General features: G+C 60.6%; 186 protein-coding genes, 3 tRNA genes and 1 pseudogene (2 of these 190 running past the window's edge). 152 read left to right on the top strand and 38 right to left on the bottom strand.

Going from position 1 to position 230,686, the window contains the following annotated elements:
• From ACWHTU_RS14955 to ACWHTU_RS14900, 12 genes are all read left to right on the top strand, one after another.
• A protein-coding gene (locus tag ACWHTU_RS14955; RefSeq protein WP_447860184.1) for a YtxH domain-containing protein crosses the window boundary here: on the top strand, positions 1-92 show its 3' end. Its footprint begins 136 nt before the window's first position; the window shows 92 of its 228 coding nt (coding positions 137-228); its start codon lies off the left edge, out of view; it ends in the stop codon at positions 90-92.
• A gap of 337 nt (positions 93-429) precedes the next feature.
• Entirely contained in the window at positions 430-1,038 is a 609-nt protein-coding gene (locus ACWHTU_RS14950; protein ID WP_447860183.1) for a TetR/AcrR family transcriptional regulator, read from the top strand.
• 74 nt (positions 1,039-1,112) lie between these two features.
• The gene (locus tag ACWHTU_RS14945) at positions 1,113-1,358 is read left to right on the top strand and encodes a hypothetical protein (RefSeq protein WP_447860182.1); all 246 of its coding nucleotides are present in this window, start codon (positions 1,113-1,115) and stop codon (positions 1,356-1,358) included.
• Positions 1,359-2,184: 826 nt separating this feature from the next.
• Entirely contained in the window at positions 2,185-3,717 is a 1,533-nt protein-coding gene (locus ACWHTU_RS14940; RefSeq protein WP_447860181.1) for a sigma-54-dependent Fis family transcriptional regulator, read from the top strand.
• Positions 3,718-3,976: 259 nt separating this feature from the next.
• Positions 3,977-5,014 carry a multicopper oxidase domain-containing protein gene (locus tag ACWHTU_RS14935; RefSeq protein WP_447860180.1) on the top strand — a complete coding sequence of 346 codons (1,038 nt, stop codon included), beginning with the start codon at positions 3,977-3,979 and terminating at the stop codon, positions 5,012-5,014.
• Between the two features lie 177 nt (positions 5,015-5,191).
• Positions 5,192-7,219, top strand: coding sequence for a sensor histidine kinase (locus tag ACWHTU_RS14930; protein ID WP_447860179.1), 2,028 nt, complete (start codon positions 5,192-5,194; stop codon positions 7,217-7,219).
• Positions 7,195-8,616 (top strand): sigma-54-dependent transcriptional regulator, encoded by a 1,422-nt coding sequence (locus ACWHTU_RS14925; RefSeq protein WP_447860178.1) that lies wholly within the window; start codon positions 7,195-7,197, stop codon positions 8,614-8,616. The genes ACWHTU_RS14930 and ACWHTU_RS14925 overlap by 25 nt, the downstream gene beginning before the upstream one ends.
• A gap of 513 nt (positions 8,617-9,129) precedes the next feature.
• Positions 9,130-14,010 (top strand): multicopper oxidase domain-containing protein, encoded by a 4,881-nt coding sequence (locus ACWHTU_RS14920; protein WP_447860177.1) that lies wholly within the window; start codon positions 9,130-9,132, stop codon positions 14,008-14,010.
• Between the two features lie 283 nt (positions 14,011-14,293).
• Positions 14,294-14,452, top strand: a complete 159-nt coding sequence (locus ACWHTU_RS14915) for a hypothetical protein (RefSeq protein ID WP_447860176.1) — start codon at positions 14,294-14,296, stop codon at positions 14,450-14,452.
• The gene (locus ACWHTU_RS14910; RefSeq protein WP_447860175.1) at positions 14,437-16,380 is read left to right on the top strand and encodes a cytochrome ubiquinol oxidase subunit I; all 1,944 of its coding nucleotides are present in this window, start codon (positions 14,437-14,439) and stop codon (positions 16,378-16,380) included. The genes ACWHTU_RS14915 and ACWHTU_RS14910 overlap by 16 nt, the downstream gene beginning before the upstream one ends.
• Positions 16,381-16,803: 423 nt before the next feature.
• Complete coding sequence (locus ACWHTU_RS14905) at positions 16,804-20,241, top strand: molybdopterin-dependent oxidoreductase (protein WP_447860174.1); 3,438 nt, start codon at positions 16,804-16,806, stop codon at positions 20,239-20,241.
• 107 nt (positions 20,242-20,348) lie between these two features.
• Complete coding sequence (locus tag ACWHTU_RS14900) at positions 20,349-21,638, top strand: 4Fe-4S dicluster domain-containing protein (RefSeq protein WP_447860173.1); 1,290 nt, start codon at positions 20,349-20,351, stop codon at positions 21,636-21,638.
• Positions 21,639-22,265: 627 nt separating this feature from the next.
• Here the strand turns inward: ACWHTU_RS14900 and ACWHTU_RS14895 are convergent.
• Positions 22,266-22,745 (bottom strand): hypothetical protein, encoded by a 480-nt coding sequence (locus ACWHTU_RS14895; RefSeq protein WP_447860172.1) that lies wholly within the window; start codon positions 22,743-22,745, stop codon positions 22,266-22,268.
• Between the two features lie 185 nt (positions 22,746-22,930).
• On the opposite strand from ACWHTU_RS14895, the gene ACWHTU_RS14890 reads away from it, so the two are divergent.
• Entirely contained in the window at positions 22,931-23,353 is a 423-nt protein-coding gene (locus tag ACWHTU_RS14890; protein ID WP_447860171.1) for a hypothetical protein, read from the top strand.
• Between the two features lie 45 nt (positions 23,354-23,398).
• Here ACWHTU_RS14890 and ACWHTU_RS14885 read toward each other — a convergent pair whose 3' ends face one another.
• A complete protein-coding gene (locus ACWHTU_RS14885) occupies positions 23,399-23,986 on the bottom strand; it encodes a TonB C-terminal domain-containing protein (protein WP_447860170.1) in 588 nt (195 codons plus the stop codon).
• A 532-nt stretch (positions 23,987-24,518) separates the two neighbouring features.
• Here ACWHTU_RS14885 and ACWHTU_RS14880 point away from each other — a divergent pair.
• Positions 24,519-24,896 (top strand): hypothetical protein, encoded by a 378-nt coding sequence (locus ACWHTU_RS14880; RefSeq protein ID WP_447860169.1) that lies wholly within the window; start codon positions 24,519-24,521, stop codon positions 24,894-24,896.
• A gap of 54 nt (positions 24,897-24,950) precedes the next feature.
• Here ACWHTU_RS14880 and ACWHTU_RS14875 read toward each other — a convergent pair whose 3' ends face one another.
• The gene (locus ACWHTU_RS14875) at positions 24,951-26,195 is read right to left on the bottom strand and encodes a DEAD/DEAH box helicase (protein WP_447860168.1); all 1,245 of its coding nucleotides are present in this window, start codon (positions 26,193-26,195) and stop codon (positions 24,951-24,953) included.
• A gap of 410 nt (positions 26,196-26,605) precedes the next feature.
• On the opposite strand from ACWHTU_RS14875, the gene ACWHTU_RS14870 reads away from it, so the two are divergent.
• Positions 26,606-26,950, top strand: coding sequence for a PilZ domain-containing protein (locus ACWHTU_RS14870; protein WP_447860167.1), 345 nt, complete (start codon positions 26,606-26,608; stop codon positions 26,948-26,950).
• A 108-nt stretch (positions 26,951-27,058) separates the two neighbouring features.
• A complete protein-coding gene (gene msrA / locus ACWHTU_RS14865) occupies positions 27,059-27,616 on the top strand; it encodes a peptide-methionine (S)-S-oxide reductase MsrA (RefSeq protein WP_447860166.1) in 558 nt (185 codons plus the stop codon).
• 62 nt (positions 27,617-27,678) lie between these two features.
• Here the strand turns inward: msrA and ACWHTU_RS14860 are convergent, their stop codons facing one another.
• A complete protein-coding gene (locus ACWHTU_RS14860) occupies positions 27,679-28,056 on the bottom strand; it encodes a hypothetical protein (RefSeq protein ID WP_447860165.1) in 378 nt (125 codons plus the stop codon).
• Positions 28,057-28,296: 240 nt separating this feature from the next.
• Here ACWHTU_RS14860 and ACWHTU_RS14855 point away from each other — a divergent pair, with 240 nt between their 5' ends.
• Positions 28,297-28,656 (top strand): hypothetical protein, encoded by a 360-nt coding sequence (locus ACWHTU_RS14855; RefSeq protein WP_447860164.1) that lies wholly within the window; start codon positions 28,297-28,299, stop codon positions 28,654-28,656.
• A 215-nt stretch (positions 28,657-28,871) separates the two neighbouring features.
• Here the strand turns inward: ACWHTU_RS14855 and ttcA are convergent, their stop codons facing one another.
• A complete protein-coding gene (gene ttcA, locus ACWHTU_RS14850; RefSeq protein WP_447860163.1) occupies positions 28,872-29,735 on the bottom strand; it encodes a tRNA 2-thiocytidine(32) synthetase TtcA in 864 nt (287 codons plus the stop codon).
• Between the two features lie 53 nt (positions 29,736-29,788).
• Here ttcA and ACWHTU_RS14845 point away from each other — a divergent pair, with 53 nt between their 5' ends.
• Complete coding sequence (locus tag ACWHTU_RS14845; protein ID WP_447860162.1) at positions 29,789-30,256, top strand: arsenate-mycothiol transferase ArsC; 468 nt, start codon at positions 29,789-29,791, stop codon at positions 30,254-30,256.
• A 55-nt stretch (positions 30,257-30,311) separates the two neighbouring features.
• Here ACWHTU_RS14845 and glgB read toward each other — a convergent pair whose 3' ends face one another.
• Complete coding sequence (gene glgB, locus ACWHTU_RS14840) at positions 30,312-32,237, bottom strand: 1,4-alpha-glucan branching protein GlgB (RefSeq protein ID WP_447863376.1); 1,926 nt, start codon at positions 32,235-32,237, stop codon at positions 30,312-30,314.
• Between the two features lie 225 nt (positions 32,238-32,462).
• Here glgB and ACWHTU_RS14835 point away from each other — a divergent pair.
• The 3 genes from ACWHTU_RS14835 (at position 32,463) to ACWHTU_RS14825 (ending at position 34,309) form a co-directional block, all read left to right on the top strand.
• Positions 32,463-32,540 (top strand) — tRNA-Glu (locus ACWHTU_RS14835).
• A gap of 141 nt (positions 32,541-32,681) precedes the next feature.
• The gene (locus ACWHTU_RS14830; RefSeq protein ID WP_447860161.1) at positions 32,682-33,581 is read left to right on the top strand and encodes a formylglycine-generating enzyme family protein; all 900 of its coding nucleotides are present in this window, start codon (positions 32,682-32,684) and stop codon (positions 33,579-33,581) included.
• A gap of 149 nt (positions 33,582-33,730) precedes the next feature.
• The gene (locus ACWHTU_RS14825; protein ID WP_447860160.1) at positions 33,731-34,309 is read left to right on the top strand and encodes a hypothetical protein; all 579 of its coding nucleotides are present in this window, start codon (positions 33,731-33,733) and stop codon (positions 34,307-34,309) included.
• Positions 34,310-34,355: 46 nt separating this feature from the next.
• On the opposite strand, the gene ACWHTU_RS14820 is transcribed toward ACWHTU_RS14825, so the two are convergent.
• The 3 genes from ACWHTU_RS14820 to bioF all read right to left on the bottom strand — a co-directional run bounded on the left by ACWHTU_RS14820 (position 34,356) and on the right by bioF (position 38,141).
• Entirely contained in the window at positions 34,356-35,528 is a 1,173-nt protein-coding gene (locus ACWHTU_RS14820) for a PilT/PilU family type 4a pilus ATPase (protein WP_447860159.1), read from the bottom strand.
• 85 nt (positions 35,529-35,613) lie between these two features.
• Positions 35,614-36,669, bottom strand: coding sequence for a type IV pilus twitching motility protein PilT (locus ACWHTU_RS14815; protein ID WP_447860158.1), 1,056 nt, complete (start codon positions 36,667-36,669; stop codon positions 35,614-35,616).
• Positions 36,670-36,947: 278 nt separating this feature from the next.
• Positions 36,948-38,141, bottom strand: a complete 1,194-nt coding sequence (bioF, locus tag ACWHTU_RS14810; RefSeq protein WP_447860157.1) for an 8-amino-7-oxononanoate synthase — start codon at positions 38,139-38,141, stop codon at positions 36,948-36,950.
• Between the two features lie 214 nt (positions 38,142-38,355).
• Between bioF and ACWHTU_RS14805 the strand changes: the two genes are divergently transcribed.
• Positions 38,356-39,135, top strand: coding sequence for a tetratricopeptide repeat protein (locus ACWHTU_RS14805; protein ID WP_447860156.1), 780 nt, complete (start codon positions 38,356-38,358; stop codon positions 39,133-39,135).
• A 68-nt stretch (positions 39,136-39,203) separates the two neighbouring features.
• On the opposite strand, the gene ACWHTU_RS14800 is transcribed toward ACWHTU_RS14805, so the two are convergent.
• Positions 39,204-40,538: a transglycosylase SLT domain-containing protein gene (locus ACWHTU_RS14800; protein ID WP_447860155.1), complete on the bottom strand. Its 1,335-nt coding sequence runs from the start codon at positions 40,536-40,538 to the stop codon at positions 39,204-39,206.
• A 228-nt stretch (positions 40,539-40,766) separates the two neighbouring features.
• Here ACWHTU_RS14800 and ACWHTU_RS14795 point away from each other — a divergent pair, with 228 nt between their 5' ends.
• The 56 genes from ACWHTU_RS14795 to ACWHTU_RS14520 all read left to right on the top strand — a co-directional run bounded on the left by ACWHTU_RS14795 (position 40,767) and on the right by ACWHTU_RS14520 (position 112,227).
• On the top strand, positions 40,767-41,912 hold the full coding sequence (locus tag ACWHTU_RS14795) for a pyridoxal-phosphate-dependent aminotransferase family protein (protein ID WP_447860154.1): 1,146 nt from the start codon (positions 40,767-40,769) through the stop codon (positions 41,910-41,912).
• Between the two features lie 24 nt (positions 41,913-41,936).
• Positions 41,937-43,529: a phosphoglycerate dehydrogenase gene (serA, locus tag ACWHTU_RS14790; protein WP_447860153.1), complete on the top strand. Its 1,593-nt coding sequence runs from the start codon at positions 41,937-41,939 to the stop codon at positions 43,527-43,529.
• Between the two features lie 87 nt (positions 43,530-43,616).
• The gene (gene hisZ / locus ACWHTU_RS14785) at positions 43,617-44,954 is read left to right on the top strand and encodes an ATP phosphoribosyltransferase regulatory subunit (RefSeq protein WP_447860151.1); all 1,338 of its coding nucleotides are present in this window, start codon (positions 43,617-43,619) and stop codon (positions 44,952-44,954) included.
• A 14-nt stretch (positions 44,955-44,968) separates the two neighbouring features.
• Positions 44,969-46,306: a replicative DNA helicase gene (gene dnaB / locus ACWHTU_RS14780; RefSeq protein WP_447860150.1), complete on the top strand. Its 1,338-nt coding sequence runs from the start codon at positions 44,969-44,971 to the stop codon at positions 46,304-46,306.
• Between the two features lie 83 nt (positions 46,307-46,389).
• A complete protein-coding gene (locus ACWHTU_RS14775) occupies positions 46,390-48,225 on the top strand; it encodes a tetratricopeptide repeat protein (protein WP_447860148.1) in 1,836 nt (611 codons plus the stop codon).
• 395 nt (positions 48,226-48,620) lie between these two features.
• Positions 48,621-49,172 carry a type IV pilin protein gene (locus ACWHTU_RS14770; protein ID WP_447860147.1) on the top strand — a complete coding sequence of 184 codons (552 nt, stop codon included), beginning with the start codon at positions 48,621-48,623 and terminating at the stop codon, positions 49,170-49,172.
• 227 nt (positions 49,173-49,399) lie between these two features.
• Complete coding sequence (locus tag ACWHTU_RS14765) at positions 49,400-49,942, top strand: type IV pilin protein (protein ID WP_447860146.1); 543 nt, start codon at positions 49,400-49,402, stop codon at positions 49,940-49,942.
• 180 nt (positions 49,943-50,122) lie between these two features.
• Positions 50,123-52,249: an O-antigen ligase family protein gene (locus tag ACWHTU_RS14760; RefSeq protein ID WP_447860145.1), complete on the top strand. Its 2,127-nt coding sequence runs from the start codon at positions 50,123-50,125 to the stop codon at positions 52,247-52,249.
• Complete coding sequence (locus ACWHTU_RS14755; protein WP_447860144.1) at positions 52,246-53,196, top strand: hypothetical protein; 951 nt, start codon at positions 52,246-52,248, stop codon at positions 53,194-53,196. Before ACWHTU_RS14760 ends, ACWHTU_RS14755 begins: the two co-directional genes overlap by 4 nt.
• A 44-nt stretch (positions 53,197-53,240) precedes the next feature.
• Positions 53,241-54,176 carry an ABC transporter ATP-binding protein gene (locus ACWHTU_RS14750; protein WP_447860143.1) on the top strand — a complete coding sequence of 312 codons (936 nt, stop codon included), beginning with the start codon at positions 53,241-53,243 and terminating at the stop codon, positions 54,174-54,176.
• Between the two features lie 20 nt (positions 54,177-54,196).
• Positions 54,197-54,961 (top strand): ABC transporter permease, encoded by a 765-nt coding sequence (locus ACWHTU_RS14745; RefSeq protein WP_447860142.1) that lies wholly within the window; start codon positions 54,197-54,199, stop codon positions 54,959-54,961.
• A complete protein-coding gene (locus tag ACWHTU_RS14740) occupies positions 54,847-56,007 on the top strand; it encodes an NAD-dependent epimerase/dehydratase family protein (RefSeq protein ID WP_447860141.1) in 1,161 nt (386 codons plus the stop codon). Before ACWHTU_RS14745 ends, ACWHTU_RS14740 begins: the two co-directional genes overlap by 115 nt.
• A gap of 4 nt (positions 56,008-56,011) precedes the next feature.
• The gene (gene asnB, locus ACWHTU_RS14735) at positions 56,012-57,994 is read left to right on the top strand and encodes an asparagine synthase (glutamine-hydrolyzing) (RefSeq protein WP_447860140.1); all 1,983 of its coding nucleotides are present in this window, start codon (positions 56,012-56,014) and stop codon (positions 57,992-57,994) included.
• A gap of 1 nt (position 57,995) precedes the next feature.
• Positions 57,996-58,859 (top strand): ABC transporter permease, encoded by an 864-nt coding sequence (locus tag ACWHTU_RS14730; RefSeq protein WP_447860139.1) that lies wholly within the window; start codon positions 57,996-57,998, stop codon positions 58,857-58,859.
• Positions 58,856-60,130: an ABC transporter ATP-binding protein gene (locus ACWHTU_RS14725; RefSeq protein WP_447860138.1), complete on the top strand. Its 1,275-nt coding sequence runs from the start codon at positions 58,856-58,858 to the stop codon at positions 60,128-60,130. The genes ACWHTU_RS14730 and ACWHTU_RS14725 overlap by 4 nt, the downstream gene beginning before the upstream one ends.
• Before the next feature lie 511 nt (positions 60,131-60,641).
• Positions 60,642-61,487, top strand: a complete 846-nt coding sequence (locus ACWHTU_RS14720) for a class I SAM-dependent methyltransferase (RefSeq protein WP_447860137.1) — start codon at positions 60,642-60,644, stop codon at positions 61,485-61,487.
• A complete protein-coding gene (locus ACWHTU_RS14715; RefSeq protein WP_447860136.1) occupies positions 61,484-62,782 on the top strand; it encodes a glycosyltransferase family 4 protein in 1,299 nt (432 codons plus the stop codon). Before ACWHTU_RS14720 ends, ACWHTU_RS14715 begins: the two co-directional genes overlap by 4 nt.
• Complete coding sequence (locus ACWHTU_RS14710) at positions 62,779-64,008, top strand: hypothetical protein (RefSeq protein WP_447860135.1); 1,230 nt, start codon at positions 62,779-62,781, stop codon at positions 64,006-64,008. Before ACWHTU_RS14715 ends, ACWHTU_RS14710 begins: the two co-directional genes overlap by 4 nt.
• Positions 64,005-64,883 carry an NAD-dependent epimerase/dehydratase family protein gene (locus tag ACWHTU_RS14705; protein ID WP_447860134.1) on the top strand — a complete coding sequence of 293 codons (879 nt, stop codon included), beginning with the start codon at positions 64,005-64,007 and terminating at the stop codon, positions 64,881-64,883. The genes ACWHTU_RS14710 and ACWHTU_RS14705 overlap by 4 nt, the downstream gene beginning before the upstream one ends.
• Before the next feature lie 199 nt (positions 64,884-65,082).
• Entirely contained in the window at positions 65,083-65,955 is an 873-nt protein-coding gene (locus tag ACWHTU_RS14700; protein WP_447860133.1) for a glycosyltransferase, read from the top strand.
• Between the two features lie 38 nt (positions 65,956-65,993).
• A complete protein-coding gene (gene asnB, locus ACWHTU_RS14695; RefSeq protein WP_447860132.1) occupies positions 65,994-67,970 on the top strand; it encodes an asparagine synthase (glutamine-hydrolyzing) in 1,977 nt (658 codons plus the stop codon).
• A complete protein-coding gene (locus ACWHTU_RS14690; protein WP_447860131.1) occupies positions 67,949-69,118 on the top strand; it encodes a glycosyltransferase in 1,170 nt (389 codons plus the stop codon). Before asnB (ACWHTU_RS14695) ends, ACWHTU_RS14690 begins: the two co-directional genes overlap by 22 nt.
• 30 nt (positions 69,119-69,148) lie before the next feature.
• Positions 69,149-70,207: an MraY family glycosyltransferase gene (locus ACWHTU_RS14685; protein ID WP_447860130.1), complete on the top strand. Its 1,059-nt coding sequence runs from the start codon at positions 69,149-69,151 to the stop codon at positions 70,205-70,207.
• On the top strand, positions 70,204-71,532 hold the full coding sequence (locus ACWHTU_RS14680) for a protoporphyrinogen/coproporphyrinogen oxidase (RefSeq protein WP_447860129.1): 1,329 nt from the start codon (positions 70,204-70,206) through the stop codon (positions 71,530-71,532). The genes ACWHTU_RS14685 and ACWHTU_RS14680 overlap by 4 nt, the downstream gene beginning before the upstream one ends.
• Positions 71,533-71,537: 5 nt before the next feature.
• Entirely contained in the window at positions 71,538-72,752 is a 1,215-nt protein-coding gene (locus ACWHTU_RS14675; protein ID WP_447860128.1) for a glycosyltransferase family 4 protein, read from the top strand.
• Positions 72,749-73,867, top strand: coding sequence for a DegT/DnrJ/EryC1/StrS family aminotransferase (locus ACWHTU_RS14670; protein ID WP_447860127.1), 1,119 nt, complete (start codon positions 72,749-72,751; stop codon positions 73,865-73,867). The genes ACWHTU_RS14675 and ACWHTU_RS14670 overlap by 4 nt, the downstream gene beginning before the upstream one ends.
• 207 nt (positions 73,868-74,074) lie before the next feature.
• Positions 74,075-75,073 (top strand): S1C family serine protease, encoded by a 999-nt coding sequence (locus ACWHTU_RS14665; RefSeq protein WP_447860126.1) that lies wholly within the window; start codon positions 74,075-74,077, stop codon positions 75,071-75,073.
• A gap of 744 nt (positions 75,074-75,817) precedes the next feature.
• Positions 75,818-77,629 (top strand): PAS domain S-box protein, encoded by a 1,812-nt coding sequence (locus ACWHTU_RS14660; protein WP_447860125.1) that lies wholly within the window; start codon positions 75,818-75,820, stop codon positions 77,627-77,629.
• A gap of 10 nt (positions 77,630-77,639) precedes the next feature.
• On the top strand, positions 77,640-78,602 hold the full coding sequence (locus ACWHTU_RS14655) for a response regulator (RefSeq protein ID WP_447860124.1): 963 nt from the start codon (positions 77,640-77,642) through the stop codon (positions 78,600-78,602).
• 243 nt (positions 78,603-78,845) lie between these two features.
• A complete protein-coding gene (locus ACWHTU_RS14650) occupies positions 78,846-79,076 on the top strand; it encodes a hypothetical protein (RefSeq protein ID WP_447860123.1) in 231 nt (76 codons plus the stop codon).
• A gap of 1,130 nt (positions 79,077-80,206) precedes the next feature.
• Positions 80,207-81,346, top strand: a complete 1,140-nt coding sequence (gmd, locus tag ACWHTU_RS14645) for a GDP-mannose 4,6-dehydratase (RefSeq protein ID WP_447863375.1) — start codon at positions 80,207-80,209, stop codon at positions 81,344-81,346.
• Complete coding sequence (locus tag ACWHTU_RS14640) at positions 81,343-82,323, top strand: GDP-L-fucose synthase family protein (RefSeq protein WP_447860122.1); 981 nt, start codon at positions 81,343-81,345, stop codon at positions 82,321-82,323. Before gmd ends, ACWHTU_RS14640 begins: the two co-directional genes overlap by 4 nt.
• Entirely contained in the window at positions 82,320-83,705 is a 1,386-nt protein-coding gene (locus ACWHTU_RS14635; protein ID WP_447860121.1) for a lipopolysaccharide biosynthesis protein, read from the top strand. The genes ACWHTU_RS14640 and ACWHTU_RS14635 overlap by 4 nt, the downstream gene beginning before the upstream one ends.
• Before the next feature lie 727 nt (positions 83,706-84,432).
• Positions 84,433-85,095, top strand: a complete 663-nt coding sequence (locus ACWHTU_RS14630; protein WP_447860120.1) for an FkbM family methyltransferase — start codon at positions 84,433-84,435, stop codon at positions 85,093-85,095.
• A 27-nt stretch (positions 85,096-85,122) separates the two neighbouring features.
• A complete protein-coding gene (locus ACWHTU_RS14625) occupies positions 85,123-85,563 on the top strand; it encodes an FkbM family methyltransferase (protein WP_447860119.1) in 441 nt (146 codons plus the stop codon).
• Positions 85,506-86,018: an FkbM family methyltransferase gene (locus ACWHTU_RS14620; RefSeq protein ID WP_447863374.1), complete on the top strand. Its 513-nt coding sequence runs from the start codon at positions 85,506-85,508 to the stop codon at positions 86,016-86,018. Before ACWHTU_RS14625 ends, ACWHTU_RS14620 begins: the two co-directional genes overlap by 58 nt.
• A 174-nt stretch (positions 86,019-86,192) precedes the next feature.
• Positions 86,193-87,539: a hypothetical protein gene (locus tag ACWHTU_RS14615; RefSeq protein WP_447860118.1), complete on the top strand. Its 1,347-nt coding sequence runs from the start codon at positions 86,193-86,195 to the stop codon at positions 87,537-87,539.
• A 6-nt stretch (positions 87,540-87,545) separates the two neighbouring features.
• A complete protein-coding gene (locus ACWHTU_RS14610) occupies positions 87,546-88,442 on the top strand; it encodes an alpha-1,2-fucosyltransferase (RefSeq protein WP_447860117.1) in 897 nt (298 codons plus the stop codon).
• Complete coding sequence (locus ACWHTU_RS14605) at positions 88,439-89,509, top strand: CgeB family protein (protein ID WP_447860115.1); 1,071 nt, start codon at positions 88,439-88,441, stop codon at positions 89,507-89,509. The genes ACWHTU_RS14610 and ACWHTU_RS14605 overlap by 4 nt, the downstream gene beginning before the upstream one ends.
• Before the next feature lie 137 nt (positions 89,510-89,646).
• Entirely contained in the window at positions 89,647-90,297 is a 651-nt protein-coding gene (locus tag ACWHTU_RS14600; protein ID WP_447860114.1) for a class I SAM-dependent methyltransferase, read from the top strand.
• 2 nt (positions 90,298-90,299) lie between these two features.
• Positions 90,300-91,427, top strand: coding sequence for a glycosyltransferase family 4 protein (locus tag ACWHTU_RS14595; protein WP_447860113.1), 1,128 nt, complete (start codon positions 90,300-90,302; stop codon positions 91,425-91,427).
• A complete protein-coding gene (gene asnB, locus ACWHTU_RS14590) occupies positions 91,412-93,283 on the top strand; it encodes an asparagine synthase (glutamine-hydrolyzing) (RefSeq protein ID WP_447860112.1) in 1,872 nt (623 codons plus the stop codon). The genes ACWHTU_RS14595 and asnB (ACWHTU_RS14590) overlap by 16 nt, the downstream gene beginning before the upstream one ends.
• 13 nt (positions 93,284-93,296) lie before the next feature.
• A complete protein-coding gene (locus tag ACWHTU_RS14585) occupies positions 93,297-93,656 on the top strand; it encodes a hypothetical protein (protein WP_447860111.1) in 360 nt (119 codons plus the stop codon).
• A gap of 15 nt (positions 93,657-93,671) precedes the next feature.
• Positions 93,672-94,283, top strand: coding sequence for a class I SAM-dependent methyltransferase (locus ACWHTU_RS14580; protein ID WP_447860110.1), 612 nt, complete (start codon positions 93,672-93,674; stop codon positions 94,281-94,283).
• Positions 94,280-95,479 (top strand): glycosyltransferase family 4 protein, encoded by a 1,200-nt coding sequence (locus ACWHTU_RS14575; RefSeq protein ID WP_447860109.1) that lies wholly within the window; start codon positions 94,280-94,282, stop codon positions 95,477-95,479. Before ACWHTU_RS14580 ends, ACWHTU_RS14575 begins: the two co-directional genes overlap by 4 nt.
• 371 nt (positions 95,480-95,850) lie before the next feature.
• The gene (locus ACWHTU_RS14570) at positions 95,851-96,369 is read left to right on the top strand and encodes a class I SAM-dependent methyltransferase (RefSeq protein ID WP_447863373.1); all 519 of its coding nucleotides are present in this window, start codon (positions 95,851-95,853) and stop codon (positions 96,367-96,369) included.
• Positions 96,370-96,410: 41 nt separating this feature from the next.
• On the top strand, positions 96,411-98,354 hold the full coding sequence (asnB, locus tag ACWHTU_RS14565) for an asparagine synthase (glutamine-hydrolyzing) (protein WP_447863372.1): 1,944 nt from the start codon (positions 96,411-96,413) through the stop codon (positions 98,352-98,354).
• A gap of 46 nt (positions 98,355-98,400) precedes the next feature.
• On the top strand, positions 98,401-99,132 hold the full coding sequence (locus ACWHTU_RS14560) for a class I SAM-dependent methyltransferase (protein ID WP_447863371.1): 732 nt from the start codon (positions 98,401-98,403) through the stop codon (positions 99,130-99,132).
• A 4-nt stretch (positions 99,133-99,136) separates the two neighbouring features.
• Positions 99,137-101,353, top strand: a complete 2,217-nt coding sequence (locus tag ACWHTU_RS14555; RefSeq protein ID WP_447860108.1) for a bi-domain-containing oxidoreductase — start codon at positions 99,137-99,139, stop codon at positions 101,351-101,353.
• Entirely contained in the window at positions 101,350-102,420 is a 1,071-nt protein-coding gene (gene wecB, locus ACWHTU_RS14550; protein WP_447860107.1) for a non-hydrolyzing UDP-N-acetylglucosamine 2-epimerase, read from the top strand. Before ACWHTU_RS14555 ends, wecB begins: the two co-directional genes overlap by 4 nt.
• Before the next feature lie 166 nt (positions 102,421-102,586).
• Positions 102,587-104,092, top strand: a complete 1,506-nt coding sequence (locus ACWHTU_RS14545; RefSeq protein ID WP_447860106.1) for a heparinase II/III family protein — start codon at positions 102,587-102,589, stop codon at positions 104,090-104,092.
• 7 nt (positions 104,093-104,099) lie between these two features.
• Positions 104,100-105,470: a glycosyltransferase family 4 protein gene (locus ACWHTU_RS14540; protein WP_447860105.1), complete on the top strand. Its 1,371-nt coding sequence runs from the start codon at positions 104,100-104,102 to the stop codon at positions 105,468-105,470.
• Between the two features lie 84 nt (positions 105,471-105,554).
• Positions 105,555-106,691, top strand: coding sequence for a glycosyltransferase family 4 protein (locus tag ACWHTU_RS14535; RefSeq protein WP_447860104.1), 1,137 nt, complete (start codon positions 105,555-105,557; stop codon positions 106,689-106,691).
• An 8-nt stretch (positions 106,692-106,699) separates the two neighbouring features.
• Positions 106,700-108,352, top strand: coding sequence for a capsule assembly Wzi family protein (locus ACWHTU_RS14530; RefSeq protein ID WP_447860103.1), 1,653 nt, complete (start codon positions 106,700-106,702; stop codon positions 108,350-108,352).
• Between the two features lie 152 nt (positions 108,353-108,504).
• Positions 108,505-111,009, top strand: coding sequence for an SLBB domain-containing protein (locus ACWHTU_RS14525; RefSeq protein WP_447860102.1), 2,505 nt, complete (start codon positions 108,505-108,507; stop codon positions 111,007-111,009).
• Between the two features lie 12 nt (positions 111,010-111,021).
• Positions 111,022-112,227 carry a GumC family protein gene (locus tag ACWHTU_RS14520; protein WP_447860101.1) on the top strand — a complete coding sequence of 402 codons (1,206 nt, stop codon included), beginning with the start codon at positions 111,022-111,024 and terminating at the stop codon, positions 112,225-112,227.
• 3 nt (positions 112,228-112,230) lie between these two features.
• Here the strand turns inward: ACWHTU_RS14520 and ilvD are convergent, their stop codons facing one another.
• The 3 genes from ilvD to ACWHTU_RS14505 form a co-directional block, all read right to left on the bottom strand.
• Positions 112,231-113,904, bottom strand: coding sequence for a dihydroxy-acid dehydratase (gene ilvD / locus ACWHTU_RS14515; protein ID WP_447860100.1), 1,674 nt, complete (start codon positions 113,902-113,904; stop codon positions 112,231-112,233).
• Positions 113,905-114,102: 198 nt separating this feature from the next.
• Positions 114,103-114,945 carry a hypothetical protein gene (locus ACWHTU_RS14510; RefSeq protein ID WP_447860099.1) on the bottom strand — a complete coding sequence of 281 codons (843 nt, stop codon included), beginning with the start codon at positions 114,943-114,945 and terminating at the stop codon, positions 114,103-114,105.
• Positions 114,946-115,062: 117 nt separating this feature from the next.
• On the bottom strand, positions 115,063-115,800 hold the full coding sequence (locus ACWHTU_RS14505; protein ID WP_447860097.1) for an FAD-binding oxidoreductase: 738 nt from the start codon (positions 115,798-115,800) through the stop codon (positions 115,063-115,065).
• Between the two features lie 120 nt (positions 115,801-115,920).
• Between ACWHTU_RS14505 and ACWHTU_RS14500 the strand changes: the two genes are divergently transcribed.
• On the top strand, positions 115,921-116,154 hold the full coding sequence (locus tag ACWHTU_RS14500) for a hypothetical protein (RefSeq protein WP_447860096.1): 234 nt from the start codon (positions 115,921-115,923) through the stop codon (positions 116,152-116,154).
• A gap of 56 nt (positions 116,155-116,210) precedes the next feature.
• On the opposite strand, the gene ACWHTU_RS14495 is transcribed toward ACWHTU_RS14500, so the two are convergent.
• The 8 genes from ACWHTU_RS14495 to ACWHTU_RS14460 all read right to left on the bottom strand — a co-directional run bounded on the left by ACWHTU_RS14495 (position 116,211) and on the right by ACWHTU_RS14460 (position 123,853).
• A complete protein-coding gene (locus ACWHTU_RS14495) occupies positions 116,211-116,558 on the bottom strand; it encodes a PepSY domain-containing protein (protein ID WP_447860095.1) in 348 nt (115 codons plus the stop codon).
• Between the two features lie 21 nt (positions 116,559-116,579).
• Positions 116,580-117,161: a Spy/CpxP family protein refolding chaperone gene (locus ACWHTU_RS14490; protein ID WP_447860094.1), complete on the bottom strand. Its 582-nt coding sequence runs from the start codon at positions 117,159-117,161 to the stop codon at positions 116,580-116,582.
• Between the two features lie 45 nt (positions 117,162-117,206).
• A complete protein-coding gene (locus tag ACWHTU_RS14485; RefSeq protein WP_447860093.1) occupies positions 117,207-117,842 on the bottom strand; it encodes a MarC family protein in 636 nt (211 codons plus the stop codon).
• A gap of 39 nt (positions 117,843-117,881) precedes the next feature.
• Entirely contained in the window at positions 117,882-118,910 is a 1,029-nt protein-coding gene (locus ACWHTU_RS14480) for a DnaJ C-terminal domain-containing protein (protein WP_447860092.1), read from the bottom strand.
• A gap of 329 nt (positions 118,911-119,239) precedes the next feature.
• A complete protein-coding gene (locus ACWHTU_RS14475) occupies positions 119,240-120,190 on the bottom strand; it encodes an ATP-binding protein (protein ID WP_447860091.1) in 951 nt (316 codons plus the stop codon).
• A 97-nt stretch (positions 120,191-120,287) separates the two neighbouring features.
• Positions 120,288-120,482 (bottom strand): MoaD/ThiS family protein, encoded by a 195-nt coding sequence (locus ACWHTU_RS14470; protein WP_447860090.1) that lies wholly within the window; start codon positions 120,480-120,482, stop codon positions 120,288-120,290.
• Between the two features lie 43 nt (positions 120,483-120,525).
• On the bottom strand, positions 120,526-121,530 hold the full coding sequence (gene galT, locus ACWHTU_RS14465; protein WP_447860089.1) for a galactose-1-phosphate uridylyltransferase: 1,005 nt from the start codon (positions 121,528-121,530) through the stop codon (positions 120,526-120,528).
• Positions 121,531-121,651: 121 nt separating this feature from the next.
• On the bottom strand, positions 121,652-123,853 hold the full coding sequence (locus ACWHTU_RS14460; protein ID WP_447860088.1) for a glycoside hydrolase family 57 protein: 2,202 nt from the start codon (positions 123,851-123,853) through the stop codon (positions 121,652-121,654).
• Between the two features lie 139 nt (positions 123,854-123,992).
• Between ACWHTU_RS14460 and ACWHTU_RS14455 the strand changes: the two genes are divergently transcribed.
• Positions 123,993-124,406 carry a VanZ family protein gene (locus ACWHTU_RS14455; protein WP_447860087.1) on the top strand — a complete coding sequence of 138 codons (414 nt, stop codon included), beginning with the start codon at positions 123,993-123,995 and terminating at the stop codon, positions 124,404-124,406.
• Between the two features lie 61 nt (positions 124,407-124,467).
• Here the strand turns inward: ACWHTU_RS14455 and ACWHTU_RS14450 are convergent, their stop codons facing one another.
• Positions 124,468-125,439, bottom strand: coding sequence for an aldo/keto reductase (locus tag ACWHTU_RS14450; RefSeq protein ID WP_447860086.1), 972 nt, complete (start codon positions 125,437-125,439; stop codon positions 124,468-124,470).
• Between the two features lie 119 nt (positions 125,440-125,558).
• Between ACWHTU_RS14450 and ACWHTU_RS14445 the strand changes: the two genes are divergently transcribed.
• Positions 125,559-126,662, top strand: a complete 1,104-nt coding sequence (locus tag ACWHTU_RS14445) for an aminoglycoside phosphotransferase family protein (RefSeq protein WP_447860085.1) — start codon at positions 125,559-125,561, stop codon at positions 126,660-126,662.
• Between the two features lie 51 nt (positions 126,663-126,713).
• A complete protein-coding gene (locus ACWHTU_RS14440; protein WP_447860084.1) occupies positions 126,714-127,532 on the top strand; it encodes a nucleotidyltransferase family protein in 819 nt (272 codons plus the stop codon).
• A 27-nt stretch (positions 127,533-127,559) separates the two neighbouring features.
• On the opposite strand, the gene ACWHTU_RS14435 is transcribed toward ACWHTU_RS14440, so the two are convergent.
• The 3 genes from ACWHTU_RS14435 to ACWHTU_RS14425 all read right to left on the bottom strand — a co-directional run bounded on the left by ACWHTU_RS14435 (position 127,560) and on the right by ACWHTU_RS14425 (position 131,374).
• Positions 127,560-128,954 carry a sigma-54-dependent transcriptional regulator gene (locus tag ACWHTU_RS14435; RefSeq protein WP_447860083.1) on the bottom strand — a complete coding sequence of 465 codons (1,395 nt, stop codon included), beginning with the start codon at positions 128,952-128,954 and terminating at the stop codon, positions 127,560-127,562.
• Between the two features lie 46 nt (positions 128,955-129,000).
• The gene (locus ACWHTU_RS14430) at positions 129,001-130,338 is read right to left on the bottom strand and encodes a DUF1015 domain-containing protein (RefSeq protein WP_447860082.1); all 1,338 of its coding nucleotides are present in this window, start codon (positions 130,336-130,338) and stop codon (positions 129,001-129,003) included.
• 67 nt (positions 130,339-130,405) lie between these two features.
• Positions 130,406-131,374, bottom strand: a complete 969-nt coding sequence (locus tag ACWHTU_RS14425; protein ID WP_447860081.1) for a polyprenyl synthetase family protein — start codon at positions 131,372-131,374, stop codon at positions 130,406-130,408.
• 265 nt (positions 131,375-131,639) lie between these two features.
• Here ACWHTU_RS14425 and gltB point away from each other — a divergent pair, with 265 nt between their 5' ends.
• From gltB to ACWHTU_RS14385, 8 genes are all read left to right on the top strand, one after another.
• Entirely contained in the window at positions 131,640-136,187 is a 4,548-nt protein-coding gene (gene gltB / locus ACWHTU_RS14420) for a glutamate synthase large subunit (protein ID WP_447860080.1), read from the top strand.
• Between the two features lie 88 nt (positions 136,188-136,275).
• Positions 136,276-137,712 (top strand): glutamate synthase subunit beta, encoded by a 1,437-nt coding sequence (locus ACWHTU_RS14415; RefSeq protein WP_447860079.1) that lies wholly within the window; start codon positions 136,276-136,278, stop codon positions 137,710-137,712.
• Positions 137,709-137,945 carry a hypothetical protein gene (locus ACWHTU_RS14410; protein WP_447860078.1) on the top strand — a complete coding sequence of 79 codons (237 nt, stop codon included), beginning with the start codon at positions 137,709-137,711 and terminating at the stop codon, positions 137,943-137,945. The genes ACWHTU_RS14415 and ACWHTU_RS14410 overlap by 4 nt, the downstream gene beginning before the upstream one ends.
• Positions 137,915-138,565: a nucleotidyltransferase gene (locus tag ACWHTU_RS14405; RefSeq protein WP_447860077.1), complete on the top strand. Its 651-nt coding sequence runs from the start codon at positions 137,915-137,917 to the stop codon at positions 138,563-138,565. Before ACWHTU_RS14410 ends, ACWHTU_RS14405 begins: the two co-directional genes overlap by 31 nt.
• Positions 138,566-139,587: 1,022 nt before the next feature.
• Complete coding sequence (locus ACWHTU_RS14400; RefSeq protein ID WP_447860076.1) at positions 139,588-140,343, top strand: DUF72 domain-containing protein; 756 nt, start codon at positions 139,588-139,590, stop codon at positions 140,341-140,343.
• Positions 140,340-141,467 carry a hypothetical protein gene (locus ACWHTU_RS14395; protein WP_447860074.1) on the top strand — a complete coding sequence of 376 codons (1,128 nt, stop codon included), beginning with the start codon at positions 140,340-140,342 and terminating at the stop codon, positions 141,465-141,467. Before ACWHTU_RS14400 ends, ACWHTU_RS14395 begins: the two co-directional genes overlap by 4 nt.
• Positions 141,468-141,503: 36 nt before the next feature.
• Positions 141,504-142,742: an anion transporter gene (locus ACWHTU_RS14390; protein WP_447860073.1), complete on the top strand. Its 1,239-nt coding sequence runs from the start codon at positions 141,504-141,506 to the stop codon at positions 142,740-142,742.
• A gap of 124 nt (positions 142,743-142,866) precedes the next feature.
• Positions 142,867-143,319 (top strand): hypothetical protein, encoded by a 453-nt coding sequence (locus tag ACWHTU_RS14385; RefSeq protein ID WP_447860072.1) that lies wholly within the window; start codon positions 142,867-142,869, stop codon positions 143,317-143,319.
• Positions 143,320-143,426: 107 nt separating this feature from the next.
• Here ACWHTU_RS14385 and yacG read toward each other — a convergent pair whose 3' ends face one another.
• Positions 143,427-144,569 (bottom strand): DNA gyrase inhibitor YacG, encoded by a 1,143-nt coding sequence (gene yacG, locus ACWHTU_RS14380; protein WP_447860071.1) that lies wholly within the window; start codon positions 144,567-144,569, stop codon positions 143,427-143,429.
• A complete protein-coding gene (locus ACWHTU_RS14375; protein WP_447860070.1) occupies positions 144,566-145,330 on the bottom strand; it encodes a hypothetical protein in 765 nt (254 codons plus the stop codon). The genes yacG and ACWHTU_RS14375 overlap by 4 nt, the downstream gene beginning before the upstream one ends.
• 90 nt (positions 145,331-145,420) lie before the next feature.
• On the opposite strand from ACWHTU_RS14375, the gene ACWHTU_RS14370 reads away from it, so the two are divergent.
• From ACWHTU_RS14370 to ACWHTU_RS14360, 3 genes are all read left to right on the top strand, one after another.
• A complete protein-coding gene (locus tag ACWHTU_RS14370) occupies positions 145,421-146,089 on the top strand; it encodes a hypothetical protein (RefSeq protein ID WP_447860069.1) in 669 nt (222 codons plus the stop codon).
• 98 nt (positions 146,090-146,187) lie between these two features.
• Positions 146,188-146,817, top strand: a complete 630-nt coding sequence (locus tag ACWHTU_RS14365) for an MBL fold metallo-hydrolase (protein ID WP_447860068.1) — start codon at positions 146,188-146,190, stop codon at positions 146,815-146,817.
• 49 nt (positions 146,818-146,866) lie between these two features.
• Positions 146,867-147,391, top strand: coding sequence for a bifunctional nuclease family protein (locus tag ACWHTU_RS14360; protein WP_447860067.1), 525 nt, complete (start codon positions 146,867-146,869; stop codon positions 147,389-147,391).
• Between the two features lie 244 nt (positions 147,392-147,635).
• Here ACWHTU_RS14360 and ACWHTU_RS14355 read toward each other — a convergent pair whose 3' ends face one another.
• The 4 genes from ACWHTU_RS14355 to ACWHTU_RS14340 are packed head-to-tail and all read right to left on the bottom strand — an operon-like array spanning position 147,636 to position 151,676.
• On the bottom strand, positions 147,636-148,058 hold the full coding sequence (locus ACWHTU_RS14355) for a PEGA domain-containing protein (protein ID WP_447860066.1): 423 nt from the start codon (positions 148,056-148,058) through the stop codon (positions 147,636-147,638).
• Positions 148,055-149,044, bottom strand: coding sequence for a tryptophan--tRNA ligase (trpS, locus tag ACWHTU_RS14350; protein WP_447860065.1), 990 nt, complete (start codon positions 149,042-149,044; stop codon positions 148,055-148,057). Before trpS ends, ACWHTU_RS14355 begins: the two co-directional genes overlap by 4 nt.
• Positions 149,041-149,769, bottom strand: a complete 729-nt coding sequence (locus ACWHTU_RS14345; RefSeq protein ID WP_447860064.1) for a site-2 protease family protein — start codon at positions 149,767-149,769, stop codon at positions 149,041-149,043. The genes trpS and ACWHTU_RS14345 overlap by 4 nt, the downstream gene beginning before the upstream one ends.
• A gap of 20 nt (positions 149,770-149,789) precedes the next feature.
• Positions 149,790-151,676, bottom strand: a complete 1,887-nt coding sequence (locus ACWHTU_RS14340) for a penicillin-binding protein activator (protein ID WP_447860063.1) — start codon at positions 151,674-151,676, stop codon at positions 149,790-149,792.
• A 269-nt stretch (positions 151,677-151,945) separates the two neighbouring features.
• Here ACWHTU_RS14340 and xerD point away from each other — a divergent pair, with 269 nt between their 5' ends.
• The 17 genes from xerD to ACWHTU_RS14255 all read left to right on the top strand — a co-directional run bounded on the left by xerD (position 151,946) and on the right by ACWHTU_RS14255 (position 167,729).
• Positions 151,946-152,926, top strand: coding sequence for a site-specific tyrosine recombinase XerD (xerD, locus tag ACWHTU_RS14335; protein WP_447860062.1), 981 nt, complete (start codon positions 151,946-151,948; stop codon positions 152,924-152,926).
• A 124-nt stretch (positions 152,927-153,050) separates the two neighbouring features.
• Positions 153,051-153,126: transfer RNA gene (locus ACWHTU_RS14330), tRNA-Val, on the top strand.
• 156 nt (positions 153,127-153,282) lie between these two features.
• Positions 153,283-153,361: transfer RNA gene (locus ACWHTU_RS14325), tRNA-Asp, on the top strand.
• Between the two features lie 73 nt (positions 153,362-153,434).
• Complete coding sequence (locus ACWHTU_RS14320) at positions 153,435-154,163, top strand: MotA/TolQ/ExbB proton channel family protein (protein ID WP_447860061.1); 729 nt, start codon at positions 153,435-153,437, stop codon at positions 154,161-154,163.
• Positions 154,160-154,621, top strand: coding sequence for an ExbD/TolR family protein (locus tag ACWHTU_RS14315; protein ID WP_447860060.1), 462 nt, complete (start codon positions 154,160-154,162; stop codon positions 154,619-154,621). Before ACWHTU_RS14320 ends, ACWHTU_RS14315 begins: the two co-directional genes overlap by 4 nt.
• 13 nt (positions 154,622-154,634) lie before the next feature.
• Entirely contained in the window at positions 154,635-155,783 is a 1,149-nt protein-coding gene (locus ACWHTU_RS14310) for a TonB family protein (protein WP_447860059.1), read from the top strand.
• 7 nt (positions 155,784-155,790) lie between these two features.
• The gene (tolB, locus tag ACWHTU_RS14305) at positions 155,791-157,113 is read left to right on the top strand and encodes a Tol-Pal system beta propeller repeat protein TolB (RefSeq protein WP_447860058.1); all 1,323 of its coding nucleotides are present in this window, start codon (positions 155,791-155,793) and stop codon (positions 157,111-157,113) included.
• 76 nt (positions 157,114-157,189) lie between these two features.
• Entirely contained in the window at positions 157,190-157,975 is a 786-nt protein-coding gene (gene pal, locus ACWHTU_RS14300) for a peptidoglycan-associated lipoprotein Pal (protein ID WP_447860057.1), read from the top strand.
• 68 nt (positions 157,976-158,043) lie between these two features.
• Positions 158,044-159,618 (top strand): tol-pal system protein YbgF, encoded by a 1,575-nt coding sequence (ybgF, locus tag ACWHTU_RS14295; protein ID WP_447860056.1) that lies wholly within the window; start codon positions 158,044-158,046, stop codon positions 159,616-159,618.
• A 17-nt stretch (positions 159,619-159,635) separates the two neighbouring features.
• Positions 159,636-160,406 carry a tol-pal system protein YbgF gene (gene ybgF, locus ACWHTU_RS14290; RefSeq protein ID WP_447860055.1) on the top strand — a complete coding sequence of 257 codons (771 nt, stop codon included), beginning with the start codon at positions 159,636-159,638 and terminating at the stop codon, positions 160,404-160,406.
• A gap of 68 nt (positions 160,407-160,474) precedes the next feature.
• Positions 160,475-162,298 (top strand): DNA mismatch repair endonuclease MutL, encoded by a 1,824-nt coding sequence (gene mutL / locus ACWHTU_RS14285; RefSeq protein WP_447860053.1) that lies wholly within the window; start codon positions 160,475-160,477, stop codon positions 162,296-162,298.
• 32 nt (positions 162,299-162,330) lie between these two features.
• Positions 162,331-163,359, top strand: a complete 1,029-nt coding sequence (gene miaA / locus ACWHTU_RS14280; RefSeq protein ID WP_447860051.1) for a tRNA (adenosine(37)-N6)-dimethylallyltransferase MiaA — start codon at positions 162,331-162,333, stop codon at positions 163,357-163,359.
• Positions 163,356-164,264 (top strand): S-methyl-5'-thioadenosine phosphorylase, encoded by a 909-nt coding sequence (mtnP, locus tag ACWHTU_RS14275; RefSeq protein WP_447860050.1) that lies wholly within the window; start codon positions 163,356-163,358, stop codon positions 164,262-164,264. The genes miaA and mtnP overlap by 4 nt, the downstream gene beginning before the upstream one ends.
• A 33-nt stretch (positions 164,265-164,297) precedes the next feature.
• On the top strand, positions 164,298-165,212 hold the full coding sequence (locus tag ACWHTU_RS14270) for a PfkB family carbohydrate kinase (RefSeq protein WP_447860049.1): 915 nt from the start codon (positions 164,298-164,300) through the stop codon (positions 165,210-165,212).
• Complete coding sequence (locus ACWHTU_RS14265) at positions 165,209-165,913, top strand: tetratricopeptide repeat protein (protein WP_447860048.1); 705 nt, start codon at positions 165,209-165,211, stop codon at positions 165,911-165,913. Before ACWHTU_RS14270 ends, ACWHTU_RS14265 begins: the two co-directional genes overlap by 4 nt.
• Before the next feature lie 8 nt (positions 165,914-165,921).
• Complete coding sequence (locus tag ACWHTU_RS14260; protein WP_447860046.1) at positions 165,922-166,836, top strand: helix-turn-helix domain-containing protein; 915 nt, start codon at positions 165,922-165,924, stop codon at positions 166,834-166,836.
• A gap of 440 nt (positions 166,837-167,276) precedes the next feature.
• Positions 167,277-167,729 carry a c-type cytochrome gene (locus tag ACWHTU_RS14255; protein WP_447860045.1) on the top strand — a complete coding sequence of 151 codons (453 nt, stop codon included), beginning with the start codon at positions 167,277-167,279 and terminating at the stop codon, positions 167,727-167,729.
• Between the two features lie 105 nt (positions 167,730-167,834).
• On the opposite strand, the gene ACWHTU_RS14250 is transcribed toward ACWHTU_RS14255, so the two are convergent.
• Positions 167,835-169,688, bottom strand: coding sequence for a hypothetical protein (locus ACWHTU_RS14250; protein WP_447860044.1), 1,854 nt, complete (start codon positions 169,686-169,688; stop codon positions 167,835-167,837).
• Positions 169,689-169,923: 235 nt separating this feature from the next.
• Here ACWHTU_RS14250 and ACWHTU_RS14245 point away from each other — a divergent pair, with 235 nt between their 5' ends.
• Both ACWHTU_RS14245 and ACWHTU_RS14240 read left to right on the top strand, forming a co-directional pair.
• Positions 169,924-171,642: a carbamoyltransferase family protein gene (locus ACWHTU_RS14245; RefSeq protein WP_447860043.1), complete on the top strand. Its 1,719-nt coding sequence runs from the start codon at positions 169,924-169,926 to the stop codon at positions 171,640-171,642.
• Positions 171,643-171,670: 28 nt separating this feature from the next.
• Positions 171,671-173,206, top strand: a complete 1,536-nt coding sequence (locus ACWHTU_RS14240) for a hypothetical protein (protein ID WP_447860042.1) — start codon at positions 171,671-171,673, stop codon at positions 173,204-173,206.
• A 9-nt stretch (positions 173,207-173,215) separates the two neighbouring features.
• Here the strand turns inward: ACWHTU_RS14240 and ACWHTU_RS14235 are convergent, their stop codons facing one another.
• On the bottom strand, positions 173,216-174,031 hold the full coding sequence (locus tag ACWHTU_RS14235) for a dolichyl-phosphate beta-glucosyltransferase (RefSeq protein WP_447860041.1): 816 nt from the start codon (positions 174,029-174,031) through the stop codon (positions 173,216-173,218).
• A 199-nt stretch (positions 174,032-174,230) separates the two neighbouring features.
• Here ACWHTU_RS14235 and ACWHTU_RS14230 point away from each other — a divergent pair, with 199 nt between their 5' ends.
• The 13 genes from ACWHTU_RS14230 to ACWHTU_RS14170 all read left to right on the top strand — a co-directional run bounded on the left by ACWHTU_RS14230 (position 174,231) and on the right by ACWHTU_RS14170 (position 186,015).
• A complete protein-coding gene (locus ACWHTU_RS14230; RefSeq protein ID WP_447860040.1) occupies positions 174,231-175,001 on the top strand; it encodes a hypothetical protein in 771 nt (256 codons plus the stop codon).
• A gap of 350 nt (positions 175,002-175,351) precedes the next feature.
• Complete coding sequence (locus tag ACWHTU_RS14225; RefSeq protein ID WP_447860039.1) at positions 175,352-176,848, top strand: Do family serine endopeptidase; 1,497 nt, start codon at positions 175,352-175,354, stop codon at positions 176,846-176,848.
• Between the two features lie 78 nt (positions 176,849-176,926).
• Complete coding sequence (gene tatC / locus ACWHTU_RS14220; RefSeq protein ID WP_447860038.1) at positions 176,927-177,871, top strand: twin-arginine translocase subunit TatC; 945 nt, start codon at positions 176,927-176,929, stop codon at positions 177,869-177,871.
• A gap of 227 nt (positions 177,872-178,098) precedes the next feature.
• Entirely contained in the window at positions 178,099-179,049 is a 951-nt protein-coding gene (locus ACWHTU_RS14215; RefSeq protein WP_447860037.1) for a P-loop NTPase, read from the top strand.
• A gap of 88 nt (positions 179,050-179,137) precedes the next feature.
• Positions 179,138-180,421 (top strand): molybdopterin molybdotransferase MoeA, encoded by a 1,284-nt coding sequence (locus tag ACWHTU_RS14210; RefSeq protein WP_447860036.1) that lies wholly within the window; start codon positions 179,138-179,140, stop codon positions 180,419-180,421.
• A gap of 23 nt (positions 180,422-180,444) precedes the next feature.
• Positions 180,445-180,960 carry a molybdopterin-guanine dinucleotide biosynthesis protein B gene (gene mobB, locus ACWHTU_RS14205; protein WP_447860035.1) on the top strand — a complete coding sequence of 172 codons (516 nt, stop codon included), beginning with the start codon at positions 180,445-180,447 and terminating at the stop codon, positions 180,958-180,960.
• Positions 180,950-181,657 carry a cytochrome c3 family protein gene (locus ACWHTU_RS14200; RefSeq protein ID WP_447860034.1) on the top strand — a complete coding sequence of 236 codons (708 nt, stop codon included), beginning with the start codon at positions 180,950-180,952 and terminating at the stop codon, positions 181,655-181,657. The genes mobB and ACWHTU_RS14200 overlap by 11 nt, the downstream gene beginning before the upstream one ends.
• Positions 181,658-181,767: 110 nt before the next feature.
• The gene (locus ACWHTU_RS14195) at positions 181,768-182,493 is read left to right on the top strand and encodes an ABC transporter ATP-binding protein (protein WP_447860033.1); all 726 of its coding nucleotides are present in this window, start codon (positions 181,768-181,770) and stop codon (positions 182,491-182,493) included.
• 76 nt (positions 182,494-182,569) lie between these two features.
• On the top strand, positions 182,570-183,361 hold the full coding sequence (locus tag ACWHTU_RS14190; protein ID WP_447860032.1) for an ABC transporter permease: 792 nt from the start codon (positions 182,570-182,572) through the stop codon (positions 183,359-183,361).
• A gap of 90 nt (positions 183,362-183,451) precedes the next feature.
• Entirely contained in the window at positions 183,452-183,610 is a 159-nt protein-coding gene (locus tag ACWHTU_RS14185; protein WP_447860031.1) for a hypothetical protein, read from the top strand.
• A gap of 358 nt (positions 183,611-183,968) precedes the next feature.
• Entirely contained in the window at positions 183,969-184,445 is a 477-nt protein-coding gene (locus ACWHTU_RS14180; RefSeq protein WP_447860030.1) for a hypothetical protein, read from the top strand.
• 111 nt (positions 184,446-184,556) lie between these two features.
• Entirely contained in the window at positions 184,557-184,793 is a 237-nt protein-coding gene (locus ACWHTU_RS14175) for a hypothetical protein (RefSeq protein WP_447860029.1), read from the top strand.
• Positions 184,794-185,352: 559 nt separating this feature from the next.
• Positions 185,353-186,015 (top strand): hypothetical protein, encoded by a 663-nt coding sequence (locus tag ACWHTU_RS14170; protein ID WP_447860028.1) that lies wholly within the window; start codon positions 185,353-185,355, stop codon positions 186,013-186,015.
• A 46-nt stretch (positions 186,016-186,061) separates the two neighbouring features.
• Here the strand turns inward: ACWHTU_RS14170 and ACWHTU_RS14165 are convergent, their stop codons facing one another.
• Positions 186,062-187,540, bottom strand: a complete 1,479-nt coding sequence (locus tag ACWHTU_RS14165; RefSeq protein ID WP_447860027.1) for an Rqc2 family fibronectin-binding protein — start codon at positions 187,538-187,540, stop codon at positions 186,062-186,064.
• 528 nt (positions 187,541-188,068) lie between these two features.
• Positions 188,069-188,395, bottom strand: a complete 327-nt coding sequence (locus ACWHTU_RS14160; RefSeq protein WP_447860026.1) for a heavy-metal-associated domain-containing protein — start codon at positions 188,393-188,395, stop codon at positions 188,069-188,071.
• Between the two features lie 292 nt (positions 188,396-188,687).
• Between ACWHTU_RS14160 and ACWHTU_RS14155 the strand changes: the two genes are divergently transcribed.
• Complete coding sequence (locus ACWHTU_RS14155; protein WP_447860025.1) at positions 188,688-189,332, top strand: hypothetical protein; 645 nt, start codon at positions 188,688-188,690, stop codon at positions 189,330-189,332.
• 150 nt (positions 189,333-189,482) lie between these two features.
• Positions 189,483-191,042, top strand: a complete 1,560-nt coding sequence (locus ACWHTU_RS14150) for an aKG-HExxH-type peptide beta-hydroxylase (RefSeq protein ID WP_447860024.1) — start codon at positions 189,483-189,485, stop codon at positions 191,040-191,042.
• 34 nt (positions 191,043-191,076) lie between these two features.
• On the opposite strand, the gene ACWHTU_RS14145 is transcribed toward ACWHTU_RS14150, so the two are convergent.
• From ACWHTU_RS14145 to ACWHTU_RS14135, 3 genes are read right to left on the bottom strand one after another with little or no spacing between them, the layout of a single operon-like run.
• Entirely contained in the window at positions 191,077-191,604 is a 528-nt protein-coding gene (locus ACWHTU_RS14145; protein ID WP_447860023.1) for an O-methyltransferase, read from the bottom strand.
• Between the two features lie 6 nt (positions 191,605-191,610).
• On the bottom strand, positions 191,611-192,708 hold the full coding sequence (locus ACWHTU_RS14140; protein ID WP_447860021.1) for a PKD domain-containing protein: 1,098 nt from the start codon (positions 192,706-192,708) through the stop codon (positions 191,611-191,613).
• A 16-nt stretch (positions 192,709-192,724) separates the two neighbouring features.
• Positions 192,725-194,542 (bottom strand): APC family permease, encoded by a 1,818-nt coding sequence (locus ACWHTU_RS14135; protein WP_447860020.1) that lies wholly within the window; start codon positions 194,540-194,542, stop codon positions 192,725-192,727.
• A gap of 206 nt (positions 194,543-194,748) precedes the next feature.
• Between ACWHTU_RS14135 and ACWHTU_RS14130 the strand changes: the two genes are divergently transcribed.
• The 25 genes and pseudogenes from ACWHTU_RS14130 to ACWHTU_RS14010 all read left to right on the top strand — a co-directional run.
• The gene (locus tag ACWHTU_RS14130; protein WP_447860019.1) at positions 194,749-196,821 is read left to right on the top strand and encodes an ATP-binding protein; all 2,073 of its coding nucleotides are present in this window, start codon (positions 194,749-194,751) and stop codon (positions 196,819-196,821) included.
• A 44-nt stretch (positions 196,822-196,865) separates the two neighbouring features.
• Positions 196,866-198,341 carry a sigma-54-dependent transcriptional regulator gene (locus tag ACWHTU_RS14125; RefSeq protein WP_447860017.1) on the top strand — a complete coding sequence of 492 codons (1,476 nt, stop codon included), beginning with the start codon at positions 196,866-196,868 and terminating at the stop codon, positions 198,339-198,341.
• Positions 198,342-198,864: 523 nt separating this feature from the next.
• Positions 198,865-202,302, top strand: a complete 3,438-nt coding sequence (locus ACWHTU_RS14120) for a molybdopterin-dependent oxidoreductase (protein ID WP_447860016.1) — start codon at positions 198,865-198,867, stop codon at positions 202,300-202,302.
• A gap of 107 nt (positions 202,303-202,409) precedes the next feature.
• A complete protein-coding gene (locus tag ACWHTU_RS14115) occupies positions 202,410-203,699 on the top strand; it encodes a 4Fe-4S dicluster domain-containing protein (protein WP_447860015.1) in 1,290 nt (429 codons plus the stop codon).
• 397 nt (positions 203,700-204,096) lie between these two features.
• Positions 204,097-208,962 carry a multicopper oxidase domain-containing protein gene (locus ACWHTU_RS14110; RefSeq protein ID WP_447860014.1) on the top strand — a complete coding sequence of 1,622 codons (4,866 nt, stop codon included), beginning with the start codon at positions 204,097-204,099 and terminating at the stop codon, positions 208,960-208,962.
• A 163-nt stretch (positions 208,963-209,125) separates the two neighbouring features.
• The gene (locus ACWHTU_RS14105; protein WP_447860013.1) at positions 209,126-210,037 is read left to right on the top strand and encodes a carboxypeptidase regulatory-like domain-containing protein; all 912 of its coding nucleotides are present in this window, start codon (positions 209,126-209,128) and stop codon (positions 210,035-210,037) included.
• 17 nt (positions 210,038-210,054) lie between these two features.
• The gene (locus ACWHTU_RS14100; RefSeq protein ID WP_447860012.1) at positions 210,055-211,008 is read left to right on the top strand and encodes a carboxypeptidase-like regulatory domain-containing protein; all 954 of its coding nucleotides are present in this window, start codon (positions 210,055-210,057) and stop codon (positions 211,006-211,008) included.
• Positions 211,009-211,173: 165 nt separating this feature from the next.
• Positions 211,174-212,514: a HEAT repeat domain-containing protein gene (locus tag ACWHTU_RS14095; protein ID WP_447860011.1), complete on the top strand. Its 1,341-nt coding sequence runs from the start codon at positions 211,174-211,176 to the stop codon at positions 212,512-212,514.
• A gap of 311 nt (positions 212,515-212,825) precedes the next feature.
• Positions 212,826-213,569, top strand: a complete 744-nt coding sequence (locus ACWHTU_RS14090) for a carboxypeptidase-like regulatory domain-containing protein (RefSeq protein ID WP_447860009.1) — start codon at positions 212,826-212,828, stop codon at positions 213,567-213,569.
• Between the two features lie 173 nt (positions 213,570-213,742).
• Complete coding sequence (locus ACWHTU_RS14085) at positions 213,743-214,726, top strand: methyltransferase (RefSeq protein WP_447860008.1); 984 nt, start codon at positions 213,743-213,745, stop codon at positions 214,724-214,726.
• A 78-nt stretch (positions 214,727-214,804) separates the two neighbouring features.
• The gene (locus tag ACWHTU_RS14080) at positions 214,805-215,521 is read left to right on the top strand and encodes a DUF420 domain-containing protein (RefSeq protein ID WP_447860007.1); all 717 of its coding nucleotides are present in this window, start codon (positions 214,805-214,807) and stop codon (positions 215,519-215,521) included.
• A gap of 127 nt (positions 215,522-215,648) precedes the next feature.
• Positions 215,649-216,122 carry a PCP reductase family protein gene (locus tag ACWHTU_RS14075; protein WP_447860006.1) on the top strand — a complete coding sequence of 158 codons (474 nt, stop codon included), beginning with the start codon at positions 215,649-215,651 and terminating at the stop codon, positions 216,120-216,122.
• Between the two features lie 150 nt (positions 216,123-216,272).
• The gene (locus tag ACWHTU_RS14070; protein ID WP_447860005.1) at positions 216,273-217,262 is read left to right on the top strand and encodes a hypothetical protein; all 990 of its coding nucleotides are present in this window, start codon (positions 216,273-216,275) and stop codon (positions 217,260-217,262) included.
• A gap of 110 nt (positions 217,263-217,372) precedes the next feature.
• Positions 217,373-219,142, top strand: coding sequence for a cytochrome ubiquinol oxidase subunit I (locus tag ACWHTU_RS14065; protein WP_447860004.1), 1,770 nt, complete (start codon positions 217,373-217,375; stop codon positions 219,140-219,142).
• Between the two features lie 24 nt (positions 219,143-219,166).
• Complete coding sequence (locus ACWHTU_RS14060) at positions 219,167-219,820, top strand: DUF3047 domain-containing protein (protein ID WP_447860003.1); 654 nt, start codon at positions 219,167-219,169, stop codon at positions 219,818-219,820.
• Between the two features lie 99 nt (positions 219,821-219,919).
• A complete protein-coding gene (locus tag ACWHTU_RS14055) occupies positions 219,920-220,249 on the top strand; it encodes a hypothetical protein (RefSeq protein ID WP_447860002.1) in 330 nt (109 codons plus the stop codon).
• An 83-nt stretch (positions 220,250-220,332) separates the two neighbouring features.
• Complete coding sequence (locus tag ACWHTU_RS14050) at positions 220,333-221,241, top strand: formylglycine-generating enzyme family protein (protein ID WP_447860001.1); 909 nt, start codon at positions 220,333-220,335, stop codon at positions 221,239-221,241.
• Between the two features lie 57 nt (positions 221,242-221,298).
• The gene (locus tag ACWHTU_RS14045) at positions 221,299-222,231 is read left to right on the top strand and encodes a formylglycine-generating enzyme family protein (protein WP_447860000.1); all 933 of its coding nucleotides are present in this window, start codon (positions 221,299-221,301) and stop codon (positions 222,229-222,231) included.
• A gap of 696 nt (positions 222,232-222,927) precedes the next feature.
• On the top strand, positions 222,928-224,865 hold the full coding sequence (locus ACWHTU_RS14040; RefSeq protein WP_447859999.1) for a cytochrome ubiquinol oxidase subunit I: 1,938 nt from the start codon (positions 222,928-222,930) through the stop codon (positions 224,863-224,865).
• Positions 224,866-224,954: 89 nt separating this feature from the next.
• The gene (locus ACWHTU_RS14035) at positions 224,955-226,274 is read left to right on the top strand and encodes a c-type cytochrome (RefSeq protein WP_447859998.1); all 1,320 of its coding nucleotides are present in this window, start codon (positions 224,955-224,957) and stop codon (positions 226,272-226,274) included.
• A 43-nt stretch (positions 226,275-226,317) separates the two neighbouring features.
• Positions 226,318-227,355 (top strand): c-type cytochrome, encoded by a 1,038-nt coding sequence (locus tag ACWHTU_RS14030; protein ID WP_447859997.1) that lies wholly within the window; start codon positions 226,318-226,320, stop codon positions 227,353-227,355.
• 47 nt (positions 227,356-227,402) lie between these two features.
• Entirely contained in the window at positions 227,403-229,202 is a 1,800-nt protein-coding gene (locus ACWHTU_RS14025) for a c-type cytochrome (protein WP_447863370.1), read from the top strand.
• Positions 229,203-229,361: 159 nt separating this feature from the next.
• On the top strand, positions 229,362-229,526 hold the full coding sequence (locus ACWHTU_RS14020) for a hypothetical protein (RefSeq protein WP_447859996.1): 165 nt from the start codon (positions 229,362-229,364) through the stop codon (positions 229,524-229,526).
• 130 nt (positions 229,527-229,656) lie between these two features.
• Positions 229,657-230,595 (top strand): annotated as a pseudogene (locus tag ACWHTU_RS14015) (ISL3 family transposase); the annotation flags it as partial.
• Between the two features lie 30 nt (positions 230,596-230,625).
• Positions 230,626-230,686, top strand: the beginning of a protein-coding gene (locus tag ACWHTU_RS14010) for a molybdenum cofactor guanylyltransferase (RefSeq protein WP_447859995.1). It continues 593 nt past the right edge of the window; only the first 61 of its 654 coding nucleotides appear in the window; it begins with the start codon at positions 230,626-230,628; its stop codon lies beyond the right edge, outside the window.

Below are 230,686 nucleotides of genomic sequence, written 5' to 3'. Positions count from 1 at the left end.
AAGACGTGCATGAGCGTGCCGGATGCATGGTGATCGATGCGAGAGAAGCTCGTGGACGGGTCGTCGAATCCGGCAACTGCCTGATCGCCTGAGAGATGCAGCGGGAAAGCCGACCTGATCTCCATCAGGGCGGGTTTTGTCCGGATGAGAGGCTCTCATTCGGACAAAACCGTAAAGCCACATGGAAGGAGGACGCGATGCGATGCTCGAGATGTCAAGGCTGGATGACGACCGATTATTTCACCGATCTTCTGGACGATCGTGGTGAACTCGATTTCCGGGGATGGCGGTGCGTCAATTGCGGAGCCGTGGCCGATCCTGTTATTCTGCGTCATCGGGCAGTCGGGGGATTTGAACCGCTGAAGTCCACGCGTCGCTGGCGGCAGTATATGACCGCATATTCATGAGGGCGGAACCGGAGGCCCAGAAATGACACCCTCGACCTCGTCACGGGTGGAGCGTCGGAAAGCACGCACGCGGCAGGCTCTGCTGGAGGTCGCGCTGGTGCTTTTCTCCGAGAAAGGCATCTATTGGACAAAGATCGAGGATATCACCGAACGCGCCGATATCGGCAAGGGGACCTTTTACAAGTACTTCGAGACCAAAGAGGCGCTGCTTCGGACCTTGCTTCAGCAAGGTCTGGACCTCCTCCTGATGAGAACGAAAGACGCTGCGCACGGCGTCAAGCCGGGACCGAAACTCGTCGGCAAGATCATCGCGGCAAGGGTGGATTTTTTCCTGGAACATCCAGAATACCTGTTGCTGTTCCATCAGGTCCGAGGATTGCTCCAGCTCAAGACGGAGTCGGCCAAGGATCTGCGCTCGGTCTATAATGAGCATTTGGATCGTCTCGGGGATCTGCTGCGTCCAGCGCTGGCCGGTAACGGCGCCGCGAAGCGCACGCTCGCCACAGCCCTGGCGGCTTATACCTCCGGCTTGTTGACCTATTATCTCTTGTTCGACAAGGCGGACGAGTTAAAACGGCGGCGCGGAGAGATTCAAGCCCAACTCGAGCGCAGCCTGCAGGCGTTGTTGTAACGTCAGACGTGCCGGTCCGGAGGACGAAGCGTCTGAGAGTCAGCTTGGCATCCGCCGCTGGAAGAGATAAACGTATGAGCGATGCTCTCCAGTCCCGATTGAGCGCTCAAGGCAATCCGCTCGAAGAGTCATCGTGCGGCATGTGGCTGGGCGGAGAAGCGCACGTCGGCTCGCCGGTCTCTTCCCCCAGGCGCCGGCGGCGCCTGTCGTTGTCCGATGGGCTGGAACCGCTTGCCCTCGTCGCTGTTTTTGTCGCAGGTCTGGCGCTCGGCGTCAGTCTGGCCGCGATGTACCCTTCCTCTGCAACCAGAAAGCCTTAACAGGCACAGCTGTGGTCATCAGATTGCCTGGTGCTCCAGGATAGACCTTCCAACCTCGGCATGCAGGGGGAACCCGATCCCGCGGAGAGCGGCTGTTGCGGTTCGTCGGGGGCCGGCGGTTTGATTAGCCGACTTGTCGTGTGCGCCGTTCACACCAACGGATCGGTCGCGTAATGGTGGAACAGGCAGCCAGAAGACAAATCACGGTCAAAAAGATCACGCTGATCAACAAAAAGAATCCGGCTCGGACGTCCTGCAGGGAGATGCCTATCATGATGCGGACCTCAGCGTCTCAAAGATCCTCTCACCAGCTTTTCCAACCGCAGACGCACGTCCATGGAGCTTGGGGGTCGTCCTTCCGGAGCCAACGGCCGCATGCGGGGCAGTGCCGCGTCCAGGCTTGGCGGGGAGCTGGACAGATGAGGGCGAATCCCTCCGGAGTCCCGCGTCGCTGTGGAAGGTGCGTCCCCATCTGCACGCTCCCTATCGATTTCGTGGACATTAGCGGCCTGTTCGGCGGCCGGGTGTGTCAGTTTCATGCGAGGGGATGAGGAACCGTTTCATCACTGGTCTTGCCAGAACCGAAGCTAACCGATCATCGAAGGACAAATCTACTCCGCGAAGGAGGGGAGTCTATCCTTTTTGAGGGAGCATTCGGGTTGGGAGAACAGGCGGACTTGCTGAAAGAATTTTGTCTTCAGTGCTTGGATCCGAACGTCGTGTGCGGCGGCCGCGCTCATGGTATTCGCAACCGGCGAATCGCCCGGGTCCTGCAGCCAGTCAACCTTGCTTGCTGCCGTAGGCCGGTATGTGGGTGTGAGGAGACATGAAAGATATCGAAGGAGGTTATCGAGCCTTACTGGCAGTCACCAACGTCCTCAATTCACAACGGGACACGGACAGCCTTTGGCGGGCCATTACCGAACAGATCAAAAAAGTGGTGCCTTGGGAGCGAGCCGGCATCACGCTCTATCGTCCGGAGACGGATTCTTTTCGCTTTTACGCCGTGGAGACCGACATGCCGACCCGCGTATTGCAGCGCGATGCCATCATTCCCCGGGAGGGGAGCGCGGTCGGATGGGTGTACGACCACCGCAAGATGCATGTCAGGCCGGACCTGCGACGCGAACGGCGATTTCTGGAAGACCACTTCTATGTCCAGGAAGGATTGGGCCGCATGATCAATCTTCCGTTGCTGGCCGGCGAGCGGTGCCTGGGCACTCTGAACATCGGGAGCGTGCAGGCCGGGGAGCCGGACCCGGAGGACCTGGAATTTCTGCGCCAAGTCGCGACGCAGATTGCTTACGCTATTGCCAATGTGCAGGCTTACGAAGAAATCGACCGGCTACGCCGGCAATTGGCGCGGGAAAATGCGTACCTGGTCGAAGAGATCAAGCTCACGCACAATTTCGGGGCCATGGTCGGGAAAAGTCCGGCCTTTCGCAAGGTCCTGAGTCAAGCCGAGGCCGTCGGACCTACCGCGACCACTGTGCTCATCACTGGCGAAACGGGCACCGGCAAGGAATTACTCGCGCGGGCAATCCACGAGTTGAGCCCGCGTCGCCACAACCCCTTTATCCGCGTCAACTGCGCGGCGATCCCGATCGGTCTGGTGGAGAGCGAGCTCTTCGGCCATGAACGAGGCGCATTCACAGGGGCCGATCAACGGCATACCGGTCGCTTCGAGCTGGCGAACGGAGGCACTCTGTTTCTCGACGAAATCGGCGAGATGCCGCTGGAAGCCCAGGCTAAATTGCTTCGGGTTTTGGAGGACGGACTGGTAGATCGGGTAGGCGGCACCCGCCCGGTGCCGGTCGACGTCCGGATCGTCGCGGCGACAAACGCGGACCTCGTCGCCGCGGTGAGGGAAGGCCGATTTCGATCCGACCTGTATTACCGGCTGCACGTGTTCCCGATCGCCATTCCGCCGCTCCGCGAACGATCCGAAGACATTCCCTTGTTGGCGCGGCATTTTCTGGAATTCTACCGCCTGAAACTCAACCGGCCGCCGCTTGATCTCAGCCAAGGTTCGATGGAACGTCTGATGCGGTACCCCTGGCCGGGCAACGTCCGAGAATTACAGAATGTGATCGAACGGGCGGTGATTCTGTCGCGCACCGCAATTGTCGAGATTGCAGATCAGTTTCTGGTTCCTTCGAAGCCCACGCCTTTGGCTTCCTCTTCTGTCAACCTTCAAGATGTGGAACGCGAGCATATCCAACGCGTGCTCCAGCAAACCCGCTGGAAGATCTACGGACCCTATGGCGCGGCGACTCTCCTCGGCCTCAACCCCAGCACCCTGAGGAGTCGGATGAAGAAGTTGGGGATCAGGCGACCCTTCACCGTTCGTGTCGATTAAGTGCATTGTGCGATTCCGCGATCTATCGCGATGGATTCGCGATCTATCGCGATCCCGATTCTCGCCTTGACAGACTTTCCCGTCGTTCAAGTGCCTAATTGTTTGAATTACCATTGGTTTCAGACCACACGGAAAGAGGCATTATCTTGGTACGTCGGTTGCTTCACTGTGCCCGGCCGATCGCGGGGTTTTTGCCTTCGGGTAGCAGCGGATGCGGATATCGAAGCGGTCCCGAGCCGATCGGAAGGGAGGGAACGAAATGTCGGAACAACTTGGCAGGGTTGGGCAAGACAGCAGCGGGCGAAATTCGCTGAACGGCGAGATCGGATTGACGAACTGGCATGGCTGGAAAGAGCGATTTTTCTGGGCGGGGGCTGTCCTTGCGGCCGGATTGTTCGGGTGGGCCGGGACTAGCTGGGCCGAGACGGTCAATGTCACGCTGAGCGCAAAAGTCGCAACGGTTCAAGTAGCCCGGGACGACCAACGCGAAGCGTGGACCTTTAACGGGAGCTTTCCCGGCCCGGTGATCCGCGTGAAGGAAGGCGACATTGTTCACTTCACGTTGAAGAACGAGGCGGATCGCGTGCATTCCATCGACTTCCACGCTGCCAGGACGCCCTGGGACAAACATTTCCAGGGCATCGCATCCGGAACTGAAACGACCTTCACCTGGAAGGCCGAATATCCCGGTGTCTTTTACTATCACTGCGGGACCGACCCGATGATTCAGCACATCGCCAACGGCATGTTCGGCGCCGTGATCGTGGAACCGCGGAACCCTCTGGTCAAGGCGGACCGCGAGTATGTGATCGTGCAGAGCGAAGTCTATTCCTCGCCCTTCGACGTGGATGCCATGATGGCAGGCAAGCCGAAGTTCGTTGTCTTCAACGGCCGCGCCAACCGATACCTCGACGAGCCGCTGGTTGCCAAACCGGGCGAATTGATCCGGCTGCACGTCATCAACGCCGGCCCGAACCATTTCTCCGCGTTCCACGTGATCGGCGCGGTGTTCGACCGCGTCTATGCAAGCGGCAATCCCAAGAACGTCGAGTATGGCATCCAGACCTATACGTTGCCGCCCGGCGGCGGCGCGACGTTCGATCTGATTATTCCGGAGGAAGGGGTGTACCCAATCGTGACGCACTCGCTACAGGACGCGCTGACGGGCGCGATCGGCGCCATCCGGGTGGCGAGCGAGGAGAAAGCAGCGGCGGTGGACGCCGAAGCCGGTGAAGTCGGTTCCGCTTTCGAGACCGGCGCGCGCACGCCCGGCGTGATCGGCCGGAACGGGCTGTGAGGGACCGATGATCTATTGGCTGACGGTGGCGATACTGATGCTGGCGGCGCTCGTGTCCCTTATCAGGGTGGTGACCAGTTAAGGAAATACCGGGTCGCGCGCCGTCGATCTAGAGGAGCTCGGCCCCGCTGAGTTATACTTCTTGCCCTAGTTGCCGGGGACAAGGGACGCGGGGTTATGAGGACGATTCGAGGGCGGATGGTGCTGGCGATCTTTCTCGTCGGCTGCATTCCGCTTCTCGCGGGGCTGATCCTCGCCTGGATGTCAGGCATGCGGTCGCTCCGCGACGTCATCGGCGGCAACCTCCAGGCGCTCGCCGCCCAGGTTGCGGATCGGGTCACCATGCTAGTGCAAAGCGAGATCCAGAACGTGCAATTGCTGGCCTCAGCGCCGTTGCGCGTCCGCCTGCCGGTCATCCTCGCCAACCGCGCATACGGCGCGGACTCCGCCGCCGCGCGCGCACTCATCGAGCAGCGTGCCGAGCTTTGGCGCAACGGCACCGAGTTTTCCGAGCGACTTCTCAATTCCGAATTGTCCCGTTTCCTGCTGGAAACCAAGGTCCGTGGCGGCGACAAGGTTGCCGGGCTTCTCATCACCGACCGGTACGGGGCGCTGGTGGCGGCAAGCTCCGAGCCGGATCGCTACTTTTTCGGCGATCAACCCTGGTGGGAAGCTCTGCAAGACGAGCGGTCCGGCCATGTGTTCATCACGGACGTGATCGCCGGGCGGCAGGGTTCCTTCCGGACGCCGGAAGAGACGATCGACATCGCGGTCTCGATCCTCGACGACCATCAGCAGGCCGTCATCGGCGCGATCAAGGCCACGTATCGGTTCGATGCTCTCTTCGCCTTGATCAACCAGATCAGAATCGGGCAGACCGGGCATGCCATGCTGTTCAACGCGGCCGGCCAGCCGCTCGTGTGCCCGATTTTGCCTCGCCAAGCCCACCGTATCCACGAACAGTTGATGGGGCTCATTGTGTCGGCCGAACCTGGCTGGGGCATTGCGGAGGACGACGGCCACGGCGCCCGCGATACCGTGGTCGGCTTCGCACCGGTCAGGGGCTTGGGTCCGCCGATCAATACGTGGCATATCTTCGTCCGCCAGCCTCCCTCGGAAAGTTACGCGCCGATCCGCGAGCAAATCGCCAACCTGGCCCTCATCGGGCTAGTGATGGTCGGGTTCCTGGCGGCGATGGGCCGATATGTGGCCGCTCGGATTGCCAGACCGATCCAGGTGCTCCGCCAGAGCGTTGAAGCGATCAGCCAAGGGACCTATGATGGGTCGCTCACCATTGAGACGGGGGACGAATTCGAAGAGTTGGCGACCACCGTCCATCGTATGGCGGATCGTCTGAAAGCCTCCCGGGCCGAGTTGGAGACCTTGAACCGCACCCGCGCGTGCCGGGTCGACGAGAAAACACAGGAAGCCGCCGCCCAGATGCGGAAACTCGAATTGACGGAGCGGCTGGCCGCGCTAGGTAAGGTTGCTAGCGGCATCGCGCACGAAATCAACAATCCTCTGGGGATCATCATCAACCGGATCGAATGCATGGAGGCAGAGGCGGCTCAACTGCCGCTGCCGGCAGATGTGATGCGCGATTTGCAGGCGATCCGCGCGCAAGCCGAGCGCATCCTGCGGGTGACCCGAGGGATGTTGACGCTGTCGCGCCATGCCGCCACGACATTCAAGCCGATCGATGTGGCCTGTGTCATCCGGACCGCTCTTGCGGTCGCGGCCGAACGCGTGGCGGCCCGTGGCGTCCGCCTGGACTCGATCATCGAAGCGGATTTGCCTCCGGTGATGGGGGACCGTGATCGGTTGGAAACGGTCTTGCTGAACCTGGTCAACAACGCCGTGGATGCGGCGCAGGAAGGGCCCGGGCCAGCGGTCGTGACGGTGACCGCCGATCGGGTCCGCAACCGGCAGGACGATTGGGTGACCGTCCGCGTCTCCGACACCGGGCCCGGCATCCCGGAAGAACTGATGGAGCGGGTGTTCGACCCGTTCTTTACGACCAAACCGATCGGCGAAGGGCACGGACTTGGTCTCTTTCTTGCCCATGGCATCGTGACCGAGCATCGCGGCCGGATTGAGGTGGCCAACGGCGGACCCGGGGCGGTCTTCACCGTCTGGCTTCCGGCGCTGCCGTCGCCTGAGACTTCCGAACAGGATTTGCAGTGGGAATTGCGGGCAAAATCTTAGTCGTGGACGACGAGCCGGAAGCGCTGGAGAACTGCCGTCGCCTCTTGCGACGCCTTGGTTACGACTGCCTCACCGAAAGCGATCCGGTGCGCGTGCCGGACGTACTGGAACGGGAACGCCCCGGACTCGTCCTGACCGACTTGCGCATGCCAGGCATGGACGGCCTTGAGATATTGGGCGCCGTCAAGCGCGTGGACCCTGAGACCCAAGTGGTGCTGATGACCGCATATGCGACGGTCCAGACCGCCGTCCATTCCATGCGACAAGGTGCCTTCGACTATCTCGCAAAGCCCTTTTCCAGCGCGGACCTCGAACAGGTAGTGCGGCGGGCCTTCTCAACTGCTGAACGGCCCGAGCGGTTGGGAGGCCGGACGACCGGCCGAACCGAGGTACGCGCGGCGGCTGCTTGTCCGGCGCTGCACAGCGAGCTAGATCGGATTCTCGGCGACAGCCCGGCCATGCGCGCGGTTCTTCAGCTCGTGCGGAAAATCGCCCCGACGACCGCTAATGTCCTCATCTACGGCGAAAGCGGCACCGGGAAGGAATTGGTGGCGCGCGCGATTCACGCCATCAGCCCGCGCGCTTCCAGGCCGTTCGTGCCGGTCGATTGCGCCTCCTTGCCGGAGAACCTGCTCGAATCGGAGTTGTTCGGCCACGAAAAAGGCGCCTTTACCGGCGCCGTAACGAGTAGACCCGGTTTGTTCGAACTGGCCAACGGAGGCACCGTATTCCTGGACGAAGTCGGCGGGATGAGTCCCAGCTTGCAGGCTCGGCTACTGCGCGTGTTGCAAGAGCGGCAGATTCGGCCCGTGGGCGGAACGCGGTTCGTCGACGTCGACGTGCGGATTGTCGCGGCTTCCAATCAAGACCTCGAACAAGCCTGCCGGCGGGGTGGATTTCGCGAGGATCTCTACTATCGGTTGAACGTCATTCAGCTCGTGCTCCCGCCACTTCGCGCCCGCGAGGGAGACATCGAACTGTTAGCCGCGGAATTTCTGCGCCGAGCAGCAGAACGCAACGGCCCGGCATCGGCTGTACCACGGTCGTTCGACCCAGAGGCGCTGCGGCTGTTGACGCGCTATTCCTGGCCGGGAAACGTCCGTGAATTGCAGAACGTCGTGGAACGAGCCGCCGCGCTGGCCGACGGGCCGGTGATCATGCCTGCACACCTGCCGGAGCGGATCCGCATGCTCTCGCCGGAGCCGATCGCCGATTGTCCGGCAAGTTCCTACAAGCAGGCCAAGCAACGGCTCGTCCGGTCTTTCGAACGCTCGTTTCTAGTGGATATCCTACAACGGCACCACGGGCATATCGGCCACGCGGCCAGGGAGGCGGGTTTGGATCGCAAGACCATCGAGCGCATGATCAAGCGGCACGGCCTCCGCGGCCTGTATTGATTCCGACTTCTCACCCTCAAGCGGTATCCGATCATCGGGTTTCCCAGCAGCATCTGACAAATCCCGCCGCGAGGTCTCTCCACCTCGAGCACTCAAGGCCGCTCCCTTCGGCGCCTCCATTAGTCGGGCAGTGACGCCCCATATGGGACGAAGAGGTCTTCCATGTTCAGTCATGGCTGTTATACAGCACTGCTTATCAGACGATTCATTCGATAGGACATTCAAGTCCCATACGTTTCTCAAGTTCATGCCGGCCTATCATATTTGCCTTGAAATGTGAAGGCCTTCGGATGACTTGTGGAGAACGTGAGAAGGCACAATCCTTGCTTACGCTTAGCCCGATTTGCTCCTCAATGTTGTGAAGCCGGTTGTCACTCATCCGGTGGGAAGAAAGGGGAATGCTGGGCTGGCGCTCCGGCGTTTCCCCCTGCCAAGGTGGGGTTTCCCTCGGATCCTTGCACACAACCGAGACGGGTTCGCTGATCGTTGTTTTGTGAAAGGGAGGAGTTGTCGATGCGGAAGACCAGAGATTGCCGGGATATGTGGAGACTTCGGGGACTGGCGCTGGTATCGGCGGCCGTACTGGTCGCCTCCGGCGTGGAGGCGGGAACCACCAGTTCCCGTCACGAAGGCGCGGACACACGCGACGCCGCGCCCCACGCGCACGTCATGGCCTATCCGACCGCGCCCTGGGCAGAACGGCTGAAGGGGCAGACGATCGTCGAGGATACGTTGGAAGGGCGACCAGAACGGGCGGCCATGGTCGAGCGCCAGCACCAGCGAATCATGGAGCAGATGGAGCGGGACGCACAGGCGCAGCGGACCGACGGGTTCTATAACACGATGTCCATGATGCACCAATATGGGGCGGGCGGCCAGGACATTCTGCTCATGTCGCGGACCGGTGACGAGCCGGTGACTGGCCTCGGCGGACGTTGCCCGGCCAGCGCGCCAGTCAAGCGCTACGACATCTCGGCGATCAACGTCGAAATCACCTTGAATATGTGGCTTGATTACTACCCGGGGTACATGTACGTGCTCACGGAGAACATTGACAAGGTGCGGGAAGAAGAGGCCAAGAACCGCGAAGCGCGGGGCCGGGAAGGTTACGATCCTGGCGCGGTGACGAACGGTCTTCAGAATCAGTGGATCCAGCCGCTCGTGATCCGCGGCAACCAAGGGGACTGCGTCAAGATCACGCTGCGCAACCAATTGGAAGGCGGCGAGGATGTGAGCCTCCATATCCACGGCTCTAGCATGGTGGTAAGCGCGACCGGCAAGCCGGCGACCACGACCAATCCGGACGCGATCGCCTCCCAGGGCAAAAGCGTCGATCTGGAGTGGTACATCCATCCCTCCACGCAGGAAGGCGGGCGGCAATTCCACTCCTACAGCAACGACCGCGAGCTGACGGTGATGGGGCTCTTCGGCACCTTCGTGGTCGAACCCAAGGGATCGGAATACCTCGACCCGCTGGGCAGCGGCGATCCGACCCCGCTCGCGAGCGGCTGGCAGGCCATCATTAAGAACGGCACGGGCCCGGACTTTCGGGAATTCGTCATCATCTACCACGAGGTGGGCGACGAGGCCTTCCGTCCGGTCAACAAGAAAGGCGACTTCATCCCGCAGCGGGATCCGCTTACGGACGTCTATCGCCCGGTCGCCCGTGCGCTGAATTATCGCAGCGAGCCCTTCGGCGTGGACAATATGGAGACCCAGCACGCGTACTTCGGGTTCGAGGACGAGTCCATGGCCTACAGCGCCTATACGTTCGGCGATCCGGCCACGACCATCCCGCGGAGCTATCTGGGCGATCCCGCCAAGTTCCGCCTGGTCCACGGCGGATCGGAAGTGTTCCATTCCCACCATCCGCACGGCGGGGCGATCCGTTGGCCGAGAAGCCCACGGGCGATCGACGAGATGCCGTTGTGGCACGCAGCCAAGAACGGTCCGGTGAAGTATCCGGTGATCCGCACCAAGTCGGATCGGGTGGACGTGGAGGTCATCGGACCCTCGGAGACCATGGACCTCGAAACCGAGTGCGGTTCGGGACTTTGCCAACAATTGGCCGGTGATTTCCTGTTTCACTGCCATGTGGCCCACCACTATATCGCCGGCATGTGGGGTTATTGGCGGGTGTACAACACGCTCCAGCAGGGCGAGTATCACAACGACACGATGCCGGATCTGCGTGAGCTGCCCGACCGCAAAGGACGGATCAAGCCGGGTGTCACCTCCGATCAACTCATTGGCCGGACTGTGGACTGGTTTGGCAAACGGTTCACGATCGTGGCAAAGGGGAAGAGCAACTGGAAGGCAGATCCCGCGGTCGTGACCATAAAGGATTGGGTCGAGATGCAGTTGCCGCCTCAGGGAAAACCGGGCCACAAGGACGACGAGCGGGGCCAGACGCTGTCCTACGATGCGACCGTCCTCGATTGGGCTTGGCAAGGCGATCGCGCCATGACCGAGCGGGAGAACACCGTCCCTAATCCCCGCTACCAGTCGCCGGCGCCCGGCCAACGGTTGCCGATCCTGTTCGAGCCCTCGACGGGGAAGATCGCGTGGCCTCATCTCAAGCCCCATTTCGGGCGGCGCGCGCCCTTCTCACAAAATCACAATCCTTCGCCCTGGCTCGAGCCGATTCATCTCGATGAGGACGGGCTTCCCAGTTCCTATCCCGCCAAACCCGGCGAGAATGGCCGTTGGAGCATGTGTCCGGAGAACGCAGGCCGCAAGTTTTACAACGTCCACTTCATTCAGACGCCGATGATGCTCGCGGACAAACAGGGCGATGAGCCGCCCATCATTGACAAGGGCGGGTTGATCTACGTGCTCCACGAAGAAGAGGCGGAGGTCCGGAAGAACAACGACCGGAAGTTCCCGCTCGTTGTGCGGGCGAACATCTACGATTGCATCGATTGGATGCTGACCAGCGAATGGAATGACGACGACCATACCAATTTCCATGCCTCCAAGATCAACACGCACTGGCATTTCTTGCAGTTCGACAACCAGGCGTCGGACGGCGTGATCACTGGGTTCTCCTATGAGCAGTCGGTCCGACCTTTCACCATGCTGGAGAAAAAGGTGAACAAAGGTCTCCCCTTGCCGATGAACACCGTGTTCGTGAAACCGGCCAAGAAAGGCGAGCGCACGATCACGGTCAAGAACGCGGCCCAGTATCATCCGAACATCGAAATCCTGATCGGTGCGGATAACGTCGAAGGGAACGAAGTCGGGCGGATCAAAGCCATCAAAGGCAACCAGATCACGCTGTACCGGCCGCTGCGGCACGATCACCCGGTCAACGACATTGTGACCGTGGAGTTCGTGCGGCAACGGTTCTGGGTGGACTCCGACGTGGGCACCGTATTCTGGCACGACCACGCGTTGGGCCGGGTGACCTGGGGTCACGGTGGATTCGGCACGATCATCATCGAGCCGGTTGGATCCACCTACCATGATCCCAAGACCGGCAAGCCGATCCGGAGCGGTCCGTTGGCGGATATCCGGACCGTGGAGCCGGTGGGCTACGGCGTCAATGGCAGTTTCCGCGAGTTGCTGGTTCAATTGAACGACAGCGTGCCGCATACGGTGAACATCGTCACGGAAGGGAATCCTCCGGGACAGCCGATCGAGGTGGCATTGGAGGCCGGCAAGACGGTCTCGTTCGTCATGCCGGAAAAGATTCCCATGACGCCTATGCCCTTCTTGAACGGCGGCACTCATACGACGGGAGGAAGCCTGAATTTCCGCGCCGAACCCATCGCGGCTCGGCTGAAGGCCAATCCGGACCGCTCGAAGATCTTCAGCAGCGCGGTGCACGGCGATCCGTACACGCCGATGGTACGCGCCTACCTGGGCGACACCGTAGTGTTTCGGCTGCTTCAGACGATGACGAACGAAACCATGGTCTGGACGCTCTCCGGACATACGTTCCTGACGGAGCGCTATGCCGGGGACGCGAACCGGAAGAATTCGATCCATATCGGAATCGCGGAACGGTATGACCTCGTCGTGCCGCAAGCCGGAGGGCCGAGGTTGCAGCCCGGCGATTACATCCACTTCAACGGGCGGTCGTCGAAATTCTCCGAAGGAGCATGGGGGATTCTCCGGGTGCTGGACAAAGAAGTGCCGGACCTTCAAAAGTTGCCAGCCGGCTATTCCGGGAGGAATGAGATTCCGAAGCCCTTGCCGATCTGTCCGGCCGACGCGCCGGTGAAGACCTTCAACGTCGTGGCGATTGACTATCCGTCGATGAAGCTCAACCCGAAGGCGCCGGATGCGATCGAGGTGGACTTCGAGCGGAAGATTCAGCTCCGCAACCCCGACGCCAAGATCTATCTTCTGGAAGAGGAGGTCTCCAAGGTGGCGGGCGGGCTGCAACCCATGCCGCTCACGCTGCGGGCCAACGTCGGGGATTGCATCAAGGTCAAGCTGACGAACCGGATGAAAGAAGGCCGTGCTTCCTTCTCGGCGATCTCCCTGGCCTTTGATCCGAAGGACTCGCTAGGTGCCAACGTCGGAAACAATCCCGGCGATCAGACGGTGGGCCCTGGCGAGAGCCGGACCTACACCTATTATGCCGATCCGTCCCTGGGCGAGATCGCGTCCCTGGTGTGGGACTGGGGAGACGTGATGACCAACCCGCGCAATGGGCTCTTCGGCGCGATCATCATCGGACCGAAGGGCGCGACGTACCGGGATCCGAAGACCGGCGCCGACATCTCCAACAAGAACAGTTGGATCGCCGACGTGATCGTGGATCGGACGATCCCAGGGTACGAACACCGGGCGAACTACCGCGATGCGGCGTTGTTCTTCCAGGACGAAGACAACATTATCGGGACCAGTTTCATGCCGTATGTGCAGAACGCCGCGGGCCTGACGGCGGTCAACTATCGTTCGGAGCCGTATAAGTTCCGAGAAGAGATCGGCTGCACGCTGGGCAGGGTCTTCCAGCCCTGCGCCGTGGATAAACCCGAGGACCCGGCCACGCCGGTCATCGAGGCGCATGCCGGTGATCCGGTACGCATCCACGTCTTCGGCGCGAGCAACGAGCAGAACGGCATGTTCAGCGTTGAGAAACACGAATGGCCGATCGAACCGTTCATGCGCGGAGCAGATCAGATCAGCGTCGTGGAGTTCTCCGGCTCAGAAACTCTGGATGCGTTCATTCCTTCGGCAGGCGGGATCTACCGCCTGCCAGGCGACTACGTGTGGAGCAATCAGCGGTTGCCCTATTCGCAGTCCGGGCAATGGGGATATCTCCGGGTGTTGCCACCTGGCGACCAGCGCATCGCGCCGTTGACCGGCGCGGCGCCGGCCTTGAAACAGGCCCGTGTGGAGCCGTCTGACCACGGTCCGAGTTACGTGTCCGCTTCCAAGTAGACCGGCCGTTCGATCGCGAGGGAAGCCCGTCCGGGCTTCCCTCGCGGAACTCCGCAATTCCTTCCTCTGCGCTTTCCGTTCCCCTTCGCGGTAACTCGCAGCGTTCCGCGACCCATTGCGGTTCGCCGCGCTTGGGTCACGGAAATCGCCTCGGCTCTTGATCCTGATTTCTCTCGACAAATCAAGCGATTGTCGCCACACGTCTCTGTCGCACCACAAACGGCACGGAGCTTGCTCGGTCCTAGGATAGGACCGGAGGCTTGGCGGAAAGGGAGGATGCGCCATGCTGGACGACATGACGACGCTCGCGGCGGTCGGAGGGCTCGGAACTGCGCTGTTGGTCTTCGCGAATCTGTGGCTGGATCGGCCGCCGGCGTCGGAGGAGAAGCCCATTCGGCGTGAGAGAACGGAGAGGAGGAACGGACGATGGCGACGGATTTGACGAGGCGATCCTCATGGAAGAGAAACTGGAGCACTATCTCCTGCTGGCTCTTGGTCTTGGCGTTTTTGCTGGCGCAGCCTGCGGTACTGGGCATGCAGGCCCTGGCGCAAGAATCCGATCCGACCGCGGCGATCACGGGGATCTCCGCCGATCCCGCGTCGAAGATCCAGAAAGGTCGTGATGTGTACTACAAAACCGAGGGGGTCGTGAGCGGGCCCCCGGCACCCAGGACCGCGGATGACAGCACGCATTACCCACGCTACAACTTCGAAAGCCGGGTGCTGATCTGGTTCGCGAACCAACAGCATCTGTATTACGGCAGTTTCGTCCTGGCAGTCCCAATCTTTTGCATGATCATCGAATTTCTCGGCATGATCACGAAAGACCGGGCGCTTGCCAAGCGATATGACCAGCTCGCGTACGACTTCATCAAGATCAGCCTGACCGCTTATTCCCTCACCGCGATCCTGGGCGGGATTCTGCTGTTCAGCTTTCTGACACTGTACCCGACCTTTTTCGGCTATCTCTCCAGCATCTTCCGACCCGTGATGCATCTCTATGCCTTGCTCTTCGTCGCAGAGAGCGGGACGCTGTACATTTACTATTACGGCTGGGACAGGATGAAGGAGGGCTTCTTGAAGTGGATTCATCTGAGCATGTCGGTCGTTCTGAACGTCATCGGGACCGCGCTCATGTTCCTGGCCAACAGTTGGATCGCGTTCATGATGTCCCCGGCCGGGGTCGACGAGGAAGGTCGATACCTGGGCAACATCTGGCACGTGATCCACACGGCGCTTTGGAATCCGTTGAACGTGCACCGGATCCTCGGCAATATGGCCTTCGGCGGAAGCGTCGTGGCGGCCTACGCTGCCTACCGTTTTTTATCGGCCAAGACGAACGAGGAACGCGCGCAGTATGACTGGATGGGCTACGTCGCCATGTTCATCGCCGTGCTGTTTCTCATCCCGCTCCCGTTCGCCGGCTATTGGCTGATGCGGGAAGTGTATGCCTACCGGCAGCAGATGGGCATCACGCTGATGGGCGGCCTGCTTGCCTGGCTTTTCATCATCCAGGCGACCATGATCGGGGCGCTGTTCCTGACGACCAGTTACTATCTGTGGCAGTGCATGGAACGGATGCGCGGTGCCGAAAAATATCTGCGGTACGTCAAATACCTGGTGTTCGTCATGATCGTGAGTTTCCTGATTTTCATCACGCCGCACACGATGGTGATGACCCCTGCCGAACTCAAGGCCATGGGCGGCCAGCAACATCCGGTGCTCGGCAACTATGGAGTCATGTCGGCGAAGAACGGCGGGATCAACGTTATGATCGTGACGACGATTCTCAGCTTCATCTGGTACCAGCGCGGGAATAAGATTCCGACCGTGTCGTGGGCCAAGTTCGGAAACATCTTCATGGGGACCTTTTTCACGCTGGCCTATGTCAACATCATCTGGTTGGCCGTGTACGGCTATTACATCCCCGCCAACGTGCGGATCGGACTGTCGGTGCCGCAGGTTGCTACGACTCTCTCCTGCCTGATCTTCATGACGGCGCTCAACCTCGCTCTGCTGAAAGGCGCCAAGCAGGGTGGGCCGGTGGAATGGGGAAGGATGTCAGCGCGGTCGCAATACGCGCTCATTATGCTGGCCACGGAATTCACCTGGATGATGGCGTTGATGGGCTATATTCGTTCGTCGGTCCGGCTCTTCTGGCATGTGAACGAGATCATGCGCGACAATTCGCCCTGGGCCTACACCCACACCATCGGCTTCGCCGCCAACATGATCTCGTTCAACGTTTTGTTTTTCTGGATCACCATCCTCTTCGTGTTCTGGCTGGCGTCTTTGAGCGCCAAGAAGGCCTCAGTCGAAAGCGGCGCTTCGGTTCCCCAGCTTCTGCATCAGCCTGCGGTCAGGACCTGACAGACCGATTCTGTTAACGAATTTCTAGTCCCGCAGAGACGGGCGTCGCCGGGCAAATCCTCGATCGGCGATGCCCACGTCCTATCGGCTCCGCCGCACGGCGACACACAGTCGCGTCATGTCGCGGGTTTCGCGGCGACTTCCGCGTAATATCACGGATCAGCGGACCGTGCGGTTGTGCTCAGTGCGCACACCGGCCGAAAGCATTTGATTCATCAACATTTTCCGGACGCGTCTTTCTCGCACCCCGAGGCACAAGGGTTGCGTCGTGGCGAGCCGGGGCCCGGTGGAAATCCGCACGCCGTCTACGCACTGCGCGTCGGCCGGATCGGAAAGGAGGGGGATGTATCGCGTCGAGGACCCCGTGTATTGGCGAAGGCGATATTTCTTAGACCCATCCATTTTTTGCAGGAGGGATACGTCATGTTTCTATCTCGCAGACAGTTCCTCAAGATCTCGGTGGGCAGCGTGGCGGCTGCTGCGATTGCGGACAAGGCCCTGGCTCTGACCGCACTCCAGCCCGTCATCGAAGTCGGCAACCCGCTAGGCGACTATCCCGATCGGTCTTGGGAACGCGTGTATCACGATCAGTACCGGTACGACAGCTCGTTTACGTGGGTTTGTTCGCCCAATGATACTCACGCCTGCCGTATTCGGGCCTTCGTCCGCAACGGTGTCGTCATGCGGGTGGAACAGAACTACGACCATCAGACCTACGAGGACCTCTACGGCAACCGCGGCACCTTCGCCCATAACCCTCGGATGTGCTTGAAGGGCTATACCTTCCACCGGCGGGTGTACGGCCCCTATCGGCTGAAAGGGCCCCTGATGCGCAAGGGGTGGAAGCAGTGGATGGACGACGGCTCCCCTGAACTGACGCCGGAGGTCAAGCGCAAGTACAAATTCGAGAGCCGCTATCTCGACGACATGATCCGCGTCTCGTGGGATACCGCTTTCACATATCTGTCGAAGGCGATGGTGGTTATCGCCACTCGCTATAGCGGCGAAGCGGGAGCGCGGCGGCTGCGCGAGCAGGGCTATCCGCCGGAGATGATCGAGATGATGAAGGGCGCGGGGGTCCGCTGCTTCAAGCATCGGGCGGGCATGCCAGTGCTGGGTATCCTGGGCAAGCATGGAAACACACGCTTCAACAACTGCGTGCTGCCGCTTTTGGATGCCTGGATCAGGAAGATCGGACCGAATCAGGCCCAGGGCGGCCGATACTGGAACAACTATACGTGGCACGGCGATCAGGACCCGTCGCAGCCCTGGTGGAACGGGACCCAGAACTGCGATGTCGATCTAAGCGACATGCGGTTCTCGAAACTCAATACGAGCTGGGGTAAGAATTTCGTCGAGAACAAAATGCCGGAAGCCCACTGGAAGCTGGAATCCATCGAGCGCGGCTGCCGGATCGTTGTCATTACGCCGGAGTACAACCCGACGGCGACCAGGGCCGATTACTGGATTCCGGTCAGGCCGGAAACGGACGGGGCGCTGTTCCTGGGTGCGAGCAAAATCATCCTCGACGAAAATATGCAGGACATCGACTTCATCAAGAGCCAGACGGACCTGCCCTTGCTGGTTCGGACGGATACATTGCAGTACCTCGATCCGCGGGATGTGATCGAAAACTATCAGTTCCCGGATTTCTCGAGTTCATACTCGGGGAGGATTCAGGGCTTGAAACCTCAATACATCGAGCGACTGGGCGGGTTCATGGTCTGGGACCTCAACAAGAACCAGGCGGTGCCCCTGCACCGGGAACAGGTTGGCTGGCACTACTTCCAGAGCGGCATCGACGCGGCGCTCACTGGCACCTACCGGGTGAAGCTGCTTAACGGCCGCGAAGTGGATGCCATCCCGATTTATCAACTCTACCTCATTCATCTGCAGGACTACGACCTGGATACCGTGCACCAAATCAACCGCGCGCCCAAAGACCTGATCGTCAGGTGGGCGAGGGACAGCGGCACGATCAAGCCGGCGGCGATCCACAACGGCGAAGGCGTCTGTCATTACTTCCACATGACGCAGATGGGCCGGGCAGCGGCCCTGGTGCTGACCCTCACGGGCAATATCGGGAAATTCGGGTCCGGCTGCCATACTTGGTCGGGCAACTACAAGGTCGGGATCTGGAACGCCACGCCCTGGTCCGGCACCGGTTCCGGTGTTCATCTCGGAGAGGATCCGTGGAATCTGAATCTGGACCCGGATGCGCACGGAAAAGAGATCAAATATCGAAAATATTACTACGGCGAGGAGCCCGGCTACTGGAACCATGGCGACACGGCCTTGATCGTCAACACGCCCAAGTACGGCCGCAAGGTCTTCACGGGTAAGACCCACATGCCCAGCCCCAGCAAACTCCGGTGGGTCGTCAACGTGAACATTCTGAACAATTCCAAGCACCACTACGACATGGTCAAGAACGTCGATCCCAATATCGAGTGCATCGTCACCCAGGATATTGAGATGACCTCCGACGTCAACCATGCCGACGTGGCCTTCGCCTGCAACTCCTGGATGGAGTTCACCTATCCGGAGATGACGGCCACGGTGAGCAACCCGTGGGTCCAGATCTGGAAAGGCGGCATCCGGCCGCTCTATGACACCAGGAACGATTTGGACACCTTTGCCAGCGTCGCGGCCAAATTGAGCGAGATTACCGGTGACGAGCGGATGAGACACGCGTTCCACTTCGTCTATATGAACCGCGTGGATGTCTATGCCCAACGGATGTTGGACGCCTCCAGCACCTTCTATGGCTACAACGCCGACGTGCTTTTGAAATCCGAGAAGGGCTGGATGGTGATGACGCGCACCTATCCGCGGCAGCCGCTGTGGGAGGAGGTCAACGAGAGCAAACCGCAGTGGACGCGGTCCGGTCGGCTGGAGACTTACCGGGTGGAGCCGGAGGCCATCGAGTACGGCGAGAACTTCGTCGTGCACCGCGAAGGCACCGAGGCCACGCCCTATCTGCCCAATGCCATCATGTCGTCCAACCCGTTCATCCGGCCGGACGACTACGGCATTCCGATCACCGCCCAGCACCACGACGACAAGCATGTCCGCAACCTGCGGCTGCCGTGGCAGGAGATCAAGCGGCATGCCAACCCGTTGTGGGAGAAGGGGTATCAGTTCTACTGCGTCACCCCCAAGACCCGGCATCGGGTGCACAGCCAGTGGTCGGTCAACGACTGGGTGCAGATGTACGAGTCGAACTTCGGCGATCCCTACCGTATGGACAAGCGGACGCCGGGGGTCGGGGAACACCAACTCAATATCAATCCAGCCGCAGCGAGAGACCGCGGCATTAACGACGGCGACTACGTGTACGTGGACGGCAACCCGGTGGACCGGCCCTATCGCGGCTGGAAGCCCTCGGATCCCTACTACAAGGTCGCCCGCTTGATGATCCGCTGTAAGTACAACCCGGCCTATCCGTATCACGTGACGATGGCGAAGCACGCGCCGTACGTGGCGACGGCGAAGTCGGTGAAGGGGCACGAGACGCGGCCGGACGGCCGGGCGATCGCGGTGGATACCGGCTATCAGTCGAACTTCCGCTACGGCGCCCAGCAGTCATTCACCCGGTCGTGGCTGATGCCGATGCACCAGACGGACAGCCTGCCGGGCAAGCACGCCAATGGCTTGAAGTTTAAGTGGGGATTTGAAATCGATCACCATGCGGTCAACACGACGCCGAAGGAGTGCCTCATCCGCATCACCAAGGCGGAGGACGGCGGCATCGGCGCACGAGGGCCGTGGGAGCCGGTGCGTACGGGCTTCACCCCGGGCCAGGAGAACGAGTTCATGATCAAGTGGCTCAAGGGCGAACATATCAAGATCAAAGTCTAACCATCCGGACGGCCGGGGTCCCTCGGGGCCTCAGCCTTCCCGTTGCCCGTTGTCCGTGACCCGTTGGGCCGGATAACGGGAAATGGATTACGGTACACGGAGGAATCATGCCGGAAGTCTATAACTGGCAACTGGGCCGCAAGATGCTCTATCCCTACGAGGAGCGGCATCCGAAGTGGCAGTTTGCCTTTGTGTTCAACATCAATCGCTGTCTGGCGTGCCAGACCTGCTCGATGGCGGACAAGAGCACCTGGCTGTTCAGCAAGGGGCAGGAGTACATGTGGTGGAACAACGTGGAGACCAAGCCCTACGGCGGGTATCCCCAGTTCTACGACGTGAAGATCACGCAACTGATCGAGCAGGTCAACCCGGGGGGCCAGGTGTGGAACGTGCGGGTGGGCCGCAAGCACCATGCGCCCTACGGGGTGTTCGAAGGGATGACGATCTTCGACGCCGGGGCCAAGGTGGGCCAGGCGGCCATCGGTTACATCCCGACGGACCAGGAGTGGCGGTTCGTCAACATCTATGAGGACACGGCCACCTCGATGCGGGCCATCGTGGAAGGCATCGACAAGTCGGGGTTCTCGCGGGACGAACCGTGGAAGCTGACCGGCAGCAGCCTGCCGGAGCATGAGACCTTCTTCTTCTACCTGCAGCGGATCTGCAACCACTGCACGTATCCGGGCTGTTTGGCGGCCTGCCCGCGCAAGGCCATCTACAAGCGGCCGGAGGACGGCATCGTGTTGATCGACCAGAACCGCTGCCGGGGCTACAAGAAGTGCGTGGAGCAGTGCCCCTACAAGAAGCCGATGTACCGGGGCACGACGCGGGTGAGTGAGAAGTGCATCGCCTGCTATCCGCGCATCGAGGGCAAGGACCCGCTGACGGGTGGCGAGCCGATGGAGACCCGCTGCATGGCGGCCTGCGTGGGCAAGATCCGCCTGCAGAGCCTGGTGCGCATCGGCGAGGACGGCCTGTGGGCGGAGGACCGCTGGCACCCCTTGTATTTCGCCATCCGCGTGGAGCAGGTGGCCCTGCCCCTGTACCCGCAGTGGGGCACCGAGCCCAACGGCTACTACATCCCGCCGCGGCACAGCCCGCGGGGCTACGCGCGGCAGATGTTCGGGCCAGGGGTGGACAACGCGATCGAGAAGTACCTGGTGCCGAGCCGGGAACTGTTGGCGGTGCTGCAACTGTGGCGGGCCAGCCAGCAGATCATCTTCCGCTACGACGTCATTCCGGGCCCGAAGGTGTTTGAGACCCAGATCCACGGCAAGCGGTTCGAGATGTACAACGACACCGTGCTGGGCTTCAACAAGTCGGGCAAGGAGGTCGTGCGGCAGCAGGTGGAGGAGCCGATCTACATCCGCCCGGCCGAGCGCGTGAACTGGCTGTAACCACGGCGCCAGGCTGCCTATTGAAGGGAGGGGCCGGCTAAGGCCCCTCCCATGCAACAGCAGAGAGCGATCGGCTTCGATCTTCGTCAGCAATTCATCAAGAGCTTCCTGCAAAGCCCGGTTGATCGGGTCCTGATCCGAGGCGGTAATCCAGCGTGCGAACGAGCCAACGGCCTGCGTTTCGATCACATAGGATGCAATGGTGGGGTTCTTGGCGGACGAGAGTGCGGCTTCCAATCGCAGAATGTAAAGGTATCGGTCGCGGGAACGCATGACAAGGGCCGCCTTCAGGGACAGGGTCACGTCGGCCGGCCCGGTCCCGACACTGCGGAAGCTGCGCCGCTTCTCGATGTAAGAAATCACCCCTTGCCGGAAATCCTGCCAGGTCCATTCCAACAGTCCAATCCCCGGCATATGGTCCGCGCCTTCCAGAGCGAATCCCGTGACATCGACCTTCATCGAGAGCGGAATCGGGTCGCTCGCAACGGTGTTAGGCTCCGGCGTCACGTGGATGGTATGGAGACAGCCGAAGAGGCTGAGCGAGAGCCAGGAGAAGAAGAGGAGGAGAATCACGCGCATCGGTGTGTCAGCCGGTCCGATCCGTCTAATCTGACGAGGCGGTCGGCTTCATGGCTGTTTGGACGGCGGGTTCATGATGTCCAGGTCGAGAAGTGCCCTGGCGGCCCGTTCTCGGTAAGGGCGCTCGCTTGATCCAGTATAGGTATCGACGACTCGCTGATAAGCCTTACGCGCCTGATCGTAACGCTGTTTGATGGCGAAGTATTGTCCAAGGGCCAGCCAATTCTGGGCGGCTGCTTCGTTCGCGGTCTTGACGAGCGCCCATTCGTGGTCCACCCGATTCATTCCCGCTTGCCGCGCTCGTCTCCGAATCGCCTCTCCTAGTTGACCCGCCAGTGTTTCAATCTCTTCGTTCTCGTGGATGGCGGCCTCAACGCGGTCGGCCTTCAAGTGAGTGTAAAACGCGTCCACGTGCGCTTTGATCTGGTCAATGCGCGCCTGATATGGGTCGTGCGCGCAACTGGAGAGGGTAAAACAGATGCTCAGCCACCAGGCGAAGGGGGATAAACGGGAATTTGCGCGTCTCATATAGAGGATCCCTTCGGCTCGTCGATCCCCTGGCCGCGGCGCGTTCGGCCGCGAGGGATGCGCTTGACGCATCCTACTCGATTCGCATGCTTAAAGGCGAGCATGCCTGGGCCGCTCCATGATCCATCTGGACCTTTTCTCTCCGTTCTGCTTTACTTCCCGGAGCATCGAAACGACTATGATCCATGAAACGAGTTCTCCTGTTCGGATCGGCCGGTGTGGCGTGGTGGTGGATCGTCCTGTCCATCGCATGGACGGTTCCGTCGCTTGCGGCTTCTCCGGTGCCCATCGATGTCGTGCTGGGAAATCTCGACGCGTTTCACCTTCGCAAGGTGACTGTGAAGGGTGCCGTACGGGAGTTCCACGCTCTTCCTCCCTATCTCGGACGCGCCGGCCCCGTCTACGATGCGTGTGTCTTCACGCTGGATGACGGCACCGGCGTCCTTCCTGTGCATGTGGCTCGCGGCTGCCCGCGTTCGGATTGGCCGGCGTTGAACGGCAAGGAGGGCGACGAGATACAGGCCACGCTGCTGGTGACGATCATCAAGGGGCGCGATCGATCGACATCTTACGCCCTCGCTGCGGAGATCAAACATCTCGGTCCTTGACCAACCGACGGGGTCGTGGGAGTTCTTCGAACGAAGGGACGCGGATCAAGGGGCCAGCACCGGCAGCACGACATGGACGTCGAGATAGGTCTCGGCGGCGTCCGCGGGAAAGGGCGGAAAGGGATGGGCATCGATGACCGCCAGCATGGCGGATTCGTCGATCCGTGGATCGTCAGAACTCCGTTCCAGGTGGATCAATTGGGCTTCGCCGTTGGCGAACAGCCGAAACCCAACCGCCGGATTGCGTCGCGTCCGTGACGGCGGTTGCGCGGACAGCCGCTTGCGCAGACTGCGGCCGATACGATCATTCACTCGTTTCCAGTATGCATGACCGCCGTTCAGCGGTGACGGGTGCAAGAGATCTTCTTCCTGTACGGCCTCGTCTGCAAGCGCGATCTGAGTCGCTGGCTCGCCGCGCAATCCCGCAGGGCGGCTGCGAGGTGGCACCGAGGCCGATTCGGAGGGCGGCTCGCCGGCGATGGGGGCGCTCAAGGTCACGTAGACCGTGTGTTTCCCCATGCGAAGCAATTCCGTTCCCTGTATGCGCGCGATCACGACAGACACGGGCATCGCTTTCGGCGCTGCGCTCATCGCGCCGGACGGAGCCGCCTCAACCTCCACGGTGGTCGACAAGACACCCTGCGGTCCGTCTGGTACGAGCGGATAGAGGCGTCGGGGAAAAGATGGACCTTCAACGAGAGCCACCAAGTTTTCCTGTCGCGCCTGTGCTTCACGGCTGACGCGCAGGAAAAGAGTCAAGCGGCTTCCCGCCGGGAGAGATCCTTGGGCGTCCGGAGCTTGGATCTCGATCCGCCAGTGTCGCGATGGGTGAGAGCTCTCGTCTTGCGCCCGCGCCGAGACAATCCAGAAAGAAACGAGGGCGCTCACCGCGAATCCGAGCGCAAGGATCCAGCGCCGATGTGGGAGAGGATCCAACCCGGGACCGCAGAATTGTCGATTTTCGAAAAGCAGCATCAAGGCATGGAGTCTGAACGAATCGCCGGTGAAGATCAAGCGGGGCGACGGGCCGCAAACCATTTCCTGCGTGATTTCCCCTTCGGGGTGCGGTAAAAAACAAGCTGGGGCGAAGCCGAAAGTGACACGACGGTTGCCGAATTTGAACGCGGGCGAGCCACGATCCGCTTCGACAGGGATGGCGCGTGGCTTGGCATTCATCTTCGCTATCGGAGCGGGAACCTGCTTGGCTGGATGCTCCGGACAATTGCCTGCGTCGGTCCCGGCCGTTGTGCAGAATACCGCCGTGGGGCAGCGCGCGAGCGAGGTTCCTTCTTCGCAGAAGTCGAAAAGCGAGGCGCCGGCGACGCCGGCGGTCATCGAAGCGGAAGAATTTCGGCTCCTCGACAGGGAAGGCAAGGTCCGCGGACTGTTGCGGGTCGATGACGCCGGTGCGTCCAGCCTGATTCTCTACGACAGCAAGGGGAAAGCCCGCGCGATCTTGCGCGTGCCTAAGGATGGCCCGTCGAGCCTGTCATTTCTCGACGAACACGGCAACGCCCCGACGACGAGGCATTCCTTACCTTAAAAAACAAGAAGCAGGCAAAGGGATGCGCGGACGGGGCGATGCTCGGCCCTGTCGTCAATCCTTTTTGAAATTCTTCCGATCAGTCCCAACACGAAGTGGGCTGGCCGGTGGTGTGCTCCCGCCGGGAAAGCATGTCGGCGGGGCGGGGATGGGGTGAAAAACGCTCCCCGCCGCGCGAGGAACCGGGTATCCCAGAAGGCGTTCAATCGCCCGGATGTACCGAGCGTCCTCGATCGTGGCAAAGCTCGTTGCGCGTCCGAGCACCTTCATCCGGCCCGTGCGCCCGATCCGGTGCACATAGTCTTCCGGCGTGCGGGGCAGGTCGTAATTGATGACATGACCGATGTGAGCCACATCCAGGCCGCGGGCCGCGATGTCAGTCGCCACCAGAATCCGATAGCGCCCGCGGCGGAATCCCTCCAATGCCAAGCGGCGTTGAGACAACCGCCGATCCCCATGCAGGACGGCCACCCGATGGCCGACTTGCTCCAGGATTTGCCCCAACCGGTCGGCGCGATGTTTGGTTCTGGTAAAGACCAAGACGGATTCGTCTTGGTCCTTGAGCAAGGCCAGGAGAAGCCGCGTCTTCTCCTCCGGCGCCGTATGGTGCAGCGTTTGCCTCACACCGGCCGCCGGGGTGGCCGACTTGGCGACCCTCACGAGTCCCGGAGTCCTCAGAGACATCCGTGCAAGGTCGTCCAGGTTGCCGGGCATCGTGGCGGAAAACAGCAGACTTTGCCGCTGCTCCGGCAACGCATCGAGAACCTGATTCAACTGCGGCGCAAATCCCATATCGAGCATTCGATCCGCTTCGTCCAGCACTACCATCTGGAGATGCGAGAGCTGGACGGTTCCGTTCCATAAGTGGTCCAACAGCCGACCCGTCGTCGCCACGAGAATATCGGGGAATTGACGCAAGCCGCGTACTTGGGCCTGCACGTCGCTGCTGCCGACGATGGGTGCGGCGAAGATGCGGCTGGACCGGCCGAGCCGATCTACGGTCGCCTGAATCTGAAAGGCCAGTTCCCTGGTCGGTGCCAAGATCAACCCGCGGGATGGCCCCTTCGGCCCGTCGGCCAACCGCGCAATCATCGGCACGACAAACGCGGCGGTCTTGCCTGTGCCGGTCTGCGCACAGCCAAGGACATCGCGGCCTTGCAGTGCCGGCGGGATGGCCCGCGCTTGGATCGGGGTCGGTTCGGTCATGCCCGCGCTGCGCAAGTCCCGCAACAGCGGGGTGGGCAACCCGAGGGCGTCAAAGGTGAGCGGAGCAGAAGGAAGCTGAGCGGAAGCGGACATATGAGATATCCCTTTTCTGGTTGGATCGCATAAGCACAGAATCAAAAAACGAGGAAAGCAGAACCGGGAAGGAGTCCGCTTCGGAGAGGATCTGAGCGCGATGCGATCACGGTCCAAATCTTCGTCGGTGTCATGAGCGCTGGACCGTTTCGGCCGTGACTGGACCTTACCCTACAGGAGAATCGCTCCCCTGCCAAATGCTTCCCAGTCCGGCCAGGCGGCGGCGACCAAGTCGGCCGAGCCTCTCGCCGTTGAAGGTGATGAGCCCGGCCACGGCGGCACCCACGACAAATGAACGAGCTGATCCTTGACACAGCTTCTCTAGAGGCCTAGCCTTGCCGTGGCGTAGGCTTTCACCACACCGGTCTGCTGCGGCGTTCTTCGACGAAGACTGGGCCAATGAAGCGTCGTTGACAGTCGGGCGACGGCACGAGATGCTCATGGGCGAACGGGAGAACCCCCGCTTCGAGGTGCAATGGCCGGTGTCCTTTTCCGGGCCGGGTGTAGCCGGAGGCGGATTGGTCTCCTGCCTGTCCATCAGCGGCTGCACCGTGGTCAGCGAGGAACCTGTGACGCCGGGGACGTTCCTTTCGTTGCACATCCATTTACCCGAGCAGTATGTGCCGCTCGCGATCGATGTGGCTGAAGTCCGCTGGGCGACGGATACGCAATTCGGCGTGGAGTTCAGAACCCTGCGCGCGCAGGAACAAGAGCGGCTGCGCCGTATCGTGGATGCACTCAAGCGATCCCATTAACAGCGGCGCGTCGGGTTAGGTGAGGACCGGTTAGGGAGGAGAAGCCCGGGGGCGTCTTCTCAGGTTTCAGCGAGGCGGTCGACGGATTGTGGAATTGTGGAACTGAACATGGTTGAGGGACGAGTTTCGCCAGGAAAGGAAGTCGCCACGTTGGCTGGAGGGTGTTTTTGGTGTCTGGAAGCAGTGTACGACCAACTGCAAGGCGTCGAGTTGGTCGAGTCGGGCTACATCGGAGGCAGCGTCCCGAACCCGACCTACGAAGCGGTGTGCACGGGCCGCACCGGGCATGCCGAGGCGGTGCGGATTACGTTTGACCCCCAGGTCGTGTCGTATCGCGACCTGCTCGAGATCTTCTTCGCCATCCACGATCCGACCACTCTCAACCGCCAAGGCAACGATATCGGGACGCAATACCGGTCCGCGATCTTTTACCACTCTCCCCATCAGAAGGCGATCGCAGAAGAAGTGATCGCAACGCTGACCAAAGAGAAGGTGTTCGATCGTCCCATCGTCACCGAGGTCGTGCCGGCTTCAACCTTTTATGCGGCGGAGCCCTACCATCAGAAGTATTTCGTCCGCAACCCCTTCCAAGGTTATTGTCAGTACGTTATCGGGCCGAAGGTCGCCAAATTCCGCAAACGGTTCGCCGCCAAACTGAAGAGCTGATCCATCACGCGAGGGGCCTCACGCGCCACGCTGCGCGTCCTGAGCCCTGTCCCTTCGGCCGTCTACCGGGCGAACAGTTCGACCAGGCTGTCCTTGAGATCGCTCAGTAAGTCGGGCTTCTGAAACACCTGCTGCGGTGCGAGAATGATTTCCGCTTGCGGGGGACAGAATGGAAATTCCAGTTTGGTCTTGCCCTGCACCCGAGCGTGGATCGCACCGTCCGGCTGGCGGTGCAGAACCACGAGAGGATCGCGTCGTTCGATCACGCATGAGCGGTCGTAGCCGGCCTGTCGATACGGAACAGGGTCCGCGAGCATCACCCTGTGTCGCCCGTTTGCGAACACGGTGTCGCCTTCGCGGATGGGACCTTCCGGCGCGATCGAGTAGAGGATAAGGGGCACGATGAGCATGATCGCGACAGCCAGGCCAATCGACCACATCGGCGGCCAAGATCGGTCCGTCTGTGGGCTTTGATCCGGGGGGCTCATGGACCAGCAAGCTTGCCACATCCGCCCGAGGTTCCGCCAGGTCTGTCGAAGACGCGGGAGGGACTGGACTTTCTCCGAGTGAGAGAGGTACATTTTCGCCCGCCGGGCCTTGTGGCGGCCCGAGCGGGCGCGGTCTTGCGCCTCTGTTCTCCGGCATTGGGTGATCGGTCAGCTTGACGAAAGGAGGAGTGCATGGCCAGAAAGGGAAATGGACAATTGCTCATCGCGGCGGCCGTGATCGGATGGTTGTCCGTCGGGACCGCCTTCGCTGATGAACTCAAAGTCGAAAATCTCCCTGTCGATCCGAAGGCCTACCGGACGCAGGTCGATCAAATCATCCGCAAGGTGGACGGCCTTATCGACAAGCTTAAAGACAAAGGATTCTCGCCGTCGCTGCTGGATCTCATGCAGACCCGCGACAACATCGTGCGCGAAATTTATAAAGTCGAAAATGCGCCTGATGGGGCCAAGTGGTTGTCCAACGAAGCGCGCGCGAGCGTCGATGCGATGCTGCGTCTGCTCAAAGAACAGTACGAAAAGGCTTCTGGCTGAATTTCATCGCTCGGCGTTCTGCCGAGCTTGTCGCAGGTTCCCGTAAAACCGTCAGGGCGTAGGCGTATAGGCGGGGACAGGATGTCTCCGGCGTCTGCGCCCTGTGTTCTTTTTTCTTCGCTCCCCCGGGCTAGCGTCCTAATCTGCTTTCCGGGACAACATCGGGACGTGGTATTCCAAACGCGAGGTTTCCGTTGGTGGCGAGGAATGCCGGGTCACTCTTCGTCGAGCGCGAGGCTCTTGCCTTCGGGCGTTCCGGCGCGCAGGGCGGAAAAGTCGAACAGCCGACGATCCAGCAGGTGGGAGGGCAGCACATTGGCCAGCGCGGCAAAGAGGCTCTCCTCGCAGCCGGGAAATCGTTGCTCCCAGTCGCGCAGCATCATCTTGACCTGTTTGCGCTTCAAGTCTTCCTGCGAACCGCAAAGATCGCAGGGAATGATGGGAAATTGCCGCAATTCGGCGTACCGGGCCAGATCCGCTTCCTTCACATAGGCCAGCGGGCGGATCACGACATGACGTCCGTTCTGGGAACGGAGCTTCGGCGGCATGGCCTTGAGCTTCCCGTTGTAGAAGAGATTCAGAAACAGTGTCTCCAAAATATCGTCGCGATGATGGCCGAGAGCGATCTTGGTCGCGCCGAGTTCGGCGGCGAGGCGGTAGAGATGGCCCCGCCGGAGCCGCGAGCACAGTGAACAAGTGGTCTGGCCTTCCGGGATCAGGCGCTTGACGATCGAATAGGTGTCCCGTTCCTCGATGTGATACGGTATGCCGAGACCGCTGAGGTACTCCGGCAACACGTGGGCGGGGAACCCCGGTTGCTTCTGGTCGAGGTTGACCGCCACCAGTTCGAAGCGGATGGGAGCCCGGCTGCGCAGCGCCAGCAGGACGTCGAGCAGACTGTAACTGTCCTTGCCGCCCGAGACGCAGACCATGACCTTGTCGCCGTCTTCGATCATCGTGTAATCGGCGATGGCCCGGCCCACCAGCCGGCAGAGGCGGAGGTGCAACTTCTCGGCTTCGCCGGTCAGTTGGTCGAAAGAAGCGGCGGCCCGCCCGTTCTGTTTCGCCGGGGTCAGCATAACTGATGAATCGGCGCTATTGTACCCGTCGCCGATGGGAAAAGGGAGAGGCTGTGAAATCGATTTTGTTCGTGTGCACCGGAAACATCTTTCGCAGCGTGGTCGCGGAGTATGCCGTGAAGGCCAGGATCGGGCCGGACCTGCGCGCTATGATCGGCTCAGCCGGGATCGAGGCGCAACCTCAACCGTTGCATCCGTTGATCTGCGCTCGGTTGTTGGAAAAGGGCGTCGATCCCTCCGCGCACAGGCAACGGAGGGTTACGCGCGAGTTGCTTGATCGCGCGGACCTGGTGGTGGCGATGGGCTTCGATCACCGGGACGCGCTCCGCCGGTCCTTCGGGCGGGAAGCCTGGCTGTTCAATCAGGTATGCTACGGGCGGGAAGAGCCGATTCTTGACCTGCACGAGGCGATTCCGGATTGGCAACAGCACCTGGAGGCCGCCCGTGCCTACGTCCTCTCGGTCGTGGATTATATTTGGGACGCCATGCCGGCGTTTCTCTCCCGCGTCGGCCGGTTCTGACGAGTGCTTTCTCGCGTCGAAAGGAGATCGGCGCGGCGGCGCCGCGGATCGGCGTTCACGCGGTGGACTTGAAAAAAAGCGCCGAAAGCGGCGGCAGGGTAAGCGCGAGCGAATACGGACGACCATGGATCGGCGACGGATCGGCTTCCGTCCCGCCGAGGTTTCCCATCCCGCTTCCGCCGTACTCTCGTGCGTCGCTGTTCAACAGTTCTTTCCAGAATCCTCCGCGCGGCGCGCCGACTCGATAGTGAATCCGCGGCACCGGCGTGAAATTGCACACGACCAGGATCAGCTCGTCGGTGGAAGTCCCGCGCCGCAGCAGGCTGATCACGCTGGCGTCCGCATCGTGGCAATCGATCCACTCGAACCCGGCCGGGTCGAAGTCACGTTCGTGCAGCGCCGGCTCGCGCCGATACACGTCGTTCAGATCCGCCACCCATTTCTGTATTCCTTGATGCGGCGCGTACTGGAGCAAATGCCAATCTAGACTCTCGTCGTGTGCCCACTCGCGCCACTGGCCGAATTCGTCGCCCATAAATAAGAGCTTCTTGGCGGCTTGGGCGAACATGTAGCCGAACAGCAGACGCAGGTTGGCGAATTTTTGCCAATCGTCACCTGCCATTCTGCCGAGCAACGAGCCTTTCCCGTGCACGACTTCGTCATGTGAGAGCGGAAGCACGAAGTTTTCATGGAACGCATAGAGCATGCGGAAGGTCAGGTTGTTGTGATGATATTTCCGGTAGATCGGGTCCAGGGCCATGTATTCGAGCGTGTCGTGCATCCAGCCCATGTCCCACTTCATGCCGAAACCAAGCCCGCCGGCGTAGGTCGGTCGCGACACCGCCGGCCACGCCGTCGATTCTTCGGCGTAGGTCTGGACGTCCGGGTAACGCCGATAGACCTCTTCGTTCAGGCGGCGGAGAAACGTGATCGCATCCAGATTTTCCCGTCCCCCGTACGGATTGGGGATCCACTCGCCCGCGTTCCGCGAATAGTCCAGATACAGCATGGACGCCACGGCATCCACGCGAAGTCCGTCGACGTGATATTTCTCCAGCCAGAACAGTGCACTGCTGATCAGGAAGCTCCTGACTTCATTGCGGCCGTAGTTGAAAATGCAGGTGTTCCAGTCGGGATGAAACCCCTGGCGCGGATCGGCGTGTTCGTACAGATGGCTGCCGTCGAAATAGACAAGTCCGTGTTCGTCGGTCGGAAAGTGCGACGGCACCCAGTCGAGGATGACGCCGATCCCGTGCCGGTGCAGTTCGTCGATCAAGAACATGAGGTCCTGCGGCGTTCCGAAACGACCGGACGGTGCGAAATAGCCGGTGGTCTGATAGCCCCAGGACCCGAAAAACGGGTGATCCATCAGCGGAAGGAACTCGACGTGTGTGAACCCCATCCGCTGCACGTAGTCGGCGAGCTTGACAGCCGCTTCACGATAGCTCAACGAACGGTTGCCTTCTTCGGGAACGCGCATCCAGGAGCCGAGATGCACTTCATAGATGCTGATCGGCGCGTCCAGGGCGTTGCGGCGGGCCCGAATCCGCAGCCAGTCCTCGTCGCGCCAGGCATAATCGAGGTCCCACACAATCGAAGCGGTCTTGGGCGGGACTTCGTTGAACCGCGAAAAGGGATCTGCCTTGTCGACTTGATACCCATGGTGCCGGGAACGGATGTGGTACTTGTACAGCGTGCCTTTGCCGACATGCGGGACAAAGCCTTCCCAGATGCCGGATCCGCCTCGCGGATGCAGAACGTGACTAGCTGGGTTCCAGTCGTTGAAGGTCCCGATCACTGAAACTCGCTCTGCGTCCGGAGCCCAAACCGCAAAATACGTCCCGGCGACGCCGTCAACCACGGCGGGATGCGCGCCGAGCTTGTCGTAGAGGTGGAAGTGCGAGCCTTCGTTGAACAGGTACAAGTCGTCATCGGTAAGGAGCGTAAACAGGGCTGCAGTTGTGCGCGATTGATGGTCCACTGTTCGACCTCGAATCTTGGGTGTCGATGCGCGGTGTTCTTCCACGTCGTAGCCTATCGTCGCGGCTGTCGCTCGTCAACCCGAGCACTGTTTGCGCACATTTCGCGGTCATGGTAGTGGTTCTGCTGTGGTCGGTGCGAAAGCCGGGCCATGGCGCTAGTGACACCCGAGTCTTGATTGTGATAAACAGATAGCCGATTGTTGGCGGAAGGTCCGTGCGCGTGCGTCCCCATCGTCTAGCCTGGCCTAGGACGCCGGCCTTTCAAGCCGGCAACACGGGTTCAAATCCCGTTGGGGACGCCAAACTGTGCTCACCCAGCACGGACGGCGATCGATACTCGTCCCCGCCGCAAGTACGCGGGATAAAAAAGATAAAGTGATCGGAGCAGAATCGTCTCAAGAAGGCCGGAAAGCCGCATCATGGCGGCTCGCGGGAGGATGGTGATGCATCCAAAGTGGCGCAGCGGTGTGATTCTGGCCGTACTGGTCGCCGGTGTCTTGGCCATGGGTGCTGGCCCTTCGCAGGATGCGCAGACAAAAAGCGATGAAACCGTCACGTTCCCGGAGCCGGTGCCCAAGGGGAAGGACAACGCGCCGATGGTGTTGATCCCGGCAGGGTGTTTCCCCATGGGGACGAACAACATCGGCGCGGACCCGACCCAAGGTTTTCCGAATGAGAGTCCCGAACATGAGGTGTGCCTTCCTGCGTACTACATTGATCAGTTCGAGGTTACGATCGAGCGTTACGCAAAGTTTCTCCAGGAGACCAATCACGATCTGCCGTCGCTGTGGGACGAGGACGCGGTGACGACAGCGCCGGACCGGCCTGTGATCGATGTGACGTGGTATGATGCGGAGGCGTACTGCAAATGGGCCGGCAAGCGGCTGCCGACCGAAGCCGAATGGGAAAAGGCTGCGCGAGGGACCGATCGACGCCGTTACCCGTGGGGCGACGTGCACACATTTCCTGATTTGGCGAATTACAACCGGGGGGATTGGGTGAGTTACCCGGTGACGTTGGCGCCGGTGACCTATGGAGTTGAAGGCTTCAACATTCGCACGGGTCTGGTTCCCAAAACCGGGGGCCGGAGTCCGTACGGCATTTACAATATGGCCGGGAATGCCTCGGAGTGGGTCGCCGATTGGTATGACCGTGAATACTACTCCAAGAGTCCGAAGGACAATCCGACGGGGCCACCGTCGGGAGAGAGAAAAGTCTACCGCGGCGGGAGTTGGTATGACATTCCGCGCAAGCTCCGCACGACCGCGCGCTTTTCTGCTGAGCCGGACTTTCATGATCGCACGACGGGATTTCGTTGCGCCATGGATGCGGGGAAACAATAGGCAATGGGAACGGAAGCAGGCCGTCCTCTGGCCGAACCGCTGACATCTGACATCCGTGATCGAAGGAATCGAGAGGCCGAGCAGACGCTTTGATCACGGCAACCAGCCGGCGAGTTCATCCCTTCGTTCACACCTGTCTCTCCGGAATCATGTCGAATTCCGAATCGAATCAGGACCCTTCGGAGCCGTCTTCCTCCGATGACGAGAGGGCGGAGTCACGGGTCCTCTCCAACGAAAGGGCCTGGACCGCCATCATCGTCGGCGTAGTCTTGCTGACCGCGGTCTTCGCGCTCGGACGTTCCGGCCCGTCTCCGTCGAAATCCAAATCCGAACCCCAACGAGCCAAAGCTGCGCCTCTGCTCTCGCCAGAGGCAGTGCCCTTGGTGACTGGAGAGGAGCCCGTACAGGATTTGTTTGTCAAAGCGGGTTGCGTGGTCTGCCATACGATTCCCGGCATCGCAGGGGCGACCGGCCGGGTCGGGCCTGAGTTGCTGCTACGGATCACGGGTCCCGACCGGCTGGCGGATCCGAAATATCGCGGCAAGGCCAAGACGGTGCGGGAATACATCGTCGAGTCGATTCTCTCGCCGAGTGTCTATGTGGTGCCCGGATATCCCGACCGGACGATGCCGAACTGGTACGGGCAGAAACTGAGCGCCGGGGCAGTGGAGAAAATCGTGACCTACCTGGAGCACATTCCAGCGCCCGACCGGTCTAGTGACGGGTGAGATTGACTCGTCCGTCAAGCCGGCGGGGGGGGGTGCCGTCTCCCCCTCAGCGTTTGCGGAAAGGGCTCGGCGGAGACGGGGACATGCCTTGAATCTGGAAGGTTTTTTCTTTCCCCTCTTTGTCTTTGTCCAGTAGCGCGGCGAGCGCCTCTTCGCCCTTCAATCCTTCCAACTTGATCTTCAGCCGCAGATTGTTGGCGCTGTCGGCGTTGATCAACGCCTGTTCGATGCTGATCTTGCCGGACTTGTAGAGATTGAACAGGACGTGATCGAAGGTCTGGCAGCCTTCCTCGATCCCCTGTTCCATCGCTTCCTTGAGCGTGTCGACCTGCGCCTTCTTGATCAGATCCTTGACGCGCGGGGTGTCCAGCATGATCTCCAGTGCGGGCACTCGTTTGCCGTCCAGTGACGGAATCAATCGCTGCGAAATGATGGCGCGAAGATTGAGCGAAAGCTGGAGATAGATTTGGGCATGCCGTTCGACGGGAAAGAAGTTCATGATGCGCTCGATGGCCTGGTTGGCGTTGTTCGAGTGCAATGTGCCCAGGCAAAGATGGCCGGTTTCGGCGAAGGTAATCGCCGCTTCCATGGTCTCCGTGTCCCGAATTTCTCCGATCAGAATGACATCCGGCGCCTGCCGCAACGCGTTTTTGAGCGCATTCTGGAACGAATGCGTGTCGAAGCCGACCTCCCGTTGGGTGATGAGGCATTTCTTGTGCTGGTGGACGAATTCGATCGGGTCCTCCACGGTCACAATGTGACCGGGCGCGACCGTATTTCGATGGTCGATCATCGCCGCCAGCGTGGTCGACTTGCCGGAACCGGTGGCGCCGACCACCAGGACGAGGCCACGCTTGGTCATGGCGATGTCCTTGATGATCGGCGGGAGCTGCAGTTCCTCGACGGTTTGAATTTGCGCCTTGATCATCCGGAAGACGAGGCCAACGTTCCCTTTCTGGCGGAAGATATTGACCCGGAAGCGCCCCAACTCTTTGTAGTAGAGCGCCAGGTTCATCTCCATCCTTTCCTCGAACTCGCTCCGCTGTTGTCCGCGCATCAAGGCCAGCGCCAAGGCTTCGAGCTGTTCGTTCGTGAAGGGCGGGGCGTCGGTCCGTTGGGTGACGCCGTGAATGCGATACACCGGCGGCGCGTCGACCGTGAGGTACAAGTCCGACGCGTCCCGATCCACCATCACCTTCAGCAAACTCCGAATATCCATGCTCCGTCTCTGAGCTCCTCCGTTGCGCGCGAACGGCTGCCGAGCCGATCGCGGGTTCGTCACGAACCTGCGTGAATCATGCAGGCTAAGCGGTCGTCCCGACTTGGTTGAACAGATTCGGGTTCATGCTCCGAGCCTGAGCCTCGCCTTTCGTCACCAACCCCCGGTTCACCAGCTCGATCAGGGCCATGTCCATTGTCTGCATTCCGTCCTTCTGGCTGGCCTGCATCATGCCGGGGATTTGATGGAGCTTGGCCTCGCGAATCAGGTTCCGCACCGCGGTCGTCCCGACCATGATTTCGACCGCCGCGACCCGGCCGCCCGTCCGTTTCTTGAGCAGCGTCTGCGTCAGCACGCCTTCCAGGGTTTCGGCGAGCTGAGCGCGGACCTGCGCCTGTTGGTTCGGCGGGAACGCGTCGATGATCCGGTCGACGGTCTTGGGCGCGCTCGACGTATGGAGGGTTGCCAGCACCAGGTGGCCCGTTTCAGCCGCGGTCAGAGCGAGTTGGATGGTTTCCAGGTCCCGCATTTCACCCACCAGGATGATGTCCGGATCTTCGCGGAGAGCCGAGCGAAGGGCGTTGGCGAACGAGAGCGTATGCACACCCAATTCCCGTTGATTGATCAAGCACTTTTTGGACTTGTGGACGAACTCGATGGGGTCTTCGATCGTGATGACATGCCCTTCAAATGTGTTGTTGAGGTAATCGATCATCGCCGCCAGCGTGGTCGACTTGCCGGATCCGGTCGGACCGGTGACGAGGATCAGACCTTTCTCTCGATCACAGAGTTGCCGAATGATCGGGGGCATGCCGAGTTTTTCAAGCGGGATGATCTCCGTCGGAATGGTGCGAAACACGGCGCCCAAACCGCGGTTCTGCAGGAACACGTTGACGCGGAAGCGCGCAATGTCGCCCATCGCGAAGGAGAAGTCGCATTCACGATGCTCTTCGAAGATCTTGCGCTGCACGTCGTTCATCATGTCGTAGACGAGCGCGTGGACTTCCTCCATGCTCAACGGCGGATGGTCCAGTTTCTTCAAGTCTCCATGAATCCGGACCATCGGCGGCTCGCCGGCACTCAGATGGCAGTCCGAGGCGCCTTCCTTGACGGCAAACGTCAGCAACTGCGAAATATCCATGAACCAAGCCCTCCTCCGTGGCGGGTCACGTGCAGAACGACGACCGCACGAGACGAAACATGGACGGACAATGACCGATCAATGTTAAGAACCGGTAGCCTTCAAATGGGCGGAACCCTTGGCCATCATGCCACATCGATGCGAGAAAGCAAGAAAATCCCCACAAGCCGATGCTCCTCCACGGGAGCATCATATGGAGGGCCATCGGCGGACGACCCTGTGACCGATGGGAACAAAGACTGTGTGGGCTTGGCAAAGCGAGTGGCGGGAAGCGGCGGTCAGATCAGCCCTAGGTCCTTTCCGGCTTTCCGAAAGGCCTCCAGCGCGGCGTCAAGTTGCTCGCTGGTATGTTCGGAGGTCACCGTGACCCTGATGCGGCTTGTTCCTTTCGGAACGGTCGGAGGCCGAATCGCCGGAGCGTAGACGCCGTGCTCGAGCAGTTTCTCGGCCATCGCGAGGGCGCGTTCGGCTTCGCCGATGAGCACCGGGATGATCGGACTAAGGCTGTCGGTCGTGGTGAAACCAAGTGTCCGCAACCCGGAAAAGAGATGCCGGCGGTTGGCCCACAGGCGCGCGCGTCGTTCCGGCTCCGTCTCGAGGATCGCCAATGCGGCTACTGAAGCGGCCGCACTGGCGGGCGGCGGCGCGGTGGTAAACATGAACGACCGAGCCGTATTGATCAGATACGCGATGAACGAAGCGGGACCGACGACGTAGGCGCCGATTCCACCCAGCGCTTTTCCGAGCGTGCCCATATGGAAGGGGATGCGTGATTCGACGCCCCAGTGTTCGAGCGTGCCGCGACCGCGTTCGCCCATTACGCCAGTCCCGTGCGCGTCGTCGACCAGGACCTGGGCGTCGTACCGTTCCGCCAGGATGGCGATGTCGGACAGCGGAGCCGCGTCGCCATCCATGCTGAACAGCCCGTCAGTGACGATCAACGTCCGGCGTCTTGCCGGCCGACGGCGAAGCAGCGATTCGAGATGGCTCACGTCGCGGTGGCGGAACACGCGAAACTCGGCCCCGCTCAAACGGCATCCGTCGATGAGGCTGGCGTGACACAATCGGTCGGCGAAAATCATCCCGCCGGATCCGATCAATGCGGGGATCAATCCGAGATTGGCGAGATACCCCGAACCAAACACCAGGGCCCCCTCCGTGCCCTTGAAGCGAGCCAACGCCGACTCCAACTCCTTGTGGGGTGGAAGCGTGCCGGAGACCAGGCGGGACGCTCCGGCGCCGACGCCGAATGTCTCAGTGGCCTGGACGGCGGCTTGAATGAGTCGAGGATGGGTGGCCAGGCCGAGATAGTCGTTGGATGCCAACAGAATAACTTGACGCCCGTCGATGGAGACGACCGGGCCGGTCGCGGACTCCAGTGATTTTGGTTGGCGCAGGAGGTGATGCCGCTCCAAATGTCGAAGCTGCGCGGTGAACTGCCCATCCCGATCGGTGTCGTCCGTCAACGCCATCGTGTCGTGCCGGCATCGGTACGCTATACCCGCCGATTCCCCATGTCAACGGCGCGTCAGGACGATCGGAACCACGAGCGCGATTGGATTGACAATCAGCGGGAAACCCGAGTATAAGGCCCGTCACCGTTGAGCCGGCGAGTCGTCGCCGGCCATTGGCCACAGGCGCAAAGGGATGTCTTACCGCATCAAAGTTCCCTCAAAAAGTGAACCGGTGAGCGAGCCCCGGTTGCTCAGCGGAATGGAACGCCTGCTGCTCACCATGCAGGAATATCGCCGAGCTGTGCTGGCGGGGGTCGGAGTCTTGCTCGCGGCGGTGGCGATTGTCGCCGGTGTGCTGTGGTATGACCACCGTACGGCGGAGGCGGCGCTCGATCTCTACCGCGAAGCCACTCGCCACTATTTGACGCGCCCCGCCGACAAACCGGAACAGGCCGACGCCAATCTCAAGGAGGCGATCAAGAAGTTTCGCCAAGTGGTGGAACAGTATCCGCGCACCCCCAGTGCGCCGCTTGCCCTGTATCACCTGGGAAACGCGTTGGTGCAGGCCAATGAGATCGATGCGGCGATCGAGACCTACAAGCGGTATGTCCTGCTGTATGGTTCGCATTCCGTCTTGCTCGGCCTGGTTCAGCAACGATTGGGCTATGCCTATCTTCTGAAGGGAGATCGGGATCAGGCGGCTAAAGCGTTTTCGACGGTTCTCCAACTGCCCTCCGCCTTGAATAAAGACAACGCGCTCTTTGAATTGGGCAAGCTTGAAGAGGCGCAATCACGGCCGGAAGGCGCGTTGAGCCATTATCAGCAATTGATCAAGGAATATCCTAACTCTCCTTTCGCCAGCGAGGCGGCGGTCCGCCTCAAGGTGCTGGAAGCGAAGAAAGGACCGGAAGGAAGCGTTTCCGGAACCGCAACGGCCGAATCGCCACCCGGCGGGTCCGCTACGAATCCAGCCGCCCACTCGTCCCCTTCATCAAGCGCGGGACAACGCTAGCTCGATCGTTCGGCCACTCGATACTCAGCGAAGAAGCGCATCGTTCGGGCAGGACAAGGCCGGAACGGTCATCTGATCGCGAGCACGTCGCCCGGCTTAATCAAGGCGCTGGTGAGGTTATTCCTGACTTTGAGCGCCTTGACCGAGATTCGGAAGCGCTTGGCGATCTTTTCAAGCGTATCGCCCACCCGCACGCGATACACTTTCGCGCTTTCAAAATCTATGCGGTTGCGCTTGGATTTCGCGATGATCGGGGCGTGTTTATAGGTCGGAATACGGTCCAGCAGCCGCTCGACTTTCTCTTTCATTCCGGCTGGAACCTTGAGATGATACTCGGCGTCGTCCGGCGGTGTAGCGTCCCGGCGAAGCTCCGGGTTCAGATTCTTCAGCTCCTGATAAGGAATGCCGGTGACGTTTGAGATCGCCCGGAAATGGATCGGGCGGCGGACGACCACTTCTTCAAAGCGGTGAGGCGTCACCTCTTCCAGAGGAAACCCATAACGATCCGGATTCTTTGCGATGATGGTGGCGGCCATAAACCGGGGAACGTACTCTTTGGTTTCCCGACGGATCAGCGTGGTGCGGGAAATTTCTTTGAAACTTTCAGCTTGGGCCTTCTGCAGCGCGCGCAGCACTTTCCCTTCGCCGGCGTTGTAGGCGGCCATGGCTAATGGCCAACTGCCGAAGAGATCGTAGAGATCCTTCAGATATCGGGCCGCCGCGACCGTTGACTTGATGGGGTCGCGGCGCTCGTCTACGTATTGATCGACCCGCAGCCCGTAGAGTTTCGCCGTGCCTTTCATAAACTGCCAAGGGCCGGTAGCCCGAGCGCGCGAGTAAGCATGCGGATTGAAGCCGCTCTCGACCAGGGAGAGGTACACCAAGTCGCTCGGCAAATCGAATTCAGAGAAAATACGTTCCACCAACGGCTTGTACTTGCCTAGTCGGAGCAGCCATTTCTCGAACCGATCACGAATGGCGGTATTGAAGTAGCGAATGTGGCTCTGGACGGAAGAATCCAATACGATCGGGACGTTATACGTGACGTGACCGTTCTCCTCTTCCTCAGAGGCCTTTGCCGACCCTTCGGACTTGCTACCCTCCGAATCGGTGGCCTGCGGAGGTCGGGCAGTTTTCTCCACAGCCGAAACCGACTCCCTCTCCGCCTGATCGGCAGGAGGATCGCTCAGGAAAAACCGTTCCGAGGCCTCCGCCGGACCTGGCGTCTCGTCAACGGCTTGTAAAGCGATATCAAGCGTCGTCGATGATGAGGATTCCTCGCCCGAAGCGGGAGTCTGGACTGCTGAGGCCTCTACCAGCGATTGTTCAGCCGTTGCCAATGTCGCCAAGGCCACCGCCGTTAGAACCATGAGTGGTAAGAACATCACCGCAAAGCCCTTCATCTGCCCACCTTCTCGCCTCTGCCTCCGCGCCGAGCAGCTCATTCGGGTGTCGAACGCGCAACGGAAAACGGAAGTTTGGGCTACCCTAGCGAGTGTTTCCGCTGTTGTCAAGGAAAAGAACACCGACGGGCGCCGCCTTGACTCTCTGGCAAGGGCTGTGATAGCGTAGCCCCCCTCCCGAGTGACCCCCAAGTCTTTACAAGCAGAGGAGAAGAGGAGAACGGGTTGATGGTGAAACGGTATCTACTTGCTCCCGGACCGACCCCTGTGCCGCCAGAGGTCCTCCTGGCGATGGCGCGGCCGATTATCCACCACCGCGCGCCCGAATTCGCCCAGGTGTTCGCCGAAGTGCGTGAGGACCTCAAATGGCTCTTCCAAACCCGCAATGAGGTCTTGATTCTTGCCTCCTCTGGGACCGGAGGGATGGAAGGTGCGGTGTCGAATTTTCTCTCCCCTGGTGACAAGGCGCTGTGCGTGAACGCGGGAAAGTTTGGAGAACGGTGGGGAAAGTTGTGCAAAACATTCGGTGCCCAAGTCACGGAAATCAAGGTTGAATGGGGACGGGCTGTCGATCCGCAGGCGGTCGCTGATGCGCTCAAGAAAGATCCGTCGATCAAGGCCGTGTATGTGCAGGCAAGCGAGACATCGACCGGCGTCGCACATGACGTGAAAGCCTTGGCGGAGATTGTGAGGCCCTATGAGGGCACGATTCTGGTAGTGGACGCGATCACCGCGCTGGGCGTGTTCGATATCAAGACCGACGCGTGGGGCTTGGATGTGGTCATCACTGGATCGCAGAAGGCGCTGATGCTGCCGCCCGGATTGGCCTTCGTCAGCGTGAGCGAGAAGGCCTGGCAATTGGCTCAGAAAGCCCAAAACGGCGCGTTCTATTTCAATTTCAAGAAAGAACGGGAGGCTCAGAGCAAAAACCAAACGGCATATACCCCGGCGGTCTCCCTGATCCTTGGGCTTCAGGAAGTGCTCAAGATGCTGAAGACGGAGGGACTGGAAGCGGTGTTTGCCCGCCAAGCGGCGCTGGCTCGGGCCATGCGGGAGGGCATCAAGGCGGCCGGGCTCTCCCTCTTTCCGAAAGAATCACCTAGCGACGCGGTGACAGCGGTTTCCGCTCCCGATGGTCTCGACGGTCAGGCGATCTACAAGAATCTCAGGGTGCACTACGGAATCACCGCCGCTGGTGGCCAGGACCACTTGAAGGGGAAGATTTTCCGGCTCTCTCACATGGGGTATATAGACCGATTCGACGTCATCACGGCCTTGTCGGCCGTTGAAATGGTCCTGAAAGGCCTCGGTCATCCGATCAAATTAGGCAGCGGTGTGTCGAGGGCGCAAGAATTGCTGATGGCCGAGGTTTGACGGGAGCGATCGGGCGAGACGGCGATGAAAATTCTGGTCAGCGACAGCTTGTCAAAGCAAGGAATCGAGGTCCTCGAAAAGGCCGGATTCACCGTGGTCGTCAAGACCAAGCTCTCCAAGGACGAGCTGCTCAAGGAGATTAAAGATTGTGACGGTCTGATTGTCCGCTCGGGGACGAAAGTCACCGCCGAGGTGATTGCCGCCGGGGAGCGGCTTAAGGTCATCGGGCGAGCCGGCTCCGGGTTGGACAACGTGGATACCCAAGCCGCGACCCGCCGCGGCATTGTGGTGATGAACACCCCTGGCGGCAACACCGTGACGACCGCCGAACACACCTTGGCGATGATCTTCGCGATGACCCGCCGGATTCCCCAGGCGACCGCGTCGATGAAGGCCGGGAAGTGGGAGAAAGAACGGTTCATGGGCGTTGAGTTGTACAACAAAATTCTGGGGATCGTCGGTGTCGGGCAGATCGGCGGCTATTTGGCCAAGCTGGCGCAAGGAATCGGCATGAATGTCATCGCCTATGACCCCTATCTGGCCGAAGAACGCGCACGCAAGATGGGGGTCGAGATGGTGGATCTCGATGAACTGTTCCGCCGGAGTGACATCATCTCGGTCCATACGCCCTTGACGCCGGAAACCAAGTCGCTGATCGACGCCAACGCGATCGCCAAGATGAAACCCGGCGTGATGATCGTCAACTGCGCGCGGGGCGGGATCGTCAACGAGGCCGATCTCTATGAAGCGCTCAAGAGCAACCGGGTGGCTGCAGCCGCGTTCGACGTGTTCGACCAAGAACCGATCAAGCCGGATCATCCCCTGCTGACTGTGGACACCTTCATCTGCACGCCGCACATCGGCGCGTCGACGACGGAGGCTCAGGAGAACGTCGCCATCGGCATCGCGGAGCAGATCGTCGATTACTTTACTAAGGGGATCGCGCGCGGAGCCGTCAACGTTCCCTCGGTGCCGCCGGAGCTGCTTCCGCAGCTTCAGCCGTATTTGGCACTGGCCGAAAAGGTCGGCCTCCTGCAAGCCCAGCTGTACGAGGGCGGACTTGAGCGGGTCACGGTTGAATACAACGGGGAGGTCGCTTCGCTTGCTGTGGCGCCGTTGACGATCGCGGTCTTGAAAGGGCTCCTCACCCCGATCCTCGAAAACGCGGTGAATTTCGTGAACGCGCCGCTCGTCGCCAAGGAGCGGGGGATCGAAGTGAAGGAGGTCAAGAGCGGAGACGCCGGCGACTTCACGAGTGTGATCCGGGTCCGGGTCGAAGCAGGCAGATGCGCGCACCATGTGGCCGGGACGCTGCACAATCGCAAGGAACCTCGTATCGTCGAAATCGACACGTTCCAAGTCGAAGTGGTGCCCGAAGGACACCTTCTGCTGATTCTCAACGTCGATCGCCCGGGCGTGATCGGCGAGGTCGGGAAAGTGCTGGGCGATCACGACATCAACATCGCCCGCATGCAGTGTTCCCGCGAGGAACGCGGCGGCAACGCCTTATTGATCATTGGGACTGACGTCCCCTTATCCCGCGAGGTGCTGGACCAAATTAAGTCCGCGAAAAACATTCTCTCGGTCAAGGTCGCCGATCTCTCCATGAGTTTGTAACCGTCCCTTCCACTGGCCATGGCTCGCCCGCCGAGCACACCGCCCGTGCAGTTGTCCCCTCCGCTCGCTTCGCAGGAGCGCTCGCTCGTGCCCGCGGGGATGACGACCATTTTGCCCCATGTCGCGATGCAGGTCCGGCGGCTTGAAGGCATTCTTCTCACTCAGTTGAGTCGTTGGGGCTATGACGAAATTATCCTGCCCACGTTCGAATACCTGGACGTGCTGGCGCCCGGCCTTGAGCAGGATCTCATCGAGAAGTGTTACCAATTTGCCGACCGGACGACCGGCCGTATCTTGCTCCTGCGGCCGGACGCCACGGCGCAGATCGCCCGGACCGTGGCGATGGGTATGATCAACCGGCAGATCCCCCTGCGACTGTCCTACCGGACTTCCGTCTTCCGGTACGAGCCGGAACATGCCGGGCGGGATCGGGAGATTTTTCAAGTCGGAGCGGAACTGATCGGACGGGACGATGGTGCCGCCGACGCCGAAATCATCGCGCTTATGGCGGAATGCCTGAAACAGGTCGGGCTTCGTGCGTTCAAAGTCTCTCTGGGGCATGTCGGGTTTTTTAAGGGCCTGCTGGCCCGAACGGGGATGTCCGCGGAGGGGCGAAAGCGGGCTGAAGAGGCCGCTGCGCGCAAGGATCTGCCGCGCCTCGAGGAAATTCTTGCATCCGAGCGAGTGCCGCCGGCCCAGGCTCGAGCCATTCTCGAAGCGCCTGGATTATACGGAGGGGATGAAGTGCTGAATCGAGGGCGAAAGCTTGCCGGACGAGACCGTACGCTGCACTCGACGCTCGATCGGCTCACGCACGTGTATCAATTGCTGGAGTCCGCAGGTCTCGGCGGATGCCTCTTGCTCGACCTCGGCGAATTCCGCGGCTTCGAATATTACGACGGGCTCGTATTCGATGTGTTTGCGGACGGAGTGGGATGTGAACTCGGCGGCGGCGGCCGCTACGATCATTTAATCGGACGCTTCGGTCGAGATCTCCCGTCCACCGGCTTTGCGGTGGATGTCGATCGGCTGTTCCGCGCGTTGAATCGTGTGGACATCGTCGGCGAGTCTTCCCAACCGGGGCCTGACTATGTCGTCTGTGCACCTATCCACCTGTCTCAACGCCTGTTTCAGTTGACGAGCCTGTTAAGGGCGCGCGGGTGCCGGGTCGTTCATGGAGAGGGTCGACCACGACCCGTCGAGACCATCCAGGCGGCTGTCGAAGAGGCGCGTCGGTATCAGGCCACGGCGGCTCTGGTGCTCGGCGCCCCTGGGCTCTCCGCCGATGAGGTGCTGCTGATTGAGAGCTTCTCATCCGGTCCCGCTGCAAAACGGTCGGGGAAACGCCGCTCCCGGGCGCACTCGGTTAAGCGGGTCAAGATTCAAGCGCTTGCTGATTGGGCCGGCGGCACGACGAACTCCTGACGGGAACAGCGACGATGGATCTCTCTGAACCGAAACTGCCTCCTCAAAACCTGGAAGCCGAGCAATCGGTGCTAGGCGCCATTCTGCTCGATAATGGGGCTCTCGCCAAGGCGATGGAGCTGTTGAGCGAAGAAGATTTCTATCGGACCGCGCACCGGAAGATCTACCGTGCGATGCTCGAGCTATCCGAGATCGGCGAGGTGATCGACCACATCACCCTGACCGAGCGGCTCAAAGCGCGAGGCGAGCTGGAAGCGGTGGGAGGCGCCTCGTACCTGGCAGAACTCGTCCAGGCGGTGCCGAGCGCGGCGAATATCCGCTACCACTGCAAGATCGTGCGGGACAAAGCGCTCCTCCGAGGGTTGATCAGCATGTCCACCGAGGTCATCGCCCGCGGGTACGAGGGCCTGGCCCCGATCGACGAGTTGTTGGAGTTTGCCGAGCAAGCGGTCTTCAGTCTCGCTCAAGGGAAACTCGGTCGCTCCTTCACCCCGATCAATCAGATTATCAAGGACAGTCTCGAACTCGTCGACCGTCTCTCCAAACGGAAAGAGCGGGTTACGGGGGTGCCGACCGGATTTTACGATCTCGATGAGCTGACGGCCGGCCTGCAGGCATCGGATCTCGTCGTGATCGCCGGACGCCCCAGCATGGGCAAGACCAGCCTGGCGCTGGGAATCGCCCAGCATGCCGCCATCCACGCCGGAGCCGTCGTCGGGATTTTCAGCCTGGAAATGTCCAAGCCGCAATTGGTGCTCCGCATGCTCAGCTCAGAAGCCCGCGTGGATTCACACGCGTTGCGAACTGGGAGGCTGCAGAAGGAGGACTGGTGGCGGCTGGCTGAGGCGGCCGGTCGCCTCGAACAGGCGCCGATTTTTATCGACGATACAGGGGCGCTCACGGTTCAACAGATGCGCGGCAAGGCGAGGCGGCTCAAGGCGGAGCGGGGGCTTGACCTGTTGATCGTGGATTATCTCCAGTTGATGCAGGGCCGCAGCGACGCCGAGTCCCGGCAACAGGAGATTTCCGACATTTCCCGATCCTTAAAAGGATTAGCCAAGGAACTCAACATCCCGGTCGTCGCCTTGTCGCAGTTGAGCCGCAACGTCGAAAACCGCAAACCGCCGATTCCGATGTTGGCGGATCTGCGTGAGAGCGGCGCCATCGAGCAGGATGCGGATGTGGTGATTTTCATTTACCGCGAAGAGGTCTACGATCCGAACTCGGAGAAGAAGGGGATCGCGGATATCCTCGTGCGAAAGCACCGCAACGGCCCGATCGGGGACAAGCAACTGTTCTTCCACGACAAGTTCGCGAAGTTTGAAAGCCTCGACATCCGTGAAGCGGTTTGACGCTGGAGGAGGAGCGTCGGTATAATCCGCTTCGACGCGCTCGGCGTCTTTCTGCCGCTTCTGAGATGGTTAGGTGGCAAGCGATGCGATCGGTGGGTTCGATGGCTGGTCCTGCCGTGAGAGGACTGGGACTCAGCGCCTTGATCATGGCGGCGATCCTTTCGAGCATTGCCGCCTGTGCCGCCGCGCCTCGCGCCGACGTCGTGTCGCCTCCCGATGCATCGCCGTCAGGAGTTAAATCGGCTTCCGCCGTCGATGCCCGGTCTTCTTACCATTTCATGCTGGGCTATCAAGCTGAACTGGCGCAGGACACCGACCGTGCGATCCAAGAGTATCAGGCTGCGTTGCGAACCGATCCCGGCTCTCGCTTTCTGAAGGCTCGTTTGGCCACGCTGTTGTTTTCTGCAGGAGATCTTACCTCGGCCGTGCGCTACGCGGACGAAGTGGCCGAGGCCGCGGATCAGGATGCGCAACTGCTGGGACAGATCGCCGGAATTTACGCCGGGGCCGGCCAGGTGGAGAAAGCTCTCGGGCTGTTCGATCGCGCGATCCGGATCGACCCATCCAAAAGCGAATCGTATTTCTCGAGGGGGTTGTTGCTGTTGAATCTGAAGCGCTTCGACGAGGCGGCGCAGAGTATCGAACAGGGCATCAAGATCGCGCCGGACTCACCGGTGGGCTATTACTATCTCGGTCGCGTGGCGATGGAAGCGAAGCAGCCGGACAAGGCGATGGCCAGTTTCGAGCGGGCCATGGCCGTCAATCCAGCCTTCGAGCCCGCGTACATGGCGTTGGCGTCGGCTTATGAGGCTCAGCAGAACCGCGAAAAGGCCATTGCGGTCTATCGCCAATACTTGCAGCTCGTCAACCCCCATGGCAGAGAAATTCGCCAGCATCTGATTCGATTGCATCTCAATGGGAAAGAATACCGAGAGGCGATGGCGGAGTTGGAAAAGGTCCTGGCCGACGATCCCTCCGATTTCGATGCACAACTTCGACTGAGTTTGATTTACGGCGAGTTGAAGGAGTATCCGAAAGCGATCGAACGGTTAACCCAAATTTTGGCCGCCCGTCCAGCTGAGCTAAAGATCCGGGATTACCTGGGATTCCTGTTTGAAGAAACCAAGCAATACGACAAGGCGGTGGAGGCCTATACCGACAATCTCAAGCTGGAGCCGAACTATTTCGACAGTCATCTGCATCTGGGCGTCTTGCTGTATCGACTGAAACGCTTCCCGGACGCCGTGATGCACCTCTCTCAGGCCGTGAAGTTGAATCCCAAACAGCCCGAAGGGTATCTGGTGCTCGGGCTGACCTATTTGCAAACCGAGCAGTACGAGTTAGCCTCGCAAACCTTTGAAGAGGGGATTCGGTATCACCCGACCAATCCGGATCTGCATTTCAATCTTGGGACGGCCTACGACAAGTTGAACCGGTTCGACGATGTCGTCCGTGCCATGGAGACGACGCTGAAGCTCGATCCCAAGCATGCGGACGCGCTGAACTATCTTGGCTACAGTTACGCGGAACGAGGCATCAAGATCGAGGAAGCCGTCGCGTTGACCAAGCAGGCGGTCGCGTTGAAACCGAACAACGGCTATTATGTGGACAGTCTTGGCTGGGCGTTCTTCAAGATGGGGTTGATCAACGAGGCGCTCGCCGAGATCAAGCGGGCGGTCGATCTGGTCGGCGACGACCCCGTCATTTTTGAACACTTGGGCGAAATCTACCTCAAGCAAGATCTGATTGCGGAAGCTCGGGAAGCCTGGCTGCACGCGCTGGAGCTGGATCCCTCCAACGTCAAATTGATCGAGCGCTTTCGCGAACGTGGGATGGGGGATCCGACCCAAGAAGAACGCATCCGCCAAGCCCAACGAAGGGTTTCAGAGAACAAGTCCCTCCAACACGCGACGCCGTGACCGGAGAGGTCCGTGCGCGCGCACGGATCGGTCCCGCTGCTTTTTGCGCCGGGAACAAGGATCCCCCTTGTAGATAACGGCGTGTAAGGCACTGGTTTCGACTCGCCGCAGTCTTACCTCGCGGTCCCCTCGCGGCAAAATCAGCCGCGAGGGGTCAGCCATTCGGATACAGCCTGTATCTGTTTTGATTCAGCTCGATTTCATCATCTAGCCCCCAATCCCCTTTCCCCAACATCCGGCTCTTTAGGGATGCTGTCCATATTTCTTTTCTCCTGCCATTTTTTGGTCATTCCACGCGCTAAACAAGCTTTCCATCCTGAAAGCCTGAAAAATGACCACCGTGTGGAATTTCAAAAAAACCTTTCCTTTCAACAAATTCTCGGTAGGCTTGGTGCATGAATGCTCCTGGCATGGTCTCTGCTCAGAGTGAATCGCCGCTGGCCGATGAGATGATGGGCGCAGAGATGAGGCAATCCGCTCGGCGACAACAGGGCTTTACCTTGATCGAGCTGATGATCGTGGTCGCGGTGCTGAGCATCGTGGCAGCGCTCGCGATTCCGAATTACCTCCGGTATCAAATGCAGACCAGACAGAGTGAAGCCAAGGCGAACTTAGCGGGAATTTTCATGGCAGAGAGTGCGCATTTCGGTGAGCAGTCGATGTTCGGCACGTTTGCTCAGATCGGCTTTGGACTCGCCGGATCCGTCAATCGGTATGCGTATCGGGTGGGTGCAGGAACCACGGCGGGAAGCGATCTGGTGCTTCCGCTAATGGGGGTCGACCCAGGACCCAATACCATTGTGCCGTCCGGCCTGACGGGTCAGCCGGCTCCAGGATTTACCGCCACCGCTACCGCGAATTTGGACGCGGATTCAACCATCGACATGTGGCATGTCAACGATCTGAAACAAGGGTTACAAATTGCCGATCTCAGTGACGTGAATTGAGGAAAGGAAGAGGACACGGGAAGGGGCACGGTACGAGAAAAACCATAAGTGGATGAAAGAATGAATGAAACGGTGAAGATGTTGAGACAGGGTGAATAGTCCAGAGCCAACACCAGCTGGCACAGAAAGTGCTGGGACTTTTTAGACAGCTCAGGAAACTTGAACTCCTGGAAGAAGACAGCGCGGCTGGCGTGTCGGTTGACTCAATCAAACAAGGGAGGAGAACAATGTTCAAACTATTACGAAGTCAAAAAGGCTTTACCTTGATCGAATTGATGATCGTGGTGGCCATCATCGGCATCCTCGCGGCCATCGCGATCCCCAACTTCCTAAAGTACCAGGCGAAGTCCCGGCAGTCGGAAGCGAAAACCAATCTAGGGGCAATTTTTGTTGCGGAGAGTGCCTTCTTCGGAGAACGGTCGTTCTTTGGAGCCTTCAACGAAATTGGTTGGACGCTGACGGGTACATCGAATCGTTATACCTATGTAGGGCCAGCCGCTGGCGGAAACGTGGGTGTCAACACTAGCGCTGGCGCGACTCAAGGAGTGGACATCTGTTATAGCAACGCCGGTTGTGCTACTACAGGAGGAACGTTAGTTGTGTATAACGCGGGAAGTACTGGCGCTCCGGCTGCAGCAACGAACACGGGCGGATCATATGGTTTTACTGCCACTGCTGCGGCCAATCTCGACAATGATGCCGATGTTGATTCTTGGCACGTCAACGACATCAAGCAAAATCTCCAAGTACCTGACGTGAATGATGTGTAGTGAAGTAGGATTATCTCGATCCCTATTGGGGTGAAACGCGGGGTGGGGACAGCCCACCCCGCTCGCTTTTTCCTTTCCTCGCTTGAGCCCCACCCTCTGCCAAGGGTCCTGTCTCGCTTAATGGGTTTCAGAGGTCATGGGACCAGAGGCCGGGTTAACCCTGCGCTGGACTACTTGAAGATGCTGCGGTTTGGCTTACCTCTCTGGCTTCTCCTGCTCTGCAGTCTTTTGGTCTTTGCGCCGTTGATCGAAGGTGGCACAACTCATGTGGCCGCCATGATCATTCGGCTGATCGTGCTCTTGCTTGCGACCGCTGTTCTCGTCGAGGGCCTTCGCCGGGGCCAGTTTGTGTGGCCAGGTGGCCGAGTGGGAGTGCCCATCTTAGGCTTTCTCGGTCTAGCCGCTGCGTCCACGATCCTGTCAGCGTATCCAGCCCAGAGCCGGCAGTGGCTGATCGTGCTCGGTACCCATGCAGTATTGCTCTATTTAATTGTGTTTTTTTTGCATCGATGGAATCATGTGCTCATCCTGCTTGGCTCCCTCGCCGTCATGGGGTGGCTGGAAGCCGGGTTGGCGCTTGTTCAAGGCTTATGGTTCGGGAAGCTCAGGCCGACGGGGACGTTTTTCAACCCGAATTTCCTGGCCGGCTATCTGGCAGCCATTCTCTCGACGCTGCTCGGCATTGTGGCCTTTAGTTGGAGCAGGCAGCAATTGTGTCGGGGGCTTGCTCCGAGGTTCGCGACGCTGGTTCGCGATCGCTGGAGAGCCCTTTGTTGCTATGAGCCAGAACAGAAGTACACCGGTGCTTCCGGTCCGGTGGCACAACGAGCCGGCGCGTCCAATGGTCGGCCGCAGCACTCTTCAGCGGGCATGGTCGGTGTCACAGTTCTGCTGTGCGGCATGATGGTTGCGGCGTTGATCTGGACTGGTTCTCGCGGCGGCATGGTAGCCCTGTTGGCTGGCGCGGGAACGGTCTGTGCGCTGCGCTGGGGAAGGCGAGGCCTATACGCCATCGCGGCGATCGTGGTGATCGTGATGCTCCTGCCGACTCCCTGGCGGAACCGCGTGTTCGCTGAGCACCAACAGAACCCGGTGGCCTATGCGCGACTCCAGATGTGGCAACAAGCGGCTCGCATGATGATGGAGCATCCCTTCGGGGTGGGGCTTGGGCTGTATCAGTATGCCGCGCCTCGCTATGCCTTCCCTGTGGAGCAGCAGGTTGCCCGGTATGCCCAAGTCGCTCGGACGCCGCATAGTGAGATCGCGCAGATCGGAGCCGAGCTCGGGGTGCTCGGACTGGTGCTCTTTGGGTGGGGAATCATAGAAGTGGCACGCCGAGCCCGGGCAGCTCTTTGCCTTCGCCTTAAACGATGGCAACGAGGTCTGATCGTGGGAGTTATCGGGGCGATGGCGAGTATTCTCGTCCATGCGGCTGTGGATTCGAATTTACACGAGCCCCCGATCGCGATCCTGCTGGTTCTGTCGGTAGCCGTGATCCTGGTAGCACCGCGATTGGCGTACAAGAACGTTCGCCCTGAGCCGGCGCTTATAGTTCGGCGCCCATGGCTGTGGAGATGGGCGGGCAGCGGCGCTCTCATCGTGCTGGCGTCCATTGTCGTGATGCTGGGAACGGCGTGGTTATTCTATGAAGCGGGTGGACGGGCGCTGGATCGAGGAGACCTTGGGCAAGCGATGGCGCACTTTCGCCGAGCTGCGGAGCTCGACCCGGGGAAGGCGCTCTATCACAGGGCCCTCGGTGCCGTGTCCTTTCGCGTCTTTCAACACACACAGGATGCAACAGCCTTGGAAACGTCGCTTGCCGAAGTGAGGAAAGCGACCGTCTGTAACCCGCTCGATGGACGGTTGTGGGCGATTTTCGGTGAAATGGCGGTGGCAATCGCTTCGCGCAATAAATGGGTCCGCACGCTGGAAGACAAACGGTCATGGTTTCTCGCTGCGAGGGATGCGTACGAGGAGGCACTTCGCCTGATGCCCTATGCCGTGTTCGAGCGGTTGGCTCTGGGACAGGTCTTGTGGGCTTTGGGCGAGAACGCAGCGGCCGAGCGGCTGATCCGCGAGGCGGTAGAGCTTGAACCAAATTTTTTACCCGGCCGGGCTTGGCTTGTCCGGCTGTATCTGAGCCGTCAAGACGAGCACCAGAAAGCCAAAGACGAATACCAAGAGATTGTGGATCGGCAGAGGCGATACCTGCTCTCGGGGTTGGCCCCTGTCGAGCGCAGGTATCTAGAGGTTGATATGACGACGCTGACCGACGCGTTGCAACGGGCGGGGATCAAGCTGTCATGACAGGATCGAATACGCGGTCCCTCGGGCAGACCCTAGCGATGATCGGCCTCTTTGTCGGCCTTGGTGCCATGGCGACGAGTCTTCTTATGACCATGGAGCAGCAGCGGCCGGCAACCGCCCGGGCCGCCGAGTTGTCGTATCTGCCGAGAGGCGACTATCTCAAGGTGGCCGTGTTGGGCTATCGACAGATCGCGGCCGACCTCATTTGGCTCAAGGCCATCCAACATTTTGGCGGACGGGATGCCACCCAGGCTGATTATCACTGGGCGTACCATGCAGCCGACGTTTTGACGGATCTCGATCCTCAATTCGTCATGGCTTATCAGGCGACGGGTACGGTTCTGGGCGTGTGGGCTGGGTTGGTGCAGGAGAGCATCGCGCTCTTGAAGAAAGGCCACGTGCACAATCCGGATGTGTGGCAACTGCCGTTCACGATCGGCTACGACTATTTCTATGAGCTCTGCGATCCGGCGAACGCTGCGATCTATTTCCGCCAAGCGTCCCTCCTGCCCGGCGCACCGGAGTACCTGCCGCGATTGGCGGCGCGGATGACGGTTGAAAGCGGCGATCCGGACGCAGCCCTCGAATTCCTCCAGCGGTTCTCTCAGCAGACCAATGACGAACGGATGCGTGAAGCGCTGGCGCAGCGGATGAACGAAGTCCTCGCCGAGCGGGACATCCGGTTTTTGGAAGAAGCCGTGCGCCGCTACCAACAACGCTACCACAAGCTGCCGAAGGCGCTGACCGATCTGGTCGCTGGCAACATTATTGACCGCGTGCCGCAGGATCCTTTTGGCAACATGTATCAGTGGAATGCAGCGAACGGGACTATCACCTGTTCTGGCCTGAAGGAACGCTTGCGCGTACACCGGCATATGGGGTGCGGGTCTTCCTCGCGAGGCACGACCAAGCCTGCGCCCCCTCTTCGGTCGGCCATGACGGGATGAGTACCAGCCGGTCGTAGTGCGCTCGTTCGTTGGGGGGGGACCCGATGGATGTGATTCTGATCGATGGATTGACCAAGGTGTATAAGCCCAATTGGCCCTGGCAAAAGCCGGTGAAGGGGCTGGATGGCTTATCGCTTTCGGTTAGCCGCGGTGAGATCTATGGGTTCCTGGGCCCGAACGGCGCGGGCAAGACGACGACCTTGAAAATCCTTATGGGGCTCATGCGGCCGACGAGCGGGACCGCCGAGTTGCTCGGTCAACCCGCCGGCGACATCCACACCCGCCGGAGAATCGGCTTCCTGCCCGAGGCGCCTTATTTCTATGACTATCTGACGGCGGAAGAGTTTCTCGGCTTTTACGGGTGTCTCGCCGGGCTGGACCGGAGCACGCTGGCTCGCCGCATCACGGAGTTGCTTGATCTGATGGGATTGACCGAGGCCCGGACTCGGCAGCTTCGAACATTTTCGAAGGGGATGTTGCAGCGGATCGGATTGGCCCAGGCCCTCATCCACGATCCCGAGCTGGTCATTCTGGACGAGCCGATGTCTGGCTTGGACCCGATTGGGCGGAAACAGGTTCGCGACCTGATTCTGAACTTACGGGAACAAGGCAAGACCGTGTTTTTCAGTACGCACATTATTCCCGACGTCGAGATGATCTGTGATCGAGTCGGCATCGTCGTCAAAGGTCGGTTGCTCGCCAGCGGGCGGGTGGATGAGTTGGTCAGCCGGCACGCCGGTCCGGTGGAAATCGTGTGTGACGGACTTTTGCCCGAACGCGTTGCCGAGATCGTGCCAAAAGCCGCCAAAGTGCTCTGGCGAGGCTCTCAGTGCATGATCGTGTTGCCGAATTCCGATCTGGTGGACGGCGCCGTGGAAAACATCCGGAGGCATGGAGGGCGATTGATCTCCGTCACGCCGCAGAAAGGCTCGCTGGAAGAACTATTTGTGGCGCAGTCCGAAGACCGCCCCCTAGCTTGAGCAGGAATACTGGTTCGCTGATGACATCCATCCTGGTCATTGCGCTTAACTCCTTTCGCGAGACATTACGCGACAAGATTCTGTACAACCTGCTGATTTTCGCCGTGCTGCTTATCGGTGCGTCGGTCTTGCTCGGTGAGCTCACCATTGCCGAACACAAAAAAGTTGTGACCGATATGGGCCTGGCCGCGATCAATCTGATTGGCATTCTCATCGCGGTGTTTGTCGGGATCGGGCTGGTCAGCAAGGAAATCGAACGGCGCACCGTCTATACCATCATGGCTCGACCCATCAGCCGGACTCAATTTCTCTTGGGCAAGTATGCCGGGTTGGTGCTGACCTTGTCGGTCAACGTGCTGATTATGATGGCTGTATTCAGTGTGACGCTTCTTCTGAGCGGAGCACTCGTGCATATCGCTCTGTTCCAGGCGGTCGCGCTGATCTTTGTGGAGTTGCTGGTGGTGACGGCCGTGGCGCTTTTGTTTTCCACGTTCAGTTCGGCCACGTTGAGCGCGATTCTCACACTGGCCATCTACGTGATTGGTCATTTAACCGCTGATCTCAGAGGTATTGCCGCAAAAACCGAAAGTGTTGTCCTCAAGTGGCTGACGGAGGGGCTGTACTACGTGTTCCCCAATTTGGAGATGTTGAATGTGAAGGGACAGGGGGCGTGGGGAATTTCGATCCCGTTATCGTATCAGGTGGTGGCATCGACGTATGGAATACTATACGCGGCTTTACTCCTTATGGTGGCCTGTGTCGTCTTCCAGAGAAGAGATTTTTGATGACTGTCCAGCCGATTGAGTGTTCAGGCTCCTGCGCCGATCGGGAAACGCCGCTTTTCGAAAAGGGAGCGCCGAATCGCAGAGAGAGGGCAGGTAGCGAAACGGGTTTGTCAAGTCGTGTTTCCAGGGGAAGGACAATGAAAATCGAAGGCCATCACTTTCTGGTGACCGGGGGCAGTGGATTTATTGGGTCTCATTTGGTCGAGGCGTTGGTCCAGCAAGGTGCTGCACGGATCGTGGTCTTTGACAAGATGATCAACGATCGGAACTTGGCCGGCTTGAGTGCCGCTCGCGGCGTCGAAATGATCGAAGGCGATCTGCTTCAGCGCGACAAATTAGCTGATGCACTCAGAGGAATGCATGGTGTGTTTCATTTGGCGGTTCTCCCGCTCGGGGCCTGCGAAAAAGATCCTCGGCTTGCGTTCGAGGTCAATATCCGCGGCACGTTCAACGTGATTGAAGGTTCGATCCGACGAGGTGTGAAGAGGCTGGTCTATTCTTCGGCTTCGTCGGTATACGGGGATACCTTGGAAGTGATGGATGAGCATCATCCGTTCAATCCATGGACGATGTACGGAGTCAGCAAGCTGTGTGGCGAATTTCTCTTTCGGCCGTTCCGCTCGAAGTTGCCTTATGTGATTCTGCGATACATGAACGTCTATGGCCCCCGGCAAGGGGGAGGACTCATTCCGGCCGTGCTCACGAAAATTCGAGCTGGCGAACCGCCTGTGATCAACGGGGACGGATCCGCTTCCTTTGACTTCGTACACGTGCGCGATGTGGTTCACTGCAATCTCCTCGCAATGGCCAGCGAAATAGAGGCTGAAGCCTTCAATGTCGGTAGTGGAACCACGGCGACCGTGCAAGATGTCGTGAACCAGTTGCTTCAATTAACCGGGTCTTCTCTGCAACCTGTATACCGACGGGATATCGACGTTCCGATGATGCGGCGAGTGGGGAGTAGCGAAAAGGCAAGGCGACTGTTGGGTTATCGGGCGTCCATAGCCCTAAACGAAGGATTGGCAGAACTCGTGAAAGGACGCTGAGAGCATGTGCGGCATCGCCGGCATTTACAACTTGAGCGAGCGGCCAATCGAGCCGTTTGCGATTACGAAGCTCTGTGATGCCCAGTTCCATCGCGGGCCCGACGATGTCGGGTACGTACTGTTGTATCCGGTGGGTCGGTCCAGAGGACCGAGATGGTGTGAACTCACCAACGCGGATCGCTTTCGCTCTCTGCCCGATCCCCACGCAAACTGGTTGGGCAGCGGATCTGATCAGGCCGGACCGCCGCGCCGATTACCTGCTTTTCGGCTGGCCCTCGGCCACCGTCGGTTAGCGATTCTTGATCCGTCGATCGCCGGGCACCAGCCCATGGCCAACGAGACGCGCACTGTGTGGATCACGTATAACGGCGAGATCTACAACTACGTCGAGCTCAAAAAAGAACTGGTTGGACTGGGCTACCGGTTTTTGTCCGGTACGGATACGGAAGTTATCCTGCACCTGTATGAAGCATTCGGGCCGGCTTGTGTCGAGCGTCTCAACGGAATGTTTGCGTTTGCCATCTGGGATGACCGGGCAGAGACGCTGTGGCTGGTTCGAGACCGTTTTGGAATCAAGCCAATCTACTATACCGAAGTCGACGGGACGTTTGCCTTTGCATCGGAAGTGAAGGCGCTGTTGGCGCTTGAGGCAGTTCGTCGGGAAGTGAATGTCCCAGCCCTGGTGGATTACTTCACTTTCCAGAACACGTTTGGAGAAGAAACCCTGTTTAAAGGGATTCGTTTACTCGAACCCGGTCAGACGCTCACGGTCAGACGTGGTGGAGTCGAACGGCGGCGCTATTGGGATATCTGTTTCGAACCTGATAACAGCCTGCGGGAAGGACAGTGTATAGAACGGTTGCGATTTCTGCTGGAGGATACGATCAGGCGACAACTTATCAGCGACGTTCCGGTGGGAGCCTATTTGAGCGGGGGAATGGATTCGGGATCGATCACAGCGCTGGCGGCTTCCAGTATCACCAGGCTCATGACCTTTACGGGTGGTTTTGATCTCACGAACGTGTCGGGATTTGAAGCCGGATTCGATGAACGGAAAGATGCCGAAGCGTTGTCTGCTCTATTTGGCACGGAACACTATCAGATGGTCTTTCACGCCGGGGATTTAGAATGGGCGTTGCCGCGGGTCATCTGGGCCATCGAGGATCTTCGCGTAGGCATGTGCTATCCCTACTATTACACGGCCCGGCTCGCCAGTCGTTTTGTGAAAGTGGTGCTCGCCGGGACAGGAGGCGACGAAATCTTTGCTGGGTATCCCTGGCGATACAAGGTTGTAGAAGGGACGCGCGATCAGGTCGTCTTTCTCGGTCGTTACTACCGCTATTGGAATCGACTCATCCCCGCGGACCGGCGAGCGGCATTCTTTTCCGCTGAGACATTGGCGGCAGCGCAGCCGCATGATCCGTATGATTCCTTTGCTTCCATATTAAAAGGCCGCGCGGACGATTGGGGCGAGCCTCTTCGGCTGGCACTCTACTTTGAGGCCAAAACGTTTCTACACGGACTTCTCGTGATCGAAGACAAACTGAGTATGGCACACTCGATGGAATCGCGGGTCCCGCTTTTGGATCATGCACTGGTGGATTTTGTGACGAGGCTGCCAACCCGATTTCTGGTCAATTACGAGTGGGATAAGAATCCGGGGAGAGATGAGAATCTTGCCGGGAAGTATCTCTTTCGGCGGGCGATGGAGGGTCTTCTTCCAGATCATATCCTGCTCAAGCGGAAGCAAGGTTTCAGCGCTCCAGACCAATCGTGGTATCAGGGACCGTTGATGAACTACATCAAGGGTGTGTTGCTCGACCGTCGCACACTGGCCAGAGGCTATTTTCGCGAGCAGGCAATTAGGCAAGTTCTGGAGGAACATCTTTCAGGACGGGTCAATCACCGGTTGCTGATCTGGAGCCTATTGAGTTTCGAGTTCTGGAACCGCTTGTTCCTGGACGGGGACAGTTTTCTGGTGGGGTGAGATGGCTGGCATCAGTGAACCCGGGCGCGCGAAATATCCTGTCTCCGGTTGGTTCGCCGGCCGTGCCCGATCGTATTGGCAGGATGTGCTGGCACTTTACCGTCGACGTGAGCTTATCTGGGTGTTGACTGTGGACGAGCTGAAACGCCGGTATGCAGGTTCGCTTCTCGGTTGGGTGTGGGTGGTTCTGAAACCGGTGTTATTGCTGGGCCTTTACGTGTTTCTCTTTGGCATCATCTTTCAGCCGAAAGCCGGAAAGGCTGACGGAACGACGGCTTATCCGTTATTGGTGCTGACCGGACTTGTCCCGTGGCTCATGTTTGCTGAATCGCTGACAGCCTCTGCCTCTGCGATCACGGCCCACACCGGTCTAGCGACCAAGTTGCTATTTCCCATCGAGGTGCTTCCGATTTCCCGGGTTTTGGCGGTCACCATGACCGGACTCATCACGATCGTGCTGCTTCTCGGGCTTCTCAGCATCCTGCATGGTCTCGGGCCAGCAATCGCGCTGCTCCCTCTGATGCTTCTGGCGCAGACCGCTTTCACGCTGGGACTGGCCTGGGGCATTGCGGTGATAAGCGTGCGTGCGCGTGATCTTTCAGAGGCATTGCCCTTTCTTTTGAGTGTCTGGATGTTTTTGTCACCAGTGGTCTATACCAGGGACATGCTGCCGGCGGCATTTGCCGCGCTGCTAGAATGGAATCCGATGACCTATCTGCTCGAAGCGTATCGGGCGATTCTGTTGGAACGGAAGATGCCTCCGGTCGAAACTACATTCCTGTGCTTTTCAATGGCTGCTGCAGTGTTCTTAGGTGGTTTGTTGTTGTTCCGCATGCAGAAGGCACGGCTAATGGACCTCTTATGACGGCGATGATCAAGGCTGAACGGCTGACTAAGATCTATCAACGTTACACAAGCCGATGGGAGCGAATCAAGGCCTTGGCGTCGTTCGGAAAAATATCTTGCGCATCCGAATTCGCGGCTCTGCGTGAAGTGAGCTTTGAGATAGATGCTGGGGACAGTGTTGCTGTGATCGGTAAGAATGGGGCTGGCAAGAGCACGCTGCTCAAGGTGCTCACGGGCCTTTCGCCACCGACGGCGGGTTCTTTGGTGATCAACGGCAAGGTTGGGGCCTTGCTGCAGTTGGGTGCCGGATTCCATCAAGATTATACAGGGGCTGAAAACATCTTCATCGGCGGTTGCCTACTGGGTCTGACGCGCAGCGAGATACGTACCAAGTTCGAGGAGATCGTCGCGTTTGCAGAATTGGGGGAATTCATCCATCAGCCGGTCAAGAGTTACTCAGCTGGAATGCAGGCGCGACTTGCCTTCTCTATCAACACGGCTATTACACCGGAGGTTCTGCTGATCGATGAAGTACTCGCGGTTGGCGACAGCTATTTTGTGAGCAAGTGCATCCGCTATCTCCAAGATCTCATGCGAGGGGGCTGTACGGTCCTGCTTGTCTCGCACGATCTGAGTTTGGTTCGCCAGCTATGCCGGAAGGCGATGTGGCTGCATGACGGTCGCCTGATGCAATATGGGGCTGTGGCTGAAGTCTGCAGTATGTACGAGATGTGGATTCGTGAGGAGGAGAATAAGGAAATCCTGCGACGCAGCAGGCAGTTAAAGCATTTCCGCTCCAACGCTCGTGCAGCAGATCCCGGCGGGCTGCGCTTGGATGCTCCTGGTCCCGATCAGATCCGAATTACCGATGTGCAAGTACTCGACGCGCAAGAGCAGGAACGTGCGTGCTTTCTGATCGGGGATCGGCTAGTTATTAGGCTGCATTACGTCTCGACTATCGAATATATGAATCCAAACGTCGGGATCACGATCGAGCGGGCCGATGGACTGATCGTATGCGCATCCACGTTGCTAGATGATGGCTGTGAGATCGGCCTGATTTGCCCTGGTGCTGGATGGGTAGATGCGATCTATGACCCTCTGTTCCTGGGGCCTGGACTTTATCGGATCACGGTTTCGATCACTCTCTGCGACCCGCTGGCATTGGGAGACACGAATTTTGATCGCCTAAGTCACTGCCGAGAGTTTAAGGTGGAGGCGAGAGGACGTACTTACAATGTCGCAGTTGCGCATCCAGTGAGTTGGAGTCATATCCAAAAAAATCGATGAAATTGACTGTGCTATTGTCCCTACGGCTTCGAGCAAATAATGAGGCTGATAGGACCTGGGATTTTCCACGTGCTTAATCGGCACGCCGTTTCTCCACGAGGCGCGTATCGCGTAACAAGTGCAAGAGATGAGTCTTGTTGACGAAGCACTCGGACTTTGTGGATTCGGAATGCCCCTATGTTTCCTTCCAGGTCTTTCAGTCTGCAGAGGCGGACGCACAAACGATTCGAGGAACGAGCTGAAAGCAAATGTGTGTCCAGGCGTGCGAAAGGATGTTGTCGGAATATCAATCCGGAAGCGTTCTTCTCGGGACGTGGAAGGTGTGCCGTGGCCGTAGCATACCATGCAACAGACATGCGCGATTGATGGAAATAAAGATCCCAAGGGATCAATTTTAGCCGGATTGTTAGCCTGTCCTAGGTGCTTGGGTGATCTGCAAACTCGGCTGGACTCATATTGGTGCCGGTTATGTCAGCGTACATACCCCATCCAGGACGGGATCGCGCGTTTTGTGCTGGAACTGTCGGGTGGTGAACGGCAAGTTCAGCGAAGTTTCAATCTAGAACATGCTAGACATTCTGATTCCCGTTACTTGCATTTCACCCCAGGCTTAGCCCAGCAATGGCTGAATGATATTAAACTGCCTGCCGAATGGTTTAAGGGAAAGACCATCCTCGATGCCGGTTGCGGATCAGGGCGATGGACCTATGCAATGGCCTCCTTAGGAGCCAGGGTCGTGGCAGCTGATTTGACCGAAGCCGGCACGAAAGTCACACAACAGGCGACTGCAGGCTTTGAGAATGTGGCGGTCTTGCAAGCAAATGTCTTTAATCTTCCCTTTAAGCCGGAGAGTTTTGACATGGTTGTCAGTTGGGGCGTGCTGCATCACACTCCAAGTTCGAAAGCCGCTTTTGATCGACTTGCGCCGCTAGTTAAGAGAGGTGGCATTCTCTACGTAATGGTGTATGAAAAACACAATCCGTTGAAGTTTTTTTTGACTGATCTCATTAGGCGGGTTCTGCGAAGACTACCAGAGGACAGGCGGTATCGTGCCTGTCGATGGCTCATCATTCGGAATCGTCTGCTGCACTCCCTGCTTGCCAACCGGATTATTTGTGCGCTGGAGCCGTCTTCGCGCGATCCTCTAGAGATATCAACACTGCAACTAGGTCTTTACGATGCCTATGCCCCGATGTTTAACCACCTTCACTCACGCCGGGAGGTTGAAGCCTGGTTCCGAGAACACGGCTTCGATCAAATCTGTTTAACCAGGCCGGTGCGCTTTTCCTCGAGGAAAGACATCCGACTATACGGTGAGTGTGGTGGATCCATCAACATGAGGGGAGTGCGTTTGTGAGAATCCTCCACATCGGCAACATCGCGAACAATGCCTACAACAACGCAAAGTTCCTTCGCCGGAAAGGTATCGAAGCCGACGTGCTGTCGTACGACTATTTCCACATCATGGGCCAGCCTGAGTGGGAGGATGCTAGGTTCGACCTCGTGCTGGACGAGTTCAATCCGCAATGGGACCAGGTGGATCTCCAGGGATTTCATTGCCCTACCTGGTTCATCCGCGAAGAATTGGCTCCTCGAGTACCTGGGAGACGGAAGCAGTGGTTTCGGGGGCAGTTCCGTCTGGAACATCTAGTCCGTGATCCGGTTCGTTGGATCCAAGTGTTTGTGAAATATCGCTTGTCATGCATCAACGGGGGTGACAGATACAGCCCGAGGTTGGGCGATTTCTTCAAGATCTATCCGTTCAGAAAGTGGTTCCAGCAGTGGTTTCGTCACTACGACCTGATTCAAGCCTACGCCACCGAACCGATTCATGCCATGCTTTTCGCGCCGGATCGCCCGTTCATCGCCTATGAGCACGGAACCATGAGGGACATTCCCTTCGAGAACAGCACGACTGGTCGCCTGCTGGCCTTGGCCTACCGAAAGGCCGGAAAGGTGATCATCACCAACCCCGATGTCATCGGATCGGCGCGGCGCCTGGAATTGAAGAATTTTCAGTTTATCCCTCACCCTGTCGATGAAACCAAGTATCGCCCCAAGCCCACTTTGCTGCGACACCAGTTGGTCGATCAGTATCAGACCAACCTAATTCTGTTCGCTCCTTCACGGCACGACTGGGTATTGAAGGGCAACGACAGGCTGATCCGAGCGTTCGCTCAGCTCCGCAAGGAAACGTCCTCGAGGCCAATTCTTATCCTGTGTGAATGGGGGCAGGAGTTGGACCGTTCCCGCACGTTAATCAGGGAGCTCGGCCTTGAAAAGGCCGTGGTTTGGACTCCTCCTCTGAACAAAATGAAGTTGATCGAATACTACAATGCTGCAGACATAGTGCTGGATCAGTTTACGATCGGCACCTTCGGGACCGTCACGCCCGAGGCCATGTCATGTGGTAAGCCTGTGGTGCTCCACTTCGACCGAACCGTCCATGAGTGGTGTTATGCCGAGATGCCGCCTGTCCTCAGCGCAAAAGAAGAAAAGGAAATCTTCGGATGGATGGTAGAACTTGGTGGAAGTCCACAAGCGCGTGCGCAAATCGGACAGGCCTCGCGCGAATGGATCGAGAAACATCACGGGTGGGAGCTTGTGGCTGATCGGCAGATCGAGATTTATCGTGAATTGCTGGGAAAATGAGCAAAGGGATCAAGAGTATCCTCAAGGTGGGCGGAGAAACTGCGATCTTGCCGCTGTTCTTGTTCCTAGTGTTGGCTGTCTGCCTGCCACTCCTCACGGTTCGGCGCTTGTGGTTTAGGCCGCGGGCGAAGCCGCGCGTTATTTGGGGTCCCACACCGATCATCAATATCAGCACGAACGCAGCCGCGGACCGGTTGTACGGCTATCGCAGCGACACCCTGGTCTACCGTCCCTATTACATTACACAAGACTTCACCTATAACCTGGAACGATGGTGGCGATATCCATGGCTGGCGCTGTTTATTCCGTGGGCGGTGTTTCTCTGGGCAGTGATGCGTTACGACATTTTTCAACTGTACTTTGACGGAGGCTTTCTCAACCGCACGCTCGGGAGGCGGCTCGAACTGCCACTGCTCAAGTTATTGGGGAAAAAAATAGTGGTTTCGGCTTACGGGGCAGACGTGCGGACGGAGCGAATCACACGGTCTCTGGGACCGTACAATTGCTGTATGGATTGCCCTCAACGCCTCACCTTCTGTATTTGCGACGAGGAACGAGCGGAGCGCAATCAGAAGCATGTCAGCCGCTACGCCGACGTCACGCTTTCCATGGGAGATATGGTTGAATACACACCGGGCAGCCGGAACGACATGTTCTATTGGGCCATCGATCTGAAGAAATGGCCGTTCGTCGGTGTCTCGTTGTCCAGCTGTCCGATCAAAGTGGTCCATGCGCCTAATCATCCCCAGTTTAAAGGCACGCGCTTTTTGCAACGGGCGATTGCAGAACTGCAGGCTGAAGGATATGCGGTTGAGTTAGTCATGGTGACCGGTGTGAGTAACGACCAAGCCCGCGATCTCTATGTCCAGGCGGATATTGTAGCCGATCAGTTCATTATCGGTTGGTACGGGAATTTCGCGGTCGAGGCGATGGCGTTGGGCAAGCCGGTCATCGCGTATGTGCGGAAGCCTGAACAGTACTTGCCACGAGGCGTCGACTGCCCGATCGTCAATGCCGCACCCGACACGCTGAAAGCGGCCTTGACTTGCCTGCTGACGGATGCGCAACTGCGCTTCGAAATCGGGGTCAGGGGCCGGCGTTACGTCGAAGAAGTCCATGCCCTTGAACGAGTGGGAGCTCGGATGGACAGCCTTTATCGAAACTTGTGGTCTGGACCCAATCGGGAGACCGGCCACTCATGTAGCGGGGAGATGCGCGTTCTATGAACATTCTGGTGACCGGAGCGACTGGTTTTGTCGGGGCTTGGCTTGTCAGGCGGTTAATGACCGAGCACGAGGTGTTCTGTTTGACAAGAAACAGCGACATCCTCCCACAGCATGCCCGTGTACATGTCATCCAACAGGATTTGACTGTTCCGCTCAACCAGGCTCGTTTGCCGGGCACGATGGACGTCATCGTTCATCTCGCCCAATCCCGTCAATTCCGAAAATTCCCCGATCAAGCGCTTGACATCTTCCAGGTGAATACCGACTCCACCTTGCAATTGTTGGAATACGGTCGACGGGCGGGGATCAAAACGTTCGTATTGGCCTCTTCCGGTGGGGTGTGCGGATATCAGCCAAAGCCAATCCTCGAGACCGATCCGCCAGAAATCATCAATTTCTATCTTGCATCCAAGTACTCGGCGGAATGTTTAGTGAAGGCCTATGCCGACTACTTCTCCACCGTTACGCTCCGATATTTCTTCGTCTATGGTGAAGGCCAGCGCAACATGTTCATGCCGTCTTTGGTAGAGCGGGTGCTGCAAGGCACGCCGGTGGTCGTTGCCGGAAAGACCGGCGTCTCGATGAACCCCGTTCATGTCGCCGATGCGGTAGAGGCTACGGCGCGCGCCATCCAGATTGAAGGCCAGGAAACGATCAACGTTGCGGGGCCTGAGGTGACGACGGTCTTCGACCTGGCTGAGTCGATCGGGCGATTGACTGGAAAGAAGCCTGAGTATCAGTTTGAACCTGAAAAAGGGCCGATGGCCATGGTGGCCAATATCGAGAAGATGAAGCTCAAGCTCGGTGTGATGCCGAAAGTCTCGCTACAGGAAGGTCTCGGCCGGCTGATCCTCGATATGACAGGAAAACGGTAACGTGCCTCCAATGCGAGTGCTGCACTGCCCGACTGATACAGGGGGCCATGCTTGGGGGCTATCCCGCGCGGAACGAAGACACGGGATCGAAAGCGACGTGATGGTGCGCCGTTCGAGCCGTCAGTGGTTCCCCGCCGATATAAACCTCCGGCTGAGGGAGGGAAGCCTTGCATCGCAACTCTTCCGAGTTACGGACTTTGTGGCGCGAGCGATCAGACGGTATGACGTCTTCCATTTCAACTGGGGTATGTCGATCCTGGATCACCGTTTCTGGAACATCAATTATCTGGAGTTGCCGCTGTTGAAACGGCTGGGCAAGCGAATCGTGGTCACGTTTCAGGGGTGTGATGCCCGCATGAAGACCGAGAGCCGACGGCGCTTCAGTACGTCCGCATGCGCGGAATGCGATGTTGCCTGGTGTACTGAACGGCTGGATCGCATCCGCCGTCGGCGCGCACAGAAGGTGTTTCGCTACGCTGACCAGATTTTTGTCCTGAACCCAGACTTGTTGCATTTCTTGCCCGGCGGAGACTTTCTCCCTTATGCGAGCGTGAATCCGGCCGAATGGACGCCGGACGGAGGTCCCTACACAAGGCGATCGTCGGGTCCGATCCGAATCCTTCATATGCCTACGAACCGAAGCATCAAGGGAACTCGTTACGTGGAACAAGCGTGTGCCGATCTGACGGTGCGCGGGGTTCCAGTGGAATTGATGGTCGTCGAGGAGGTTCCTCATGCCCGGGTCGGAGAATTGATTCGGCAGTCTGACCTGGTCGTGGATCAGTTGCTGATCGGGTGGTATGGCGCATTCGCAGTCGAGGCGATGGCGCTCAAGAAACCGGTGCTGTGCTACCTTCGAGAGGACGATGCCAAACGGTTCGTTCCGTTCGGTGACCGGATTCCGATTGTCCGAACAACGAAAGAGACCCTAGCCGACGATCTTGCCCGGTTGTTGAAGGACATGGCTTCATGGGACGCGATCGGCGTTGCCGGGCGACGTTTCGTCGAAGAATGGCATGATCCGCTTCGTATCGCGCACCGGACGATTTCAGCGTATGAGGGAAACCGTTAGGCGTAGCTCACTTGTCCAGAGATTCAGCACCCTTTGCCATGTGCGCCATCGCAGGCATATTCCACGTCATGGGCGAACCGGTCGATCTTGGACTGCTCGGGCGGATGATCGAGCGACAGGCGCATCGGGGGCCGGACGGCGAGGGGTATGTGTTGCTGTCCGCTTCGGGGCGCGAGCCGCCGTATGTCGCCGGGCGGGCCGCGGCGATCGCGAGCCCTGGTGAGCGCCGCTATCCCATCGGCCTCGGGCATCGCCGGTTGGCGATTGTCGATCTCTCCGAGGGCGGGCATCAGCCGATGGCAACCGAGGATGGACATTGTTGGATCACCTACAACGGAGAGATTTACAACTACCTTGAGCTGCGGGCTGAACTGAAGGCCCTGGGCCATCGGTTCCGGTCGGAATCCGACACGGAGGTCCTGCTTGCGGCCTATCGGCAATGGGGTTCAGCCTGTCTCGAACGGTTCAACGGCATGTTCGCCTTTGCCCTGTGGGACGGCCGAAACGGGCGGCTGTTTTGCGCCCGCGACCGGTTTGGCGAGAAACCTTTCTATTACGTCTGGGACGGAGCGCGGTTCGCCTTCGCTTCCGAGATCAAGGGACTCCTCCCGTTTCTTGGGCAACCCCGACCGAATCACCGGGCGGTGTATGCCTACCTCGACGGCGGGTCTCTGGACTATGCCGACAGCACGTTTTTCGAGGACGTTCGACAACTGCCGCCAGCGCATTATCTGGTGGTCGGTGAAGGGAAGTTGACGACGCATCGATACTGGCGTCTGCCGGAGTCAGAGAGCACGCCGCGGAACGCACAGCCGGAGGATGTCGAGCGGTTCCGGCAGCTCTTCCAGGACGCGGTGCGCCTGCGATTACGTTGCGATGTGCCGGTCGGGAGTTGCCTGAGCGGAGGGCTGGATTCGTCGTCGATCGTCTGCGTGGCGAACACGTTGCTGCGGAACGCTGCGGGTGTCCCGTCCCACCTCATCGGCGCGCGGCAGAAGACCTTTTCCTCGTGCTTCGAGGATCCCGCCTATGACGAGCGTCGCTTCATCCGATTCGTTGTGGAACGAACCGGCGCGGAGCCGCACTATGCCTTTCCCGATCCGAAAGAGTTCGTCGACACGGTGGCGCGGGTGGTGCGGCAGCAGGAGGAGCCGTTTGGATCGACCAGTATTTTCGCGCAATGGACCGTCATGCGCCTGGCTGCTCAGCATGGCATCCGGGTGCTGCTGGATGGGCAAGGGGCGGACGAGGTGTTGGCCGGCTATCATGGGTTCTTCGGTGCGTGGTTCGCCGACTTCCTGGTTCAAGGCCGGTGGAGGCGACTTTGGGAAGAGTGGCGAGCGTACCGGCAACGGCACGGGGCCTTGCCGCCGCAGGCGATGGCGAATGTCGCCCGTGCGCTGCTTCCACGCATCGTGGTGCGGACGGTTCGGCCTCTGATGACAGGCAGCGCAGCCTGGCTGGCCCCGGAGTTTCGGCGGCGCTGGAAGGAGGAAAGCGCGGCAGATCAGCCAGAGGGGTCCCATCTCCAGGCCATGCAGCGGCGGCTGCTCGAACGGAATGGGCTCCGCGCGTTGCTCCATTACGAGGACCGCAACGCCATGGCGTTCGGAATCGAGCCCCGCCTGCCTTTTCTGGATCACCGGTTGGTGGAGTCTGTCTTCGCGCTGCCGTCCGAGCTCAAGCTGCATGAAGGATGGACCAAAGTGCTGTTGCGGAAAGCGATGGAGGGGATCCTGCCCGACCCGGTGCAGTGGCGGGCGGACAAGCTGGGGTTTGCCACACCCGAAGACGAATGGTTCAGAACCACCTTGCGGGAGATGGCGCAGGACATTTTGTTCGACTCGCGGACTCGTTCGCGCGGCTATTTCAATGTTGATGCGATGCGGCGCGAGTTCGAGGCGCACCTGGCCGGGCGCAAGAACCTCGGGTTCGTGCTCTGGCGGTGGCTGAACATCGAACTCTGGTGCCGTGAATTTGCGGATGGCCCCGCATGCGCCGCACCTTGGTGCTGATCAACAACGCGGGCGTCGGCGGGACCGAGCGCCGGTTGGGCCGACTGTTCGCCCGCCTGACGGCGGAGGACCGAGAGACGGAACTGATCGTTAACAGCAGTCTGTGGGAAAAGCTGATTGCAGGTGGCGTCGTGACCGGCCGGGAACCGCGCGTCCGGACGCTGGCGGAACCATTTGGATGGCTGTCGGATCGGCTTCGGCGGATCAGTCCCGGCGCGCGTTTCTGGCTCTCGAAGGTGGACTACCTGCTGATGGCCGTCCGTCTGCTCGGGCGGTATGGACTCGCAAGCCGGCGTCTCTTCCATCTGGCGCTGGGCGGCGCCTATGTAGCGTTGCCGCTGATGGTTGTGCGACCGGGTCACCGTTTCGTGGTGTCGATCACCAATCCCGATCTGGCCGCCCACGTGGGCAGGCCCACGGCCTTGCCGCTGTATCGGGCGGCCCTGTCGCGTTGCACGCGGGTCGACGCGCTGACGGTCCAGGTGCGCGAGGATTTGATCCGGCGCGGGGTCGCGGCGGAGAAGGTTGCGGTCTCGCCGGGGAGCGTGGTCGATCTCGAGCGCTTTCGTCCCGCCGCGGTGAAGGAGCCATGGGTGGTGTTTGCCGGCCGGTTGATCGAGGAGAAAAATCCCCTGCTGTTCGTCGAAGCGGCGGCGTTGATCCGCCGGAGCGTCCCCGAGGCGTGCTTCTTCCTGTGCGGTGACGGCCCGCTCGCGTCCGAGGTCGAAGCGGCCGTCAAGCGTTTGGGCTTGTACGGGGCGATGGTCCGGGGCTTCCAAGCCGACATCGCGCCGGTCTTGGCCAAAGGGGCGGTGTTCGTCTCGCTGCAACGGCAGGACAATTACCCCTCGCAAAGTCTCCTCGAGGCGATGGCGTCGGGTCTGGCCTGCGTCGCAACGGATGTGGGGTTGACCTGGCGCCTAGTGGATGACACGACCGGCATGCGGGTCAAGCCGGAGGCGGCATCGGTGGCCGAAGCGGTCGTGGCCTTGTTGCGGGACTCCGACCGGCGGCGCCGCCTGGGCGAAGCGGCGCGGCGGCGCGTGAGCGAAGAACATTCGGAAGAACGATACCGGGTCTATGTGGAGCGCCTTCATGCCCAGGCCGACAAGGCGGGTGTTGGGATGGAAGGATCGGCGATGCGATGAGGGGTCGATGAACGCGGGGATGGCGACGCGATGATCCTGCTGGGGTTCACCCTGATGCTGGCCTTCGGCTTGTCGTTGTACGGCGTGCCGCTGGCGCGCCGAGCGGCGCTGAAGTACGGGATCGTGGACAGTCCGGACGGGCGCCTGAAACATCAACGCGAGCCGGTGCCCTATTTGGGCGGCCTCGCCATCTACCTGGCGTTTCTGATCAGCCTTGCCTTCACTTTCGAGTTCCGCCAGGACGTGCTCGGCATCGTCTTGGCCGGAACGTTGGTGATGATGCTCGGGTTGGTGGACGATTTCGGCGTGCTGTCGCCGGGCACGAAACTGGCCGGACAGTTGCTCGCCGTCTTCGTCCTGATCAAAAGCGGGATCCGCATCGAGATCGCCGCGCTGCCGGACTGGCTGGACGTAGCGCTGACTGTGGTCTGGATGGTCGGGATCATCAACGCCTTCAATCTCCTGGACATCATGGACGGGCTCTCTGCCGGCGTGGGCGTGATCAGCGCGACCTTCCTCTGTGCGATCGCCTTGCTCAACGGCGATCAGACGATCGCGTTTCTGCTGGCGGCGTTGATCGGCGGCCTGTTGGGGTTCCTGCGGTACAACTGGCATCCGGCGACGATTTACATGGGCGACGCCGGCGCGATGTTCATCGGGCTCATGCTCGGCGCCTCGTGCATGATCGGCCAATACACCGGCGGTCATTCGGTCTCGCTGCTGACGCCGTTGATGATTCTCGGCGTGCCGATCTTCGACACCTTGTTCGTCATGTACATTCGATTCCTCCGCGGTCTCCCCATTTTCCTAGGCAGTCCCGATCATATGGCGATCCGGCTCCGGCACTGGGGCCTGTCAGTGCCGCAGGTCGTGGGCATCAGCTATGGCGCGGCCACGGTCCTGGGTGGCATCGGTCTGCTGGTCATGGCGGTGCCGCAGGACCTGGCGCTGTTCTTCAGCGTGCTGACGCTGGTATCCCTGGGCCTCGCTGCCTATGCGCTGACCCGGGTGAACGTGGGGAGCGGAACGGGAGTCGGCCTCCAAGGGGCGTTGCCGGCCGGACAACCGAAGAGAAGGGCGTCCGGATGATCCTCATCGTCGGTGCCGGCTTGGCCGGCCTCAGCACCGCCTATCATCTGAACGATCTCCCCTATCGGGTGTTCGAGAAAGAGAAAGAAGCGGGAGGGCTCTGCCGCTCGTATCAGAAAGACGGTTTTACCTTCGATATGACGGGCCATCTGCTCCACTTTCGCCAGCCGGAGATCAAGGCGCTGGTGGAGCAGTTGCTCGACGGTCGCCTGGAGCAACATCAGCGGCGCGCTTTCATCTACTCTCACCGGACCTATACCGAGTACCCGTTTCAGGTGAACACCTACGGCCTTCCGCCCGAAGTGATCCGGGAATGCCTGCTCGGATTCATCGCCACCTTGACCAATCCGGCTCCCCCCCTGCCACCCGACCAACGGTCCTTCAAGGCGTGGATCTTGGAAAATCTCGGCGAGGGCATGGCGAAGCACTTCATGGTTCCGTTCAACGAAAAGTTGTGGCGAGTGCCGCTGGAGGAGCTGACATCCGACTGGGTCTCCTGGTTGGTACCGAAGCCGGAGTTGAAAGACGTGATCAACGGCGCCCTTGGCATCAAGGACAAGACGTTCGGCTACAACCCGACGTTTCTGTATCCGTCGACCGGCGGGATCAACGTGTTGCCGCAGGCCTTCCTGCCCGCCGTGCGCGGGATCGCCTACGATACGGAACTGGTCGAAGTCGAGACGGAGCGGCGGCGGGCCGTCTTCCGCGACGGGCGCCAGGGAACCAGGGTCGAGGACTATGAGGCCTTGGTCTCGACGATCCCGATTCCGGAACTGGTGCGCCGCTGCGTCGATCTGCCGCGGGACATCAAGGATGCCGCGGCCGGATTGCGGTGGGTGTCGGTGTACAACGTGAACCTGGGGATCGCGCGGGAACGGGTGTCGGACAAGCATTGGATCTATTTTCCTGAACCCGAGTACCCGTTCTATCGAGCCGGCTTTCCGATGAATTTTGCGCCGACCTTGGGGCGGCCGGGCACGAGTTCGCTGTATGTCGAAATCTCGCATCGTCCGCACGAGACGACGCCGCCCGCGCGGCTGCTCGACCTGGTTCGTCAAGGACTGGAGCGAGCCGGCATTGTGCGGCAAGACGACGAGATTCTCGTCGCGGACGTGAAGGACATTCACTATGCCTATGTCCTGTTCGACCGGCATCGGGCGAAGGTCCTGCCGGCGATGCTCCGGGAACTGGAGCATCGCGGCATTCATTCCATCGGCCGGTACGGCCGATGGGAACATACCTCTATGGAAGACGCGATCGCTCAAGGCAAGCGCCTGGCGGAGAAGCTAGCTGCCGAAGCGAACGGCGCCGCTGGCCGAGGCTGAGAGCCGTGGACACGGTCTGCCATGTCATCACGAAGCTGGAACTGGGCGGAGCCCAAGAAGTCGCGTTGTTCACCGTCTCGCATCTCGATCGGGCGCGATTCAGGCCGGCGCTAGTGACGGGGCCAGACGGCTTGCTCACCGAGGAGGCCAAAGCTTTGCCCGGCGTCGAGGTGCAGGTGCTGCCTCCGCTGCGCCGGGAGATCCGGCCGGTGCATGACCTGCTCGCCTTGATCCAGCTTATCCGGCTGTTCCGGAGGCTTCGCCCGACCATCGTCCATACCCACAGTTCCAAGGCCGGCATTCTCGGTCGCTGGGCGGCGTGGTTCGCGCGGGTGCCGGTTATCGTGCACACTGTTCACGGGTACGGCATCACGCCGCGGCAGCCTGCCTGGCTGCGAGCTGTGTTGGTTGGGGTGGAGCGATTGACCGGCCTGGTGACGACCCACTGGGTGGCGGTCTCCCGAGCGGACATCGACCAGGGACTGCGATGGGGCTTGTTTCCTCGCGAGCGCGTCTCGCTGGTCCGTCCCGGCATCGACCCGCGACCGTTCTCCACCGCGCTGTCCGATGCACAACGGACCCGTCTGCGCGCCGAGCTAGGCGTCCACGGCGGAGAGCTGGTGGTGGGCACCGTCGCCTGCCTCAAGCCGCAGAAGGCGCCTTTGGATTTTGTCGCGGTCGCAGCGCGGGTGTGCTGTCGGTTCCCCTCGGTCCGCTTCGTGCTGGCCGGAGACGGCGAGTTGCGAGAACCGGTTGAAGCAGCCGTCCGCCAAGCCGGTTTGCAGGAGCGCCTGCGGCTGCTCGGCTGGAGGCGGGACATTCCGGCTCTGCTGCAGGCGCTGGATGTGTTCGTGCTGACATCCCATTGGGAAGGGTTGCCCCGCGTGCTCTTGGAAGCACGGGCCAGCGGCCTGCCCGTGGTGGCGACGCGGGTGGGAGGGGCGGCAGAGGCCATTGTCGAGGGGGAACACGGGTGGCTGTGTCCCCCTGGAGATGTGGAGGGATTGGCGGAACGGGTCTGTCACGTGCTGGAAGATGCCGGGCAACGGGCCAGGCTCCGGGCTTCCCGAGATTCGCTGCCAAAAGAATTTGAGATTCGTGAAATGCTCAGGCAGTATGAAGCTCTATACGAACGATTGCAGCTCGGCCTGTGGTCGCCGGACTTCCAGGTGCGCAGGGGAGAGGCGCAGGATGCGGATGTCGCAAGGAGGAACCCGTGAACGTTCCCTTATTGGATCTGAAGGCGCAATATCGGTCGATTCGGTCGGAAATCCTGGCGGCCATTGAAGCCACGTGCGAGGAGCAGGGGTTCGTGTTAGGTCCCCGGGTCGCCGCACTGGAGCAGGCGGTGGCTACCTATGTCGGCAGCGCCTATGCAGTCGGCGTGGCGTCCGGCAGCGACGCGCTCCTGCTCTCGTTGATGGCGATGGGTGTCAAAGCCGGCGATGAGGTGATCACCGTCCCGTTTACCTTTTTCGCCACGGCCGGAGCCATTTCCCGGCTTGGCGCCAAGCCGGTCTTCGTGGACATCAAGGCCGAGACCTTCACCATGGATCCCGATTTGATTGAACGAGCGATCACGCCGCGGACCAAGGCGATCATTCCCGTGCATCTCTTCGGGCAATGTGCCGAGATGGAAGCCATCAACGAGATCGCCAAGCGGCGGGGACTGCGGGTCATCGAAGATGCCTGCCAGGCTATCGGGGCCGCGCGGCATCACATCCGGGCCGGTGCGCTTGGAGACATCGGCTGCTTCAGCTTTTTCCCCTCGAAAAATCTCGGCGGTTTCGGCGACGGGGGCATGGTCACCACCAACGACCAGGCACTCGCGGATTCCATCGCCATGCTGCGGGTGCACGGCAGCAAGGTCCGGTACGTGCATGAGGCGGTCGGGATCAACAGCCGGCTGGATGCGCTGCAGGCGGCCGTCCTGTCGGTCAAGCTCAGATATCTGGATCGGTGGACCGAAGGGCGGAGAACCAACGCCGCCCGCTATGAACAGTGGTTCAAGGAGGCGGGGCTTGACGACCGCGTGGTGCTGCCCAAGACGGAGACCGGCAATTTCCACGTGTTTAACCAGTTCACCATTCGCGCGCAGAAGCGCGACGAACTGCGCGCCTACCTCAAGGACAAGGGGATCGGGACGGAAGTGTATTATCCCCTGCCGATGCACCTGCAGAACTGTTACCGGGACCTCGGCTATCGAAAAGGCGCGTTCCCGGTTGCCGAACGGGCTTCCGAGGAAGTCCTCTCGCTGCCCATCTATGCGGAATTGACCGAGGACCAACTCTCCTACGTTGTGCAGACGATCGGGGAGTTTTATCGCCGGCACTAAGCCGCGCCATGGTGTGCCTGCGCCTTGACTTTTCTTTCGAGGGGGGAGGAAGGGAGGGGCAGGCTATTGACTGTTCGCAGGGCGCTGCGGGCTGGTGTCCAAGCTGCAGGGTCAGGGGCGGCTGGTTTCGTCGGACAGGCCGTTGTATCCTATCGGGAGAAGCCCGGAGGCTGACCTCTTTCGGGAGGACGAACGGGAGGGGCGTCGATGAAGCCGGCTGTGCTGTCCATCGCGGTTGCGGCAGGTCTGCCGTTCTGGGCAGGCAGCGCTTTTCCGGCCGAACTGACGCCGCGCGAAATTTACGAACAGCGTTCGCCGGCCGTCGTGATGGTCATGGGCCATTCCAGCGAGGGCCGGCGGGGCAGTGGCGGCACCGGCTCCATTATCCGGCAGGATGGGCTTGTGCTGACGAACGCCCATGTGGTGCTCGAGGAAGGAACCGGCAAGCCCTATCCCCGGTTGACGGTGTACCTGAAACCGGACCGGGTGACCGGCGATCCGAGGGTGGATTTGTCGCGAGGCGTCAAGGCGCGTGTGGTGGCCGTGTCGCAACCGCTGGACCTGGCGGTGCTCCAGCTCGAAGGGACCACCAGACCGCTTCCGGTTCTCGAACTGGGCGACTCCGAGGGGACCAAGATCGGCGATCGGGTCGTGGCGATCGGACATCCCGAACAGGGCGGGCTCTGGACCTTGACCACCGGCACCATCAGCGCGGAATTCGAGAACTTTCAAGGCACCCCGGGCAAGTCCGTGTTTCAGACGGAAACAGGATTAAACCGCGGCAACTCCGGCGGCCCGTTATTGGACGCCTCCGGCCGCATGATTGGCGTCAACACGGCGATCGCGCGCGTGGCGCCGGATGGGCTGCCGATCACCAGCATCAGTTTTTCGCTCAAGTCCAGCGTGGCGAAGCGGTGGCTGCGCGAGCAGGGAGTTGGGCTGCAACAGCCACTGGCTTCATCCGACACATCGGACAAAGCCGGTGAGCGCTCCCTCTCGCTGCCCAGCGGGCAACCGGTTCTGCCCACGCACCCGCCCGCCGCCTCCAAGGCTGCCCCTTCTCCGCCATCCACTCGGTCGGCGCCGCAGACCACGACCCCCTCTCGGCCGTACAATCTGGACCGACTCATCAACGAACGGAGCCAGGCCGAGGCCGATCTGGAGGACATGATCAAGGACATGCGGGGCAAGCTGGGCGGACGATAAGGGCGGCGCCGTTCACGGTTCGACCAATCCCGATCAAGACGGTTCGTCCGACGGACCTGGGCCCCCACGGGTTTCCCCGTGCGTCTCCGTCCTCGTTCCTCACCACCCGGGGGAACCCAAGGGTGTTTACTGGGGAAGCGTGGGACGCTGGTCTTTCCACCAAGGGAGGAACCGGTCGGAGACGCGCGGACCTCACGCGATCTGCTCCGCGACAGCAATTGAGAAATCGCGGTCGTGATGAGGCCGTCGGCGCAGGAGCCGAAAGTCGTTCGTGGATGCGAGACGCACCACCTCCTTCCTCCCACTCTCTGCGCCACCTGAGAGGCTGATCCACGGGACTAGGGAAATGCCCAGTGTCTCCCTTGGTTCAGTCGTGCACCTCTCCCCTCGCGGAGTTGCAGCCGCCTACAACATCGTTCAAAGCTGAACAGCGATGCAGGCACATCACTACTGATCGGAGAGCCTTGCTGTGAGGCGACCGCGCGTGCCGCTTGCGCACGCGAAGTCATGCCAGCGCCGCCGGCACGGCCGTTGACCGCCGTGACTTCACCACTCCCCCTGAACTCCTCAAGGCCAGCAATCCTACAGGCGTTTCTGCTGGAGGCAACGATCTAATCCTGGCCCGACGCGTCCTGCCACCGCCCTCTGGTCTTTCATCTCAGCGGAGAGGCATTCCCCTACGATCACGTGATAGAAGCGCATGATTGTCTTCGAAGGCATAACTCTTGCTCAACCAGGCAGGGTATGGCGAAGCCGCGTCCAGATTTTCCCCTCATCGGCGTCACTATCGCGCTGATCGGCGTGATCTGGGCCATGGATTACTGGTTGCCGCTCGGTCTCCAGGCGGCGGTCCTGTATGTGGTTCCGGTGTTGACGTCTTCGTGGATCCGGTCTCGTCGCGCGACGCCGCTGGTGGCCGTCATCGCCTCGGTCCTCACGCTCGCCGAGGGGTTCGCCAACGGTCCCTTGGTGGTGCCGTATTGGGTCGTGCTGTGCAATCGCAGTCTGGCGCTTCTGGCGGTGTGGACCACGGCCGTGCTGTGTGTCCGGCGTCAGCGTAGTGAAGAAGAACTCCGGTGGGTGTACCAGGGGATTGAACGTCAGATTGCGGAGCGCACCGCCGAACTCGAACAAGCCAACAAAGAATTGGATGCGATGCGCCAAGAGGCGCTGCTCCAATTGGCCGAGATCGTCAAGTCGTCCGACGACGCGATCATCGGAAAGACCCCGGATGGAATCATCCGAAGCTGGAACGCCGGGGCGGAACGGATCTACGGGTACCAAGCCGAAGAGGTCATCGGTCGCTCCATCTCGCTGCTGTGCCCGCCGGATCGGCCCGATGAAATCCCCGCCATGCTCGAACGCATCCGGCGCGGCGAACATGTACGCAATTTCGAAACCGTGCGGCGCAGGAAAGACGGAAAGAAGATCGACGTGTCGCTCACGCTGTCCCCGGTCAAGGACGCCGACGGCCGGATCATCGGCGTCTCCTCCATCGCTCGCGACATCACCGAGCGCAAGCGGATCGAGGCGGCGTTGCGCGAAAGCGAAGCCCGGTTCCACATGATGGCGGACACCGCGCCGGTGATGGTGTGGATGGCCGGGCCGGACGCCCAGTGCACCTTCGTCAACAAGCGGTGGCTGGAGTTTACCGGGCGGACGCTGGAGCAGGAATTGGGGGACGCCTGGATCAGCGGCGTCCACCCGAGCGACAGGCGCCGCTGCTTGGACACGTATGTGTCCGCGTTTCAGACCGAGCAGCCGTTCACGATGGAGTACCGCCTGCGCCGGGCCGACGGCCAGTACCGTTGGGTGCTGGACACGGGCATTCCGCTCTTCGAGGCGGACGGCACCTTTGCCGGCTTCATCGGGTCATGCCTGGACCTGACGGAGCGCAAAGAAATGGAAGACCAGCTCCGGAAGGCTTTGAAGGAGAAGGAAAGCCTCTTGCGCGAGGTGCACCACCGCGTCAAGAACAACCTGCAGGTCATCTCCAGCCTGCTCAACCTGCAGTCGGCCAGCATCAGGGATCCGCAGATCGCGCAGTTGTTTCGGGAATGCCAGACGCGCATCACGTCCATCGCCCTGCTGCACGAAACCCTGCATCGCTCGCAGGACCTCTCGCAGATCAAAATGGGCGACTATATCCGGACGCTGACCGGGCATCTCTTCCGTTCGTACGGCGTGGACCCCCGGCAGATTGTCCTCGACCTCACGGTGGATGATGTGGAGTTCGATCTCGATACCGGGATGACCTGCGGGTTGATCGTCGACGAACTGGTTGCGAACTGCCTGAAGCACGCGTTTCAACCCGGCCGGCAGGGACGGATTCAGGTCGATCTGGTCGCCAACCCAGATGAGACGTACACCCTGCGGGTCAGCGACGACGGAGCCGGGCTGCCGAAGGACGGGGTCTTGCGGAACCCGGACTCGTTGGGACTCGAATTGGTTGGATTGTTGGCGGAGAAGTTGGAAGGGACCGTCGAATTGCAAAGCGGCCAGGGCACGGAGTGGCGAATCACGTTCCGGACCCTGAATTATCAGGAACGCATGTGAGGGGGTAGCGATGGAACAGGCGAAAATCTTGGTGGTCGAAGACGAGCCGATTGTGGCAAGGGACATCCAGCTCAGCCTCCAACGGCTGGGGTATGACGTGCCGGCCACGGCGGCGTCGGGAGAGGAAGCGATCCGGAAGGCGGCGGAGACGCGCCCCGATCTGGTCGTGATGGACATCGTGTTGAAAGGCAAGATGGACGGGGTCGAGACCGCGCAGCAGCTCAAAGACCGGCTGAACGTGCCGGTGATCTACTTGACGGCCTTCGCCGACGACCAGACCCTCGAGCGGGCGAAAACCACGGCCCCGGCCGGCTACATGCTCAAGCCCTATCAACCTCATGAGTTGCGGACCAGTATCGAGATCGCGCTCTATCGAAGCCAGTCGGAGCGGAGTCTGCGCGAAAGTCTGCGCTGGCTGGCGACCACCGTACGCGTGATGGGTGACGCCGTCTTGACCACCAGCCGCGGCGGGCGCCTGACCTACATGAGCCCGGCCGCGGAGGCGCTGACCGGATGGACTCAGAAAGAAGCCTTGGGCGCCGGCCTGCGGGCGATCCTGTGCATCGAAGACCAAGGGCAGATGCGCGAGATCGACGATCCAGCCATGACGGCGATGGACGAATGCCGCATCGTCGATCTCTCCGCGGTCACGCTCGTGACCAAAGACCTTCGGAAGCGACCGATCGAAGGCCGCGCCGCTCCGGTGGTGGACGACGCCGGGATCGTGATCGGCGCAGTGGTGGTGTTCCGGGACGCGCGTGTGCCCGTCTATTCGGAGCAGGAGCGGGATATCGACGAACATCTCAGCCGGGCGAAGGGGATCATCAACCTCTGTGCCTGGTGCAAGAAAGTGCCGGACGAAGCAGGCAATTGGCGGGATCTGGAGACGTTTCTCGCGGAGCATTCCTGCATCCGCTTCAACGGAGGCCTGTGCCCGGACTGTATGAAGCAGTGCTTTCCACAAGAGGGATAATTGTCATGCCACGTCCGGAGGTTGACAACCGCGCCCGGAAAGAGCCAACATACAACCAACCGGGAGGCCTGCGATGAGACCGGGGTAGGCGAGCTCGGGAAAAGAATTCCGTACACGACGCACAACACGACGCCGTCCGCGAGCGCCCGGGGGGACTGTGTAGCCTCCCGGGCGCTTTGCGTTTGGAGAGCGGGAGCGGCGTTGCGGGAACGATGGAAAAACCATCCAACAAGGAGGTGGACGATGAAGCGAGTGGTCGGGTTCTTCTCACTTCTCCTTCTGCTCTTCACCCCCGTGCTGGCGTTTGCCGAAGGCGTCAGCGGGTATTCCAGAGGTAACGCGATCCTGTACTATTCCGCCATTGCGGCGGTGCTGATTTACGGCATCTACGACATTTTCCACAAAAAATGGCTGACGTGGATCAGCGCGATTGTAATACCCCTCGTGCTGTATCTGAATTTGCCGGCGAAATAGCCCTCGAGGAAAAGCGATCCAGAAAAGGATCCAGATCCAGAAAAGGATCCAGAAAAGGGGTCGGGAGTCTTTAGCAGTCCGCCATCGCCCAACGCGGCCACATCATTTGAGCTGCGATCCGCAATCCCCGGCCAGGAGAGCGCGCGCGAGGTCTGGAAACGACTCCCGACCCCTTTTCTTGCCTCCGACCCCTTTTCTTGCCTCCTATCGGGGGCCGGACGACGAGGGCCTCTGGCGGGACGAGCAAGAAAGCAGAAAAGGGGTCGGGAGTCATTTCTGACCAACGTCGGGTTGTCTCCCGGCGAGGAAATCGCTCAGCGGGCGACATGGGGAGCCTTACCGGATTCGGCTACCAGGGCCAGCAGCAAGGGGGGGACGTAGCCTCGGACCAAGAACGAAGAAAAAAGGGGGCGTGTGACGGCAGAACAGCCCCCGCCTCCTGTTCTTGCCCCCCATTGTAGACGAGCTTACGGAGCATCATCAAAGCCTAACGGCCCTACCTGCGAATCTGAGATGGCGGTATATACCCGCCAGAAAGAAAAAGGGGCGCCTGATTGTTTGAGCGCAAAAACCTGTTCCCTTCGCTGCAGCGCAGCAAACCTTCTCCTTGCAGGTTTGTGAAGCTCCTGGTAAATAGTCGGTCCGCTAAAGTCCGGTAAACCGAAAACGGCCATTTCCGAGTCTCCCGCCCGCTTGTTACTGCCAGAGAGGGGACGCTACAGTCGGTGTATCGCCACCATCGCGGAGAAGACGTCGACTGTGGTGCGGGGGTGAGGAGCGGAGGACGGATCTAGCCGACAGGCCTCCAGCGGACCAAGGGTCTGCAAGGGGCCAGATTCCCAGACACTCACTGTAAGTGAGAGGGCGGAGCTGCCTCTACTCTATCTTCGCCATCATTCGAAGTAACAATGAGACACCCACGGGGAGAGAACTGCCTGCTCTGCGCCCGACATGGAGATCACCCGTCCCATTGTCCTGTTTCTGTAGGCTGGTTCCTATGGCATAGCAAAACGAATGCATTGCTCGCCGCAAGCGATGCTGGGCTCTTTGTCCCTGCTACCTTACGGTTTCCGTTGTCTGACGCAGCTCAGCGCCTTGACGGCTGAACGCAACAGACGGAGCAAGCCATGATGTCAAGGTTGGCTCACACAACCAACGCAAGTCAGGCCATAAACGCCGCACACCAGAGACGCGCGCTCATCACTGGCATCACCGGTCAGGACGGCTCCTACTTGGCGGAGCTCTTGCTGGCGAAAGGCTACGAGGTCCACGGCCTCATCCGCCGCGCCTCCACCTTCAACACGGGCCGCATCGACCATCTCTACCAGGACCCCCACGAGCCCCGGGCGCGCCTCTTCCTGCATTACGGCGATCTCGGCAGTCTGGAGCAGCTCACGCACCTCGTCTACAACCTCCGCCCGGACGAGGTCTACCACCTGGGGGCCCAGAGCCACGTCAAGGTGAGCTTCGACATGCCCGAGTACACCGGCGACATCACCGGCCTCGGCGTCACGCGGCTCCTCGAGGCGGTTCGGCGGAGCGGCATCAAGACTCGTGTCTACCAGGCCTCCTCGAGCGAGATGTTCGGCGACGCGCCGCCGCCCCAGAGCGAGGCGACGCCCTTCCAGCCCCGCAGCCCCTACGCCGCCGCCAAGCTCTACGCGTTCTGGATGGTGGCCCTCTATCGGAATGCCTACGGCCTCTTCGCTGCCAATGGCATTCTCTTCAACCACGAGTCGCCCCGCCGCGGCGAGACCTTCGTCAGCCGAAAGATCACCCGGGCGGTGGCGGCGATCCTGGCCGGCCGGCAACAGAAGCTCTACCTCGGGAACCTCGAGGCGCGGCGCGACTGGGGCTACGCCCCGGAATACGTGGAGGCCATGTGGCGCATCCTCCAGCAGGAGCGGCCTGACGACTACGTCATCGGCACGGGCGAGGCGAACTCGGTGCGGGAGTTTGTGGAGGAAGCCTTCGGTTATGCGGGCCTCGATTGGCGGGAGCATGTGGAGATCGACGAGCGCTACCTGCGGCCGCTCGAGGTGGACTCTCTGGCGGCGGACGCCTCTAAGGCGAGGCGGGACTTCGGCTGGGAGCCCAGGGTCACGTTCCGGGAGCTCGTGCGCATCATGGTCGATGCCGATCTGGAGGCGGCCGGGTTGACGCCCATCGGCGAGGGGGCGCGCATTCTCGAACAGAAGTGCCCCGACTGGCACCGCTGGGCGTCGGGGGTCACGGCCGCGCTGAAGAATCACCGCCGAGGGCACGAATGATGGGCTGGCCCGAAAGCTCGACGTTCTGGCGCGACAAGCGGGTGCTCGTCACTGGTGGCGCCGGCTTCCTGGGCTCCTTCGTGGTCGAGAAGCTCCGCCAGCGGGGCGCGAAGGAGGTCTTCGTTCCCAGGAGCAGGGACTACGATCTCGTCCACATGGAGGCGGTCGAGCGCGTCTACCGGGACGCCCGGCCCGAGGTCGTCATCCACCTGGCCGCCCGGGTAGGCGGCATCGGCGCCAACCGCGCCAATCCGGGGCGATTCTTCTACGAGAACCTCATGATGGGCGTCCAGATGATGGAGGCGGGCCGGCGGGTTGGGATCGAGAAATTCGTCGCGGTCGCGACGATCTGCTCCTACCCTAAGTTCACGCCGGTGCCGTTCCGGGAAGAGGACCTCTGGAACGGCTACCCCGAGGAGACCAACGCCCCCTATGGCCTGGCCAAGAAGATGCTCCTCGTCCAGTCCCAGGCCTATCGGCAGCAGTACGGCTTCAATGCGATCGTCCTGTTCCCCGTGAACCTCTACGGCCCGCGCGACAATTTCGACCTCGAGACCTCACACGTCATCCCCGCGCTGATCCGCAAATGCCTGGAAGCACGAGCGCGGGGCGATGAGACTATTACCGTGTGGGGCACTGGGACCCCCACGCGAGAATTTCTCTACGTCGAAGACGCGGCGGAGGGCATTCTGCTCGCCGCCGAGCGGTACGACAAAAGCGAGCCGGTGAACCTCGGCTCCGGGTTCGAGCTCTCGATAAAGGATCTAGTGGACCTCATCGTCAAGCTGACGGGGTTCGAGGGGCGAGTGGTGTGGGATCCCACGAAACCGGACGGGCAACCGCGGCGGCGGCTGGATGTGTCCAGGGCCGAGCGCGAGTTCGGCTTCCGGGCCAGCGTGCCCTTCGAGGAAGGGCTCCGGAGGACCATCGAGTGGTATCGCGCCCAGCTCCGCGTCGGGAGCCGGGTCTTGGCATGACGCTTTCGGTGTTGGCGAAGCTCCGACAGGCAACAGGCGCCAACGGTCTCGCCCAGTGGTGGCCTGCAGAGGTGACAGCTGCTCGCGTCGGGCGGCTGGCCAAGGAAGCCGTCTGGGTCATGGTGGGGCAGGTGCTGGCGGTCGCCGGGGCGGTGGTGGGCGTCCGGGTGCTCACGGAACTGCTCCCACCCGAGGCCTACGGCGAGCTGGCGCTCGGCATGACGGCGGCTACGCTCCTCAACCAGGTCGTCTTCGGCCCGCTCAGCAACGGGGCCAGCCGCTTCTACGCCGTCGCGCAGGAGGAAGCAGCCACCCCGGCGTACCTCGGGGCGCTCACGCGCATGACACTGGCCGCTACGGGATGGATTCTGGCATTGGCTCTCCCCGTCATTACGCTTCTGCTGGCCGCTGGGTATGGGCGCTGGCTCGGCCTCGTGCTCGTGGCGCTCGCGTTCGGGCTCCTCTCGGGCTACAACGGCATCCTCGACGCGATCCAGAACGCGGCGCGCCAGCGCTCGGTGGTTGCCTGGCATCAAGGCTTGGCGTCGTGGGGACGGTTCCTCGTGGCGGCTGGGCTGATCGTGTTGCTTGGCTCAAGCAGCACGGTGGCGCTGGTCGGGTTTGCCACGGCGCTCACGCTCGCGCTTGTATCGCAAGGGTGGTTTTCGCTTCGCCTAATGAAGGCATCTCCTCGTGACTTCCCAATCGGAAAAGCTACCATGGAAGGTTGGCGCGACCAGGTGTTTGCGTACTCGTGGCCCTTTGCTGCGTGGGGTTGGCTCACGTGGGCGCAGCAGGCTTCCGATCGGTGGGCGCTTGGATTCCTGCGCACAACCGACGAGGTCGGCCAGTATGCGGTACTCTACCAGCTTGGCTACTATCCCATGATGCTTGCCTCGGGCATGGTCCTGCAACTCGTGGGCCCTGTGCTTTTCCAGCGAGCCGGAACGGGCCGCGATCTCGACCGCCTTCGCGCAAGCAACGATTCGATCCGCTCGCTTGCTTTCTGGACCGGGATCGTGACCCTGGTGCTCTTTGGGCTGCTTTTTCTCATCCACAGGCCGATTTTCTCTCTAATGGTGGCCGAGCCCTACAGGGGTATCAGTGGCCTGCTGCCTTGGATGGTGCTAGCCGGTGGAACGTTTGCGGCGGGGCAGGTACTGAGCCTCGAGTACATGACGAGCGTCAACACTCGATCTCTGGTGACGCCAAAGATCGTCACGGCGATCCTCGGCGTCGTGCTGAACCTGATCGGCGCCGCGCTGTACGGCGTCGTCGGCGTGGTGGTGGCGAGCGCCTTGTGGTCGGTCGTGTATGTAGCGGCTATGCTCGCGTATGCGCGGCGCGCGGAGCCCCGTCTCGCGCTGGGACGATCGTCGTGAAAGCGCTTCTGAGGTCCTCCCTCCGGAGGTGCGGACTGTGGTACCCGCTATTGCAATTCCGGGAGGTCCGTCGGGTTGTCCGCTGGATTGCGTCCGGCTGTCCATCTCCCCCCTGGTCTTGTCAAGCTGTACGTGTGCAGGGCCTATGCCCGCAGCTTTGGCCTGCGCCTTTTTGTTGAGACGGGGACCTACCTTGGCGAGACTGCGGAGTGGATGGCACGAGCGGGCTTCCGGGTCTGGACGATCGAGCTCGACGCGGCCTTATATTACAAAGCCCAGAGCAGGCTTGCGCGGTACCCCGGAGTCACGGTTATCAAGGGTGATAGCGCGGAGATCCTACCCAGACTGCTCGATCAGCTCGATGAGCCGGCGCTTTTCTGGCTTGACGCCCATTGGAGCGGCGAGGAGACGGCACGGGGAGCTGTGGATTCCCCGGTGATGTGCGAGGTTGACGCGATTTTTCGGCATAAAGTGACAGGCCATGTGATCCTCATTGACGACGCGCGTCTGTTCCTCGGAAGAAACGGCTATCCTTACTTGGATGATCTCCTACGCATGGTGAGGTCCTCGCGATGTTATCGCGCAGAGGTCTCCACGGACATTATCCGTATCGTTCCAAGATGCCGTAGACAAGAGTGGTGAGACGCCTCCAGGCGATCTTGGCGATCGAATTTAGCGTCGTGCCCCTTACGATATACACGTTGTGTGTTCTGTGTTAGGTGCAGTCGTGCAAGGGACGCTCTTGAGGATATGCCGCGGATTACAAGCTCGGCTGTGGCCGAGCAAGCAACAAAAGCTTGTCGCAAAGTGGTACTCGGACGGCGCAGACAGGCTTCGCTATGAATATGATATTGGGGAAAACTCGCTTGTCCTGGACGTTGGTAGCTATGATGGCCAGTGGGCCAGCGATATTTTCTCCCGTTACTGTTGCAGAATGATTCTTTTCGAGCCTGTGAGGGTATTCGCAGAAGCTCTCGCGCGGCGATTTGCGAGGAACCCGCTAATCGAGGTAAACGGCTTCGGGCTTGGCGGCTACACGCGAATGGAAATGATCGCGATTTTGGGGTCCGGAAGCTCGGTAGTTCGAAGACCGCGTTCTGCTCGCCTGGAAGAGGTCAGCATCGTGGACATGTGGGAGTGGTGGCGCAAACAAGGCATCGCTGAAGTTCATTTGATGAAAATCAATATCGAAGGTGGCGAGTATGAATTGCTCGATCGGATGATCGAGACTGGGTTAGTAACTCGTGTGCGGGATATACAAGTTCAATTTCACCGGATTGATTCCTCCTCCGAGAGGCGGATGAAAAACATTCAGAGTCTTCTCGCGAGGACGCACAGGTTGACGTGGCAATACGAGTGGGTATGGGAAAGCTGGCGGCGGTTCGAATAAGGCCGTATGGCTTGAGCGCGCGGGAGCATGAGGACGGACATCTTCCGTAACGTTTTCCGCCGGATTCTGGAGCGATCCGGCCTGATGGCGACGAGTTATCGTGAACTCCGGGAGGTGGTCCGGTTCTATCACTCGCGGCCGCAAAAGACCCCGTTCGGTTTCCTCTTGTGCGGTAATCGACTCATGGAGATCGGAGCATTCGAGCCATTCGAAACCGAGGTGATCCAAGCGCTGCTCCCATATGTTGATGTCGTTATTAACGTGGGCGCGAACATCGGCTATTACGTGTGCTTGGCGAGATCGCATCAACGAGGCGTCGTCGCGTTCGAACCCATGCCGGCGAATGTCAGGTTGCTCTTGCGGAACCTCAGGGCGAACGGGTGGTGTGACGTCGAGGTCTTTCCGCTTGCATTAGCGGATCGTCCTGGCGTTGCGACGATGTACGGGGGACAGGGGCGTCGCTCCTGAAGGGGTGGGCAGGCACGTCCGAGAACTTCGTGACGCTCGTACCGACCAACTCCCTGGACAACGTCCTGGGCAAGCGATTTGATGGTCAGCGCCTGCTCGTGATCGTCGACGTGGAGGGTGGGGAGCTCGCGGTGATCAAGGGCGGGAGGCGCCACCTGTCGATGGCGCCGCGGCCGATTTGGATGGTGGAGGTGGCGGTGTCCGAGCATCTCCCGGCCGGCCTGGGCATGAATCCGAATGTGCTGGCAACATTCCAGGCATTCTGGGACACAGGGTATGTCGCGCTGAAACTGGACCCCCGCTCACCGCTCGCCGTGGTCGGGGAAGAGGAGGTCATCGCCGCCCAGAAGGGAAGCAGGAGCGCGCTGGGAACGCACAACAACTTTTTGTTTGTGGACCCCGACCGTTGTAGACAGATCCGAGAGATCTGCTTCCAAACGGTAAGAAAGCCGTAAGAGTTCACGGCGGCTTGCGCGTCTGCGGGTGGATCGGAAGGATGACGGAGCGCCTAGCATTACCGGGTTTCCTCGCTGCGGCCGTACTTGGCATTACAGCCTTCCACGAAAGCACTTATCCTCCCATTGTGTTGTCCGTGGCTGCGTTTGCAGCGGTCACTCTATATAGCATCGTTGAATCGTGCGAAGAAAGTCAGCTTCCTGGTTCCTTGGTTCTTCGTGTGTTACGCATTGCCTTTTATTCATGTGATCCCCTACCTTTGGTTCGATTTCGACCGTGAAGCTCCTCAAGTCATGTGGGGTATGCCAGTAAATCCCTATATGGTGGACCAGACTGTGATCGAATTGATGGCTCTCCTCGGCGCACTTGGGGCGATTGGCTTCGCCGTTGGGGCGGGACTCGGCAATGGAACATTCGGATCGATCAAGCGTTTCGACCTAGGCGGTGGATGCGGCAGAGCGCGGAGCAGTCTCTCGCTGCCGCTATTCTTGGTGTGGATCGGCATCGGTGTGCTTTTGTCATGGCTTTATGCACCGCGCCAAACGATATTCGAGGCGCGCTACACAGAAGGAGTTGCTATTAGCCAGGACTGGGACTTCGGTTCGATCTGGATGATCTCGTATATCACCCTGGTATGGTGCCTGGCGGATACGCTTCAAGATGGAGACCGCGCTCGGGCTAAAACAAAGAAAATCGTTTTTCTTTCTGCTTTGGTAGTGGTTGTCGGCTGGCTTCAGTTGCTGCGAGGAGACCGGGAGTCCATTCCGCTAGTGCTCGCTTCACTTTTGATGAGCGTGCGCTGGTCCAAACAAATTGGTGGACACCGAGAGGCAAACACGCGGGTCTGGACTCGTAAACCGGTGGTCGTGGGTGGAGTGTTGATGGTTGTGCTGGCATATCTCATTGGCGCAATTCGGTCTACGCTGGCGGGCACCGATTGGAAGGACGCTGTGGTCTTGGCGAGCGAGATGTGGGCTTCGGGAGAGTTATCGCTTAACGACCTCATCCACGGCACGTGGACCGCGGTGTTGCTGACGCCGTTGAGTGTAGCCGGGGATTACTTGGCAGGGTCCCTGCCGCTGAAGCTCGGCCAAGACTACCTGAATTACGTGCTGTCGCTGCCGCCGGGATTTTTGGCCAATTTCCTGGGCTACCAAAGGCCGATCGACGCATGGCATGGGCCTGCGTGGGAGATGACCTACGGCATAGGCGGCACCCACGCGCTCGTGGTGCCGTTCATGGACTTTCGCGCGATAGGAGTGGTCGGGGTGCTTGCACTGTGGGGTTATGTTGTCGCGCGCGTTGACAAGAGAACTTCTGCGGGCGTGTCGGTCACGCATGCGGCGTTGTGGGGGACGCTTGTCATGGTTGCGCCGCACTGGTTTTGGTATGGCGATAAGTACTTCATCAACGCGATGCTGATCTGGTGGGGTTTGTTGTTGCTCCATCGGCTTGCTGTGCGGCGGAGGCGGCTCGGTGTGCCTATGGCGCTCGAAGGGCGTGGTTCCATCGCGAGTTGAGCTCCAGTGGACGACGGGGGGAAGGTCATCGCGCGGATCAAAGGGGGGCTGGGCAATCAGCTCTTCTGCTACGCGGCAGCGCGGCGGTTGGCGCTGGCCAATGACGCGGAGCTGGTGATTGACGACGTCACGGGCTTTGCCCGCGATCGGCTCTACAGGCGGACGTACCTTCTGGATGGTTTTCGAATCCCGTGCCGAAAGGCCACGCCGGCCGAGCGGCTCGAGCCCTTTGAACGCGCACGGCGCGCGGTGGCGAAGTGGATCAATCGGCGGCGGCCGTTCCACGAGCGGAGCTATCTCGAGCAAGAGGGGCTGGATTTCGATGCGCGTGTGCTGGACTATAAGGTTAAAGGCACGGTCTACCTGGACGGCCTCTGGCAGAGCGAAGGCTACTTCAAGGAGGTCGAAGACGTCATTCGAAAGGACCTGGAAATCGGCCCTCCACAGGATGAGGCCGCGCGACAGCTGGCGGCGCAGATCCGCGGCATGAATGCTGTGGCGATCCATGTGCGGTGGTTCGACCTTCCGAACGCCGGGCCTTCGGCGTACAACCTGCCTGCCGCCTACTACCAGCGTGCCATGGCCGAGATCGAACGACGCGTGGAGAGCCCCGCGTATGTGCTCTTCTCGGATGAACCTGGAGCTGCTACGTCGCTGCTTGGGCTTCCGCCCGACCGGCTGCTGGTCGTGGGCGATGTGGTGAAAGATGCGGATCCGGTCACCGAGCTTGGGCTCATGGCGCAGTGCCGGCACTTCATCATCGCGAACAGTACCTTCAGCTGGTGGGGCGCCTGGCTCGGGGAGAAACTTGGCTCGGTCGTGATTGCGCCGGCCGTGAGGGTTGTTGGCAAAACGGCGTGGGGGGTTCGCGGGTTGTTGCCCGGTCGGTGGGTGACTGTGTGAAACTGCTCCTGGCGGGCAACTGGCAGTACGACTGGTACGAGTCCGCCTGCGCCGAAGCGCTCCGGCGGGCGGGGGTCGACGTCATCCCGTTTCGCTTCGCGCCGTTTTTCCAGGGCTATGCTGGCTGGCGCTACCTCGGCAAAGTGGAGGAGGCGCTTCCGATGCTCCCGGGGCCAGCGCTCGCGCGGCTGAATGGGGCGCTGTTGCGGGCCGTCCAGGCCCACCGGCCCGATTGTGTCTTGATCTGGCGCGGCACGCACGTCCTGCCGCTGACGCTCCGGGCGATCCGCGAAAGAACAGGCGCGAAGCTCGCTTCGTACAACAACGACGACCCCTTTGGGCCGTGGAGGCATAGACGCGCGCCGTGGCATCACCGCGTGTTGTGGATCTGGTACCTTGCGGGGCTGAAGGAGTCCGATCTGACGCTGGTTTATCGCCCGGTCAATGTCGGCGAGGCCCAGGCCGCTGGCGCGAGGAACGTGCGCGTGCTCGTGCCGTACTTCGTCCCTTGGATTCACCGCCCGTTAGAGCTTAGTGACGGAGAGCGGCAACAGTATGACTGCGACGTCGTCTTTGTCGGGCACTACGAGCGCGACGGGCGTGAAGAGTACATCCGGGCGTTGATCGCAGCGGGCTTCCGCGTGCGAGTCTTCGGCGGCGAGTACTGGAACCGGTGGGCGCCAGAGGATCTCCGTAACGCGCTGGGAACCGTAACGCCTGTCTACGGCGACGAATATGCCAAGGCGCTCTCCGGGGCGAAGGTGGCTTTGGGGCTGCTCTCTCGACTGAACCGCGATGTCTACACACGGCGGCATTTCGAGATTCCGGCGTGTGGAGGGCTACTGGTTTCGGAACGGACTCACGAGCTGGAGGGCATGTTTAAGGACGGGGAGGAGGTGGTGTTTTTCTCCTCTCCCAGCGAGCTTGTCGAGCGCGTGCGAACACTGCTCGCCGACCCTGTAGAACAAAGACGGATCCGGGAAAACGGCCGCCGGCGCGTCTGGCAAGATGGACACGACGTTGTGAGCCGTATGCGGGAACTTGTGGAGTTGTTGGTCGAGGCTTAGGGCTGTGCCTCTATGATGGAGGTGCAGACACCAAGTTTCGGAGTGACAACACGCCGTCGAAGCCGGTGCGTTTTCTGCGGGTGGCGGCTGACTGGCCTCGGTGATCCAGAGGATTCGTGGGACAAGGTGCCACGCTGATGGGTGGGGGGCTCTTGAGAATCAACGTGGGTTGTGGCCGGACGCCCGTGCCAGGTTGGTTAAACGTGGACAACTCACTCACGGTACTAGTTAGCAGATTGGGGGCCGTTTGGAGGTTACTGGATGTATTGGGTGTGCTGAGTGAGGAACAGAAGACTTTCATCCGAGTGGCGCGTGGTGCAGGAATTCGCTGGGGCAATGGTCTGTGCCTGCCAGTCCCATCTGAGTCCGTGGAAGTCGTCTATGCATCGCATATGCTAGAACACCTCGATCGGGAAGAGGCGGAGCGTTTCCTTTCGGAGGCCTACCGCGTGCTGGTTCCTGGCGGGTACTTGCGCTTGGTGGTGCCTGACTTGAGGAAACTGGTAGAGGAGTACATAACTGACAGGGACGCGGATCGCTTTGTAGCGAGAACGCTCTTGACGCGCCCGCGTGCCCGAACTTTGAGAGAAAGAATGAGATGGTTGGTCGTTGGCGACCGACACCATTTGTGGATGTACGACGGTCAGTCGCTGAGGGAAGCGGTGTTGAAGGCAGGGTTTCGAGATGCGTGGATCCTGGACGCGGGTGTGACAAGGATACCGAATCCAGGTGTGCTCGATCTCCGAGAACGTGCTGATGAGAGCGTGTACGTGGAAGCTACGAAGTAGACATGCTATCGAAGCCGAATCGTGGTGCCGACTCGAGGCGGATCCACTGGTTCTGCTGGCAGCCAACGCCCTACAACGATTTCTTGTTCCGTCGGATTGCGCAGGAGGTACCGCTCGTCGTGCACTTTCGCGAGAGGGTGCTCCCGTCTCATCCATGGAAGACACCGCTGGGTGAGGGATATCCGGCCGGCTTTTACAGAAAGCGCTTTGGCCTCGATTGGTCGGTCATTGGGTTGCCGTTTCAGGATCCGTCGAGCCTGTATGTTGTCGCCGGGTGGGATCATCCGACCGCGTGGGTGCTGCTCTCGCTGCTTCGGCTGTTGCAGCGGAGGTACGCGATCTGGACGGACACCCCGCATCTTGCCGCGACCCGACATCCGTTCAAGGCAGCGGCGCGAAAAGCGGCGCTGCGCTGGTGGTTTCAAGGAGCGCTGGCCCTCATGGGAACAGGCCGTCCTGGGTTGAGAGCCCTGGAGGAGATGGGCGCGCCTGTCGACAAGTTAATTGATTTTCCTTTTTGGGTTGATCTGGACGCGTATCGGCCGGGGCGTGAGCTGCACGGGACAGACGGGCCTGTTCAGTTGTTGTCCGTCGGGCGCGTCGACAATTCAGTCAAAGGACACGACATCGCCATTAGGGCGCTTGCCCAGGTTCGACGGGAATGTCCGGCTTTGAAGTGGCGGTACGAGATCGCCGGGAGCGGACCTGATATAGGTAGGCTGCAGGCGCTGGTGAAGTCGCTGGGCTTGGAGGACCGCGTGCATTTTTTGGGATGGGTTGAGCCCCAGGATCTGATTCTTGCCTACCAACGAAGCCATGTACTCCTGCACCCGTCCCCCGTACACGATCCGTTCCCGAACGCGATTCTCGAAGGCATGGCGGCTGGTCTCTGTGTGTTTGCGTCGGACGCCTGTGGGGCTGCACTCGATCGCATCGAACACGGAGTCAACGGGTTTCTGCACCGAGCTGGAGACGCCGACGAGTTGGCCGCGCAACTTCCGTCAGTGCTTCGAGAACCCGGAAAGCTCATCGAAGTGGGACGTCGGGCACGCGCTACGGCGGAGGAGTGGCCGGTTGAGCGCGGCCTGGCGACGATCAAACGGCTGCTGGCCTCATGTGCGGAATCCTAGGGATCGCGTCACGAGAGCCAATTGCCGACCGTAGGTGGCTCATCGCGGGTCGGGAGGCCCTGCGTCACCGCGGGCCTGACGATGCGGGGGAGTGGTGGTCGCCGGATGGCCGAGTGGGGCTGGGTCACCGGCGGCTGGCGATCCTGGACCTCTCGCCAGCGGGCCGCCAGCCAATGGCGGATGTCGCCGGGGAGCTTCAGATCGTCTTTAACGGTGAGATCTACAATTTTCGCGAAGTGCGCGGCGAACTGGAGCCGAGAGGTCACCGCTTTCGCTCGCAGACAGATACGGAGGTTATCCTCGCGGCGTATCGCGAGTGGGGGACGGATTGCCTCTCTCGTCTGAATGGCATGTTCGCCTTCGCCCTCTACGACGCTCCACGTCGGCAGCTCTTTCTGGCTCGGGACCGGGCGGGCGAGAAGCCGCTGTATTACTCCATCGCGAATGGGGCGTTGAGGTTCGCGTCGGAACTCAAGGCGCTCCTGGCTGATCCGCGGTTCCCGCGCCGTCTGAATCCGGAGGCCCTGGACTGTTACCTGGCGTTCGGTTTCGTGCCGGGGGACCGATGCATCCTGCGCGGGGTGCGGAAGCTCCCGCCGGCGCACGCGCTCGTCTTCGACCTGGAGACCGGGACGGCGCGCGTGTGGCGTTATTGGGATCTGCCGCGGGTGTTCGAGCCGGACGGTCGGCGCCTCGACGACGCGGCACTCGCGGATGAGCTGGAGGAACTGCTGGCGGATGCAGTGCGACGGCAACTCGTCGCCGATGTGCCCGTGGGGGTTCTGCTGAGCGGCGGGATGGATTCCAGCCTGGTCGCCGCGATGGCCGTTCGGGGGAATCGCAAGGTCAAGACCTTTACCGTCCGCTTCCCCGGATATGGCCCCTATGATGAGACGGAGCACGCCCGCTTGGTGGCCCGCCACTTCGGGACCGAGCACGTCGAACTCGACGCGACCGAGGCGACGCCGGAGCTACTCCCGCGGCTGGCGCGCCAGTTCGACGAGCCCGTCGTGGATTCCTCTATGATCCCGACATCCCTCCTCTGTCGCGTGGTGCGAGAGCACTGTACCGTCGCGCTCGGGGGGGATGGCGGGGATGAGCTGTTCGCGGGCTACGTCCACTACCCTCGGCTGGTGCGCCTCGACCGGTATGCCGGCTGGATGCCGCTGCTGCTCCGGCGCACCGTAGCCGCCGCGGCGACCGTCGCCCTGCCGGTGGGGGTCAAGGGACGGAACTGGCTTCAGGCGGTCGGGGCCGACTTCGAGCGCGGCGTTCCCCTCATCGCGACGTATTTCGACCGACGGACGCGGGCGCGGCTACTCGATGGCGCCGTGGGGACATGGCCGCTCGTCGCGGAGCAGGTCCGACGGGAGGTGGTCCGTCCGGAGGGCGATCTGGTCGAACGCGCGACGCGCGCGGATTTTCGCCTCTACCTGGCCGAGGACATCCTGGTGAAGGTGGACCGTGCGAGCATGCTCCACTCGCTCGAGGTCCGGTCCCCCTTTCTGGACTACCGGATCGTCGAGTTTGCCTTCAGAAAGGTACCGTCCCATCTCAAGGCCAATGGGCAAGGCCGCAAACTCCTGCTCAAGCGGCTCGCGGCGTGTGTTCTTCCTTCAGGCTTCGATACCGAGCGCAAGCAGGGGTTCAGCATCCCGCTCGCCTCCTGGCTACGCTCGGGCCCGTGGCTCGAGTGTTTCCGCCAGGCACTTTTGGATACCAAGGACAGCCTGTTCGACCGCCGTTGCCTGGAAGAACTGCTCGACGGCCAGGCACGAGGGCGCTCGAACAGCGAGCGGCTGTTTGCCTTGGTCCTCTTTGAGCTCTGGCGCCGGGAGTACGGCGTCACCCTGTGAGGGACTGAGATCCGTGCGGCGCGAGATCGTTGACTTGCTTCGGTGTCCCGCAAGCGGCAGCCGGCTGAAGGTGGAGGCGCGGGAGACACAGGGTGAGGAAATTGTATCCGGCTTCTTGATCGCCGAGGACACGGGACAGCGGTATCCGATTGTCGCGGGCATTCCTCGATTCGTTCCCCCGGGGAGCTATGCTGAAACCTTTGGCTTTCAGTGGCGCACGTTTGCGAGCACCCAGCTCGACAGTGTCTCTGGGCACCCCATCTCGGCTGAACGGTTCTGGCGAGCGACGGCATGGAGTCCCGGCGAACTTCGGGGTCAGTGGGTGCTCGACGTGGGCTGTGGGGCCGGACGGTTTGCCGAGGTCGTCCTTTAGACGGGGGCCAAGGTCGTGGCGATCGATGCCAGCATAGCGGTCGATGCGTGTTATGCCAACCTTCGAGCGGCTGGCTCGGTCTCGGTGATCCAAGCTGACTGCTTCTCTCTGCCGTTTCGTCGCGGGGCCTTCCCGTTCGTCTATTGCCTGGGCGTGTTGCAGCATACACCGGACCCCCAGACGGCATTTGCGGCGATTGCGGAGATGGTCGCCCCCGGGGGACGGCTGTGTGTGGACGTGTATGAGAGGTCGTGGAAAACGTGGGTCCATCCGAAGTACTGGCTACGGCCGCTGACGACGCGCTTGGACCGAGATCGCCTGTTTCGTTTGCTCGTCGCGGTCGTGCCGTCGCTGCGGCGGGTCAGTTCGCAGGTGGGCCGCGTCCCTTTGATCGGGAAAGCGCTGCGGCGCCTCATTCCGGTAGCGAATTACGAAGGGGTCTATCCGTTGGGCCCGGAGCAACTCGACGAATGGGCGCTGCTGGACACCTTCGACTGGCTGTCGCCGCGGTATGATCGTCCCCAGACCGCGGCGGTGTTGCGTGCCTGGTTCGAAAAGGCACGCTTCGAAGATATCGAGATCGCTCGAGCCGGCCACCTCGTCGGGCGAGGTCGTAGACCCGCATGATCGTCGGCATCGATGCGTCGAACATCCGTGACGGAGGCGGATTGAGCCATCTGAAAGAACTGCTCGCTGCGGCAATCCCGCTGAAACAGGGTGTCGACAGGGTATTGGTGTGGGGTGAGCGAACCACGCTCGACGAGCTTCCCGAAGCTCCCTGGCTCAGTAAGCAGCACGAGCCGTGGCTGGATCGGAGCCTGCGGTATCGTGTTCTCTGGCAACGATGGCAGCTTCCGCGGCTGGCTCGCCAGGCTGGCTGTACGATGCTGTTCTGCCCCGGGGGGCTCGCGCCGACCGGGTTCAGACCTGTCGTGACGATGTGCCGAAACCTGTTGCCGTTCGAGTGGCGCGAGATGCGGCGTTACGGCATGTCATGGCTGTTCTTCCGGCTGTTGTTGCTGCGGTGGGCTCAGGCAACTTCGTTCCGACAGGCAGATGGAGTGATTTTCCTGACGCGCTATGCCGAGGAGCGGGTGCGGCTGATCGTCGGGACGATGACTGGGGCGTCAGTGGTCATTCCCCATGGCGTGAGCGAGCGTTTTTTCTGCAAGCCGCGCCCGCCGCACCTGGTGATACGCGGGAGCCAATGCCCTTCGTTTCGGATCCTCTACGTTTCCATCATTGATGTGTACAAGCATCAGTGGCACGTCGCCGCAGCGGTAGCCCGGCTTCGGCGGGAAGGCCTGCCGGTCACGCTCGAGCTGGTTGGACCGGCCTATCGTCCGGCGCTTCGGCACCTAGAAGCGACCGTCCGGCAAATCGACCCGACGGGGGAGTGTATCCACTATCGCGGTTTTGTCCGGTACGACCAGCTCCCGTCCGTTTATCAGGAGGCGGATCTGTTCGTTTTCGCCTCCAGCTGCGAGAACCTGCCGAATATCCTGCTCGAAAGCATGGCCGCCGGGCTGCCGATCGCCTGTTCGAACCGAGGTCCCATGCCCGAGGTCCTGGGCGAGGCAGGAGTGTACTTCGACCCGGAGGATCCTGAAGATATCGCGCGGGCGCTCAGAGAGCTCATCGAATCGCCCGAGCTGAGGGGCGAGAAGGCACACATGGCTTTCGAGCGCGCACTGCAGTACTCGTGGCGGCGTTGCGCCGACGAGACGTTCGCGTTCCTGGCGAGCGTCGCGAACGGGGCACGATCGCGGGTCGCTCGGAACGCGAGGCGCAGTGTAAGGGAGGCAGGCGTCTCCGAGCGATAGATCGGCGGTTAGCTGTGAAGCATCAACGGAGTAAAGCTGAACCACTTGGTCGATTAAATTTTGACCCACCTGGGTGTTAGGAAGGCGACTTTTGGGGCCGCCATGCTGACTCAGGAGAACCAAGTGGAAATAGAGTAATTTGGGAACATCGCTTGTACATGTCTTTAATCGAAGTAGTGGATCGAGCACTTTATCCGAGGTTTGTCGACCACTGGGACGATTGGCTTTTTCGTGAGCGGGTGATCGAGGTCATTCGACATCTTAAGGTCCAGGAAATTCTTGATCTAGGTGCAGGTTCCGGGAGATTGGCGCAGATGAACTTTCGCGGTCAGGTTCGGTAGGTTGCCGGTGTCGATCCGGATCCGAGGGTTCTGACGAACCCTTACCTGGATGAAGCTCGTATTGGTCGTGGCGAGAAAATTCCTTATCCTGCGGCAACGTTCGATCTCGTGATCGCGAACAACGTTCTGGAACATTTGCCGGAGCCAGTAGACGTTTTTCGCGAAGTGAAGCGCGTTCTTCGGCCGGGAGGGTATTTTCTTGCGAAGACGCCGAACAGTTGGCATTACGTAACCATCGCTGCCCGGCTCACGCCGCACAAGTTTCATCGGTGGTTCAACGCCAGGCGTGGTCGAAGCGAGGAGGAAACTTATCCAACTATGTATCGAGCGAATCGGCCCTCTACGATCAGGCGTCTTGCGGATACCGCCGGTCTCAAGGTGGAACAGCTTGAACTCATCGAAGGACGCCCGGAATACCTACGCTTCAGTTTCCTACCGTACGCTGTCGGCGCTGTGTATGAGCGTTTGGTGAATCGATTTGTGGCATTGCGCGATTTCCGGGTGCTGTTGCTCGTCGCGCTGCGGAGGCCTCCCACTGGTTTTTTATAGGCCATTTTGATCACCTGGTAATATTGTCGAAAGAAAGGCGGATGTGCGGCATTGTCGGATGGTCCGGGATGGTTGAGCCGGGCAAGCTCAGCGAGGCCGTGCGCCTGCTGGCCCATCGGGGGCCGGACGACGAGGGCCTCTGGTGGGACGAGCGGGCGTGCGTGGGGCTCGGCCACCGGCGGCTCGCGATCATTGATCTTTCGCCGGCGGCGCGCCAGCCGATGTGGGATGCCACGGGGCAGGTGGCGGTTGTCTTCAACGGGGAGATTTACAACTACCGGGAGCTCCGCCAGGAGCTGCTCGCCCGAGGGTTCGCCTTCCGCAGTCAGTCGGACACCGAGGTGCTGCTCCATCTCTACCTCGCCTGTGGCGTGGAGATGCTGCCGCGCCTCAACGGTATCTTCGCCTTCGCTCTGTGGGATGCGCGCGATCGGTCGCTGTTCGTCGCTCGCGATGCGCTGGGTGTGAAACCCCTGTACTACGCTGCCTGGCCGATGGGCGTGGCCTTCGCCAGCGAGATCAAGGCGCTCCTGCCCCTCCTGCCGGATCCGGGCGAGCTGGACATCGAGGCGTTGCACCGGTACCTCGCCTTCCTCTGGTGCCCGGGGGAAGGGACACCCTTAAAGGCTGTGCGGAAGCTGGGCCCGGGCGAGGCGATGATCGTCCGCGACGGCCGGATCCACCACCGCTGGATGTGGTACCGGCTGCCGGTCTTTCGCGGGCTGAGCGAGCGGGAGATGACCGCCGATGACGCCGTCGCCCGCGTGCGCGAGGCCGTCCGCCAGGCCGTGCAGCGCCAGATGGTCGCGGATGTGCCGGTGGGGGCCTTTCTCTCGGGCGGGCTCGACTCGAGCACGGTGGTGACGTTCGCACGGGAGGTGGACCCTGGGCTGCGCGGTTTCACCATCGAGCTTGTGGGTGGCCAGGAAGAGGGCACGGCTGACGACCTCCCCTATGCCCGAGCGGTGGCCCGTCACCTGGGGGTCGCACTCGAGGTCGTAACGGTCGATGCGGGCCGGATGGCTGGCGACCTGGAACGGATGGTGGCGCAGCTCGACGAGCCGCTCGCGGATCCGGCACCACTCAACGTCCTCTACATCAGCCGCCTGGCGCGCGAGCACGGGATGAAAGTCCTGCTCTCCGGGGCTGGGGGAGACGATCTCTTCACTGGATACCGCCGGCACTGGGCCCTTCATACGGAACGCTGGTGGCGGGGCCTGCCGCGGGCCGTGCGGCAGGGGCTCGAACGAGTGAGCGCCCACCTGGACCAGCGCCGGGCCGCCTTCCGGCGGCTGGCTCGGCTGTTGAACGGGGCGAGCCTCGACGGCGACGCGCGGATCGCGCGTTACTTTCTCTGGCTGCGGGAGGCCGAGTTGAGACGTTTGTACACGCCGGACGTGCGGGCGGCGCTCGACGGCGCCGAGGCGTGGGCGCCCCTGCTCGATTTTCTCGAGCCGCTGTCCGAAGGGGTCAAGCCGCTCGAACGGATGCTTGCCCTGGAGCAACGGTTCTTCCTGGGCGACCACAACCTCCTCTACACCGACAAGATGTCCATGGCCGCGGGAGTCGAGGTGCGGGTGCCGTTCCTAGACCTCGAGCTGGTGGACCTTGCGGCGCAGATTCCTTTGCGCTTCAAACAGCGCGGCCGCACGGGCAAATGGGTGCTCAAGCACGCCATGGCCAGCGACCTGCCGGCCGAGGTCCTCTCCCGGCCCAAGACGGGCTTCGGGGCGCCCCTGCGGCGCTGGCTCCAGCGCGAGCTGCGTCCGCTCCTTTATGACGTCTTGTCGCCAGAGAGCCTCAAGCGGCGTGGGCTCTTCGATGCTCGTGCGGTGCAGGCGCTGCTCCAGGCGCACGAGGGCGGGCGCCTCGATGCGGCGTACACGCTGCTCGCCCTCCTGTGTGTCGAGCTCTGGTGTCGCGCGTTTCTTGATGGCTCTTCGCATGGACTCCGCAACGAGCGACCGCAAGCGGCACGTCTCTGAGTTCTGAAATCGGGCTTCCTGCGGGGAGGCACTCTACCTCGCCGGCCTGGATCGGGCGGATTACGAGGCGCAGGCACGCGCTCGCTACGAGCTGGAGCCGTATATCCGGGAGTTCGCGCGGTTCGAGGAGACGCGCGGGCTACGGATTCTGGAGATCGGCGTGGGACTCGGAGCGGATCATCAACGCTTCGCGGAGGCCGGCGCCGACTCTATAGGCATCGACCTCACCCCGCGGGCGATCGCGCACACTCGGCAGCGGCTGGCTCTCTTCGGCCTGACGTCCAAGCTCGCGGTGGGCGACGCTGAGGCCCTGTGCTTTCCCGATGCGTGGTTCGACCTCGTTTACTCGTGGGGAGTCCTGCACCATACTCCCGACACGCCAAGGGCGATCGCCGAGGTGTGGCGGGTGCTGAAACCCGGCGGCTGCGCCCGCATCATGCTGTACCATAAGTGGAGCCTCGTCGGCTTCATGCTCTGGCTGCGCTACGCGGTGCTGGCACTGCGACCGTGGCGGTCATTGCAGTATGTCTATGCACACTACCTCGAAAGTCCGGGGACAAAAGCCTACTCTGTGGCGGAGGTGCGCCAGCTCTTCTCTGCGTTCCGCGACGTGCAGATGCGCATCATCCTCACGCACGGGGACCTCTTGGCCTCGAACGTCGGACAGCGGCACCGGGGTGCACTCCTCTCGGTCGCCCGCAGGCTCTGGCCACGCTGGTTCTTCACGCGCTGTTGCCGCCGTCTGGGTCTCTTTCTTGTGATCGAGGCGAGGAAGTAGCGGGGTGAAGCAGGTACTCCAGTCCCTCAAGACCGGCGCCATCGAGGTAGCCGAGGTGCCCTGCCCAGCGGTGTCGCCCGGCAAGGTCTTGATCCGCACCAGGCGCTCGCTCATTTCCCCCGGCACCGAACGGATGCTCGTCGAGTTTGGCCGAGCCGGCTGGATTGAGAAGATTCGCCAACAGCCGGAGAAGGTCCGCCAGGTCCTCGACAAGATCCGGACCGACGGACTCCTGGCCACGATCGAAGCGGTGCAGCGCAAACTCGATCAGCCTGTGGCCCTGGGGTACAGCAACGTCGGCGTGGTCGAGGCCGTGGGCGAGGGCGTCACGTGGCTTGTGCCGGGAGACCGTGTCGTGTCGAACGGTCCGCACGCCGAGCTGGTGTGCGTGCCCCACACCCTCTGTGCCAAGGTGCCTGACACTGTTTCCGATGAAGAGGCCGCCTTTGCCGTGCTGGGGGCTATTGCGCTCGAGAGCCTCCGGTTGGCGCAGCCGACCTTAGGCGAGGTGGTGGCGGTGATTGGGCTTGGCGTCATCGGCTTGCTCGCGGGGCAACTGCTCCAGGCCCATGGCTGCCGCGTGTTAGGCCTCGACCTGGATCCTCGGAAATTAGACCTCGCACGTCAGTTTGGCTTCGAACCGGTGGATCTTGCTGCTGGGGCGGATCCCCTCCTCGCGGCGCAGCGACTCTCGCGAGGCCACGGGATCGACGCCGCGATTGTGGCAGCGGCCACCCGCTCGAGCGAGCCGCTCCATCAGGCTGCCCGCCTATGCCGCAAGCGAGGACGCATCGTGCTCGTCGGTGTCACCGGCATGCAACTTTCGCGTACCGACTTCTATGACAAAGAATTGAGCTTTGCCGTGTCCTGTTCCTATGGTCCTGGGCGCTATGATCCCCAGTACGAAGATCGGGGCCAGGACTACCCGGTCGGATTTGTGCGGTGGACGGCCCAGCGGAACATCGAGGCGGTGTTGGACCAATTGGCTGCTCGGCGTCTGACGGTTGCCCCGCTCATTTCCCACCGGTTTGCGATGCATGATGCGCCAGCCGCCTACGAGCAGTTGACGCAGGCGCCGGCTCCTTTGGGCATCCTCTTCACCTATCCTGAGGATTCTTCCTGTGGTCCGGAGTGCGACCGACGCACCGTTTATCTTCAGCTATCGCCTTCATCCGTTAAGACTCCTACGGCCGGCTCGAGCCAGTCCCCCACGGGCGACGGTCGCGCGGTCGTCCTGCAGGAACCAGTCGTGGGATTCATCGGGGCGGGCACCTACGGAGCCGGGGTATTGATGCCCGCGTTTCGCGCCGCCGGTGCTCGGGTGGAGGTGGTGGCCAGTCGCACTGGCCTGCACGCGGTACACGCCGGTCGCCGACATCAGTGTCGCCGCGCGACGACGGATGTCGAGGCGCTCATCAACGACCCGGCCATCAATACGGTGGTCATCGCGACCCGGCATGACAGTCATGCGGCTTTGGTCTGCCAAGCGCTCCGGGCCGGCAAACATGTGTTTGTTGAGAAGCCGCTGTGTGTGACCCGCGAGGAACTCCAGACTATCGAAACGGTGTATGCCTCAGGTCGTGTCTCTTCTACCTCCTCCCCGCTGTTGATGGTAGGGTTCAACCGGCGATTTGCGCCTCATGTGCGCCGCATGCGCGCCCTGCTGGCTGCAGTTTCGGCGCCAAAAAGTGTGGTGATTACGGTCAATGCGGGGATGGTGCCGGCGACACACTGGACGCTGGACCCCGTCCTCGGCGGTGGCCGCGTGGTGGGGGAGGCATGTCACTTTGTCGACCTGCTGCGCTACGTGATCGGTGCCTCCATTCGGACCGCCCAGGCCGCGCCATTGGCTGGGTCGGCTGGTCCGACGGATCAGGACCAGGCCACGCTGACGCTGTCCTTTGCGGACGGCTCGCTGGGCACGATCCATTATTTCACCAATGGCCATCGGTCCTTTCCGAAAGAGCGGCTGGAAGTGTTTTGTGGCGGTCGGGTTTTAGTCCTCGACAATTTCCGCCGGCTGCGGGGCTATGGGTGGCCCAACTTCCGCCGCTTCTCCACATGGCGACAGGACAAGGGACAGGCAGCGTGTGTGGCCGCGTTTCTTGAGGCGATCCGCCAGGGCGGGCCTGCCCCCATTCCCCTTGACGAACTGCTCGAAGTCAGTCGCGTCACCATCGACCTCGCGGCACACGTCGCGGCCTCTGTCGAGCGCCGATGAAGCTTCTTCACGTGGTGGGCGCCCGGCCCAATTTTATGAAGCTCGCTCCGGTGTATTCGGCGCTTCGTCGCTCTGCTCATGTCGAGCAAACCGTGGTCCATACCGGCCAGCATTACGATGCGGGCATGTCGGCGGTCTTTTTCCGCGATCTGGGGCTGCCCGTTCCCGATCTCAATCTTGAAGTCGGATCGGGCACACACGCGCAGCAGACCGCAGCCATTCTGAGCCGACTGGAACCGGTGGTGCAGGAACACAAGCCCGACTGGGTGGTGGTGTACGGCGATGTCAATTCCACGATGGCTGCCGCGCTGGTCTGCGCCAAACTGCTGGTGCCGGTGGCCCATGTCGAGGCAGGTCTCCGTTCAGGCGACCGGACCATGCCCGAGGAGATCAACCGCGTGGTCACCGATCAACTCGCCGAGCTGCTTTTCACCCCCTCGGCAGACGCCGATGCCAATTTGGTGAAGGAGGGTATCGCTCCCGCGCGCATTCACTTAGTCGGCAATGTGATGATCGATTCGTTGGTTCGCATCGATCGACAGACGGCCAGTCGGCCCGACGGCCTCCCTCCTCGCTACCTGTTGGTCACCTTGCACCGGCCGTCGAATGTCGATCACGACGAGCGGCTCCGCGGCCTCATGGCGGCTTTGCACGAAGTGAGCGAATGGATTCCCGTGATCTTTCCTGTGCATCCTCGCACCAAGGCCCGGCTTGCTTGGGCGGGGCTCGACCGAGCTGACGGGGCGCGTCTGATCTTCTGCGATCCCTTACCCTATATCGAGTTCGTTCGTCTGGAGCGTCATGCCACCATGGTCGTGACCGATTCCGGAGGCGTCCAAGAGGAAACCACGTTCTTTCAGGTCCCGTGTTTGACGCTGCGCGACAATACCGAACGGCCGGTGACGGTGACGATGGGCACGAATCGGGTGATTGGCGCTGATCCCGCGCGGTTGGTGGCTGCCGTGGGAGAGCTGCTGAACGGGCACCGCCCGACGGGAAAGATTCCGCCGCTGTGGGATGGTCGGGCCGGTGAACGGATTGCCGCGGTCTTGATCCAGACCGCTTGAGCGCTGACCGAGGGCAATCGCTCGTGACATGGATCTGTCACTTCGCACGCTCGCTCTCTACTGGCATACCGTTCGCCATCTGAGGCTTCGGCAAATTCTGGCTCGCCTGTGGATGCACGTGCCTCGGCCACGACCGGCACCCGGTCCAGTTCCCGGCCTTCGTCGGATGACCACGTGGGTTCCGCCCATCGCGCAGGCACCCTGTCTCATCGGTCCGACGACCTTTCGCCTGCTCAATGAAACCGACGATCTGGACCGCGTGGGCTGGGACGGTCCGCCGTTGTCGCGCCTCTGGCGCTATCACCAACACTATTTTGATGATCTCCGTGCGGTTGACGCAGACCAGCGGGCAAGCTGGCATGAACGGCTTCTGCTTCGCTGGGTTGAGGAGAATCCTCCTGGGAAAGGTGTGGGTTGGGAGTCCTATCCCACGGCGCGGCGGATTGTCAATTGGATCAAGTGGGCCCTGGCCGGGCATCGGTTGCCCCCGGCGTGTCTTGCCAGTCTGGCCGTGCAGGCGCGCTGGCTCCGCCGCCGGCTCGAGTACCACTTGCTGGGCAATCATCTTCTGGCGGATGCCAAGGCCCTGATCTTCGCCGGCTCGTTTCTTGAGGGCCCCGAGGCCGATCGATGGAGGACCATTGGCCTCCGGCTGTTAGGCGAGGAAGTCGCTGAGCAGATTTTGGCCGACGGAGGGCACATTGAGAGAAGTCCGATGTATCAGGCACTGGTCATGGAAGATTTACTCGATATTCAGAATGTGTTACAAGCCAGCCGCGCCGGCTCCCGTGGATGGGGCAGCCTTCGACTGGAGGAGACGGTCCGCCGGATGATGGCCTGGTTGGCGACGATGACCCATCCTGATGGCGACATCGCGTTCTTCAACGATGCCGCCATCGGCATGGCGCCTTCCTACCGCGAGTTGGCTGCTTATGCGACACGCCTCGGTTTCGCTCCTGCCGACCCCCCTCGACAGTTGGTGCAGTCGCTCCCCGTGTCGGGCTATGTGCGCCTCGCCCATAATCAGGCGACCGTGTTGCTCGACGTCGCGCCGCTGGGACCCGATTACCTGTTGGGCCATGCGCATGCCGATACGCTCTCCTTCGAACTCTCGGTGGGCCGGCAGCGCGTGCTCGTCAATTCCGGCACGTCGTGTTATGGCGAAAGCGCGGAGCGGGTGCGGCAACGGGGGACAGCCGCGCACAATACGGTCGTGATCGACGGCGAGAACTCGTCGGAAGTGTGGAAAGGCTTTCGTGTGGCCCGTCGCGCCTATCCGATCGGCCTCACCATCGAGGAACGGGGGACGCAGGTCTCCGTTGCCTGTGCGCATACCGGGTATGGATGGTTGCCAGGGCGGCCGCGGCATCGGCGACACTGGCGGTTTCAGCCTGGGAGCCTCGATGTCTGCGACACGGTGGAGGGGCAGTTCGGCGTAGCCGACGCTCGGTTTCACTGGCATCCCTCGTGGACCCTGACGGGCACGGCGCGCGAGGGAGTCGCCGTGGCTCAGGCCGGGGCCGGGGGGCGGGTGAAGTGGATTGTCGAAGACGGAGATCCCCGGATCGAGCCGTCGAGTTATCATCCACGGTTCGGCGTCACGGAGTCCAACCACTGTTTGGTCGTGCGACTGATTCAAGGCCGGAGTCGCGTGCGATTTCTCTGGAGTTGATCGTCGCGTGCACATCCTGTTTCTGACCGACAATTTTCCGCCTGAGGTCAACGCCCCGGCGAGCCGTACCTTCGAGCATGCTCGAGAATGGGTGCGAGCTGGCCATCAGGTCACTGTGGTGACCGGCGTTCCGAACTTTCCCACCGGTCGCGTGTTCCCCGGCTATCGCAATCGCCTCTGGCAGCAGGAATGGATGGAGGGTGTTCGGGTCATCCGGGTCTGGACCTTCGTTGCCGCCAACCGCGGGCGGATTCGCCGCACCCTCGACTATCTGAGCTTCGGCCTCATGGCCGTGCTGGGTGGGCTCTGTATCCGACGACCCGACGTGGTGGTCGGCACGTCGCCGCAGATTTTTACGGTCTGCGCCGCCTGGCTCGTGAGCCGCGTGAAACAGCGCCCCTTTGTGTTTGAGCTGCGCGATCTGTGGCCCGCGTCGATCCAGGCGGTCGGAGCCGTGCGGCGGTCGACCCTGCTGAAAGCCGTCGATGCCGTCGTTCGATTCCTGTATCGCCAAGCGGCCCTCGTCGTTTGTGTGACGGAGAGTTTTCGCACCGAGCTCCTGGCGCTGGGCGTGAACCGGGCACGGATCGTCGTGGTGCGCAACGGAGCGGATGGCACCAGGTTTTTCCCGCGGCCGAAGGATCGGGAGCTTCTGCATCGCCTGGGTTTCGATGGCTACCTGGTCGTGGGCTATATCGGCACGATCGGGATGGCGCACGGCCTGCAGACCGTCTTGGAGGCGGCGCGAGAGTTAGAGCGAGAACCCGTGCGGTTCCTCCTTGTGGGCGACGGTGCGGAACGGGTGGCCCTGGAGCGGCTGGCTCAGCGGTGGGGCCTCACGAACGTCCGGTTTGCGGGCCTGGTGTCCAAAGACGACGTGGTGCGCTACTGGAGCGTGCTCGATCTCGCCCTCATTCCTTTGCGAAAGACTCCGGTCTTTCGGACCGTGCTGCCGTCGAAACTGTTCGAAAGCCTCGCGATGGGCGTTCCCGTGCTGCTCGGGGTGGAGGGTGAAGCCGCCAGGCTGGTGGCCGAGACTGGGGTTGGTCTGTGTCTCGAACCGGAGCATGTTCCTGCCCTGGTCTCGGCGATTCGCCATTTGCGCTCTTCCCCCGGCGAACTGCAGGCCATGCAACGGCGGTGCGTGGCCGTCGCCGCTCAGCACTCCAGAACGAGGCGGGCCCAGGAGATGCTCAAGGTCCTTGAGCACGTCGTCACTGGGATGACCAGCCAGGTCGAACTCGCCCCGCCTGCTCCCGTTCACGCTGAGTTCGGACTTTGCGCCCCGGAGCCGTCCCCGTCTTGTGGCACAGGAGCGGCCGTGGACGTCATGGGAGAGCAAGCAACTACTCGGCATCCGGAAGCGGGCCGGCTGTGATGCCTGCAAGAAACCGTCAGCGCGCCGGGACGGCCCCGGGTTAGGTTTGTTTTTTTATGTACGGACTGATGGAGACGACTCGCAATGAACGAGATTTCGGTGTGGCTCTCAGCCCTGTCCGCTGTGGGTACCTCCTGCCTGATCTGCGCCGTCATCAGCTTCTGCGGCCGCCGGTTCCAGCTCCGAGGGATGGACGATCCTGGACAAGCCCGGCGCAAGGTCCATGTTCGCCCCGTGCCTCGTGTGGGCGGGATTGGGCTGGTGATTGCCTTGGTTGTGGCCTGCGCCCTGTTCCCTGTCGCCCACCGCATATGGGCGTGGAGTGTGGTGGCCTTGAGTCTGCCCGCGTTCGGTGCGGGATTGGCCGAGGACCTTGGGCACCGGGTCTTGGCCCGCACTCGCCTGGGGTGGACCGCCGTCACCGCCGTTGCGGCGTATGCTCTCTTTCCCGAGTTCCGCGTGCAGGATCTCGATCTGCCCGGCACCGCATGGCTGTTCTCGATGCCGGGGGTGTCGCTCCTGTTCACGGTGGTCGTGGTCAGCGGGGTTACCCATTCGATCAACATGATCGATGGACTGAATGGGCTCGCCGGCATCACGATTCTGTTCATTGCTTCGGCCATAAGCGCCGTGGCCTGGACAGTCGGCGATGTCCAAGTCGGGACCATGAGCCTGGTCGTGGCCGGCGGCACGTTGGGATTTTTACTCCTGAATTATCCGACGGCGCGGGTGTTTCTCGGCGACGGTGGCGCGTATCTGCTGGGATTTTTGACGGCCGAACTTGCCGTGGCGGTCGTCCAGCGCAATCCCCCGGTGTCACCATGGTTTGCTTGCGTTGCGCTCCTCTATCCCGTCTGGGAAACGCTCTTTTCGATCTGGCGCCGACGCGTGCTGCGCCACAAACCCGCCATGACTGCGGACGGACTGCATTTGCACCATCTGATGTACAAACGGCTGTTTCGGCGCAACGGCCGCAACCATGAGCTCCACAACGCCGCGGCGGCGCTGACGGTCGCGGGGTTCCCGCTTTTGACCATCCTGGCTGCCAGTGTCTGGTGGTCTCAGACCCCACAGCTTCAACTCGCGGCTCTGGGATTTGTGGCGGTCTACGGAGGGGTGTACCGTGCCTTGGTGCTCAGGAAGCTTCGCGTGCCGCTCCGAGTGCAAGAGCGTGGACTCTGTCCTCCCTCTAGTCAATCGGACAACCCTTTCTCTCGATAGCCTGGGCCGTGAAGTTCCGCTTGCTGCTTCCGCTTGCGTCCTTCTGCACGAGTCTTGCCGGACTATTGCCCTCCTATGCCCACGCCTCGGTGAATGTGCCGCTGCACCACTGGGCGTACGAGGCCATCGAACGCCTGGTCGATTTGCACGTGATCGACCGGGCCATGGTGACGGCGAAGCCCTATAGCCGGAAAGAGGCCGCCCGGGCCGTGGCTCGGGCCCTCGAACGGATTCGCGCCGATCGCGTCGAGGCCGACGGACGGGAGAACGTGGCCGAACCCTTGCTCGCCCGCTTGATCGAGGAATTTCGCCCGGAACTCGAGCGGCTTGGCGCTGTGGTCCCGCGACCGCGCGAGGCGGCGGAGTCTGCCGGATCGCGTGGGGTGGTGCGGTTTGGCGGGCGACTCCAGGTCGAGGGGGATGCGTCGTCCATCGGCGGGGCCCAGACGGTGCGATTTCGCGAAAATCGGGGCGGTGAGTACTACGTCAACGGCGTGCAGAATCAGACTGATGTGCGGGGCTGGATGGAAGTGGCGGATTGGGCTGCCCTGACCGTGCAGCCCAAGTTCATCAGCAATCGCCATCTGCTCGGGATCGGCGCGACCAATAACAGCCACAACTTTTATCTCCGGGAATTCTCCCTCAAACTCAGTGCCTTCAACGTGGCGATAGAAGCCGGGCGCGGCACCCTCTGGTGGGGGCCCGGCTATCACGGCTCGCTGCTGCTCACCGATCATGCCTTTCCCCTCGACATGATCAAACTGGGAAGTGACGAGCCGTTCACCCTCCCGGGCCCCTTGACGGGGCTTGGTCAGTGGAAGGTGCAGTCGTTCCTTGCACAACTCGACCGCAACCGGGATTTTTCGCGTGCCAAACTCTTTGGCCTGCGCGTGAGCTATTTGCCCGCTCATTGGTTGGAGGTGGGCGTCACTCGCCTGACGCAATTCGATGGGCGGGGCCGTGACCAACCATTCCCCCGGACCGTCCTCGATGCTTACCTGAAGCCGCCGAATCAGGGCGGTGATCTCGATGTCAATGAACAGGCGATGCTGGACGTCCGGGCGAGGCTTCCCCGGGTCCCGTATGTACTCCCGTTCCCAGCCGGCCTCCAGCTCTACGGGGAACTCGGATCGGAAGACAAATGGTCACAGGTTCCCCTCCCCAGCCGGGTGGCGATCTTAACCGGGCTCTATATCCCCCAGGTCTTCGCCGGCGATACACTGGACCTGCGCATCGAATATGCCGACACCGACCTTGGCCGCCGGCGCCATCCGGAATTGGCTGGGGTGTGGTACAACAACGGCACCTACGTGAGCGGGATGCGCCATCGCGGCTTTCCGTTGGGTCATCATATGGGAACAGACGGGGTTGATTTTTTCATCCGATCCACCCGCTGGTTCACCGAGCGGCTCCAACTGGGCGTGAACGTGAATTGGCAAGAACGGGCGCGCGGCCTCCCGGTGCATGAACGGAAACGCGAATCTGCGGTGGACTTGACCTGGTGGTACTCCCGGAATCTCACCATCACCTTGGGTTACACGTTTCAGTCCCTCAAGAACCCCGGCCAAATCACGAACCTCACGCCGTTCGTCGAGACCTTCGCCCCTGGGGTGACCGCCCGCAATCATCTGGCGTGGACCGTGTTTACCTGGGAATGGTGAGCGACGATGGCCACCGGCTTCTTCTTTTATTGACGAGGCTCCCTCATTTGGCTATCGTGGGGCACCGCTGCGGGCGCGCGAAACCGTTCATCCGGACAGGTGAGCTCCAGTGCGCCAGATATGCATGAGGGAAGGGTGAGGGAGGAACCTCGATGCGCCACGGTGAAGTGAAATGGCTGGCCAGACCCAGACCGGTGTGTGCGGCGATGGCCTGGCTGCTTTCTGCGCTCCTGATCATCCCGCCAAACCTGATGGCTCAAGGAAGCGGCAATCTCCAGACCGGATCTCCGCTCCCCTTTGGGCTGAGTCCCGCGGCGGTGCTCCAGCCTGCTCCCGGCCAACCTATTCTCACGAATCCCACCGCGTTGCAGCCGATTGTGCCGGCCCAATCGCCGTGCCCCGCTCTACCCACCCCGCAGCCAGAACCTGTCGGGCAAATCCCGGCCCTTCATGAACTCTGGCCGGTCGATCCCACCACGGTCCTCCCTTTGTCTGTGGAGGAGCGGATGCGCCAGGAGCGGGAGGCCAAACAGCCACCGGACCGTGGACCAGACACGCGATCCCCAGGTGCGCCAAACGCACCCGCGCCTCCCATGATGTCGCCGGGGGCCAGTGGTGCGCAGGCCGTGGCAGAAGTGGCTGCTCAGAAACGGGAGCGCGAGGCCTTCTCGGCAACCCGTCGCGACGTGCATCCACACAACAATTTCACGGTGGAAGAAGCCTTCGCCCGGTTTTCCGTCCTCCAGGATGTGAAATCACGGTTGACCCAGTTTGGGTACAACTTCTTCGATCTGCAATCGACCACCTTCGCGCCGGTGCAAGACGTGCCGGTCGGGCCGGATTATGTGGTCGGTCCTCAGGATTCTCTAGCGGTCCATATTTGGAATGTCCCGGATCCCACGTTCAATCGCAGTTACATCGCCCAGGTGGAACGTGACGGTACGCTTGTGATTCCCCAGGTTGGCGCGATTCCTGTCGGAGGGCTGACGTTCTCGCAAGCCGAACAGGCCATCCGGACCCGATTAACCAGCTTGCTGAAGCGTTTTGACTTGCACGTGGCCATGGCTCGGCTGCGGACTATGAAGGTCTTCGTAGTCGGCGAGGTGGTCCGCCCTGGGGCGTACGAATTAAGCACCCTCGCCACGGTGACCCAAAGCCTCTACGCGGCTTGTGGTCCCTCTCGATCCGGATCGCTCCGGCAGGTGCGCGTGGTCCGTGACGGCACAACCGTGGCCGAACTGGACTTCTACCAGTTTCTCTTGCATGGCGACCGCAGCCAGGACCAGCGGCTGCGGCCGGGGGACGTAGTAGTCGTGCCGCCGCTGGGGGCCGTGGTTGCCGTGAGCGGGGCGGTGAAGCGTCCTGCCATTTACGAGATCAAACCCGGAACGACATTGAGCGACGCCTTGACCTTGGCCGGAGGGCTGGGTCCGTTCGCCACTCGCGAGCGTTGCCACATCTTCCGGGCCGATCCGGTCCGGGGGCGTGTGCTGATCGACGTGCCGCTGGCTGGATTCAGTGAGGCGCGATCGGGCGAGGCAAGACCGAAGGGCGACCAGGCGCCACGCACCAATCTGATTCTTCAGGATGGCGACTTTGTCGTGGTCCCACCACTACCGACGAGGGCGACCAACGTCGCGAGTCTGGCCGGGGCGGTCAAGAGTCCTGGTCCCTTCGAATTTCGGCCAGGGATGCGGCTCGCCGACGTGCTGGTCCCTGAGTTGCTGCTTCCTGAGGCCGATCGGAGTCGGGCCGAGATCGTGCGCACCCACCCGGTGACGTTTGAAACCACCGTGATCCCCTTCAGCCCCCAGGCTCTCTTTGAGGGGCGTGAGGCAGAGAACCACCCCCTGCAACAATGGGATCAGATTGCGATCAACAGCCGTCTTCGGCCGCCCAGCTTGGTGTTGGTGGAAGGTGAGGTGGTCCGTCCCGGCCACTACACGTTGCAGACAGGCGAGCGGCTGAGCTCGGTGCTGAAGCGAGCCGGCGGGTTGACCCCCAAGGCGTTTCCCCAGGGGATTGTGCTCTTGCGCGAGTCTGTCAAGCGCCGACAGGAAGCGGAATTGCAGCGGTTTATTGCCAGCGAACGAGAGCGGCTGACCGCGCAATCGGCCGCGGTGGCGGCCGGTGCCGTGGGCGTATCGGGCTCCGGGGGGGTGATTACCTCCGCCGAGCAGCAGACCTTGGCCATCCGGTTGCAACAACTGGAAGCTCTAGCCGGCCGGGCCGAGCTGGGTCGCGTGGTGGTGCGGTTGGAGTCGATCGAGCAACTCGAAGGCAGTCCCGATGACATCGTTTTGGAAGATCGAGACCGGATCCTCATTCCGCAACCGCCTCAGACCGTCACGATTTTGGGATCGGTCAAAAATCCGACGAGCGTCGTGTATCGGCCTGGGTTGTCGGTTGACGACTATCTTCGCCAAACCGGCGGGCTCACGGAACAAGCGAACGAGAAAGAACTCTATATTGTGCGGGCCAATGGCCTAGCGGAGTCGGCCTATGTCAAGATCAAGGACGTGCGTCCGGGCGACACCATCGTGGTCCCCCAGAAGCTCGAGGTGAAGACGCCGCAACTGGCCCTCTGGCAGAGCATTGCGTCGATTGTCGGCAGCGTGGCGCTCGCCGCGGCGGGCATCGCGGTGATCGGTCGGTAATCGGAGTCAGTCATGGACACGCCGGAAGCGTCTGTCCGGCCCAGCATGCCAATCGCCGACGAGGAGGTAAGCCTGCTCGACTACTGGCGGATGATCTGGCGACGCCGGTGGCTCATCGCGTCGGTGTTTCTCGCGTGTACCGTTGCGGCAGGGGTGATCAGCCTTCTCCAGCCGAAGATTTACGAATCGACAGCGACCTTGCTCCCTTCGCTGGAATCCAAGGAAGGCCTCGGCAGTTTGATGGCGCTGTCGCAGGCGGCCGGTGCCGCGCAGAGTCTCGGCATTAGCTTGCCCGGCACGCCGGCGACGCCGACCGATCTGTTCGTGGCGATGCTGAAATCGCGCGTCATGGCCGATGCCGTCATCCAGCGGTTTGATCTCCTAACCTACTACGGCACGAAAACCATGCAGGAGACGCGCAAGGCCCTCGAAGGCGATACCACGATCAGAGTCACGAAGGAGAAGGTCATCCAGATTACCGTGGCCTCGAAAGATCCGCAGCTAGCCGCAGACGTCGCGAACTTCTATGTTTCGAACCTTGACCATCTCAATCGCACCTTGAATGTCAGCAAAGCCTCGCACAACCGGGCCTTCATCGAAAAGCGGCTCGCCGAGACTCACACCAACCTGGTGCGGGCGGAGGAAGCACTCAAGGAGTTTCAAACCCACAACAAAACCGTGGCAGTAGAAGCGCAATCGAAAGCCATGATCGAGGCCGCCGCGACGTTGCAGGGGCAAATTACCGCGCAAGAGGTCCAGCTCCAAGTGATGAACACCTACCTCTCACCGGATAATCCGGAAGTGGCCCGCGTGCGGTCCAGTCTTGAGGAATTGCGCAAACAGCTCTATCTGCTGGAATCCGGCAGGGGGGGGAAAGGTATGCTGCCAGGCGATCGCCTGCACCCGGCGATGGTGACCGTGCCGACCTTGGCCCTGGAGTATGGACGCCTCATGCGCGAGCTCAAAGTGCAAGAAACGCTGTACACGCTCCTGACCTCGCAGCTCGAACAGGCCAAATTGCAGGAGGCGCGTGATACGCCGACCGTACAAGTTCTCGACCCGGCCGTGCCCGCCGAAAAGAAGAGCAGACCCCGGGTCACCTTGAACGTCCTGTTAGCCGGCGTCCTCTCGCTGTTCGTTGGTATTTTTCTCGCCTTTTTCCTCGACTATGTGGACCGCCTCAAGGGCCGCGTCGCGTCCGAAGCGATCCAGCCATAAGGATCAACTCGTCACCGCACCTTCTGACGCCGATGAGACGTGCCGCGCGTACTTGGCCAGTACGCCGGTGGTGTAGCGGGGCGCCGGGTGTTTCACCTTCTTCAGACGGGCCCGCAGCTCCTTCTGCGGCAGTTCGACGTCCAGTCGGCGGTTCGGAATGTCGAAGACGATCATGTCGCCGTTCTTCACGGCGGCGATGGGCCCGCCCTTGATGGCTTCCGGCGAGACATGGCCGGCCATCAACCCGTGGGTGGCGCCGGAGAAGCGACCGTCGGTCAGGAGCGCGACGGAGTCGCCGAGCCCTTCGCCGACGAGCGCGGCGGTCACGCTCAACATCTCGCGCATTCCTGGCCCGCCGGCCGGGCCTTCGTAGCGAATTACCACCACATCCCCGGCCTTGATCCGGCAGGCTTTCACCGCGGCGAAGGCGTCTTCCTCGCAATCGAAGACCTTGGCCGGCCCGCGGAAGGTCAGCCTCGAATGCCCGGCGACTTTCACCACGCAGCCCTCCGGCGCCAGATTGCCTTTCAGAATGACCAATCCGCCGGTCGGTTTGATCGGATCGGACAGCGGGCGCACCACCTCCTGCCCCGGCGTTTCCTTCGCCTGGCTGGCTTCTTCCCCGATCGTCCGGCCTGTCACGGTCGGCTGGTCGGGGTGAAGCAGGCCCGCGTCCAGCAACCGCTTGGCGACCAGCGTCGTGCCGCCCGCCGCAGAGAGGTCGGCGGCCATGAACCGCCCACCCGGCTTGAGATCGGCCAGCAGCGGCACTTTCCGGTTGATCCGGTCGAAGTCATCGAGCGTCAGCCGCACGCCGGCTTCCCGTGCGACGGCGAGGAGATGCAGCACCGCATTGGTCGAGCCGCCCGTTGTGGCGACGGCTGCGATCGCGTTCTCCAAAGATTTGCGGGTGATGAGCCGGCGCGGCCGCAGGTCCTGTTTTAGCAATTCCATCACCAGCTTGCCGCAGGCGAAGGCCACGTCGTCCTTGCGCGGGTCCATCGCGGGGACGCCGTTCCAGCCCATCGGCGAGATGCCGAGGAACTCGAACGCGATCGCCATCGTGTTGGCCGTGAATTGGCCGCCGCAGGCGCCGGGGCCGGGACAGGCGTGGTCTTCCAGTTCTTTGAGTTCGGCGTCGGTCATCTGATGGGCAGCATGCTGGCCGACCGCTTCGAACACGTCCTGAATGGTCACGGCGCGACCCCGGAACGTGCCGGGCATGATCGAGCCGCCGTAGAGCATCAGCGACGGCAGATTCAACCGCGCCAGCGCCATGACGGTCCCGGGGATGGTCTTGTCGCAGCCCGACAGGGCCACGACCGCGTCGAAGAGGTGTCCGCGCGCAACCAATTCCACCGAGTCGGCGATGACCTCGCGGCTGACCAGCGAGGCCTTCATCCCCTCCGTCCCCATGGCGATGCCGTCGGAGATGGCGATGGTGTTGTATTCGATCGGCGTGCCGCCGGCCGCGCGGATGCCGGCTTTCACCCGCTCGGACAGCCGGCGCAGATGGTAGTTGCACGGCATCACTTCGATCCAGGTGTTGGCGACACCGACCAGCGGACGGGCCAGATCGTCGTCGGTGAATCCCACGGCCTTCAGCATCGCCCGGGCCGGCGCTCGGCTGGGGCCTTGGAGCAGGGCAAGACTGTTCAGTGTTCGTTCGGCTGCCATAGGACTCCTGTTCGCTTGTGACGCGCCCAGCTGGTGCATGCTGTCCTCGCGATCCGACCGAGGACGGAGCGGCAGGCTGGCTGCGTCCGGGGAATGTCTCACAGAAGACGATCGCTGGTCAATCGGGGAGGGCGAACGACGATGGGCACCCCCCGATCGGTTGGACGAACCGAATCGGAGGGTGTTGATGATGCGAGATCAACCGCGCGGCGACTGCGGGGGAATGGCGATGTCGCCGACCTTATTCTCATTGTCCAGTAACAGGATGACCTGTTCGCCCGGTCGGACTTGCTTTAATTTGTCCTGGACGAACGGCCGGACTTCATAGAACTTCTCCTCGCCGCGAGTGGTCCGAACCGATATCCAGTTCGTGGGCTTCACGATCGTGCCTTCAATCCGCTGATAGGCGGCCTTGGGTGGAGATTTTCGCCACGCTGCCGCCGCCTGTTGCAAGACCTGGTCGCTGCCGAACGTGGCGTCGATGAGTTTATTCGTCTGGTCGATCAGGAACACCGCCTGAGCATGAAGGGGAAGAGCCGCGACCTTACTCCGCGCCAACGGACGAATCTCATAGGTGTGCTCCGTCCCATCCTCGGACTTGATGACCGCCCATTCGTGGCCGACCGGAAGCGGCTGGGCCAATTGCCCTTTCACGATCCGATACCAGGTCGGCTGGCCGAGCAGATGGTAATCGATGACCAGGTTTTGGTCATTGACCGCGATCTCCAGCCGGTCGCCTTTCTTCAGTGACGGGATCCCCTTCTCCATCGCTTCTTTGATCGGGAGGAACCGCGGTTCGACTTCGCCGGTATTCACGCGGATCATGTCGCCGATCACCTGCTCAACGGTTCCTTGCAGAATCCGATCGCCTGGCAACAGAACCACTGGGGGAAAAGGCTCGGTGTTGAGAGGAGTCGAGTGGCCGGACGATGACGCGGTCGCGCCTGCGTTCGGAATGGATGTCGACGCGCCAAAGAGAAACGCCATCATCACGGCAAGGATACACACTCGGCTGCGAATGACGGTGCTGACTCTCTGCATGTGCAACCTCCTTTCCTGAACGAAAGCGAGGTGTTAGATAACGCAACCTGTCGGCAAGTCAAGGGAAACCAAGACGGACAAGCAGATCAGATGGACTAGGGCAATAGGACCAAAGACTCAGTCGTCAGGAGACTCGCCGCGGTCGTCGTAATACTTCTCGCGGTAGATGGGGCAGAGACCCTTCTTGTTGACGAGGGCAGTGACGTCTCTGATCATGCCACTGTTGCCGCACAGGTAGACGGCCAGATGCTTCACCGAGGTCAACCGTTCTTCAACGAGTGTCGTGACGCGCCCGACCGGACCGCTCCACTGCGCCTGCGGACGGGACAACGTGATGACATAGCTGAAGTGAGGGTGGCGCTTGGCCACGGCGCTCAGTTCGTCCTGGTAGTACACGTCGCGTTCGCTTCGCAGCCCCCAATACAGAGTGACGCGCCGCTCGAAGCCGCGTTCGAGCCGGTCTTCGATCATAGATCGGATCGGCGCGATGCCGGTGCCGGTCGCGACGAAGAGCAGATCCCGGGCCGGATCGTCCCGCACGTAGAACGCGCCGGCGGGACCTTTGAAGCGCGTCTCATCGCCCAGGCGGAGACTGAAGAGGTAGGTGGAGCCAGGACCGCCGGGAACGAGGTTGAACAGCAGTGTGATCAGGTCCGGCCGACTCGGTGTGGAGACGATGGAGTATGGCCGGGTTACCGGCCGATGGAGTGTCGGATGGATGACCTCGAACGATACAAACTGTCCCGCCTTGAAGTCGATCTTGGGCGGGGCGAGCAGGCGGAGCACCAGTTCCCGCACATCGTGGGTCAGGTCCCGGACTTGCTCGACACGGGCCTGGAATAGTTGAATGGCCATGGGGGTGCGTTCCTCATCAATAAAAAATAAAATCAAAAACGAAGACCGGCTCCGGTCGGAGACATGGCTTGATTTTCGTCCGAGGCGGGTTATGGATACAAGCAGTTGGAGGACCGCTCGATGTGGAAAGCGGTGTCGCAGCGTTGGCTGGCGTGGCCGGTGGCCTTCACGTGGTTTGGCCCCGCGCGGGCCTGGGCGGCGGAGTGGACGTCGGACGCGGATGCCTTCTCCGCGGTGGTCGCCGGGCTGGTGTTGGTCGTCTTTTGTCTCAGCGCGGCGTATTCGTTCTGGGAGGAGCGAAGGCGGGCGCCGGTGTCCAAGGTCGTCCGTGATCGGCTCCGCAAGGCGGCCTGAGCCAACAGGGCTGGCGCCGCTTGCGCGGCGCCAGCCCTGTCGTCGCGCGATTCCCGTTATTTGCCCTTCTCTTTGCCTTTCTTCTTCTCGCCTTTCTGCTCTTCTTTCTTGTCTTCGGTATCGATCACGTCACCCGTGGCGGCGTCGATATGGACTTCGGTGACTTTGTTATCGGCGCCGACGATCTCCACCTCCCAGACCGTCTTACCGTGCTTCTTCTCCAATTCGGCCTCGACCACCGTGCCCTGCACCTTCTCCGAAGCCGTCTTGATCGCCTGGTCGATGCTGACTTTGGCGTCTTTCACCAGTTCCGAGACCTTACCTTTGTCATCGCTCCAAGCCGACGTGTGGAACGCCAGCAGCGAGCCTATGACGGTCACCGCCATGATCCCATACCTGCGCATCGTACACCTCCTGTCGGATGATCAGTTGGCCTTCCCGTCGTCCTTCTTGGGTTCTCCTTTGGGACTTCCGTGACGGCGGCCGGCGCTCTTGTGCTCTTGCATCATTTTTTCGTGTATCCCCTTTTGTTTTTCCCGTTGTTCGGGCGTCAACAGTGCGAGCGCCTCCCGGCGGGCCTTGATGGCGGCCAAGCGAAGCCCGACCTGCAGCTCTTCGCTTTGCTTTAGCTTGGCCTCGATGGCGGCAAGGTCGGACTTGTCGTCTTCGACCAAGGCGCGCAGTTCGCGCTCGGCGATCTGAATGTCCGCCTCGCTCTTGATGCGGGTCTTGTCCAGGTTGAGTTGCAACTCCTTGAGCTTGCCGACCTGCTCGTCGGTCAGTCCGATGTCTTTCTGGTGCCTCAACAGGTGGCGGATCAGGTGGGACGTGCTGCCGTGTAGCATCATGCCCATCCCCATGCCGTGGCCGCCGTAGCCGTCTTTGCCATACCCGTTCCTGCTGTGTTGGTCGGCCGGTGGATCGGCCCATACGGGTTGCAAGCTGAACGCCACCAGAACCAAGGTTGCCAGGCTCATCGAGCAGACAGTGACCGCGGGTCTTTTCATCACGCCCTCCTTTTTTTACAGTGAAGTGCCGACGTCCATTTTATCTTATTTGCCGAGCAATCCGCCCTCGTGCTTGAGCGCGTTGAACATGAACTGCACGGCGACTGCCGCTAGGATCAATCCCATGAGCCGGGTGATGATGCGTTCAGCGATGGGGCTCAGCCGGCGTGCGCCGGTGCCGGCCAACGCCAATGTCGCGTAGCTGGTCACTCCGACCAGCATCAAGCAGCCCAGCAACACCGCTCGTTGCGACCAGTTCCTCGCCTGCGATTCCAACAAGATCACCGTGGAGATGGCGCCTGGTCCGGCCAGCATGGGCATGGCCAGCGGGGTGACCGCGATGTCGTCCTTGTCCCGCCCGGCCGCTCGCTCGACTTCCGTCTCCTGCACCGCCGATCGTTGCGCGCGGAGCATGTCGAGCGCGACCAGAAGCAGCACCAGCGCACCGGCTACCTGAAACGCCGGCAAGGTGACACCGAGCAATGTGAACAGCCTCTGCCCGATGAAGGCGAAACCGGCCAGCAAGCCGACGGCGACCGTGCAGGCGACCCGCGCGGTGCGAAGCCGCTCCGCCGGGGAGTCGCGCGCCGTCATCGCCAGGAAAGCTGGCACCGCCGCGATCGGATCGACAATGACGAAGAGCGAGCTGAATGCGAACAACGCGTATTCGACCAGCGTCATCGGATCGGGTGGGCGCCTGGTCGCCGGCTCCCTCGGCTCTCAGACTCGGCGAGCCGCCGCGAGCAGGTCCGCGCGCGGATCGGGATGCGGGAATCGGCCGAGTTGCTCGTACAGTTTGCGTTCTTCTTCCGTCAGCGTCGGCGGCATCACGATCTGCAGCGTCAAAAACAGATCGCCATGGCCGCCTGACGCGGTGGGAAGGCCTTTGCCTTTGAGCCGGAGCTTGGCGCCGGCTTTGCTGCCCGGCGGAACTTTGACTTTGACCGGTTCCGTCAGGGTCGGGACCAGCACGTCCGCCCCCAACGCCGCTTCCCACGGCCACACCGGCAGCGTCACGTGCACGTCACTGCCTTGCCGGCGAAACACGCCGTCGTCATCGATGTGGACCCGCAGATAGAGGTCACCCGGCTTGCCGCCGTTCACCCCCGGATGGCCTTTCCCCGCCACGCGGACTCTGGTGCCTTCCTGCACACCGGCCGGAATTCTCACCTCGATGGTGCGCGTCTCCTGGCGTGCGCCGGATCCCAGACAGGTCGGACAAGACCGCCCCCTCATGATTCCCGTTCCGCCACAGACGGAACACGGGATTGTCTCGGACAGCGTCAGCCGCCGCGTGACGCCGGTCAGGACTTCGCGGAGCGAAAGATGGATGTCGGTTTCTAGGTCCTCGCCCTGGACCGCAAACCCGCGCGCGGTGCCCGCACTCCGTCCCCGCCGGCCGAAAAAGGTCTCGAAGATGTCGCTGAACGCCTCGGCGTCGCCGAACGAGAATTCAGTTCCTGCTCCGGCCCGCGCTTGCGCCTCTTGTCTGGCCTTTTCGTAGGCTTCCGCCTGTTCCCAGTTGTGCCCGTACCGATCGTATTTTTTGCGCTTGTCCGGATCGGAAAGGACCTCGTGCGCCTCGTTCAGTTCTTTGAACTTCCTTTCCATCTCCGCCTTGCGGCTGCCGCTGTGCAGGTCGGGATGATACAAGCGCGCGAGCCGGCGGTAGGCTTTCTTGATGTCCTCTTGGGTGGCCGTGCGCGGCACACCGAGCACTTCGTAATAATCCCGTTGAATCGTTGCCATGTTCAGGCGCGATGAGAAAACGTTGTGATTGAGTGATTAGGGGTGCCCGCGTAATTGGGCCACGACTGAAGCGCCGTCTGCTTTCATTGACGCGAAGACTCCATTAATTATTATTGATGGCATTACTCTCTGCCTGAGACCTTCCCTCCCTGGAAAAGGGGGAAGAGAGGGTGAGGTATAGCCCATGGCTTTGGGCTGCTCGCAGTTGGCTCTTCGAACCGCAGCTTACGGGGTCGCGCGGTTCTATTCAAGTGGGGGCACGCATCCAATAGGAAGCGCGGGCAACGAACAGCCCGGACCCTTTGCTTTTTGCGGCCCACCGTCAGTGATCAACTGCCGGTGGTTCGCGAGTGGCTGACCTTCGCGCGCGCCATCATCTTGCAATAGGAGCACATCTCGGCTGTCGTAGGCTGGCCGCAGGCGGCGCAAGGATGGAGCGAAGCCCGGTCTTTTTCCGTCATGGAGGACGCCGCCGGTCGCTCTTTCGCCTGCCGTTCCAGAAAGCCCCAATAGAATCGCTGCTTCGTGCCGGGAGATTCCGTCTCCAGTCGGTTCAAGACGTCCTTGTAGAGGAGCATTTTGGAGCCCTTGGCCATCGGGCATTCTTCGACGATGTAGTCGATCTTGTTCAGCACCGCATAGGCGGCGACCTCGCGTTCAGCCAGGCGGTACAGCGGCTTCACCTTTTTGGCAAAGCCTTCTACCGATGCGGGCAGGCTGGGCCCCTGCTTGTCTAAGTAGTCGTCCTGCCAGTGGAGGACGTTGCCGAGCAGCCGGGCGGCTTCATCGTCGAGATTGTGGCCGGTCGCCATCACATCATACTCCCGCTCGATCGCCGCGCGGTTGAACTGATAGCGCTTGATCGTCCCGCACGTCGAACACGTCGGACGATGAACCAGATCGGCCAGTTCGCGGATGCCCGCGCCTTCTTCCTGTTCGACCTTATGGATATGGAGCGTCGCGCCGTACGTGGCGGCGACGGTGTCGGCGAAGGTCTGCACCTTTTGCTGCGACCGCTCCGAATAACTCCCGATCCCAAGATTGACGTAGAGCGCATCGGCGCGGTAGCCGAGCTTGAGCAGGATATCCCACAGCGCGAGACTGTCCTTCCCGCCGGAAACGGCGACCAGGATGCGGTCCTGCTTGCCGAACATCCGCTCGGCCTTGATCGCGCGCGCGACCTGGTCGTGGACGAACTCGGTGAAGCAGGGGTTGCAGAACGCCGCGTTGTGCCGTGGCAGCCCGATGACCGCTTTCGTGTGACATTTGATGCAGCGCATATCTCGGAGTTGACTCGGTTGTTTAGTTTATCTGGTGAGTTGGCGGAGTCCGCGCACGAGATCAACCAAACGAACCCAACAAACGAAGCGTCCCGGTTCAGCCTCCCGAAATGACGGGTCGCACTTCCACGCTGTCCGTGTCGGCCAGCAGCTCGTCCTCGGTGACCAGGTCGTCGCCGCGGATCACGAGGTGCGCCTCGGCAATGAGGTTCAACTCGCGCAGCAACTCACGGACGCGCTTGGGCCCTTTGATTTCGACAGAGCGTTCCGGATGACTAAGCCGGACCTGCATGCCACCATGATACGGGGAGGAAGAGAGGCGAGGCAATACCGCTCTACAACTCCGCGTCCCGCAGAAACTTCGCGGATTCTTCCGGAGCGACGGGGTTGATGTAGAAGCCGGTGCCCCACTCGAAGCCGGCGACCTGCGTGAGCTTGGGCATGAGTTCCAGGTGCCAGTGGTAAAACTCACCGGTCTTCTCGTGCTGGGGAGAGCTGTGCAGGACGAAATTATACGCCGGCCGTGATAGGACCTTGTCCATCCGCCGCAGGGCCTCGGACAGAATGGGTGCCAGAAATTCGAATTGGCTTTTCTGGCTTTCTTCGAAGTGGCCAGCATGCCGTTTCGGCAGGATCCACATCTCGAACGGAAACCGTGCGGCGAAGGGGGTGATGCAGAGAAATTCCGGGTTCTCGGCGACGATGCGCGTCCCGTCGCTTAACTCCTGACGGAGGATGTCGCAATACATGCATCGCTCCTTTTGTTGGTAGTGGGCCCGGCACCCTTCGATTTCGTTGACGACGCTGGTGGGCACGATCGGCAGGGCGATCAGTTGCGAGTGTGTGTGTTCCAGGGTTGCCCCGGCCGCCGCGCCATGATTTTTGAAGATGAGGATATAGCGCAGCCGCCCGTCTTTCTTAAGATCGACGATCCGGTCGCGAAAGGCCCATAGGACGTCCTCGATCCGCTTGGTCGGCATATCGGCTAGGGTGTCCTTGTGGTTCGGCGTTTCGATGATGACTTCGTGCGCGCCGATGCCGTTCATGCGGTCGTACAGGCCGACCCCTTCGCGGCCCAGTTCGCCTTCCACCTGCAGCGCGGGAAACTTGTTCGGGACGACGCGGATCGTCCACCCCGGCGTATTGGGCTCGCCGGGCTGCGGGCGGTAGGCCAGAATCTCTTTGGGCGTCAGGCGCTCCTGTCCCGGACAAAATGGACAGAGGGCTGTCGACGGCGGCCGCGCCGGCTGGTTGCGAAGAAAATCCTGCGGGCGGGCGCGGCGTTCCGTCGAAATGATGACCCACCGGCCGACAATCGGATCACGTCGTAACTCAGACATGGCCCCTCCAGGAAATGTGGAATGAGGAATGCGGAATTGTGAAGAGCAACCCTATGTCTTTTCGCGACCTCATGCGGTCGGCATGTCTCATTCTACCTTGCTCGTTCGGCACGCAGCGTCGTTAGACCCTCCACATCAGGGCTTCAAAGTCCCGATCTGGCACCATGAAGATGGCCGGTTGGTGGAACGGATAGCGGGCGATCTCCAGGCCGTGCTCCGTGACGACGACGCTGAGCCGCCATTCCTGCCCGGGTTCGGCTCGCAAATCCTTGAAGGGCACGGCCAGTTCGATGATCTTGCGGCGGCGAATCGATGGGGAACTTCCGACCTCGGCGTAGGGTCCTCCGTCGGCCGCCAGTAGGGTACATGACTCGGCACCGGCCGGCGCGAGCGAAACGACGAGCTTGTACACGCGCTCTCCGTGGGCCAGGTGGATCTCCGCCGCCGGCTCGGCCAGGCGTTTCAGCGCGCGGTCATCCGGGTCCAGCCGAACGAACAATTGCTCGAGGCTGAAGCCGAACCGGATGGCCTGAAAAAAACCCTCCGACTTCCACATGGCGCCGAGCGGCGGGTTGGGGTCGATCGAGCCCGCGCCCAGCCACTCAAAGAAATCCGTCACCGCTCCGTCGAGGACCGGATTCAGCAAACCGGTCGGTTGGCGAACCGCGTCCGTGTCCGGCCGGACTCCATTCCTGAGAATCGATTGGTTCAGCAATTCCGGCGGCGGCAGCCCGGCCCGTGTCCAGACGTTCCGCAGGTGTGCGCGGAAGAGCCGGTCGAATTCGACTTTGTAATCCGTCTCGAAGTCGTCGCCGTACCACCAGAACCAATCGCTCCCTTCCGCTGCGTATAGCTCTTCCCAGGCGAGGCGCGCCGGTTCCGCCGCGAGGGTTCCGCTAACTTCGGCCAGCCGGGACCGGGTGTGTCGGAGAAGCTCCCAGGCGCGGTTGTCTTCTGGGTGGCCGATCCAAATCTTGTAATCCTGATTGATCCAGGAACCTGAATGCAGGTGTTCGAGCCGCGTCATCGGCGGACAAACGGCCAGGGCCTCGCTCACGGTGGCTGTGGCCACCTGGACTCGTCCGTCGCGGTTCAGGACTCCGTCGGCCAAGGCCTTGTAGAACAGCGACAGGAAGCGTTCGCCGCCGTCGTGGTAATGTTCCCACGGGTTTTCCCCGTCGAGGATCACGGCGATCAACGCCCGATCGGCCGGCACGTCCTCGATGATCGCCCCGAGACGGCGCAACACGTCCTCCGTTGCCGCCTCCGGGGTGGTCTTGTGGTAGACGAACCCGAAGGCGTCGGACAGCTCGCGGTCGCGGAAGACGATCGTCAGTTCCTCGCCCGGCTGCCCGACCAGGTACGGCCTGTAGAGCGCGGTGCGGCGGTCCCAGGGATGAGACCGGGCTTCCAGCGATCGGGCCAGGATGCCTTCGTCCGTGGCGAACCAGCGGATTCCGGCTGCGCGCAACAACGGGATCATCTCAGGACACACCGCGCCTTCCGACGGCCAGAGCCCCTCAGGAGGCCGCCCGAACGTCTCGGTATGAAAGCCGACGGCCCTGCGGACCTGGGTCTCCGCATCGGCCTTGGCTTGGAACCGTGACGGCAGAGGGAGATCGGGCCGCGCGCGGCGGGCGAAGTCCGTATCGATGATCAGGGGCAGAATTGGGTGGTAGAACGGGGTCGTCGTCAATTCGATCTGACGGCGATCGGCCAGTCGCCGATACATCGGGATGATCTCCCGCACGGCGGTCCGTTGGAGCGCAAGCACTTCCTGCTTCTCTTCCTCCGTGAACCCGCGGCCTTTCGCCCGGAGCTCGGCCAGGCGCGGGAATCGGCTCACCATGCCGTATCCGAACCACGCCAGGTTGTGCCACACCTGGAGATCCAACAACTCCTGTGTGGAAAATTGGCGGGCCAGCCGTTCCAGGTCGCGTCCGCGTACGTCCATGCCGCGCTTCACCAACAGCTCATGGTAACGCGGGAAGGGCCGGACCATCGTGGGCCAGTTGGCGGAGAAGAAGTGCCGGATGATAAACGCCTTCTCGGCCAACGTCAGCTCGGCCGCCGGCCGTTCGGCGTGCTCCCAAAACAGATCACGCACCGAGCCTGCGCCGATCTCCTGCAATTGGCGCAGCAACGAGGGCGTGAAATTGAACGTTGCCGTGATGTCCGGGAACCGGTCCAGCAGGTAGGCCATGTCGAAATAGGCCTTGGCGGCGTGCAAGCGGACCCACGGCATGGTGGCGCATCCAGCCACCGGATCGATGTAAGCGGGCTGGTGCATGTGCCAGAGAAAGCAAAGCCGGACGGTTTTCATGGAGTGATGAATTCGCAGGACGCGCTTGCAGATCCACGCGCAGTATGTCATAGGGATAGATAGGTTGCAAACAGTCCTGCGAATTGCGAGCTGGCGGAGCGGTTGTGGAACCGGAGCGGCCGGCCATCGGGGAGGCGACGTGCACGTCAACGGCATGCAGAACGGGTCTCGAGTCGGGCGCCTCTGGCTCCTCTGCTGGTACTGGGCGCCGCCGCTGGTCTATGCAGCGTTGATCTTCGCGTTTTCTTCGCTCTCCCATCCCGAAGCGACGCTGCCGTCGTTTCTGACGGCTCTGGGAGACAAGACGCTGCACGTGGTGGAATACGGAGTCTTGGGCGCGTTGTGTTACCGGGCGTTCCGCTCTGCCGCCGGAGTGTGGGGAGCGCGGTACAGGTTGCCGCTGGCGATCCTGGCCGCCGCGGTGTACGGGATAACGGATGAGGTGCATCAGGCCTTCGTTCCGCTGCGGGAAGCGAGCGGATGGGATTGGCTGGCCGATACGGTCGGCACGATGGTCGGGGTCGTCGGCTGGCGGTATTTCCGCGAGCCATGACGAACCGCACGGCTCGCGGGACAGGCCAGACCAGCGGGGACGGGCACGACTCGCGAACTTGTCACCAGGCGTAGGCTTCCGGCGCGGGACCGCCCGGGCCGGGGAAGATTTCATCGAGGCGTCCGAGGGTCTCGGCGCTCAGCTTGAGGTTCAACGCCTGCACGGACCCGTTCAATTGGTCCAACGTTCGAGGGCCAATGATGGGAGCGGTGACCGCTTTCTGGTGCAGCAGCCAGGCGATCGCGACGTCGGCCGGCTGCTCGCCCAGGTCGGCGCAGAGTTTCTCATAGGCTTCAAGCCTCGCGCGGTGGGTGTCCGCTTTTTTTCTGAGTTCTTCGTCGGCGCGTCGTCCAACCCGCGCCGCTCTCAGCGATCCCGCCAAGAGGCCGCCCGCTAGTGGGCTCCATGGAATGAGTCCGATCCCATAGGCTTCGCAAGCCGGGATCACCTCCAGCTCGATCATCCGCTGGGTCAGGTTGTAAAGGCTCTGCTCGGACACCAGGCCGAGAAACCGGCGGCTTCTGGCCGTCTCCTGAGCCTGTGCGAGGTGCCAGCCGGCGAAGTTGCTGCTGCCGACGTAGATGACCTTGCCGTCGCGGACGAGGCGTTCCATCGCTTGCCAGACTTCGTCCCAGGGCGTGTCGCGATCGACGTGGTGCATCTGATACAGGTCGATGTAATCCGTCCGCAGCCGGCGCAAACTCTCTTCGCAGGCCCGCGTAATGTGCAGCGCCGACAGTTTGGATTGATTGGGCCAGTCGCCCATGCGGCCGTAGACCTTGGTTGCCAGCACGACCTTGTCGCGCCGCCCACCGCCCTGGGCGAACCAGCGGCCAATGATCTGCTCCGTCAGCCCGTCGCCCCGTTTGCCGCCGTACACGTTCGCCGTGTCGAAAAAGTTGATCCCCACTTCCAGCGCCCGGTCCATGATCCGAAAGCTGGACGGCTCATCGGTGTGGAGTCCGAAGTTCATCGTGCCGAGGCAGAGTCGGCTGACGATCACCCCTGAACGGCCGAGGTGCACGTACTGCATAAATACATCTTACAGGGTCAGGCGCCGCGAGGAAACTCCACCAGGGCATGGCTCTGCCATGCTCTGGGTCGCATGTTTCCATCGCAATCCGCGATGACTCGGAGTATAATGCGCCGCCGATGGCTACGGTCGATCCGGTCGTTCCCAAGACCCCGCTCGCACCGCCCGATCCCGATCATGTCGCCTACACCGTCCGGACTAAACTGCCCTTCAGCGCGGACTTTGGCGCGCTCGTCCCGCTCGCCGGCGATGCGTCCAATCGACGCTACTTTCGCGTCACCTTGTGCAACGGACCGCCGGCGTCGCTGATCCTCATGCAACTGGCCGAGCCTGAAGCGTTTAAGCACTCCGAAGAGGCGGTCAGCGGGGCCACCGTCCAGATTGCAGAGCTGCCGTTCCTCAATATTCACGCCCATCTGGAACGAGCCGGCATTCCGGTGCCCGGATTGTACTACTATGACCGGGAGGCGGGCCTCCTGTATTTGGAAGACTTCGGCGACCTCACGTTAACGGAGGCGTGTCGCGAGGCCTCCTCGGCCGAGGTCTCCGCGCTCTATCGGCAGGCGATTGACATCCTGGTGCGGATGCAGGTCAAGGCCACCTCTCCGGCCGATCCCGGCTGTCTCGCGTTTCACCGCAGCTTCGATGTGCCGTTGTTGATGTGGGAATTCGACCATTTTCTGGAGTATGGGATCGTAACCCGGCGGGGGAAGCCCATGTGCGCGGACGACCGGGAGGTGATCCGGGCCGAGTTCCGGAAGATCGCCGAGTTGTTGGCTGGCTTGCCGCGCGTCTTCACCCATCGCGATTATCATTCCCGCAACCTGATGGTCGAGCGTTCGCGGCTGGGGGTGATCGATTTCCAGGACGCGCTCATGGGACCAGCCACCTACGACCTGGCCTCGTTGCTGCGCGACGCTTACATTGCGCTGGACGAGGACCTCGTTGAGGACCTGATTGCCTACTATCTGGAACGACTCGCGGCACTCAAGCATATCTGGACCGATCGCGGCGCGTTTCAGCGGCTGTTCGATTGGACGAGCATTCAGCGGAATCTCAAAGCGGCGGGCCGCTTCGTCTATATCGACCAGGTGAAGAAGAACCCGAAATTCCTGTCGGATGTCCCTCGAGTCTTAGGCTACGTGCGACGCAATTTGGAGAAATATCCCGAGTTGGCGACGCTGCGGAAACACCTGTCGCCGTATGTGCCGGAACTCCAGTAGCCAAATAATGAGAAATGGGGAATGTGGAAGGAGGAATGATGGTGTGCAGACATGTTCCGGCCATTCCACATTGCTCATTCCTCCTTTCTCATTGGCTGTATGAAGGCCATGATTCTTGCGGCGGGGCTGGGTACCCGCTTGCGGCCCCTCACCAACACGATTCCGAAACCGCTGCTGCCCGTCGCGGGTACGCCGATCATCGTCTGGAATCTTCTGCTGTTGAGGCGGCATGGCTTCCGCGAGGTGATGATCAATCTGCATCACCTGGGACCGATGATCGAGCAGACATTGGGCGACGGAGAACGGTACGGGCTGCGGATCTCGTACTCCCGCGAGCCGGTCATGTTGGGCACCGGAGGCGGGATCAAGCAGGTCGAACCGTTCTTCTCCGGCGAGCCGTTCCTGGTGGTGAACGGAGACACGCTCTTCGAACTGGACCTTGACGCGCTGATCGCGTTTCACCGCCGGCACGCCGCCGCTGCGACGCTGGTGCTGCGTAAAGACCCGGAGGCCGAACGGTGGGGGCTCGTGGAAGTAGGGTCCGGGCACCGGATTGTCAGGATCGCCGGACGGGGGGTGCTGGATACAGGTCAGACCGAGCCGCGCATGTTCACGGGCGTACACATCCTGCATCCTCGGTTGCTGCGGGATGTACCCAAGGGCCGAGCCTCATCCATCATCGACGCCTATGTCACAGCGATCCAGCACGGCGAGGCGGTGCTGGGCTACGACGCGGAAGGGTACTGGTCCGATGTGGGTACGCCGGAGCGGTACGCGCAGACCGAACGAGACGCGGAGGCCGGCCTGATCAACCTGGCGGCGCGGAAGTCCTGGTGTGCCTCCGTCCCCGCGACCAAGGGAAGCGGGTAGCAGCATCCACCGTCGTGCCCCCCCTGCTTACTCTTCCGTTGCGTTCTCCAGCCGCAGGTGTTTTTGCTTGATCAGCCTCGCCAGGTACGTGCGCTGCAACCCCAGGCGTTCAGCCGCTTTGGTCTGATTCCCTTCCGCCTCGCGCAGCGCCTGCTGGATGATGAAACGGCTGTGTGCCTCTAGGGATTCGTGGTAGGGAAGGCGCACATACGCGAGCGCCGGATGGTGTGCGCCGGGCGTCGCTGCGTCCTGGAACGACAGCGTCAGCATGTCCGGCTCGATCGTCTCCGTTGGGCTCAGCACGACGGCGCGCTGGATGGCGTTCTCCAGTTCGCGGATGTTGCCCGGCCAAACATACCGCTTCATGGCCTCGATCGCGGCGGGGCTGAATTTCATGCCCGGCCGTTTGGTTTCCCGCATGTGCCGCTCCAGGAAAAACTCGGCGAGCGCGGGAATGTCCTCGGTTCGCTCGCGCAGTGGCGGCAGGGTGAGATTGATGACGCTCAGCCGGAAGTACAGGTCTTCGCGGAATTGGCCGGCTTTGACAGCCTGCTTCAGGTCGCGGTTGGTCGCCGCGATCACACGGATATTAACGGAGACGAGCCGCGTGCCGCCGATGCGATGGAATTCACGGTCCTGCAAGACGCGCAGGAGCTTGGCCTGGAGGCTCAGCGGCATGTCGCCGATTTCGTCGAGGAAGACGGTCCCGCCGTCCGCCATCTCGATCTGCCCCTTCTTTTGCCGATCCGCGCCGGTGAACGCCCCTTTCTCGTGCCCGAACAATTCGCTTTCCAGCAGGGCTTCGGGAAGCGCGCTGCAGTTGATCGCCACCATCGGCATGGCTCGGCGCGGGCTCCAGGCATGGATGGAGCGGGCGAAGAGCTCTTTGCCGGTGCCGGTCTCTCCCAACAACAGAATGCCGGCATCCGATTTGGCCGCCCGCCGAGCCGCTTCAAGCAGCGATTGCATTTTGGGACTGTCGCCGACGATTCTTGCGTACTTGCTCTGAAGCTCCGACTCAAGCACGGCGATGCGGCGTTTCGCTGCCACCCAGTCAAGCGCCTTGCGGATGATGATCAGCAGGTGGTCCTTGTCCAATGGCTTGGTCAGAAAATCATAGGCGCCCAGCTTCATGGCCTCCACCGCGGTCGGGATGGTGCCGTACGCGGTCATCATGATGATCGGGGTCTCTGCAAGCAGTCCTTGGCGGGCGGTCGAGAGGTGCTTCAACACCTCCAGCCCGGACAGGCGGGGCAATTCCAAGTCGAGCAGTGCGAGATTGGGAGATTCCTGGTCGAGCAGCGCCAGCGCGCGCTCTCCGTCTCCCGCCGTGACGACCCGATAGCCGAGCGACTCTAACCGATCAGTGAGCATCGTGAGAATATCCGAGTTGTCGTCGACAACCAGAATTTTGGCGTTCATCTTCGCAGGCCACAGCTAACTGCGCACAGCATTCCGCTTCCGGCCGTCAGCTGTTGACTTCTTCGAACACATTGATCACCAACCCCGTCAGCGGCTTGGGGAAAAAATAGGTCGACTTGTGCGGCATACGCTCTCCAGCGGCCGCGACGGCCCGGACTTCGTCGACCTTCGTCGGATTGAGCAGAAGCGCGGCCTCTCCCGTCCCTTGTCGAACCCAATCGAGCGCCTCGTCGTCGTCCTTGGTATACAGGACGGCTTCCTGTTCGCGCGGCGTCGGGCAGAGCTTGGCGATCACGTGCTGCTGGAGGATGGAAACGTCCAACCGATCCCGCGGGGAAGCGGGAGGCGATGGCCGATGCTGCGGGCGGAGTGTGAGGAGGACATAGGCATCGGCGCCCCGGCAGGCGAGACCGAAAACCGTGGCGGATTGTCCCTGCTCCCGAAGCGTCTGCAGGAAGCGTCGCCTGACAGCCGGTTCGTCGGCGCCGCTGACAGGGAACGGATGGAATTCGAACGCGTCGCCCAGCAGGCTCCGAAGGCGCGGAAGCGGCGGGACGGCGGTGGTCAGCACGCGGTGCGTCGGCAGGATCGTGAGGCCGGGATCCTCCAGGGCGGCAAACAGCATCAGCACGCTGTCATACGGCTGGCGGATGCGGGACGCGGAGGCGCCGGCCCGCTCGTGGCAAAGCCGCCGATACGTCAGCGCTGTCTCGTACCGATGATGCCCGTCCGCGATGAACAACGGTTTCGGTTTCATGGCGGCGACGAGCCGATCGAGCACGACGGGGTCGGTGACCGCCCACAAGCGCTGGCGAAAGCCCGCGTCGTCGTGAAACTCGATCCGCGGTTTGTTGGTCCGAACGGCCTGTTCCAACAAGTCGATGATCGAACCCTCCGGATCTGAATAGAGCGACCAGATCGGGCTGAAATTGGCCCGGCAGGCTTCCAACAGGTTGAGACGGTCCGTCTTGGCCGCGGCGCGGGTGTTTTCGTGCGGGTAGATGCGGCCGGTGCCGAACTCTTCCAACTCGGCCGCCGCAAGAAAACCTTTGAGCATGCGAACGGGACCGCCGGGTTCGTCCGACGGCAGTCGATACTCGACGGTGTGGTAGTACACGGCCGGTTGCGAATCGCGGCGCAGCGCCCCGGTCCGCAGCCAATCCTGAAGCCACGCGGCCGCGCGCATGTACTTGTTGGCGGTCGGCCCGTCCCCCGGCTCCTCGAGTCCCAATTCCAGTCTGATGATGTTCTGCGGGTGCCGCTCGTAGAGCGCGCGCTGCGTGGCGGCGTCGATCACGTCGTAGGGCGGCGCGACGACGTGGCGAATATCGCCCACGACGGCCGGGTTGTACAGCGTGCCTTGCAACGGAACGATGGTCGCCATGACGACTCCGATTGGCCGATGAGCGTAAATGGAGAAACGGTGACGGCGGGTGTCTCTGTCGCCCCGGCTACCGGTCGCGGCTCACCACGTAATCGGCGACGACCGACAGCGCTCGCCTTGGCGGGCAGTCGTCGAACAACTCCAAATCGCGCTTCGCCGCGGTCACGAACGCGCGGGCCCGGTCCATCGCGTACGCGATCGATCCGTACTCCTGCATCAGCGCGATGATGCGCAGTAGATCCGGTTCGGTCAGGGTCCGCGTTTCCATGCGGTCTTTGATCATCCGCTTGTCTTCGTCCGAACAATGCTGGAGAAGATGCAGTAGCGGCAAGGTCGCCTTTCCCTGCCGCAGGTCCTGCCCCAGTGATTTACCCAACCGGTCCCCGTCAGCCGCATAATCCAACGTGTCGTCCGCCACCTGAAACGCGATACCGAGGTGCTGCCCGAAGCGGAACAAAGCTTCCTGTTTCTCCTCGGACGCGCCGCCGATGATCGCGCCGATGCAGCACGAGGCGGCCATGAGACCGGCGGTCTTATGTTCGGCGATGCGCAGGTACTCCGATTCGGGCATCGCCGGATTGCCGTTGTAGTACAGCTGAAGGACCTCGCCTTCCGCCATTTTTCGGCAGGCTTTCGACAGCACTTCGTTGATCGTCTGACTGCGGAATTCGACGATCTGGCAGATGGCTTTCGAATAGAGGTAATCCCCAACTAGGATGCTGATCTGGTTGCCCCAGACTTTGCGGGCCGTCTGGCGTCCACGCCGCAGTTCCGCGTCGTCCACTACGTCGTCGTGGAGCAGTGTGGCGGTGTGGATGTACTCCACCAGGCTCGCCAGCAACAGATCGGCTTTGTCCGCATATCCGCAGAGGCGGGCGGAGAGTAGCAGTAGGAGGGGCCGGATACGCTTGCCGCCGCTGCTCAGGATGTGAGCGGCGACGGTGTTGACGAGCGCGACTTTCGAATCGAGGTTCTTGCGGACCTGATCTTCGACACCTTGGAGTTCCTCGCGATAGGCCTCCCACACATCGGCCATCGTCTGAATCGTCGACGTCACGGGTCCGTGAGACATGCGGCGGATAGTAGGGCAGGGGGGAAAACAAAGTCAAGCGAGTCGGGGCGCTTCTGCGCGTATGAATCTTGACAGAAGCGGAACCCTTCCAGTAAGGTGACGACTCAATTCACCAGATGAGTGGCAGTGGTGCGGCGTTAACGGACCCACACGCGATTTGCCTTCCGAGAACGGTCCGCCCGACGGGCACAAGACCCGCCCTTCCGCTGTAGACGTGAGAGACCATACGATGCCGATTCCCGGATTGCCTCCGAAGCAAGGGCTCTACGATCCGCAATTCGAAAAAGATTCCTGCGGGATCGGGTTTGTCGTCAACATCAAGGGGCAGAAGTCTCACAGCATCGTGCAGAAGGGTCTGCAAGTGCTGGAGAATTTGTTCCATCGCGGCGCCCAGGGGTGCGACCCCTGCACGGGCGACGGTGCCGGCATTCTGCTCCAGGTGCCGCATGAGTTTCTCAAACGAGCGGCAGCGGATGTGGGGATCAGGCTCCCGGGGCCAGGCGAATACGGTGTCGGGATGGTGTTCCTGCCGCGGGAGGCTGCCGCCCGCAAACAATGCGAGGTTCTGGTCGAAAAGGTGATCGCCGAGGAACGTGCGCGGTTCCTCGGGTGGCGGGACGTGCCGGTCAAAAGCGAGACGATCGGCACGGTGGCGCGCCGAACGGAGCCGGTGATCCGGCAGATTTTCATCGCCCGCGACATCCTCAACGAAGGCCAGTTCGAGCGCAAGCTCTACGTCATTCGCAAACGGGTCGAGAAGGCGGTCCGGGAATCGGCCATCGAGGGCCGCGAGCACTTCTACATCCCGAGCCTGTCCAGCAACACGATCGTCTATAAGGGCCTGCTGCTGCCCCGCCAGATCCCGCAGTATTACCAGGATCTGACGGATTCCAGCGTGGTGAGCGCGCTGGCGTTGGTCCATTCGCGGTTCAGCACGAATACGTTCCCCACGTGGCCTTTGGCACATCCGTACCGCTACATCTGCCACAACGGCGAGATCAACACACTCAAGGGCAACGTCAACTGGATGCGGGCCAGACAGGGCCGGTTGAAGTCGGAGCTGTTCGGCGACGACCTGCCGAAGCTGTTCCCCATCGTGTACGAGCACCAGAGCGACTCGGCCTGCCTGGACAACGCGCTGGAGTTCCTGGTGTTGGGCGGTCGTTCGCTGCCGCACGCGATGATGATGCTCATCCCAGAGCCCTGGGTCGGCAATCCGCACATGGACCTGGACCGACGGGGCTTCTACGAATACCACGCGGCGATGATGGAGCCCTGGGACGGCCCCGCGGCCGTCTGCTTCACGGACGGGAAGCTCATCGGTGCGACGCTGGACCGCAACGGCCTCCGCCCGTGCCGGTATCAGGTCATGACCGACGATCTGGTCGTGCTGGCCTCCGAGGCCGGCGTGCTGCCGGCGGACGTGAAGGAGATCCGTCAGAAAGGCCGCCTCCAACCTGGCCGCATGTTCCTGGTCGATACGGTGCAAGGGCGGATCATCGACGACGAAGAGATCAAGGCCGAGATCGTTGGCCGCAAGCCCTACCGCGCCTGGGTCACGCAATACCGCATCTCGCTCGACGAACTGCCGGAACCGTTGAACGTGCCGCAGCCGGATCACCCCACGATCCGCCAGCGCCAACAGGCGTTCGGGTACACGGTGGAGGAGTTGAAAATGGTCATCACGCCGATGGTGGTGACCGGCGAGGAGCCCGTCTCCTCCATGGGCACGGACACACCGCTGGCCGTGCTGTCGGAGCGGCCGCAACTCTTGTTCAAGTATTTCAAGCAGCTGTTCGCCCAGGTGACCAACCCGCCGATCGATCCGATCCGCGAGGAATTGGTGATGTCGCTGGTGACGAACATCGGACCCAAGCCCAATCTGATGGAGGAGCATCCGGAGTCCTGCCGCCGGATCCGGGTTAAACAGCCGATTCTGACCAATGTGGACCTCCAGAAGATCCGGGAACTCGAAGATCCGAATTTCCGGAGCAAGACGTTGCGTATGCTGTTCCGCGTGGCCGAGGGACCGGACGGACTCGGCGCGGCGGTGGAGGAGTTGTGTCATCAGGCCTCCGAAGCGATCAGGGAAGGCTATCGGTTCCTGATCTTGAGCGACCGGGGTGTGAACGAAGAGTGGGCGCCGATTCCCAGTCTGCTGGGCATTGCCGCGGTGCACCATCATCTCGTGCGCGAGTGCACGAGAACCGAGGTCGGGTTGATCCTCGAGACCGGCGAACCGCGCGACGTGCATCATTTCGCCTGTCTGATCGGGTACGGCGCGGGGACGATCAACCCCTATCTCGTGTTCGAGACGCTGGTGGACATGGAGCGCGACGGCTACTTACCGGAAGGCTTGGACGCGCAGACGGCGGAAGGTAAGTTCATCAAGGCGATCAACAAGGGACTGCTGAAAATCTTCTCCAAGATGGGCATTTCCACCGTGCAGTCCTACTGCGGGGCGCAGATCTTCGAAGCCATTGGCCTGAACCGCGAGCTGATCGACCGCTATTTCACTGGCACGGCCTCGCGGATCGAGGGCATCGGCCTCCGCGAGGTCGGAGAGGAGACGCTGCGGCGGCATGCGTTGGCCTATGAGCCGGCGCCGATCCGCCAGCTCGACTTCGGCGGGGAGATTCACTACCGGGTGCAGGGCGAGCATCACAACTGGAATCCGGAGACCATTTACAAACTGCAGCACGCCACGCGCGCCAACGACCCCCAGACCTACGCCGAGTTCGCTGCGCTGGTGAACGACGAGAGCAAGCGGCGTTCGAACTTGCGCGGGCTGCTGGATTTCAAATTCCTGCCGGAGCCGATCCCGCTGGAGGAAGTGGAGCCGGCCCAGGAAATCGTCAAGCGGTTCACGACCGGGGCCATGTCGTTCGGCGCCATCAGCAAGGAAGCGCACGAAACCCTGGCCATCGCTATGAACCGGATCGGCGCCAAGAGCAACACCGGCGAGGGCGGCGAAGACCCCGAACGTTTCATCCCGCTTCCGAACGGCGACTCCAAGAACTCCTCGATCAAGCAAGTGGCGTCGGCGCGCTTCGGCGTGACGTCCCACTATCTCGTCAACGCCAAGGAACTGCAGATCAAGATGGCGCAGGGGGCCAAGCCCGGCGAAGGTGGACAGTTGCCCGGCCACAAGGTGGACGAGACCATCGCCAAGCTGCGGTATTCCACACCGGGCGTCCAGTTGATCTCCCCGCCCCCGCACCACGACATTTATTCGATCGAGGATCTGGCGCAGTTGATCTTCGATCTGAAAAACGCCAATCCGGAAGCGGATGTGTCTGTGAAGCTGGTGGCGGAAGTCGGGGTCGGCACGGTCGCGGCCGGGGTGGCCAAAGCCCATGCCGACAAGGTGCTGATCAGCGGCGATTCCGGCGGGACGGGCGCTTCGCCGCTCTCTTCCATTAAATATGCCGGTATCCCGTGGGAACTGGGACTGGCCGAGACGCATCAAACGTTGGTGCTCAACGATCTGCGCGGACGGATCCGGGTCGAAACCGACGGCCAGTTGAAGACCGGGCGGGATGTCGTGATCGCGGCCCTGCTAGGTGCGGAGGAGTTCGGCTTTTCGACGGCGCCCTTGATCGTGGAAGGCTGCATCATGATGCGCAAGTGCCACCTGAACACCTGTCCGGTCGGGATTGCGACGCAGGACCCGGTGCTCCGCAAGAAATTCACGGGCCAGCCGGAACACGTTATCAACTACTTCTTCTTTGTGGCCGAGGAAGTGCGGCAGCTCATGGCCAAGTTGGGCTTCCGCAAGATGGACGAGATGGTCGGCCGCGTCGACAAGCTCAAAGCGCAGAAAGCCGTCGATCACTGGAAGGCCAAGGGGCTGGATCTGACGCCGCTGCTCACGATGCCTGAAGTAGGGCCGGAAGTCGCCCGGTACTGTGTCCAGAAGCAGGATCACGGCATCGAGCATGTGCTGGATAAGCAGTTGATCGAGCTGTGCGCGCCGGCGATCGAGCGGGGCGAGAAGGTCACGCTCGATCTGCCGATCCGGAACGTCAACCGGACAACTGGCACCATGCTGTCCAGCCGGATCGCCAAGAAGTACGGGTTGGAGGGACTGCCGCCCGATACGATCACGATCAAGTTCACCGGCTCGGCGGGGCAGTCCTTCGGCGCGTTCCTCTCCCGCGGCATCACCTTGATCCTGGAGGGCGAGTCCAACGACTATTTGGGCAAGGGACTGTCCGGCGGCAAGATCATCGTGTACCCGCCCAGAGGGTGCACTTATGTGCCGGAAGAGACGATCCTGATCGGCAACACCTCGCTCTATGGCGCCACCCAGGGCGAATGCTACTTCTATGGGACCGCGGGCGAGCGGTTTGCTGTCAGAAACAGCGGGGTCCGGGCGGTGATTGAAGGGACCGGCGATCACGGGTGCGAATACATGACCGGCGGGGTGGTCGTGGTCCTAGGGAAGACCGGGCGCAACTTCGCGGCCGGGATGTCTGGCGGCATCGCCTTTGTCTTGAACGAGGACGGTAAGTTCGAATCCCGCTGCAATATGGGCATGGTGGAGCTGGAGAAGGTCGTCGCCGCCGAGGACAAGCAGTTGTTGCGCGGCATGATCGAAGCACACTTCCAGTACACGGGGAGCCGCAAGGCCAAGCGGGTGCTCGACACCTGGGAAGCGATGCTGCCGAAGTTCGTGAAGGTTATGCCGATTGACTACAAGCGGGTGCTGGCTGAACGGAAGGCGGCCGCCGCTAAGGAACAGGCGCATCGCGAGAAAGAGATGGTGGCGCATTAGAAGACGTGATGCGTGACGCGTATCGCGTGAAGCGTGCGTGAGACATGCGACGAGATACGAGATACGAACGACGAGATACGAGTGGTAAATGGCTGACCCCAGAGGCTTCCTGAAATACCCCCGCGAGGGTCCCAAGCGCCGGCCGGTCGAGCTACGCGTGCTGGACTGGAAGGAATTTTACGAGCCGATGCCGGAGGAGAAACTTCAGATCCAGGGCGCGCGCTGCATGGACTGCGGCGTGCCGTTTTGCCAGAGCTCCAACGGCTGTCCGGTTGTCAACCTCATCCCGGAGTGGAACGACTTGGTCCATCGCGGGCGCTGGAAAGACGCGCTCAAGGCGCTCCACACCACGAACAACTTCCCGGAATTCACCGGCCGGTTGTGTCCCGCTCCCTGCGAATCGGCCTGCGTGCTGGGGATCAACAGCGATCCGGTGTCGATCCGCATCATCGAGTGGAACATCATCGACAAGGGGTTCGACGAGGGGTGGGTGCAGCCGGTTCTCCCGACGAGCCGCACCGGCAAAACCGTGGCCATCGTGGGTTCCGGCCCGGCTGGTCTGGCCGCCGCGCAGCAACTGGCGCGGGCCGGTCACAGCGTCACCGTGTTCGAGAAGGCCGATCGGATCGGCGGGTTGCTGCGCTATGGGATTCCCGATTTCAAGATGGAAAAATGGGTGCTTGACCGACGGTTGGAGCAACTGAAGGCCGAAGGCGTTGTGTTCAACACTGGCGTCCATGTTGGCAAGGACATCAGCGGAGAGGACCTGCGCCGGCGGTTCGATGCGGTGTGTCTGGCCGTGGGCGCGGAACAGGCGCGAGACCTGCCGGTCCCCGGCCGTGAGCTCAAGGGCATCCATTTCGCCATGGAGTACTTGGTCCAGCAGAACAAGCGGAACGCCGGCGACGTGATCGCGGACGAGCCGATCACCGCGAAGGGCAAGCGCGTGGTGATCATCGGCGGCGGCGACACCGGGTCGGACTGTTTAGGCACCGCGCACCGGCAGGGCTGTACGGAAGTGCATCAGTTCGAATTGCTGCCGGAGCCTCCGCCGCAGCGGGCGCCGTCCACTCCCTGGCCGCTCTGGCCGATGCAACTCCGCACCTCGCACGCGCATGAAGAAGGCTGTGACCGCCAGTGGAGCGTCTCGACGACGAAGTTCTCCGGCCGCAACGGGCACGTGACCAAGCTGCATGCCCACCGGGTCGCCTTCGAGAACGGCCAGTTCGTGCCGATCCCCAACACCGAATTCGAGATGGAGGTTGATCTTGTGCTCTTAGCCATGGGCTTTACCGGGCCGGTGAAGAACGGGCTGCTCGACAGCCTCGGTGTGAAGTACGATGCACGGGGCAACGTGGCCGTGGACGAGAATTTCATGACGTCGGTCGAGGGCGTCTTCGCCGGCGGCGACGTCAAGCGCGGCGCCTCGCTCATCGTTTGGGCCATCGCCGAGGGCCGCAAGATGGCTGCCGGTGTGGACAAGTATCTGCGGGCGGGCCGAAGCGCGAAGGCTGCCGTGAAATGAGGAAGATCACCAAGAAAGAAGTCCGCGAGTATATCAAGCGCTGGCGGTTGGTGAATCAGGTGCTCGATGAGGAACTGCGCCGAACCACTATAGAAACGAAGTTTGAAAAGATGGATGCAGCCTACCGGATGGCAGTTGCGGTGGGCTTCCTGACAAGACTGCGAAGATCGAAGCAAGAAACGGTGGATGAGGTTCGGCAACGGTGGCTTCGACTGCAGAGAATCCATCCGTAACCGGTTCCTTCCTCCCGTCGCTTGTTCCTGCCATCCGCGCGCTCGCTAATCTCCTGAGAGTGTCCCAAGTCCCTGGAGCCATCATTGGAGGCGTCGCCGCCAGCTTACAAGGGCAAGCGAGGACGACCGAAGACGTGGATGTCCTCGTTCGCCTCGACGAAAACGCTCTTGATCGCTTCCTGGAAATGGCAAAGGCCGAAGGGTTTCGTCCCCGGATTCCCGATGCCATTCCCTTTGCGCGGCGCTCGGCGGTGCTTCTCCTCGAACATGAGGCGAGTCGAGTCGGAGTGGATCTTACGATAAGCCGGATGGCCTTTGATTCCGATGCGATCGACCGCGCTAGGCCGGTTGCAATCGGCGATCTCCGATTTTCCGTGGTCGCTCCGGAAGACCTCATTATCATGAAAGCGGTCGCCCACCGCCCTCAGGACCTCCAAGACATTCATGCTGTGACTCGTGCCAATCCCCGGTTGGACGTACGTCGAGTGCGGACCCACGTGCAGGAGTTTGCCAGGGCTCTCGACAAGCCCGAAATTTGGGCGGACATTGCGCCGTTGTTGAAGAGCCGCGTTCGTCGCAAGCCGACGATGCGTAAGGCAAAGAGCCGAAAGAAGAAGTAGCAGAGAGCTGGATGAGACCGCGCCGGCCGGAAACGCATGCCCCGGTGACGGCGCGGTGGAGAAAAGGGTCGAGAGTCTTGTCGTGACAGACTCTGCCCTGTTCGCATGCGACGACGGAGTCGAAGGCAGGGCGGTGGTAAGGGGTCGCGATGTGATTCGGGGAGAAAGGTCATGCGGGCCAGGAGTTCCTGAGGAAAGACTCCCGACCCCTTTTTCGTTCTCCTTTTTCGTTCTTTTCCGTTCCCTCGCCTCGATCTGATTTTAGTCCTGCGCGATGAGCGCAAGCTTGGCCCCAAACGTATCCAGGCCGAATTACTGCGGCACCATGATCTTCGCTTGTTCACTGCAACGATTTAGAAGGTTCTTCATGCTCATGAGCGAGCACCGCTGGTGCGGAAACGGCCGCCGGAAACTCCTCGACGGTACAGCCGGCCGCTGCCTGGAGATCGCGTTCAAGTGGATACGATGAAGATCACCGAGGCTCGCTTCTAGTACGCCGCCCTTGATGATTGTACACGCCTGCGCGTGCTTGGCCTTTCCCTCGGCGTACGGCGAGCAATGCGGTCCACTTTCTGGAGAACCGGATGCTGGAGGAATTTCCATTCCCGATCCAGCGCATTCAAACGGATCGGGGTGCCGAGTTTTGTGGCAGTTCTTCTACAAAATTGGCATCGGCCGCACAGGGCCCTGAACGGCCACATACCTATGGAACGGTGTTGCCAGTTGCTGGAACAGACACCGCTACTGGAAGAAGTTGAAGCGCAATACGACGTGAAACGAGAACGAGCGAAGATACGTGATTTTTGCACCGATCAACGGCTGGCAAATTGAAGGGACGTCTGTGAGCTTCACGCCTAAGGGATGTTTCAGTTTTATAACTTGTTGAGCTCTCATGAGGCAACCATGACGGTGGCGATGCGGTTAGAGTGGTCCGGCAGTGCGTAACGGTCGGAGTCTTCGGAATCTAGCGTCCTTTCCGAGATTCTCCCAGTGCCGAGGTTTGGGTAAAATGCTGAGTGACCATGCCCCGCATTCTCATCGGCACGTCCGGGTGGACCTATCCGAGTTGGAAGGGAAAGTTCTATCCTGAGGACCTGCCCAGCGCTCGATTCCTGGAGTTCTACGCCAAGGAGTTTTCCACCACCGAGGTGAACTACTCCTTCTATCACCTGCCTCGACCGGCGACCTATGAAAAATGGGCAGCCCAGGTGCCGGAGGAGTTTGTCTTCGCGGTCAAGGCCAGTCGGCTGATCACCCATACCAAGCGGCTGGTCGATGTCGAAGAACCCTGGCGCGTCTTCATGCAGAACGCTCGCTCGCTCGGCCCGCACTTGGGACCGATTCTGTTTCAGTTCCCGCCGTCCCTTCGCTGCGACCGTTCCCGCCTGGAGGGCTTTCTGAAAATGGCCACACGGGTGGCGTCTAAATCTCATCCCTTGCGCCTCGTCTTCGAGTTCCGCCATGACTCTTGGTTCACGGACGACGTCTATCGCCTGCTGAGCCGCCACGAGGCGGCCCTGTGCATCGCGGATTCGCCCCGCTACCCACGGAAGGACGTGCTGACCGCCGGGTTCACCTATCTCCGGTTTCACGGGCGGACGAAGTTGTTTGCATCCTGCTATACGAAGAAAGAGCTGGCTGAAGAGGCGAAGAAGATCAAGCGGTACCTGCGCGACGGGCTCGACGTGTATGCGTATTTCAATAATGATGCGGAAGGCCACGCCGTGGCCAACGCGCGAACGCTGCGAACCCTCGCCGAAGGACGACAAACCAGGTGATGCGAAGGGTTGCCAGAATCGCGCTTGTGGTGGCGCTGCTCCTCGGCTTGCCGCTGCTGGGCGTGATCCTCGCCGGCGAGGCGCTCGAGCGCTATCTGGAATTCCCCCCGCGCACCCGCTACGTCGAACACGAGCCGTTCTCTTGGTCAGTGTTCGTGGTGCTGGCGATTGCCATCCTCGGCACGGTCTCTCCGTTCGTCGTTCGGATCGCCTCGTCCCTCGCGCGGATCTCGGATCTCGGATCTCGTCGGTCCTCGGTGACGCTTCACGCTTCACGAGTGGCGCGTCACGTTTTCCCCTGGTGGGGCTGGCTAGGAGTCGGGTTGACGGCTGTCGCCTGGGTCTTGGCCTGGACCCGCTTCCCGTGGTTCGACGTGTTCCAACCGTTCACCTTTACGCCGCTCTGGCTGGGCTACATCCTGGTGGTCAACGCGTGGACGTTCGCCCGGACCGGCCGCTGTATGATGCTCGACCGGCCCCGGTATTTCCTTTCGCTCTTTCCGCTCAGTTCGGCGTTCTGGTGGTTCTTCGAGTATCTCAATCGCTTCGTCCAGAACTGGTACTATGTGGGAGTCCAGGAGTTCACGCCGCTCGAGTACTTCGTCCACGGAACGATCCCGTTCGCCACGGTGCTGCCGGCCGTGCTCGGTACGACCGAGTTGCTGGCGTCCTATCCTCGACTCAGTGCCGGGTTGGACAAGTGGCGGCCGATCCGGATGGCCAACGCGAAGTTAGTTGGCTGGTTGGTGTTGGTCTTAGGATCCGGTGGGCTGATCGGGATCGGTCTCTGGCCGAACTATCTATTCCCGCTGGTCTGGGTCGCGCCGCTGCTGCTGATCACTGCGTTGCAGGCGGTATCGGGCGAGGAGACCATCTTCTCACCCCTCTCCCAGGGCGATTGGCGGCCGATCTGGCTGCCCGCCCTTGCCGCGCTGCTGTGCGGCTTTTTTTGGGAGATGTGGAATGTCAACAGTTTCGCCCACTGGGAATACACGATCCCGTTCGTGCAGCGGTTTCAGATTTTCCAGATGCCGATCCTCGGCTACGCGGGCTATCTCCCGTTCGGCCTGGAGTGCGTGGCACTCGTGCGATGGATCTTTCCACGGGAGCATGGCTTGGCTTGACGGCTCGGTCGGCAGCGCGATACAACCTCGCCTCGTGTGACCACCACTGTCGTCATCGTCTTCGTCCTCGTCTACCTCGGGATGATTCTCGGGGGCCTCCCGTTTTTCCAGCTCGACCGGACCGGAGTGGCGGTGCTGGGGGCGATCGCGCTGGTGGCGACGGGGGATGTGAGCCTCGAGGAAGCGGGCCGCTCGATCCACGCGCCGACCTTGCTGTTGCTTTTCGCCTTCATGGTATTGTCGGCCCAATTGCGGTTGGGCGGCTTCTATACCGTTGTGACACTTTGGCTGGCGTCGCTGCCGCTTGCGCCACCGCAGTTGCTCGGCGCGTTGATCCTGGCGGTGGGCGGGTTGTCCGCCGTGTTCAGCAACGACATCGTCTGTCTCGCGATGGCGCCGGTGCTCGTCGATGCGTGTCTGAAGCGACAGCTTGATCCCGTGCCCTATCTGCTCGCGCTGGCCTGCGCGGCCAACATCGGCTCGGCGCTGACCCTTATCGGAAACCCGCAGAACATGCTGATCGGCGAGTCGCTCCGTCTCTCGTTCGCAGGTTATGTCCGCGATGTCACCGTGCCTGTGCTGCTGGGACTCATGACCACATGGGGGGTGATCGTGTTGCAGGTCCGTGGGCGGTGGACGCGTACGCCTCCCGTCGCCACGCGACCGGAGCCCGAGCGGCGCGCGGAAGGGTATCCCCAGTTCGACCGGTGGCAGACGGCGAAAGGGCTGACGGTGGCGGCCGTGCTCGTCGCAGTCTTTCTCGCCACCTCCTGGCCGCGCGAACTGGCAGCCCTCGCGGGCGCCGGCGTGCTGTTGTTGAGCCGCCGGTTGCACTCGCGCCATATGCTCGGGCTGGTCGACTGGGAATTGTTGGTCCTGTTCATCGGCCTCTTCGTCGTCAACCGCGCCTTCCAGGAGACAGGCGTGATGGCGGACGCCGTGCGGGCGCTGGCGGACGCCGGGCTGCGCCTTGATCAGCCATGGCTCTTGTTCTTGGCGACCTTCGTGCTGAGCAACGTGGTCTCCAATGTGCCGGCGGTGATGCTCCTGCTTCCGCTCGCGAGCCATCCCCTGGCCGGGACCCTGCTGGCGCTGGCCAGCACGCTGGCGGGCAATCTCCTGATCGTCGGCAGCATCGCGAACATCATCGTGGTGGATGCGGCCGAGCGGCGCGACGTCTGCATCGACTGGCGGCGGCACGCCCGCGTCGGCGTGCCGGTTACGCTGGCGACGATGGCGATCTCAGGTGCCTACTTGTGGCTGCGCATCGGATAAACGCCGCTTCGCGCCGGTCCGGAGCAGGGCCAGACCTGCTTTCCACAAATTCGGCTGGTCTCCGATCGGCCGCCGGCGCATCCGGGCCGTCGTCCTGCTACGGCCGGACAGGAGAGCGCCTCCGGTGAATCTGCGCGCGGTCTTGATCTTTCTGGTCCTGGGCTTCATCGGGCTGCTGCTGGCGATGGGGGCGGTCAGCTTTGTTCGGTGGCTCAAGCTTTCCTATCCTCGGCACTTCCGGCCGATCCTGACGGCGCTCGGGCTCGCGGCCGTCGGTCTGGGGCTGTGGAGCTATGAGGAGGCGGCCAAGCCCCCGGCCTTTCACCCCGGCGATCTCATCACGCTGGAAGCGCCGGTGGTTGCTCGTCTGATTCCAGCCGGGCGCACTGCGCCCCAAACAAGCTGCATGGTGGAGATCTACGAGCACCTTGCGGTCATGGAAGTAGAGAGCGGTACGCTCAAGGCTCGGGTAGAGAGCAATACTCAGTCGGGACCGAGTTTCTGCCCGATCAGAGCCGACGTGCAACTCGATCCCGCATGGCTGCACCGCTACACCCTCACGCATCGGCACTCCTGATCTCAATGCCGTCATCAATCTCGCGGTGGTCCTCCGGGATGGAACTCCAGGTTTAGGGCCGGTTGAGAGGAGGCCGGCACCGGACCCGGCATGCGCCGTGTTTGGACCTATTCGCTTTCCGGTTCGGAGGGTTCGGTCGGGACTTCGGGGCCGGGGACCCGGTAGCGCTCGGCGGCCCACGCGCCCAGATCGATCAGTTGACAGCGCTCGGAGCAGAACGGCCGCCAGGGATTTCCTTCCCAGCTGGTCGTTTTTCGACAGATGGGGCAAATCATACACGAAATTATACTCCTTCGACGAGAAGGAATTTCTCCGGAAGCCGTGGGTGAGCGTGAGCCAAGCGGCTTCGCGCAGCGGAAGCCGATCGTAGCGGAACGATGATCCGGGGGCGCCCCGCCGCGAGTGGCCGTGCGCAGCATGTGCGGTTTGCTTTTCCACGACCCGCCGCGCACGCTCTTGTAGCGGCTCGCAGAGGGGCCGGGCGGATTGCGTTCCGGCATAATGGCATAGTAGTCGAATCCGAACCAATCCTGGACCCACTCAGCCACATTGCCCGCCATGTGCCGGAGCCCATAGGGACTTTGTCCGTCTTCTCCGCTGTCCACCGCTGCGACGAGCGGAATCTCGTGCACGTGGTACTGCCCGAACACTGCCAGTCCCGGTTCCGGGGCCTTGGATCCCCAAGGGAACAGATTGCCCTCGCTGCCGCGGGCGGCCTTTTCCCATTCCGCTTCGGTCGGCAGCCGTTTGCCCCGTTGGCGGCAGAACTGATCGGCCTCCGTCCACGTGACGTACATCGCTGGCCAGCGGGCCAGGACATCATCGGGCATGGCGTGGACCGTGATCACGTGCCAGATCAGCCGTTGCAGTTCCTCGGGGATGGGCCGGCGCCGCGACTGAAGGTCGGCGAGATATTCGGCCAGGCTGACTTCGTCGCGGTCCATCGCATAGGCGTCCAACCAGATGCGCCGCTGCGGCAGTTCGGTGTCGTCGAACTGGGTTTCCAGTCCGTAGGGGTCGTCGTCCTTGCGATTGGTCCCCATGAGGAACCATCCTGCTGGGATAATGACCGTCGGGGAAGGCTGTGCCGCTGCGGCGATCGCGTCCAGGTGTTGAGGCAACTCGGTCTTCATCTCCAGTCCGGCGGCCAGTATCGGTGCCGGCAGCAAGGCGGCGGTTGCCAGCAGGAGAGAAGCCAGCCAACGCCCGGCCGTCTCTCGGAGAGGCTCAGGGGGGAGGACGAGGTTCACAGCCTGTGTGGCGAGGAAAGGGCTTTGGAAATTTCCACGATCAACCGCCGCTCGATCTCTGCGGTCTCCTCGGCGCTGACGGCCAACACCCGTCCGCCCTGCGCCACCTTTTCGAACTCCGCCTTCACGCTCAGACGGGTCACGTTGGAAGGAAGGGCTTGCAGTGAGACGAGATACTGGTTCCGAAATCCGGAAACTTCCAACGATGCGGGTGCCGAGACCTTTCGCTCCGTCATGTAAACGGCTTTCTGGTCGGTCTTGACGCTCACCTTGACGGTGTAGCCGTTGCGCGCCAACGCCTCTTCGGCGGCCTGAACGACCGCCGCCAGGGGGCGCGGCAGCTCTTCCACCTGCGCGCCTTTCTCGTCCACCCGGAGATTTTGCGCTATCTGCGCGTTGGTCGCGGCGGTCCGCTGGACCTGCGCGGCGAGCTTCCGCGCTTCCGCCGCCTGGGCCTCCAGCTTGGCCGTCAAGGCCTTCACCTCGGCTTCGGCTCGTTCCGCTTCTTTCTTGGCGTCGCGCAGTTCCCGATTGAGGAGGTCGATCTGTTGCTGCATGACCTTGTTGCCGTCCTGTAACGAGGCGACCACCGACTCTTGTTTCGCCACCTGCTTGCGCAAGTTCTCGTTCTCGGCCCTGAGCGGGGAGTCGTCCGGTGTGCAATCGGCGATCAAGCTGCCGATGATGAGCAGGAGCGCTGCGGAAAGCACGCGGGACGATCGCCGGGATGGCTCGATGACAATGCTCCTTTGTTGCGCCATGCTGACCCGATTATCCATGCTTCGGCGTCGCTTGTCTATCATGGTGTGTGGCGGTTTGACCGTCGGCGCCGTGCGCGCTATGCTGCCGCCATGCGGGCAAGAACGCTGCTGCCGTTCGTGTTGGCCGGTTTAGAATGGCTGATCGCGCCGGCGCCGGGGCCTGCTTCCGACCGGCCAGCGGAATCCCCCCTGCCGGTTCCCGCCGAGGAGTATCCGATCTACGATGTCGTCGTGCGCTCCAAGTTCCTGACGTCTGCGACGCAACTCGTGATCGTCGAGCGGTTGACGGCCACGAGGCTGTATCCGGCGCAGGACCAACCGACGACCCGCACGTTCTTCGAGCAACACGGCTATTTCGAGGGGCGGCTTCCTGCGGAGCTGAAGCAAGATTTTGTGGCGAAAAACAGCCGTCCCTTCAAACTGGAGCCACGGTTCGACTTCGGTGTGCCTTACCGGTTCCTGTCCGCTGACGGAGCTGAGGAGCAGGAGGTCTCGCTCGCACCGCTCCCTGTGGCGTTCCCGCGCCGGTCTCTTGTGCAGGAGGGGCCTCCCCCGGTGATCGACCGACTGGCGTTCTCGCGCGTGGCGTTCACGTCACGCCGGGATCAGGCCCTCGTCTATGTGGCCAACAACCGTCCCGACGGTTCGGGCGCGGGCTTCCTCTTCTGGCTGCATAGATCCGTCGGGTCATGGGAGCTCCACGACAGCGAAGTGCTGTGGATTGCGCAGGTTGACGGGCCGCCTCAGGGAGAACGCTGACTTGAGATTCGACACGGATGAGCGATAGCATCAAGCGGAATAAGGAGCAGGCGAGGTGAGCAGGCGGAATTAGGGAGGGGCGCTGAACGATGGCCGGGATGATCCGCAGGACCTTCGCCGTTCCTCCGCTGGGTTGCAACTGTTCTCTCATCGGCGATCCGGTCACCAAGCGGGCAGTCGTGGTCGATCCGGGAGGCGCACCCGAACGGATTCTCCGGGAGGCGCAGGATCTGGGATTGACTGTCGTGAGCGTTCTCCATACCCATGCCCATTTCGACCATTTCCTCGCATCAGGCGAGATCAAGAGGGCGACCGGGGCAATCCTTTGTCTGCACCCCGACGATCGAGAGTTGTGGGGGATGCTCGAGGTTCAGTGCCGCATGTTCGGCGTGCCTTATGTGCCGGCGCCGCCGCCGGATTACTGGATGCAGGATGAGGAAAAGATCATCGTGGGTGGGGTCGAAGGCCTGGCGCTGCATACGCCCGGCCACACGCCCGGCTCGATGAGCTTTCATTTTCCCGCGGAAAAACTGCTGCTCGCCGGCGACACGCTGTTTCGAGGAGGAATTGGGCGGACGGACTTGTGGGGCGGAGACTTCAAGGCGATCGAACGGTCCATTCGGGAGCGGCTCTATACGCTGGACGAATCAACCCGTGTGATTACCGGTCACGGGCCGGAGACGGAGATCGGTCTGGAACGGGAGTCCAACCCCTTTGTCCGGGCGTAAGCGGGAATCCTTTCCGCGTCATGTGCGACTTCAGCCGAAGGAGGGAACCATGAAACATCTCGGTCGGTTGATGCAGATGTGGCTGGTCTTCAGTGTTGTTATCGGTTTGCCGGGGGCGGTGTCCCGCGCGCAAACCGAGTCGCCAGGTCCTCCGCCTTCTTCGCAGGTGACGATCTCCGACGTGCAAGTCCGGCTTTCGGATCACGGACCGGTCGTCCTTCTGAAGGCGGAAGGCAAGACCATTCCCATCTTCGTGGATATGACGGTCGCCAGCTCCATCTACGGCGCGCTCACGGGCGAGAAAATGCCGAGGCCCATGTCGCACGACCTGATGCACTCGATTCTCGAGGCCTTCGGCGGGAAAGTAACCCAAACCGTGATTACGTTGAAAGGCGGCACCTATTACGGGGCGCTCACGGTGGCGTTCAAGGATCAGGTGAAGGTGTTCGACAGCCGATCCTCCGATTCGATCGCGCTGGCTATTCACTTCAAAGCGCCGATTATCGTCAGCCGAGAGCTGTTGGATTCGGCGGGCAAGGTGTTGACGCCCGAGACCAAGGCGCAGACGTTGTGATACGGACTCTTGTGCCGGCGGCTCACCAGATGGGCGGAGACGTTGTTCGACCGCCGACTTGAGGAAGACGACGTGTTCCGGCTGGTGGTGCTGCGTCCAGATCTTCCCCTCTTCCCGGCGTTTCTGCTGCGCAATTCGAACCGCGCGACTTCCACCGCACCTTGATTGTTCGGTTTCTTTCGGATCGCCGTGCGCCGCGCCCGCTTGGGGATCGGATAGCGGGTGAACGACCGCGGATGCCGACTTAAGGCAATTGCGGCGTGGGCGAGTCTTCCGACGCCCGTTTGGCCAGCGTGACGCGGATCTCGTCGTCGAAAGCATAGTACCCGCCATCGCGGCGATCTTTCTGGATGCAGTTGACGATGAAGACGAGACAGACCACATTGCCCATCACCCACCAGGACATGCCGCGCTCGATTTTGACCGTCGCCGGTTCATACCCGTCTTTCTCCACAATCGCCACATGGTCGGATTTGCGGTTCAAAGAAACCGTCCCCGGCGCGATGACGTGCAGATAATCGTCGATGACGACGGTGGCTTCCGGCGGATCGGTGAAGATCGTCACAGACTGACGGTCAGAGTTGATGCTCGTGGCGCAGCCCAACAGCGCGAGCATGATCCCGGCCAGGCCAAGAAGGGGCAGCCGTAGCGAAACGTTCCTCATCATATCTTCATGGCCTCCTTGACTTCTTCCAGCGTCTGATGCGCAACGTCCGCTGCACGGCGGCTGCCGTCCTGCACGATCTCGTCGAGCTGGTTCGGACGGTCGATCAGTGTCCGGCGCGCTTCCCAGATGGGCGCCATGCGCTCGACGATCCGATCCGCCACCAGTTTCTTGCAGTCGATGCAGCCGATCGCCGCAGTGCGACATTCGCGGTTGACTTGGTCGATGACCGGCGGCGGCGAGAAAATTTTGTGGAAATCGAAGACCGGGCAGACGTCCGGGTTGCCGGGATCGTGGCGGCGGACCCTGGCCGGATCCGTGACCATCGTCTTGAGTTTCTGGCGGACTACCGGCTCGGGATCCGACAGGTTGATCGTATTCCCGTAGCTCTTGCTCATTTTGCGGCCGTCGGTACCGAGGACCTTCGGAAACCGGGTGAGATGCTCCATCGGCTCCGGGAAGACTGGCTTGTACAGGCTGTTGAACCGCCGCGCCAGTTCGCGGGTGAGTTCCAAGTGGGGCAACTGATCCTTGCCGACCGGGACGTAGTCGGGTTTGTACAGGAGAATATCCGCCGCCTGGAGCACCGGGTAGCCGAGGAAACCGTAGGTGCTCAGGTCGCGCTCCTTGATCTCCTCTTGTTTTTCTTTGTAAGTCGGGTTGCGTTCCAACCACGAAATCGGAATGATCATCGAGAACAGGAGATGCAGGATGGCGTGCTCCGGCACATGGGATTGGATGAAGACCGTGGATCGTTTCGGATCGATGCCGGCCGCTAGCCAGTCGATCAGGAGTTCGCGGACGAATTCCCGAATCCGGCTGGTGTCGGCATAGTTGGTGGACAGCGCGTGCCAATCGGCGACGAAAAAATAGCATTCATACTGCTCTTGCAACGCCTTCCAGTTGTCGAGGGCGCCCAACAGGTTCCCCAAATGCAACAGCCCGCTGGGCTGCATGCCGCTGAGAACGCGCTTTCGCGAGGTGGTCATGCTCCACTCAGCACGGCGGTGAGCAATGTGCCGGCCATCACGTTGACCAGTGTGCCGGTGATCGTCCGAATGACGCGCATCTGCGGGTCGAATACGATCAGCGCGACGATGATCAACATCCCGTAGGGTTCCAGCCTGGCTAGGGCCGACGCGGGACGAGCAGGCAGCAGGCTCGTCAGGACGCGCCCGCCGTCGAGCGGAGGAATCGGGATGAGATTGAAGACCATCAACAGGATGTTGATGAACACGGAATACAGCGCCATTGCCGCGACCGGCAGCAACAGCATGCCGAGCCAGTCGCGCCGCGGTTCTTGGCCCGGTTGCGGCGGCCAGGATGCCATAAGCGTCGGATCGATTGTGATCAGGACGCTCAACAAGACGGCGCTGGCGATCGCCAGCGCGAGATTCATCCCCGGTCCGGCTGCCGCGACCAGCGCCATGTCGCGGCGAGGCCGGCGGAGTCGTCTCGAGTCGATGGGCACTGGCTTCGCCCAACCGAGGAAGATCCCTCCTGGCAGCAGCAGGCACAGGAGCGGCAGAATGACGGTGCCGAAGGGATCGATGTGGGCGAGCGGATTGATGGTTAGCCGCCCCGCCAGCTTGGCGGTGGGGTCGCCGTAACGGTCGGCCACCCAACCGTGCGCGTACTCATGCAGCACCATGGCCAGCAACAACGGAAGGGCCATGTAGGAAAGGGTATGAAGAATCTGGGGGAGCGCGTTCATGAACCTTCGCCCGATCGAAGTTATTCCACTTGCACGAACCGACCTTGCTTCACCTGGATCACGAACATGCGCCGGTTGAGCGTCCCTCCCGCATCGAATCCGGCCGGTCCGGCCAACGCCGGCAGATCCTCGTGCATCGCCAGATACTCGCGCACGGTTTCGCCCGTCGTCGCCCCTTTCCGAACGGCTTCCAACACGAGGCGCGCGGCTTCGTAGGCTTGTGCCGCGAACAGCGTAGGACTGGTCTGGAACCGCCGCTGATAGCGTTCGACGAAATCCTGCACGTTTGCGAGAGGACTGTCAACAAAGAATCCGTCGACAAAGACGCTGCCGTCGACCGTGCGGTCGGCCAGGCGAGGAAAGTCGGGCGAGTTCCAGCCGTTCGCCCCCAGCAACGGAACCTTGATGTCGTGAAACACAAGCTGCGCCGCGATCAGCGCCACTTCGATGGAACGACCGGGAACAAACACGGCGTCAAACCCCGGCGTATACACGATGCGCTTGGCGCCTTTCACCGTCTTACCGTTTTCCACTGGAACGGCGATCCCATACTTCTTCAAGTCTTCCGCTTTGAGGCGTTTGATCTGCGGGCCGAAGTCCGTTTCGCCTTCTTTGTAGGATTCGACCGCGATGATCTCTCCGCTATGCCGGCGCACCTCCTGCGCGAACAGCCGGGCCAGCTCGCGGCCGTAGACCGTGTCGGGATGAAGGATGCAGAACCGGCGGTATCCCGGCTCTCCGGTTGCGTAGTCGGCGATGCGCTTCGCTTGGAGCGGATAGGTCAGCGCCGTGCTGAACACGTAGGCGCCCAAGCGACGGACGTTCGGAAAGGTGGCGGCCGGCGTGATGACCGGGATTTTGGTCCGCTCGGCCAACTCCGCCATCACCGGAAGATTCTTCGAGAGCAACGGCCCGATGACAGCCAACGGCCGGTCTTCGAACAACAGATCGGTGAGGTCGTTGAGAAACGTCGCGCGATCGGCTTCGCTGTCCTTGACGATCAGTCCGACCGAGGCGAGCCCTAAACCGTCCTTGCCTTTCTCCAACGCCAGTTGAATCCCGTTGAGCACTTCGGTGCCGAACGGCGCGAGCTTGCCGGAGAGCGGAAGCACCGCGGCGATCAGGTGTTGATACGATTTGAGCTTGGCTTTGAAGGAGGCGAGCAGATCGGACGCCTTGGCCGCAAACTCGTGGTTCGGAAAACGGCGTACGAAGAGCCGGATATTCCGTTCGGCCAGATGGTCTTCGCCCTTCGCCGTGTGCAGTTCGATGAGCCGGATCAACGCGATGTCGCCGGGAAACGACTTCGGGTAGGCGTCGCGCAGGCGAATGAGGGTTTTTCTATCGAGCTGCTCCCTGATCAATTCTTGGATGCGGTTCTTGATGTCATCCGCCTGCTCTTCCGGGCTCAGCTCGATTTCTTCCAGCCAAGCTTGAATGGCGCGCAGGTGATCTTTTTTTTGAAGCTGCAGCTCGCCCGTCAGCCGGAGCGCTTCGCGTTTCGTCTCGAGATCGGGGGAGAGACTCCGGATTTCGGCCAACACAGGCAACGCGAGATCGAGATTGCCCGAGGCCGCCTGAACACGCGCCAGCATCAGGCGCGCACGGTCGGTCAGCTCGGACGTCGGAAACTCGCCGAGAAGCTGGTTCAAATATCTGACCGCTTCGCCATACTCCTTCGTGTGGTACAACGCGGCACCAAGCAGGAAATACGCGTCGTCCACGTGTTCGGGTTTCGGCGAGGTGCCGATGAAACTCTTGAGCAGCGGTACGGCCGCGTCGGCCCGTTGAGTTTCAATGAGTCGTTTAGCTTGGTCCAGGACGACGGGAATGGACTGGCTTCCCAGTGATCTACCCTGTTCAGCGCGCGACGTCTGGGGTGAGGGCTCCGTTGCGGCGAGCGCCACGGAGGCGTCACAAAGAGCGAACGAAGACAAGAGGACGGCAAACAGAGAAACGAACATTGGTCCGGCGGGGAGGCGAAAACAAGGCGCGCTGGGCATCGTTTTCAATGGTCATCATGGCGGACACTCACACCGCAATGCAGCTACTATAGGCAAGGCTCGGAGGGGTGTCAAGGTCAGGTTCCCGGCGACATTGTGTTCCGATCGGAGCTTGGCTATAGTCGCCGTCGAACCGCGTGACAGAGGGACTTCACCGCGCAGGAGGAGCCAGGATGAGCGGAATGGGCCGAGGCGGGAAGCCGTCGATAGGCGTTGAGGTTCCGCCGGATACGGTGCTGGCCGGCCTAATCGGGCGGTATCTCAGCTATCTTCGGATTGAAGGCGGCCTCTCGACACAGACGCTGGAGGCCTATCGACGGGACTTGGAAAAGTTTATGTCCTTTCTACTCGCTCGAGAGATCCATCGCCCGGCGGACGTCACGCGACACACGATGGCGGATTTTTTCGTCCATCTGAAGCGGCTGCGGATGGCTCCGGCCTCGGCGGCTCGTTGCTTGGCTGCGCTGCGGGGGTTTTTTCGGTTTCTCGTGCGGGAAGGGTTGGTACGGGAAAACCCCACGGTTGGGCTGAACAGTCCGCGCCAGGGGATGCGCTTGCCGGCCGTGCTGGCGCCGCGCGAAGTGACCGCGTTGCTGGATTGGGGGGGCAAGTTAGGACCGGAGGATGTACGTGATGCCGCGATGATTGAGTTGTTGTACGCGACGGGTATGCGGGTTTCGGAATTGGTTGGTCTCCGGATGACCGACCTGAACCTGGATGCGGGTTATGTGCTGGCGACCGGAAAAGGTTCCAAACAACGGTTGGTGCCGATGGGGGAAGTTGCTAAATGGAAGATCATGCGCTATTTGCGGAACGGGCGAGCCGAGTTGCTCAAGAACCGGGAGTCGGCCTACGTCTTTATCACGCGCCGGGGCCGGCCGCTGACCCGGCAAGGGTTTTGGAAGTTGTTGCGTCTCCGTGCCGCCGCCGCGGGCATCGCGAAAACGATTTCGCCGCACATGTTGCGGCACTCGTTCGCCACGCACCTGTTGGATCGCGGCGCTGATCTTCGCTCGGTCCAGGCGATGTTGGGTCATGCGAATATTGCGACGACGCAGATCTACACGCATGTCGAACGCGAGCGGTTGAAGCGTCTGCACGCCCAATATTTTCCCCGCAAGCGGCGACGCCGAACAGTGGGGCCGACGGCATGACCAAGATAAAACAGCCTGGTCGATTCGACACGAGAAGAGGTTTTGCAAGAAAGGTGCGTGATTCGGTTGACAAGGTATCTAGGACTTGATAGCATCCGCAACTATCCGGGCTATCGAGCAAATTAGGCGGATAGCTCAGTCGGGAGAGCGCTGCCCTTACAAGGCAGAGGTCACAGGTTCAATCCCTGTTCCGCCTACCAGCTAGGTGGAGAGAGCCTCAGTGGTAGGGGCGGAGCCTGAAAGACTTCAGCGCAGTCGAAACTCCCTGGACGTTGCAAGTCGACCGCTCCGGAGTTGTATCGAGAACCGGTCGAATTTTGAAGATAGCCTGTTTCGTCTCCACCTCTGATCTGCACGGGGCCGTCGTTCAGCTTGGTTTAGGACGCCAGATTGTCAATCTGGAGGTCGCGGGTTCAAATCCCGTCGGCCCCGCCATCTTTCCCCTGCGAGCAAATGCGTGCGTGTGAGTCGTTCATGCTTTTGACAGAGGAGGAGAAGTTCTAACGTAATGATGTTTCAATCAGGCCTGACGGGCTTCATCGGTTCTCTCGGACTCGTCTCGAAGGTCATTTTGCTCCTGCTCTTTCTCTTCTCCGTTATTTCCTGGGCTGTGATTCTGTACAAGTGGCGCGTTTTCCGCACAGTCGATCGCGAAGACCACCGCTTTCTGACCGCCTTTGCCAAGAGTAAAGATGCGGATGAACTACGGCGGCAGGCGCGTCGAACGATCGGGAGTCCGAGCGCCAGTGTTTTCATGGGGTTAATGGATCGGTTGGATGCCGGACAGGGAGAGGAATCCGGCGACCGACTTTCTCATCTGCGAGGCCAGGAAAGCGGAGATGGTCCGGCCAGCTTGGATCGGCAATACATCGAGCGGACTGTGGCATATATCGTGCAGAACCAGATCGCTCAGTTGGAGGCGTACTTGCCGTTTTTGGCCACGACGGGAAACATTACGCCGTTCATCGGCTTGCTCGGCACCGTCTTGGGGATTATTGATTCGTTCAGGGAAATCGGGCTCCAGGGAACCGCCAGCATCGCCGCCGTGGCGCCGGGGGTGGCGGAGGCGCTGGTCGCCACGGCGGCCGGACTGTTCACAGCTATTCCCGCGGTGATTGCGTATAATTATTATTTGGCGCGCATTCGCCGGACGGCATTCCGTCTCGAAACGTTTAGTGTCGATTTGCTGAACTCGGTCCAGACCCAGAGGAAACAGGCCAGCGTGGGGGTCCGATGACGATCTTTGAGACCAGGCATCGGCGCTTCCTCGCCGAAATCAATGTCATTCCGCTGGTCGATGTTGTTCTGGTTCTGTTGGTGATCTTTATGGTGACGGCGCCCATGCTATATCGCGGCATCGACATCAAGCTCCCGACTTCGGCCACCAATACGATCAAGCCGGAGGCGCGCGTCGTCTTAACGATCGAGAAGGATCAACGACTCTATCTGGACAAGGATGCGGTGAGCGTCGCGCAGCTTGAACGTCGTCTTAAGTCGCTGAAGGAACAGAACGCGGAGGTGTCGGTGTACCTGCGGGCCGATCGCGAGGTGCCGTACGGGATCGTTGTGCAGGTCATGGACGGTGTGAAGCGGGCGGGGATCGAAAAACTTGGGATGGTGACCGATCCGGTCACCGGCGAGCGGGTGATGGAACAACAGGTCGCGCCGGCGGATCGCCGTCACAGTCCGCTTTGACCCATAGATCCTTATGGTGACGCATACGCTTCCCAGGCTGTTGCTCCTCACCCTTGACGCGGACCAGCGCGAGGCGTTGGGCGTGCGGTTCAAATGGACCGTGATCGCCTCGCTGATGTTACACGTGTGCGTGCTGCTTGCGATTTCAGGGGTGCGCTTGATGCAACACAGTGAACGGCCTCTGGCGTCGGTGCAGGTCTCTTTGGTGACGATGTCGCCCCCTGTCCGGTCGACCGAAACGCCTGCCGCGCGGCAAGCCGATGTGATGAAACCGCACAAGGTTGTCCAGCCGGCCGTTCCGCCGCCGGTCAAACCGGCGCCGTTGCCCCCGATCGCGGTGGCCAAACCGGTCGCCTCTACGCCGATCGCGCCGCCGGTGCGGAGCGACGCGCCCGGTGCCCGACGGTCTTCAGGGGACGTGATGCGCGATGTCTTGAAAGGTATCGAGTTGCCGCCCGATGCGCCGAAATTCGGCGAACTGAGCCCGGCTAAACCTGTGACGCTGTCGCAGCGGGTGGATGTGCCGCGGACCGACCGCACCCCCGAAAAAATCAGCAGTGAAATCGATACGCTGTTAGGCAAGTTGAAAGTTCCCGACGTGACGCCCATGACGCCGGTGGTTCCCAGAGAGCCGGTCAAGACGACGCAAGCGCAACCTCGCCAGCCGTCGTTGGCCGAGCAGTTCGACCAGGAGTTGGAGGACGAGCTCAAGAAGCTCCAGCCCATGCCGCGTTCCGTCAAGCCGGTCGAGCCGCCGCAAGAGGCGAAACCGGTGCCGGAACCGTCGATCAAACAGGTCCCGGGGGCTGTGGCCAAGGTACCGACCGTCCGGAGCCCTGAAACATCCATGAGGGTCTCCTCGACAGGGCCCGGCTCCAATCGCTACCTCGCTCGAGTGCAACAGAAGATCAGCAGCCTCTGGACGGCTCCTCCGGTCGATGTCCCGGAGAAGGCGCTCACCGTCGTGGTAAAGTTTAGGCTGCACCGCAGCGGGTCAGTTAGCAATGTGATCATTGAACAGTCGTCCGGCAACGACTATTACGATCTTGCCGGAAAACGCGCGGTCTTGAGCGCCAATCCTCTACCCGCATTTCCTCCGGAGATGACTGATTCGTATCTGGACGCTCACTTCAGTTTTACGGTCGGAGAGCAGGTCGGTTGAGTATCACATGAAAGGTTTGAGCATGTTGATTTTGGCCCTCGCCCTTGGGGCGGGGTTGGTGGGAATCCTGGAATCCAAGGCAACGGATGTCTTTCTCGAGGCGACCCGTCCGGACTTCGAGAAAATTCCCATCGGGGTGTTGGGCTTCCAAAACGGTGGCGGGCCCGAGTGGCTCGGCGGGCGGGTGGAGGAGGTGCTCAAGGCCGATCTTCGGCGCTCGTTGGTGTTTACCTTGGTCGACTTGCCCAGCCTCGGCATCAAGGTGCGGGATGTCGGAAATGCCGAAAAGGCTATCTTCAAGCAGGCGACGGATAATGGCGTCGCCGTGCTGGTATGGGGGAGGGCGGGGCTCAAAGAAAACGGCAAAGAAGCCGATGTCGTCGTCGATGGTTACGTCTATGACGGCGGCAGCGACGAGATAGTGGGAGGGAAGCGATACGTCGGCTCGACCTCCGTCGTCAGGCTGATGGCGCACCGATTTGCCGACGAACTGGTCTACCGCTATACGGGTGAGCCGGGCATCGCGAGGACGAAAATCGCGTTCGTGTCGGAGGTCGGCGGTGCGCGTGAGCTGTTCGTGATGGATTACGACGGATACGAGCCTCGGCAAATCACGGCCGACGGCTTTCTGAATTTGATGCCGCGATGGTCACCCGATCGGCGGTTTCTCGTGTTCACGGCGTACCGGAGCCGAAATACCCAGGACATTGATTTGATCGAACTGGCGACGGGGAAACGGTGGACGCTTGTGTCGCTGGGAGGATTGAACATCACGCCGGCGCTCTCTCCGGACGGCAATTATCTGGCGTTCACGACGAGCCAGGACGGCAATGCGGAAATCTACCGACTCGATACGCGAACGAAGGCGCTGCAGCGGCTTACCGTCAACCCGGCTGCGGATCTTTCGCCGTCCTGGTCACCTTCCGGCCGGGAGATTGCTTTCACCTCCGATCGGGGCGGCGGGCCTCAGATTTACTTGATGAGCGCAGACGGGTCGAATGTCCGGCGACTCACCTTTGAAGGCGACTACAACGCCGCGCCCGCATGGTCTCCTCGCGGAAACTGGATCGCACATGTCTGCCGGACTCCTCGCAAGGAATACAAACTGTGCCTCATCAGTCCGGACGGGCAGAAGCGGGTCCAGATCACGACCGGGCCCGGCGTGGACGACTCGCCATCGTGGTCTCCGGACGGCCGGCATTTGGTGTTCAGCTCGACGGCCGACGGGAAAAGCCATCTCTACATGATCAATGCCGACGGCAAAGATTTGGAACGGCTGACCTACGGGGGGACCCACTACAGTTCGCCCGCATGGTCGCCGGCCCTATAAGCCAACCGCCGTCAGAAGGCTTCGGTGAGAGAGAGTGAGCGGGCGGTCCATTTCACACAGAAGAGGAGAGCAACCCATGAAAGCACGATCCTTCACAGCCTGCCTTGTCGTCATGCTGGGGGTGATGATGGTGACCGGGGCCGGTTGCTCCAAAAAATCCGTGCAGGCCGGCTCGGGTTCGAAGTCCTCGGAGGAAAGATTGGCGAAATCCCGGAGCGGATCCGTGACGCCTGGAGAAAGCTTGAACGAAGGGTCCCTGGGCATGTCAGGCGGAGCCGGCGATATCGGACAAGGCGCGGGGGCGAGCTCCAGTTTCCCCGACCTGACCGTCTCAGGCCGAGGGACAGATGCGGCAAGTGCCGGGTCCGAAGGCGGGGGCTTGAGGGGGCTGGAGCCAGTCGGGCCGGGCAAAGGTGCCACCGAGGAGCGGGTCGGAGGCGGGACCTTGATGGCGAAGGTCCAGCCTTCGGACAGCGCCTCCAGGCAGATTGAGGAGATGCGTCGTGAGCAAGCCGCAGCCGCTGCGGCCGGGCTTCGAGACGTGTTCTTCGCCTTCGACAGTTGGACGATTACGGAAGAGGGACGAATGGCCTTGGCCCACGACGCCGAGTGGATCAAAGCCAACCCCGGTTCACTGATCAAGATCGAAGGGCACTGTGATGAGCGCGGCACGTTGGCGTACAATTTGGTGTTGGGTGAGAAGCGCGCCAAGGCTGTCCGGAATTATTTGGTCGAGCTTGGCGTGAGCGCCAATCGGCTGGCAGTCGTGTCGTACGGAAAGGAGCGACCGTTCTGCAGGGAGCAGACGGAGTCCTGTTACCAGCAGAACCGTCGAGGCCACCTCGTGCTTCGCACGAAGTGAAGGCGTGAAGCGGCGCGATGACTAACCGCCCGATGAGCGGTCGTGACGGCGCCTCCATGAGCAAACCTATGACAAACACAGTCGGGTCGTATAGGTATGGTCTGCCGATCTTCGGCTTGGTGGGAGGGCTCGTCATCTCCGGGTGCTTGGCCCAGCAGGCGGATTTGCGACAGACCAACCGGGAGTTGCAGAAGACTCATCAGGAGTTGCAGCACAAGATCCAGAAGGCCAAAGAGGAAATCGATCGGATGGTGGGGGAAACGCGTGCGCGCCTGGCCGAAGAGATTCGGAGCGTGAAGGAGGAGCAGTTGCCCAGCCTTCGAGGAGACATCCAGGTGACGGCGCATCAGGCCATGCAGTTGGTCCGGTCTCAAGAGGACAAGCTCGCCAGGCTGGAGCAGGTTGTGCACAAGCTGGAGAACGAGCAGAAAGCCCGGCTCGCGTCTTTGGAAAGCAAGTTCGACAAAGACCTGCGCGAGCACGCTGCGGCCTTGAAGCAGGAGTGGGGGACGGAATCTACTAGGACATCGGCCCGTCTGGATGACGTGGCAGCCCGCTTGGACGCCGTGCACAAGACCATTACCGCGTTGACCAAAGCGATCGACGCGCGGCTCGACGAGCAGCAGAAGTCGATCGCTGCCGTCGACGCCAGGGCCGTCGCATTGGCCCAGCAACTGGATGCGCAAAGCAAGGCATCGAGCGAACAGGCGGCGAAGTTCAGTCACGCGCTGAGCGATTTTAAGCAAGGCCTGGTCAGGTTGGGCGAAGAAGTGAAGCACCAGGAGCAAGCCGTCAAACAACTGTCGGCGTCTTTCGAGCAGCAGAATGCTGCACTCTCGAAGCGGACTGACGCCCTGGCGGCGAAGGTGGAGGCGGACACCAAGGCTGCGACCAACCACATCAACGAAGTGAACCGGATCATGACCGGTCATCTCAACGAGGTCAACCGGAGCGTTTCGTCCGTCGCCAAGGCGCTCGAAACTGCAGGCGAGAAATTCGCCGCGCGGTTGGACGAGCAGGATCGTCGTCTGGATGAAATCTCCAGGGCGGTGAGCGAGGTGGCGCAGGTTCGTTCTCAGCCTGGTGTGGTCCAGCGGCAGCCGAGCCAACGGCCGGCTCAACGCTCGACGCTCAACCAAATGGTCGAACAGCCCAAGGCGCCCACCGAGGAGCCGGGTGGGGCGACTTCGTCGTCCGTGCAGGGGGATGCCGCCGGTCCCGTCGAGGCGACGTCCAGGATCGAATCCGACGCCGCGGACGCCAATCCCCGCGAGGTGTACGAGCGCGTGCTCAACAAGTTCAAGGCGGGCGATCTGGAGGGAGCCCGTCAGGGGTTCGCTGCCTTTCTGGCCGAATATCCCAATTCGGACCTCGCGCCGAACGCGCGGTTTTGGTTGGGGGAGACCTATTACGGCAAGAAGGATTTCAAGCGGGCGATCGAAGCATACGATCAAGTACAATTGGATTATCCGAACAGCGAAAAAGTGCCGGCTGCGCTGCTCAAAAAAGGCTATGCCTATCTGGCCTTGAAGGATCGGAAGCGTGCGTCCACGACGCTGAAGCAGGTCATCGAGCTGTATCCCCGAACGCCCGAGGCTGGAAAGGCGCTCGACAAACTTAATCAACTGAAGGATTCCCGCTAGGCGGGAAGGCGTCCCTCATGTCCCGTCGCGCTCAGATGCTTTCCGGATTGTTAACGTTGTCGTTAACCGCCCTCGGCTGCGCCAAGCACGCGGATTTCGTCGATCTGCGGGAGGAGCTGCGCACCGTCGCCAAAACGCAGGAGCAGGAGCTGAAGCGGCAGGAAGCCATGCAACGGCGGCTGGAGTCTTTGGAAAAGAGCCGCGATGCCGACGGCTTCAAACAGCGGCTTGAAGACGTCGCCGCCCGACTGCAGAAACTGGAAACGCGCTTGGCCAAGTTGGAAGAAGGACAGATCAGCCAGGCGGCCGCTTCCAAAGCGGATGCCGCGGTGGCGGAATCCTCCCGTCCCTCCAAGCCACCGAAATCACCGGTTGCGCCGGATCTCTCGCCGGTGCTGCCCGGCATGCCGGCGATCACGCCGACCTCGGCTTTCAACCTGGCGTACAACGACTACCTGAACGGCCGGTACGAGTTGGCCGTGACGGGGTTCCAGCGGTTCATCAAAGACTTTCCCGCCACCTCGCTGACGCCCAACGCGTATTATTGGCTTGGCGAATCCTACTACAACATGAAGGATTACGTGCGGGCGATCCAGTCGTTCGAGCACGTCGTGAACGAGTATCCTGGGAACGAGAAGGTGCCGTCGGCCTTGTTCAAATTGGGGTTGTCGACCGCCGAGACCGGCGATATCGCTAAATCCCGTAAGTACTTGAAGCGGGTGATCGAAGAGTTTTCTTCCTCCGACGAAGCGAAGCTGGCCAAAGCCAAGTTGGCCGAAATCCGATGACCGCAGGCTCGCCGCGACAGTTTCCGTTCGCCCATGTTGTTCCCTCCGCTTCTCCTGGAGCGTGATCGATGAGTCCCGACGGCGGCGTCGGAAAAATCCGTGTGCTGCCCGTCGAAGTCGTCGGCCGCATCGCCGCCGGTGAGGTCATCGAGCGACCGGCGGCCGTCGTGAAAGAGTTGCTCGACAACAGTCTGGATGCCGGAAGCTCCACGATTACGGTCGAAGTCAGAGACGGAGGATTGGGGCTCATCCGCGTGACCGACGACGGCGAAGGCATGAGCCGCGCGGATGCGCCCCTCGCCTTCCAACGCCACGCCACGAGCAAGCTGCGCTCGGATCAAGACCTCTGGTCCGTGCGGACGATGGGGTTTCGCGGTGAAGCCCTGCCCAGCATCGCCGCCGTTTCGAAAGTCCGGCTGCTGACGAGCAGTCGGGATGAGCCGGTGGGCACGCAGGTGTCCGTTGTCGGAGGGTCGGTGATTGAGATTGAAGACGCCGCGGCGACGCGTGGCACCCGCGTGGAGGTCACCGATCTGTTCTACAATACGCCGGCGCGCAAGAAATTTCTCAAGAGTCCGACCACTGAATTCGCCCATATCAGCCAGACGGTTCAGCAAGCCGGCCTGGCGTGGCCGTCCGTCCATTTCCGACTCTTCCACAACGGCCGTGAGGTGCTCAATCTCCCGGCTGTCTCTTCGGTGCGCGACCGGGTCCTGCAGATCTATCGCCTCCCCTTTCTCGACCGGACGGTCGAAGTGAGCGGACAGTGGCCCGGCCTCAAAATCGGCGGCTTTGCGATCCAGCCAATTCACGCGCGCGCGTCCAGGACACCGCAGGATCTGTTCGTCAATCGGCGGCCGGTCCGCAATGCCACGGTCTTCCATGCGATCGCCGACGGCTATGCGTCCTTTCTCGCAAAGGGCCGTTATCCAGTGTTCGTGCTGTTTTTGGACGTGGATGCGAGCCGGGTGGATGTCAACGTCCATCCGACCAAGCGCGAGATCCGTTTCGTCGACCAGGAGACCGTGCACCACGCCGTCCGACAGGCGGTACGGGAGGCCCTGGGCGCCACGCCGCGCTTCGTTTCAGTGGCGGATGTCCGATTCGCGGGCTGGGGCAGGGGCGGATCTGGGCCGAGGGAATCCACCGCCGCAGGCTCCGACCAGTCCATGTTGCGCCCGCCGGATGTCTGGTCCGGTCCGCGATCCGGGATGGCGGTGGCGACTCCAAGGACGGCGATCCGGGACGTCTCAGACGGCGAGACCCTTCAAACCTCATTTGTTCATGAACCGGGGCAACCCTATGAAGCGGCGGAACTGGAGGTCCTCCCGCTTGGACAGATCAAGCGGACCTTTCTCGTCGCGCAGGTCGGGTCGGAACTCCAAGTCGTCGATCAGCACACGGCTCATGAGCGGGTCTTGTTTGAACGGTTGTGGCGGGCCTGGCAGAGCCGAGCCGTTCAGTCGCAACCGCTGCTGCTTCCGGAGCCGATTGACGTACCGCCCGATAAGGCGATTCTGTTGGAACGACGTTTGGACGATTTCGAACGACTGGGATTGGCGATCGAGCCCTTTGGCACGGGAACGTTCATCGTTCGAGCGGTTCCCGCGTTGTTGGGCCGTCTTGATGCGGCGTCCCTGATCCAGGACCTGATCGACGAACTGACTCAATGGGAGTCGCTGTCGTCGCTAGAAGCGAAGATGCGCCCCATCATCGCCACTCTGGCTTGTCACGGGGCGGTTCGAGCGGGGCGCGTGATGAATCTGCCGGAGGTAAAGCAGCTGATCGAAGACTGGGTCACGGAAGGGCTGATCATGACCTGTCCGCATGGTCGCCGAGTCGCCTTGCGCCTGCCGGCCGAGGAACTGGCGAAGATATTCGGTCGGGTCTGAGGGTGGTGAGGCTGTTGTCGCGCGGTTTTCCCATGAGCGGCAGCGAGGACGTCATCGGGTTCAAGCCGGTTGTGGTCGTAGTCGGCCCGACCGCCGTCGGCAAAAGCCGGCTCGCCGTCAGACTGGCCAAGCGTCTCCAGACCGAAGTCCTGGCCGCGGATTCCAGACAGGTCTATCGAGGGATGGATATCGGGACGGACAAGCCGACTCCAGAAGAGCGGGCCGGCGTGCCGCACCGGCTGATTGACTTGGTTGACCCCGACGAAACATTCAATGCGGGAATGTACCGGCGAGCGGCGTTGCCGGAGATCGAGCGACTGCACGGTGAAGGCCGTCTGCCGCTGGTCGTGGGAGGCACGGGGCTCTATGTCCGCACCCTGCTTCGTGGACTGTGCGAGGGGCCGAAGGCTGACCCGATGTTCCGAGCCCAACTCGAAGAGGAAGCAAGACGACGAGGGCCAGAGGCTCTGCATCGTGAGCTGACTCGTGTCGATCCGGAATCGGCCGCCCGGCTCCATCCGCATGACCGGGTCAAAGTCGTGCGGGCGTTGGAAGTCTATCATCTGCTGGGACGACCGCTCTCTTCGATCCATCAAAGCCATGGGTTCGGCGAGAGGCCGTTTACACCGCTTCTGATCGGCCTCACGAGAGAACGGGAAGCGCTGTACCGCCGCATCGAAGAGCGGGTGGACGCGCAATTAGCCCGAGGGTTGGTGGACGAAGTTCGGGGTCTGTTGACGAAAGGCTATGATCGGCGGTTGAGCTCGCTGAAGGGGCTCGGGTATCGGCAGATCGCCGCGTATCTCGACGGGGACTGCGGATATGCGGAAGCCGTTCGGTTGTTGAAGCGGGATACACGGCGTTTCGCCAAGCGGCAACTCACCTGGTTCCGGAAGGAGCCTGGCATTCTCTGGTTGTCGCTCGCGGAAGACGAATCGGAGGAGCGAATCGTCGACAAAGTGATGACGATGATCGAGCAGTTCCTCGCCGGTTTGGGTCGGCAAGCGCAGGTGGACACGCTGAGCGGACGCACGGTTGCAGCGGGAGTCACGGCGGGATGAAGACGGCAACAGACAAGGTTCAAGCACTGCTGGGAATTATCGGGGGGAGTGGTCTCTATGAAATGGACGGTCTGAGCCAGGTCCGCCGCGCGACCGTGCGGACTCCGTTCGGGCGGCCGTCGGATGACGTCGTGCTCGGGACGCTCGATGGAGTGCGGGTGGCCTTCCTCTCCCGTCACGGCCGCGGTCATCGGTCCAACCCCAGCGAGATCAACTATCGCGCCAATATCTATGCGCTGAAGTCGCTCGGCGTGCGCCGCGTCATTTCAATCAGCGCGGTTGGGAGCATGAAGGAGGCGATCAAGCCGGGCGAGGTCGTCCTGCCGGACCAATTCATCGACCTGACCAGACGGCGCGCGTCCACCTTCTTCGAGGGCGGGCTCGTCGCGCATGTGGCCTTCGGCGATCCCGTATGCCGGTCGTTGGCCCGCTCCTTGTCCAAAGCGGCCCATGAAGCGGGCGCCACCGTGCACGAGGGCGGCGTGTATCTCTGCATCGAAGGCCCGCAGTTTTCATCCCGCGGAGAATCCCTGCTCTACCGCAAGTGGGGTGTGGATGTGATCGGAATGACCAACATGCCGGAAGCCAAGCTGGCGCGGGAAGCCGAGCTGTGCTATGCCACGGTCGCCCTCGTGACGGATTACGATTGCTGGCACGAGACCGAAGAGGCGGTCACGGTCGAAGCCATACTCACGACCTTGCGCAACAATGTTGCGCTGGCCAAACGCCTGTTGCGGAAGGCGCTGCCGACGGCCGTCGAACCGGCCAATTGCGGGTGCGGCCAGGCGCTGAAAGATGCCATCGTGACAGATCCGCGGATGATTTCCCAGGCGATGCGGAGACGGCTGGATCTCTTGATCGGCCGGTATTTGAACGCGAAGCGTCATGCGCGAAGCGGACCGTGAAAAACAGGTCGGGAAAACGAAGGTGAAGAGAAGATGGGGAAATTGCTAGTTGTCGGGTCGGTGGCGCTCGATACGGTCAGAACGCCGTTCGGCGAGGCGGCCGAAGTGCTGGGAGGGTCGGCGACCTACTTCGCCACCGCCGCGAGCTACTTCACCAGCGTCGATCTGATCGCCGTCGTCGGGGAGGATTTCCCGGAACACCATGTCAAGTTTCTCAAAAGCCGCGGAATCGATCTGGCGGGTCTGGAACGGCGGCCGGGGGCGACCTTTCGGTGGAAAGGCGAATACACTCATCAGCTCAATGAGGCCCATACGTTGGACACGCGGCTGAATGTCTTCGAGTCTTTCCGGCCGAAGATTCCCGCGCACTATCGAACGCCCGACGTGCTGTTCCTCGGCAATATCGATCCGGATCTGCAGTTGGACGTGCTGCGGCAGGTGGAGCGACCGTCGCTGATCGCTTGCGACACGATGAATTTCTGGATCACGGGCAAGCGCGAGGCTCTCTGGCGGGTTCTCGATCACGTCGACATGCTGATCGTCAACGATGCCGAGGCCAGGGCTCTCGGTGATCATCCCAATCTCGTTCGGGTGGCTAAAACCATTTTGGCGAGAGGGCCGAAGCATCTGATCATTAAGCGCGGGGAATACGGGGTTCTGATGTTCAACGAAAAGCAGATGTTCGGCGCCCCGGCGTTTCCGTTGGAGGAAGTCCGCGATCCGACCGGAGCGGGCGACACATTCGCCGGCGGGTTCCTGGGCTATCTGGCGGCGACGGGGAACCGGTCTCCCGAGGCTATCCGTCAGGCGGTCATCTTCGGCAGCGTGATGGCCTCCTTTACCGTTGAAGCCTTTAGCCTTGACCGCTTGCGCGTCCTGGATTACAAAGAGATCGAGCGCCGATTCCGCGAGTTCAAGCGGTTGACGCATTTCGAGGACGTGCCGTGACGGTCGGAGCCAACAGCCGTTTCGTCTTCGGGAGACATGACCGCCGCACTCTGTGCTTTTGGCTGCTGGCGTTCGCGGCGCTTCAGCCTTGGATGCTTGCTGGATGCGCGACGGAAGAGATCATCAAAAAGTCCAACGGCTACTATCAGGAGGGAGTCGCCAACCTGAGCGTCGATCGCCAAAAAGCGTTCGTGTCCTTCCAGAAAGCGATTCAACTGAATCCCGACAACAAGCAAGCCCATTACGGGCTTGGCCACATTTACGCCTTGCAGGGCAAATTCAAAGAGGCGGAAGAGGCGTTCCGTGAGGCGATCCGTCTCGATGACGACTATTCAGAAGCCCACACGTATCTCGGACAGGTGTTGGCTCAGCAGGGCCGGTGGACCGATGCGATCAAGTCGTATAAGCGGGCGTTGAGTAATCCGCTCTACGCCACGCCCGATCTGGCGCGCTACCACTTGGGGCGCGCCTTGGCGCATGAAGGCGATATGCAGGCGGCCGTGGAGGCGTTCGAAGACGCGTTGCTAGTCAATCCTCCGAGCGTGCCGCCAGCCATGCTCCATCTGGAGTTGGGCCGCGCCTACTATAAATTGGGTTACGACAGCAAGGCGCGCGAAATCTTGGCGAAAGTCTCGACCTTCGACAAAGGGGGTGAGTATACCGCCGTCGCCGAACAACTCCTGGAGCGGCTGAAACGGTAGGGCCTCGCATGGAATCGATCGGCGAATTTTTTAGGCAAGTGCGGGAGACCAAAGGTCTGACAATCGACGAAGTGGCGTCCAAGACCCGCATCCGCTCCGACTTTGTCAAGGCGCTGGAAGAAGGCAACTTCGCCAAGTTGCCCGATCAGGTGTTTGCGAGAGGATTCGTCCGATCCTATGCCCGCTCGCTGGGGCTGGACGAGGAGGATGCGATTCACCGGTTCGTCCAGTCGGCCGGCGCCTTCTATGAAAAACAGGAGGAACGGGAACGGTTGCGGATACGTCAGGCGGAAGAAGAGCGACGCCGAAAAGCGAACCGTAAGGCGGTCGGCATCGCGATCGGCGTCGCCGTGTTGGCCCTCGTCCTTCTCCTGAGTCGAGAACAATCCTCGATGATCCAGCGTTCCGTTCCGGAACCTTCCGTCGTTGTGTCGAAGAAAGCCGCGCTTGCGCCGAAGGACACGCGCGAAACCGCACAACGACAGATGCAGGAGCCGGCTGAGACGAGCGGCCTCTCCACGGCTGGCGAAGGCTCGACTGGCAGAGCGGAAGGCCGGCCGTCCGAGTCGGCGTCTCAGTCGGCGACCGTCTCAGTGGCCGAGCCGGAGCCGTCGAGCCTTCCGTCAGCGGGTTCGGACGGTCCTTTGGCCGGGTTGGCGCTCGACGGACCGGGCTCGGGAGACGAGCCGTTGGTTCTGGATCTCGAAGCCACGGAGTTAAGCTGGGTGGTCGTACAAGTCGACGGCGGCAGTCCGCAAGAAGCCCTCCTCAGGCCAGGCGAAAAAGCCCGCTGGAAGGCTCAGGGCCAATTCACGCTGACGCTGGGGAACGCTGGCGGCGTTCGAGCTGAACTGAACGGGAAACCGCAAAAACCCTTCGGCCCCAGCGGCAAGGTCGTACGGGATATCGTGCTGAAGCGCTGAGCCTGGTTTCCTGCCCCTCTGTTATCCTTCTCCGCCACGCTCCAGATGGAAATCCCTTTGCCGGTAGGAGGGACATGAAAGCTGAGGCGCAAAGGCGCCACATGTATCCGAATTGCGAGCGCCGTCCGAGGCGCGTCTCTTCGCTAGGCGGTTGGCATGAGACGCTTCTTTCGGCGTTACCTTGTGGCATAGTCCTTGTGTTCGGAACGGCCGAGAGGGTCAGTGGGTGATACCTGAGGAGGTGCGAGCGGAAACCGGAAAAGCCCGCGCGGCGGAGGGCTTGACGCGGCATCAAATTCTTGACAAGACGCGCACTCGTTGCTATAGTGCCGCCGCTTCAGCGGCTGGGATGATCGCTGTCCACTCATCCGCTTTATCTGTTTTCTTCAGGGCGCAACATTAACCACGGAGTGGTTATTCTCTAAAAAGGAGGCGTCGTGATGGGGTATCTTTCGAGATCGCTTGGTATCTTGACCGCGCTCATATTCGTGACGGCCACTATGGCTGTTGCGGAAGAACGCGATCCACTCAAACCCCGGGTTCCGCCGGATCAGATTGCTGAGGCCAAGGCGCTGAAGAACCCGATCCCCAAGACACCGGAAAACTTGGCCAAAGGCAAGGCCCTGTTTGAAGGAAAGGGCACCTGCTTCAACTGCCATGGTAAAGAAGGGAAAGGTGACGGGCCTGCCGGGCAGATCCTGAACCCCAGCCCGCGCAATTTCACGAATTGCAAGTTCCATAAGAAGCGGAAGGACGGAGAGCTGTTCTGGGTCATCAAGAACGGTAGCCCGGGTACAGGCATGGTGTCTTTGATCCCTGCCGCCATTACGGAAGAAGAAGCCTGGACGATCATCAACTACGAGCGGAGCTTCTGCAAGGAAGGCACCGAATAAGCAGTTCGGACGTCTGCGCACGAAAGGCGGCGAGGGGCTCAAGTCCCCCCGCCGCCTTTTTGTAGTTGTTGAAAGCCCGGGCGGCTTTCTCACACGTCCGCCGACTTACCGAACCTCCGACAGCGCCCCCGTAAGCCCGGGTTGGGTCAGAATCACGCCCGCCGCCGTATCCATTGACCGCAGAGGCGGGACGATAAGCGGACGTTGCTCCTGGCTGAAGCCAGATTTGGCGGCGGCCGGCACCTTCTGATCCAGGAAACTGCTCAATTCACCCAGCGTTACCGCTCCGTCATGGTTGGCGTCGGCGTCGCCTTGCAAGCCGCGGAGCAAGTAATGCGTGAACAGGCCGTGCCGGAACTTATCGGACTCTAGTCCCTTGCCGAATCCGTCGAGCCCGATAAGCCGAACGACTCCGTGGCCGGCAGTGTCCCAGCGGGGAGCCTTGCTTTTCATGCGGGCGTCTCCGCCCAGCCTGGCGATCCCTCCGTCGAAGATAAAGAGTGTCTGTGCGGCCTTGAGCTTCCCTAACGCCGCCTCCAACTCTTTCACCGGGTAGAGTCGCGAAGTGGAGGCGCTGCCGCCGTCGTAGGGAACGAGAAAGGTTTCGCCGGTTGGTGTTGCGAAGGCCTGTCCGGCAAAATAGACGACGACAAGGGCATCGCCGTGGACGCGGGTGGGTAACCAGTCGAGCAACGCTTCCTCGATGTCCGGCCGCAGGGCCTTGACATCTTGGAGGATTCGTATGTTGGCGTCGGGCACGCCGCCCAGCGATCGGAACGAGGCGGCCACGTGCTCGGCATCCTCCGCCGCGTATTTGCGCCCTGGGATCTGTTGATCGCGATAGACGCTGAGTCCGATCGCGACAAGGTAGGTTTCGAGACGGTGGAACGCGTTCGGAGCAGCGGTCGCTGCCTCGGCTGATTCCGGTTTCGAGCCCCTTGAACGGATGGATGCGGTCAGGGTCTGAACCGGCGCGACCGGCGCGCCGGTCGCATCCGAAAGGGCCACCTGCAATTCGGCGCGTTGCGGCTGGATCGACGACGGAAGCGTCGCGACGAATTCAATCGAGCGGGACTCCCCGGGTTGAAGTGTGCCGACCGGCAGCGCGGTGGCCGGAAATTGCGACACCACCGCCGGCGTGCCCGTTATCGATGCGGACACGCCGTGAACAGCCTGCCCGCCGCCGTTAGCCAGGTCGATACGAATCCGAACGCGTTCGCCTCCTTCCAGCAGCAGATCGCCGTTCTCATCCACCAATGTCGCTTTGAACGAGACGGCGGAGACTGGCGTTCTCGCCGCGGCGGATCCCGACGGCGGACCCGCCGGCTGGGTCACAGTGGCCGAAGGCGTAGGCAACGCCTCCCGGGCGCCGGACTCATATTGGGCTCGGGCGGCCCGGATGAACTGGGTTGACAGCGCAACGGCCGCCTCGTAGATGAATTCGTCCATGTTGCCGTAGTTACATCGACGCTGCGTCGGTTCCAGGATCAATCGCTGCTTGTGCTGGACAGAGAGGGCTTGTTGCGACAGGACACTCCCGGACGCATCTTTGAAGGTCGCGACGGCTTCCAAGACCAGTTCGGCAGGCACGCGATCATAAATATTGTCTGTGAGCAGCTTGAGCCCCGACCGCTGCAAGTCGAGGTGTATTTCGTGGGTCGGCGAAGTCGGCTGGGGGTTCGCTCCGGAGGCCAAAACCGACTGGAAATTTTGCGCGGCCGCGTCGAGTAACACCGACTCCAGTTCGGCGCCGAGCGGGATGTCATATGGGCTATTGCAGGCGTCGATGTACTGCACCCGGGCGTTGGTCAGCGACGGATCGAATGTCAACCTCACGGTGACTGGAAGGCGAGGACCCATGTCCGGCAAGGGTGTGCGTCGAACCAGGCCGGCGAGTTTGTCACAGGCCGTCAGCTCCAGCGCGAGAAGCCCCAGTGCCATAAGGATCCAGGTTCGCACGGCGGGGTTCGCCGGCGACCGAGGATCGATTGAACGAACACCGCCGCGACCAAGCATCGACACCTCATCACCTCATCGGCAACAGGAAAGGAGACAGCGTGCTCACCGTACAGAAACTGGCGGACGATTGCAACACGTCCCTTTAGGAGGATCGCGCCTTGCCAGTGGAGGAGCGCTCGTTTATCCTTACGCCGCCGGGAGAGGCGGTACGAGGGCCGGGCTGCGGAGGTAGTCTGTGTTGGTTCTGGGGTTCTCGAATATGCGGGATGCGGCTGCCGCGCTCGTCCAGGGTGGGCGGATTGTGGCGGCGGCCGAAGAGGAGCGCTTCGTCCGCATCAAACATGTGACCGCCTTGCCCCTCCACGCAATTCGCTATTGCCTGCGCGAGGCCGGGGTGCGGCTCGACGAGGTGGACGCGATCGCCGTCCCGTGGAAGTACTGGGTGCTGGGACGCCGGGCGGTGCTGGCGCTCGGGGCGATGCTGCGATCCCCGCAACTCTTCCGGGTGAAGGGCCGGCGGAGCCTCGAACGGCTCGGTCAGGAATGGGCGGAGCTGGCGTTCCTGAGAAGCCGGTTGGGTCGAGATTTCGGCGCCATCCACCGCCGTCCGGTGTTTCTGGATCACCATCTCTGCCATGCCGCGAGCGCGTTTCTGGTGTCGCCCTTCGAGCGGGCGGCGATTCTGGTGGTCGATGGGGCGTCCGAAGCGCATACGGCATTGCTGGCAGTGGGAGAAGGCCGGGACATCCGTGTGCTGAAGCGGATCCCATTGCCGCATTCCCTTGGGCAATTCTATGCCGCCGTCACGTCGTTTTTGGGATTCCGTCCGGACTCCGACGAGTACATCGTCATGGGGCTTGCCGCCTATGGGGAGCCAACATTCGCGTCCGCGCTTCGCACACATGTGCTGCCTCTGCGACCGGACGGCGAATTTCGGCTGAACACCGAGTTGCTGGATTTTCACCTGGCGCGGGTGCGGATCTTTTCACCCGAGTTGATCCGCTTGCTGGGGCCGAATCGGCAACCCGGCGACGAGATCACTCAGCGTCACCGTGACATCGCGGCCAGCGCGCAACGGGTGTTGGAAGACACGTTGCTGCATTTGGCTCGATCGCTGCACGCGCGCACCCGTGCCGAATCTCTCTGCCTGGCCGGAGGCGTCGCTTATAACTGCGTAGCGAACAGCCGGTTGCTCCGGGAAGCGGGGTTCAGACGAATCTATGTCCAGCCGGCGGCGGGGGATTCGGGTGCGGCCTTGGGCGCCGCGCTGTGGTGGGCGTCCCGTTGCGGTGGGATGCCCGACCGGGAGGTGCTGCGGTCGGCATACTTAGGGCCCGCCTTTGACGAGCAGGAGTGCCGGCGCGCGCTGGATAGGGCCGGCTTGGTCGCCGCCGCCTTGCCGGAGGAGGAACTCTGTGCGCGCGCGGCGGAAGAACTGGCGAGGGGCCGTCTGGTGTTCTGGTTCCAAGGCCGGATGGAGTGGGGGCCGCGCGCGTTAGGCAACCGCAGCCTTTTAGCCGATCCGCGGCGCGAAGACATGCGCGAACTGATCAATGCCAGGGTGAAGTTGCGGGAATGGTTTCGTCCGTTCGCGCCGTCGGTCTTGGAAGAACGTGCTGGAGACTATTTCGATCCACCGTCGCCATCGCCCTTCATGCTTTTCACCGCGCGGGTGTTGCCGGCCGCGAAAGGTCTCATCCCTGCGGTCACCCATGTGGACGGGACCGCCCGGGTGCATACTGTCGATCGCGAGTCCAATCCGCGCTTCCGGAAATTGCTGGAAGCCTTCGAGCGTCGGACCGGGGTACCGGTCTTACTCAACACCTCCTTTAACGTGAACGAGCCAATCGTGTGCACACCGGACGACGCGGTCCATTGTTTCCTCCGCACGGACGTCGACTGGCTGGTGTTGGGTGATCTGTTGGTCGGGCGGCCGGTCGCCGCATCGCAATGACCGCGACGGCTTGGCTCAGGCGCGGTCCGTGACGACCCACGATTCACGCGGAACGAAGAATCCGGCTGCGGGGTTTCCCGCCCTCGATGCGCTGCTTTTGTTCTTCGTTGTGAACCTGAGCCTCCAACCCCTTGTCGAGCCCGACTTCGGCTGGCACTTGAGGGCGGGGCTTGATCTGATCCGTCAGGGATGGCGCTTACCGGCTGTCGATCCGTATTCCCACACCATGCCCGATTGGTCCTGGGTAGAGCATGCGTGGCTGACGGACGGGCTCATCGCCGCCATCTATCAAGGATTGGGTCCGGTCGGCCCGTTGGGGGTCATCCTATTGTTCGCCACGGTGACGCTCGGCGCCTGCTGGGTGGCGGTGGAACCAGCGGCGGCCGGGCGGACCCAGAAACTCCTCGCTGTCGCCGCCGTCCTCTGGGTGGCCTTGCCGTTCCTGGGGGCCAGGACGCAACTGGTGACGCTCCTGGGAATGGCGCTCACGCTCCGAGTCGTTCGCCATGCCTGCTCCACCGGACGGGGCCGCTGGTGGGTGTTGCCTCCGTTATTCCTGCTCTGGGCCAATCTCCATGGCGGGTTTACGGCCGGACTGTTCCTGCTGGGATTGACTTTGGTGGCCTCCGTGGTGATGCGATGGATCGTTTCCCGTCGGCCAGGGCTGGCCGATCGTCTCGACGAACCGGTTATGCCTGGGCGCGAGATCGGACGGTTCGCCGTCGCTCTGGCCGCATCGGCATTGGTGACACTGATCAATCCCTACGGCTGGCGGCTGTATGCGGAAATCTATGCGTCGCTGAGCGACCGCTTCATGATCGACGTGTTGCACGAGTGGCAGCCGGTCTCTCTCCAAGGCCGCGCCGGTCTTGTCTATGTTACCTATGTCCTGGGATTCAGCTTGACCGGGTTCTACTGCTATCGCCGAGTCGAACCGGTTCGCTGGACGGTCCTCCTCGTCTTCCTCGTCCTTTCCCTGCGACATTGGCGGAATGTGCCGCTGTTGCTCGTCGTCAGCCTGCCGTGGTGCGCGGAACTGGTGGCGGCGGCGATGGAGCAGGCGACACGACTCGTGCTCACGGCGGGTTTCCGGCCCAAAGCTTGGCTGTTGGCTGCGACGGCGGCGATGGGTCTCATGATGGGGTTGGCCGGACCGGATCATCTCCAGCGGGTGGCGCTCTCGGGACTCGATCCCGGCGAATTCTTCCGCCAGACCGACTATCCCATCGAAGCGGTGCAGTGGGTGCACACGCATCGCGACCAGGTAGGGACCAGGTTGTATAACGATTACGGCTATGGAGGATTTCTGCTCTGGTGGCTCCCGGAAGAGAAAATTTTTATCGACGGCCGCATGCCGGCCTGGCGGATCGGCGATCGATGGATCTTTTATGACTACGTCGCGTTGACCAACTGGGATCCTCCGGCGCTGGGCGTGCTCGATAAGTACGGGGTCGATTGGGCGCTCGTTCGCCGCGGAAGCCCGCTGGACCAAGCCCTTCGGCGGGAAGCCGGTTGGCGCCCCGTCTACGAAGACGCCAAGGCCGTCATTTACGTGAGACGCTGAGGAACGAACTCAGGAAGGCGGGGAGCCGGGATGGCTCAACACCACCTCGGCGGCGTGCGGCAACGACTCGGTGGGAGCGTACCGTCCCTGCGCGTCATTGCGTCGGATGGCAAAGAGGTCGCGCACCATGCGAAGGCCGTCGCGAAGGACCCGGACCTTCGAGCCCGGTTGATCGGCCCAGTTGACCGGAACCTCCGCGATGCGATAGCCGCGGCGTTGAGCGACGTAGAGCAGTTCGAGGTCAAAACCATATCCGTCGATGCTGGCGACCGAGAACAGGTCGCGGGCGACGGATCTTCGAAACAGCTTGAACCCACACTGAGTGTCGGCGATGCCGGCGATGCCCGCGCGCCGGACCAGCATGTTGAACAGCGCGCCCAACACGCTGCGATGCCATCGCGCGCGAACCGTGTAACGCGGATCGCGCGAGGCGAGTGTGCGGGACCCGATGGCCAAATCGGCTCCGTCGATCACGGCCTGTTCCAATCGCCAGAGTTCTTCGATCGGGGTCGCCCCGTCCGCATCGGTGAACAGTTGCAGTCGGCCGTTGGCCTCCAACATGCCCTTGCGCACGGCGGCACCCTTCCCTTGATTCGCCGGCAGTCGGATCAGTCGGACCGCCGGGCACCCGGCGCGGAAACGCTCGACCGCCGCGGCGGTGCCATCGCGACTGCCGTCGTCCACTACGAGGATCTCGTAAGGCGCACCATGGCTGTCGAGGTAGCGCGCGAGACGATGGAGGGGAGGAAGAATGCGCGCCGCTTCGTTGTAAGCCGGAACAACAACCGAAAGATCCGGGAGGAACGAAAGATGTCGCACGGACATCGGATGCTCCGGGGGGCGCCTCCCTGCCGCTTTTCCATTTTTCCATCCGGAGACGGTCGGAGGCGGTTGAGCCGCCATACCCTAGCCGAGTCTGAAGTCGATTGCAAGGTCCGGGGGCTTGACAGATCCGCCGAACGGGAGCGAACGTATGAAAAAGTCCGGAAGCAGGCTGAGCGACGGAAGATAAGAGGGGTGGGATATGCGAATCCAGGTCAGATCCATCTGGCTGGCGTTAGGACTGCTCTCGCTGACCGCCTGCGCCTCTGCGGTTCCTCCGAGCCGGATGGCAGACTATCTCGGCCCGCAGGCGATCACGGAACCGTCGGTCTTGCATTTGCCCACGGAGCGACCCATTCACGCCGGGCTCGTCGTGATCGCCGATGCGTCGGCTCCGGATGCAGCCCCGCCTCCGCCGGACGAAGCGGTGAACCGGCTGGCACAGACTCTGAAGGAACAGATCGGTCAACATCTTCCGATCGTCATCGACAAGATTCTTCCGGCCGATGGCCTCAAGCCCGCAGGAGACATCGCCTCGTTCCGCGAGTTGGGCAAGCGGTACGGCGTGGACTATTTGGCTGTCGCGGTGCTCTCCAGTACCGAGCAAGAATATCCGATCTACGTGTTTCTTGGATGGACGGCACATATGCAGCCGGGGTTCCGGCGCGATAACTGGTCGTTGATCGAGGTCGCGTTGATCGATGTCAACGCCGGCCGGGCTCTGCTGCGTGCGGAGGGACGCGCATGGGCGACGCTCGACAGTCCGTCAGCTCCCGGGATCAACCAGTGGTATCCCGTGGTGTACCTCCGGCCGCAGGATCCCGAGCGGCGCTTCTGGCCGCCGACCTTCGAAGGCGCCCCGAACACCCTGCGCGTCGTCTCCATGAACCAAGCCGCCAAACGTCTCATCTTAAGTCTCCAGGACGCCTGGCTCCACAAACTACGGACGGAAATGAATCCGGCCCAGGGATGAACCACACAGCCTGGCCTCTGGGGCTACCCTCCATCATGATGAGAGCGAACGGCGGGCAGCGAACAACATGGCTCTGTGCGCTGTGTGCCATGGCTACTCGTTGGGTTAATCGGTGAAGGATGGTCCCTTCCCGGCGAAGTCCTGCCTCGTCAGAAGGGGGCTTTTAGTCTTTGAAGGCGGTTCCGCGAATGGTGTACAATCACGCTTTGCGGAGCGGACACAACCGGACAAGGTGAAGTAGACGCGGACAAGAGCGCCTGTTTCCGCGGTCCCGGTGCTCTTGCCTGGAACAGGTGAATTGGATCGAGGAAATCGGTATGAAGTCCATCAGCAATGCGGAGGAATCCGTTATGAGACATTGCAGTCAACGAGCTCTCGCTGCGGGCTCAGCTTTGTTCTTGGGCGTGGTGGTTGCAGCAGGGATCGCCCTTCAGCACGTGACCACGGCTGACGCGGCAGGCGTGCCGCCGGCGTTTGCTCAGGGCTTTTCGGAAATTGTGAAGCGGGTGACCCCGGCGGTGGTCAACATCGCCGTGACCGGTGGTGGAGAAGGGCGCCGCGAAGGCCGCCGTCCCTTACCGCCCGGTCCATTTGGAGGACCTCCGGGCGAAGAACCGCCAGGAGCTGAGCCACCCGGCCCTCCACCGTTTCCTCCGGGTCCTCGTCATCCAGATCAGAGCGCAGGTTCCGGGGTCATTCTGGACCCTAACGGCTATATCGTGACCAACAATCATGTGGTCGAAAACGCTTCCCAGATCACGGTGACCTTGAGCGACCGACGGGAATTCACCGCGAAAATCATCGGGACCGATCCGAAAACCGATCTGGCAGTGATCAAAATCGACGCGAAAGATCTGCCCTATCTCAAGTGGGCGGACTACGAAAAACTGCAGGTGGGCGATCTGGTGCTGGCGGTCGGGAGCCCGTTCGGGCTGAGCTCGACGGTAACGCTGGGCATTATCAGTGCGCTCGGCCGCGGCAATGTCGGGATCGCGGATTATGAGGACTTCATCCAGACGGATGCGGCGATCAATCCCGGCAACTCCGGCGGGGCGTTGGTAAACATGAACGGCGAGTTGATCGGAATCAACACTGCGATCTTTTCGCGGACAGGCGGATCGGAAGGCATCGGCTTCGCCATTCCCAGCAGCATCGCTGTGGACATCGTCGACAGCCTGACCAAAACGGGTAAAGTCGTACGCGGGTGGATGGGTGTGGCGATCCAGGAGATCACGCCGGCGTTGGCCAAGTCGTTCAAGATTCCCGAACAGCGGAAGGGCGTATTGATCAGCGACGTGAACGAGAACGGACCGTCCGCCGCGGCGGGGATCAAGCGCGGAGACGTGGTCATCGCGTTCAACGGCAAGGAAGTGCAGAGCGTAAGCCATCTGCGCAATATGGTCGCGCGCACCGTCGTCGGAAAGGACGCAGAGGTGAAGATTCTGCGTGACGGCAAGGAGCATACGATCAAGGTCAAAGTCGCCGAGCGGCCGCCCGACGAGGTATTGGCGCGGAGAGAACCGCCTCCGCCTCCGGCTGAAACCGTAAAACCGCCGGACAACGTGCTGGCCGCGATCCGAGTGCAACCGCTCGATCCGGCGATGATGGGTCAATTAAACCTGCCCGCCAAAACGACGGGCGTGGTGATCAACCAGGTGGAAGCCGGGAGTGCGGCGGAAGCGGCCGGTTTGCAACGGGGAGACGTCATTCAGGAAATCAACCATGAAGTCATCAAGAGCATGGAGGATTACCAGAAGGCGTCGGCCAAGATTAAAAAAGAGGAAATGGTCGTGCTGCTGCTCAGCCGGCAGGGGAACAACCTCTTTGTGGCGGTGAATCCGAAGTAATCGGCGAACAGCCGACGGCGGTCAGCGACAGGATTTCTGCGCTGATGGCTGCACGCTGGCATCGGATAGCTGTGGCGTATGGCTGAGGGCCTGAAAAAGTTCGAAAAGTGGTTGCACGACTCCGTCTTCAAGCCGCTCGAAGACAAGAAGATGCCGGTCATGGAGCACCTGGTCGAACTCCAGGTCCGGCTAACCCGGGCGGTTATCGCCACGGGGATCGTCTTCGTCGTCACGTTTTTCTATGCTGACACCTTGGTGCAGTGGCTGCGGATTCCCCTTCAGAATATGTTCGTGCCGGGATCTCTGACCTGGGTCCCGACCGATCTGCCGACCGTGCCGTTTGTGTTCCTCGCTCCGGCTGAAGCGCTGTGGCAAAATGTCAAGGTCGCCGGTCTCTTCGCGGTCGTGCTGGCCACGCCGTATATTCTCTGGGAAATTTGGCAGTTCGTCGTGCCGGGATTGCACGTTCATGAGCGGCGATTTGTCGGACCGTTCGTGCTGCTCAGTACCGTCGCGTTCTATGCCGGCGTGTTGTTCTCTTTTTTCTTCGTCCTGCCGTTCGCGCTGAACTTTCTCATTTCCTACGGCGTCAACGCGGGGTTCATTCCACAACTCTCGATCGCCCAATACGTGGGATTCGCCCTGTGGTTCCTGATGGTCTTCGGGGTGATTTTCGAAGTGCCGTTGGCCATTACGTTGATGGCCAAGCTGGGTTGGGTCGATGCGCCGTTTCTCAAACGCTACCGGAAGTGGGCCTTCTTGGGAGCGTTTCTTGTCGCCGCGATCCTGACTCCGACGCCCGACCCGTTCAACCAGTGCATCATGGCGCTGCCGATGTATTTTTTTTATGAGGTCGGCATCGTGAGCGCGGGTGTGTTCGGCAAAAAGCGTCCGGTTTCGGACGCGCAGGCCGGAGCGGGCGTGCCCGCGGCGGGAGCGAAACCGGTTGCGCCGGTGCCGAACCCGGTGATGGCGGCGGAGGGCGAGTATGTAGGAGTCCCTTCGTCGGGGCGCCGGCGTTGATGGCGAGGTGCCATCCTTGTCGCGGTCCTGTTCATGATCAGTCGGGTGGTGTCCGAATAGGAGGCGGATACGGGACATGAAGGGAGCCGAGGACGGCTTCGCCGCCACGCCGTCGACCTGGACCGCCTGACGGAGAAAGTCACCACAGATGTGAAGCGCGAGGGCAGGGAGTCAAGGGTGGAACATAGCCGATTTTTCTACGCCTCACAGTCTTTGAAGGAGAAAGCATGCCGCGCGAATTAAACGTCATCCAGCCTCGAGGGTCGGGCAACGGCGACGCCTGCACATACATGTGGGCCTGCGCTATCTGCGACGAGAACGAGACCTGTCAAAAAGACAAGGAAGGGCACAGCCGGTGGCTTGTCGCGAAGCGGATGGAGCGGATCGAGCACAAGGTGCTCGTGATGAGCAACAAAGGTGGGGTGGGCAAGAGCACCGTCACCACCAACCTTGCCGTCAGCCTGGCGCTCAAAGGTTGGCACGTCGGCATTTGCGACATGGATATTCACGGGCCGAACATTCCGAAGATGCTCGGGGCCGAAGGGCAAAAGCTGAAGATCAGCACGTCCGGCGGTATCATCCCGTATCAAACCTACAATCTGAAAATCGCTTCCATGTCCTTCTTGCTGCAGAACTCCGATGACCCGATCATCTGGCGTGACGCCTACAAGTACGAATTCATCAACCAGTTGCTCGGCGGGGTGGAATGGCAGGATTTGAATTTCCTGCTGATCGACTTGCCGCCCGGGACGGGCAATGAGTCGGTGACGACGATCGATTTGCTCGGCACCGTGAGCGGCGCCGTCATCGTGACTACGCCGCAGGAAGTCGCGCTGCTGGATTCGCGCAAGTCCGTCACGTTCTGCAAAGACAGCGAGGTGCCGATCATCGGGATTGTGGAAAATATGAGCGGGCTTGACTGCCCGTATTGCCACAAGCACATCGAAGTGTTTCGCAAGGGCGGAGGCGAGGCTTCCGCCCACGACATGGGTGTCCCGTTCCTGGGGAGGATTCCGCTTGATCCTGACGTGGTCACGCAGTGCGACGCGGGCGAGCCGTTCGCCATGTTCTACTCGGACACACCGACGGCGGAGGCCTATCACGAGATCGCGAACAAGGTTGAAGCGTTCTGCAAGAAGAGCGGCTCGTTGGTGAAAGTCGCGCCGAGACGAAGCTGACCGTGAACAGCAAAAAGCCAAGAATGTCAGAACGAACCGTGCGTGCTCTGAACTGTTCGCAATTCGCCGCGTGTTCGATGGAGTCGCCATGCAAGGGTTGACGCCGTTGGATGAGGCGCGGAAGGTCGTCCTTGAAGCGACCACGCCCCTTGGTCTGGAGAAGATTCCCATCCTGGATGCGCTGGGCCGCGTGCTCGGCGAAGACATTGTCGCGGAGCGCGACAATCCGCCGTGGGATAACTCGGCGATGGACGGCTTTGCGGTGCGATGGGAAGATATCAAGCAGGAGCACGCCATCGCCAAGCCCGTTACACTGAAAGTGATCGAAGACGTGCCGGCGGGCAAGACGCCGACCCAGACCGTCGGGCCAGGGCAGGCGATCCGCATCATGACGGGCGCGCCGATTCCAAAGGGAGCCGACACGGTCATCAAGGTGGAGGACACGGAGCATACGCGGGACTCGGTGAAGATTTTCAAGCCTGAGGCGCGCGGAGCCAACATTCGTCCACAGGGCGAGGACGTGAAGAAGGGCGACTGCATCATCGCCACGGGGACCCGAATCCGGCCGGCGGAAGCGGGCATGCTCGCGATTCTCGCCAAGTCCTTCGTGTTCGTCTATCAACGACCGCGCGTGGCGATCCTCTCCACAGGCGACGAATTGGCTGATCTCGACGAACGATTCAGCGAAGACAAGATCATCAACTCGAACAGCTACGGTTTGGCCGCGGCGGTGCAGGAGGCCGGCGGCGTTCCGATCCTGCTCGGTATTGCGAAAGATCAGCCGGCGGCCTTGAAAGAAAAGATTTCGCACGGCCTGAACGCCGACATCCTGGTGCTGTCCGGCGGCGTGTCGATGGGGGACTACGATTTCACCAAGGCCGTCTTCAAGGATCTGGGCGCGGAGATGAATTTTTGGAAGCTAGCGATCCGGCCCGGTCAGCCGTTGGCTTTCGGGAAGATCCAGGGCAAACTGGCCTTCGGCTTGCCAGGCAATCCCGTCTCCTCCATGGTGACTTTCGAACAACTGGTGAGGCCGGCCATCTTGAAAATGGGTGGCCACCGTAGCTATGGCCGGCCGATCGTGCAGGCCATCTTTCAGGAAAAGTTCTCCAAGAAACCGGACCGGCGGCATTTCCTGCGCGGCATCCTCACCCGGGAAGACGGCGTGTTTAAGGTGCGGACCACCGGCGACCAAGGTTCCGGCATCCTCACCTCGATGGTGAAGGCGAATTGCTTGATCGATGTGCCGGCGGAAGTCGAGCGGCTCAATCCCGGCGACACCGTCTCGGTGCAACTCTTGAGCGGAGAGATGTGGCTGCGTGAGGAAGACGTCCCGCAAACCACAACCAGCGGCCGACCGTCATGTTGTTGACCGCCTAACCTGGTCGAGGCTGAATGTCCATTCCGATTCTCTGCTTCGTCGGCCGGTCGAACAGCGGCAAGACCACCCTGATTGAGCGGGTCATCCCCGAATTGGTCCGCGTCGGGTATCGGGTGGCGACCATCAAACATGCCGGCCACGGGTTTGATCTGGACACGGAGGGTAAGGACAGTTGGCGGCATAAACGGGCCGGCGCAAGCGCCGTGATCGTGCTGTCCAAGGGCAGCCTCGCGATGTTTGCGGACGTCTCCGACCAGATCGGGGTCGAGGAGATCCGGGACCGCTTCCTTGATCAGGCCATCGACCTCGTCATTGCCGAAGGATGGAAGAGCGAGGGCTATCCGAAAATCGTCGTCGTGCGGGATCAACTGGGGGAGGTGCCGGTCTCGCCGGAAGGGCTTCTGGCGGTGGTATCGAATAAACCGGTGGACCCGCCGGGGGCGATTCCCGTGTTTGATCCCGACGACGTCGCTGGTGTCGCGGCACTCATTGTTCGACGGTTCCCCAAACGCGAGTCGCATGAGACGTAAGTCCCGGGCTATTGTGAGCGTGGCGATCGGCGTCGGCGCAGTGGCCTTGGGCGGAGTGGCGATCCCGCTGACCAACCATCCGAAGTTCTGCGCGAGCTGCCACACGATTAAACCTTCCTACGACAGCTGGGTCCAGTCATCCCATAAGGACGTCACCTGCGTGGATTGTCATGTGCGCCCCGGGGTCAAGGGCTGGCTGCAGGACAAAGCCTGGGCGGGAACCAAAGATGTCGCCATTTATCTCTTCGGGACGCCGACCGACTCCCATAATCTTCAGGCCAAGGTCGATTCCGATGTCTGCATCGGGTGCCACCGGCACATCTTGCGCGTGTCCGAAGTGGCGCCGCGCGATCTTCCACCGCCGGTGAAGGATGTCGGACTCGTGATGAGCCATCGAAAGCACATGGAGGCCTTCGCCAAACGGGGCATGGGAGAGGGTTGCAACACTTGCCATTCGGGGGTCGTGCATGAGAAGCCGATCAAAGGCTATCCCATTGTAATCCCTCGTGGGCACGTGAAAGCCGACACCAGGCCATGGTACCCCGATCATCCCGAGGGTTCCTATCTGCGCGAGCGGGCGCTCGCGGATTGTTTCCGATGTCATGACGGGAAGACCGAGTATGAAGGCAAGATCCTCAGCCAAAAGTGCGAGACCTGCCATATTCCAGAGAAGGTCGGAGAATTACTGTTTAATTGACGTGATCGTCTGGACTGGAAGCCCTTGGTGAGCCACCTCCGGCTTTTGGTGTTGATCCCTCAATCCGGAAAACCGACCGTCGATAGCCGACGGTCGATACGCATGTTCCCATGCCACCCATCGTTCAGGTCAGAAATCTCACCAAGCAGTTCGGCGATTTTACCGCGGTGGACGGAATCTCGTTCGATATTCACCAGGGCGAGATTCTCGGACTATTGGGACCCAACGGAGCGGGCAAGACCACCACGATCCAGATGCTGCTGGGGTTGATTACTCCCACGGCGGGCTCAATTCACATGTTCGGTTTGGATCTCGCCACGCACCGGGAGGAGATCCTCCAGCAAGTCAACTTTTCCTCGACCTATATCTCTATGCCGTTCTCGCTCACGGTGGAGGAGAACCTCCGCGTGGTCGCCAGACTGTATGGTCTGTCAAACATCGATCGCCGCATCGACGACGTGGTCAAGAAACTGGAGATGGACAGCTTTCGCAGCAAGTTGACGCGGCGTCTCTCTTCAGGCCAGATGACCCGCCTCACGCTCGCCAAGGCGATCCTGACTGAACCGAAGATCCTCTTCCTCGATGAGCCGACGGCCAGCTTGGATCCCGATATCGCCCACAAGACCCGCAGCCTGTTGAAGGAAGTCCGTGCCGCGACCAGCCTAACCATGCTCTATACGTCCCACAATATGCGGGAGATGGAAGAGATGTCTGATCGGATCATTTTCCTTCAACGCGGAAAGATCGTCGCTGAAGGCACTGCACAGGAGATCGTAACCCGCTTCGGCCAGTCGGACTTGGAGGAAGTGTTCTTGAAGCTGGCGCGGGAACAATAGTCAGTGGGTTAGGGAGAAGCCGTGAGGGGAGAAGACCGAATGTTTGTTGGCGGCACCCCTAACGCTTCACGAAGCCATGAAGGTTCATCGTATCGCCGCTCTGATCACCCGGCACTTATACCTATACCGTCGCAGCCTGCCGCGATTGATGGAGATCTTTTACTGGCCCTTTCTCGACCTCGTGGTGTGGGGCTTTATCACGGTCTATCTCACGCGGTTTCAAGGTCAGTTGCCCGGCGTCGTCACGTTCTTCCTGGGCGCCCTGATTCTCTGGGACGTCTTGTTCCGTTCGCAGCAGGGCATCACCATCTCGTTTCTCGAAGAAATTTGGGCCAGAAATCTCATGAATCTATTCGCCAGCCCGCTCAAACCCGGCGAGTTTCTGGCGGCAACCATGGCGATGAGCGTCTTTAAGGTCACAGCGGTCTCCTGCGTGATGATTGTCTGTGCGTTGCTGTTCTATTCGTACAACCTGTTTGTCATCGGGCTGTGGCTGCTTCCCTTCGTCCTCAACCTCATTGTGACGGGATGGGTCATCGGCGTGCTGACGACGTCGCTCATCATGCGATTCGGCCAGGAAGCGGAGGTGCTCGCCTGGGGCATGGTGTTTTTGTTCCAGCCCATTTCATGCGTGTTCTATCCGATGGATGTCCTTCCGGGTTGGCTGAAGGCTTTGGCCTGGTTAAATCCGGCGGCGCACGTCTTTGAAGGCATGCGCGGCGTGTTGAACCATGTCGTGCCTCCGCTCTCCCCTCTTGCCTGGGCGACCGGGCTTAATCTTTTCTACCTCGTCGTGATGATTGCCTGGTTCCACCACACGTTCAGTGTCTGCAAGGAACGGGGGCTGTTGGTCAGGGTCGGCGAGTAGGCGGGCCGTCGCCCGCTTGTCTCCTGGCGAAAGGTTCCGCAATCGGAGTATGATTTGTCGAGTGTCACCGCCAACCAAAGGAGGTTTCCCATGCCGGCGGTTGTTCTTGGTGTCATCACGGTCCTGGTTCTCGTCTTGGCGGTCTGGGCGTCCGTCACGCAGGAAGGCGATACGACCTTGATCGGCGAGAGCGAACCTGATTGGGGGGGCGAGACGTCCGAGCGGGAAGAGCTGCGCAAGGCGGGTTGAGCTGCGACTCCGAGTCTGAGCGGCCAGTTAGCGCACTTCCGGCGAGCGTGCCGTTCGAGGAAACGGCGCGCCGGAGGAGCTGAAATTGTTTCCTGCGCATGAAAGATTTGTAGGCGCTTCAGTACAGAGCAAGATCGAGAGAAATCAAGCACCTAGGTCTCTTGCATCCGGAAGGATGAACTCGTTTCCCTCCCTTGCCCCATGCCTCGATGCGAGTCCTCCCTCACCGGATTTGCCGATCTCATACGTAATTTCAACGGTTCTCGGTCATTCGACGTGTTGTTCGCGTCGCGGCATTTCCTTTGCTCCCGCCACCGAGTGTGAACCCCGCTTACTCGGACAAAGGGAGGGCGTCACTATGAAACCTCACCTTCTTCAGAAGGTTATGTCCTTCTGTGCTGGGCTCGGACAGCCGAAAGCCGGACGCCGAGAATGGAGGGTCTATCAATCGGGCGATCTGCAGCGCCAGCCGCCGCCCGTGCAGGAATTGCGCTGTGAAGAACGCCTGGATTTCACGCAGCCTTGCGCCTATGAGATGATCGAGGGACTGGATGAGCGCGCCGTCGTCATTCATTACGGCGAGGCCTGCTCGCTGAACATCAGTTCAGGGGGAATGCTGCTGATGATGGATCAGGCCCCCCGCGTGCGGCAGTTGCTCGAAATTCATACGCCGATTTCCAAGCGGCGCCGAGCGTTAATGCTGTTCGAAGTGCGGTGGACCCGTCCGATCTGGAATGGAAACGATATCGACGGGTATCTTGTGGGTTGCAAGCTGACCTTCGGGCCGTGCCCGTACTTTCTGTTTCAGCGTGATCGGGCTCAAGAGAGCGCGTGAATATTCGCTTGGCCTTCAGCTTCTCACGGCAGGGCGGCTGGCTGTTCCCTTCCCGCTCTTCGGCGGGACCCGCGTTTCTAGCGCCGCCTGTTTGCGCGATAATATCCGGTCATGCGGCGTTGGAGCGTCGATGCTTTGCTGATCGCGGTTCCCTGTTGTTTCGCATTGCTGGTCTATGATTGGTTGGCCGTTGTGGTTTTCGGCCATCAGCTCTCTCGCCTGGTGCCATGGCACGACTTCGCCCGAGGCATGATGCAGGACCTAGGATTGACGGCGGCTTATACGTTGACGGTCACGCCGCGAGTAAGCGGGATCGTCGCGGCATATCCCGGACAGAGCGCGGTGTAGTTGCCTGATCATGCTGGGGTTGGGGTTGGCCTGGTACGAGGTTATCTGCGCTTGGGTAACTCGGGTGTTGGACGCTCCACCTGACGTTGCCATGAGTCTGATCGTGTTGTTTGTCATTCCTGTGCTCTTGGCGCCGTGGTATGTACGTTGGCTCAACGAATGGGTGCAAGAGGAAAGGTGAGAGTCCAATCTGCTGAACGGCTCTGGGGCAGTTTGCCACAGTTCAGATGCATCCTGTCCTTCTGAAAAGACAGGACCTCTTGCTGACAAGTAGGCACCCCTTGCTTTCTGGAGTATCGGTCAAGACGTATCCAGATCGGTGCCCACCGCTTTACTCGCTGATTGTCTAGCAGGGCAAGCCGCTTACAGCTGTCACCCACGGCTATGCCCTGGTAAACCATCCTTTCCATAGTTACTGTATTCTGACGCTTGCAGAAACTAGAAAACCAATTGCGCATTTGGTATATTATTTGCATAAATAGACTGCCGAGGATTTCACACTGGGTGAAATTAAAGGCACTGGGAGAGACACTAAAAACGCTGATTATACCGATCCCCTATGGCAATTCGTTTGAAACATTTGAAACATTGGTGTCTTGGTCGGATCTTGGCCGCTGTCGCGGCAACCCTTTTGCTTACAGCGCCGGCCTCGGAAGCTGGTGCCGTAACGGGTTCGCGCGAGCAACTGATTCCGATTCTTGGAGTGACGATGGGGAATACGCCAGAAGGAACGGTCGCGTACTTGCACCTGTCGTTTGAAGAGCGGCCGGATCGGAATGGCCTGGTGATGCGGTTCATGAACAAGCCCGGTCGATTTTCGCGCATGGCGCAGACCGCCGTTGAACAGGCGGTTTATCGCGTCGCCCAACACTTGAACCTGTCCACGGACTCATGGACCGTTGTGTTGACGGTTCCTTATGAAGGCATCACGGTGTACGGAGACAGCTTGTCGGCGATGGTGGCGCTGAGCGTGGCCGCGATGGCGAACGGAAAGTTCATTGCGCCCGATCGTGTCATGACCGGAACGGTCAGACCGGATGGTCACATTGGAGCTGTTACCGCTGTCCCGCTGAAGGTCGAAGCGGCCTATGAGGCGCACTTACACCGGGTGATCGTGCCCGAAGAGCTGGATATCTCCGACCCAGACTGGCGAACGCCGTTTCTGTTACAGGTCTCTCCCGTCGGTTCCGTCAAGCAGGCCTACGCAGCGCTGACCAATTAGGATCCTGGTTCCGCAAACGGCCATCCGTCCGGCTGCGTTCGGTCCTTCACTCCTTCCGCTTCGACGAGGATCGCTGCCTTAAGGCGTCGAGGCGGGTGTTGTCCAAACTGACGAACAGGGATTGTTCCTGCGTCACCGTCACCGTACCTGGCGGTTGACCGTTGACTTTTCTGACCCACTTCCGTCGGGTGTACATCACTTCTCCCTTGCCACTCTTTTTGAGATCGCTATACAGCAAGGCAAGGGCCGCGGCGTCCTTCAACGTTTCAGGCGGCGGGGTTGCGCCTTTTTCCAGCCGGACGACGACATGGGAGCCCGGTGCGCCTCGAGCATGGAGCCAAAGATCGTCGCCCTTGGCCAGACCGAACGTCAGTTCCTCGTTCTCGCGCGCGTTGCGCCCGACATAGATGGGCAAGCCATCGGACGAAATAAACCGGCGGAACGGGCCGGTTCTGCCCAAAGGCTGACCGCCGATTGCCGAGAATCGTTGACGGCGAGCAGAGGGTTTCCCCCCCGTAGCTGGATAAGGTCCACCCTGCGCAGAGGTTGGGCGCCAGGTGCCTCGTTGAAGCGCCTCCAACTCCGCGCGCAGCCTCTCCAGTTCATGCTGCGCCGTTTCCAGACGGGGGCGAATCTCTCGCTCGGCCGCCAAGTATTTCCGGTGCTTCTTGAAATAGTCGTCCATGTTGCCCCGCGGACCTTTCCTCGGATCGAGCGGGATCGTGATTTCGGGCAGCCGCTCGTCGAAGTAATCGATCACCGTGACACAGTCCTGACCCGTGACGATCTTGCTGAGGTTGGCCTTGAGGAGCTCGCCGTAGCGACTGTAGTTGCGGTAACGCTCGGCCTTGTTCAAGTCCGCCTGCAACGCCTCGATCCGCCGGACGGTCTGTCTGAGGTGCTTACGAATGTCGGCCAAGCGGGCCTGCCGCTCCCATTCCACAGTCAGGTCTGCTTCGCGCCGCCCATAACGTGCGTCGATCTCGGCAGACACGGGAAATGCCGGAGGAGCAACGTCGGCGGCATGGGGGAATTCAATGACCGTGTCGAGTGTTTTCCGGCCAGAAGCTGACGGAAGACGATAGGGCCGACCAATCCGATTGCGGTCGTGATTTAGATCGGCCAGAACTGTCCCCGATTCGTCGAGCAGCAACACATCCGCGTTTCGACCGATCAGTTCGGCCATGATCGCGCAGGGTCCCCTGCGCGCCGTGAGCCGAATCTGGACGATGCGATCGCCGTGCAGTTGCTCGATCGCCTCGATACGCGCTCCCTCGATGCGAGCCCTGAGGAATTGGCAGAAAGGCGGCGGAGCCGGGGGATTCTGCAGCCGACGGGTGGTCAGGTGAAGCCGGGCGGTCTCCGGATGGACCGACAGCAGGACCGTATGGGTTGCCCCCGGAGTTCGGATGGTCAGCGTGACGACGCGGGGCAGGGGTTGATGGATCTTTTGAATCCATCCGCCGGTCAACGCGGACGCGAGTTCATCGACAACCGCGCCGATTTCTGTCGCCGTCAACGACATGTGTTGGCTTCGAGGCTCCCTTGTTCGGGGGTGTCGTCCCGCCGCCTTACGTAAATGGGCGAGGTGGCGCTGCCCCTGTTCACTGTCGCGCGCACCATTCCGAATCCCTGGGATCTATTCGGCCGCCTCCTGCTGTCTTTTTGGTCTGTGCACCGTCTTGCTGTACACATGGCGAGTCGGTGTCCATACGTGGATTCCACCGACCTGGATATTGACACCGGCATTGCTTGGTTCTCGTCCACGAAGGCACGAGCTTCTGGCCGGCCAGGCCTTCGTCGAGGGCAAAGCCGAAGCTCGAGTGGATAGTCCGGATACCGAAAGGAGTCGCTCGATGCACTGTGTTCGCTGCCAGGGATTATGGTTACGGAGGACTTCATCGATATGACGGACGGGAGTGGTTCGACGTGGCGGCGGGGCTGGCGTTGCGTGAACTACGGAAATCTGGTCGATCGCGTCATCGCTCAATACCGCGCGATCCAAGCGTCCTGTCGGCGTCCGTTCGTATGGCCGTCGCCGGGTGACGGACTCCTACTTCATCACCTCAGCTTTGCAATGCCACCCGTCGCCTTTCAGCGCGTTGACGGCAGCGGTGAGTTGCTCGGGTTTCACCTTGCCTAGGTCGGCGGTGACGATCGCGTGACCCTTCATGCTTTTGAGATCGACTGCCGTCACACCCGCGATCTTCCTCAACGCTGATTCGACCTCGCCCTTATACAAATCGCAGAACTTGCCTCCCAGCATCAACGTGACCTTATGTGGATCGGCGCCAAGGACCGAGAACTCCGCCAATCCGAGTGCGAATAGCCCCGCAAGCCCAGCGATCCATCTCCTCATGTTCTGGTGTTTGCCCCGCATTATCGAGCACCTCCTTCGTGATCGACTTCCAACAGACGACGGCAGTGATCTTATCGTACTCGACGCCTTGCGCAAAAGGGGCGGGAGTGTTCAAAGATCGTTCATCGCTGTGCGTTCTAGGTCCTGTCAAGGCCCTTTCGTTGTCAGGTTCCTGCCATGCCGGCGGAGCTTTCACCCAGGAAATGAGGGGGGTTAGGCATGAAGACCGGAAACGCGATCTTACCGGCACCCGACTTGCTCATGTTTAGAAATGGAAGACGAGACAATGAGAGTCTGGGCCAACAAGATACCGATGCCTATTGCAGCGTTGGGTGTCTATGTCTGCTTACAAGGGTGCTTGCCAGCCGCCTGGGTTGTGATGGTGGGAGTTGATGTGGCAAGAAGCGGTGATGTGGAATTCCTGCCCTTCGAGCATTCCTGGATGGCTTCCCACGATGCGTCGCAGTCGGCGCCGAGACCGGTGACCAGCATCGCAGTGGTGCCCTTTGATGGGGACCGCGAGATGGCGAGCCGGTTCTCCAGCGTGCTCGAAATACAGGCCGGGCTTACAGTCATCGGTCCGACTCAAGTGGCTGACTACCATCGGGAACCTAGCGCCTGGGCATTCGAAGAGGAGCGGGCACGCGAGGCAGCGCGCGCGATTAGCCGGGAGTTACAGGTGGAGGGCGTGCTGTTCGGCCATGTCCAAACCGTCCGGCCGCTTCATCCCAGCGATTGGGGATGGAGCGAACGCGAAGAGAAGCGATTGTACCTCTATCTGACCGACGCTCAAGGTGCGCTGGTCTGGAAAGACGAGTTGCCCTTCACCGTCGTCAAAGGCGCGAAACCTCCACTGGAAGAGGCGGTGCGAGGGCGTCTCGCCACGCATTTCATGGCCCACGCGGATGAATTGGGACTCGATGACCTCTGGGCAACCCGCAAAAGACCCGATTCCTGATCCCCTCCGGCAAGATCGTGCTTCTTCGTTATCGGTCGTTCTCCTGAGCTTGTCGTTGTCGGCTCTTGCCCCTCGCCAAAGTCTCCGGTAGAGTCCGGTCATTTCGCGCCAGAGACGGTCGGGCGTTCGCCGTCAGAGCCCGTATGGTTCATGGAACTGTTCGATCAGCGGTTCTTAGACGCACTCCTTCGAGAATTCCGCGAGACCATGCGGAAGCTTCTGGGCGATCTGTGCGATGATCTGGAACAGCATTATGTGCGAGCGACGGCCTCGCTGGGCCTGCCGGTCGGCTACTTCAGGTTGGTCGGCGCCTCGCTGCCGCAGGAGAGTTTTTCCGGCTGGAAGGTTGTGGGCTGGATCGAGGAACTCAATGACTTGGTCTACTTCATCGATCTCCAAGAACAGCTTGAACGTGAGCAGGATCCCCGCGGGTTCGCCGAGGCCTTTTTCGCGGAGTGCGAAGAGCAGTTCTACGAGAACAGTTACAAGGACGAGTTGTTCCCGACCGGCCTCCCGCAAGCTCGAGGCTTTTCCAGCCGACTCTCCAGGCTCTGTACAAAACTAGCGCAGCACGTGACCCAAGAGGCCCTTTTCCTGGTACCGGGCTTGCCCTGTGCCTGGCTTCGCCGCACGGGCCGGCGGGTGTGGCGGGTGCCCTGCGACCTGAGTCCGGACTTTGAGCAGGGTGTGGGAAGAGGATGCCTGTCCGTCGGTCTCGATGGTGCCTTCTGTCAGCTTCCGAGATTGCTGCCACGCCCGCTTTTAGGTCCTTGGCGCAAGGCCATGTGGTGGGTCAGGCCGTCCGGCATCTGTCTGCAAATCGGCCGCGACGAGTTTCCGGTTCTTGACTATGGATCGTCCCTCCGATGGAGATGGACGTACCATCCTCCTGAACCCGTTTCGGGCGCTCGAACCGGGAAACTCACCATCGGGCCGTCGCTGATCTACAGCAAGGACAAGGTTCCGATTCGGATCGGTGCCACGCCGGCCGATTTCCCGCCGCGCGTCCAGCAGGCGCTCGCGATTTTGGAACAAGCTTGGCCCGAAGGAGCCGGGCTTTTTGCGGCGCTGACCTCCCGTCTCGTTCCGCTTCGAGCGCGTGGGGTCGTCAGTTTCAGCTATCGCCATCGACCCGGTCTGTCATTCATCAACTGCTTCGATCGCGACGATCTCGATCTGATCGACGATCTGATCCATGAGAACAGCCACCATCATCTCAATTTGTTGTTGCGGAAGTATGTGCTCTACCGCGGCGACCGCAATCTAGAAATGTTTTACTCACCCTGGCGGAGAAGTCTCCGGCCGATCCGCGGTATCCTGCACGCCGCCTTTACCTTCACAATGGGCGCGATGCTGTTCGAACGGCTGTCGTCATGGGCCTCCGGTGTCGACAATCAAGCGCTACGGCGAGTTGGATTGAGCGCTAGGGACGTTCTCCGTGCCCGCTTTCGCTGCCTGGAGGAAATTGAGTCAGTCCGGTATTCGATCCAGGACCTGGAATATGCTGCCCGGCGTCTGGGCTGGCTCACCGGTTCGGGCAAGCGTTTGGTCGCGATGCTGGCGGCGGAAATCAGCAAGGTCGAGCGGAAGATGATGCCCTATAAACAAGCCGTGCTTCGCTCGAAGTACGGCCCCGCGCTTCGCCGCCATGTGAAGGAATTGCGTCGCGCCCGCAAAACTTACGGGCCCGTTCGATTGCGCGAGGTGTAACGGCTGATCCGAATAGGTTGCCGTCCGGTTGTCGTCATCCCGCCGCTTCGCCCATCCGGTTCACGACCAGGACGCCGTCGCGGACTCTCATCAACTCGGCGCTGATCCGAGGGTCGGATTCGGTGAGACGGGCAAGTTCCTGAATCGCGGCGATCGCAGGGTCCTGCCCCGGATCGACGGGTCCCAAGGCCATGCCTTGGGTGTTGTCCATGAGCAGTATTCCGTTCGGGGCGAGCAGTTCTAAGGCCCGGTGATAGTAGCGCACGTAGTTCCGCGTGTCCGCGTCGATGAAAATCAGGTCGAACGGACCGGTCACGTTGCGCAGCGTCTCCAAGGCCGGGCCTACCAGCACCTCGACCTTCCGCCCGTGCGGGCTTCGCCCCAGGCGCTTGCGGGCGAGCATGGCGAAGCCGGCGTTGATCTCGCAAGTCAGGACCGTGCCGTCATCCGGCAGCATTTCCGCCATCGCCAGCGCGCTAGTGCCGTCCCCTGTGCCGATTTCCAGCACGCGGCGGGCACGGATTTTCTGGACCATTGCCTTGAGAAAGGCGGGATCCTTCATGCGATTTTACGGTTCCACAATCACATCTACATACGCTGGCAGACTGTCCGCGCCTTTCTTGTCCGTGACCTTCAGCCGGAAACGGAACAGTTTGGGTTCGGAGACTAACGGAGCGACGAACGAGGCTTTGGGCATGTTAAGGTCCAGGAGCGGGACCTTGCTCCCGCGGACTTGGCTCCAGGTGTAGAAGAGGGCTTCGCCTTCCGGGTCTCGGCTGTTGAGTCCGTTCAGCTCCACCTTGGTGCCGGATTTGACCCGCCGGTTCGGTCCCGGAATTGCGATCGGCGGTTCATTCGGTTCCTCGCCGACTTCGACGGAAACATCCAAGGAGGCCTGCTTCCCGCGGTTCGTCACCGTGATGGTCGTCTTACCGTTTCCCACGATCTTGAGCAATCCGTCCTGCAAGACTTGGATGACCTTCTCATTCGACGAATGATAGGTCGTCCCGGTGGCGGGGGACGTGAGTGGTCTCGTCACCCCGTCGGCGAATTCGCCGACCACCGGCAGTTCGAAAATCTTTCCCGGCACATCCACCTGTCCGTAGGTGACGACCTGCCCCTTTCGACCAAGGATCAACGGCTTCTCGGTTTCGAAATCAATGGCTTTCAGCTCAGCCTCGGGCTCGACGTTGACAATGATCTCATCGAAGACGGTACGGGTGCCGAGCCGCCCGCGCGACACTTCGGCAACGGCGAGGAGTCGCATGGGGCCGATGGCCTCCGGAGGGACTTTCAGGGCGCCGCCGAATGGGGGGGTGCTGTCGGCAGTGGAGGTCAACGTGGCCACCGCGACCACGTTGGCGAACACGCTTTCTTTTTGGAAGAACCGATCGTCGGCGATCTTCTCTTGGGTGGGCGGGCCCGATCGCTCGACTTCGTCCTGTTGCACCAGAGTTTCGTCGTTCTCGCGATACCAAAAGTATCGGACCTTCACAATCCCGGGGTCCGAGCCGACGTCGACTTTGGCGGTCACCGTCTGCCCGGATTTCAGGGTGCTGTTTTCCTTCGGCTCCACGATCTTGAAGGCCCACACCGGCGAAGCGATCACGACCTGCAAGGCGACAGCCGTCGCGATGGCTCCGGGGCCGCCGATGAGTCTGGTCATGGTTGTTCTCCTTATTTCATCGTTCCAGGTGGAACGGGACGTCGGTCAAGATGACGCGTTCCTTGAACAGCAGTGCGGCCTTCAGCATCAACGCCCGTTGATTGTGCAGGATATTCTGCCACCACCGCGCCGGCAAGATCTCCGGGATCACGACAGTGACCCACCCTTCGGGATCTTTCTGCAACAGTTCCTCGATGTAGTCCAACAGCGGCTTGAGAATCGAACGGTACGGCGACGGAAGCACGACCAACGGAATGCCACAGCCCCACTGTGCCCATTGGATCTCCACTTTGGCGGTCTCTTCCTTGTCCACGTCCACCAGGACGGCCCGGATGTCGCCTCCTCGGCTTCGCGCATAGTCCAAGGCCCGCACCACGGCTCGATTCACCCCGCTGATCGGGATGATCACCGTATTACGCCGTGGCTGCGGGGGCCGATGATCACGACCCAGGCTGACTTGCTCCGCAACGGCTTTGTAGTGAGCATGCACGGACCGGAACCAGGCGATCAACACGGGCAATAACACAATGACGATCCAAGCGCCGTGCAGAAACTTGGTGCTGGCGATGATGAGAGTGGCTAGGCCCGTGGCCACAGCGCCGACTCCGTTGACGAGCAGTTTCTTACGCCAATGAGGGCCTTTTTTCACAAGCCAGCGGCGAACCATCCCGGCCTGCGAAAGGGTAAAGGACAAAAACACTCCGACGGCATAGAGCGGGATCAGCGCATGGGTTTCGCCTTTGAAGAGGATGATCAGCAGGCAGGAGAAGAAGCCCAGGATGATGATCCCGTTGGAAAAGACAAGCCGGTCACCCATGAGGGCCATCTGGTGCGGCATGTATCCGTCGCGGGCTAGAAGGGAGGCCAGACGAGGGAATCCGTTGAAACTGCTGTTGGCGGCTAAGATCAAGATGAGCATGGTGGAAGCTTGAACAAGGTAATAGAGCGGACTGGTGCCGAATGTCGCGCGGGCAATCTGGGAGACTACCGTTTCATTCTCTTTAGGGAGCACGCCGAAGGAGTACGCCAGCGCGCTGATGCCGATGAACATGGTGCCCAGAATCGCGGCCATCGCGGCCATGGTGATCGCCGCGTTCTTCGACTCCGGCCGTTTGAACGCCGGAACGCCGTTTGAGATCACTTCGATGCCGGTGAGAGCGGCGCAGCCGGATGAGAACGCCCGTAGCAGGAGAAAGAGCGACAAGCCTTCGATGACCGACCCGGCCCCACGCTCCGGAAACACACGGACGGCCTGACCGAACAGGATCTGGAAACTTCCGGCAGCCAGCATGAGAAAAATCGCACCGATGAATAAATAAGTCGGGACGGCGAAAATCCGGCCGGATTCGCGGACCCCACGGAGGTTGATAATCAGCACGACCAGGATTGCCAGGAGGCATAAGGCTTCACGATGCGGAAAGAGTGATGGAACAGCGGACGTGACCGCCGCGATGCCCGCCGCCACGCTCACCGCGACGGTCAAAACATAGTCGATCATGAGGGCGGCGGCGGCTGTCAGACCAGGCCACTCGCCCAGGTTCGACTTGGCCACGATGTAAGCCCCGCCTCCTTCAGGGTATTCAAAGATAATTTGACGGTAGGAGATGGTGAGGAGGCCCAAGAGCAATACGATGGTCAGACTGATCGGAATCGACCAGGAAACCGCGGCGGATCCGGCCAAGATCAAAACGAGCAGGATTTCTTCGGTCGCATAGGCGACGGAGGAGAGGGCGTCGGAGGAAAAAACAGCCAGCGCGAGAGGGTTGGAAAGCCGTTCATGAACGGCCTGCGTTGTCTTGAGCGGCAGGCCGACCAACACACGCTTGAGCAGCATACCGCCATTATCGCACGAATGGGACGCCAGTTGGCAGAGGCTTTCCGCGGTCGCGGCAGATCAGGGACGGCGGGACGGGGCGAACCTTGACACGTCCCCAAGCGGGTCTTAGGATTTCCCACTGCCCGTGAGACTGTTTCCTCTCTCGTTAGGATGGAGCGTGATCGCGCACACAGCAGACCGTCAATCGCCGAGAGCGTTACGCTATGACCGGTCGGATTCGCGGGTGGTGGGACCGGCTTCGGGTCCAACAGAAGATCTGGGTCGTGTTGCTGGGGCTTTTGATCCCGCTTCTGTCAGCCCTCGAAGTTCATATCTATCTCATTAACCAGCTCCTGTCCGTTCAACAGCAGCGCGAGCAGGTGCTGCTCGCGAATCAACATGTGCAGGTGGTTCAGCGGTTGATCTCTGATTTGGACGAAGCCTTCCACGGCTATGCGCTCACACGACAGCCTGCCTATTTGACCCGCTTCAACGAGACCAACGCCAAGCTCAAGTCTGTTCTCGATAAAAGCCTCGCGCTCGCCGTAGATGCACCGGGATTCAAAGGCGAACTGCGGGCGGTTCAGGAGCGACTGGCCCGGTTCATGGCGGCCAGGCGTCCGCTTGTCGAGCAGCTTCAAGAAGGGCGTGATGACTTCGCCATGACCCACATCCGATCGGGCCGAGGCCTCGTTCTCTCCGAGGAAGTGCGTCTCGATTTGAGGGCCATAGAAGATCGGCTCACCCGCGAGCTTCAGAGACTCGCTGCGCGTTCATCAGGCCTGTCCCGCCGGACGTTCTGGGGGCTGATCCAAGCGGTGATCGGCGGACTGGTGATCGGCGCCCTCGGCGCGCGCCTGCTGGCGAATTCGATCACGAGGCCGCTGGCGCGGCTGCGGGCGTCGGTGGGCGCGTTCGGCCGGGATGTGGATTCAGGACGATGTGCTCCTCCGATCTCGATCCGGTCTTCCGATGAGATCGGCGAATTGGCGCGCGCGTACGAGGAGATGGCCGAACGCATCAGGCGCCATATCCGCGAATTGGAGACCCTCGGCACGATTGGAAACGAAATCAACACCATCAGACCGGACGGGCTCGACGGCGCCCTGAAGCGGATCGCGGATCGCGCCCTGGAATTGATCGACGCGGATGTCTGCCTAGTGATGCTGCGAAACGAACGGATGCAATGCTGGGTGGTGGAAGCCGCCTCCGGAGATTGGAATGATCGACTGCACAAGTCGGTTATGCTGTGGGAAGAATTTCCCACATCCGTGCGGGCCTTCGAAACTCAGCGGCCCGCGGTCGGGGAGGGGCTTCGCGGTGACGATCGACCGGAAGTGATCCGCCGGAATCTGATCGGGGACAGCGAACTCTCGATCCCCTTGCTTGCGCCCGGAGGGCCGTTCGGAGTGCTGGCCCTGATTCGAGAGCACAAGGACACGCGGGGCGCGTGGAACCTGCACTTGGCTCGCGGGCTCGCCGCCGAAGCGGCGCTAGCGATCTCGAACGTGCGCCTGTACGAGGCGGCCTATCAAAGGCAGAAGGACCTTATGGCTCGGCTGCGGCATCTGGAGCATCTGGCCGAAACGTTGGCGCATGATCTGAAAGGACCGGGGGAGCGGATGGAGGGCCTGGCGGCCTTGCTGGCGAAGGAATATCGGGAGCGGCTGGATGAACGCGGCGCCCGCTGGCTTGCCTTGATCGAGCAAAACGGGCGGGAATTGGTGTCGCGCGTCGAGGGGCTTCTGGCAGTGGCGCGGGTCGGCGCCCGTCAAGAGGCGGTCGCGGCGGTCGATCCGGCGCACGCGATCGGCGAGGTCTTGAAAACGAGAGCCTGGGAACTGGAACAACGCTGTGCACGGATCGAGGTGCAAAAAGATCTTCCGCTGGTTGCCTGCCACCGCGCATATCTCCGCCAAGTGTTCGACAACGTCATTTCCAACTCGTTGAAGTTCACTCCCGACGATGCTGCGCCGGACATTGCTATCACGGCCGTGCGCGAGGGACATATGGTCTGCTTTGCAGTCCGCGACCGCGGGGTCGGTATTCCCGTCGACAAGCGCGACAAGGTCTTCGAGCCCTTCGTGCGTCTGCAGGCCGAGGGCGCGAAAGGTAGCGGCATCGGGTTGACGATCGTCAAACGGATCGTCGAACTCTATGGGGGAACAGTCTGGATCGAGTCGAACGAAGGGCCGGGGTGCACGGTCAAATTTACGCTGCCGGTGTTGGGCGAAATCGAGTCCGTCGTCTCCGGTTCGCTTTCGTCGGTGGAGAAACGGCCACGGTCGGGCGACTGACCGTGCCGGCAACAGGTCCGCACAGGTTTTGGGGGGGAGACACGATGGCAAGCATCACCAGCGAACGACGAGCGGTCGCGCATCAGAAAGGGCATGCGCCTTTCACGATCCTGGTCGTCGAAGATGATCCGTCGGACACCGAATTGATCCTGCACGCCCTGGAACAGGCTGAGCTGAAGGCGGTCGAGGGAGATCTGGAAATCGAAGTGCGGGCGACAGCCGAAGGGGCTCTGAAGCTGTTGGAGGAGCGAGCGGTGGATCTCGTACTGACCGACATGGTGTTGCCAGGCATGGACGGGTTGGACTTGGTGTCCAAAATCCAGGACATCGACCGCAACCTGCCGGTGCTCGTGGTGACGAGGATGAATGGTGTGTCGCAGGCCGTCGATGCCATGCGGCGTGGTGCCTATGACTATCTCGTAAAGCCGGTCAATCCTGAAGACCTCGGCATGCGCTTGCATCGGGCCATCCGGATTTCCGAGATCCTGCGGCGCAATTCCATGTACGAGCGCCTCGCGCAGCGAGAGTTGCAGGCCGGCAGTCTGGTCGGCGTGAGTCCGGCTTTCCAGGGGATCATGCGACGCGTGCGGGAAGCTGCACAGGTCCGTTCGACCGTACTGATCACCGGAGAAACCGGCACCGGCAAGGGGTTGATCGCCCGGGCGGTCCACGAACACAGTCGGGAGCGCGACAAACCCTACCAGGTGATCGACTGTACGACCGTGCCGGAAGGTATCATGGAAAGCGAACTGTTCGGCCACGTGCGCGGCGCCTTTACCGGCGCCGTCTCCAACAAGCCCGGTCTGATCGAGCTGGCAAACGGCGGCAGCGTGTTTTTGGATGAAATTGGCGAACTGCCGTTGTCGCTGCAGGCCAAACTGCTGAGGGTGTTGGAAGACAACGAAGTTCGTCCGGTGGGTGGAACGGCGGTGAAGCGGGTCGACATGCGGTTCATCGCGGCGACAAACCAGGATCTCGAAGAGAAAGTGAAACGCGGTGCCTTCCGTGCCGACCTCTATTATCGGCTGGCTGTCGTGCTGATCCGTGTGCCTCCCCTCCGGGAACGTGTCGAGGATATCGCTGTGATTGCCCGGCATCTGCTGGCGCAACTCGGACGGGAAATGGGCAAGCCGCGGTGCTACTTCGATGCCTCTGCGATCGACGCGCTGACCGCCTATCCTTGGCCTGGGAATGTGCGTGAGCTCCGCAATGTCGTCGAACGAGCGGTCATGCTGACCACGGAGGACGTCATCACTGGAAGCCAGATCAACGCGCTCCTGCCCTCGACCAAACCCGATCCAGCCGTCGGTCAGGGTTCGCCCTATATCGCGTTGCCGTACATGGAGGCCAAGAGAAAAGCCATTGCGGATTTCACCAGGAGCTATCTCAAGGCCAAGCTAGCGATGCATGCGGGACTCATTACCAAGGCCGCTGAGAGCAGCGGGATTCCTCGCCAGCATTTTTCCCTCCTCATGAAACAGTATTTGGGGTTATCCGAGTCCGGCGGACAAAACGGCTGACTTTTCCCTTTCCTCCGTGTTCCCAATCCGAGTTCGGTTCGGTGACATGCACGGTGTTAAAATCCGTTCGTATAGCTTCTATGTCGCCGGAACGTGTTTCTCTCGCGTGACGTTGCTCCCGCGCGTCTAGCCATTTCCCAAACATTTTCTTGCCTGATGCGCCGTCGGCCAATGACGAATACGAAAATATGCGTTGTCTAAGTGCTTCAACTGTAAGAGCGTTTTGATCGCGGAGGCAATGGAGGCATAAATGCATATGCGCGGCAGGACGAGATGCTCTGCAAACCGGCCGTGTCACCAGCGCCAGGTATTGAGAAAAATATTTGGTATGTCAACCGCTTAGGAGTTTCCTCGGCAAAGCGACAGGAAACCAGCTTGGAGTGGCAACAACCTTGCTCCATGGGATGATGCCTTTGTTGTGTGCTGATTCGGGAACGAAAAAAGGAGGTGATGGACTGGGGCGAGAAGGAAAGCACGTCCGTGAGAGCATGAGTCATGGTCTTTAAAGCAGGAGGTATTCACGATGTTTCTCTCAAGAAGGCAATTTCTCAAAGTCTCGGCGGGGACGGTCGCCGCGGCGGCCCTGGCCGACAAGGCCTTGGCCTTGACGGCCCTGCAGCCGGTCATCGAGGTCGGCAACCCCCTGGGCGAGTATCCCGATCGGTCCTGGGAGCGGGTCTATCACGACCAGTACCGCTATGACTCCTCGTTCACCTGGTGCTGCTCCCCCAACGACACCCACGGCTGCCGTGTGCGCGCCTTCGTCCGCAACGGCGTCGTCATGCGGGTAGAGCAGAACTACGACCACCAGACCTACGAGGACCTCTACGGCAACCGCGGCACCTTCGCCCATAACCCTCGGATGTGCTTGAAGGGCTATACCTTCCACCGGCGGGTGTACGGCCCCTATCGGCTGAAAGGGCCCCTGATGCGCAAGGGGTGGAAGGAATGGATGGACGCCGGGGCACCGGAACTCACGCCACAGGTGAAGAGCAAGTACAAGTTCGACGCCCGCTACCTGGACGACATGCTGCGGGTGTCCTGGGACACGGCCTTCACGTATGTCGCCAAGGCCGTCATCCTGATCGCCCAGCGCTACAGCGGCGAGGCGGGAGCGCGGCGGCTGCGCGAGCAGGGCTATCCGCCGGAGATGATCGAGATGATGAAGGGCGCGGGGGTCCGCTGCTTCAAGCATCGGGCGGGCATGCCAGTGCTCGGCATCATCGGCAAGATGATGAACACGCGCTTCAACGGCGGGGTATTGCCGCTGGTGGATAGTTGGATCCGGAAAGTGGGGCCGGACCGGGCGCAGGGGGGCAAGTATTACTCGAACTACACCTGGCACGGCGACCAGGACCCCAGCCAGCCCTGGTGGAACGGGACCCAGAACTGCGATGTCGACCTCAGCGATATGCGCTTCAGCAAGCTGAACACGAGCTGGGGCAAGAACTTCGTCGAGAACAAGATGCCGGAAGCCCACTGGAAGCTGGAATCCATCGAGCGCGGTTGCCGGATCGTCGTGATCACGCCGGAGTACAACCCCGTGGCTTACCGGGCGGATTACTGGATTCCGCTTCGGCCGCAGACCGACGCGGCGAACTTCCTGGGCGCCTGCAAGATCATCCTCGATGAGAACATGCAGGACATCGACTATATCAAGAGCCAGACCGATATGCCCTTGCTGGTCCGCACGGACACGTTGCAGTACCTCGACCCGCGGGACGTGATCGAGAACTACCAGTTCCCGGATTTCTCCCGAAGTTACTCGGGCCGGGTGCAGTCGCTCAAGCCGGAGCAGATCGAGCGGCTCGGCGGCTTCATGGTGTGGGATCTGAACAAGAACCAGGCGGTCCCCCTGCACCGGGAGCAGGTTGGCTGGCACTATTTCAAGAGCGGCATTGAGGCGGCCCTCACCGGCACCTACCGGGTGAAGCTGCTCAACGGCCGCGAAGTGGACGTGATGCCGATCTACCAGCTGTATCAGGTACACCTCCAGGACTATGACCTGGATACGGTGCATCAGATTACCCGGTCGCCCAAGGACCTGATCGTGCGGTGGGCGCGGGACAGCGGGACGGTGAAGCCGGCGGCCATGCACAACGGCGAAGGCGTCTGCCACTACTTCCACTGCACGGAGATGGGTCGCGCGGCGGCGCTGGTGCTGACCCTGACAGGCAACATCGGCAAGTTCGGGGCGGGCTGCCACACCTGGTCGGGCAACTACAAGGCGGGCATCTGGAACGCCACGCCCTGGTCTGGCGCCGGGTTGGCGGTGCATACGGGCGAGGACCCCTTCAATCAGACCCTCGACCCCAACGCCCACGGCAAGGAGATCAAGACCAAGTCGTACTACTATGGCGAGGAAGTCGGCTACTGGAACCATGGCGACACGGCCTTGATCGTCAACACGCCCAAGTACGGCCGCAAGGTGTTCACCGGCAAGACCCACATGCCCAGCCCCTCGAAGGTACGGTGGGTCACCAACGTGAACATTCTGAACAACTCCAAGCACCACTACGACATGGTCAAGAACGTCGATCCGAACATCGAGATGATCGTGACCCAGGACATCGAGATGACCTCCGACGTGAACCATGCGGACGTGGCGTTTGCGTGTAACAGTTGGATGGAGTTCACCTATCCGGAGATGACGGCCACGGTGAGCAACCCGTGGTTCCAGATCTGGAAGGGGGGGATCCGGCCGCTGTACGACACGCGCAACGACGCGGACACGTTTGCGGGCGTGGCGGCGAAGCTGACGGAGATGACCGGCGATCCACGGATGCGCCAGGTCTTCCACTTCGTCTACATGAACCGCGTAGACGTGTACGTACAACGGCTACTGGACGCCAGTTGTACCGCGTACGGCTACAACGCGGACGTGATGCTGAAGTCGGAGAAGGGCTGGATGGTGATGACCCGCACTTATCCGCGGCATCCGCTCTGGGAGGAGACGAACGAGTCGAAGCCCCAGTGGACGCGGTCGGGGCGGATCGAAACCTACCGGGTGGAGCCGGAGGCCATCGAGTACGGCGAAAACTTCGTCGTGCACCGCGAAGGCACCGAGGCCACGCCCTATCTCCCGAACGCGATCTTCAGCACCAACCCGTTCATCCGGCCGGACGACTACGGCATTCCGATCACCGCCCAGCACCATGACGACAAGCATGTCCGCAACCTGCGGCTGCCGTGGCAGGAGATCAAGCGGCATGCCAACCCGTTGTGGGAGAAGGGGTATCAGTTCTACTGCGTCACCCCCAAGACCCGGCATCGGGTGCACAGCCAGTGGTCGGTCAACGACTGGGTGCAGATGTACGAGTCGAACTTCGGCGATCCCTACCGCATGGACAAGCGGACGCCGGGGGTCGGCGAGCACCAGTTGCACATCAACCCGCAGGCGGCCAAGGACCGCGGCATCAACGACGGCGACTACGTGTACGTGGACGGCAACCCGGTGGACCGGCCCTATCGCGGCTGGAAGCCCTCGGATCCCTACTACAAGGTCGCCCGCTTGATGATCCGCTGCAAGTACAACCCAGCCTTCCCGTACCACGTGACGATGGCGAAACACGCGCCGTACGTGGCGACGGCGAAGTCGGTGAAGGGGCACGAGACGCGGCCGGACGGCCGGGCGATCGCGGTGGATACCGGCTATCAGTCGAACTTCCGCTACGGCGCCCAGCAGTCGTTCACCCGGTCGTGGCTGATGCCGATGCACCAGACGGACAGCCTGCCGGGCAAGCACGCCATCGCCTGGAAGTTCAAGTGGGGCTATGCGATCGACCACCATGCGGTCAACACGACGCCGAAGGAGTGCCTCATCCGCATCACCAAGGCGGAGGACGGCGGCATCGGCGCCCGAGGGCCGTGGGAGCCGGTGCGCACGGGCTTCACCCCGGGCCAGGAGAACGAGTTCATGATCAAGTGGCTCAAGGGGGAGCATATCAAGATCAAGGTGTAGGCCCATGACCCGAGTTCCGGGCCCTGTCGCCCGCAAGGGGACGGGGCCCCGGAGCCGGGACCGGGTGGCGGAGGACGGATCACGGATCACGGAAAACGGAGGACACTATGCCGGAAGTCTATAACTGGCAACTGGGCCGCAAGATGCTCTATCCCTACGAGGAGCGGCATCCGAAGTGGCAGTTTGCCTTTGTGTTCAACATCAATCGCTGTCTGGCCTGCCAGACCTGCTCGATGGCGGACAAGAGCACCTGGCTGTTCAGCAAGGGGCAGGAGTACATGTGGTGGAACAACGTGGAGACCAAGCCCTACGGCGGGTATCCCCAGTTCTACGACGTGAAGATCACGCAACTGATCGAGCAGGTCAACCCGGGGGGCCAGGTGTGGAACGTGCGGGTGGGCCGCAAGCACCATGCGCCCTACGGGGTGTTCGAAGGGATGACGATCTTCGACGCCGGGGCCAAGGTGGGCCAGGCGGCCATCGGTTACATCCCGACGGACCAGGAGTGGCGGTTCGTCAACATCTATGAGGACACGGCCACCTCGATGCGGGCCATCGTGGAAGGCATCGACAAGTCGGGGTTCTCGCGGGACGAACCGTGGAAGCTGACCGGCAGCAGCCTGCCGGAGCATGAGACCTTCTTCTTCTACCTGCAGCGGATCTGCAACCACTGCACGTATCCGGGCTGTTTGGCGGCCTGCCCGCGCAAGGCCATCTACAAGCGGCCGGAGGACGGCATCGTGTTGATCGACCAGAACCGCTGCCGGGGCTACAAGAAGTGCGTGGAGCAGTGCCCCTACAAGAAGCCGATGTACCGGGGCACGACGCGGGTGAGTGAGAAGTGCATCGCCTGCTATCCGCGCATCGAGGGCAAGGACCCGCTGACGGGTGGCGAGCCGATGGAGACCCGCTGCATGGCGGCCTGCGTGGGCAAGATCCGCCTGCAGAGCCTGGTGCGCATCGGCGAGGACGGCCTGTGGGCGGAGGACCGCTGGCACCCCTTGTATTTCGCCATCCGCGTGGAGCAGGTGGCCCTGCCCCTGTACCCGCAGTGGGGCACCGAGCCCAATGGGTTCTATATCCCACCCCGCCATGCGCCGCGGGGCTACACGCGGCAGATGTTCGGGCCAGGGGTGGACAACGCGATCGAGAAGTACCTGGTGCCGAGCCGGGAACTGTTGGCGGTGCTGCAACTGTGGCGGGCCAGCCAGCAGATCATCTTCCGCTACGACGTCATTCCGGGCCCGAAGGTGTTTGAGACCCAGATCCACGGCAAGCGGTTCGAGATGTACAACGACACCGTGCTGGGCTTCAACAAGTCGGGCAAGGAGGTCGTGCGGCAGCAGGTGGAGGAGCCGATCTACATCCGCCCGGCTGAGCGCGTGAACTGGCTGTAACCCCACGCCGGGTTGTGAAGCCAACACTGAGGAAAGGTCCCTCTCGAGAGGGACCTTTCCGCGACAAAGACTGGGGGCAGGGAGCGGGTGATTCTCCTATGCCCCCTTTCTTTTGCTCATCAGTTGAACTGAACAGCCGTCGCGGCCGCTATCCTCATCTGCCTCATCGCCACGACACCCGTCTTCGCCACGTGGCGTCCGTGACAAAAAATGCACCACCGGATTTTCCCAGTGTTGACACCACAAATCGACCCGAGTATCTTAAACATCCTCCCGGCTTGAGTATGATGCACGGATAGGGTGTCAGGTATGAGTTTCTGCAGCCCGCCAGTCTAAGCGATGTCATCGTGTAACCATCGTCGTTCGTTGTAATTCTATCTTCGAAGGAGGCCGGTCCATGTACCATCACAACGCAGGAATTCATTGCTCAATCCGAGCGCTTAGCGCGCTCGCGGTGGGGGTATTGCTGTGGCTCCCGACGATCGTATCGGCTGAGGTCTCGTCCCGCGGAGGACACGCCGCGGCGCAGCACACCGCCATGGCTCACCAGGTGCCGGCTTGGGCCGAGAAGCTAAAGGGGCAAACCATCGTTGAGGATACGATCGCTGGCAGGCCCGAGCGTGCCGCGATGGTGGAGCAACAGCACCAGCGCATCATGGAGCACATGGCTCATGATCCGCAACTGCAACAGGTCAATACTGGCATGTACAACAACATGTCGATGATGCACCAATACGGCGCTGGCGGACAGGATCTGATGCTGATGTCGGACCCGCGCGTCGAGCCGGTTTCGGCCACGACGAACGGCAAATGCCCTGCCACCGCGCCGGTGAAGTTCTACGATATCTCCGCCATCAACGTCGAAATCACGCTCAACCAGTGGCTGGATTATTATCCTGGCTACATGTACGTGTTGACCGAGAACATCGACAAGGTCCGTGAGGAAGAGGCCAAGAACAAAGAAGCACGGGAGAAAGAGGGCTATGATCCCGGCGCGGTCCTGCCGGGCGTTCAAGCTCAGTGGATCCAGCCGCTCGTGATCCGCGCCAACCAGGGCGACTGCGTCAAAATCAAACTGCAGAACAAGTTGGAAGGCGGCGAGGACGTGAGCCTGCACATCCACGGCTCTAGCATGGTCGTCAGCGCCACCGGCAAGCCGGCGACCACGACCAATCCGGACTCTATCGTCCCCGAAGGCAAGAGCCAGGACTTTGAATGGTACATCCATCCGAGCACGCAGGAAGGCGGACGGCAGTTCCATACCTACGCCAACGATCGCGAATTGACGGTGATGGGCCTGTTCGGCGTGTTTGTCGTGGAGCCCAAGGGATCCGAATATCTCGAACCGCTTGGAACGGGCGATCCTACGCCGGCCAAGAGCGGTTGGCAGGTCATGATTAAGAACGGTACGGGGCCGGACTTCCGCGAGTTCGTACTGATCTACCACGAGGTCGGTGATGAGGCGTTCCGTCCGGTCAATAAGAAAGGCGACTTCCTGCCTCAGCGTGATCCGTTGACGGATGCCTATCGGCCGGGCGGCCGCGCGATCAACTATCGCAGCGAGCCGTTCGGTATCAACAACATGCATGTGCAGCACGAGTACTTCGGGTTCGAGGACGAGTCGATGGGGTACAGTTCCTATACCTTCGGCGACGCGGCCCCCACGATTCCACGGTCTTACCTGGGAGATCCGGCCAAGTTCCGGCTCGTGCACGGAGGGTCCGAAGTGTTCCACTCCCATCACCCGCACGGTGGATCCATTCGGTGGCCGAGGAGCCCGCGGGCGATCGACGACATGCCCCTGTGGGCCACGGCGGTGAACGGCCCGGTGAAGTATCCGGTGATCCGGCACAAAACGGATCGCGTGGATGTTGAAGTGATCGGTCCCTCCGAGGCGCTGGACCTCGAGACGGAGTGCGGATCCGGTCTGTGTCAGCAGTTGGCGGGCGATTTTCTGTTCCACTGCCACGTGGCACATCACTACGTGGCCGGGATGTGGGGGTATTGGCGGGTCTACAACACCTTGCAGGTGGGCGAGTACCGGAATGACACCCTTCCGGATCTTCGGGAGTTGCCAGACCGCAAGGGCCGCATGCTGGTTGGCGTGCCGTCGGACAAGCTGATCGGGACGACGGTCGATTGGTACGGGAAACAATTCAAGATCGTTGAGAAGGGTAAGAGCGATTGGAAATCCAATCCGGCCGTGATCAATATCAAGGACTGGGTGGCGATGCAGTTGCCGCCGCAGGGCAAGCCCGGTCACAAGGACGATGAAATCGGACAGATCAAATCCTATGACGCCACGGTGTTGGACTGGGTCTGGGAAGGCAATCGTGCAATGAGTGAGAAGGAAAGCACGATCGACAATCCCAAGTATAAGTCCACGCATCCGGGGAAGCGGCACCCGATTCTGTTCGAGCCGCGGACCGGAAAAATCGCCTGGCCTCATCTGACGCCGCATTTCGGCAAGCGGGTGATGTTTTCCCCGAATCACGTTGGGGCGCCCTGGCTGGAAATGATCCGCCGGGATGCCGACGGCGAGGAGAGTCTGGATCAGGCGCTCCCGGGAGAAAATGGACGGTGGAGCTTGTGTCCGGAGAACGCCGGCCGCAAGTACTACAATGTCCACTTCATCAAACTGCCGATCAAGATCGCCAAAGCGCAGGGCAAGGAGCCGCCGGTGGTTGATCCGAACGGCTTGATTTACGTTCTGCACGAAGAGGAGGCTGCGATTCGGGCCAATGACGACCTGAAGTACCCGTTGGTGGTGCGCGGCAACATTTATGATTGTGTCGACTGGATGCTTACCAGCGAGTGGGAGGATGACGATTACACGAACTTCCAGTCGTCCAAGATCAACACGCACTGGCACTTCCTGCAGTTCGACAACCAGGCGTCGGACGGCGTAATCACCGGCTTTTCTTACGAGCAGTCGGTTCGGCCGTTCACGATGCTGGAAAAGAAGAATAAAAAGGGGCTGCCCGCACCGATGAACACCGTGTTGACGGCGCCGGCGAAGAAGGGTGCCAAGACCATCACGGTGAAGAATGCGGCGCAGTACCATCCGAACATTCTGATTCTCGTTGGCGCGGACAATGTAAAGGGGAATGAAGTTGCCCGTATCAAGGAGATCAAGGGGAATACCATCACCCTGACCAAAGGGCTGAAGCACGACCATCCGGCGAACGACATCATCACGGTGGAGTTCGTGCGGCAGCGGTTCTGGGTGGATGCCGATGTGGGCACGGTCTTCTGGCACGACCATGCATTTGGCGCCACGACGTGGCCGCATGGCGGATTCGGCACCTTCATCGCCGAGCCGGTCGGATCCACCTATCACGATCCGAAGACCGGCAAAGAAATCCGAAGCGGACCCGTCGCCGACATTCACACGATCGAGCCGGTCGGTCACGGCGTGAACGGCAGTTTCCGGGAACTGATGGTGCAGGTGCATGACACAGTGCCTCATACCGTGAACATCGTGACAGCCGGTAATCCCCCCGGGCAACCCGTCGAAGTAGCGCTTGAAGCGGGTAAGACCGTGTCGTTCATGATGCCGGAGAAGATCTATATGACGCCGATGCCGTTTCTGAACGGCGGGACCCATACCACCGGGAGCGGTCTCAATTTCCGAGCCGGCCCCATCGCGCAGCGATTGGCCAGCAATCCGGAACCGTCCCAGATCTTCAACAGCGCAATCCATGGCGATCCGTACACGCCGCTGCTGCGGGCGTATGTCGGGGATACGCTGGTCTTCCGGCTCTTGCACACGCTCATGAATGAGACCATGACGTGGACGTTGTCGGGACACACCTTCCTGACCGAGCGGTATGCCGGAGATGCGAATCGAAAAAACTCGATTCATATAGGGATTGCTGAGCGGTACGACCTAGTTGTGCCGCAGGCCGGCGGGCCAAGATTGCAGCCAGGTGATTACATTCACTTCAACGGCCGTTCTTCCAAATTCTCCGAAGGAGCCTGGGGCATCCTTCGCGTGTACGACAAGGAACAGCCGGATTTGAAGAAACTGCCGGCCGGATATTCAGGCAAGAATGAGATTCCGAAGCCACTGCCGGTCTGCCCGGCCGATGCGCCGGTGAAGACCTTCAATGTAGTGGCGATGGATTACCCGTCGATGAAGTTCAACCCGAAGGCGCCCGAGGCCATCGAGGTGGACTTCGAACGGAAGATTCTGATCACCAACCCTGACGCGAAAATTTATGCGCTCGAAGAGGATGTCTCCAAGGTCGCCGAGGGCTTGCAACCCATGCCGTTGACCCTTCGGGTGAATGTCGGGGATTGCGTGAAGATCAACCTGAAGAACAAGCTGAAGGCGAGCCGCGCGTCGTTCTCGGCGATCGGATTGGCCTTCGACCCCAAGGACTCGCTGGGTGCAAATGTGGGCAACAACCCTGGCGATCAGACAATCGCGCCGGGCGAGGCCCGTACGTACACGTACTATGCGGACCCGTTCATTGGGGAGACGACATCGTTGGTGTGGGACTGGGGTAACGTGATGCTGAACCCACGCAACGGGTTGTTCGGGGCGATCATCGTCGGACCCAAGGGATCAAAGTACCGCGATCCCAAGACCGGCGCCGATCTCTCGCTCAAAAACGCCTGGGCGGCGGACGTGATCATCGATCGAACGATCCCTGGGAACGAGACTCGTCCGAATTACCGGGATGTAGCGCTTTTCTTCCAGGATGAAGACAACATCATCGGAACCAGCTTCATGCCTTACGTGCAAAACGTGGCAGGGTTGGTCGGGGTCAACTACCGGTCTGAACCGTACAAGTATCGGGAGGAGGCCGGGTGCTCCTTGGGCCGCATTTTCCAGCCTTGCACGGCCGACAAACCTGAGGATCCGGCGACGCCGATCATCGAAGCGCATGCCGGCGATCCGGTCCGGATTCACATTATCGGGGCAAGCAACGAACAGAACGGGATGTTTAGCGTGGAGAAGCACGAATGGCCGATCGAGCCGTACATGCGGGGAGCTGACATGATCAGCGTAGTCGAGTTCTCCGGCTCAGAGGTCCTTGATGCGTTCATCCCGTCGGCGGGTGGCCCGTATCGTCTGGCCGGCGATTATGTGTACAGCAACCAGCGCCTGCCGTACTCGCAGTCGGGACAGTGGGGCTATTTCCGTGTACTGCCGGCGGGGGATCAGCGTCTGCTGCCGCTGGCTGGCGCCGCGCCAGGCGTGAAGAAAGCCGAGACGGAAACACCCGCTCAGGCGGTTCCGGTGGCTTCCAAGTAAATCGAAGCCGCTCGCGTAAGCGATGTCCGAACCAAAAAGGGGGAGCCAAGGCGGCTCCCCCTTTTTCTTACGGCTTGCCGTTGTGTAAGATGAGCGAGTCTTATTCTGCTGCTGTTTGTGAAGCGAGCTTGTTGGGACAGAAAAGAACATGAGGGAGGGTTTCATGTGGCTGCTGATAGTCGTAATGGCATTGTTGCTGGTCGAGGCCGATGTGTCGCCATCGTGGAGCTATGACGAGATCGCGGTGATGGACGGTGGAGCAATCACCGGCAAGGTGACGATGACGGGGGGCAAGCCGGTACCCAAGGGGTTTAATCTGGTTACGTTCCCTGATCCTGTTTACTGCGGACGGATTTCGACTGGGACGGGTTGGCGAATTCTCGATGAGTTCACGATCGCGCCGGACGGTGGACTCAAAGACGTGGTCGTCATGCTGACCGATGTAGCAAAGGGAAAACCTTTCACGTTTGAGCCGCCGACTATCGAGGCACGCGATTGCCGGTTTCTGCCGTTCGTGACCGTCGTGCGCGACAAGACGGAAGTGACTGTGGTCAACATGGATCCGGTTATGCACGACATTCAGGCCTACGAGACCTCGCATCTCGGCCCCCGGGTGCTGTTCAATACCCCGCTGCCGATGAATCCGCATCACCGCCGCGACGTCGGCGCCGAGAGCCACGAACACCTTCCCGGCCAGCCGATGAAGCAGACGATCAACATGACGAAGGGGCGTCGGATCTTTGTCATGCAATGCGGATTCCACGCCTATATGGAAAGCTGGGGGATGGCGGTGGAAAATCCCTATTATGCGATCACGGATAGCAACGGCTCGTTTACGCTCACCGATGTGCCGCCGGGAGAATATACCCTTGTCGCCTGGCATCCACAGACCGGGCCGATGGCGGAGCAGAAGGTCACAGTCGGGCCTAAGCAAACGGTTGTCACATCTTTCCAATTTAAAGCCCCGACCGGACGACGGAGCGCTCATGAAATCGTCGAGAACCCCCATTTCGGTCTGGAAGTGCTAGGGAAGTCGCTGGAGATCAGACCGACTCTCTTGTTGCAAAAGCCTTGAACATGGCTGGAGGGAACATGAAGGTGCATACTCGGCCTGCAAGCGAAGCGGGTCTGTTCCGAACGGTCCTCGCGGCCGGCATTCTGTTGACCGTTGCGTCAGCCGGTCCGTCCGATGTCTGGTCCTACGAGGTGATCGAGGTGACACATGGCGGAACCGTTACCGGCAAGGTGACTCTGGACGGGGAAGTGCCGACCCCGAAAGGCTTTAATCTGATCACGTTTCCCGACCCGGTTTATTGCGGCCGTATTTCCAACGGTCGAGGCTGGCGGTTACTCAGGGATTTCGTCGTGGATTCCGAGGGCGGATTGAAAGACGCCGTGGTGGTGCTGGAAGGTGTCGCAGCGGGTAAGCCATTCGAGTTATCGGTGCCTCGGATCGAGGCACGGGACTGCCAGTTTAATCCCTTTGTCACCGTTGTCCGTAATGGACATGCGGTGGAAGTGGTGAACATGGATCCGGTTATGCATGACATTCAGGCGTACGAGACCTCGCTGGAACTCGGGACGCGGGTGCTGTTCAACTCGCCGTTGCCGATGAATCCCAACCACCGGCGCGGCGATCTTCATGCGACCCACGAACACTTGCCGGGCAAATCCATGATCGAACCAGTGTCGCTCAGCAAGGGCCGTCGGACATTTTATATGCAGTGCGGATTTCATGCTTATATGGAAAGTTGGGCGATCGCGGTGACCAGTCCGTATTACGCGGTGACTGATCCGACCGGTTCCTATCGCATCGAGGATGTCCCTCCGGGGACTTATCAATTGATCGTCTGGCATCCTCAAACCGGACCAATGCAGATGCGGTCGGTAACCGTGACGGCGAACGGGACGGCGGTCGAGAATTTCTCGCTCCAGGCTCCCAAAGGGCGCCGGACGGCGTTTCAGGTTATGGACAACCCCCGTTTCGGCCCGGAATCCCTTGGGTATCCGGTGGAGATCGTGCCGTTGGTCGAACATCAGCACTAACCCCATGTCGCCGTTTTTCTCTCGCAGCGGCGTTGGGCTGGAACTCCTTGACTTCCTTTCAACTCGGCAGGTCCCCCGTGATTGCTCCCGTCTTTGTCGCACTGTGACATCGCGTCGATGAGAGACCGTTCGACAACCCTTCGTCAGATTCGTCAGATAGGGGCCGTGGCTTTCCCGGTTCTGCTTATCGGCGCTCTACCGTTCGTCTCTTTTGCCTTTGCTGGAGAATCTGCCCGCTCGCCGATTTCGCTGTCCGATGCGCTGGCGGCGTTCAAGAAACAGCAGTATGTGCAGACGCTTGAATTGCTCGACCGACTCGCTCACGAAGGAATTGCATTCCCCGATGTCAGCACGCTTAAAATCAGAACGTTGCTGAAACTCGGGCGGCCGGTGGATGCGCTCACCGAATACGAACGTCTTGAACATCAGCTCAAGCGGGATAATGAGCCGCTTTTGCGCGAGATCGCGATCGGGTTCATCACGCCTTTGTTGAAAGACATGCGGGAGCAGATGCGTGGCGCCGCCTACACGGCCCTCAAAGAGTTGGACTCGGACGAAGCGATCCCGTATTTTGAAGACGGACTCAGCGATGGATCTGGTTTGGTGAGAGCCTTAGCTGCAGAGGGCTTGGGCCGCCGGGAAGCAGGGCGCCGCTCTCCCCGTTTGCGAAAGGCTTTGGAGGATCAGGCAGGATTGGTGAAGGCCGCGGCGATCAAGGCATTGGGACGGACGGGCGATCGCTCAGTCATTCCGGCGCTCGAACGGGCTCAGAGCGATGAACTGCCGATCGTTCGCGTCGCCGCCTTAGGGGCGTTGTTCCGAATGGGCAGAAAAGAGGCTTGGGATCGGCTCCTGCGGGCGGCGGAAGCGTTGAATCCGGAGGAACGCGCAGCGGCCTTGCGCGTGATGGGGGAATTGAAGGAGGCCCGGGCCTATCCGGTTCTGCTCGAGGCGATGACCTATCAGCAGCCGTCCGTCCGGGGTGCCGCGGCCCAGGCGCTGGGAATGCTGGCCAAGCCGGAAGCCGCTGCGTCGCTGCGAAAGTCGCTGCAGGACCCTGTTCCGGCCGTACGGGCAACCGCGGCCTTGAGCCTGGCGGAACTGGGCTCGAAAGAATCGGTTTCAGCGCTCAGACAGGTTCTGGCCGATTCGAGTCCAATGGTGCAGGCGAAGGCGGCGGCGGCCTTGCTTCGTTTGAACGAACCATACGAGTCGGTCGCGCCGGTCATTCGTAAACTGACTCAGCAAAACGACCCCGGGGTGCGAGCAGAAAGCGCAAAGGCGTTGGGGAGCGCCGCCGGTGCGAATGCGAGAGAAGCGGTGGAGGCTCTCCGTACCCTGTTAGTGGACGCTTTGCCGCTTCCGCGCATGGTTGCCGCCCGCTCGTTGGGGCATATCGGAACTCGAGAGGCTGTTCCTATTCTCAAGGCGGCGTTGAAAGACCAGGATGAGGCCGTCCGCGCGACTGCGGGTGGAGCCCTGGCGCGAATCCTTACTTCCCGCTGATGGAAGGTCGAATCCCTTGAAAAACTGGCGGTCGCTCTTTGTCCTCACTTTTCTGGTTGACACTCACTCTGAATTTACTGTATACACGTATGTCTACCATCTCGCCGCACGTTCTCTACAGTGCTAGGAAGACAGCCAGAGCAGTTTTTTGCAAGCGAAGAGCGGTGCGTGTGCTCCTCGCTGCAGGTAGCTCGTGTCACAGCGCGGGGTTCACGCGAGGGCGTTCGACGATCGTTATTCATTCACAAGGAGGCAATCTTATGAAGAAGGGTGTGTGGACAGTGGTCTCTGGTGCGGCGCTCGCGGCCTTTTTGGCCGTGCCCCTCACCGCGCTTGCCGGGGGTACGATTACCGGCAAGGTGACGTACAATGGAAAATCCGAGGAGAAGGAGTTTCTTTTTTCCAAATTTCCCAATCCAAAATTCTGCCCGAAGATCGGCACGGAGGGGAAAAAGCCGGATTTAGCCAAAGGCGATAAACGCATCCTGAAGACCATCGAAGTGGCGAAAGACGGCGGGTTGAAGGCCGCGGTCGTGGCTGTCGCAGATATTGAGGACAAGGCTTTCATGGACGGCTACAAGGGTACGGATGTGGTGGCTGAGTTCTGCGAATTCCAGCCCTATACCGGTGTGGTGGTCAGACAGAAGAATTTCCACGTCGAGAACCATGACGCGGACCCTGATGATCCGAAATCGGTGAAAGGCGTCCTGCACAACCCGCATTCCTTTGAGGTGCTCGGTTCAAGTTCGACCACGGTGTTCAACATCGGTCTGGCCGAAAAGGGTTCCAAACTTGACAAGCCCGTGGTGTTGCGGAAGAAAGGCGCCATATTCCGTTTGCAATGCGACCAGCACGAGTTCATGCAGTCTTTCTTTCTCCCGGTCACCAATCCGCATTACGCGGTGGTGAATGACGACGGGACGTTCGAGCTCAAGGACGTGCCTGCGGGCAAGCACAAGCTGGTCGCCTGGCATCCCTTTGCGGGAAAAGTTGAGATCGACGTCGATGTGCCGGAAGGCGGGAAAGCCGAGGTTAAGGCCGAGATAAAGAAGTAAGCGCCTCGCCGCCACGCAATGACTGCCGCACGAGGGCAGCGGTCTGAGTAGATCGCTGCCCTTTGTTTTTGTATCCTGCCAGGCTCTCTGGTTCTTGCCTTTGCCTTTCTTGGACGGGTAACATAGAAAACTTTCGGCATTCCTTCGAGCTTCTCCGGTTGGGAGGGTTGAGTGTGTCGCGGGAATTGTCCCTCGCCGAAATTTTCCAACTCGGATACTATTGGGAGACCAAGATCCTGCTTACAGCCGTAAAACTGGAAGTGTTTTCCGAATTGGAGGGTCGAGCGAAGAGCGCAGATGAAGTCGCGGAGCGGATCGGAGCGGACAGGCGGGCCCTGACATTGCTGTTGAATGCCTTGGTCGCCATGCGTGTCTTGACAAAGGAGGGAGACCGGTTCGCCAATACGGAGACCGCGCGGCGTTATTTGGTCAGACGCGCACCTCAGTATGTCGGCCATCTTTTGTTGTTGCATGATGCCGAATGGAACAACTGGGGGAAATTGGAAGAAGCGGTCCGAACCGGGCGATCGCCGGTCAGCCGGCATGTGTTCGAAACGGATCCTGAGTTGGGCAGCAATGTTCTCTCTGTCTTGCACCGGATCGGACAACAGAGCGGACCGGAGTTGGCCAAACGACTCAAACTGGACGGCGCGCGCACGTTGCTTGACCTCGGCGGCGGAGCTGGAACCAATGCCATCGCCTTTTGCCAGACCTATCCGAACCTGACCGCGACGGTCTTCGATCTGCCGGCAACGCTCCGCCTGACCGAACGCACGATCAAAGAAGCCGGGTTGGAGAATCGCATCAAGCTGTTGCCAGGAGATTTCAACCGCGATCCGTTGGGCGGCTCCTACGACACAGTGTTGATGTCCGATATTCTCCACTACCAAGATTCTTCCACGAATGCGGCACTGGTGAAAAAGGTGTTCGCGCATCTGCTGCCCGGGGGGAGGTTGATCGTGAAAGACCGGTTTCTCGATCAGTCCGGCACCAGCCCGGCCTGGACGACCGCGTTTGCCGTGCACATTCTCGTGAATACGGAGCGAGGGGCCTGCTACACGACCGCAGATGCACTCAAATGGATGACGGAGGCCGGTTTTGAATCGGTCCGTGAGTTGGAACCGACGGCGGTGGTGGAGGGAGTGAAACAAGGATGAAGCGTGATCCAGTGTTTGACGAAATCGATGAGAACTTCACGGAATCGCGACATTAACAAAGTGTCCTAAAGCGTACTTATGACCGATTGGCTGAAGCAACCCGGTTTCTTCGGAACCCACGCCACACTTGGAGCGGATCTAAGCCAATTGATGGCGACATTGTTTACGGGACTCTTTCTGGTCGGCTGGTTTCAAGCCCGGCGTGGGCAAGGTCACGCGCACCATTGGTTGATGCTAGGCGGCATGGTCGCCATGCTCGCCTTCTTCACGAGCTATTATCTGTTCCGGCAATTGGGCGTGTTGGCGGTTGAGGGCAAAGAGGGGTTTGGCGGGCCTCAGGAGCTCTACGACTATGTCTTCATTCCTCTGCTCACCGTGCACATCATTCTCGTCATTATCGGGCTTGTCATGGCGATCTATATGATCGTGCTCGGATTCCGTACCCAAGCCATTGTTCAGGGCCGGAGGTTGCTGAAGGACGCGCACTTGCAAACTTCTGGGAAAAAGATCGGGATGATTTTGGGCGGTCTCACCGGACTGGCCGTTATGCTGTTCCTATTCCGCGCGGCGACCGCCGGTTTCTCGATGCGCAAGCTGGAAGTGTATCTCGGATTCGTGGCCCTTGTCGGTCTCGTACTGGGGATCGAAACGACGATCCAGCGCATCTGGCCGAACGGCGCCGATCGACATCGCGCCTTGGGCCGCTTCACGATGATCATTTACTGTATCTTGTTTGTGACCGGCAGCACGACCTACACAATGCTTTACATCCTATTTCCCGGGAAAATCGGATGACATCGGATGACGGCGAAATAACGATGCAGGGGAACGGATGAATGCTGAAGCGAAAATGGCTCTTCCGTTTATCAACCAGCGTTCTGCGTTCAGCGTTGCATTTCTGGTCTGCGGCTGCGGGAGATGGATGCATACGGAGGGCATCGAAGAGCACATCGATGCAACTGGGATCGAGCGCTGGTTTGTGCGGTCGAAATGCTGCGGATGCGGGTTCCGCGTGGGGATCGACCTGCCGGCCGATCGTGCTATCGCTTTCGTCGACCGATTCATGTGGACCGATGACGCGCGGCATCGTCTGGATCGGATGCCGCCCTATCTGGCGCCGTTGGTGAAGGAAGAGGTCGAGTGTTACGCCAAAGCCCGCAATCATCGCGTCGTCACCTATGAGCTGATCGCCCGAGCCCAGCAGGGAGAGGCTGTTGCCTGGGATCCTGAGGCGGAACGGCGTTTGAGCAATGTGCCGACGCCCGTCCGTGCGATGGCTCGTGTCGAATTGGAGCGGACGGCAATGGAACGGGGACTGCTCCGAGTCACAGTCGATCTCATGGAGGAAGTCAAGGCCAGGTATTTCGGTCTCAGCAATGTAAGGCGTGGAACGTGAAGCCTATCCGATCCGATAATTCAGACGCTTCAGATACAATGCTTCATGAAACATGGTAATCGTATGCTGCACCGGCTGGCACTGAGGGTTCTTCCCAGTTTGACTCTGACCGTCACCGCGGACGAAGTTCGGAAACGAAAACGGCAAACAATGTTGTTTTCGGGACTTGTGGCGTTCGGCGTCTATCGGGCATTAAAACCCGTGGTCCCGCTGGACCATCCTTTGGTGATGCTCGGCGTCAGCGGATTCATCTCCACGGTGACTGCGGCCTGGGCATACCGGGTCGGGAGAGGGGAGGTTGCAACCCGAGCTTGGCGGGAAGATGGCGTAAGACGGGCGACCTGGCTGCTCGGCTGGGTCGGGTTTGTGTACGGCGTTCAGCTTTCTCTTCTGGTCTTGGCGCTCCTGCGCATAGTGGTCGGTTATGATTTCTTTGCCCATCCTGATGGGCCTGCCATGATGGCGATTATCATTGCCTGTACTTCCGTAGCCCGTGACGCCTTTGAGATCGGGCATGTTCGCCGGCTGGAACAGAACGGAAAACCCTTTCCCACATTCCCTGATGGAACGCAGCTCCGATTGCTCATCCGGGAAAACGCGGAACGGGTTGGCTGGTGGACAGTTGTCGGCGCGTTTGCCTGTACCGTGCTCGCACTTGCCGGCGCGGGCGTCGTCGATGCGGAGCGAACGCTGCTCTGGCAGTTGATTCTGGTCACAGCCGCCGCTGGGTCGCTGGCCGTCGTTGCCTACTTCGGGGGGCAACAGCGGTCTGGCGGGTGGCTGCAATCTCTCAGCGAGACAGCATGGAATGAGTTGTTCAAGTTTTGGTGGTGGCCAGGGTTGACTTTCGCGGCGACGTATTATCTCGCAGTGATCGGGGTCGGGATCTATCTCTTGCGATTGGAAACGATCGGCCGGCCGACTCTGGGCCTCATGGCCGGCGGAGTGGGTGGTCTGATGAGTCTGTATGGGTATTACCTCGGATACCGTCGATCGGTCGAGGATCGTTTGGCTCAGACCGTTCCCGCATCGCTCTTGCGCTGCCCGTTCGTCATGGGCATTTTATCCAGGTCGTCACGAGAACTCCGGTCAGCCGATCTGGCATCCGGTGAGTCGAGAGGAAAATCATTGGAATTGTAGGCGTCATGCGCAGGAACTATCGAAAACAAGCGGCAGGAATCTTGCTCGGCAGTGTTCTGCTGTTCGGACCGGCCTGGGTTTCAGGTTTCGAGATCAAGCGGGACTCAAGCATGCTTCGCATATCCGAAGATATTTATTATAAGACCGCGGGCACGCCGGTGGGCCCCCCTGCCCCCTCTCCGAATGAAACGGTCTATCCTCGGTATGGGTCGCTGGACAACAGGATCCTCATTTGGTTTGTGACGCAGCAGCACACCTATTTCGGCGGTTTCGTGCTGGCCCTCCCGATCTTCTGCGTGCTCCTGGAGTTCCTGGGCTTGGTGTCACGCAATCGGGTGCATGCGGCTCGGTATGAAGGACTCGCGCGGGATTTGTTAAAGGTCGCTCTGCTCGCCCTCTCCATTACCGCGGTCGTCGGCAGCGTGATGCTTTGGCTGTTCATTGCGCTCTATCCGAGCTTCATGCGGTACATGGGCGGGACGTTCAAGGCCATGATGCCGGCCTATGCGCTCGTCTTCGTGGGCGAATCGCTGTTGCTAATCATCTATTACTACAGTTGGGATCGTTTAGCCTCTCCCGCCGCGAAATGGGGCCATGCCGCGATCGGGGTGATAGCCAACGCCTTCGGTACCGCCTTGTTATTGCTGGCCAATGCCTGGGCGGCCTTTATGATGGCGCCGGCCGGCGTGGATGCTGACGGACGGTATCTCGGGAATGTCTGGCATCTGCTCCACTCGGCGCTTTGGAACCCACTCAATGTGCACCGGTTTCTAGCGGATATCATGTCCGGCGGAGCGGTTGTGCTGGCTTACGCCTGCTTCCGCTTTTTCACCAGCAAGAGTGACGAGGAACGCGCATACTACGACTGGGTGGGTTATGTTTTTTTGTTTGTAACAGTCTGCGCGCTCTTGCCGATGCCGTTCGCGGGCTACTGGCTCATGCGCTCGGTTTACGCGTTCCGGCAAAGCATGGGCATGACGATGATGGGCGGGTTGCTGACATGGCTGTTTGTCGTGCAAGCGCTGCTGATCGGCGCGTTGTTTCTCGGGATCAATTACTATCTCTGGCAAAGCATGGGAAGAATTCGCGGCGGGGAGCGGTATCAGCCGTATTTCCAATACTTGGTCTGGGCTCTCATGGGTTGTCTTTTCGTGTGGTTGACCCCGCATACCGTGATGATGACGGGCAGCGAACTCAAGGCGATGGGCGGAGCACAACATCCGGTCGTTGGGAATTACGGCGTCATGTCGGCAAAAAACGGTGCTGTCAACGTCATGATCTGTCTCACCGTGCTCAGCTACATCTTCTATCGGAGGGCGAACCGGACGATGACCATTTCGTGGATCCGAACCGGTAACGGCGTGTTGGCTGTGCTGTTCACGGTCGGAATCCTTAATATTCTGTGGCTGTCCGTCTATGGGTTTTATCTGCCGGCGAGCATCCGAGTCGGGTTGTCTTGGCCGCAGGCGTTTACGACATTGACGGTGCTTATCGGCGGTGTGGCTATCAACCAGGCCATGCTGCGCGGCGCCAAGGTTCATGGTCCAATCGAATGGGGTAAGATATCCCTTCGCGGAATGGTCGGACTGCTCGGCCTGGCTGCGGCGTTTTCCTGGGTGATGGGACTGATGGGATACATTCGATCCTCCGGGCGCCTCTCGTGGCATGTGAATGAATTGATGGCGGATCTGTCGCCCTGGGCCTTCACGCCTCCGTTAAGTTTTGCGGCGAAGATGGTCACGCTCAATATGGTGGTATTCTGGGTGGCAGTGCTGGGCCTTTTTTGGGTGTGCCAACGGGGTCAACAGGCAGCGATGAGTGTGGAATTGGATGCCGAAAGAGAAGCCGGGTTTCTGCCGTCCGCCTCCCGTGAAGCTTGAGAAGAGCGAGTGATTGGGTTCGGTATGCGCACTGCGAAGACCGTTGTGTCGCTCGTGTTGGGGGCGATGGGAGTCTGGAGCGCGGTAGTGTTGCCTTCCTCGGTTCAAGCTCCTTCGCAGATTATGTTGGAGGACTTTCAGGCCAAGGAAGCTGATGGATTTCCAGCGCAGTGGGAGCATGAGAGTCAGCGCAGTCGGTCCAAGGGGCGAGCAGCATACAAGGTTCAGGCTGATGCCGGCTTCAATTATCTGGCGGTGAGAGATGCTGGCCAACGCATAAAAAAGAAAAACATCGATTGGGATCCCAAAGCCTATCCGATCCTTGTTTGGAAATGGCGCCTGCACAAGGCCCCCAATGGGGTTGAACCGATCGTAGCGGTGTACGCCTCGTTGGACACCGACCTGCTTTTTATCCCGGTCTTCACGAAATATGTGTGGAGCACCAGCAAGGCAGAGGGGACATTGACCGAGGGCGGCATGTTCAGCGGGTCGGAGATCGTCGTGCAAAGCGGGATGAGTGCCGTCGGTCAGTGGGTGGAAGAACGAGTCAATGTGTACGAGGACTTCAAACGCATTCATCATCATGAGCCGGCCGACAAGGCCTGGGGTATTTCGATTTTCGCCGGTCCCGGTGTGGACGTAGACATCGGCCCGATAGCCGCAATGACAGCTCGATAAGGAAAAAGAAGGAAAAAGCACAGGGGAGGCGCAGCCTGGTTGATTCAGATGAGTAACCCTTCGGGAGCGAGTCAGTTTCCGGCTAAAAAGATCTTCGACATGGTGTTCGGTGCCATCGTTATGGGGACGGTAGGGGTCATGATCGGGATGATTATGGGAGGGGCTTCAGCACCGGTGGCTGCCGGGGTCGGTTTGGTTCTTGGCACCGTGGTGGGATTTCTCGGAGGCCGGCGGTTCCTGTCAAGCATTCTGCTTGGAACGGTGTTAGGCGGTGGGCTCGCTTGGCTTCTAGCCGGTGCGGAGAAGATCTCGGTTGGAGCCGGTGCAGGGGCTGCGATGGGAGGTTTCCTGGGAGTTCAGGCGTCAATGCTGCTTGACCTGCGTGCGGCCCGCAAGCAGGCGTCGAAACCAGTAGATCCGCCGGCATGAAGATCGAAAATCGCTAAGGAAAGTTGATCCTATCATTCTTCTGGGCCCCTTCTCTCAAGAGGCTGAATTGACTATGGAGAGCCATGGAAAATAGGGCGGTCCTTATTAGCTCCATTGTGTTTGTGTTCGCCTCGTTCATCCTGATGATCGTCGGATTGGTGTACGAGTCGTACAAGTCCAAACGAATGAGAGAACTGGCGGCCACGATCAGGACGGAGAGTCGTCAAGCTACGGCTGTCGCGAAGCAAGATTATTCGATGTACAAGATCATTGTGGGGGATGATGGCCGTGAAATGGTTCAGGTCCCTGAAGGACCGTTCAGAATGGGAAGTGCCGAAGGCGATCCTGACGAGGCGCCCGAGCATCAGGTCTATTTGGGAACGTATTATATCGATCTAAAAGAAGTGACGCAGGCCGAATATGAGCGATTCGTAAAGATGACCAAACGCGGGAAACCATTCATTCCCGTGTTCGAAGATGATATTGCGAAGATCAAAAAGCCGGAATTGCCGGCCATCGGAATGTCATGGAACGATGCGGTGGCTTATTGTAAGTGGGCCGGCAAGCGGCTACCGACCGAAGCCGAGTGGGAAAAGGCTGCGCGCGGCGAGGGGCGTCGTCGATATCCCTGGGGTGACGACTTCGGCGTTGGTCATGCGAATGTCGATGGTGAAGAAGATGGGTTTAAGTATCTTGCACCTCCCGGTTCGTTCGAGAGCGGCCGTAGTCCTTACGGGGTATATGACATGGCCGGGAACGTCGCTGAATGGGTAGCCGATAACTACGACGAACACTATTATCAAAAAACCCCCTACCGCGATCCTAAGGGCCCTGAAGAAGGAGAATATAAGGTGATCCGAGGAGGGTCTTGGCGAGAAACACCGCAGGGAGCCAGGGTTTCCAAGCGGTTCCAGGCAAGAATGTGGCGAACGGACAGCACCATCGGTTTTCGCTGCGCGAAAGATGGGGGTGAAGCCGCCAGCGCTTCATAGCAAACACGACCTTCCCGTTAAGCCTGAAAACACCTTCCCGCACCGACTGTATCGCCCATGTTGGAAACAAAATTCAAAGTGGCGCTCCTTCTGGCCGTGCTTGCCGCGGCGAGCCTTCCGATCATGGGCATTCTTCGCGGAACTACGCTGCCGCCGGTCGAAGAAGACAATCCGTTCCCTGCCGCCGTTTCCGAAACGACGATGGTAGCGGGAAGGGACGAAAAGCCGATCGAAGAAGAGATGGTACTGATTCCTGCCGGACCGTTTATCCGAGGGAGCGGAAGCGGTGGTTTTGATGAGCAGCCTGAACGCAATATTTATCTGGACGCTTATCTGATCGATCGCTTTGAGGTGACAAATCATCACTACGCAGAGTTTGTCGCCGCAACTGGACATCGAAAGCCGGGTCCACCCTCTCGCTACGCCAAAAATATGGAACGTATGCGCGGACCAAACCAGCCGGTTGTGTATGTATCGTGGGAGGACGCCGACGCCTATTGTCGCTGGAAAGGGAAGCGCTTGCCGACGGAGGCCGAGTGGGAAAAAGCAATGCGCGGCACCGACGGCCGCCTTTGGCCTTGGGGAAATGTCATGGATCTGACGGTGTCGAACTGGGCACGTCTCAACGATGGATATGAAGTGACCGCTCCCGTAGGAACGTTTCACGGAGATCGAAGTCCGTACGGTGTTATGGATGGAGCTGGAAACGTGATGGAATGGGTGGCTGATTGGTATCAGGAAAATGCCTACAGGGAATCAGACCACAGGAACCCTCAGGGCCCGGAGTTTGGGGTCTTTAAGGTCCTGCGAGGTGGGGGATATACAAGCACAGGCTCGGATCTCCGAATCACCAGCCGGAGCAAAATGGTCCCGGACTTTCGAGATGAAACAATCGGCTTTCGGTGTGCCGTTTCAGTCAGTAAAAACAAGCCGGAAGTACAGAACATAAAAGAGGTAAAACTTACAGAAAATCAAAGTAATAGAGAATAAGAAATACGGCCAAAATTATGTTGACAACCATACCGGCCAAAACTATAATGTCGAACAATTTTGAATTTTTCGTCATTGTTCTCTCGCTCCGCGCCGTTAGAAGTGAGGGAATTTCATTAACATAGCCCGTATAGCGTGTCAAGAAACCGGCTTGGTTTTCACTGAACCAAATCGCCCCTTTCAAGATCAGAGGAGAAGAGCATGGCTGAAGCAGTTCGCCAGGATTCGGAGTTGAAGATCAAAATCGGCAAGATGATTTTTTATATCACGTGTGCAGTAAGCCTGTGGTTCTTCTATTGGTTTGCCGGGATACAATGCCCGTGCTGAGAGCACGGGCTTTTTTGCTTGTCGAGCTCATGGGACAAGCTAGTCATCAGATTTCACGTATGACAATTTTGGCGAGAGAGGGGTCAGAATGGGACAGACGATTTTCTATATTTTGATTTCAACGGTGATTTGCTTGATCTATTTCACCGCCGTTGATCATTTCTTAATGGATATGCAGGGCTTGGACTATTGGTATCTGTTTCGGAAGTAGGAGCGGAAGCGCGTTCAACCGTGACAGCCGGCGCTGTCACGGTTAGATTGGCGTCCAGAACTGCAAACAGATGGTCAGTTGAGTTTTTTCATTTGTAGAGTGGCTTTCAAGAAGCGTGACATAATCAGCGCGAGTGTGACGGATCAAGGAGGTAAGCCATGGGTAGCGTAACCCGGAAGAAGATTATGTCAATCATGGCGCTCAGCGCAATGGTTGGCCTCCTCCTTCTGCCTATTCTTCTCTCAGTTCCTGTGTTCGCTGGTGGTGAAGCCCCTGCGGGCGGTCCGCCGCCTGATTCGACCCAGGCGGGAAGTGGCGAAGCTGAGAAGAAAGTCGAGAAGGGTCGGGATGTCTATTACAAGACCGAGGGGATCGTTGTTGGTGCCCCAGCTCCGAAGACAACGGACAGTCCGAAGGACTATCCCCGGTACAATTTCGAAAGCCGGGTACTCCTCTGGTTTGCCAACCAGCAGCATCTGTACTACGGAAGCTTCGTGCTGGCGGTTCCGATTTTTTGCATGATCATTGAGTTCATGGGGGTTGTGTCAAAAGACAGGGCCATGGGCAAGAAGTATGATCAGTTGGCCTATGACTTCATCAAGATCAGTCTGACCGCGTATTCTTTGACCGCGATTTTGGGCGGTATTCTGATCTTTACGTTTTTGACGCTCTACCCTTCGTTCTTTGGGTACCTCTCGAGCATTTTCCGCCCGGTGATGCACATTTACGCGCTGATGTTCGTGGCCGAGAGCGGAACCCTCTACATCTACTACTACGGTTGGGACAAGATGAAGGAGGGATTCCTCAAGTGGATTCACTTGAGCATGTCGGTCATCCTGAACGTTATTGGTACGGTGTTGATGTTTCTTGCAAACTCCTGGATCGGGTTCATGATGTCGCCGGCCGGAGTTGATGAGCAGGGGCGCTACTTGGGCAACATCTGGCATGTCATTCACACTGCCTTGTGGAATCCTCTGAACGTCCATCGTATTCTTGGAAACATGGCGTTCGGCGGCGGCGTCGTGGCAGCCTATGCGGCGTATCGATTCTTGTCCGCTAAAACCGATGAGGAGCGTGCTCACTACGATTGGATGGGTTACATCGCCATGGCGATTGGGGTGGCGTTCCTGATCCCATTGCCATTCGCCGGGTATTGGTTGATGAGAGAAGTGTATGCCTATCGTCAGCAAATGGGTATTACCCTTATGGGAGGGTTGCTGGCTTGGCTCTTCATCATCCAGGCGACCATGATTGGAATTCTCTTTCTGAGCAGCAACTATTATCTGTGGCAAGCTCTGGGTCGGATGCGAGGCGCCGAAAAATACCAGAAGTACATTAAGTACCTGGTGTTTATCCTGGTGTGCGGATTCCTCATCTTCATTACGCCGCACACGATGGTGATGACGCCTGCTGAGCTCAAAGCCATGGGCGGGCAGCAGCATCCCGTGCTGGGGAATTACGGCGTGATGTCCGCCAAAAACGGCGGAATCAACGTAATCATCACGACTACTGTGTTGAGCTTTATCTGGTACATGCGAGGGAATAAGGTGTCCACGGTGTCTTGGGCGAAGTTCGGCAATATCTTCATGGGCACCTTCTTTTTCTGGGCATACGTCAACATTATTTGGCTTGCCATTTACGGCTACTATATTCCGGCCAATGTGCGCATCGGGCTCTCTGTTCCACAGGTGGCGACCACGTTATCCTGTCTCTTCTTTATGACAGCCTTGAATGCTGTCATGATGAAAGGAGCTAAGCAGACGGGCCCGATTGAGTGGGGTAAGATCTCGGCCCGTTCTCAATATGCTCTCATTATGTTGGCGACGGCCTTTACCTGGATGATGGGGTTGATGGGGTATATCCGTTCGTCTGTGCGCTTGTTCTGGCATGTCAACGAGATCATGCGGGATAACTCGCCCTGGGCCTATACCCATACCATCGGGTTTGCAGCCAATATGATCTCGTTCAACGTCCTGTTCTTCTGGATCAGTATCCTGTTTGTCTTCTGGCTTGGAACCCTCGGCGTCAAAAAGGTTCCTGTCGAGGCCAAAGTTCCGGTACCTGGTCGAGCGCCGGAGCCGGTTGTCGGTCACTGAAAGTCCCGACCGCTCTTGTGGCTTGTGGCATTATTGGGGAGGGGTGTCGATTGTCCGGCGCCTCTCCCCTCTCGTGGGAGGTTTGAACCGTGGTTGAGCTGCTTACGGAAGCGTTCGCAATAGGCTGGCCGGCTTTTGCCTTGCTGGTCGGCCTAATGATTTATTTCAAGGTTTCGATCAAGGATCCCGAGGCCAACCGTCGAGCGGTCTTTAAGACGTTTATCGGCATTCTTGCGGCCATCATGTTATTCATCGCGATTGCTAACTATAAGATGAATTTCTTTGGCGAATCGCGGTTGCTGCCCGTTTCGCTCGCGATGATCACCGCTCTCAGCTTCATGATGGGACTGTATTTCGCTAATATCAGCGCTCTTCTGAAAATCGGAGGATTCATGTTCTTGGTAGCCGCCGCGCTTTCCGGATACGGTAATTGGCTACCTCAGGTGGAAGGCGGATTCCCTCCGAAAGAAGAGAAGCTTGATTTCAGCGCTATGACTCCGCAACAGCTGGCCGATGAAGGAGAGAAAATCATCTTTGGTGGAATCGGCCAAAACAAGGTGCAGGGAGCAATAGGAAAGGGGCAGTGCCCGCTGTGTCATGCGTTTCATGAGGGGATGTTGGGGGAACGTGCGCCGAACTTGCTGGGAATTCCGGATCGGGCTGGAAAGGAGCGGCTGGAGGACCCGCGGTATCACAAAGGTAAGCCGCAGGAGCGGGATACTGTTGAGAAGGAATCGTTCCCTGGGGCCGGTACGGCGGAAAGCGCGATCGAATACATCGCAGAGTCCCATGCCTGTCCGAGTTGTTACGTAGTCGCCGGTTACGGAGTTAAGGGCTCGAACGATCGAGAAAGCCCGATGCCGAAAATTCACAAGCCGCCTATTTCTTTGAGCCTGCCTGAATTGGCGGCAGTGGACACCTGGCTGTTTGTTCGTGAGGGGAAGGAACCCCCTTCGTACGAGGAAATCATCAAGGCCTACGAGAAATTCATTCCGGAGTCTGATCGACCCAAGCAGCAAGCGGAGGACGAAAAAGCCAAGGGCGGTGGGGGAGCTCTGTTGGCAGACGGCTCCGAACCGGTAGACCAAATTTTCGCCAAGGCACAGTGTGTGGCCTGCCATACGATTCCGGGTATTCCAGGCGCTGTCGGGACCATCGGTCCCAAGTTGGTCGAGGGGACGAATGCGCCGTTACGCCTTAAAGATCCGGAGTACAAAGGGACGGCTAAATCTACCCCAGAATATATTATGGAATCGGTGATTTCACCGAGCACCTATGTGGTGAAAGGATTTCCTGACAACACGATGCCCAAGGTGTTCGGACAGAAGTTAAGCGCGGGGGCGTTGAAGAAGATTGTTGATTATCTCTCGCAGCTCAAAGAGGGTAAGGAGCCCCCGAAGATTTCATGACACGCGCGAGGCGTTTCACGGTTGAAGCACAGGGAGTGAACCGATGAAAGCATTAATGGCAATCGGGGCAGTGGTGGGAGTGATTGGGTTATTCCTCTTGACCGGCATGGTCTTGGGAATCATCCCTTCGAACACCGTGCGCTTGGTCGAAGGTTATATGCCCATGCAAATGCTCTTCGAGCTTGCCTTGTTTGTGGCGGGATTTGCAGGGCTCAGCTACTTCCTGAACTCGATGGGAATGGCTATCCCCCGGTTCTGGCAGGGGATTCTCTTCTGGGCGTTTATCTTGCTTTATCTGAAGTACCGGGTCTATCCACCCATTCCATTCAGCGTTCGGGCCATGTACGGCACGGTTTCGCTGATCGCCGTATTCATGTGGATGTCGAGCAACGAAGAAGATTGGAAGAAATTCAAACAGCCCATCCTGAATGTGCTCGATGCCCAAAGCGGATTCAATAAAGTGTTGCGCTATGTGTATTTGGTTCTTCTGCCCATTCTCATCGGTGGGTTTTCGTACATGTCGATGAAGCCGACGACAGAAGAGCCCATTGAGCTGAGAACCGTGCATCCTGCTCCTCCGGCGAGCACCAAGGTCCATGGAAAGAGCTACGTGCTCCAGACTGCACAGAACCCTTATCGCGTGAATCTTGAGGGTAAGTATGATCAAGAGTTCACCAACAGTCTTATCGTCGAGCAGTCGATGGGGCGCTTGATGAAGCCAAACGCTAATCCTTGGGATCCTAAAGCGGAGGGATATCTGAAGTATGTTCGGGAAGGCGGAGAAATTTTCTTCCAGAATTGCCACTTCTGTCACGGTGACAACTTAAACGGCCGCGGTATCCACGCATTTGCCTTTAATCCCATTCCAGCCAACTTCACCGATCCCGGAACGATCGCCCAGCTTCAAGAGACCTTCATTTTCTGGAGGGTTTCGAAGGGTGGGATTGGGTTGCCTAATGAAGGCTTTCCATGGGCGTCTGTGATGCCACCCTGGGAGCAACATCTCACGACGGATGAGATTTGGAAGGTCATTCTCTTTGAGTATTGGCATACAGGTTATTATCCTCGGACTTGGGATTAACGTCGGTCTAGGGTGCGGTCTGACTTCATCAAGAGTGTACGAACGTGATGAACGATGCGAGGTTACCGATGAGGAAGCAGGGCTTAAAAGGTACACCAACTCTGGTGCTGCTCGCTGCCGTAGGATTTGTGATGGTCTCAGGCAGTGCCGGAGTGTCGACTTTTGCACAAGAAGGCGGTGGGTTGCCGGAGGGCTTTAAGAGAGTCGAACTTCCTCCGGAACCTCCTGCTGAGATGATTGAAGCGGGCAAACGCGTCTACTTTACGAAATGCGTGTGGTGTCACGGTGTGGATGGGGCTGGCGATGGTCCGGCAGCGGACCGGCTTTGGCCTAGACCAAGAAACTTTAACCAAGGCACGTTCAAGATTCGTCACACAGCCAGCGGTGAGCTCCCGTTATTTGATTATCGAAAGCCGATCAAAGGACAAAACGATCTGTTTGAAACTGTCACGCACGGCTTGACCGGCTCCGCTATGCCGCCGTGGGAAGGCATTTTGACGGAAGAACAGCGCTTGCAGGTACTCTCGTTTGTGACAACGCAGTTGGTCAAGGACCGTAAGTTTACTGACAAGGATACAGAAACCCTGACGGTCCTCCAACTTGACAGTATCAAGCCGATTCCGCCCAGCAAGGAGAGCATTGAAAAGGGTGCGCAGTTGGTTGTTGACAAAAAATGTATTGAATGTCACGGAGTTGAGGGGCGGGGAGACGGCAATGCCTTTAACTTAAAGGACGACTGGGGATTCCCCATTCAGCCGGCGGATTGGCATAAGTGTTGGAACTTCAGAGGAAGCCGGCAAGATCCTTACAACGTGAAGAATATATTCCGGACGTTCTCGACTGGGATCAATGGCACACCGATGCCGTCTTTTGCAGACAACACAACAATTGAAGAGCGTTGGCACATCGCGAATTTTGTGAATTCGCTGTGTGAGCGAGATCAGGATGGAAACCCCCTTCCGATCGATCCGTTGACGGATAAGCCGAAGATCAACTTTGTTATTCCTTCCGGTCCTGTTGAAGGAGAAATTTCAGATGATCCTGAAAGCGAAATGTGGAAGAAACAGGTTCGGCGCTATGTCGCGCTGGGCGGGCAGATTACACACAAGCCCAGGAATTTCGTGACCCGGATTGACGACGTTTGGGTCAAGTCGCTATACAACGACAAAGAGATCGTGTTCTTGTTCCAGTGGGACGACCGCTCGAAGAGCGTGGCAGCCGAACCTCCACCCTGGCAACCGACTGAAGTGAACGTGGAGCAGTACGGAGTGCTGGAGCAGCCCCCGAAGACGGGTGAGGCTGGATCAATTGCTGCGAATCAAAACAAGTACACGGTCTACAACGACGCGCTTGCATTTCAGTTTCCGATCAAGTGGCAGGAGATTCCCCCGCCGTTTAAGCCGAGATATTTATGGGGTGATCAGAAGTTTGCTGTTGACATCATCAAATGGGAAGCGGACGGTTCTCTTCGTGCGTTCAAAGGAACCGGCTGGGATCAGGACTTTGAGGAACGGGACGATTTTGAGGAAAAGATCAAGGTACGAAAGGCCGAATGGAAGAACGGTCAATGGACGCTGATGGTGTCGCGTCCGCTCAAGGGTGATTACGAAGAGGACACTCAATTCGACGTAGGCAAATATATCCCCACCGTGTTTTTCGTTTGGGATGGCCATAACGGCGATGCCGGTAGGAAAATGTCCGTGTCCGCTTTCTACTATACTTTCCTGGAGCCTCCTATTCCAAAAGAGGTGTACATTTACCCAACCTTGATCGCGGTGGGTATTGTGATTCTTGAGGGCTGGGTTCTCGCCCGCCGGGCAAACAAGAGGAAAGGGAAGACGATCTAAGTCTTCTCCGAGCAGTAAGGAAATCTAAGCTGTGGTAAAGAGGGGGTGGGGTGGAATCCCACCCCCTCTTTGTTTATTTTTTATGGCTCGTCGGGAAATCGTGCGGGTAACTGACTCAACTTGCGCGATGCTTGGACCCTCGAAAGGAGGACCCGAGCGATGCGCGACTTTCAACTCTATCAAGCGGTGCTGGGCCTGCGGGCCTCGTGGACCGTGGTCAACGTGGAGTTGGATGTGAAGGGGGCAGCAGGTAACCGTGACCGTCGAGGCCGGACCGGGGCCTTATCCGTGCCCCTAGTGTCAGGAACCGGTCCCGGGCTATGATCGCAAGCGCCGCCGGTAGCGGCATGTGGATACCTGTCAGTTCATGACGGAGATCCCGTCGGACTTCCCCCGCGTGAGCTGTCCGACCCATGGAATCAAACAGATCGCTGTGCCTTGAGCGGAGCCCGGCCGTCAGTTCACCGCCTGGTTCGAGCGTCTGGCCATTGACTGGCTGCGGGAGTGTTCAGTGAATGGGGCTGCAGGGCTGCTGCGCATCACCTGGGATGAGGCCTGGGGTATCAAGGAGCGGGCCGTCGCCCGCGGGCTCAGCCGCCGCACCCAGGACGTCGTCACGCACCTCTGTGTCGATGAGAAGGCCACCGCGAAGCAGCATCGGTACCTCACCGTCGTGGCCGATCTTGAGCGCAGTTGGGTGCTCTATCTGGCCGAAGACCGGAAGCAAGAGAGTCTAGATGGCTTCTGGGGCACGCTGACGCCGGAGCAACGAGGAGGGATTGAAGCCATCGCGATGGACATGTGGGGGCCCTATATCCAGTCGACCCAGGCCCCCCTCGATGGGGCAGCGGCTAAGATCATCTTCGACAAGTTCCACGTGGCCAAACACCTGCACGTGGCCGTGGACCGGGTCCGCCGCACGGAGCATCGGGCTTTGAAGCAGACGGGGGATCACCGGCTGACAGGGACCAAGTGTCTCTGGCTCATGCGCCCCAAGGACATGACGTCCGAGCAGCGGGCCACGTTTCGCACCTTGCAGCGCAGCGATCTCAAGGTGGCACGGGCTTGGACCCTCAAGGAGCGCTTCCGCCAGTTCTGGGACTGTGCCTACCAGGGGACCGCCCAGCACTTCTTTGCGCGCTGGTTCTGGCGCACTACGCACAGCCGGCTCCGGCCGATGGCCGAGGTCGCCAAGCTGATCCGACGGCATCTTCCGAACGTGTTGACGTACCTGACGCATCGGCTCACGAACGCGGGGCAGGAAGCGGTCAATGCCACGATCCAGTGGGTCAAGAAGACTGCCCACGGCTTCCGCCACGTCGAGCACTTCAAGACCGCAATCGACTTCCCTTGTGGAGGACTGGATCTCTATCCAACCCGCACGAAAGCCTGAAGAGCCATTTTTATAAAGCGGCATTGGTCTATGAAATATGGTTCGTCTTCTTCAAGTGTGCAGGGCGTATCCGGTATTGTCATAGCCGGAG

The organism is Nitrospira calida, assembly GCF_976986435.1.
This window is presented reverse-complemented; position numbering and strand designations above follow the sequence as displayed.

Bases quoted from the DNA above. Each gene is read 5' to 3' on its own strand.
- ACWHTU_RS14950 (WP_447860183.1), top strand. From the start codon at position 430: ATGACACCCTCGACCTCGTCACGGGTGGAGCGTCGGAAAGCACGCACG.
- ACWHTU_RS14945 (WP_447860182.1), top strand. From the start codon at position 1,113: ATGAGCGATGCTCTCCAGTCCCGATTGAGCGCTCAAGGCAATCCGCTC.
- ACWHTU_RS14940 (WP_447860181.1), top strand. From the start codon at position 2,185: ATGAAAGATATCGAAGGAGGTTATCGAGCCTTACTGGCAGTCACCAAC.
- ACWHTU_RS14935 (WP_447860180.1), top strand. From the start codon at position 3,977: ATGTCGGAACAACTTGGCAGGGTTGGGCAAGACAGCAGCGGGCGAAAT.
- ACWHTU_RS14930 (WP_447860179.1), top strand. From the start codon at position 5,192: ATGAGGACGATTCGAGGGCGGATGGTGCTGGCGATCTTTCTCGTCGGC.
- ACWHTU_RS14920 (WP_447860177.1), top strand. From the start codon at position 9,130: ATGCGGAAGACCAGAGATTGCCGGGATATGTGGAGACTTCGGGGACTG.
- ACWHTU_RS14915 (WP_447860176.1), top strand. From the start codon at position 14,294: ATGCTGGACGACATGACGACGCTCGCGGCGGTCGGAGGGCTCGGAACT.
- ACWHTU_RS14910 (WP_447860175.1), top strand. From the start codon at position 14,437: ATGGCGACGGATTTGACGAGGCGATCCTCATGGAAGAGAAACTGGAGC.
- ACWHTU_RS14905 (WP_447860174.1), top strand. From the start codon at position 16,804: ATGTTTCTATCTCGCAGACAGTTCCTCAAGATCTCGGTGGGCAGCGTG.
- ACWHTU_RS14900 (WP_447860173.1), top strand. From the start codon at position 20,349: ATGCCGGAAGTCTATAACTGGCAACTGGGCCGCAAGATGCTCTATCCC.
- ACWHTU_RS14895 (WP_447860172.1), bottom strand. From the start codon at position 22,745: ATGAGACGCGCAAATTCCCGTTTATCCCCCTTCGCCTGGTGGCTGAGC.
- ACWHTU_RS14890 (WP_447860171.1), top strand. From the start codon at position 22,931: ATGAAACGAGTTCTCCTGTTCGGATCGGCCGGTGTGGCGTGGTGGTGG.
- ACWHTU_RS14875 (WP_447860168.1), bottom strand. From the start codon at position 26,195: ATGTCCGCTTCCGCTCAGCTTCCTTCTGCTCCGCTCACCTTTGACGCC.
- msrA (WP_447860166.1), top strand. From the start codon at position 27,059: ATGGTTGAGGGACGAGTTTCGCCAGGAAAGGAAGTCGCCACGTTGGCT.
- ACWHTU_RS14860 (WP_447860165.1), bottom strand. From the start codon at position 28,056: ATGTGGTCGATTGGCCTGGCTGTCGCGATCATGCTCATCGTGCCCCTT.
- ACWHTU_RS14855 (WP_447860164.1), top strand. From the start codon at position 28,297: ATGGCCAGAAAGGGAAATGGACAATTGCTCATCGCGGCGGCCGTGATC.
- ttcA (WP_447860163.1), bottom strand. From the start codon at position 29,735: ATGCTGACCCCGGCGAAACAGAACGGGCGGGCCGCCGCTTCTTTCGAC.
- ACWHTU_RS14830 (WP_447860161.1), top strand. From the start codon at position 32,682: ATGCATCCAAAGTGGCGCAGCGGTGTGATTCTGGCCGTACTGGTCGCC.
- ACWHTU_RS14825 (WP_447860160.1), top strand. From the start codon at position 33,731: ATGTCGAATTCCGAATCGAATCAGGACCCTTCGGAGCCGTCTTCCTCC.
- ACWHTU_RS14820 (WP_447860159.1), bottom strand. From the start codon at position 35,528: ATGGATATTCGGAGTTTGCTGAAGGTGATGGTGGATCGGGACGCGTCG.
- ACWHTU_RS14815 (WP_447860158.1), bottom strand. From the start codon at position 36,669: ATGGATATTTCGCAGTTGCTGACGTTTGCCGTCAAGGAAGGCGCCTCG.
- bioF (WP_447860157.1), bottom strand. From the start codon at position 38,141: ATGGCGTTGACGGACGACACCGATCGGGATGGGCAGTTCACCGCGCAG.
- ACWHTU_RS14800 (WP_447860155.1), bottom strand. From the start codon at position 40,538: ATGAAGGGCTTTGCGGTGATGTTCTTACCACTCATGGTTCTAACGGCG.
- ACWHTU_RS14795 (WP_447860154.1), top strand. From the start codon at position 40,767: ATGGTGAAACGGTATCTACTTGCTCCCGGACCGACCCCTGTGCCGCCA.
- serA (WP_447860153.1), top strand. From the start codon at position 41,937: ATGAAAATTCTGGTCAGCGACAGCTTGTCAAAGCAAGGAATCGAGGTC.
- dnaB (WP_447860150.1), top strand. From the start codon at position 44,969: ATGGATCTCTCTGAACCGAAACTGCCTCCTCAAAACCTGGAAGCCGAG.
- ACWHTU_RS14775 (WP_447860148.1), top strand. From the start codon at position 46,390: ATGCGATCGGTGGGTTCGATGGCTGGTCCTGCCGTGAGAGGACTGGGA.
- ACWHTU_RS14770 (WP_447860147.1), top strand. From the start codon at position 48,621: ATGAATGCTCCTGGCATGGTCTCTGCTCAGAGTGAATCGCCGCTGGCC.
- ACWHTU_RS14765 (WP_447860146.1), top strand. From the start codon at position 49,400: ATGTTCAAACTATTACGAAGTCAAAAAGGCTTTACCTTGATCGAATTG.
- ACWHTU_RS14760 (WP_447860145.1), top strand. From the start codon at position 50,123: ATGCTGCGGTTTGGCTTACCTCTCTGGCTTCTCCTGCTCTGCAGTCTT.
- ACWHTU_RS14755 (WP_447860144.1), top strand. From the start codon at position 52,246: ATGACAGGATCGAATACGCGGTCCCTCGGGCAGACCCTAGCGATGATC.
- ACWHTU_RS14750 (WP_447860143.1), top strand. From the start codon at position 53,241: ATGGATGTGATTCTGATCGATGGATTGACCAAGGTGTATAAGCCCAAT.
- ACWHTU_RS14745 (WP_447860142.1), top strand. From the start codon at position 54,197: ATGACATCCATCCTGGTCATTGCGCTTAACTCCTTTCGCGAGACATTA.
- asnB (WP_447860140.1), top strand. From the start codon at position 56,012: ATGTGCGGCATCGCCGGCATTTACAACTTGAGCGAGCGGCCAATCGAG.
- ACWHTU_RS14730 (WP_447860139.1), top strand. From the start codon at position 57,996: ATGGCTGGCATCAGTGAACCCGGGCGCGCGAAATATCCTGTCTCCGGT.
- ACWHTU_RS14725 (WP_447860138.1), top strand. From the start codon at position 58,856: ATGACGGCGATGATCAAGGCTGAACGGCTGACTAAGATCTATCAACGT.
- ACWHTU_RS14710 (WP_447860135.1), top strand. From the start codon at position 62,779: ATGAGCAAAGGGATCAAGAGTATCCTCAAGGTGGGCGGAGAAACTGCG.
- ACWHTU_RS14705 (WP_447860134.1), top strand. From the start codon at position 64,005: ATGAACATTCTGGTGACCGGAGCGACTGGTTTTGTCGGGGCTTGGCTT.
- asnB (WP_447860132.1), top strand. From the start codon at position 65,994: ATGTGCGCCATCGCAGGCATATTCCACGTCATGGGCGAACCGGTCGAT.
- ACWHTU_RS14690 (WP_447860131.1), top strand. From the start codon at position 67,949: ATGCGCCGCACCTTGGTGCTGATCAACAACGCGGGCGTCGGCGGGACC.
- ACWHTU_RS14685 (WP_447860130.1), top strand. From the start codon at position 69,149: ATGATCCTGCTGGGGTTCACCCTGATGCTGGCCTTCGGCTTGTCGTTG.
- ACWHTU_RS14680 (WP_447860129.1), top strand. From the start codon at position 70,204: ATGATCCTCATCGTCGGTGCCGGCTTGGCCGGCCTCAGCACCGCCTAT.
- ACWHTU_RS14665 (WP_447860126.1), top strand. From the start codon at position 74,075: ATGAAGCCGGCTGTGCTGTCCATCGCGGTTGCGGCAGGTCTGCCGTTC.
- ACWHTU_RS14660 (WP_447860125.1), top strand. From the start codon at position 75,818: ATGGCGAAGCCGCGTCCAGATTTTCCCCTCATCGGCGTCACTATCGCG.
- ACWHTU_RS14655 (WP_447860124.1), top strand. From the start codon at position 77,640: ATGGAACAGGCGAAAATCTTGGTGGTCGAAGACGAGCCGATTGTGGCA.
- ACWHTU_RS14650 (WP_447860123.1), top strand. From the start codon at position 78,846: ATGAAGCGAGTGGTCGGGTTCTTCTCACTTCTCCTTCTGCTCTTCACC.
- gmd (WP_447863375.1), top strand. From the start codon at position 80,207: ATGTCAAGGTTGGCTCACACAACCAACGCAAGTCAGGCCATAAACGCC.
- ACWHTU_RS14640 (WP_447860122.1), top strand. From the start codon at position 81,343: ATGATGGGCTGGCCCGAAAGCTCGACGTTCTGGCGCGACAAGCGGGTG.
- ACWHTU_RS14635 (WP_447860121.1), top strand. From the start codon at position 82,320: ATGACGCTTTCGGTGTTGGCGAAGCTCCGACAGGCAACAGGCGCCAAC.
- ACWHTU_RS14625 (WP_447860119.1), top strand. From the start codon at position 85,123: ATGAGGACGGACATCTTCCGTAACGTTTTCCGCCGGATTCTGGAGCGA.
- ACWHTU_RS14600 (WP_447860114.1), top strand. From the start codon at position 89,647: ATGGGTGGGGGGCTCTTGAGAATCAACGTGGGTTGTGGCCGGACGCCC.
- ACWHTU_RS14595 (WP_447860113.1), top strand. From the start codon at position 90,300: ATGCTATCGAAGCCGAATCGTGGTGCCGACTCGAGGCGGATCCACTGG.
- asnB (WP_447860112.1), top strand. From the start codon at position 91,412: ATGTGCGGAATCCTAGGGATCGCGTCACGAGAGCCAATTGCCGACCGT.
- ACWHTU_RS14575 (WP_447860109.1), top strand. From the start codon at position 94,280: ATGATCGTCGGCATCGATGCGTCGAACATCCGTGACGGAGGCGGATTG.
- asnB (WP_447863372.1), top strand. From the start codon at position 96,411: ATGTGCGGCATTGTCGGATGGTCCGGGATGGTTGAGCCGGGCAAGCTC.
- wecB (WP_447860107.1), top strand. From the start codon at position 101,350: ATGAAGCTTCTTCACGTGGTGGGCGCCCGGCCCAATTTTATGAAGCTC.
- ACWHTU_RS14545 (WP_447860106.1), top strand. From the start codon at position 102,587: ATGACCACGTGGGTTCCGCCCATCGCGCAGGCACCCTGTCTCATCGGT.
- ACWHTU_RS14535 (WP_447860104.1), top strand. From the start codon at position 105,555: ATGAACGAGATTTCGGTGTGGCTCTCAGCCCTGTCCGCTGTGGGTACC.
- ACWHTU_RS14525 (WP_447860102.1), top strand. From the start codon at position 108,505: ATGCGCCACGGTGAAGTGAAATGGCTGGCCAGACCCAGACCGGTGTGT.
- ACWHTU_RS14520 (WP_447860101.1), top strand. From the start codon at position 111,022: ATGGACACGCCGGAAGCGTCTGTCCGGCCCAGCATGCCAATCGCCGAC.
- ilvD (WP_447860100.1), bottom strand. From the start codon at position 113,904: ATGGCAGCCGAACGAACACTGAACAGTCTTGCCCTGCTCCAAGGCCCC.
- ACWHTU_RS14510 (WP_447860099.1), bottom strand. From the start codon at position 114,945: ATGCAGAGAGTCAGCACCGTCATTCGCAGCCGAGTGTGTATCCTTGCC.
- ACWHTU_RS14505 (WP_447860097.1), bottom strand. From the start codon at position 115,800: ATGGCCATTCAACTATTCCAGGCCCGTGTCGAGCAAGTCCGGGACCTG.
- ACWHTU_RS14500 (WP_447860096.1), top strand. From the start codon at position 115,921: ATGTGGAAAGCGGTGTCGCAGCGTTGGCTGGCGTGGCCGGTGGCCTTC.
- ACWHTU_RS14495 (WP_447860095.1), bottom strand. From the start codon at position 116,558: ATGCGCAGGTATGGGATCATGGCGGTGACCGTCATAGGCTCGCTGCTG.
- ACWHTU_RS14490 (WP_447860094.1), bottom strand. From the start codon at position 117,161: ATGAAAAGACCCGCGGTCACTGTCTGCTCGATGAGCCTGGCAACCTTG.
- ACWHTU_RS14485 (WP_447860093.1), bottom strand. From the start codon at position 117,842: ATGACGCTGGTCGAATACGCGTTGTTCGCATTCAGCTCGCTCTTCGTC.
- ACWHTU_RS14480 (WP_447860092.1), bottom strand. From the start codon at position 118,910: ATGGCAACGATTCAACGGGATTATTACGAAGTGCTCGGTGTGCCGCGC.
- ACWHTU_RS14475 (WP_447860091.1), bottom strand. From the start codon at position 120,190: ATGCGCTGCATCAAATGTCACACGAAAGCGGTCATCGGGCTGCCACGG.
- ACWHTU_RS14470 (WP_447860090.1), bottom strand. From the start codon at position 120,482: ATGCAGGTCCGGCTTAGTCATCCGGAACGCTCTGTCGAAATCAAAGGG.
- galT (WP_447860089.1), bottom strand. From the start codon at position 121,530: ATGTCTGAGTTACGACGTGATCCGATTGTCGGCCGGTGGGTCATCATT.
- ACWHTU_RS14460 (WP_447860088.1), bottom strand. From the start codon at position 123,853: ATGAAAACCGTCCGGCTTTGCTTTCTCTGGCACATGCACCAGCCCGCT.
- ACWHTU_RS14450 (WP_447860086.1), bottom strand. From the start codon at position 125,439: ATGCAGTACGTGCACCTCGGCCGTTCAGGGGTGATCGTCAGCCGACTC.
- ACWHTU_RS14445 (WP_447860085.1), top strand. From the start codon at position 125,559: ATGGCTACGGTCGATCCGGTCGTTCCCAAGACCCCGCTCGCACCGCCC.
- ACWHTU_RS14440 (WP_447860084.1), top strand. From the start codon at position 126,714: ATGTTCCGGCCATTCCACATTGCTCATTCCTCCTTTCTCATTGGCTGT.
- ACWHTU_RS14435 (WP_447860083.1), bottom strand. From the start codon at position 128,954: ATGAACGCCAAAATTCTGGTTGTCGACGACAACTCGGATATTCTCACG.
- ACWHTU_RS14430 (WP_447860082.1), bottom strand. From the start codon at position 130,338: ATGGCGACCATCGTTCCGTTGCAAGGCACGCTGTACAACCCGGCCGTC.
- ACWHTU_RS14425 (WP_447860081.1), bottom strand. From the start codon at position 131,374: ATGGCCGATGTGTGGGAGGCCTATCGCGAGGAACTCCAAGGTGTCGAA.
- gltB (WP_447860080.1), top strand. From the start codon at position 131,640: ATGCCGATTCCCGGATTGCCTCCGAAGCAAGGGCTCTACGATCCGCAA.
- ACWHTU_RS14415 (WP_447860079.1), top strand. From the start codon at position 136,276: ATGGCTGACCCCAGAGGCTTCCTGAAATACCCCCGCGAGGGTCCCAAG.
- ACWHTU_RS14410 (WP_447860078.1), top strand. From the start codon at position 137,709: ATGAGGAAGATCACCAAGAAAGAAGTCCGCGAGTATATCAAGCGCTGG.
- ACWHTU_RS14400 (WP_447860076.1), top strand. From the start codon at position 139,588: ATGCCCCGCATTCTCATCGGCACGTCCGGGTGGACCTATCCGAGTTGG.
- ACWHTU_RS14375 (WP_447860070.1), bottom strand. From the start codon at position 145,330: ATGGCGCAACAAAGGAGCATTGTCATCGAGCCATCCCGGCGATCGTCC.
- ACWHTU_RS14370 (WP_447860069.1), top strand. From the start codon at position 145,421: ATGCGGGCAAGAACGCTGCTGCCGTTCGTGTTGGCCGGTTTAGAATGG.
- ACWHTU_RS14365 (WP_447860068.1), top strand. From the start codon at position 146,188: ATGATCCGCAGGACCTTCGCCGTTCCTCCGCTGGGTTGCAACTGTTCT.
- ACWHTU_RS14360 (WP_447860067.1), top strand. From the start codon at position 146,867: ATGAAACATCTCGGTCGGTTGATGCAGATGTGGCTGGTCTTCAGTGTT.
- ACWHTU_RS14355 (WP_447860066.1), bottom strand. From the start codon at position 148,058: ATGATGAGGAACGTTTCGCTACGGCTGCCCCTTCTTGGCCTGGCCGGG.
- trpS (WP_447860065.1), bottom strand. From the start codon at position 149,044: ATGACCACCTCGCGAAAGCGCGTTCTCAGCGGCATGCAGCCCAGCGGG.
- ACWHTU_RS14345 (WP_447860064.1), bottom strand. From the start codon at position 149,769: ATGAACGCGCTCCCCCAGATTCTTCATACCCTTTCCTACATGGCCCTT.
- xerD (WP_447860062.1), top strand. From the start codon at position 151,946: ATGAGCGGAATGGGCCGAGGCGGGAAGCCGTCGATAGGCGTTGAGGTT.
- ACWHTU_RS14320 (WP_447860061.1), top strand. From the start codon at position 153,435: ATGATGTTTCAATCAGGCCTGACGGGCTTCATCGGTTCTCTCGGACTC.
- ACWHTU_RS14315 (WP_447860060.1), top strand. From the start codon at position 154,160: ATGACGATCTTTGAGACCAGGCATCGGCGCTTCCTCGCCGAAATCAAT.
- ACWHTU_RS14310 (WP_447860059.1), top strand. From the start codon at position 154,635: ATGGTGACGCATACGCTTCCCAGGCTGTTGCTCCTCACCCTTGACGCG.
- tolB (WP_447860058.1), top strand. From the start codon at position 155,791: ATGAAAGGTTTGAGCATGTTGATTTTGGCCCTCGCCCTTGGGGCGGGG.
- pal (WP_447860057.1), top strand. From the start codon at position 157,190: ATGAAAGCACGATCCTTCACAGCCTGCCTTGTCGTCATGCTGGGGGTG.
- ybgF (WP_447860056.1), top strand. From the start codon at position 158,044: ATGACAAACACAGTCGGGTCGTATAGGTATGGTCTGCCGATCTTCGGC.
- ybgF (WP_447860055.1), top strand. From the start codon at position 159,636: ATGTCCCGTCGCGCTCAGATGCTTTCCGGATTGTTAACGTTGTCGTTA.
- mutL (WP_447860053.1), top strand. From the start codon at position 160,475: ATGAGTCCCGACGGCGGCGTCGGAAAAATCCGTGTGCTGCCCGTCGAA.
- miaA (WP_447860051.1), top strand. From the start codon at position 162,331: ATGAGCGGCAGCGAGGACGTCATCGGGTTCAAGCCGGTTGTGGTCGTA.
- mtnP (WP_447860050.1), top strand. From the start codon at position 163,356: ATGAAGACGGCAACAGACAAGGTTCAAGCACTGCTGGGAATTATCGGG.
- ACWHTU_RS14270 (WP_447860049.1), top strand. From the start codon at position 164,298: ATGGGGAAATTGCTAGTTGTCGGGTCGGTGGCGCTCGATACGGTCAGA.
- ACWHTU_RS14260 (WP_447860046.1), top strand. From the start codon at position 165,922: ATGGAATCGATCGGCGAATTTTTTAGGCAAGTGCGGGAGACCAAAGGT.
- ACWHTU_RS14255 (WP_447860045.1), top strand. From the start codon at position 167,277: ATGGGGTATCTTTCGAGATCGCTTGGTATCTTGACCGCGCTCATATTC.
- ACWHTU_RS14235 (WP_447860041.1), bottom strand. From the start codon at position 174,031: ATGTCCGTGCGACATCTTTCGTTCCTCCCGGATCTTTCGGTTGTTGTT.
- ACWHTU_RS14230 (WP_447860040.1), top strand. From the start codon at position 174,231: ATGCGAATCCAGGTCAGATCCATCTGGCTGGCGTTAGGACTGCTCTCG.
- ACWHTU_RS14225 (WP_447860039.1), top strand. From the start codon at position 175,352: ATGAGACATTGCAGTCAACGAGCTCTCGCTGCGGGCTCAGCTTTGTTC.
- tatC (WP_447860038.1), top strand. From the start codon at position 176,927: ATGGCTGAGGGCCTGAAAAAGTTCGAAAAGTGGTTGCACGACTCCGTC.
- ACWHTU_RS14215 (WP_447860037.1), top strand. From the start codon at position 178,099: ATGCCGCGCGAATTAAACGTCATCCAGCCTCGAGGGTCGGGCAACGGC.
- ACWHTU_RS14210 (WP_447860036.1), top strand. From the start codon at position 179,138: ATGCAAGGGTTGACGCCGTTGGATGAGGCGCGGAAGGTCGTCCTTGAA.
- mobB (WP_447860035.1), top strand. From the start codon at position 180,445: ATGTCCATTCCGATTCTCTGCTTCGTCGGCCGGTCGAACAGCGGCAAG.
- ACWHTU_RS14200 (WP_447860034.1), top strand. From the start codon at position 180,950: ATGAGACGTAAGTCCCGGGCTATTGTGAGCGTGGCGATCGGCGTCGGC.
- ACWHTU_RS14195 (WP_447860033.1), top strand. From the start codon at position 181,768: ATGCCACCCATCGTTCAGGTCAGAAATCTCACCAAGCAGTTCGGCGAT.
- ACWHTU_RS14190 (WP_447860032.1), top strand. From the start codon at position 182,570: ATGAAGGTTCATCGTATCGCCGCTCTGATCACCCGGCACTTATACCTA.
- ACWHTU_RS14185 (WP_447860031.1), top strand. From the start codon at position 183,452: ATGCCGGCGGTTGTTCTTGGTGTCATCACGGTCCTGGTTCTCGTCTTG.
- ACWHTU_RS14180 (WP_447860030.1), top strand. From the start codon at position 183,969: ATGAAACCTCACCTTCTTCAGAAGGTTATGTCCTTCTGTGCTGGGCTC.
- ACWHTU_RS14175 (WP_447860029.1), top strand. From the start codon at position 184,557: ATGCGGCGTTGGAGCGTCGATGCTTTGCTGATCGCGGTTCCCTGTTGT.
- ACWHTU_RS14170 (WP_447860028.1), top strand. From the start codon at position 185,353: ATGGCAATTCGTTTGAAACATTTGAAACATTGGTGTCTTGGTCGGATC.
- ACWHTU_RS14165 (WP_447860027.1), bottom strand. From the start codon at position 187,540: ATGTCGTTGACGGCGACAGAAATCGGCGCGGTTGTCGATGAACTCGCG.
- ACWHTU_RS14160 (WP_447860026.1), bottom strand. From the start codon at position 188,395: ATGCGGGGCAAACACCAGAACATGAGGAGATGGATCGCTGGGCTTGCG.
- ACWHTU_RS14155 (WP_447860025.1), top strand. From the start codon at position 188,688: ATGCCTATTGCAGCGTTGGGTGTCTATGTCTGCTTACAAGGGTGCTTG.
- ACWHTU_RS14150 (WP_447860024.1), top strand. From the start codon at position 189,483: ATGGAACTGTTCGATCAGCGGTTCTTAGACGCACTCCTTCGAGAATTC.
- ACWHTU_RS14145 (WP_447860023.1), bottom strand. From the start codon at position 191,604: ATGAAGGATCCCGCCTTTCTCAAGGCAATGGTCCAGAAAATCCGTGCC.
- ACWHTU_RS14140 (WP_447860021.1), bottom strand. From the start codon at position 192,708: ATGACCAGACTCATCGGCGGCCCCGGAGCCATCGCGACGGCTGTCGCC.
- ACWHTU_RS14135 (WP_447860020.1), bottom strand. From the start codon at position 194,542: ATGCTGCTCAAGCGTGTGTTGGTCGGCCTGCCGCTCAAGACAACGCAG.
- ACWHTU_RS14130 (WP_447860019.1), top strand. From the start codon at position 194,749: ATGACCGGTCGGATTCGCGGGTGGTGGGACCGGCTTCGGGTCCAACAG.
- ACWHTU_RS14125 (WP_447860017.1), top strand. From the start codon at position 196,866: ATGGCAAGCATCACCAGCGAACGACGAGCGGTCGCGCATCAGAAAGGG.
- ACWHTU_RS14120 (WP_447860016.1), top strand. From the start codon at position 198,865: ATGTTTCTCTCAAGAAGGCAATTTCTCAAAGTCTCGGCGGGGACGGTC.
- ACWHTU_RS14115 (WP_447860015.1), top strand. From the start codon at position 202,410: ATGCCGGAAGTCTATAACTGGCAACTGGGCCGCAAGATGCTCTATCCC.
- ACWHTU_RS14110 (WP_447860014.1), top strand. From the start codon at position 204,097: ATGTACCATCACAACGCAGGAATTCATTGCTCAATCCGAGCGCTTAGC.
- ACWHTU_RS14105 (WP_447860013.1), top strand. From the start codon at position 209,126: ATGTGGCTGCTGATAGTCGTAATGGCATTGTTGCTGGTCGAGGCCGAT.
- ACWHTU_RS14100 (WP_447860012.1), top strand. From the start codon at position 210,055: ATGAAGGTGCATACTCGGCCTGCAAGCGAAGCGGGTCTGTTCCGAACG.
- ACWHTU_RS14080 (WP_447860007.1), top strand. From the start codon at position 214,805: ATGACCGATTGGCTGAAGCAACCCGGTTTCTTCGGAACCCACGCCACA.
- ACWHTU_RS14075 (WP_447860006.1), top strand. From the start codon at position 215,649: ATGCATACGGAGGGCATCGAAGAGCACATCGATGCAACTGGGATCGAG.
- ACWHTU_RS14070 (WP_447860005.1), top strand. From the start codon at position 216,273: ATGTTGTTTTCGGGACTTGTGGCGTTCGGCGTCTATCGGGCATTAAAA.
- ACWHTU_RS14065 (WP_447860004.1), top strand. From the start codon at position 217,373: ATGCTTCGCATATCCGAAGATATTTATTATAAGACCGCGGGCACGCCG.
- ACWHTU_RS14060 (WP_447860003.1), top strand. From the start codon at position 219,167: ATGCGCACTGCGAAGACCGTTGTGTCGCTCGTGTTGGGGGCGATGGGA.
- ACWHTU_RS14055 (WP_447860002.1), top strand. From the start codon at position 219,920: ATGGTGTTCGGTGCCATCGTTATGGGGACGGTAGGGGTCATGATCGGG.
- ACWHTU_RS14050 (WP_447860001.1), top strand. From the start codon at position 220,333: ATGGAAAATAGGGCGGTCCTTATTAGCTCCATTGTGTTTGTGTTCGCC.
- ACWHTU_RS14045 (WP_447860000.1), top strand. From the start codon at position 221,299: ATGTTGGAAACAAAATTCAAAGTGGCGCTCCTTCTGGCCGTGCTTGCC.
- ACWHTU_RS14040 (WP_447859999.1), top strand. From the start codon at position 222,928: ATGGGTAGCGTAACCCGGAAGAAGATTATGTCAATCATGGCGCTCAGC.
- ACWHTU_RS14030 (WP_447859997.1), top strand. From the start codon at position 226,318: ATGAAAGCATTAATGGCAATCGGGGCAGTGGTGGGAGTGATTGGGTTA.
- ACWHTU_RS14025 (WP_447863370.1), top strand. From the start codon at position 227,403: ATGAACGATGCGAGGTTACCGATGAGGAAGCAGGGCTTAAAAGGTACA.
- ACWHTU_RS14020 (WP_447859996.1), top strand. From the start codon at position 229,362: ATGCGCGACTTTCAACTCTATCAAGCGGTGCTGGGCCTGCGGGCCTCG.